Consider the following 222,770-nt stretch of genomic DNA (forward strand, 5'->3'; position numbering starts at 1 on the left):
CGGCGTGATCGAGCGGCGCCTGCGCATCGGCGTGACCGAACTCACCGCGATGACCTGGTTGCCGCGGCTGGTCGCCCTGGTGCAGCAGCACTACCCCAAGGTGACGCTGGAGCCCGATGTGGACGGCAGCCTGCCCCTGCGCGACAAGCTGCTGGCCGACGAGCTGGATCTCATCATCGTGCCCGATGCCTTCGCCGATGCGCGCCTGCCGGCCAAGGCCATCGGCCAGGTGGAAAGCGCGTGGATGTGCAAGCCCGGGCTGGTGCCGGCCGGCACGGTGCGGCTGCACGAACTGGCGCGCCACCGCCTGCTGGTGCAGGGCAACGCCTCGGGCACCGGGCGGCTCTACGACGCGTGGATGAAGGAGCGCGGGGTGGAACTGGCCGACGCCATCGTGGTGAGCAACCTCGTCGCGCTCACGGGCCTCACCGTATCGGGCCTGGGCGTGGCCTACCTGCCCCGGCACTGCCTGGCGCCGCTCATCGCGGCGGGCATGCTGGCCGTGATCGACGTGGTGCCCGCGCTGCCCAGCGTGCCCTACGTGGCCATGCACAAGGGCGAGCACCGCAGCGCGCTGGCCGCCTCGATCATCATGCTGGCGCAGTCGTGCTGCGACTTCACGCGGGCCTTCCAGGCGCAGGCCGATGGCGCGGCGTGATGCCCTCGGGCAGCGCGTGCCCGGGACCTGCGCGCCGCCTTAGGGCTTGGCCGCGGCGAGTGCCTGCTGGATCCAGCCGTCGAAGGTCTTCTGGTGGGCCTTGATCCAGCCGTCGGTGTGGCGCGCCACGTCGGCCGGCTGGTTCTGGCCGTTCTTCATCGCCAGATTCTGGGCGTTGATGTCGCCCACGGGCAGCTGCATCACCTCGAACAGCCGCGCGGCGGCGGGGTTCTTCTCGGCGAAGGCCTTGTTGGCCACGATGCGCTGGGTGTTCAGCACGAAGCCGTAGTTCTTGCCGTCGGGCAGGGCGGTGTCCTGCCCGGCCTGCGCGCCCGGCAGCGAGGACCGCGGCACCTGCAGCCACACCACGTCCTGGCCTGGGCGCAGCACGCCGCTCACCCAGTAGGGCGTCCAGGTGTAGTAGAGGATGGGCTGGCCCTGCTTGAAGCGCGCGATGGTGTCGGCGATCAGCGCCGAGTAGCTGCCCTGCACGTGCGTGACGGTGGCGCCCAGGCCGAAGGCCTTCAGCTGGTGCTCGATCACGCCCTCGCAGCCCCAGCCGGGGTTGCAGCCCGTGAGGTCGGCCTTGCCGTCGCCGTTGGTGTCGAAGAGCTTGGCGAGCTTCGGGTCCTTGAGCTGGTCGATGTGGGTGATGCGGTATTTCTCGGCCGTCTTGCGGTCGATCAGGTAGCCCTGCGCGGCGTTCTGCGAATAGGTGCCTTGGCGCCACAGCTTGGCATCGCCGCCGGCGTTCTTGTAGAAGTCCGCGTGCAGCGGGTCCCAGTGGTCCGCCATGAAGGTGGCGTCGCCGTTGGCGATCGCCACGTGCGCGGTGGCGTACTCGATCTCCTTGATGGGCTGCACGTCGTAGCCCAGCTTTTGCAGCGCGCGGCCGACCAGCAGGGTCTGGAAGGTTTCTTCCGCGATGGAGCTTTGCAGCGGCTGCACGCGCACGCCCTGGCCCGGCAGGGGCTGCGCAGCGGCGGTGCCGGCCAGGCCGACGGCCAGGGCGCTGGCGGCCAGCCAGGTGCGGGCGAGGGAGCGCGAGGGGCGGAGGAAAGGGGTGATGCAGGTCATGTCGTCGTCCTTGTTTCTGAAAGGGGATGGGCGGGGGCTCAGCGGCCGGCGGTGGCCCATTGCGGGGCGGCGCCGGAGCCGCCTTGCGCGGCAGGCGAGGGCGTTGCCGCATCGGCTGCGGGGGCCGCCGGGGCCGCGTGGTCGCGCCGCGCGGCGAGGCGCCACACCAGGCCGGCCGGGCCGGTCTGCCACCAGTGGCGCACGCCGCGGCGCGGCTGGCCCATGGACTGGGTGATGCGGTCCAGCGTGATGGCCAGCAGCACGATGCCCAGGCCACCCACGGTCGCCAGTCCCATGTCCAGCCGGCCGATGCCGCGCAGCACCATCTGGCCCAGGCCGCCCACGGCGATCATCGAGGCGATCACCACCATCGACAGCGACAGCATCAGCGACTGGTTGATGCCCGCCATGATGGACGGCATGGCCAGCGGCAGCTGCACCTTGGCCAGCAACTGCAGCGGCGAGGCCCCGTAGGCCCGGGCGGCCTCGATCAGGTCGGGCCGCACCTGGCGGATGCCCAGGTTGGTCAGGCGCACCAGCGGGGGCAGCGCGAACACGATGGTCACCACCACGCCCGGCACGTTGCCGATGCCGAACAGCATCACCACCGGCACCAGGTACACGAAGGCCGGCGTGGTCTGCATGGCATCGAGCACCGGCCGCATCACGCGCTGGGCCCGGTCGCTGCTGGCCAGCAGGATGCCCAGCGGCAGCCCGATCACCAGGCAGAAGGCCAGCGAGGTCAGCACCAGCGACAGCGTCACCATGGCCTCGGGCCAGATGCCCAGCATGGCCACGAGCAGCAGCGAGACCACCGTGCCCATGGCCAGCGCGCGCCCCGCGAACTGCCAGGCGAGCACGCCGATCAGCGCGATCATGGCCAGCGTGGGCACGCTGGTGAGCAGGCCCTCCACCCAGGCCAGCGTGCCGTCGATGGGCGCGCGCACGGTCTGGAAGAACGGCCGGAAATGCGCGACCACCCACGACAGGCCGTGGTTGATCCACGACTCCACGGGCAGGCTGCCGTCCCACAGCTGGTGCAGGTGAAAGCCGCCGGCCGTGGGGTCGAAACCCGATGCTGCATCGTCGGGCGTGGCGCTGGCGGGGGCGTTCAGCCAATCGGTGTTGCCGGCGTCGCTGGGCGCGGTGGACGCGGCCCAGGGATCGGCCGCCGCCTCGGGGGCGGGCGCCTGCTGCGCCGCGGCGGCCGGGCTATCCCAGGGCGAGGCCGAGGCCGCGGGCGGTGCCTCCGCGGCCGGCGTCCAGGGGGTGGACTCGCCGGCCGTGGGGTTGGTGGTGGAATCGAGCGCTGGGGCGGTGGACTGGGTCATGCCGGGCTCCTTTCGGATGTTTCATTGGCGGGCGGATTGGCGGGTGCGGGCGTGGGCGCGGGCGGCAACGGGTCCGGCGGCACGGGCGGCGTGTCGCGGTCGAGAAAGCGCAGCAGCGTGGTCTTGCTGATCGCGCCGCGAAAGCGGCCGCCGTCCTCCACCACCGGCAGCGGGCAGGGCGCCTGCGCCACCTGGCCGAACAGGTCCGCCACTGGCGCATCCACGGGAATGGGCACCACGCCGTCCAGATAGGCGTGCTGCAGGCCCAGCGGGCCCACGTGGCCCTGGAGCGCTGCGCGCAGCGAGTCGGCCGAGACCGTGCCCAGGTACATCCGCGCCGGGCTCACCACGTAGGCGAAGTCGCGGTCCTGCTCCTCCAGTTGCTGCAGCGCGGCGCGCGAGCCCCGGTCGCGCTGCTCCGACACCACGGTGAGCGGGCGCCGGGCGATGTCGCCGGCCTTGAAGACGGCCGCCGCGTCCACGCCGCGCACGAAGCTGCGCACGTAGTCGTTGGCCGGGTTGCGCAGGATCTCGTCGGGCGTGCCCACCTGCACCACGTAGCCGTCCTTCATGATGGCGATGCGGTCACCGATGCGCATGGCCTCGTCCAGGTCGTGCGAGATGAAGACGATGGTGCGGCGCTGGATCTGCTGCAGGCGCAGCAGCTCGCTCTGCATCTCGGTGCGGATGATCGGGTCCAGCGCGGAGAACGCCTCGTCCATCAGCAGGATGGACGGGTCCGACGCCAGTGCCCGGGCCAGGCCCACGCGCTGCTGCATGCCGCCCGACAGCTCGTCGGGGTAGCTGTCGGCCCAGCATCCCAGGCCCACCTGCTCCAGCGCCAGTGCGGCCTGGCGCTGGCGCTCGGGCCGGGCCACGCCCGCCAGTTCGAGGCCGAACGCGGTGTTGTCCAGCACCGTGAGATGGGGCATGAGCGCGAACGACTGGAACACCATGCTGATGTCCTTGCGGCGCAGCGCGCGCAGTTGCCGGTCGGACAGCGCGTTGATGTCCTGGCCGTCCACCAGGATGCGGCCCGCCGTGGGCTCGATCAGCCGGTTGAGCATGCGCACGAGGGTCGACTTGCCCGAGCCCGACAGCCCCATCACGACGAAGATCTCGCCCGCCTCGATGGTGAAGCTGGCGTCGAACACGCCGATGGAATGGCCGGTGCGCGCCAGGATGTCCTGCTTGCTCAGGCCCTGGCTGGCGAGTTCGAGCGCGGCTTGCGGCGCATCGCCGAAAACCTTGAACACATGTTCGATGGTGATTTGTTTGGCCACGGTGTGGGTCCTCCCTCGGTTGGAACGGGTTGAACACGCCCCGGCCGCCCGAAGGCGGGCGGGGCTGCGAAGGCCTGGGCATTCGAGACCCTGATGCGGCAGCCGAACCCGGACGCCCAGGGCGCGCGGGAACAGCAGCGAAAGGGTGGGCACCGAGGTGACCGGGATCGGCCCGAATGGCACGCGAGGCGGTGCGCAAGGGCCTGGGGCGTGCCGGGAGAGGTCGGTCGGAGGACTCCCGGGATCACGCGGCGCCGAGCCCGATGAACGGGCGGGCGCCTTGGGGCATCAGGGCCGAATGGGTCGGCCATGGGCCAGGGTGGCAGCGACCGGGCCTGGGGCCGGGCCGCCGTCTTCCTGGCGGATCCGCTCCGGTGAAAACGCCGCGTTGCGGGCCGGAAAGAGCGGATTACCTGCATTGCAGGTTGTAAAACACTCCAAAAGTATAGTTATTGGGTGTTTTTGTGTCAAAAGATCCGGGTTTGCCCGATGTGTTAATCGCGTGTGCAGCAGCGGAGCTAGGTGGATACCGGTTTGCTATATTTTTAATAGCAATCAGACCAATGAGTACTAAGGCAAGAGCCCCGAAAGACCCCTGTTTTGGGGCCTTCCCGGGGCTCGGTGGGAGAGGGTGTGGGCGCTCAGTGCTTTTCGTGCGAAACGTTCAGCAATTTGTCAGTGTAGGCAATGGCGATGGCGCTCAGCAGGAACACCACGTGGATGATCGTCTGCCACATCAGCACCTTCTCGTCGTAGTTGGCGGCGTTGATGAAGGTCTTGAGCAGGTGGATGGAGCTGATCCCGATGATCGACAGGCCCAGCTTCACCTTGAGCACCGAGGCGTTCACGTGGCCCAGCCATTCCGGCTGGTCGGGGTGGCTTTGCAGGTTGAGCCGGCTCACGAAGGTCTCGTAGCCGCCCACGATCACCATGATGAGCAGGTTGGAGATCATCACCACGTCGATGAGCGCCAGCACGACCAGCATGATCACCGTCTCGTTGAGCGCCGTGACCTCCACGCCCGGCTTGTAGCCGATGCTGGTCACCAGCGACTGCAGCGCGCCCTGGTGGCCGAACGCGGCCTCGATCAGGTGCCACAGCTCCACGAGGAAGTGCCACACGTACACGCCCTGGGCGGCGATCAGTCCCAGGTAGAGCGGCAGTTGCAGCCAGCGGCTGGCGAAGATCAGCGAAGCCAGCGGGGTGAGGGACTTGCTGCCGTTGCGGGAAGCGGGGGGTTGCGGGAAGGCCATGGGAGGGTTTTCTTGAAAATCGCTAGAAATGAAACTCGCGCGATTCTAGAAGCACCGGCCGCTTGCCTTGTGACAGAAACCCGCCGCCTGCACAGGCGTAGCATCGGAGCCTTTGGCGGCCGCCGGCATCCGTCAGTGGCATGTAAGTGCGGCCCCCGAAAGTACCGCCAAATTATGTTGACTCCAGGAGACAAAACCCATGAGTGCGTCCTCGTCCACGATTGAATCCGTGCTGGTGGAAAACCGCGTTTTCCCGCCCTCCGAAGCCCTGCAGAAGGCCGCGCGCATTTCCGGCATGGCCGGCTACGACGCGCTGTGCACCGAGGCCGAGCAGGATTTCGAAGGCTTCTGGGCCCGCCTGGCGCGCGAGAACCTACAGTGGGACAAGCCGTTCACCCGCACGCTCGATGCCTCCAAGGCGCCGTTCTACGAATGGTTCGCCGACGGCCAGCTGAATGCCAGCGCCAACTGCCTGGACCGGCACATCGGCACCCCGGTCGAAAACAAGACCGCCATCATTTTCGAAGCCGACGACGGCACCGTCACCCGGGTCACCTACAAGGAACTGCTGGCCCGCGTGGGGCAGTTCGCCAACGCGCTCAAGGCCAACGGCGTACAGCAGGGCGACCGCGTGCTCATCTACATGCCCATGACCGTCGAGGGCGTGATCGCCATGCAGGCGTGCGCGCGCATCGGCGCCACGCACAGCGTGGTGTTCGGGGGCTTTTCGGCCAAGGCGCTGCAGGAGCGGATCATCGACGCGGGCGCGGTGGCCGTCATCACCGCCAACTACCAGATGCGCGGCGGCAAGGAGCTGCCGCTCAAGGCCATCGTGGACGAGGCCCTGGCCATGGGCGGCTGCGACACCATCCGCAGCATCCTCGTGTACCAGCGCACGGCCACCGCCTGCGCCATGGTGGCGGGCCGCGACAAGACCTTCGCCGAGGCGCTGCAGGGCCAGAGCAGCGACTGCCCGCCGGTGCCCGTGGGCGCCGAGCACCCGCTGTTCATCCTGTACACCAGCGGCTCCACCGGCAAGCCCAAGGGCGTGCAGCACGCCACCGGCGGCTACCTGCTGTGGGCCAGGCTCACCATGGACTGGACGTTCGACCTGCGCCCGGACGACGTGTTCTGGTGCACGGCCGACATCGGCTGGATCACCGGCCACACCTACGTGGCCTACGGGCCGCTGGCCGCGGGCGCCACGCAGATCATCTTCGAGGGCATTCCCACCTTCCCGAACGCTGGCCGCTTCTGGCAGATGATCGAGCGCCACCGCTGCACGATCTTCTACACCGCGCCCACGGCGATCCGCTCGCTCATCAAGGCGGCCGAAGGCGATGCCGCCGTGCACCCCGCGCGCTCCGACCTGTCGAGCCTGCGCATCCTGGGCAGCGTGGGCGAGCCCATCAACCCCGAGGCCTGGATGTGGTACCACAAGAACGTGGGCGGCGAGCGCTGCCCCATCGTGGACACCTTCTGGCAGACCGAGACCGGCGGCCACGTCATCACCCCGCTGCCAGGCGCGACGCCGCTGGTGCCGGGCAGCTGCACCTTGCCGCTGCCGGGCATCGCGGCCGCCATCGTGGATGAGGTGGGCAACGACATCGCCAACGGCACGGGCGGCATCCTGGTCATCAAGAAGCCCTGGCCCAGCATGATCCGCACCATCTGGAACGACCCCGAGCGCTTCAAGAAAAGCTACTTCCCCGAAGAGCTCAAGGGCTACTACCTGGCGGGCGACGGCGCGGTGCGCAGTGCCGATCGCGGCTACTTCCGCATCACGGGCCGCATCGACGACGTGCTGAACGTCTCGGGCCACCGCATGGGCACGATGGAGATCGAATCGGCCCTGGTGTCCAAGACCGACCTGGTCGCCGAGGCCGCCGTGGTGGGCCGGCCCGACGACGTGACGGGCGAGGCGATCTGCGCCTTCGTCGTGCTCAAGCGCTCGCGCCCCACCGGCGACGAGGCCAAGGCCATCGCCAAGGAACTGCGCGACTGGGTCGCCAAAGAGATCGGCCCCATCGCCAAGCCCAAGGACATCCGCTTCGGCGACAACCTGCCCAAGACCCGCAGCGGCAAGATCATGCGCCGCCTGCTGCGCTCCATCGCCAAGGGCGAACAGATCACGCAGGACACGAGCACATTAGAGAATCCGGCCATTCTGGATCAGTTGTCGCAGACCAACTGATCAGAAAGCGCCATCGGCGCGCAGCGGAGCTGCTGCCGGATTCGGGGAGCACTCATGCCGCGCCGCGGCGTGACGTGCTCACCAAAACCCTGCGATCCTGGATCAATTGGCTGAAACCAATTGATCCAGGGGGCCGCCGCAAAGCGGCCCGGCGCTAAGCGCTTCGCAGGGTTTGACGGCACTCATATCGCCGCGGGCGATGTGAGTGACGGCAATATCCCCCCACAGTCAGTAAGGCGCCTCTGTTTTTTGCTTTCAAAACCACCGCACGCCCTCGTCCGGTGGTTTTTTCACGCCCGCCCCGCACTGTAGGACAGTGCCGGTTTCAATTTCCAGCACGCGATAACCGCCCCCGCACAGGTTAAAAACGTCCCCCAACCGCGCCTGCCAGGCTGCGGATTTCGACACCTTCCGGGAGATTGACATGAATTTCAGAACCATCGCGCTGCTGCTCATCGTGGCCGCCATGGCCGTGCTGGCCGCGCTCAACTGGACCACGCTGGCCACCCCATCCGTCATCTCGCTGGGGTTGACCTCCTTCGAGGCCCCGCTGGGCCTGCTCATGCTGGGGCTGACCGTGTTGCTGGGCATTTTCTTCATCGCCTACGTGCTGTCGCTGCAAGGATCGGTGCTGCTGGAGACGCGCCGCCACGCCAAGGAAATGACGGCCCAGCGCGACCTGGCCGACAAGGCCGAAGCCTCCCGCTTCACCGAACTGCGCGCGTTTCTCGAAAACCAGAACCTGCAGTCCCATTCCGCCCTGATCGCGCGCATCGATGCGCTGGAACTGCACCTGGCCCAGCGCGCCCAGGAATCGGACAACACCACAGCGGCCTACGTGGGCCAACTCGAACACCAGCTGCGCGGCACGCCCCCGCGCGTCGATTCCCGCATCGACCCGATCTGATGTGGTGATGCGTCGGCGGCACAGCTTGCCTGCCGACCCTCCAAAACGAACGCCGCGCTGCACGGAACCCGTGCAGCGCGGCGTTTGCGTTGGCGTTGATCGGCAGCGCGATGGATGGATTTACTTCAGCGACAGCACCCAGGCGGCCAGCTTCTTGGCGTCGGCATCGTTCACCTGGGCATTCGCCGGCATGGGCACCGGGCCCCACACGCCCGATCCGCCCTTCATGATCTTGGCGGCCAGCTTGTCCACCGCATCCTTTTGGCCGGCGTATTTGGCGGCCACATCCTTATACGACGGGCCCACCAGCTTCTTGTCCACCGCATGGCAGGCCATGCAGTTTTTCGAGGTGGCGAGGGCCTGGTCGGCCAGGGCCGGCACGGCCACCGACAGGGCCATCGCGAGGGTGATCAGGGTGCGCTTCATCGGGGGTTTCCTGTGGGTTGTGGGTTAGTATCCGGCTCAATGAAATTGTAGTGGCGGGGGTTGACCCCCGGCACGTAAAGTCCGTACCGCACAGGAGATCACCATGTACGCGCTGGGTCTGGGAGTGCTTCTTGTGCTGCTCAAATACCTTGAGATCGGGCCCGTGGCCCTGTGGTCGTGGTGGTGGGTTCTGTCCCCCTTCGCCGTGGCCTTCGTCTGGTGGGCCTGGGCCGACGCCACCGGCTACACCAAGCGCCGCGCCATGGAACGGATGGACCAGCGCAAGCAGGACCGCATCAACAAGAACAAGGAAGCCCTGGGCATCCAGCCGCGCAACCGCCGCTGAACGCACCGCCCTGATCGGCACCGACCCCTCCAACCAAAAGCCCGCGCGCCTGACCGGCCGCGGGCTTTGTCTTTTGCAATGGCCGGCGCGCGGCCGGTCTGGATCAGTAGGCGTCCAGCACCGCGCCCTTGCTGGCGCTGGCGGCATTGAAGGCGAACTTGGCCTGCACGCCGCGCGTGTAGCGCGGAGCGGGGGGCGTCCAGCCTTCGCGGCGGCGGGCCAGTTCGGCCTCGGGCACGTTCAGTTCGAGCCGCAGCGTGTGCGCGTCGATGGTGATGGAGTCGCCTTCGTTCACGAACGCGATGGTGCCGCCCGCCGCCGCTTCCGGTGCCACGTGGCCCACGACCATGCCCCAGGTGCCGCCGGAGAAACGCCCGTCGGTGATGAGGCCCACGCTTTCGCCCAGGCCCGCGCCGATCAGCGCGCCCGTGGGTGCCAGCATCTCGGGCATGCCGGGGCCGCCCTTGGGGCCCAGGTAGCGCAGCACCATCACGTCGCCCGCCACGATCTTGCCGTCCAGGATGGCCTTCAGGGCCGACTGCTCGTCGTCGAACACGCGCGCCGGGCCGGTGATGACGGGGTTCTTCAGCCCCGTGATCTTGGCGACCGCGCCTTCGGGGCTCAGGTTGCCCTTGAGGATGGCCAGGTGGCCCTGCTCGTACATGGGCCGGTCGATGGGGCGGATCACGTCCTGGTCGGCGCGGGGCGCATCCGGCACGTCCTTCAGCACCTCGGCGATGGTCTTGCCTTCGATGGTGAGGCAGTCGCCGTGCAGCAGGCCGGCGTTCAGCAGCACTTTCATGACCTGCGGAATGCCGCCGGCCTGGTGCAGGTCCACGGCCAGGTACTTGCCGCTGGGCTTGAGGTCGCACAGCACGGGCGTCTTCTGGCGCACGCGCTCGAAGTCGTCGATGGACCATTCCACGCCGGCCGCGTGCGCGATGGCCAGAAAGTGCAGCACCGCGTTGGTCGAGCCGCCGGTGGCCATGATGACGGCCACGGCGTTCTCGATGGACTTCTTGGTCACGATGTCGCTCGGGCGGATGTCCTTCTTGATCGCCTCGATCAGCACCTTGGCCGATTCCTTGGCCGAGTTCTGCTTCTCGTCGTGCGGGTTGGCCATGGTGCTGGAGTAGGGCAGGCTGATGCCCAGCGCCTCGAACGCGCTGGACATGGTGTTGGCCGTGTACATGCCGCCGCACGAGCCGGTGCCGGGAATGGCGCGCTTTTCGATCTCCTTGAGGTCGAAGTCGCTCAGGTTGCCGGCGGCGTTCTGGCCCACGGCCTCGAACACGCTCACGATGTTCAGGTCCTGGCCCTTGTACTTGCCCGGCAGGATGGTGCCGCCGTACACATAGATGGCCGGCACGTTGGCGCGCAGCATGCCCATCAGGCCGCCGGGCATGTTCTTGTCGCAGCCGCCCACGACGACCACGCCGTCCATCCACTGGCCCTGCACGCAGGTCTCGATGCAGTCGCTGATGACCTCGCGGCTCACCAGGCTGTACTTCATGCCTTCGGTGCCCATGGCCATGCCGTCGCTGATGGTCGGGGTGCCGAACACCTGGGCGTTGCCGCCCGCCTCTTCGATGCCCTGGATGGCCGCATCGGCCAGCTTCTGCAGGCCCGAGTTGCACGGCGTGATCGTGCTGTGCCCGTTGGCCACGCCCACCATGGGCTTCTTGAAGTCGCCTTCTTCGTAGCCCATCGCGTAGTACATCGAGCGGTTGGGCGCGCGCGATTTGCCTTCGGTGATGTTGGCGCTGCGGCGGTTGATCTGCAGGGGTTTGTTTTCCATGGGGCGTCCTTCGTGGGAGGAAATTTCGTGTCGCCGAGCCAGCCTCGGGTGGGCCTGCGGCTTTTGGGGCAGCGCGGAGTATGCGCTGTTTGATTGATTGGTTCCAATCCGTTTTCAAGAGGTCATTGATATGCTTGGCATATGAATGACGCATTGATCGAGCTGCGCGTGTGGCGCCAGTTCCTGGCCGTGGCGGAAGAGCTGCACTTCGGCCGCGCCGCGCAGCGCCTGCACATGACCCAACCCCCGCTCACCCAGGCGATCGCCCAGCTGGAGCGCGCGCTGGGCCTGCTGCTGTTCGACCGCACGCGCCGCCGCGTCGCGCTCACGCCGGCCGGCGAGGCGCTGCTGCCCGACGTGCGCGAGGTGCTGGCGCGTGCCCAGGCCCTGCCGGCGCGTGCCCGGGCCGCGGCGCAGGGCGAGGTCGGGCGCATCCGGCTGGCCTTCGTGTCCACCGTGGGCTTCGAGCAGTTGCCCGCGTGGGTGCGCGCCTTTCGCAGCGCCTGCCCGCAGGTGTCGCTGGAACTGGTCGAGGCCACGGGCGACGTGCAGCTGCAGTTGCTGGAGCGCGGGGAGATCGACGCCGGCCTGCTGCTGCATTCGCCGCAATTCGCCCCGCCGGGCCTGGCCGGCCTGCGCGTGGCACGCGAGCCGCTGGTGCTGGCGCTGCCGGCGGCGCACCCGCTGGCGGTGCAGGCGAAAGCCCCGCCACTGGCTGCCGTGCTGGCCGAGCCGCTGGTGATCTTTCCACGCCGCATCCTGCCCTCGGTGTACGACGCGATCTTCGCGCTCTACCACGCGGCCGGGCATTCGCCGCAGGTGGCGCAGGAAGCCATCCAGATGCAGACCATCGTCAACCTGGTGGCGGCCGGCCTGGGGCTGGCCTTCGTGCCGCAGAGCGTGATGCAGTTCCAGCGCACCGGCGTGGTCTACCGCCGCGTGGCCACGCCGCTGCGCCGGCCGGGGCCTTTGCTGCCCGAGTGCGAAACCCGGCTGGTGTGGAACGCCCCCGCGGCCGGGCCGGCCCTGCTGCGCTTCGTGGCCTTCGTGCAGGCGCTCCAGGGCACGGCGCCGGGCGAAGGAGCGGATCGGTCGATCGGGGATGGTTTGCTATCAAATGAATAGCTGCCGAGGCAATGAAAAACCCGGCATGGGGCATGAACGGCTTGAAAAAAGAAAAGCGCGCACGCCGCCCTGGCGTGCGCGCCTTGGCCGGGCGCAGGATCAGTCCGCGGAGGCCGATTGCGTCTGCAGGTAGTTCTGCAGGCCGACCTTGTCGATCAGGCCGATCTGCTTTTCCAGCCAGTAGGCGTGGTCTTCCTCGGTGTCGCGCAACTGGGCGAGCAGCAGGTCGCGGCTCACGTAGTCCCGCACGCTCTCGCACAGGGCCATGCCTTGCTGCAGTGCGGCGCGCACTTCGTATTCGGTGGCCAGGTCCTTGCGCAGCATCTCGGGCACGGTGGTGCCAGGGGTGAATTCCTTCGGGCGCATGTCGGGCATGCCACCCAGGAAGAGAATGCGCCGCAGCAGCGCGTCGGCGTGCTGGGTCTCTTCCTGCATCTCATGGTCGATCCGCGTGTAGAGCTTCACGAAGCCCTGGTCTTCGTAGAGGCGCGAATGGATGAAGTATTGGTCGCGCGCGGCCAGCTCGCCGCGCAGCAGGTCCTTGAAATAATCGATGACCTGTGGGTTTCCCTGCATGTGTTTTCCTTGGAATCAGGGCAGGAGTATCGCGCGGCGGCCCGGCCCGCGGGTGAATGCCCCCCGGCCGGCGCTCTGCATGCGTACCGGGATCAGAAGCGTTCGCGTTGGGGAACTGTCTGCAGGCGCCCGTGGCGCCGGGCATGGACCACAATACGGGGCATCGCCAACGTGGCTGAGCTGTTGCCGCACCCAAAAGCCATTTCGCCATGGATGCGCTCGGTGACCAGCACCAACACCATATCCCCCTCCCCATGAGAGTCAGTGTCGCCATCGAGATCCACAGGCCGATAGCGCGCCTTTTCTGGGAATCACAGGACTATTCGCGTCGGCTCGAATGGGACAGCTATCTCGCGCAGGCGCGTTTACTCGACGGGCGGACAGAGGCAGCGGTCGGCGTGCGATCGTTTTGCAAGAGCAAAGCAGGCTCCGGCATGGAATCCCGATACATCTCTTTTGAGCCGCCGACCCATGCGGCTGTCCAGATGACGCAAGGGCCTTGGATCCTTTCCAAGTTCGGTGGAACCTGGCGCTTCAAAAGCCTGGCTGAGCGTCATACGGAAGTTCGGTTCATCTACCATTTTCAATGTAGGCCCGCCGCACTCGCCTGGCTTGTGGAGCCCCTCGTCGCTTGGTTTTACCGACGCGACATGCACCGCCGCCTAGTGGCTTTCAAGGAATGGACGGAAAGGCCCACCTGACCGGTCGGCACTGGATTCCCTGGCCAATGCAGGCGCTCACGGCCCCAGTACGCCGCTTATCACCCCTTTTGCGGATCTCATGCCAAGCCTTATGAACATGCAGCGCTTCGTACTGCGCGTCCGTTGCTATCTTTTGGCGGCCTGCTGGCTCACGGCCGGCATGGCCGCCCACGCCGGCGCGACCGGCGCATACGCGCTGGACTGGCCCCATGCGGGCGAAGCGCTCACCTACCGCTCCTGCGGCTGCGCCGACGCGTGCTGGGTGGCCGAGGTCCGGCACCGGCGCACGAAAGCCTTGAAGGCCCGGCTGCGGTGCGACTGCGAGACGCTTCACTACCAGCAGGCCTCTGCCGGGCCGCGCGAATCGGTGGTGGGCGCTTGCGAACCCATCAACCGCAGCGAGCGCAAACCCGAGGCCCTGCGCGAGCGGCTGGAGCTTTTGCTGCATCCCAAGCCCGCAAGGCAGGAGTAGGCCGGACCCCTTCCATCGCTGAACGCTGCGGGCGGTGCGGCCACAGGCGCGCGCACCCGCCGGATTGGCGGTGCCTCGATGGGGCTGCCGGTTCGGTATTTGCGCGAATGCTGCGCACCAAGGGCGGGGGATTTGCCGCCGCGTCTTAACGTGCGTGGTTTGCGCATCGCAGGTCGCACGATGAAGCCCTCGTCCATTGAATCGTCGTCACGGCGCCGCGCCTCCGTCGAACCGCGGGAAGGAGGGAGGGACGGGGCGGGCGGTGCCGGCGCCACCCGCTCGCCGGCATTGCGTCGGCCCACTCTCGGCCGCCCACCTGACATGCCTGCGCGGGCCGGTGCCCGTGATTCGCGCCTTGCCCCCTCTGCGCCTCGGCAGGCTTTTGCCTTGGAGCCCCGTGGGCCGGCGATGGACCGGCTGAGAATGTCGGAAACGGCCGCGAGGGTCCTGGCCGAGCCCGGCGCGGACCGCATGATGTCGCCGTCACTCAGGATGTCGTCGGCGTTCAGGGTGGACATCGGGCCACCGATCCCCGAAAGCAAAACCCTGCAAAGGGCCATGCTCGAGGATTTTTTGAGGGATTGGGCGGGCCCGCAGACGGTGAAAGACCGCATTCTCAAGGCGCATCGAAAGGATGACTTTGTCTTGAATCTCGACAAGGCCGATCTGAACAGCCTGCCGCAGGGACTCTTTCTGCTGCCCCACCTGGGCAACATCAGCGTGAATCGCAATCCCTTGCTTCGGGAGTTGCCATCCGATCTCGCCCACGCGCCAGGATTGTTGCGGATCCAGGCCAATGACTGCGATCTGCAGTGCTTGCCGGAGAACCTGGGCCAGGCCGCGAAGCTGGTGGTGCTGGAGGTCGGCAACAACCGAGGATTGACGGCCTTGCCCGAGTCGATGTCGGCGTTGACGGAGCTGCAGGTGCTGCAGGCGCAGGACTGCGATCTGGTTCGCTTGCCCAGGGGCGGGCTGGGGCCTGCCATCAAGGACATCGACCTTGGCAACAATCCTCGTTTGACCGGGTTGCCCGATGCCATCGACCAAAGCCCCCGCATCGAGCGCCTGGTGCTGAACCAATGCGCCCTGTCACGCCTTCCGTCCGCCGTGGGGCATCTGCCGAGGCTGAATGCCCTGGACGTGAGCGGCAATCCGGGCCTGCAGCACCTTCCCGGGGGCATCGACTTCAAGTACGTGCACATCGCCACCCGCGGCACCCAGATCCGGCTGATGGACAGGGTGCTGAGCCAGCCGCTCGATCCGCAGGTCCGTGCAGCGCAGGAAGGCCGGGTACAGCAAGTTCGGGCGCGCTGGAGCGCCGTCCGGGAAAGGCTGGAGGCGGGCGGGGCTGGCGCAGCGCAGCAGGCCCAGGCGGCCCGCCTGGAGATCGACCGGGCCCGGATGGGGTTGTCCAGCACCGCGGAGTCCACGCCGTTGGCGGGCGACAACTGGAGGGCAGCCGATCGCCAGGTCCGGGAATGGATCGCGCAGAACGAGCCGCTGGACACGGATCACCTCAAGCGACTCAATGCCCTGCTGGGGCAGGGCACCTGGCCCTTCGACGACCCCGAGGCCTTCGAAAAATTCGGAGCCCGGTTCGGCGCGTTCCGCCGGCAGTCGACTGGCTTTCCCCAAGGCCGTGCGAGCGCCGCGGTCGTCGATGAGCGAGAGGTCGGCGCGGAAATGGCGCACTTCGACGATTGGTTCGAAGCGGCCGGCAGGCGCGTCGAGCGCGGCGAGTCCAGTCCAGTGGAATGGGCCGCTGCCACGGTTCAGCGCCTGATCAGCATCCACCCGTTTCCGGATGCCAATGGCCGCACGGCACGGCTGGCGGGCGACTGGGTCTTGATGGGCCAGGGCCTTCCCCCGGCCAGCAGCCCGAAGCAGTTGATCGCCGTGTTCTCCAGCGGGCGCAATCCCGTGGGCCCTGAAGATGCGCTGGTCTTGACCGTCGAAGGCATGGCCAGAACCGTCGAGGTGTATGAAAGGCACCTGGGCCTGGAGCCCCGGGCCGAGCGGCCTGCCAGCGGCGCGGCGCACTGACCGGTGCGTTGGCCATCGGCCGGTTGCCCTGCCGCGTCAGAAGTCGATGGCGGCGGACAGCATCAGCGTGCGTGGCGCGCCCACGGTCACGTAGTTGCTGACCACCCAGTAGTTCTTGTCGAACGCGTTTTCCAGGCTGGCGCGCAGCACCACGGGCTTGCCGGAGACCTTGGTGGCGTAGCGGGCGCCGATGTCCAGGCGCGTCCAGTTGCCCACGCGCAGGCGGTTGGCGGCGTCGGCATAGACCGGCGAGGTGTGGATGACGCGGCCGTTCAGGCTCAGGCCCTGCACCCAGGGGGTGTCCCAGTCCAGGCCCAGGTTGAAGGTGCGGTCCGGCACGCCGGCGGCGTTGTTGCCCTGGTTCAGGCCGCCTGCGGTGCGCGTGAGCTTGGCGTCGTTGAAGGCGGCGCTGGCCATCAGGCGCAGGCCGCGCTGGACTTCGCCGTAGGCCGTCAGCTCCAGGCCGCGGTTGCGCTGCTCGCCGCCGAAGCTGTACACGTTGGTGACCGGGTCGGTGACCGCGCCGGGCTTCTTGATCTGGTAGATGGCAGCCTGCGTGGTGAGCTGGCCCCAGTCCACCTTCACGCCCACTTCGTGCTGCTTGGATTTTTGCGGGGCGAAGGTCTCGCCGGCGTTGGCGGTGGTGACCCCGGCGGTGGCACCGCGGGTGAGGCCCGCGGTGTAGTTGGCATAGACCGAGATGTTCCTCGCGGGCTTGAACACCACGCCCGCCAGCGGCGTCACGGCGCTCTTGTCGTAGCGGCTGGTGGAGACGCCGGTGGTGGGCGTGAAGTTTTCCTGCTCCATGGTCTGGTGGCGCACGCCCAGGGTCACCAGCAGGCGGTCGTCGAGGAAGGCCATGGTGTCGGCCAGCGCCAGGCTCGACTGGTCGGTGACCGAGCTCTTGCCGGGCGCGCCGCGCGCCACGGTCATGGCGGGCAGGGGCGAGGGGTTGTACAGGTTGGAGGCGTTGGTCGTGGCCGAGGTGGCGTAGAAGTAGCCCGTTTCCTGGTTCAGGTAGTTCGCGCCCAGGGCCAGCGTGTGGCCGACGCTGCCGGTCTTGAAGCGCGTGCGCAGGCCGACGTCGGCGGCCTTGGACTTCGTGTACTGGTCGTAGTAGGCGTTCGACACCCGGAAGTTGCCCAGCGCGTCGGGCCGGCCGCTCGGAAAGGTCTGCTCGTAGTCCATGTCCATGTAGCCCAGGCTGCCGTAGACGGTGGTGCGGTCGTTCAGGTCGTGCTCCAGGCGCGACATGACCGTCTTCACGTTGTCCTGCAGCTTCGTGCCGGGGTAGAAGTTGAGCCGCGCGTCGGGCACGGCCGGCACCGAGGTGGCCGTGCCGGCGAAGTTGATCTGGGGCCGGAATTCCTTGGTTTCGCCGCGCGTGGCGAAGGCGTCCAGCGACCAGCGCGTGCGGGCGCCGGCGTAGTCCAGGCCGACCGAGCCCAGGCCCAGGTTCTGCTTGCCGCCGTCGATGTTGCCCTCGCCGCCGCGCACCAGGCCGTTCACGCGCACGCCCCACTGGTTGTCTTCGCCGAAGCGGCGGCCCACGTCCAGGTGGGTGCCGAACTGCGCCTTGCCCATGTAGGTGGTGGTCAGCCGCGTGAGCGGCACGTCCGCCGCGCGCTTGGTCACCACGTTGATGCTGCCGCCGACGCTGCCGCTCGGGCCCACGCCATTGGTCAGCGCGCCGGGGCCCTTGAGCACTTCGACGCGCTCGATGGTCTCCAGCGGGATGCTGGTGGACGGCGCCAGGCCGAACAGCCCGTTCATGCTGATGTCGCTGTTGGACAGGGTGAAGCCCCGCACCTGGAAGTCGTCGCCGAAGCCGCCGCGCGAGGTGAGCGTGCGCACCGAGGCGTCGTTCATCACCACGTCCGCCACGGTCCGTGCCTGCTGGTTGTCGATCAACTCCGAGGTGTAGTTGGTGGTGCTGAACGGCACGTTCATCAGGTCGGTGTTGCCCAGGATGCCCAGGTTGCCGCCGCGCGCGAACTGCCCGCCCGAATAGGTCTTTTGCAGGCCGCCGATGGCCTCGGCCTGATCGGACACGACCACTTCGTCGAGCGCCGTCCGGGCGGCGGTCTGCGCACCGGCGCCGGCGGCGGCGATGAGAAGGCCGGCGCCGACGCAATGGCGGACGAGGCGGGCGAGCGGGGTGGGGGCGAAGCGGGGTTCTGCGCGGCTGGCGTGTCGGTGCATGGTGTTCAGGAGGGTGCTTTGCGGCCGGCGGGCCGGGGTCCGTGGCCAGGCGTGAAGGGCCGGGAGAGGACCGCCGGGCGGCGGAAAGCGGTTTGAATAATGAGAAGCGTTATCAATTATGAAGTCGCCACCACGGGTCGAGCGGGGTCGATGGCCGGGTGTGCGGGACTGATGCTATTAATTAGATAGCATCGAAGGCAATCGAAACGCCGGCATGGGCCCGATTCGGCCCATATCCCGCCCGGCGGAATGCGATGACGAAGTCCTCCGGACGGAACGCGGCAGCGCCTGGCCGGCTGGCGCGCCGCGCCGCGCCGTCGCCGCAGCGGCCGCCGCTACAGGGCGCCGGCCGGAACCGTCATGCCGGGCGGGCACAATACCGCCCACCATGCTGATGTACCCCCAAATCGACCCCATCGCCCTGCAAGTGGGCCCGCTGGCCATCCACTGGTACGGCCTGACCTATCTGGCGGCCTTCGCGCTGTTCATGTTCCTCGGGGTGCGGCGCCTGCGCCACCAGCCCTTCGCCTCCATCACCGGGCCGGGCGCCTGGACGCGGCGCGACGTGGAGGACATTCTCTTTCTCGGCGTGGTGGGCGTGGTGGCGGGGGGGCGCCTGGGCTACTGCCTGTTCTACAAGCCGGGCTACTACCTGTCCAACCCGCTGGAGATCTTCTACATCTGGCAGGGCGGCATGAGCTTTCACGGCGGGTTGCTGGGCGTGATCGCCTCCATGGTGTGGTTCGCGCATTCGCGCAAGCGGCCCTGGCTGCAGGTGGCCGACTTCGTGGCGCCGTGCGTGCCGACGGGGCTCGCGGCCGGGCGCGTGGGCAACTTCATCAACGGCGAGCTGTGGGGGCGCTTCAGCAGCCCGGACCTGCCCTGGGGCATGGTGTTCCCGCAAAGCGGCTCGCTGCTGCCGCGCCACCCGTCTCAGGTGTACCAGTTCCTGCTGGAGGGCGTGCTGCTGTTCGTGCTGCTGTGGCTCTATGCCCGCCGCGAGCGCCGCCAGGGCGAGGTGGCCGCGGCCTTCCTGGTGGGCTACGGCAGCTTCCGCTTCATTGCCGAATACTTCCGCGAGCCGGATGCGTTCCTGGGCATCCTCTCGCTGGGCATGAGCATGGGCCAATGGTTGTGCGTGCCGATGATCGTCGCCGGCATCGCCATGTGGGTGTGGGCGCGGCGCCAGCCGGTGCTGCAAAGGGCTTGAGGCCCCAGGGGCCTCCAGCACAATAAATACTAGGGCATGTTGCTATTGAAAATATAGCAAACGCCCTGGGGGCGAATCGGCACCCGGGGTGCCTCAGACCGCCGCGCGCCGCGGCGACATCGACCACAGCAGGCCCAGCGCCACGGCCAGCAGGACCAGCATGGCCGCATTGATGGCGGTCCATCCGATGCCCGACAGCAGCGCGCCCGAGCCGAACGACATGGCCACGGCCATGCCGCCGTTGCACAGCTCCATCAGCGCCTGGGCCGGGCCGCGTTCGTGCTCCGCATGGTTTTCGGACAGCAGCGTGGTGCCGGCGATCAGCATCAGGTTCCAGCCCACGCCCAGCAGCAGCGAGCTGGCCAGGAACTGCGCGAACCCCAGGCCCGACAGCGCCACCGTCGCGCTGCCCACCAGCGCCAGGGCGCCCGCGCCGGCCACGCGCCGGCTGCCCCAGCGGTCCACCAGCGGGCCGGCGAAGAACGCCGGCAGGAACATGCCCACCACGTGCCACTGGATCACCCGGGCCGCCTGGGCCGTGGAGAAGCCGCACCCATCCATGGCCAGCGGGGTGGCGTTCATGGCCAGGATCATCAGGCCGTGGCCGATGGCCGTCATGCCCACGGCGGCGCGCAGGGCGGGGCGCCGCAGCAGCGCGAGCAGCACCGCGCGCCCGGCGGCGGCCGGCTGCGGCGCCACGCCCTCGCGCAGCCGCGCCATGGTGGCGACGCCCAGCGCCGCCAGTGCCGCGATGGCCAGGTAGGAGCCCACGAACGGCGTGGCCAGGGCATCGCGCGAGCCCACCGCCACGGCCGGCGCGAGCAGCGCGGCGCACAGGCCCCCGCCCACCACGCAGGCGGCGGCCCGGCCCTTGTGGCGCGGGTCCACGGCCTCCAGCGCGGCGTAGCGGTAGTAGCCCGCCGAGGCCTGGTAGACACCGATGCAGGCCGTGCCCACGCACAGCAGCGCGAAGCTGCCCGCCGCCACCGCCAGGGCGCACACCAGGCCCCCGGCCACGCCGAAGGCGGCGCCCAGCACCAGGCCCGGCCGCCGGCCGCGCCGCTGCATGAACAGCGACAGCGGCGACACGGCCAGCAGGTTGCCCAGCACCAGCAGCGCCAGCGGCAGGGTGGCGAGCGCGCCCCAGGGCGACAGCCGCAGCCCGACGAGGGACGTGAGGGTGATGCCGATGATGGAGCACGACCAGTAGAGCGCCTGGCCGGCGAACAGCAGACGGATGGCGGGGTTGCGAAGCAGCATGGCAGGACCTGTGAGGGAGATGAAAAACGGAAAAGGGAAGGGCGGCCGAGCCGTGGCGCGGTGCGATGGGCCGGCCGCAGCGACCCGGGGCTTTCTCTGCTGCCGCCGCGTCAGCCCGGCCGGGCCGCGCCGGCCGTCCCGGCGCCGAAGCGCTCGGCATAGGCCTGCGGGCTCACGGCCCGGTGCTTGTGGAAGGCGCGCCGCAGCGTCTCGGGGTGCTGGAACCCGCACAGCCGCGCCACGGTGGAAACCGAGGCCTGCGCCTGGGCCAGCAGGGCCGATGCCGCCTCCACCCGCACCCGCTTCACGTAGCGCGCGGGCGTGGTGCCCAGTTCGCGCTGGAACACGCGGGTCAGGGTGCGCGGCGGCATGCAGGCGCGGTCGGCCAGGGCGTCCAGCGACAGGTCGCCGCCCAGGTGGCCGGGAATCCATTCCAGCAGCGGCGTGAGGCGGGGCGCGTGCGCCGCATCGGGCGCCAGCAGGGGGCTGAACTGCGCCTGCCCGCCCGGGCGGCGCAGGTACATCACCAGGCGACGCGCCACGGCCAGCGCCATGGCGCGGCCCAGGTCGTGCTCCACCAGCGCCAGGGCCAGGTCGATGCCCGCTGTCACCCCGGCCGAGGTGAAGACGTGGCCGTCGCCGTCGATGCCGCCCGGGTCGTAGGTGTGCAGCCGGTCGCCCGCCACCCGCACCTGCGGATGGCCGTGGCGCAGGCCGTCCACGCTGTCCCAGTGGGTGGTGGCGGGCCGCCCGTCCAGCAGGCCGGCGCGGGCCAGCAGCAGCGCGCCCGAGCACACCGATCCCACGCGCCGGGCGGTGAGCTCGGCCTGCCGCAGCCAGTCGTGCAGGACGGCGTCGTCCAGCTGGGCGTCCACGCCCATGCCGCCCGGCACGAGCAGGGTGTCCAGTCCAGGGAGCGCCACATCGCGCCGCGCCGCGTCGGCCACCACGGCGAAGCCGGCGGAGCACGCCACCGGGCCGGCGGCCTCGGCCACCAGTTGCAGGGCGTAGGCCGGCGCGCGGCCCTGTCGCTCCATCTCGACATTGGCGGAGGCGAAGACCTGCAGCGGGCCGACCACGTCCAGGCTCATGAAGCCGGGGTACAGCAGGCAGGCGATGCGGCGGGGGCGGGGTGGCGTCATGCGCTGCAGTGTCGCGCGGCGCGGCGGTGGCCGCAATGACAACCATCGCACAGATCCGGCCACTTTTCTGCGGAGTTGATCGGCCGCGCAGGCGCCACCGCATGGGGGTTTTCGCGGCCCAGGGAATCCCTGATGGGAAAGTGGCGGGGTGATCGCCATAATTATGTGAAATTACGCACATTGCCGCGCGATGCCGGCAGGTTGCGTTTCGTTGCCACCGCTTGCGAGGTCGATCGAGCCACTCACCGCCACCACCGCCGCTCTTTTTTCATGTCCTCCCTTCCCGCCACCGCGCGCGCGCTCCCCCTGTCCTTGCATTCCGAGGCGGCCGAGCGCATCCGCGAGCTGATCTTTGCCGGGCAACTGCCCCCGGGCGGGTTCGTGGACGAGATCGGGCTGTGCGACCGGCTGGCCATCTCGCGCACGCCGCTGCGCGAGGCGCTCAAGGTGCTGGTGGCCGAGGGCCTGCTGCGCCACGAGCCGCGCCGGGGCTGCTTCGTGGCCGAGGTGACCGAGCGCGACCTGGACGAGATCTTCCCCGTGATCGCCCTGCTGGAAGGCCGTGCGGCGCACGAGGCCACCCTGCGCGCCAGCGAGGCCGACCTGGCCGCGCTGGAGGTGCTGCACGAGCGCCTGCGCGAGCACGCCGCGGCCGGCCGCATCGGCGAGTACTACGCGGCCAACCACGCCATCCACGAGGCGCTCATCACGCTGGCCGACAACCGCTGGCTGGCCCAGGTGATCGGCGACCTGCGCAAGATCCTGCGGCTGGCCCGGCTGCAGCAGCTGCGCGCCCCGGGGCGGCTGCAGCAGAGCCTGGCCGAGCACCTGGAGCTGTTCGATGCCATCAAGCTGCGCGCTCCCGAGGTGGCCGAGGAGGCCATGCGCACCCACCTCGTGCGCCAGCGCGCCGCGCTGCGCGACATCGCCCGGAACCCCCCATCGAGGATCACGCCATGAATGCCACTGCGGAATGGATCACGCGCAGCGTCTCCCGCCTGCGCCCCGCTGACAAGACCACCGGATCGGCCGACGGCGCGGGCAGCGGCCCGGCCAAGGCGCCGGTGCCGCGCTCCACGCACGAACGCCTGCAGGCCACGCTGCGCCGCGGCCAGGAGGCGCTGTCGCCGCGCGCGCTGCGGCGCCTGCTGGCCGACCTGCAGGAGGTGGGCGCGCCGCAGGTGAGCGAGGTCGAGGGCGGGCGCCGCGCCGAGGCCGTCGCCGCCTGGTACCACGCGGCCGAGCCCGAGGAGCGCCGCGACATGTGGCTGCTGCTGTGCGAGCAGTTCGCGCCCGATGCCACGCGCTTCAAGTCGGCGCGCCAGCGCTACGAGGCGGCGGCCGGCACGGCCGAGGAGGCCCATGCCGAGATCCACCTGCGCCGCGCGCTGGTGTCGCCGCGCACGCGGCTGCTGCAGCGCTTTGCGGTGTTTCCGAACGGCATGCGCTTTCTGCTGGACCTGCGGGCCGAGCTGCTGCCGCAGCTCAAGGGCGACAAACGGCTGCTCGCGCTCGATGCCGAGCTGGAACAGCTGTTTTCCACCTGGTTCGACGTGGCGTTCCTGGAGCTGAAGCGCCTGTCGTGGGATTCGCCCGCCTCGCTGATCGAAAAGCTCATCAAGTACGAGGCGGTGCACGACATCCGCAGCTGGGCGGACCTGAAGAACCGGCTGGACAGCGACCGGCGCTGCTACGGCTTCTTCCACCCCCGCCTGCCCAACGAGCCGCTGATCTTCGTGGAGGTGGCGCTGGTGGCCGACCTGTCCAGCAGCATCACGCCGCTGCTGGACGAGGGCGCGGCGCCGTCCGACCTGTCGAAGGCGACCACGGCGATCTTCTACTCGATCAGCAACACGCAGACGGGGCTGCGCGGCGTGAGCTTCGGCGATTCGCTCATCAAGCACGTGGTGGAGACGCTGAACGCGGAGTTTCCGCGCCTGCGCACCTTCGCCACGCTGTCGCCGATCCCGGGGTTCCGCTCGTGGCTGTCCAAGCACTGCGCCGCCGCGCTCGATGCGCTCGATGACAAGCGCCGTGCCGAACTGGGCAAGGCCGTGGGGTTCGAGCCGCCCCAGGCCGCCCACGTGCTGGCCGCGGCCGACAAGGCGCTGGAGCTGCCCCCGAAGTCGCCCGTGCGCCAGCTGCTGCTGCAGTGCGCCGCGCGCTACCTGGGGCGCGAGCTGCACGAGGGCAAGCCGGTGGACCCGGTGGCGCGCTTTCACCTGGGCAATGGCGCGCGCGTGGAGCGCCTGAACTGGGCGGGAGACCCGTCGTCCAAGGGCCTCAAGCAATCGTTCGGCCTGATGGTCAACTATCTCTACGATTTGAAGCGGATCGACAAACACCGCGGCCTGCTGGCGCAGGGCCGCGTGCCGATGTCGGGAGACATCGAGAGCCTGTGCCGGGACTGAGGCGGTGTGAGCGGGGCAGAAAGAAAAAAGGCCGGTGCGCGCCATGAAAGAAAGCGCCCGAGCCTTTCGCCCCGCGGGTCAGATGGCACCGGCGCCATGAGCGCGCCTTCCTTGCATGCATGACAAAGACCCACAACGACAGGAGACAGACACCATGAACCATTCCCCTTTGCAGCGCCGCGGCGTGCTGCGTGGCGCGGCCGCGGCCGGCCTGGCGCTGGCCACCGGCCGGGTGTTGGCGGCCGACCCCTGGCCGGCCAAGCCGGTGAACCTCGTCGTGCCGTTCCCGGCCGGCGGCGGCACGGACGCCTTCGCGCGGCCGTTCGCGGCGCAGTTCGCCAAGTCCACCGGCAAGATGCTGATCATCGACAACCGCGGCGGCGCGGGCGGCACCGTCGGGGCCAGCTTCGCGGCCAAGGCGCAGCCCGACGGCTACACGCTGTTCATGGGCGGCACGCACCACGTGATCGCGCCCTCGATGTACCCCAAGCTCGACTACGACATCGAGAAGGACTTCATCCCGCTGGCGCTGCTGGCCAACGTGCCGCAGGTGCTGGTGGTCAACCCGCGCACGGTGCAGGCCACCACCATGCCGCAGTTCCTGGACTTTCTGCGGCGCAACCCGGCCAAGCTCAACTACGCCTCGGCCGGCGCGGGCACCTCGCACCACCTGGCGGGCGAGCTGTTCAAGCTGCAGACCAAAACCTTCATCACGCACATTCCCTACCGCGGGGCGGGCCCGGCGCTGCAGGACCTGATCGGCGGCAACGTGGACATGATGTTCGACGGGCTGGGCTCGTCCGCCGCGCACATCAAGGGCGGGCGGATCAAGGCGCTGATGGTGGCCGGCGCCCGGCGCAACCCGGCCTTCCCCGACGTGCCCTGCGCGGCCGAGGTGGGCCTGCCCGACTACACCGTGACCACCTGGTACGGCCTGTGGGCTCCCAAGGGCACGCCGGCCGACCTGCAGGCGCGCATCGTCGAGGAAACGCAGCGCCTGGGCACGGCCGAGGACCTGAAGGCCGTGTGGGCCAAGAACGGCGCCGACTACGGCGGCCTGTCCCAGACGCAGTTCGCCGCCATGGTCCACTCGGAGGTTCGCCGCTGGGCGAAGGTGGTCAAGGATTCGGGCGCCAAGCTCGATTGACCGGAGCCCCCGGGCGGGGCGGCGATGCGGCCGATGCGGCCAGGGCAAACGGCGAACATGGCGGACATGGCGGACATGGCGGACATGGTGGAGAAGGCGGACATGGCGGGTGACATCGGGGTGGAGCGGGTCGGCGGGGCGGATGGCGCCCCCGGGGTGGTGCGCGTGGTGCTGCGCCACCCGGGGCGGCTCAACGCCATGTCCCGCGCCATGTGGCGGCAGCTGCGCGCCGTGTTCGAGCAGCTGCAGGCCGATGCCGGCGCGCGCTGCGTGCTCATCGAAGGCGAGGGCGATGCCTTCTGCGCGGGCGGCGACATCTCCGAGTACCCGGCGTTCCGCTTCGACCGCGAGGCGCTGCGCGACTTCCACGAAACCGACGTGTGGGGCGGCCTGGCGGCCATGCTGGCGTGCGACGTGCCCATCGTGGCCGCGATCCGCGGCGCCTGCATGGGCGCGGGCGTGGAGATCGCGAGCTGCTGCGACGTGCGCATCGCCGGCGCGGGGGCCCGCTTCGGCGCGCCGATCGCGCGGCTGGGCTTTCCGATGGCCCCGCGCGAGGCGCAGCTGGTGGCCGGCGCGGTGGGCGAGCTGATCGCCCGGCAGATGCTGCTGGAGGCCGCCACCTTCGGCGCCGAGGCCATGGCGGCGCGGGGCTTACTGAACCGCGTGGTGGCCGACGAGGCACTGGCCGCCGAAGCCCTGGCCAGCGCCCGGCGCATCGCCGCGCTCGCCCCCGCTGCGGCGCGCATGAACAAGCAGACGCTTCGTGCCTTGAAAGGGCCTGCGGCGCATATTCCACTAGGGCATGGTGCTATTGATAATGTAGCAATCGGCCCGGCGGCCACCGCACCGGGGCAGGGGCCGGGCCCTTTCGCCGACCCCGATCCCTATGCCTACGCGGACAGCCCCGAGCACCGCGAAGGCATCATGGCGTTCCTGGCCAAACGTCCTCCCGTCTTCTGACACCCGACCGTTTTCCTCTTTTTTGTATGAGCCAACACAACCTGTACACCGCCCTGCGCGCGGCCTTTCCGGACGACCTGGATGCCGTCGCCGTCGAAGCCACGGCGGCCGACGGCACGCCCCTGCACTACACCTGGAGCGACCTGGATCGCGCCAGCGCGCGCATCGCCAACCTGCTGGCGTCGCTGGACCTGCCGGATGGCAGCCGCATCGCGGTGCAGGCCGAGAAGTCGGTCGAGGCCCTGCTGCTGTACCTGGCCACGCTGCGCGCCGGGCATGCCTTCCTGCCGCTGAACACGGCCTACCAGAGCGGCGAGATCGAATACTTCGTCGGCAACGCGGAGCCCGCAGTGGTGGTGTGTTCGCCCGCCAACTTCGGCTGGGTGTCCAAGATCGCCTTCACGGCCGGCACGCAGCACGTGTTCACGCTGGGCGACGACCGCACCGGCACCCTGCTGGAGCGTGCCGCGCACCACGGCGACACGCACCTGCCCGTGCCGCGGGCGGCCGACGACCTGGCCGCCATCCTGTACACCAGTGGCACCACCGGCCGCAGCAAGGGGGCGATGCTCACGCACGGCAACCTGCTGTCCAACGCGCAGGTGCTCAAGGAATACTGGGGTTTTCGGCCGGACGACGTGCTCATCCATGCGCTGCCCATCTTCCATGTGCACGGCCTGTTCGTGGCGATCCATGCGGCGCTGCTCAACGGCAGCAAGATGATCTGGCTGGCGCGGTTCGACCCGCGCGCGGTGGTCGCCGCCATGCCGCGCGCCACCGTCTTCATGGGCGTGCCCACGCTGTACGTGCGCTTGCTGGCCGAGCCGGGCCTCACCCGCGAGGCGGTGCGGAACATGCGCCTGTTCATCGCGGGCTCGGCGCCGCTGCTGATCGAGACCTTCCGCGAATGGCAGCAGCGCACCGGCCACACCATCCTGGAGCGCTACGGCATGAGCGAGACCATCATGCTCACCTCCAACCCCTACACGGCCGACCCGCGCCACGGCGGCCAGGACGAGCGCCGTGGCGGCACCGTGGGCTTTGCGCTGCCGGGCGTGGGCCTGCGCGTGGTGGACGATGCGGGCGCGCCGCTGCCCGTGGGCGAGATCGGCAATATCCAGGTGCGCGGGCCCAACGTGTTCAAGGGCTACTGGCGCATGCCCGAGAAGACGCAGGAAGAGTTCAGCACCGATGCCGACGGGCACCGCTGGTTCAAGACCGGCGACGTGGGCCGCGTGGACGAGCGTGGCTACGTGAGCATCGTGGGCCGCAGCAAGGACCTCATCATCAGCGGGGGCTACAACGTCTATCCGGCCGAGATCGAGGGCTACATCAACGAGATGCCCGGCGTGGCCGAGAGCGCGCTCATCGGCGTGCCGCACCCGGACTTCGGCGAGGTCGGCGTGGCCGTCATCACGCCCAAGCCCGGCGCGCAGCTCGATGGCGACGCCATCGTGGGGCGGCTCAAATCGCAGCTGGCCAACTTCAAGATCCCCAAGCGCTGCTTCATCGCCCCCGAGCTGCCCCGCAACGCCATGGGCAAGGTGCAAAAGAACCTGCTGCGCGAGCAGCACAAGGGGCTGTTCGCCTGACCCGGCGCGGCCCCGGCGGGCACGGGCCGCGGAACGCGGGGGAAACGCCGCTTCACCGATGGGGTGGCAGGTGCTAACCTGACCCTTGCCCTTGCCCTTGCCCTTGCCCTCTGGAGTCCTGCTGCATGCCTGCCGCCTTGCCCCGGTCCCCAGCGACCCCGGCCCCCCCGAACCTGCCGGACAAGGACCGGTCGGTCGCGTCGGCGGTCCTGTTCGTCGTGCTGGTCGCGCTGCTGCTGGTGGCCTCCAACGTGTGGCTGGCCTGGCGGGCGCGCGATGCCGAGTGGCAGCAGGCCGCCGATGCGGCGCGCAACCTGACGCATGCCGTCGCCCAGCAGACCGATGCCATGTTCGCCGAGGTCGGCCGCGTGGTCGGCAGCGTGGTGTACGAGCTGGAGCGCTCGGAGATGGCCCCCGACGCCCTGGAGCGCCTGCAGCCCCTGCTGGTCACCCACGTGGCGCAGTCGGAGCACCTGCACGGCATGTTCGTCTTCGGGCCCGATGGCCGCTGGCTGGTCAATTCGCAGCCGGTGCAGAACCCCCAGGCCAACAATGCGGACCGCGCCTATTTCATCCACCACCGCGACAGCCCGAGCACGCGCGTCGCCATCGGCAAGCCCATCGTCAGCCGGTCTTCGGGCGTGTGGATCATTCCGGTGTCGCGGCGCATCGACGACGCCGAAGGGCACTTCGCAGGGGTGGCGCTCGCCACCATCCGGGTGGACTACGTGCTCGGCCTGCTCAATGGTCTGCAGATCGGGGACAAGGGCGCCATCGCGCTCCTGCTGGGCGACGGCACCGTCCTGGCCCGGCGGCCCTTCTTCGCCGAGGACCTGGGCCGCAGCCTGAGCGGCACGCCGCTGTTCCAGATGCTGACGCAAAGCCGCGCCGGCGTCGCCACCGCACCATCGCCCATCGACGGGGTCCGCCGGCTGGTGGGCTTCGAGCACACCCGCAACAATGGCCTGCTGGTCACCGTGGCCCTCGCGGAAGACGAGGTGCTGGCCCAGTGGCGCCGCTCGGCCTCGGTGCAGGCCCTGGGCATCCTGCTGCTGGTGGTCGTGATCGGGCTGGCGGGGGGCGGCGTGATCCAGGCGATCCGGCACCGCCGCGACGTCGAGCGCGACCTGACGGCGGCGCGCGATGCGCTGGTGCTGGCCAACGACAAGCTGGAGCACCTGGCCGAGCACGACGGCCTGACGGGGCTATACAACCGCCGCGCCTACGACCAGCACATCGCCAACGCCATGGCCCGGTGCCGGCGCAGCCGCATGCCGGTGTCGATCGTCCTGTTCGACGTGGATTTCTTCAAGAAGTACAACGACTTCTTCGGCCATCTCAGCGGCGACGAATGCCTGCGCCAGGTCGCCAAGGCGCTGGATGCGTCGGTGCGCCGGCCGGAGGACATGGTGGCGCGCTACGGTGGCGAGGAGTTCGTGATCGTGCTGCCCGAGACCGACGCGTCCGGCGCGGCCCTCGTGGCCTCGGCGGCCCGCGCGGCGGTACGCGCGCTGCAGATCGCACACCCGCAAAGCCCCTTCGAGTGCGTGACGGTCAGCGGCGGCCTGGCCTGCTGCGACTGGACGGACGGCGCGCCGGACAACGCCCAGGACCTGCTGGCCAGCGCCGACGCCGCGCTGTATGCCGCCAAGCAGGCCGGGCGCAACACGGTGCTGTCCCTCGCCGGGCCCGGCGCCCGGGCGGCCTGACCGGCGCGGTGCGGGTCACTGCCGGCACCGCGGCGCAGGGCAGGGCGATGCCCCTGAGTCAGGCCGCCGCCGCTGACCCGCTGGCGCAAAAGATGCAGCCGGCCGTGGGCGCGGTGCCTTCGCCCGGATCGGTGCCCGCCGCGTGGCTGCAGCAGTGCTCCAGCCAGCCGCTCACCAGCCGGTACACCGACAGGTTGGTGCGGGCCGTGGGCGCGCACAGGTAGTAGCCCAGCGGGCTCTGGAAGCGCTGGCCCAGCGGCTCCACCAGCGTGCCGGCCTGCAGTTCGTCCTCCACCAGGCAGGTGGGCACGATGCCCACGCCGAAGCCCGACACGGCGGCCCGGATGATGAGCGAGTACAGGTTGAAGCCCGGCCCGAAGCGGCTGCCGCCGGTGTCGCAGCCGTTCGCCGCCATCCAGTCGTGCCAGGCCAGCGGCACCTCGATGTGCTGCAGCAGCGTGGCGTGCTGCAGGTCGGCCTGGGTGCGCAGCGGCAGCGTGTCGCGCAACTGGGGGCTGCAGACGATGCTGGTCTCCTGCCCGATCAGGTAGCGGGCGTTGGCGCTGGGCCAGTTGCCGTAGCCGTACTGGATGGCGGCATCGAACTCGTGCGGCACCGCGAAGTCGTGCGCGTGCTGGTAGCGCACGAAGTTCAGCGACACCTGCGGCAGCGTGCGCTTGAAGTGCCCCAGGCGGGGAAACAGCCACTGCGCCGCGAACGTGGGCGGTACCGAGAGGTTCAGCGCCCCGCCGTCGCCGCCATAGGACATGAGCTGGGCCGTCGCCGACTCCAGCGCGGCGATGGCCGGGCGCGTGGCGTTGAGGTAGGTGGCGCCCGCATCGGTCAGCTCCAGCCCCGACGAGCGGCGGATGAAGAGCTTCTGGCCCAGGTAGTCCTCCAGCGATGCGATGTGGCGGCTGATGGCGCTTTGCGTCACGCACAGCTCCTTGGCCGCCATGGTGAAGGCCTGGTGCTTTGCCGCAGAGTGGAAAGCGTTCAATTCCGAGAGGGTGGGGCAGAGGCGGCGCATGCAGTGGTATGAGTTGTAGTCATGGGCAGGTGAGATTTTAGGCGTTGCGACAAGACGCCATTGGCCCGATAAATGCAACCTGTGACGGCGTTGTGACGGTTTTTCCCGAATGAAGGTGTCAGCGTGCACCACCTTCGGGACGGTACGGGGCCTTGGCCCCCATCACCGCCAGCCCATGAGTAATTTCGAAGCCCCTATTTTGGATTTTTTGATTCCATGACCGCTTTGTTGATTGAAAACAGCCAGGTGCTGGACGTGCATGCGCTGGCGCTGCGCCCGGGTCTTTCGGTGCTGGTGCAGGACGGGCGCATCGCCGCGGTGGGCGAAGGCCTGCAGGCGCCCGAAGGCGCCACGGTGGTCGATGCGCGCGGCATGACGCTCATGCCCGGCATGATCGACTGCCACGTGCACGTGGTGGCCTCGTCGTTCAACCTGGGCGCGGTGGCCAGGATGCCCAACGTGTTCACCATGCTGCGCTCGCTGCCCATCATGAAGGGCATGCTGGAGCGAGGCTTCACCTCGGTGCGCGATGCGGGCGGCGGCGACTGGTCGCTGGCCGAAGCGGTGCGCACGGGGCTGGTGCTGGGCCCGCGCATCTTTCCCTCGGGCAAGGCACTGTCGCAGACGGGCGGGCATGCGGACTTCCGCCAGCGCAACGACGACCTGGACGTGTGCTCGTGCGCCTACAAGCTGGGCAACATCGGCCGCGTGGTCGATGGCGTGGACGCCTGCCGCCTGGCGGTGCGCGAAGAGATCCTGAAGGGCGCCACGCAGATCAAGGTCATGGCCTCGGGCGGCGTGGCCTCGCCCAACGACCCGATCAACAACCTGGGCTATTCCGAGGCCGAGTTGCGCGCCATCGTGGAAGAAGCCTCCAACGCCAACACCTATGTGATGGCCCATGCCTACACGCCCCGCGCCATCGCCCGCGCCGTGCGCTGCGGCGTGCGCACCATCGAGCACGGCAACCTGGTGGATGCCCCCACGGCCGAGCTGATGGCCGAGCTGGGCGCCTTCATGGTGCCCACGCTCATCACCTACGAGGGCCTGGCCAACGAGGGCGAGCGCTATGGCCTGCCGGCGGTGTCCATCGCCAAGATCGACTCGGTGCGCGGCCAGGGCAAGCAAGCCATCGAGATCCTCGCCAAGGCCGGCGTGAAGATGGGCCTGGGCAGCGACCTGCTGGCCGAGACGCACTACCTGCAGGCCGACGAGTTGCGCCTGCGCGCCGACGTGCTCGGCAACGGCCCGGTGCTGCAGCAGGCCACGCTGGTCGGCGCCGAGATCCTCGGGCAGCAGGGCCAGCTGGGCGAAGTGACGCCCGGCGCCATCGCCGACCTGCTGCTGGTGGACGGCAACCCACTGACCGACATCACCTGCCTGCTGAACCAGGGCGAGCGCATCCGCGCCATCGTCAAGGACGGCGCCTTCGTGAAAAACAACCTCTGACACCAACCCCCTGACCTGACCGGAGAACACCATGCAACGTAGAAATTTCGTCAAGCTCGGCAGCGCCGCAGCCGCCCTGCAGTGCCTTCCCTCCATCGGCTTCAGCCAGCAGGGCGAGGTCTTCCGCATCGGCTCGCTCACGCCCATCACCGGCGCCGGCAGCCCCTACGGCCCGGGCATGCAGCAGGCCATCCGCCTGGCGGTGGACGAGGTCAACGCCGCGGGTGGCGCGGGCGGGCGCAAGCTGGAACTCTTCACCGAAGACGACCAGACCAAGCCCGACGCGGCCGTGCTGGCCGCCAAGAAGCTGATCGAAGTGAATAAGGTGCAGGCCGTGCTGGGCACCTGGGCTTCGGGCGTGACGCTGGCGGTGATGCCGCTGACCGATGCGGCCGGCATCATCCAGATGAACGTGTCGGGCGCACCCGCCATCTCCACGCTCGACACCAAGGACCTGGTGTGGCGCTTTCAGGCCACCAATGACCGCTTCGGCGCGGCGTTCGCCGAGATCTGCGCCAAGCGCGGCTTCAAGCGCCCGGCCACCATGGCGTTCAACAACGCCTCGGGCCTGGGCAACGTGGAAGGCTTCACCAAGGTCTGGGAAAAGCGCGGCGGCAAGGTGGCGGCGCACGTCACCTACGAGCCCAGCCGCCCCAGCTACCGCAGCGAGCTGCAGAAGATCCTCGCGGCCAAGCCCGATGTGATCGTGATGGGCTCGTACCTGCCCGACACCACCATCATCCTGCGCGAATGGTTCCAGTCCAGCGCCGACAACAAGTGGGTCATCCCCGGCTGGGCGGCCAATCCCGACCTGGTGAAGGCCCTGGGCGCCGAAGTGTGCGAGGGCATCATCTCGGTGGAGACGGTCTCCAACGAAAAGAGCACCTCATACGCGCAGTTCGACGCGGCCTTCACCAAGGCCACGGGCAAGGCGGCCTCCACCAACATCTACGCCGCCATGGCCTACGACATGGTGATCTCGCTGGCCCTGGCCATGGAAGCGGCCGGCCCCAAGGCCACGGTGGAGCAGGTCAACGCCAAGCTGCGAGAGGTGTCCAACGCCCCCGGCACGGCCGTGTACTCGTTCGCCGAAGGCAAAACGCAGCTGGGCAAGAAGGCCAAAGTGAACTACGAGGGCGCGTCCAGCAAGCTGGACTTCGACAAGTTCGGCGACGCCACGCCCGACTTCGGCGTGTTCATCATCGAAAAGGGCCAGCTGGTGCGCCGCGACGTGGTGTCCATCACGGTGTGAGCGGGCGCAGCCCGGGCGGCCCCGAGCGGGGGCGCCCGGGCTTTTCTTGACAAGGCAGGGTAAGAACGAGATGACGCAATGACCTGGATAGCTTTCGCAAACCTGTTGATCAATGGATTGATCGAAGGCCTGGTGGTGGCGCTGCCCGCACTGGCCATGACCCTGGTGATGGGCGTCAACCGCTTTCCCAACGCGGCCACGGGCGACTTCCTGACCACCGGCGCCTATGCCGCCGTGGCGGTGCAGATGCTGGGCGGCTGGCCGCTGTGGGCCGCGGCGCTGGCGAGCATGGCCGCGACCGCCGTGGTCTCCGCGGGCTCGTACACGCTGATCTTTCGCAAGCTGGCCGGGCGGCCCATGGTGTCGTCCATGCTGGCGGCCATCGGCCTGGGCTTTCTGCTGCGCAGTTTGATTTCTTTCTTCGCCGGGCACGACCAGCGCACGTTCGACCTGCCGCTGGTGCGGGCCTGGAACTTCGGCGGCGTGCGCCTGCTGCCGACCGACGTGGCCATCGCGGGCATCGCCGTGCTGTGCCTGCTGGTGGTGTTCGTGCTGATCTACAAAACGAGCTTCGGGCGCCAGTTGCGTGCCGTGGCCGACAGCGCCGACCTGGCGCGCGCCAGCGGCATCCGCGCCGGCGGGCTCATGCTCAGCCTGTGGGTGCTGGTGGGCGCGCTCTCGGCCATCGGCGGCGTGCTGCTGGGCATGAAGGCCATCGTCAGCCCCGAGATGGGCTGGGAGAGCTTGATTCCCGCCTTCGCCGCCATGGTGCTGGGCGGCATCGGCAGCCCGGTGGGCGCGGTGCTAGGCGCGCTGCTGCTGTGCGTGGCGCAGGAGCTGGCCGTGCCGCTGCTGGGGCCTTCCTACAAGCTGGTGCTGTCGTTCGTGGTGCTGGCGCTGGTGCTGCTGCTGCGCCCGGCCGGCATCATGGGCCGCGTGCAGCTGGTGCGCTGATGCCGAAGGAGCCGAATCCATGATTGCCTACCTTTGCGCCATCGGCGTCATCGCCCTCATCTACTGCCTGCTCGCGCTGGGCCTGAACCTGCAGTTCGGCCTCACGCGGCTGGTGAACTTCGGCGTGGTGGCGTTCTTCGCCGTCGGCGCCTACACCTCGGGCCTGCTGTCGCTGCAGGGCGTGCCGCTGGCGCTGTGCTTCGTGGCCGCGGGCGTGCTCTCGGGCCTGCTGGCGCTGCCCATCGGCCTGCTGTCGCTGCGGTTGCGCGACGACTACCTGGCCATCGTCACGCTCGGCTTCTCGGAGGCCGTGCGCATCTCCATCCAGCAGGAAAGCTGGCTCACCAAGGGCGTGCAGGGCCTGCCGGGCCTGCCCAAGCTGTTCGCGACCTGGGGGCCGGTGTCGGACTTGGCCACGTTCGCCACCTTGCTCGCGCTGGTCGCGCTGGTGTCCTGGGGCACGGTGCGGCTCACGCGCAGCCCCTTCGGGCGGCTGCTGAAAGCCATCGGCGACGACGAGGCCGCGCTGTCGGCGCTGGGCAAGGACCCGGCCTGGTTCAAGGTGCAGGTGTTCATGCTGGGCGCGGCGCTGGCCGGCGTGGCGGGTGCGTTCTACGCGCACTTCATCACCTTCATCACGCCCGAGCAGTTCATTCCGCTCATCACCTTCTACGTGTGGATGGGCCTGGTGATGGGCGGCGCCGGTTCGGTGCGCGGCGCGGTCTTCGGCTCGCTGCTGCTCATGGTGTTCCTGGAGGGCTCGCGCTTCGCCAAGGACTGGGTGCCGGGCGTGTCCGAAGTGGGCATGGCCAGCCTGCGGCTCGCGGCCGTGGGGCTGGCGCTGATCCTGGTCACCCTGTATCGCCCGAGCGGCCTGTTCGGAGGGAAGTCGCAATGATGGCAACGACAGCAGCACCGATGCTGAAAGTGGAGGCCGTGACGCGGCAGTTCGGCGGCTTCAAGGCGGTGGACGGCGTGTCGCTGCAGCTGGCCGAGCAGGAGATCCTGGGCATTGCAGGCACCAACGGCGCGGGCAAGAGCACCCTGTTCGCCGCCATCGCCGGCCAGCAGCCCGCCGATGCCGGGCGCATCACCTTCACCGGCCAGGACATCACCCGCGTGCCGCCGTACCGCCGCGCGCGCATGGGCCTGGTGCGCACCTTCCAGATCCCGCGCGAGTTCAAGAGCCTCACGGTGCACGAGAACCTGCTGGCCGCCGCGGCCAACCCGCAGGGCGAGCGCCTGGTGAACGCGTTCTTCCAGACGCGCAGCCTGCGCGAGCACGAAGCGCAGCTGGCGGCCAAGGCCGACGGCATCCTCCAGTTCCTGAACCTGGCGCGCGTGCGCGATGTGCGGGCGGGCGGCCTGTCGGGCGGGCAGAAGAAGCTGGTGGAGCTGGGCCGCGTGCTCATGCTGGACCCGCGCTGCATCCTGCTGGACGAGCCTTTCGCGGGCGTGAACCCGGTGCTGATCGAGGAAATCTGCGACCGCGTGCGCGAGCTGCACGGCCAGGGCATCGCCTTCATCGTGATCGAGCACCACCTGCAGGCGCTCAAGGCGCTGTCCCACCGCATGATCGTGATGGACCGCGGCCGCATCCTCGCCGAGGGCGATCCGCACACCGTGCTGGACGACCCGCGCGTGCAAGAGGCCTACATGGGAGGGGTGGTATGACCAACGCAGCGCACAACAGCAGCAGCGGCAGCAACCTGCTGCAGATCGGGCAACTGCGCGGCGGCTATTCGGACGTGGACATCATCCACGGCATCGACCTGGCCGTCGCGCCGGGCGAGATCGTCACCATCGCCGGCACCAACGGTGCGGGCAAGTCCACGCTGGTGAAGGCGCTGCTGGGCCTGCTGCCGCGCGTGGCGGGCAGCATCCACCTGGGCGGGCGCGACATCACGCGGCTGTCGGCCGAAGACCGGTTCGACGCCGGCCTGGCCTACGTGCCCCAGGTGGCCAACGTGTTCCCCTCGCTCACCGTGCGCGAGAACCTGCTGGTGGTGCGCGGCGTGCCGCACGTCAAGCGCCGCATGGACGCGGTGCTGGCGGATTTTCCCGCCCTGGTCGAGCGCCTGCCGCAGCCCGCCAGCAACCTCTCGGGCGGCGAGCGCCAGCAGCTGGCCTTCGCCCGCGCGCTGATGCCCTCGCCCCGCATCATGGTGCTCGACGAGCCCACGGCGGCGCTGGCGCCCTCGCTGGTCGGCAAGGTGTTCGACATGGTGCGCACGCTGCCCGCCGCCGGCGTGGCGGTGCTGATGGTGGAGCAGCGCGCGCGCCAGGCGCTGCAGATCAGCCAACAGGGCTACATCCTCGACCAGGGGCGCTGCGTGCTGCAGGGCCCGGCTGACGGGCTGTTGGCCGACGAGCGCATGGCGCAGCTGTACCTGGGCAACCACTGACGGCGAGGAAGGGCGTGCCCGCTGTGGGTGGATGCTCCTTTTTTGATAGCGTTATGCCCTAGTATCGATTGCGCTGGAGGGCGATTCGGCTCGAAATCGGTGGGCCACACGGCCTGCCCGCCGGCGCAGGCGGCCGCTTCCGGTCAGCGCAGCACCAGCACGGGGATGTGCGAGTGCGTCAGCACGTGCTGCGTCTCGCTGCCCAGCAGCAGCCGCTGCAGGCCCTTGCGCCCGTGCGAGGCCATCACGATCAGGTCGCATTGGTGCTTTCGGGCGGCGGCGATCACCGCCTCAGCGACGAGGTCGGACTTGCTCACCACCGCCTTCACCGCCACGCCCTGGGCGCTGCCCAGCGCCTTGACCCCTTCCACCAGTGCTTTGGCGGATGCGGTCCACTGCGCCTCGATGCGCTTGGCATCTCCCGTGTCCACGAGGGAGCCGCCCTCGAAGTAGCTGCGCGGATAGCGCGGCACCACCTTGAGCGCGACCACGGCGGCGCCGCTCAGCGCCGCCAGCGCGAGGCCGTGGTCCACGGCCTTGCCGGAGAGTTCGGAGCCATCGGTGGCGATCAGGATGCGTTGGTACATGAAAGACTCCTGAAGTGGACGGAGGATGCCAGCTTACGAAGCCTGGGCATGGGCAGGCTTGATCCAGGTCAATGTGCGGACGGGGCAGGGCGCATAGCCTCGGGTCCATGCTTTCCCATCGCTTCGAGCCGCCTCCCGACCGCCCCGATCTGGCTGCGGGAACGCCGGCCCCGGACGCTCCGTGCGCCGAGCCTGCCTTGCTGCTCGACGACCCGCAGGAGTGGGCGTCGTTCGGCCGCGCCCACCTGCCTGCGGGTTCTGGCGCCGACGCCGATGCCACCGCGCAGACCTGGGAATCGCACGTGGTGCTGGAAGGCATGCACTGCGCCGCCTGCGCCCTGACCATCGAAGACGTCCTGCGCGCCGTGCCCGGTGTGGCGCAGGCCGATGTGAGCGCGGCCACCCGGCGCGCGCGCGTCGTGTGGAATGCGGCGCAGGTGCGGCCCTCGCAGTGGATCGCGGCGGTGCGGCGCGCGGGCTACCGGGCCCTGCCGGCCATGGACGCCTTCGCGCGGGCGCAACGCCAAAGCGAGCACCGCCGCGCGCTGTGGCGCTGGCTGGTGGCCGGCTTTTGCATGATGCAGGTGATGATGTACGCGTGGCCCGCCTACGTGGCGCAGCCGGGCGACCTCACGGCCGAGATGGAGCAGCTGCTGCGCTGGGCCTCGTGGGTCATCACGCTGCCGGTGGTCATCTTCGCCTGCGGGCCGTTCTTTGCGAACGCGCTGCGCGACGTGCGCCTGCGCCGGGTGAGCATGGACCTGCCCGTGGCGCTGGGCATGGCCATCACCTTCGGGGTGAGCACGGCGGGCACCTTCGATCCCGCGGGAATCTTCGGGCGCGAGGTGTTCTACGACTCGCTGACCATGTTCGTGTTCTTTTTGCTCACCGGCCGCTGGCTGGAGCTGCGGCTGCGCGACCGCACGGCCGGCGCGCTGGAGGCGGTGATGAACCGCCTGCCCGACAGCGTGGAGCGCCTGGGGGCCGATGGCGCCTTCGCGCGTGTGGCCGTGCGGCGCCTGGCCGTGGGCGACACGGTGCGCGTGCTGCCGGGCGAGGCCTTCCCGGCCGATGGGTGCATCACGCGGGGCGACACGCTCGCGGACGAGGCCCTGCTCACGGGCGAGTCCACGCCCGTGGCGCGGCCCGAGGGCAGCGCCGTGACCGCCGGCAGCTACAACCTGCAGTCGGCCGTGCAAGTGAAGGTGGAGCGGGTGGGGGCCGACACGCGCTTCGCCCAGATCGTGGCGCTGATGGAAAGCGCCTCGCTGCAAAAGCCGCGCTTGGCGCAGCTGGCGGACCGCATCGCGCGGCCGTTCCTCATCGCCGTGCTGGCGGCCGCCGCGCTGGCCGCCGCGTGGTGGTGGCCCACCGACCCGGGCCATGCGCTCATGGTGGCGGTGGCGGTGCTCATCGTCACCTGCCCGTGCGCGCTGTCGCTCGCCACGCCCGTGGCCATGCTGACCGCGGCGGGCACGCTGGCGCGCCAGGGCGTGCTGGTGCGCCACCTGCAGGCGCTGGAGGCCCTGGCGGGGGTGGACACCGTGGTGTTCGACAAGACCGGCACCCTCACGCGGGACGGCATGGCCGTTCGCGGCGTGCACCCGGCGCCAGGCCTGGAACGGGCCGACGCCCTCGCACTGGCCGCGGCCGTGGCCCGCCATTCGGTGCACCCGGTGTCGCGGGCGCTGGTGGCTGCGGCATCGCGCGAGGGGCTGCCCGCCGCCTCGCGCTGGCACGTGCTGGAAGTGCACGAACTGGCCGGGCAGGGCCTGGTGGCGCGTTTGCGGGGGGCGGGCGAGGGCGCGGATGGCGCCGCCGATGCGCGAAGCCGGCTGGCCCTGGGCGAGCGCACCGTGCGCCTGGGCTCCGTGCGCCATGCGGGCGCCGGCGGCCCGGCAGGTGACGGGGCCGGGGGCAGCGTCATGGAGCAGCAGGTAGTGCTGTCCGAGCAGCGCAGCGACGGCACGCGCGTGGAACTGGCCCGGTTCGACTGGAGCGAAGACCTGCGCCCCGAAGCGCCCCGCGCGGTGCGCCGCCTGCGCGATGCGGGCGTGGCCGTGCAGTTGCTCTCCGGCGACCGGCCCGGCGCGGTACGGCGCATCGCCACGCAGGTGGGCATCGAGCGGGCGCAGGGCGACTGCACGCCGCAGGACAAGCTCGCGCTGCTGCAGGCCGAGCAGGCGCGGGGCCACCGCGTGGCCATGGTGGGCGACGGGCTCAACGACGGGCCGGTGCTGGCGGGCGCCCATGTGTCGTTCGCCTTCGGCCGCGCCGTGCCGCTGGCGCAGTCGCGCGCGGATTTCGTGGTGATGGGCGGCGACCTGGAACAGGTGGTGCAGACGCTGCTGCTGGCCCGCCGCACCCTGCGCGTGGTGCGGCAGAACCTGTGGTGGGCCGCGCTCTACAACGCGCTGTGCGTGCCGCTGGCCGTCGTGGGCTGGATGCCGGCGTGGCTCGCCGGGCTGGGCATGGCGCTCAGTTCGCTGCTGGTGGTCGCGAATGCGGCGCGGCTGGCAGCCGGTACCGGCTCCCCGCACGCTCCCGCTTCGGCACCAGCCGCCCACAGCGACGTGCCGCTGCCGGAAGGTGTGTGATGGACATCCTCTACCTGCTCATTCCCCTGTCCGTCGTGCTGGTGCTGCTGGTTTTGATGGGCCTGGGCTGGGCGGTGTCCCGGGGCCAGTTCGAGGATGTGGAGCAGGAGGGCGAGCGCATCCTGCGAGATGAATGACCGGAGCGCCAAGCCAAACCGTCCAGCATTCAACGCCCGCCGCGTCACGCAGCGGCTGACGGGCCCCTATGGCAGACCAACCGCTGCTGCCGCCACCCGTCGCCCGCGTGACAAACGCGCGGGAAAACCCGCACAGGGGTAACGCAAGCCGTGCCTAGACTGGCGCCGCCAATCCGGGCGTCATTGCTCCCCTAACGAGAGAGACACAAGCATGCAGCCGATCCGCTTTTTGATTCCTTCCCGCACGGCTGCCATCGGCGCCGTCAGTGCGTTGCTGCTCTCGGCTTGCGGTGGTGGCGGGGGCCTCGCGCCAGAGGAAACCCGTGTGCAAGACACCCGCACCAGTTTTGCCGTGGCCACCGCCAGCCTGCCTTTCGCAGCCATGGATGGCACCACGGTGCAGACCGACCGCTGGAGCGGCACGAATGCCGGCGCGGGCTACCGTGTAGAGGTTCCGAAGAACTGGAACGGTATCCTGGTGATGTACGCCCACGGCTATGCGGGTGAAGGCAATGCGCTGACCGTGTCCAACCCGGCTTTCCGGCGTTACCTGATCGAAAACGGCTACGCCTGGGCGGCATCCAGCTACACCAAGAATTTTTATGACGTGCGCGTGGGCGTGGAAGACACCAATGCGCTGGCCAATGCGTTTGTGGCGATTGCCGCCGCCAACGGCCGTGTGCTGTCAGAGCCTGCCCGCACCTATGTCACCGGTGTCTCGATGGGCGGCCACATCGCCGCCGCCGCCATCGAGGACGAGGCGCAGCAAACGGCGGTCCACAAGCGGCGCTACCAGGGCGCCCTGCCGATGTGCGCCGTGCTGGGCGATCTGTCGCTGTACAACTATTTCGGTGCCTACCAGTTGGCGGCGCAGAAGCTGGCCGGTGTGCCCGCCGTCGCCGCACCCACCACCGACTGGGCCGCGCTCGCTCCGCGCGTGCGCGACGCCATGTTCGGCAGCCAGACATCGTTTGCGCCGGTGACGCCGCAAGGGCAGAAGCTCAAAGACATCGTCATGAACCTGACCGGCGGGCCGCGGCCGATCTTCGAGCAAGGCTTTGCCAATGCTCCGCTGCAAAACACCGTGTGGGGCACCTTCGGACGCGACGGCACCCTCAACGGCATACTGAACAAGCAGGGAATCGACACCACCGGTACGGTCTACCGGTTCAATGCCAGCGCGGCAGAGGTGGCAGACTTCAACGCCACCATCGCGAAGTGGGTGCCGGCACCCGACGCCAACCGCCTGCGCACCGATGGCCTGCGCTGGGTGCCACAGGTCAATGGCCAGTTCCGCATCCCGGTGGTCACCCTGCATACGCTGGGCGACATGTACGTGCCCTTCCACATGGAGCAGGTCTACCGCGACCGCGTGGAGGCCAACGGCAATGGCCAGTGGCTGGTGCAGCGCGCCATTCGCGCGCCCAGCCACTGCGATTTCACCGTGGCCGAGCAGTCTGAAGCATTCAAGGCGATGGCCGATTGGGTCGAGAAAGGCACCAAGCCCGCGGGTGACGACGTGAAAACGCCGGCCACCGTCGCTGACGCACGTTATGGCTGCACCTATACCCGCAACGCAGGTGGGCGCGACGACAGTGCTGCAACCGTGGCGACCCGCGCAACCTTGCCCGGGTGCAGCGGCAGCTGATCTGGCGTCGACTCGAATGCAGGGCTAAACCCCGTGGGGCGGACCTTCTGGCATCGCCTCGCATGCATCCCCTCTGCCGCTCAACCAGCCCAAGGGCAACTTTCTTTTGCTCCGCAAGCGGGACTGCGCCGACAGGAATCGCGGGTGTTTCAGGTCAGTGGCTACCAAGGTGCTTAGGCTCCTTCGGCTCGGCGCAGAAAGCGAGTCTCGTGGGTGGTCGGTGTAGCGGCGAAGCAGTGACGTCCCTGTTGAACGACCAGTCGGGCCCGCCGTCCAGAATTTGGTCCTGGAAGGATGCCGAACCGCTCGTACACGCGGGTCTGGATCGCCTTGTTCATTGACAACACAGGTGTTGCGCTTCAGGTTCGAATCCGCCCGGTGACCACGGCGTGACTCCTGATTTCTTGGTAGAGATCCATTGGCGATTCTCTGGTGGTTGCTGACTCATGCCAACCCTGTACGGACAGCCGTGCTGCCAGTGGTTGGCCTGATGCCCTGTGACCCCGGCTGGATTCATCGCAACGGTTGACATGCGTCAATGCCCCCAACGGGTATCCGGAAGAAACTTTCCGTGCAATCAAAGAGGTGCACGATGGAATCTCCAAAAACCGCTGCCGCGCATTACGACGACACCGTCGTGCGGCAGTTTTCGATCATGGCCGTGGTGTGGGGGGTGGTGGGCATGCTGGTCGGCGTCTTCATCGCCGCCCAGCTGGCCTGGCCGGAACTCAACTTCGGCATTCCCTGGCTCAGCTACGGCCGTCTGCGGCCGCTGCACACCAACGCGGTGATCTTCGCCTTCGGCGGCTGCGCGCTGTTCGCCACCAGCTACTACGTGGCGCAGCGCACCTGCCAGGTGCGCCTGTTCGCGGGGCCGCTGGCGTCGTTCACGTTCTGGGGCTGGCAGCTCGTCATCGTGGCGGCGGCCATCAGCCTGCCGCTGGGCTACACCACCGGCAAGGAATACGCCGAGCTGGAATGGCCCATCGACATCCTGATCACGCTGGTGTGGGTGTCGTACGCCATCGTGTTCTTCGGCACGATCGGCCGCCGCAAGGTGCGCCACATCTACGTGGCCAACTGGTTCTTCGGCGCGTTCATCCTGGCGGTGGCGCTGCTGCACCTGGTCAACAGCGCCGAAGTGCCTGCCGGCTGGATGAAGAGCTACTCGGCCTATGCCGGCGTGCAGGACGCGATGGTGCAGTGGTGGTACGGCCACAACGCGGTGGGCTTCTTCCTCACCGCAGGCTTCCTCGGGATGATGTATTACTTCATCCCCAAGCAGGCCGGCCGCCCGGTGTACAGCTACCGCCTGTCGATCGTGCACTTCTGGGCGCTGATCTTCACCTACATGTGGGCGGGCCCCCACCACCTGCACTACACCGCGCTGCCGGACTGGACGCAATCGGTGGGCATGGTGTTCTCGCTGATCCTGCTGGCCCCCAGCTGGGGCGGGATGATCAACGGCGTGATGACGCTGTCGGGCGCTTGGCACAAGCTGCGCGACGACCCCATCCTGCGCTTCCTGATCGTGTCGCTGTCGTTCTACGGCATGGCCACGTTCGAGGGCCCGATGATGTCCATCAAGACCGTCAACGCGCTCAGCCACTACACCGACTGGACCGTGGGCCACGTGCATGCCGGCGCCCTGGGCTGGGTGGGTCTGATCACCATGGGCTCGCTGTACTACCTGATCCCGCGCCTGTTCGGCCGGGAAAAGATGCACTCGGTGCCCGCCATCGAGCTGCACTTCTGGATGTCCACCATCGGCATCGTGCTGTACATCGCCGCGATGTGGATCGCCGGCGTCATGCAGGGCCTGATGTGGCGCGCGGTCAATGCCGACGGCACGCTCACCTATACCTTCGTCGAAAGCGTGAAGGCCACCTATCCGTTCTACGTGGTCCGCTTCGCCGGCGGCCTGCTGTACCTGGGCGGCATGCTGGTGATGGCCTGGAACGTGTGGGCCACCGCCATCTCGGGCCGCTCGGTCAAGGTGTCGATCCCCGCCGTGAACACGGCCCATGCCTGAGTCCCGAGGAGCGCATTCCATGTCCGAACACAACCCCAAATCGGCCGGCTTCTCGCACGAGAAGATCGAGACCAACAACTTCCTGATGATCGTGCTGATCGTGCTGGTGGTCGCCATCGGCGGCCTGGCCGAGATCGTGCCGCTGTTCTTCCAGAAGTCCACCACCGAACCCGTGACGGGTGTGCAGCCCTACACCGCGGTGCAGCTGCTGGGCCGCGACATCTACCTGCGCGAGGGTTGCTACAACTGCCACTCGCAGATGATCCGCCCCTTCCGCGCCGAGACGCTGCGCTATGGCCACTACTCGGTGGCCGGCGAGTTCGTGTACGACCACCCTTTCCAGTGGGGCAGCAAGCGCACCGGCCCCGACCTGCACCGCGTGGGCGGCAAGTACAGCGACGAGTGGCACCGCATCCACCTGAACAACCCGCGCGACGTGGTGCCCGAATCCAACATGCCCGCCTACAGCTGGCTGGAGAAGACGCCCGTCGATCCCGCCGTGGCCGCGCCGCGCATGAAGGCGCTGCGCACGGTGGGCGTGCCCTACACCGACGAGCAGATCGCCGCCGCGTCCGAGGAGGTCAAGGGCAAGACCGAGATGGACGTGCTCGTGGCCTACCTGCAGGTCATGGGCCGCGCCCTCAAGTAACGAACCCCAAGGAGCTGGTCATGGACATCACCACTGTGCGCATCGTCGCCACGCTGGCATCGCTGGCGTGCTTCCTCGGCATCCTGGTCTGGGCGTTCTCGCGCCGCAACCGGGCCCGGTTCGAGGAGGCCGCGCGCCTGCCCTTCGAGCAAGACTGATCCGCAAAAAACAATGAGAACGACATGAGTGACTTCACCCACAATTTCTGGTCGGTGTACGTGGCGGGGCTGACCGTGGTCGGCATCCTGGGCTGCCTGCTGCTGCTCTGGATCACGGCCCGCAAGAAGGTCGCGCCCAGCACCGACAACACCACGGGCCACGTCTGGGACGAGGACCTGCGGGAGATGGACAACCCCATGCCGCGCTGGTGGATGTGGCTGTTCGTGCTCACCATCGTCTTCGGCTTCGGTTACCTGGCCGTCTATCCGGGCCTGGGCCGATTTGCCGGCCAGTTCGGCTGGACGCAGGCCGGCGAGTACGAGGCCGAGATGGCCAAGGCCCGCACCGAGCTCGCGCCGCTGTACGCTCGCTTCGCCGCGATGGAGACCGAGGAGATGGCCGCCAACCCCGAGGCCATGGCCATCGGCGAGCGCCTGTTCATGAACAACTGCGCGCAGTGCCACGGCTCGGACGCACGCGGCAGCAAGGGCTTTCCCAACCTGGCCGACAACGACTGGCTGCACGGCGGCGCGCCGGAGAACATCCGCGAGACGCTGGAGAAGGGCCGCATGGGCACCATGCCGCCCATGGCCGCGGCCGTGGGTTCGCCGGAGGAGATCCGCAACCTCGCGCACTATGTGCTGAGCCTGTCGGGCAGCCCGCACGATTCGCTGCGCGCCTCGCTGGGCAAGTCCAAGTTCACCGCCTGCGCGGCCTGCCACGGCATGGACGGCAAGGGCAATACGGCCCTGGGTGCGCCCAACCTGACCGACGACGTCTGGCTGCACGGCTGGGGCGAGGCGGCCATTACCACCATGGTCAACCACGGCAAGGTCAACGTGATGCCGGCCCAGGCCGACAAGCTGACCGAGGCGCAGATCGGCGTGCTCACCGCCTACGTATGGGGTCTGTCCCACCGCGCGAACGCGGTGCGCTGACGGCGCCGATGCCACCGGGGAACGCGATCCGGGCCTTTCCCTCGGCGCGCCCTGGCCGGCGGCGCAGCCGCTGACGCGTTCCCTTGCCGGCCCACCCTTTCGAGAACTGCCATGAAGCCACCCAGCGGGCCTGCCCGCAAGGTCATTCCCATCACCCCGGTCGCGTCTGGCGCTGCCGATGCGGCCGCCGAGATGGTGTCGCTGTACGAGGCGCAAAAGAAGATCTACCCGCGCTCCATCCGCGGCGTGTTCGCCCGCTGGCGCTGGGCCATGGTGGCCCTCACGCAGCTCGTGTTCTATGCGCTGCCCTGGCTGCAGTGGGGCGAGCGGCAGATGGTGCTGTTCGACCTGGGGGCGCGGCGCTTTTACCTGTTCGGGCTGGTGCTGTACCCGCAGGATTTCATCTACCTCACGGGCCTGCTCATCGTCAGCGCGATGTCGCTGTTCCTGTTCACCGCGGTGGCGGGGCGCCTGTGGTGCGGCTTCGCCTGCCCGCAGACGGTGTACACCGAGATCTTCATGTGGATCGAGCACCGGGTGGAGGGCGACCGCAGCGCCCGCCTGCGCCTGGATGCTGGGGGCTGGACCTTCGAGAAGGTACGCAAGAAGGCACTCAAGCAGTTCCTCTGGATCGCGGTGGCGCTGTGGACGGGCTTCACGTTCGTGGGCTACTTCGTGCCCATCCGCCAACTGTCGGGCGAGTTGATGGCGATGCAGGGCGTCTGGCAGATCTTCTGGGTGCTGTTCTACGGCTTCGCAACGTACGGCAATGCCGGCTTCATGCGCGAGCAGGTGTGCAAGTACATGTGCCCCTACGCCCGTTTCCAGAGCGCCATGTTCGACCGCGACACGCTTATCGTCACCTACGACGACGCGCGCGGCGAGCCGCGCGGTCCCCGAACCAAGACGGTGGATTACAAGGCCCGCGGCCTGGGCGATTGCATCGACTGCACGTTGTGCGTGCAGGTGTGCCCGGTGGGCATCGACATCCGCAACGGCCTGCAGTACGAGTGCATCGGCTGCGGGCTGTGCGTGGACGCCTGCAACACCGTGATGGACAAGATGCACTACCCGCGGGGGCTGATCCGCTTTTCCACGCAGAACGGCGTGGCGGCCCGCTGGGGCCGGGCGCAGATGCTGCGCCGCGTGCTGCGCCCCCGCGTGCTGGTCTACAGCGCGGTGCTGGTGGCGCTGTGCGTGGGGCTGCTGTCCAGCCTGGTGCTGCGCACGCCGCTCAAGGTGGACGTGGTGCGCGACCGCGCCGCGCTCTCGCGCATCGTGGCCGGCGGGCAGCTGGAGAACATCTACCGCCTGCAGATCATGAACGCCACTGAGTCCGGCCAGCGCTACCGCATCGGCGCGAGCGGGCTGCAGGGGCTGCGCGTGGCGTCCGACGCCGAGGTGGAGATCGGCGCGGCCGAGTCCCGCTGGGTGGCCGTGCGCCTTCAGATTCCCTACGGCTCCGCGCCGCCCGGATCGCATGCCGTGCAGTTCGACGTGCAGGCGCTGGGCTCGGGCGGCCATGTCGCCGAGAAGTCGGTGTTCCTGGTGCCGCGATGAGCGCCGCAGGCCCCACCATTTCCGTTGCAGGCGCCAGGCCCCTGGCCCGGCCGCCTTTCTTTTCCTGTCAGGAGTGAACACCATGCCATCCCCTACCGCCGCCGCACCGGCTCCCGTTCCTTCGGCCGCTCCCTGGTGGAAGTTCGGCTTCGTCTGGATGGTCATTGCCGGGCCGGCCATCGTGGTCGTGGCGGGCTTCACCACGCTGTGGGTGGCGGTCGTGCGCCCCGACCCGGTGGTGGCCGAGGACTACTACCGCCAGGGCATCGAGATCAACAAGACGCTGCAGGGCGCGCCGAACAGCCTGGCCCCGGCCATGAAGGCGCGCAACCATGCGGCCACCCCCGCGCAGGACCAGCCGCGCTGAAAGCGGCCTGTCCGCACCACCCCCGAAACGAGGAGACAAGCGCAATGTGGACCCAACGCCTCATGTGGATTGCATGGCCCGCCTTCCTGATGGCGGGCGTGCTGGAAATGCTGGTCTTTGCCCTGGTGGACCCACAGGACATGCACTGGTTCGGACAGCCGCTGGCGCTCTCGCGCGAGGGGGTCTACACCATCGCCTTCTTCGCTTTCTGGCTGGTGACGATGGCGTCGAGCGCGCTCACCACGCTGCTGGCCATGTCGCCGTTCGAGCTGAACCGCTGCCCCGTGCCCGTGACTGACCGGCCCGCGGACTGCGCGCGCCACCACCCGGGCGCATGAAATGCCAGCGCCGGTGCCGGGGCCCGGCCGCTCAGTGGCAGTTCTGCGAGTTCACGATGCGCTTGAGCGCCGCGGTCTCCAGGATGCGCACGTGGCGCTGCTTGACCTCGACGATGCCGTCCTCGACGAACTTCGAGAAGGTGCGGCTCACCGTCTCCAGCTTGAGGCCGAGGTAGCTGCCGATTTCCTCGCGCGTCATGCGCAGCACGAGTTCGGACTGCGAGAAGCCCCGGGCATGCAGGCGCTGCACCAGGTTGAGCAGGAAGGCCGCCAGGCGCTCTTCCGCCCGCATGCTGCCCAGGAGCAGCATCACGCCGTGCTCGCGCACGATCTCGCGGCTCATGATCTTGTGCACGTGGTGCTGCAGCGCCGTGACCTCGCGCGACAGCTCCTCGATGCGGTCAAAGGGCATGACGCAGACCTCGGCATCTTCCAGCGCGACGGCGTCGCAGGTGTGGTGGTCGCTGACGATGCCGTCCAGGCCGATGATCTCGCCGGCCATCTGGAAGCCCGTGACCTGGTCGCGGCCGTCTTCGGTCGCCACGCAGGTCTTGAAGAAGCCGGTGCGGATGGCGAACAGCGAGCTGAAGGGCTCGCCGTTGCGAAACAGGGTGGCCCCCCGCTTGACCTTGCGGCGCACGGCCACGATGTCGTCGATCCGCTGCAGTTGCTGATCGTTCAGGCCCAGCGGCATGCACAGCTCGCGAAGGTTGCAGTTCGAGCATGCCACTTTGATGGTTTGCGGATTCATGGGCAAAGGCCTTTTCGGTGAGGGAAGGACGGGCGGCCGGCAGGGTGGAAAGCCCCGGGCGAACGCAAGGCGCCTGTCATGGATCAATTGTGGCAGCGTGCGCCTGCAGAACCCTTGACCCAGGTCAAGGGTTTCCCGGGAAGGCTGCGGCACATTGGGCAGGCACAAGGAAATCCCATGATCGCTGTCACCTCTGAACTCCTGCGCCGCTTCGACGTGCCCGGCCCCCGCTACACCTCCTACCCGACCGCCGACCGGTTCGTGGAGGCCTTCGGACAGGACGAATACGTTCTCGCGCTGCAGCAGCGCCGCCTGGGGTCGGCCGCCAAGGCATTGCCCTTGTCGCTGTATGTGCACATCCCCTTTTGCGAGTCGCTGTGCTACTACTGCGCCTGCAACAAGATCATCACCCGCCACCCCGAACGGGCCGAGGTCTACCTGCGCTACCTGAGCCGCGAGATCGACCTGCACACGGCCCAGTGCGGCGTAGGGCAGGTGGTGAGCCAGCTGCACCTGGGCGGAGGAAGCCCGACGTTCCTGTCGGACGACGGCCTGCGGTCGCTGATGGCCATGCTCCAGCGCAGCTTCACGTTCGCTCCCGGCGGCGAGTATTCGATCGAGATCGATCCGCGCACGGTGGACGCGGGCCGGCTGGCGCTGCTGGCGGAACTGGGCTTCAACCGCCTGAGCTTCGGCGTGCAGGACTTCGACCCCGAAGTACAGAAGGCCGTGCACCGCATCCAGCCGGCAAGCCAGGTCTTCGACCTGGTGGCCAGCGCGCGGGCGCTGGGCTTCGATTCCATCAACATGGACCTGATCTACGGCCTGCCGCGGCAGACGCCCGAGTCCTTCGAGCGCACGCTCGAGCAGGTGGGCCGGTTGCGGCCCGACCGCATCGCGCTGTATGCGTATGCCCACCTGCCCGAGCGCTTCAAGCCGCAGCGCCGCATCGTGCCGGCCGACCTGCCGCTGGCGGCGTCGAAGGTGGCCATGCTGTCGCAATCGCTGCGGTCGTTCCAGGACGCCGGCTACGTCTATGTGGGCATGGACCACTTCGCGCTGCCGGGCGACGCGCTGGCCGTGGCCAAGCGCCAGGGCCGGCTGCACCGCAACTTCCAGGGCTACAGCACCCAGCCCGATTGCGACCTGCTCGGCCTGGGCGTGTCGGCCATCGGCCGCGTGGGCGCCACCTACAGCCAGAACGCCAAGACGCTGGACGAGTACTACGACTTCATCAACCAGGGGCGCCTGCCGGTCGTGCGCGGCCTGGCGCTCACGCGCGATGACCTGGTGCGCCGCTCCGTCATCATGGCGCTGATGTGCCAGGGCGAGGTGCTGTTCGAGCCGGTGGAGCAGGCGTGGCTCATCGATTTCCGGCAGTACTTCGCCACCGAGCTGCAGGCGCTGGAAGACTTGCAGGCACAGGGCCTGGTCGTGCTCGGCCAGGAAGGCATCGAGGTCACGGCCATGGGCTGGTTCTTCGTGCGCGGCGTGGCCATGCTGTTCGACCGCTACCTGCAGGCCGACCGCAACCGCGCGCGCTTTTCCCGCATCATCTGAGCTGCAAGGACGCCGCCATGCCCGACACCCTGGTCTGGACCGCGTTGGCCATGGGGCTGGCGGGCGGCCCGCATTGCCTGGCGATGTGCGCGGCGCCCTGCGGGGCGCTGGTGCGCACGGGTGGCCTGGGCCATGCCACCGCGCCAAGCGGGGGGGCGCAGCCGGTGCGATGGGCGGGCCGCGGCCTGGCTTTGCCGGCGGGGCGCGTGTGGACGCGGCCTTTGGCTTTCCATCTGGGCCGGCTGGCCGGGTACGCCCTGGCGGGCGCGATGGCGGCCTGGGCCATGGACCGCCTGGCCTGGCTGACCCAGCAGGCGGCTGCGCTGCGGCCGGCCTGGACGCTGCTGCACGTCGCCGTGCTCGCCTGGGCCGTGCTGCTGGTGTTCCAGGCGCGTCAGCCGGCCTGGGTGGACCACGCGGGCCGCGTGCTGTGGCAGCGCGTCGCCCCCTGGGTGCGCTCGCCCGGCGGCCTGTTCTCCACGGGCCTGGCCTGGGCCTGCATGCCCTGCGGCCTGCTGTATTCCGCGCTGCTGCTCGCGGCCTTGACCGGAAACCCCTGGCGCGGGGCGCTGGCCATGGTCTGCTTCGGCGCGGGCGGCACGGCCTGGCTGGTGGCAGGCCAGTGGCTCTGGCAGCGGCTGCGGGGCGGTGGTGCTGCCGGGGATGCCCGAGGAGGGTGGGGCGTGCGGCTGTCCGGCCTGCTGCTGTTCGGAATTGCCGCCTGGGGGCTGTGGATGGACGTCTTCCACCGCCAGGCCGAGCCCTGGTGTCTCTAGCCAAGCCCTTCGAACAGGGGGTTAACAACGGCTATCGTGATCGGGGTTCGTGAAGTTTTTGACATTTGATTCGGGGGTGTATTAACTGGTGATAATGGTTACCAATACCCCGGCGTCCCCGTGGCGCCTTCCGGCGCCCCCCGAAAGTGACTAATCCCCTTCTCATCGATGTCGGCCGGCTGCGTGTAGGCATGTACATTCAGCTCGATCTGGGCTGGATGAACCACCCTTTTCCGGTCAGCAGTTTCCGCATCGCCTCGCCGGAGCAGATCAGTACCCTCGCCGCCCTGGGCCTGTCCCAGGTGCGGTGGATTCCTTCCAAAAGCGATCCGTCGGTGCAGGGCCTGCTGCCGCCCGGCCATCCTTCCGCCCCCGATCCCGTGACCGAAGCCGCCCGGGCGCCGGTGGAGACTGGGCCTTCGATCGCCCAGGCCTCCATGGCGGAGTTCCGCGAGCGCATCAAGGCGCAGAGCCGCTCCCTGGCCGCCTGCGACGAGCGCTTCGCGCGCGCCACGCGGGTGTACGAGCGCCTGGCCACCAGCGCCGAGCAGGACCCTTCGGAGGCGCGTGCCTCCACCAACGCGCTGGTGTCCAGCTGCGTGGATGAGCTGCTCGACCAGGGCGACTCCGCCATCCGCCTGCTCTCGGAACGGGTGGGCACGCGCGCGGCGCTGCATTCGGTCAACGTGATGGTGCTGTCGCTGCTGCTGGGCAAGGCCCTGGGCCTGCTGGGCGACGACTTGCAGCCCCTGGGCGCGGCCGCGTTGCTGCACGACCTGGGCAAGATCACCCTGCCGCCCCATGTGGCTCAGCCGCATTCCGCGCTGGGTCCGGCCGACCAGGCCCTGTACGAGGCGCATGTCGGCGAATCCGTCGTGCTGGCAGAGCGCATGGGCCTGAGCACCGCCGTCATCGAGGCCATCGCGCATCACCATGAAATGGCCGATGGCACGGGCTTTCCACTCCAGCTCAAAGGGGCCGACATCTCCCGCGGAGGGCAGGTGCTGGCCCTGGTCAACTACTACGACCGGCTGTGCAACCCGCTGCGGGGCGCCAACGCGCTGACCCCGCACGAGGCGCTGTCGGTGATCTTCGCGCAGCACAAGCAACGTTTCGATGCGGTGGTCCTGCGGGCCTTCATTCGCATGATGGGCGTGTACCCACCGGGCTCGATCGTGCAGCTCGTGGACGACCGCTACGCTATCGTCACGGCCGTGAACTCCGCCCGCCCGCTGCGGCCCAAAGTGATCGTGCACGAGTCCGGCGTCTCCAAGGACGATGCCCTGGTGATCGACCTGGAAGACCAGCCGGCGCTGGGCATCCGCCGCAGCCTGCGGCCCGCGCAGCTGCCGCGCGATGCGCTCGACTACCTGTCGCCCCGCAAGAGGATCTGCTACTACTTCGAACGGGCCGTCGACGCCGCGCCGACCGGGGCCCGGACGTGATCCGCGGTCCGCAAGGCAGCGTGTGGCGCGCCGTGTTCGACGGCTTGCTGGAGGCCGTGTGGCTGGTCGAGCCCGAGGGGCTCACGGTGCGCTTCGCCAATCAGAGCGCGGCCGCGCTGCTCGGGCGCTCCCCCGAAACCATGGAAGGCGCGGACGCCGTCGAATTGCTGGCCTGTACGCCGGAAGACCTGTACTTCTGGGCGCAGGACCACGATGCGCTGATGCGCGGCATCCAGTCGCACTCCGGCCTGCTGGGCGGCGACGGCCAGTTCATTCCGGTGGACCGGCGCGTGTCGCGCGTGGATTCGCCCGCGGGCGAGGCACTGCTGCTGGTGACCATGATCGATCGCCGCGAGCAGGCCTCGACCGAGCGCGAGCTGGAAATCCTGCTGTCCGAATTGCGCGCCACGCTCGACTCCGCGGCCGATGGGATTCTGGTGTGCGACATGGGCGGGCGCATGCGGGCCTTCAACCAGCGGCTGGCGCAGCTGTGGGACATGCCCGAGAACCTGCTCGTGCAGCGCAACGACGCCGCCGTGGTGGCCCACATGCAGCAGCAGGTGGCCGATGCCGATGCCTACCGGGCGCGGCTGTCGTCCATCGCGTTGGAGCCGGGCCGCGACACCACCGACATCCTGCACCTGCGCAACGGCACCATCATCGAGCGCCGTTCGGTGCCGCAGCTGAGCCAGGGCCGCCCCGTGGGCCGGGTGTTCTCGTTCCGCGACGTGACGCTCAACGCCGAGGCGCAGGCCAGCCTGCGGCTGGCCGCGCGGGTGTTCGATTCCAGCCTGGACGCCATCTTCATCGCTGACGACCGGCACCAGATCGTGCGCATGAACCCGAGCTGCGAGCGGCTGATCGGTGCGCCCGCGGTCGCCTTGCAGGGCGTGCCCGCGGTCTCGCTCTTCGGAGCCGAGGGCGCGCAGCCTGGCTGGATGGAACACGTCCTGGCGGCGTGGGACCGCGACGGCTTCTGGGAGGGCGAGCTGCGCCTGCCCGAGGGCGGCGCGAACGGGGCCGCGCGACGGGCCTGCGCGGTGCACCTGTCGTGGGTGGTGCTGCGCAGCGAGACGGGCAATGCGCTGCAGAGCATCGGCTTCATGCGCGACCTCACGCAACAGCACGCGGCCCGCACGCGCATCGAGGAACTGGCGTACAGCGACGTGCTCACCGGCCTGCCCAACCGGCTGCGCCTGTCGCGCCGCGTGGGCGAAGCCATCGACGCGATCCAGCAGGGGCCGCGCCCGGACGCCGGCACCTTCGCCATCCTGTTCGTGGACCTGGACCGGTTCAAGATCATCAACGACTCCCTGGGCCACCTGTTCGGCGATCGCGTGCTGCAGATCGTGGCCAAGCGCCTGCAGGGCTGCCTGCGCCAGAGCGACATGCTGTGCCGCCTGGGCGGCGATGAGTTCGTGGTGTACCTGCACGGGGGCGATGCCGCGATCGCCGAAGGCGTGGCGCGCCGCATGCTCGAGGACATGCTGCGGCCCTTCATGCTCGACGGCATGGGGTTTTCCATCCAGTGCAGCATCGGGGTGGCGCTGTACCCGCAGGACGGCGAGACGCTGGACGACCTCATCAAGCAGGCCGACACCGCCATGTACCGCGTGAAGGAGCGTGGCCGCGGAAGCTACGGCTTCTACCAGCCGCAGATGAATGCCGACCTGCTGTCGCGCATGAAGCTCGAACACGCCATGCGCCAGGCACTGGGGGAGCAGCGCATGGTGGTCCACTACCAGCCGCAGGTCGCCATGGCGACCGGCAGCGTGGTGGGCGCCGAGGCGCTGCTGCGCTGGACCGATCCGGAACTGGGGCCCATTTCGCCTGGCGTTTTCATTCCGCTGGCCGAAGAGTCCGGCTACATCATCACGCTGGGTTCATGGGTCATGGAGCAGGCCGTGCAGGAGGCTGCGCGATGGATGCGCTCGGGCTCGCCGCTCGTGATGGCCGTCAACGTATCGGCGCTGGAATTTCGCCAGCCCGATTTCGTCGATCGGCTCACGCAGCTCTTGCTCAAGCACGGGCTGCCGGCCTCGCTGCTCGAACTGGAGCTGACCGAAACCATCCTGCTGCAGGACGCGCAGGAGATGGAGCAGCGCCTGCAGGCGCTCGCCGAGCTGGGCATCGGCCTGGCCATCGACGATTTCGGCACGGGCTATTCCAGCCTGGCCTATCTGAAGAAGCTGGCGATCCACAAGCTCAAGATCGACCAGTCGTTCGTGCGGGGCCTGCCGGACGACGACGGCGACCGCGCCATCATCAATGCCATCGTGCACATGGGGCGCGCACTGCACATCGAAGTGGTGGCGGAGGGCGTGGAAACCCAGCAGCAGCGCATGGCGCTGGAGCAGATGGACTGCCGTTATTTCCAGGGGTATCTGTGCGCGCCGGCGATGCCGGCCGAAGCCTTCAGAAACCTGCTGGCGAGCCGCCAGAGCTATTCGTGGGGATTGTCGACGCCGGCGTGAAGACCGCCGGGCCGCGGGGGGAAACAGGTGTCTGCGAATGCCACCGGACCGGCATCCTGAACCGGGGGTTCAGGTGGGCGAGGGCAGCCAGGCGTTGGGTTCATCTGACGCGAGATGATCACGCTCACCGGGCAATGTACCAAGCCCGTGCTCAATGAGCATTGGTTCAAGGAAATATAAAGCCCGGCAGCACCGCAGACGTCTCCATTGTAGGCGCTGCATCCACGGCGCGCGAGCGGCCGTTGCGTAACGTTTCTTAAAGAAGGCGGCCGTCGTCGCCGAGCGCATCGTCCAGGCGGCGCAGTAGCAACTGCATCTGGCCGGACGGGTCGCCCGCCAGCGAGGCGTGAGAGGCGTGCGATGGCGCCAAGCCATCGGCGGATTGCGGGCCAGCGGCAGGGGCCAGCGGCGCGGGCTCCGTCGGGGCTGCAGCCTGGGCCTGCGCAGCGGAGGCCAGGTCGGCCTCTTCGCGGTCGGCGATCTCGAAGGCCAGGTTGAGCGCCGCCAGCACGGCGATGCGCTCGCGGGCCCGCACCTTGCCGGCATCGCGGATGCGCGTCATCGCGGTGTCCACGCGCTCCACGGCCTGCAGCAGGCGCGATTCGTGGCCCTCGGGGCAGCCCAGCAGATAGCTCTGCTGCATGATCTGGACTTCGATCTGCTTCATTCGGCGTTCTTCGAGGGGGGCGTCGCGGGCAGGCTCTCCAGCAGCGCGTCCACACGGGCGCGGGCGGTGTTGAGCCGGGATTTGAGCGAGTCTCGCTCCTGGGTGAGATGGACCACCTGGGCGGTCAGCAAGGCATTGGCGCGCTGCAGTTCCGCATGGCGCAACAGCAGCCGCTCCACGCGTTCGGCGATCTGGTCGATGGGAGAGGATGGATCCATACAGCCGCGATTGTAGGGTTGGCGCCACCACCCGCCCATCCGGCGGCGTTTACAGGCTGCAACACCCGTAAAATCCACGGGTTGGTGCTCGCAGCATGGTTCGCATGCTGCAGTTCAACGGGAAGCAGGAAGGTTGCGTTCGCCAGAGCGCGCCGTGCCTGCGCTGCCCCCGCAACGGTCAGCGGACGAGTCGGCCCTTTTTTCTTCGACTCACTCTCCAGCCATGAGCCACTGGACGCCTTGAACAAGCGCCTGGGAAGGCGCTGGAGGGCGCTCCGCCAGCCCGGATACCGGCCAACAACGTGGCCGCGCTTGGGACCGCCATGGTCCTGAAGGCGCGGCTGTTTCGCCCAATGCCGGCGGGGAAGCCGGCGCGGGGATGTTTGCCAGTCTGTCTGTTTCCATGAAAAAGCCCTTCTTTCCCGCGCGCGCCGCTGCCATTGCCGCCGCCGTACCTTCCCCTGCCTCGCCCCTGCGGCCTGCCGCCCTGGCCGTGTCCCTGGCCCTCGCGTTCGCCGCCGCACCCGCCGCCCACGCGCAGGATGCCCCCGTGCTGTTGGCGCAGAACCAGCGCGTGCCCTCCCTGGGCGAAACCGTGGTGGCTGCCACGCGCACGCCCCAGCCGCTGGCCGACCTGGTGGCCGACGTGTCCGTGCTGGACCGCGAGGCCATCGAGAACAGCGGCGCGACCGGCCTGGCCGACGTGCTGGCCCGCCTGCCCGGCGTCGAGATGGTCCGCAACGGCGGCCCGGGCAGCGCCACCAGCCTGTACCTGCGCGGCGCCGAGACGCGCTTCACGGCCGTGTACATCGACGGCGTGCGCATGGATTCGCAGTCCACCGGCGGCGCGCCGTGGGAGGCCATTCCGCTGGCCGTCATCGACCGCATCGAGGTGCTGCGCGGCCCGGCCGGCGCGGTGTACGGCTCGGACGCCATCGGCGGCGTGGTACAGATCTTCACGCGCCGGGGCGAGGCCGGCACCGCCCCCTACGTGGGCGTCGGCGTGGGCAGCCAGGGCACCTACAAGGCCGAGGCCGGTGTGAGCGGCGCCACCGGCGCGGTGGACTACGCCGTGGGCCTGGCGCGCGAGACGAGCCAGGGCTTCAACGCCCGCACCGTCGCCACGCAGAACCCCGACAAGGACGGCTATCGCCGCACGTCCGGCAACGCCCGGGTGGGCCTGCAGATCGATGCAGTCCACCGCCTGGAAGGCACGCTGGTGGCCAGCGAGATGAACTCCGGCTACGACACCCTGCCGCTGGGCAACGACGACCGCAACCTGCACCGCATGCACGCCCTCGGCCTGAACTGGGCCGCGAAGTGGAGCCCGCAGTACACCACCCGCGTGTCGGTCACCGACTCGCGCGACCGCTACGAGACGCGGCCTTCCGTGTACCTCTCCGACACGCGCCTGCGCGGCTACCTGTTCCAGAACGAATGGCGCCAGGGCCCGCACCTGGTGACGGCGGCCCTGGAGCGCCGCGAGGACCACCTGGAGAACGCGCCCATCGACCGCAAGCGCTCGCAAGACGCGCTCGCGCTGGGCTACGGTTTCAATGCCGGTGGCCACACGCTGCAGTTCAACGTGCGGCACGACTCCGACAGCGAGTTCGGCGGCCAGAACACCGGCAGCGCCGCTTACGGCTATGCCATCACGCCGCAGTGGCGCGCCACCGCGTCCGTGGGCACCTCGTTCCGCGCGCCCACGCTGTACCAGCGCTTCAGCGAATACGGCCTGGCATCGCTCAAGCCGGAAGAGGGCCGCAATGCCGAGGTGGGCCTGCGCTGGGCCGAGGGCGCCGGCACCTTCTCGGCCGTGGCCTACCGCAACCGCGTGAAGAACCTCATCGTGTTCGGCGGGGCGGGCGGCTGCCAGTCCAACTTCGGCTGCTATGCCAGCGCCGCGCGCGCCAAGTACGACGGCGTGACGCTGTCAGGCTCGTACAAGGTGGCCGGCGTACAGTTGCGCGGATCGGTGGATTTCCAGAACCCGCGCGACGAAGACACGGGGCGGCTGCTGGCGCGGCGCTCCAAGCGCCACGGCACGCTGGGGGCCGACACCCAGGTCGCCGGCTGGACGCTGGGCACCGAAGTGCAGGCCTCGGGCCGGCGCTTCGACACCGCGGCCAACACCACGGTGCTGGGCGGCTACACGCTCGTCAACCTGTATGCCAGCACGCGCATCGCACGCGACGTGACGCTGCTGGCGCGTGTGGACAACCTGGCCGACAAGGATTACCAGCTGGCCCGCACCTATGCCACGGCGGGGCGCACGTTCTATGCGGGCCTCAAATGGGCGCCGCAATGACCGCGGCGCAGCCAGCGATGAAGAACCCATGAGGGCGAGGGGAGAAGCAGCGCGAGAAGAAGAAGCGGCTGGCATGGCGGGCAGCGTGGGCTGTCCCGCCATCGCCATCGCCGCACCCGCGTCCGGCCAGGGCAAGACCACCGTGACGGCGGCGCTCGCGCGGCTGCACGCGCGCCAGGGGCGCCGGGTGCGGGTCTTCAAGTGCGGCCCCGATTTCCTCGACCCCTGCTGGCACCAGCTGGCCAGCGGCGCCCCGGTGCACCAGATCGACCTGTGGATGACCGGCGAGGCCGACATCGCGCAGCGCCTGCATGCCGCCGCGCGCGAGGCCGACCTGATCCTCATCGAAGGCGTGATGGGCCTGTTCGACGGCGCCCCCAGCCTGGCCGATCTGGCGCAGCGCTTCGGGCTGCCGGTGCTGGCGGTGGTCGATGCGTCGGCCATGGGCGCCACGCTGGGGGCCGTGGTGCACGGCCTGCGGCACTACCGCGCGGGCCTGCCGTGGGCCGGGGTGCTGGCCAACCGCGTCGCCACCGAACGCCATGCCGACCTGCTGCGCGCAGGTCTCAACGATCCCGCGGACTGGATGGGCGCGCTGCCGCGCGTGCAGCGGGATGCACACGACGGTGCCATGGCCACACCCGCTGCCTCCACACGGGCGCGGGCCGGCCTGCTGCCCGAGCGGCACCTGGGCCTGGTGGCCGCGCATGAGCTGGCCGATGGCCTGGCGCGGCTGGACGCCGCGGCCGATGCGCTGGCGGCCACGCCGCTCGGTCGCCTGCAACCGCACGAACTGCAGCGCTGGGCCGTGCGCTTTGCCGCGCCCGAGCGGCCCGAGCCCGTGCCGCCGCTGCTGGAGGGCCGCACGGTGGCGGTGGCGGACGATGCGGCGTTCTGTTTCATCTACCGCGCCAACCTGGACACGCTGGAGGCGCTGGGCGCGCGGGTGGTGCGGTTTTCGCCGCTGGCCGATGCCGCGCTGCCGCCGTGCGATGCGGTCTGGCTGCCCGGCGGCTACCCCGAGCTGCATGCCGACCGCATCGCCGGCCACACTGGCATGCAGGCCAGCCTGCGGGCGCACGTGCAGGCCGGCCGCGCGGTGTGGGCAGAATGCGGCGGCATGATGGCGCTGTTCGAATCGATCACCCTGGCCGACGGCCAGCACCGGCCCCTGTGGGGGCTGCTGCCGGGCCGCGTGGCCATGCAGAAACGGCTGGCGGCCCTGGGGCCGCAGCAGTTGGACGTGGACGGCCACGTGCTGCGCGGCCATACCTTCCACTACTCCACCTGCGACAGCCCGGCCCCGGTGCGAGGGCGCACCGAGCGGCCTGCGCACGCGGGGCCGCCCGGCCCGGGCGAGGCGCTGTACCGCCATGGCAGCATCCACGCGAGCTACTTCCACGCCTGGTTTCCGTCGAGCCCGCGCGCGGTGGCGGCCCTGCTGGGCGCCGACCCGGATGCGCCACGGGGGGCGGCATGAGCAGCCCTGGCCCCATTGCCGCCAGCGAGCTGATCCTGGGCGGCCAAAAGAGCGGCAAGTCGCGCCGTGCCGAGCTGCTGGCGCGCCAGTGGCTGGCCGATTCGCCCACGCACCGCGCGCTGCTGATCGCCACCGGGCAGCCCTGGGACGACGAGATGCGCGAACGCATCGCGCGCCACCAGCGCGACCGCGCCGAGCGCGTGCCCGGCCTGCGCACGCTGGAAGAGCCGCTCGACCTGGCCCGCGCCATCGCCCGCCACGGCAGCGCCGACACGCTGATCGTGGTGGACTGCCTCACGCTCTGGCTCACCAACTGGCTCATGCCGGCCCCGGCCCCAGCGCCGGTCTCGGAGGGTTTGGAGCCAAATCAGCCTCCAGCGCATGATTGGCTAGGGCAGTGCGCTATGTTTTTAGGAGCAATCGGCCAGTCCCCCGGTCCGGTGGTGCTCGTGGGCAACGAGATCGGCCTGGGCGTGATTCCCATGGGCCGCGAGGTGCGCGCCTTCGTCGATGCACTGGGGCGCCTGAATCAGCGCGTGGCCGAGGCCTGCCAGCGCGTCACCCTGGTCGCGGCGGGCCTGCCGCTCACGTTGAAGGACACGCCATGACGCACCGCTTCTTGCAACGCCCGCGCTGCCATGCCGCTCGCCGGTGGCCCGTGGGGCTGGCGCTCGCGGCCCTCGTCTTCACGGCGGGTGTCACGGCCGCGCAGGGCTTCGAGGTGACCGATGCGCGCGGGCGCACCGTCGTATTCGCCCAGCCGCCGCAGCGCATCGTGAGCCTGCTGCCCTCGCTGACGGAGAGCGTGTGTGAGCTGCAGCAATGCCAGCGCTTGGTGGGCGTGGACCGCTATTCCAACTGGCCCGAAGCCGTGCAGCGCCTGCCGCAACTGGGCGGCGGCATCGATCCGAACATCGAGGCCATCGTCGCCCTGCAGCCCGACGTGGTGTTGCTGGCCACCAGCTCGCGCGCCAGCGACCGGCTGGAGGCGCTGGGCCTCAAGGTGGTGGCGCTGGAGCCCAAGACCCATGCCGACGTGCGCCGCGTGCTCGCCACGCTGGGCCAGCTGCTCGGCGTGCCGCAGGAGCAGGGGGCCGACCGGCTGTGGCGCGTGATCGACGCCGGCGTGCAGGCCGCCACGCAGTCGCTGCCGGCCCGCGCGCGCGGGGCCCGCGTGTATTTCGAGGTGAGCCGGGGGCCGTATGCGGCGGGCACGGCCTCGTTCATCGGCGAGACGCTGGCGCGCCTGGGCGCGCGCAACGTGGTGCCGCCCGAGCTGGGCCCGTTCCCGCGGCTGAATCCCGAGTTCGTCGTGCGGGCGCGGCCCGACGTGATGATGGTGGGCAACCGCAGCATGCAGTCCATGGCGATGTACCCGGGCTGGAACAGCCTGAAAGCCGTGCGCGAGCAGCGCGTGTGTCTGTTCGGCCCCGGCGAGGCCGACGTGGTGGTGCGCCCCGGCCCGCGCATGGCCGAGGCCGCGCGCATCATGGCGCGCTGCCTGGCGGACAAGGCGCCATGAGCGTGCCCCCGGACGGCGCACCCGCCATGCCATCGTCATCGCCAATGCCATCGCAGCCTGTGCCGGCGGCCTCGCATGCCGCGCAGCCCGGCCCCGGCCCGCGCCGCGCCGCGTGGCTGGGCGCCTGCCTGCTGGTCGCCAGCGCGCTGCTGCTGGTCGTCGGCGCCTGCGTGGGCAGCACGGGATTCGACAGCCTGCTGCGCATGGGGCAGGACCCGGTGGCCTGGCAGATCGTGTGGGAGATCCGCCTGCCGCGCACGCTGGGCGCCTGGCTGGCGGGCGCGCTGCTGGGGCTGGCGGGAGCGGTGGCGCAGGGCCTGTTCCGCAACCCGCTGGCCGATCCGTATCTGCTGGGCTCGGCCTCGGGCGCGGCGCTGGGCGGCGCGCTGGCGATGGTGGTGTTCGGCGTGTCGCCCATGGCGGCGCAGTGGCTGGCGCGGCTGGGCGTCACCGGCATGGCGTTTCTCGGCGCGGCCGGCGCCGTGGCCCTGACCCTGGTGCTGGCGCGCGGGGTGCAGCACACGCTGCGTCTGCTGCTGGCCGGGGTGATCGTGGGCGTGGTGCTGGGTGCGCTGCGCGACCTGGTGGAGCTGGCCTCGCCGGACATCCTGCAGGCCATGCAGGCCTTCACGCTGGGCAGCACCAGCTTCGTCGGCTGGGTGGCCTGCGCGCTCATGGCCGGGGCGTGGGCGCTGTGCGGCATCGCCGCGTGGACCCTGTCGCGCGCGCTCGACGGCCTGACGCTGGGCGAGGCCACGGCCGCCAGCCTGGGCCTGCCGCTGGCGCCCATGCGCGCGGGGCTGGTGGCGGCCATGGCGCTGGCCACCGGCACGGCCGTGGCGCAGACCGGCCTGATCGCCTTCGTGGGGCTGGCCGCGCCGCACCTGGTGCGCTCCATCGTCAAGGTCACGCACCAACGGCACATCGTGCTGTCCAGCCTGATGGGCGCGGCGCTGCTGCTGGCGGCCGACATACTTGCACGCTGGATCCTGGCGCCGCAGGAGCTGCCCGTGGGCGTGCTCACCGCGGCGCTGGGCGGCACCTACCTGCTGTGGCTGATGCACCGGCGCTCGATGCAGGGCCATTCGCTATGAAAAACATAGCAATCGAGGCAATCAACATCGCGGCACACATCGGAAATGCCCCGGTATTGAACGGCGTGGACCTGGCCGTGCCCGCCGGCCGCTGGACCAGCGTGGTCGGCCCCAACGGCGCCGGCAAGTCCACCTTGCTCAAAGTGCTGGCGGGCCTGCTGCGCGGCGCGGCGGTGTCGGGCCGGGTCGAACTGCTGGGCCGGCCCCTGGCCGCCATGCCGGCCCGGGAGCGCGCCTGCCGGCTGGCCTGGCTGGGGCAGAACGAAGCCTCGGCGGACGATCTCACGGCCTACGACGTCGCCATGCTCGGGCGCCTGCCGCACCAGCGCTGGATGGCCCCGGCCAGCGCCGCCGACCATGCGGCGGTGGAGCAGGCCCTGCGCACCACGCAGGCCTGGGACTGGCGCCACCGGCCGCTCGGGCAACTGTCGGGCGGGGAGCGCCAGCGGGTGCTGCTGGCGCGCGCGCTGGCCGTGCAGGCCGAGGTGCTGCTGATGGACGAACCCCTGGCCAACCTCGATCCGCCGCACCAGGCCGACTGGCTGCACGCCATGCGCGCGCTGGCGGCGGGCGGCGGCACGGTGGTGAGCGTGCTGCACGAGGTGTCGCTCGCGCTCCAGGCCGACGACATGGCCATCATGGACCGCGGCCGCATCGTGCACCATGGCGCCTGCGCCGATCCGGCCACCCACGCCGCGCTGCAGGCCGTGTTCGACCAGCGCATCCAGGTGCAGCAGGTGGCGGGCCTGTGGGTTTCGCTGCCCCGCATCGACTAGGGCCGGCCACCCTCCCGGCCACCGCTGTCGCCCTCTTTTTTTCGAACGACTTCCGAGACATTGCGCATGCAGATCGAAACCCCTCCCGCCGAACGGCGCTCCGAAAAACCCGACGGCGAGCGCCGCGGCATCGTGCTCGTCAACACCGGCAACGGCAAGGGCAAGAGCACCGCCGCGTTCGGCCTCGCCCTGCGCGCCCACGGGCGCGGCAAGCCGGTCAAGATTTTCCAGTTCATGAAGGTGCCCACCGCGCGCTTCGGCGAGCACCGCATGTTCGAGCAGCTGGGCATCCCCATCGAGGGCCTGGGCGACGGCTTCACCTGGAAGAGCCGCGACATCGACCAGTCGGCCGAACTGGCCCGCGCCGGCTGGGAGCGCGCGCGCGCCGCCGTGCTGGGCGGCGAATTCTTCCTGGTGGTGCTGGACGAGATCACCTACCCGCTCATCTACGGCTGGCTGCCGCTCGACGAGGTGCTGCAGGTGCTGCGCGACCGCCCGCGCCATGTGCACGTGGTGCTCACCGGCCGCCGCTGCCCGCCCGAGGTGATCGAGCTGGCCGACACCGTGACCGAGATGGGCATGGTCAAGCACGCGTTCCAGGCCGGCGTGCCGGCGCAGCGCGGCATCGAGGATTGAGCCCCGCCGACCGCCCCCGCGCCGCGATGCCGTCCCCCGCGCCGCCCACCGACAGTGCGCAGGGCGCCGCCTTCTCCGCAGAGGAGCGCGCCGCCGTGTACCGCGCCATCCGCGAGCGCCGCGACATGCGCCACTTCGCGGGCGGGCAGGTCGCGCCCGAGGTGCTGGCGCGGCTGCTGGAGGCCGCGCACCACGGCCCCAGCGTGGGCTTCATGCAGCCCTGGCGTTTCATCCGCGTGGCCGATGGGGTGCTGCGCGGGCGCCTGCACGCCTGTGTGGAGGCCGAGCGCCTGCGCACGGCCGAGGCGCTGGGCGAGCGCGGCGCGGAGTTCCTGCGCCTGAAGGTCGAGGGCCTGCACGATGCGGCCGAGTGCATCGCCGTGGCGCTGGCCGATGGCCGCGAGGCGCACGTGTTCGGTCGCCGCACGCTGCCGCAGATGGACCTGGCCTCGGTCGCCTGCGCGCTGCAGAACCTGTGGCTGGCCGCGCGCGCCGAGGGGCTGGGCATGGGCTGGGTGTCCATGTTCGACCCCGCTGCCGTGGGCGCACTGCTGGGCCTGCCGCCCGGTGCCGAGGCGGTGGCGCTGCTGTCCATCGGCCCGGTGCACGGCTTCTACGAAGAACCCATGCTGCAGCAGGAGCGCTGGGCGCGCCGCGCGCCGCTTCACACCGTGGTGTTCGACAACGCCTGGGGCCAGCCGGCGCCCTGGCTGGCGGAAGGCGTCGCCGCGGATCCGATGCCGGCCGCCGGCGAAAAGGGCCCCGGTTGATGGACGCCGCCTGGGCCCTGGCCCTCGCGCCCGCCGCGGCAGTGCCGCTCGCGCTGGCCATCGACCGGTGCTTCGGCGAGCCGCCCGTGGCCGTGCACCCCGTGGTCTGGATGGGCCGCGCGCTGCAGGCCGGCGGCGACCGGGTGGCGCCCCGCGCGCCCACTGCACGCGACTGGCGGTCTTTCGGGCTGGCAGCGTTGCTGTGGTGTGTACTGGCCGCCGTGGTTTTGATCGTCTCGGCGGTGCTGCAGTGGGCGGTGCTGCTCCACGCGCCGCCATGGCTGGCCGCGGTGCTGATGGCGCTGCTGCTCAAGCCGCTGCTGGCCTGGCGCATGCTGCGCGACGAGGTGCTGGCGGTGGAAGCCGCCCTGGCCGAATCGCTGGAGGCCGGGCGCGCGCGCCTGGCGCGCCTGGTGAGCCGCGACGTGCAGGTGCTCGACGCTGTGCAGGTGCGCGAGAGCGCCATCGAGTCGCTGGCCGAGAACCTCAACGACTCCGTGGTCGCGCCGCTGTTCTGGTTCGCGCTGCTGGGCCTGCCCGGCGCCGCGCTCTACCGCTTCGCCAACACGGCCGATGCCATGTGGGGCTACCCCGGCATGCGCGGCGGGCGTTACTGGCAGTGGGCGGGCAAATGGGCGGCGCGCGCGGACGATGTGCTGTCATGGCTGCCGGCGCGGCTCACGGCGCTGCTGCTGTGGGCCATCGCCGGCGGCCCGCGCTGGCGCGTGCTGTCAGCCCAGGCGCGCCGCACGCCGTCGCCCAACAGCGGCTGGCCCATGGCCGCCATGGCGCTGGCCCTGGGCGTGCGCCTGGCCAAGCCCGGCGTGTACACGCTCAACCACGAAGGGCGGGGCGCTGACGCCCGCGACACGCCCCGGGCGGCAGGCTGGGCATCGAAAGTGGTGGTTGCCGGCGGATTGATTGCCCTGGTTGCTCACTTTTCAATAGCATTGTGGGTGCTGCAATGGATGTGACGGCGCTCGCCCCCCTGCACGGCGGCCCGGACGCCCTGGGCGTGCCGCTGCACGACTTTTCCACCAACAGCAACGCCTGCGGCCCGTGCCCCGGGGCGGTCCAGGCGCTGCGCGAAGCCGATGCCCGGCATTACCCCGACCCGGCCTACACCGCGTTGCGCGAGCACCTGGGCGCGTTCCACAGCGTGGCGCCGGCGCGCATCGTGATCGCGGGCAGCGCGAGCGAATTCATCCACCGCATCACCGCCTTCGCCGCCCGGCAGGGCGTGCGGGCCGTGGCGGTGCCGGTGCATGGCTATGGGGACTACACGCGCGCGGCGCAGGCCTGGGGGCTGGACGTGCGGCCCGCCGTACCCGGTGCGGACCCGGCGGTCACCGGCCTGTGCTGGGCCTGCGAGCCCGCCAGCCCGCTCGGCACGCCCGACCCCGCGCTGGCAGCCTGGGCCCAGATCGGAGCGCAAGACGGCGCACTGCGCGTGCTCGACTGCGCCTACGCCCCCCTGCGCCTGGAGGGCACCGCCAGCCACATGCCCGCCCACGCCTGGCAGCTGTGGACGCCCAACAAGGCCCTGGGCCTGACGGGCGTGCGCGCGGCCTATGCCATTGCGCCGCAGGCGCAGCCGCCGCAAGACCTGGCCGCGCTGCAGTCGCTGGCGCCATCGTGGCCCATCGGCGCCCACGGCGTGGCGTTGCTCACGGCATGGACCCTTGCCTCCACCCAGCGCTGGCTGGGCGACAGCCTGGACACGCTGCGGGCCTGGAAGGCGCAGCAGCAGGCGCTGTGCGAATCGCTGGGCTGGGCCGTCTTGCCCGGGAGCCTGGCCAACTACTTCGTGGCACGGCCTGGGGTGCAGGACTTGCCGGCTGCATTGGCAGCCTTGCGCGAGGAAGGTATCAAGCTGCGGGACTGCGCGTCCTTCGGCTTGCCGGGGCAGGTGCGGCTGGGGGTGTTGGCGCCACGCGCGTGCGAGGATCTGGCCGGGGCGTGGGCGCGTCACCACCCATTCCATCAATAAAGGGAGAAAGTTCAAAAAATGCTGATCAAGAGTGCACAAGACCGGAAAGAGGACATCGAAGCGCTGGAGGCGCTGATGCGCCACCCGCAGGCAACGGTGCAAGCCAAAGCCAACATCGAATGGGAAATTCGCATGATCCGGGCCGGCGAAAAGGCGGAAAAGGACGCTGCCTACGAGATCGACTTTCACCACAAGTCGTCTAAAAATTGGGCTGTCATCCATGACTTGCGCATCGAACATGCAGACCGAGTCGCGCAGATCGACCACCTGCTCATCAATCGGTTCATGGAGATATGGGTTTGCGAATCCAAGAGCTTCAGCCAAGGCGTGGCCATGAACGAGATGGGTGAATTCACCGCGTTTTTTGGCGGGAATGCTCGCGGCATCGCGTCGCCCATCGAGCAGAACCGCCGTCACATCCTGGTGCTGCAATCTCTCCTCAAGGACGCCGTGATTACCGTGCCCAAACGCCTGGGTTTTACGCTCATGCCTCGATTCGAGAGCGCTGTCCTGATCAGCCAGGGCGCGCGCATCACGCGTCCGCGTACGCCCTTTGCTGGGCTGGAGACGGTCATGAAGAACGATCAGTTGCGTTCCACCATTGACCGCCGAATGGATAAGGAGTCTGGATGGGCCTCCACGCTTTCCGTGTGCCGTGTGGTGGCGCCCGAGACCCTGGAGCTATTTGCCCAATCGATTGCGAAACTGCACCGGCCCATTGCATTCGACTGGGCCGCAAAATTCGGCCTGCCCAAAGTGCCTTTTCCGAAGAGCGCTGCTTCGGTGCCGCCGAGCAACTATGCGGCCTTGCCCGCCGTGTCTTCGACGGCGCCTGCGCCTGCCGTGCGGGAACCCGTGGCAGCCTACCGCGTACCTCTGGAGCCAGTTTCTGCAAGCATTCCCGAGGCTGCAGCCCCTGTCTATCTGCAAGCGGTTGCCGAAGCCAAGAAAGTTTCCGTGCAACCCTTTGCCCAGGCCGAGAAAACTGAAAAAAGCGAGAAAGATGAGACGCTGCCGACCTTCCGTCTTGCGCGCAAATGGGGTGTGCGAACGGCCGACGCCATCGCCCGTCTGCACCGTGCCGGTTATCTGGAAGCGCTCGAATCCGGAGACTTTCGCCTGACTGGCAAGGCCACCGACATTGGCGCTGTCCATGTGGAGCGCGGACCCCACGCGCCTTACTTTCGCTGGCCGGCCGATCTGGAAGCCTGATCGCTCGCGGGGTTCACCGTGCTGTGCAACCGGCCGCGAAGCTGGCGCTCCGGTCAAAGCGCCTGACTTGTCTGCGTGCGAATGCACGTGCGCGCCGTCGCCGGGCTGACTGCCGCTACCATCCCCGCCTCACCCGCGATCGCTCCAAGGAGGCCGCCCCGCCATGCGCACCATCACCGTCAGCCGCTACGTCACGCCCCTGCGTGAGGGCGGCTCCATGCCCGCCGTCGTCGAGGGCGACGACCTGGGCCTGTATGTGCTCAAGTTCCGTGGCGCGGGGCAGGGCGTGCGGGCCCTGCTCGCCGAGATGATCGCCGGGGGCATCGCCCGCGCGCTGGGCCTGCCCGTTCCCGAGATCGTGCTTGCCCAATTGGACGTGGCTCTGGCGCAGACCGAGCCGGACCCCGAGATCCAGGACCTGATCCGTGCCAGCGGCGGCCTCAACGTGGGGCTGGACTACCTCTCGGGCGCCGCGAACTTCGACCCGGCGGTGGATGCGGTCTCGGACGACTTCGCCTCGCGGCTGGTCTGGTTCGACGCGCTGGTGGGCAACGTGGATCGCACGGCGCGCAACACCAACCTGCTGGTGTGGCACCGCAACCCGTGGCTGATTGACCATGGCGCGGCGCTGACCTTCCACCATGCCTGGAACGGCACTGTGGCCGTGCCCGCCAAGCCCTTCGCCCCCATTGCCGACCACGTGCTGCTGCACCGCGCCACCGCGCTGGCGCAGGTGGATGCGGAACTGGCCGCGCGCCTCACGCCCGCCGTGCTGCAGGGCGTGCTGTCCGAGGTGCCCGATGAATTTTTGCAACTGGCCGGTGCCGACCACGCCGAAGGCCCGTTGACCGCGCCCGGCACCCACCGGCAGGCCTACGCGGATTATTTCGCCGCGCGGCTGGCCGGGCGCGGCGCCTGGCTGAAAGGAGCGATCGATGCACGCGGCTGATGTGTACGACTACGCCATCGTGCGCGTGGTGCCGCGCGTGGAGCGCGAAGAATTCATCAATGCCGGCGCCATCCTGTCGTGCCAGCGCACGGGTTTCCTGCAGGCCACCATGGCACTGGACGAGGCGCGGCTGCTGGCCCTGGACCCCGCGGCCGACCTGGACACGGTGCGCCGGCACCTGGCGGCCATCGTCGCCATCTGCGCGGGCGACACGGGCTGCGGGCCCATCGCGCAGATGCCTTACCGCTCGCGCTTTCACTGGCTGACCGCGCGGCGCAGCGGGATCATCCAGACCTCGCCGGTGCACACCGGGCGCTGCACCGATGCGGGCGCGGCGCTGGAGCACATCATGGACCGCATGGTCCGGCCGTTGCGTGCGATGGGTTGATGGGGTGAAGGCGCCGCACCCCGCCTCAGCCGGCGCTGCCCGGTAATGTGAAGTCGAACCGGTAGGCGTGCGCCCCGTCGGCGGCGACGTCGATGGTCATGCGACCTTCCAGGCCGGTGAGCGCGTCGGTGCCCGAATCAGGCACCACTGCGATGCGCTGCTCTGGCACGCCGCGCACCATGGTCGAGCTGTGCTGCAGCACGAAGCTGCCGTGGCGTCCTGCCAGGCTGCCATGCACGGTTTCCATCGCGACGTAGCCGGCCGATCCTGGGGTGGCGCTGCGAAAGGCCAGCATCTCGCCCGTGCTCGTGGCGTCCAGGCTTCCGTGGAAGCGCTTGTCGAGGGACATGCGGAGAAGGCCGCTGGCGCTCGCTGTGTCGCTCAGTGAGTGGGTCGCGGTTTTGACGTCGAAGGGGCCGGTGATGGAATCGGAAATCATGGGTTGTCTCGCGGGTGGAAGCGGCCCGCCCGCTGCAGGAGCGCGCAGGTGGGCAGGGCCTGTCGGTGGAAACGAAGCCGCTATTGAACCGCAAGAACGTGCAACGCGGTTCGGGCCATGCTGGCCGCGAGCCGGGCATGCGGGTCGGGGGACAATACGGCTCCTTCGCCAATCGAACTGCGCCGTGCATTCCGCCCCTTTCGCCTTCGCTGCTCCTCGCCCCACCGTTCCGCTTTTTCCGTGTCCGCTGTTCTGCCGCCGCTGTGGCCGCAGCGCACGGGCCGGGCGCTGACATGGCGGCGCGCTGCGTCATGGTGCTGGGCACGACCAGTGGCGCCGGCAAGAGCTGGCTGGCCACGGCCCTGTGCCGCTGGTACAGCAACCAGGGCCTGAAGGTGGCGCCGTTCAAGGCGCAGAACATGAGCAACAACGCGCGCGTGGTCGCCGGGCCGGGTGGCGGCCACGGCGAGATCGGCAGCGCGCAGTATTTCCAGGCCCTGGCGGCGCGGGCCGAGCCCGATGTGCGCATGAACCCGCTGCTGCTCAAACCCGAGGCCGACACCCGCAGCCAGGTGGTGCTGATGGGGCAGGTGAGCGAGGAACTGTCTGCATTGCCCTGGCGCGGCCGCAGTGCGCGGGTGTGGCCGCAGATCGCCGCCGCGCTCGATGCGCTGCGCGCCGAGAACGACGTGGTGGTGATCGAAGGCGCGGGCTCGCCGGCCGAGATCAACCTGCAAGCGAGCGACGTGGTCAACCTGCGCGTGGCGCGGCATGCGGGCGCGAGTTGCCTGCTCGTCACCGACATCGACCGGGGCGGCGCCTTCGCCCACCTGTACGGCACCTGGGCCCTGGTGCCGGAGGACGAAAGGGCGCTGATCCAGGGCTTCGTGCTCAACAAGTTCCGGGGCGATGCGGCGTTGCTGGCGCCTGCGCCCGAGATGCTGCAGCAGATGACCGGCGTGCCCACCGTGGCCACCATCCCCATGCAGTGGCACCACGGCCTGCCCGAGGAAGACGGGGTGTTCGACGATGCCGCGCGCGCCAGCGGCGTGGTGCACACGACCATCGCCGTGCTGGCCTACCCGCGCATCAGCAACCTCGACGAATTCCAGCCCCTGAAGGCCGTGCCCGGCGTGCGGCTGCTGTGGGCCCGCAGCCCGGCCGACGTGGCGGGGGCCGACTGGATCGTGCTGCCCGGCTCCAAGGCCACGGCGGCCGACCTGGCCTGGCTGCGCGCGCAGGGGCTGGACGCCGCCGTGGCCGCGCATGCGGCGCGGGGCGGGCGGGTGCTGGGCATCTGCGGCGGCCTGCAGATGCTGGGCGAGGCCCTCATCGACACGCACGGCGTGGACGGCAACGCGGCGGGCCTGGGCCTGCTGCCGCTGGTGACGGCCTTCGAGCCCGCCAAGACCGTGCGCCACACCCGCACCGCGTTCGGCGCCGCGCACGGCGCCTGGCAGGCGTTGGCCGGCACGGCGGTGCAGGGCTACGAGATCCACCATGGCCAGACCGCGCAGCACCCGGCGATGGCCGCGGCGGGCGACGTGGCGCATGCCGTGATCCCGGGCCTGGCATGGCAGAACGCGCGTGGCAACGTGCTGGGGCTGTACCTGCATGGCCTGTTCGAGGACGCGGGCATCCTGCGCGCGCTCTTCGGGACCGACGCACCCACGCTCGACGCCGTGTTCGACCGGCTGGCCGGCGGCATCGACACGTGGTTCAGCCCGCAGTGGCTGCAGGCCCACCGGGGCCGAGCATGACCCGGTGCGCAGCGCCGGCCACGGCGTGCGGCGCGGGTGCCTTTCCTGTTTTGTTTTTCCCACCGTTTTCGTGGAGTGAATGACCGATGACCCTCGCCGTTGACCTGCCGTTGCCCGCCGTCGCCCCGTTGTCCGACGAAGCCCTGGCCGCGCGCCTGCAGCACCTGCTGGACCACAAGACCAAGCCGCTGGGCGCCCTGGGCCGGCTGGAGTCGCTGGCGCTGCGCATCGGCCGCACCCTGGGCACCGAGGTGCCCGAGCTGCGCCAGCCGCAGATGCTGGTGTGCGCGGCCGACCATGGCCTGGCGGCACGCGGCGTATCGGCCTTTCCGAGCGATGTGACCTGGCAGATGGTGGAGAACTTCCTGTCCGGCGGCGCGGCGGTGAGCGTGCTGGCGCGCCAGCACGGACTGGACCTGACCGTGGCCGACTGCGGCGTGGCGCGCGCCATTGCGCCGCGCGACAGCGCGACGGGCCAGCCCCGCCTGCTCAGCCACTGCCGCGTGGCATCCGGTACGGCCGATGCATCGGTGGGCCCGGCGATGACCGTGGGCCAGTGCGCCCAGGCGGTTGCCAACGGGTGCGAGATCGTGCGCGGCCTGCCTGGCAACGCGCTGTTGCTGGGTGAAATGGGCATCGGCAACACGTCGGTCGCCTCGCTGCTGCTGTCGCGCCTGTGCGGCCTGCCGATCGGCGATTGCACGGGCGCGGGCACCGGCCTGGATGCCGAGGGCGTGGCGCGCAAGCGCGCGGTGCTGCAGCAGGCGCTGGAGGCCAATGCCGATGCCACCGAGCCTTTGCAGGCACTGGCCGCGCTGGGCGGGCTGGAGGTGGCCACCCTGGTGGGCGCGGTGTTGCAGGCCGCCAGCGAGCGCCGGGTGATCGTGGTGGACGGCTTCATCACCAGCGCGGCCGTGCTGGTGGCCAGCCGCCTGGCGCCCGCCGTGCTGGAGCGCTGCGTGTTCGCCCACCGATCGGGCGAGCGGGGCCACACGCTGCTGCTGGGCGAACTGCAGGCCGAGCCGCTGCTGGACATGGGCCTGCGGCTGGGCGAGGGCTCGGGCGCTGCGCTGGCCTGGCCGCTGCTGCAATCGGCCTGCGCCGTGCTGCGCGAGATGGCGAGCTTCGAATCGGCGGGGGTCGCCGGCAAGGTGTGACCCGGGCGGCGCGCGTGCCGGAAAGCGTGCTCGGGCCTACCGGGCTGCGGGCCGGGCCAGCGCGACGAAGTTCTGCACGAAGGGCGAACGGTCGCCCTCGCGGTGGGCGACGGCCAGGCTCACCAGGGCCGACTGGCTGCTGAGCGACCGGTAGGCCACCCCCTTGAAGGCCAGGTGCCGCATGGAGGCGGGCACCAGCGCCACGCCCAGCTCGGCGGCGACCAGCGCGAGGATCGACACGATCTGCGGCGCCGTGGGGCCCAGCTGCGGCTCGAAGCCCGCCGCGCGGCAGGCCGCCACCGAGGCATCGAACAGGCTGGGGCCGAGCGGCCGGGGCGTGAGGATGAAGGGCTCGCCGCGCAACTTCAGCAGATCGATGCGCGGGCCCTTGCGCGAGGCGGCGTGGCTGGCCGGCAGCGCCACGATCAGCGGCTCGTCCGGATAGCGGTGAAAGTGCAGGCCCTTGGCGTCCAGGCCGTCCGGGCGCAGGATGGCGATGTCCAGCCGCCCGTCGCGCAGCCGCTCCACCAGGGTGAGGGAGTTGCCCTCGTCGATCCTGAGCTCCACCTGCGCGAACCCGCGGCGGTACGAGCGGATGGCCTGCACGACCACGGGATTGAGCGCGGACGAGCCGGTGAAGCCCAGGTGCAGCACGCCCGCCTCGCCGCGCGCCGCCCGCTGCGCCGCCCGCACGGCGTCGAAGGTGCGCGCCGGCAGGCCGCCCACGCCTTCCAGGAAAGCGCGGCCCGCGTCGGTGAGCTGCGCGCCGTGCGGCACGCGGTGGAGCAGCGGCACGCCCACCTCGGCTTCCAGGTCCTTGATCTGCAGGCTCAGCGGCGGCTGCGCGATGCCCAGGCGCGCCGCGGCCCGGGTGAAGTTGCCTTCCTCGGCCACGGCGATGAAGTAGCGGATGTGTCGCAGTTCCATCGGGTATCTGAAATAGGTATGGTGATGAGATGAATCATATATTGGACATATATGAGGGAAGCGCCTAGATTCCAGCGCTGGCTGCCTTTCGACGCAGCGCCTTTCCCTTGCCGCCTTGCTCTGCCGTCCATCGTTCGACCCATGCCTTCGTTGACCGCCTCTCCAGACCTCGCCCCGCCTTCCGCCATGCCCCTGGCCGAACCGCCCGCAGCCCGATCCACGCCGCCGGGCACGTCCGCTTCGGGCTGGATCGCGCGCGGCTCCGCGGATTACCGGCGTGCCGCCGCGGCGCTGTTCCTGGCAGGTTTCGCCAGCTTTTCGCTCATCTACTGCGTGCAGCCGCTGCTGCCGGCGTTTGCCCGATCGTTCGGCATCAGCCCCGCGCAGAGCGCCTTGCCGCTGTCGCTGACCACCGGCCTGCTGGCCGTGGCGATCGTGCTCGCCGGGGCGTTCTCGCAAGCGCTGGGGCGGCGCGGGTTGATGTTCGCCTCGATGGCGCTGGCCTCGCTGCTGAACATCGCCGCGGCCATCGTGCCCAGTTGGCACGGCCTGCTGGTGGCCCGCGCGCTCGAAGGGTTGGTGCTGGGCGGCGTGCCGGCCGTGGCCATGGCCTACCTGGCCGAGGAGATCGACCCGCGCCATCTGGCGCACACCATGGGCCTGTATGTGGCGGGCACCGCGTTCGGCGGAATGATGGGGCGCGTGGGCATGGGCGTGCTCACCGAATGGGTGAGTTGGCGCGCCGCGCTGGGCTGCCTGGGCGCGCTGTGCCTGCTGTCGGCCATCGGCTTTCTGGTGCTGCTGCCGCGGTCGCGCCACTTCACGCCCCAGCCCGGGCTGCAGATCCGCTACCACCTTCGGGCCTGGGGCGGCCACCTGCGCCACCGCGGGCTGCTGCGGCTGTTCGCCATCGGTTTTCTGCTGACGAGCATCTTCGTGACACTGTTCAACTACGCCACGTTCCGCCTGTCCGGCGCACCCTACGGCCTCAGCCAGACGCAGATCAGCCTGATGTTCCTGGTGTTCGGCTTCGGCATCGTGTCCTCATCCGTGGCGGGCCGGTTGGCGGACCGTTTGGGGCGGCGCGGGCTGCTCGCCGCGGGCTTCGCGTTCATGCTGGGCGGCACGCTGCTCACCCTGTCGCCGTCGCTGTGGGGCGTGTTCGCGGGCATCGCGCTGGTGACCACCGGCTTCTTCATCGGCCACTCGATCGCCAGTTCATCCATCGGCCCGCTGGCCGGGCTGACCAAGGGGCACGCGGCATCGCTCTACCTCTGGTTCTACTACATGGGTTCGAGCGTGGTTGGATCGGTGGGCGGATGGTTCTGGCAGCACGGCGGGTGGCCGGCCATCGTGGGGCTGACGGGTGCGCTGGCGGTGCTGGGGATCGGAATGTCAGCGGTGGGGCCGCGGGGGGCCGGAGCGAAGGCGTGAACCGGGCGGCGATGGCAAGTCGCCGCCATCTTGCGGCCGGAACGCTTCAGTTCACGAACCACCGCCCGTTGCCGTCGCTCAGCAGGAAGTATTTGAAGGCGCCCTGCAAGGTGCTGCCGATGCCGTTGCCGCTGAAGCTCGCATTCACGATGGTGTCCGCGCCCGAGGCCTGCAGGATGACCGACGCGCCGTTCTGTGGATCGAGGGTGATGATGGTGAGCGTCTGCCCCGCCACGTTCGCGGGGGGCAGGTTCAGCGTGCTGCCGCCCTGGGCCGCGTAGTACACCCCTCCGGTCGGGGTGCTGGGCACGGTGGAGCCCGATGTCAGGGTGCCGCCCTGTACGAGCTGTCCGGGCTGCACCCAAACGCCGTCCGAGCGCAGGTAGGTTCGGGCTGCGGCGGAGGCACCCCCCTGCAATTTGGACACGCTCACCGCATCGTCGGCCAGCTTGACGTTGGTCACCGCCGAGTCCAGCAGCTTGAGCGTGGAAATCGCCTGGTCGGCCATCTTGCTGGTGGTGACGGTGCCATTCGCCACCTTGCTGGTGGTGATGGCATTCACGGCAATGTTGGAGTTGGCCACGGTGAGGTTGGCGATCTTGTTGCCGGTGATGGCGCCGTCCGCGATGGTGAGCGCGCCGGCACTGCTCAGGCTCGCGTCTCCCGTCAGCGTGACGGGCGCCTGCGGGCTGAAAGGCGCGGACGATGACGTCACGGTGATCTGCCCGCCGGCCGTGCCGTTGGCATACCCCTCGCCCGTGGCACCTGTCGACCCGGTCGCTCCCGTCGCACCGGCGGCGCCTGTTGGCCCTGCGGCACCGGTCGCTCCCGTGGCGCCGGCAACGCCGGCGGTGCCCGCAGGTCCTGTGGCACCGGTGGCACCCGCCGTGCCGGTGGCACCCGTGGCACCCGTGGCACCCGTGGCGCCTGTGGCACCCGTGGAGCCTGCGGCGCCGGTGGCGCCTGCGGCACCGGTCGCCCCTGTAGCGCCGGTCGGGCCTGCGGTGCCTGTGGCGCCTGTCGCGCCTGTCGCGCCGGCCGGGCCTGCGGCCACGCCTGCTGCACAGGGCCCCAGCGCGCCCGTGGTGGTTTCAAAGCACAGCACCGTGGCCACGGGCGTCCGTGTGGAGAGGGTGGGCAGGAAGACGCCGCCGCCATCCTGCACGCGCAGTCCCTCTTGCGTCCCATTGGCGCTGCGCACCACGAAGCCGCCTGCCGAGGGCACGGTGATCCGTACGTCTGCGGCCTGGGCCAGGGGGGCATGGACCAGGCACGCGGTAGCGAGGGCGGCATTCAGCAGGGAGAGGCGGATGGTTCTGGAGTGGTTCACAGGTCGTTTTCCTGGGTGATGGCGGTGGGGCCGAAGGGGCGACCATGTGCCCATGTGCGGCCCGAGACAGTAGAAATCGGCGCCAGACTATCTTTCGCCAGTGTTTATGTAAATAGGTGTTTCAATCTCGATAGGGACATGCTTCCAGGCGGAATGCGCGTGCGAGGCGTGCGTGCGCGGATGCCGATGAATGGGTGCGCCCCAGGCTGAAACCGTTGGAAGCACGGGCGATGCGGCCGCACGCCATCATGGTTCGGTGCCGTTGCCGGTGCACCGGATTCGCTTGGCGACTGCCCTGTCCTCCGGCTTTCTGGGCCATCGCGCCGGTGGTGGCCTCCTCCGTTCACCGGGTGCGTTCTGCACGGCAGCCCACCGGTTGCGCAGTGCAGTGCGGCGCCATCCACCAGGGAAGATCAATGCCAATGGTTCTATGGAAAGTGCGGCACGCGGTGCCTTCTCCCCGCAGCGGGCGCAAGGCCGTCCTGGCGGCTCTGGCCTGGATGGCGCTGTCTGGCGCTTGCCTGGCGCAGGCACAGACGCTGTGGCCCACGCTGCGGCAATGGGATCAGGCGCGAGAACAATCGGCCACAGTCCCCGCATGGCGCACTGCCATGGCCGCCCAGCGGCGCATCGCCGAAGACGCGATGAAGAGCGAGCCCCGGCCTGTGGCCGGGCTGACCACTGGCGGCCGGTTGCGGGGCGACCCGCTCAAGGCCCAGACCGAAGCGGGCCTGCAGGACATGGACAAGATCCAGGCGCTGGCCATCACCTACCGGCTCGACCACGACCCGCGCCATGCGGCGAAGGCGGGCGACTACCTGCTGCGCTGGGCACAGGTCAACCGCCCGACCGGCCAACCCATCGATGAAACCGGCCTGGAGCCCGCCATCTTCGGTTATCGGCTGGTGCGGGCCGACCTGGGCGCTTCCACACGCGAATCGGTCGATGGCTGGATGCGCCGCATCGCCGAAGCCGAGATGGGGTCGCGGGAGATGAAGAAGAAAACCGCCACCAACAACTGGCACAGCCATCGCCTGAAGATCGTCGGCCTCATCGGCTTCGCACTCGGCGACGCACGGCTGATCGCCTACGCCCGGGACGGCCTGCGTGCGCAGATCAACGACAACCTGCTTGCCAGCGGCGAAAGCGTCGATTTCCAGGAGCGCGATGCGCTGTCCTACCACGTGTACGACCTGCGCCCGCTGGTTACGCTGGCGCTGGCCTTCGCGGAGCAGGGCGAGGATTTCTACCACTGGAAGGCGGCGAACGGCGCCTCCATCGCCCACAGCGTGGCGTGGGTGATGCCATACCTGAAGGGCGAGAAGACGCATGCCGAATTCGTGGGCAGCGACGTGCGCTTCGACAAGGCGCGCTCGGACAATGGCGAGCGGGGCCACGTGGTCGGCAGCCTGTACGAGCCGCGCGACGCACTGCCGCTGCTGTTCCTGGCCGCCGCCTACGACCCCGAGTGCGCCGCTCTGGCGGAGCGGCTCAGCGGAGGTCGCCCGAACTGGCGCCTGGCGTTCAGCCGGCTGCCTGCCGCACGCACCCAGGGAGAGTGAGCGGCGGGGCGCCCGCCCCCAGCGTGAACGCGTTGGGGCACACAGGCCAGGGAGCCGTTCAGGGCTTGACCTCCAGGCGCACGCGGCGCCGGTCCGTGCTGACCGTGACCGACAGGCAATCGTCGGCCCACACCGGGCGAAGCGCGTCGGCGTCCGAATGCTCGGCGCGCCCATACGACCGCCCGGCCTGGTCCACCAGTTTCACGTAGCCCGCGCCGTCGCTGTAGTCGTAGAACTCCAGGCTGTAGTCACTCCCGCCGCACACATCGGTGTGCATGAGTTCTGCGGTGTTGAAAGCGCGGGAAGAGAGCAGGGAGCCGGCCAGCAGGGCCATCGGCATGCCCGCAAGAAGCAGCAAGGCCCATCGCGGCCAGGTCTGCCAAAAGCGGGGCTGGCGGAAGGCCGCGCGGTGGGTGGAGAGTGAAGAGGTGTGGGATTTCATGGGAAGACGATTGGGGGCGCAGCGATCAGGTGTCTGAGGGACGTGGACGCTCTGCCAGCACGAGGCATTGGTGTGGTGGCCTCGACGAAAGTGCGCTGCCATCGCAGCCAGGGGGCTTTTCCCTGTGCATGTCTGGCCATCGGCCGGTTGGCACGAGGTGCGGTGTCTTCCCATGCGTTTGTCATTTTTTCTCCCTGATGGCGTTGTCTTCTTCTGTTCGTCGTTGCGAACGAACGGGCTCAGCGGCTCCGAGCGGCGCATCTTAAAAGTGCTGTTCCGCGAAACCACCGTTTGCAACGCTCTCTTACTTTATTTGCATGAAAATCACGTAACCGGCTGGCAGGTGGCTACGCTGGTGCTTCCAATCGCCAGCCCGGTGCGCTGATCTCCCGAACGTGCGGTTTTTGTATACAAAACGGTGCAAAAACCGTATTCCAGGCTGGCATGGCGTTTGCGTGATGCCCCGGCATGGATGCCACCTCCCACACCTCGGCCCCCGCCGCCATCGAAATCGTTGCGCTGACCAAGCGCTACGCGCAGGGCAAGCCTGCCGTCGATGGCATCGATCTGCGCATTGCCAGCGGCAGCTACTGCTGCCTGCTGGGGCCTTCGGGCTGTGGCAAGAGCACCACCCTACGCATGATCGCGGGGCACGAGTCGGTGACCAGTGGCGATGTGCTGCTGGAAAACCGCAACATCACCGATCTGCCGGCGGCCGAGCGGGGCACGGCGATGATGTTCCAGAGCTTCGCGCTGTTTCCCCACCTGTCCGCGCTGGACAACGTGGCGTTCAGTCTCAAGATGAAGGGCGTGGGCAAGGCCGAGCGGCAGGCGCGCGCGCGGGCGCTGCTGGAGCGCGTGGCGATGGGGCACTTGGCCGACCGCAAGCCGGCGGAGCTGTCGGGTGGGCAGCAGCAGCGCGTGGCGCTGGCGCGCGCCCTCATCACCGAGCCGCGCGTGCTGCTGCTGGACGAGCCGCTGTCCGCGCTCGACCCGTTCCTGCGCATCCAGATGCGCGCCGAGCTGCGGCGCTGGCAAAAGGAGCTGGGGCTGACCTTCATCCACGTGACCCATTCGCAGGAAGAGGCCATGGCCCTGGCCGACACGATGGTGGTGATGAACCATGGCCGCATCGAGCAGGTGGGCTCGCCGCACACGGTCTACAACCGGCCCGCGAGCGAATTCGTGGCGCGCTTCATGGGCGGGCACAACGTGATCGCCACGCCGTCCGGCCCAGTGGGCGTGCGCACCGACCACCTCCAGATCGCCGCAGTGGGCGAGGCGCTGCCGGCCGGGTCGAGCCACATCGGCGCGGTGGTGACCGATGTGGAGTACCAGGGCACCTACGTGCTGCTGGGCCTGCAGGACGAAGGCGCCGTGGTGTCGTCCAGCACCACCGCCGCGTATTCCGTGATGGTGTCCGAAGACGCCTATGCCGCCCGGCCTTACCAGGTGGGCGATGCGGTGCGCCTGCACTGGCGGCCTGAGCGCGCGCATCCGCTGCAGGCGCCTTCCACACCGGCCTCGGCAGGCGCCGTCGTCGCGGTGCCGGCCTGAGGCGCTGCAGGCCGGCGGCCGCAACCCACCGGGCGCCACGGTTCCTGCCGCTGCTGGCCGACAAAAGATTTCCCTTTTCCCCCTGTCCCTTCGTTCAACCTAGGAGCTTTCCATGTCCGATGCGTCTTCCGAATCCCTCGCTGCCCCGTCGTCCGCCGTGCAGCGCCGCTCGCTGCTCAAGGGCACGGCCGGCATCCTGGCCGCCGGCATGTTCCCGGCCATCCATGCGCAGGAGAAGATCGTGCTGCGCTACCTGGGCACGGCGGTGAACCAGGACAAGGCCATCGCTGAAAAATTCAAGGCCGACACGGGCATCGAGATCCAGTACGTGGCCGTGACCACGGACGACGTGACCAAGCGCGCCGTCACCGCGCCCAACAGCTTCGACCTGATCGACACCGAGTACTTCTCGCTCAAGAAGATCGTGCCCACGGGCAACCTGAAGGGCATCGACACCAAGCGCATCAAGAATGCCGACAAGATCACCCCGCTGTTCACCACCGGCATGGTGGGCGGCAAGGCCGTGGGCGAGCAGGGCACCGCGCCCAAGAAGGTGATCTACCTCGAAGGCGAAAAGAGCAAGGTGTTCGCCAAGAGCCCGACGCAGTTCATGAGCCTGATTCCCACCGTGTACAACGCCGACACGCTGGGCATCCGCCCCGACCTGATCAAGCGCCCCATCGATTCCTGGGCCGAGCTGCTGAACCCCGAGTTCAAGGGCAAGACGGCCATCCTGAACATTCCTTCCATCGGCATCATGGATGCGGCGATGGTGGTCGAGGCCATGGGCCTGTACAAGTACCCCGACAAGGGCAACATGACCAAGAAGGAGATCGACCTCACGATCAAGACCCTGATCGAAGCCAAGCGCGCCGGCCAGTTCCGCGCGCTGTGGAAGGACTTCAACGAGTCGGTCAACCTGATGGCCTCGGGCGAGGTGGTGATCCAGTCCATGTGGAGCCCGGCCGTGACGGCGGTGCGCACCAAGGGCATCGCCTGCAACTTCCAGCCGCTCAAGGAGGGCTACCGCGCCTGGGCCGCGGGCTTCGGGCTGCCGGCCACGCTGTCGGGCAAGAAGCTGGACGGCGCGTATGAGTTCATCAACTGGTTCCTCGACGGCTGGGCCGGCGCCTATCTCAACCGCCAGGGCTACTACAGCGCCGTGCTGGAGACCGCCAAGGCCAAGATGGAAGCCTACGAGTGGGCCTACTGGATGGAAGGCAAGCCCGCCGCGCAGGACATCAAGAGCCCGAACGGCGACCTGCTGGCCAAGGCCGGCAGCGTGCGCGACGGCGGCAGCTACGAGTCGCGCATGGGCGGCATCGCCTGCTGGAACGCGCTGATGGACGAGAACAACTACATGGTCCAGAAATGGAATGAATTCGTCGCGGCCTGACCGATGAAACCGGGCGGCACCCGCTGCCCGGGCTCACCGATCGGCCAGTCTCGCAAGCCCTTTCCTTCAGCACGTTCCACCGCACCATGAGCCCTCCTTCGACCTCCCATACCGCCGCCGTGGCCGCCGCGCCCGGCCGCGGCATCGCTGCCTGGTGGCAGGCTGCGCCGTTCACCGCGGTGTTCGTGCTGTTCTTTCTGGTTCCGCTCGGGCTCATCCTGATGGTGAGCTTCTGGGACTTCAACGAATACGAGCTGCTGCCCGGCTTCACCTTCAAGAACTACCTGTCGGTGTTCGAGGGCTGCGGCAACACGGCCGACCTGTGCACCACGCTGCGCACCTACCTGTCCACCCTCAAGTTCAGCCTGCTGGTGTGGGGCATCACGCTGGTGCTGGGCTTCGCGGTGGCGTACTTCCTGGCCTTCCACGTGCGCTCGCCGGGCATGCAGACGCTGCTGTTCGTGCTGTGCACCATCCCATTCTGGACCTCCAACGTGATCCGCATGATCTCGTGGGTGCCGCTGCTGGGGCGCAATGGGCTGGTGAACCAGACGCTGATCGACCTGCACCTGATCCAGACCCCGATCGAGTGGCTGCTGTTCTCCGATTTTTCCGTGGTGCTGGCCTTCGTGCACCTGTACACCATGTTCATGATCGTGCCCATCTTCAACAGCATGATGCGCATCGACCGCAGCCTGCTGGAGGCCGCGAGCGACTCCGGCGCCTCGGGCTGGCAGACGCTGTGGAACGTGATCGTGCCCCTGTCGCGCACCGGGATCATCATCGGCTCGATCTTCGTCATCACCATCGTCATGGGCGACTTCGTCACCATCGGCGTGATGGGCGGGCAGCAGATCGCCTCGGTGGGCAAGATCATCCAGGTGCAGACCTCGTACCTGCAGTTTCCGCTGGCGGCGGCCAACGCCGTGATCCTGCTGGCCGTCGTGCTGATGATCATCTACGGCCTCACGCGGCTGGTGGACATCCGCAAGGAGCTTTGAGCCATGGCCGTTCACGCACGCACATCCTTTTGCGCAGTGCCCCGCGCAGGCGCCGCCCCCTTCGTCTTTCCCATGGCATGGAGGCCCTTTCCATGAACAAAACCCGCCTGCGCGAGCCGCGCCCGCTCAGCTTCTGGCTGCTGGCGATGGTGTTCGTTCTGTTCGTGCTGTTCATGTACGGGCCGATGCTGGTCATCTTCGTGCTGAGCTTCCAGGGCCCCGAAGGCGGGCTGACCTTTCCGATGCGCGGCCTGTCGCTGCACTGGTTCCGCCAACTGGCCGAGGGGCTGGGCGTGGTGGACATCGGCGCGGCGCTGCGGCGTTCGCTCGCCCTCGGTCTGGCCGTGATGGCGTGCACCGTGGTGCTGTCGGTGCTGGCGGGCCTGGCCTTTCGCAAGCGGCTGGCAGGCGGCAACACGCTGTTCTTCGTGGTGGTGGCCAGCCTCATCATGCCGTCCATCATCGTGTCGCTGGGCATCGGGCTGGAGTTCCGCCTGATCGATACCGCCATCAAGGCGGTGCTGGGCTGGCTGGGCCTGCAGGAGACGCTGGAGGGCTTCGGCACCTCGCTGGGCCTGTTCACCTCGGCCCTGGGCGCGCACCTCACGTGGACGCTGCCGTTCGGCCTGCTCATCATGTTCGCGGTGTTCAACCGCTTCAACCCGGCCTACGAAGAGGCGGCGCGGGACCTGGGCGCCACGCCGTGGCAGGGCTTCGCGCACGTGGTGCTGCCGCTGGTGGCGCCGTCGGTGGTGGGCATCGGCATGTTCGGCTTCACGCTGAGCTGGGACGAGATCGCCCGCACTTCGCAGGCCATCGGCGACGTGAACACGCTGCCGCTGGAACTGCAGGGGCTGACATCGACCGTGACCACGCCGTCGATCTACGCGCTGGGCACGCTGACCACGGTGGTCTCTTTCGTGGTGATGGGGCTCACGCTAGCGCTGGTGTGGCTGCTCGGGCGCGGGCGCCGCGCGGGGGCCCACCGATGAAGCCTCCCGCACCCGCCGGCCGCGCCCCCCGTGCGGCGGCCGCGCCGCGCCGTCGTGCCGCGTCCCCGCGCACCGCGGCGCTGCCCGCGTCCGATGCCGACGACGGCCTGCTGAGCGACAACGACATGTACGAGCGCATGGTCTCGGCCATCCTGGACCATCGCCTTCCACCCGGCACCAAGCTGGTGGAAGACAAGCTGGCCATGGCCTTCGGCGTGTCGCGCACCCGCGTGCGGCCGGTGCTGGTGCGCCTGGCGGGCGAGCAGGTGGTCACCCTCACGCCGCGCCGCGGCGCCTCCATCGCCCAGCCCACGGTGCAGGAGGCGCGCGAGGTGTTCGAGGCGCGCCGCCTGATCGAGCCGCGCCTGGTGTCGCTCTTCGTGGAGACGGCCACCGCGCAGGACGTGGCCTGGCTGGTGCAGAGCGTGGCCGACGAAGAGGCCTCGCGCCAGGCGGGCGACATGCGCCGGGCGATCCGGCTGTCGGGGGACTTTCACCTGCACATCGCGCAGGCGGCCGGCCACCAGACGCTGGGGCGCATCCTGCGCGAACTGGTGTCGCGCACCTCGCTCATCCTCATGACCTACAGCCCCAGCCATGTGCAGGCCCGCGAAGAGGCCACGGCCTGTGGCTGCCGCGAGCACCGCGCGCTGATCGACGCGATCCGCCTGCGCGATGCGGACGAGGCCGCGCGGCGCATGCTCGACCACCTGGCGCGCATCGAATCGCAGCTCGAATTCACGCCCCCGCAGGACGCGGCGCCGGACCTGGTGCAACTGCTGGGCGCGGGCCGCGCGGCCTGACGCGCCGCGCACCCGGACAACAAGGCAACGCATGCGCCAGCTGCTCGTCATCAACCCCAACACCTCGGCCAGCGTGAGCGCCTTGCTGCAGCGCCACGTGCAGGCCGCCGCCGGATCGCACGTGCAGGTGCGCACGGCCACGGCCCGCTTCGGCGCGCCCTACATCGCCTGCGAGGCCAGCTACGCGGTGGCCTCGCACGCCGCGCTGGACGCCTGGGCCGCGGCGCTGGCGGACGGCGGCAGCGCGCCCGATGCGGTGCTGGTCGGCTGCTTCGGCGACCCGGGCCTGATGGCGCTGCGCGAGAGCAGCCCCGTGCCGGTGACCGGGCTGGCCGAGGCGTCTTTCATCACGGCGGCGCGGCAAGGGCGCTTTGGCATCGTCACCGGCGGTGAGCGCTGGGGCCCGATGCTGCAGCGCCTGGCTCAAGCACTGGGGCATGCGCCCATGCTGGCGGGCATCCACACGGTGGCACCCACCGGCGCGCAACTGGCCGCGGACCCTGCGGCGGCGCGGGCGCTGCTCGCCCAGGCCTGCCGCGACGTGGTGCGGCAGATGGGCGTGCAGGCCGTCATCCTCGGGGGCGCGGGCCTGGCCGGCATGGCCGGCGCGATCCAGCCCGAGGTGGGCGTGCCGGTGATCGACAGCGTGGTGGCCGGCGCGCAATGGGCGCTGCGCACGCCCGCGTTGCCGAGCGAGCGCACGCAGCCCCGGTGCGACGTGGCCTGGGAGCGGGTGTCGCCCGAGCTGGCGGCGCTGGGGCTGGCGCCGCGCCCACCTGACGGAGCCGCAGCGGCCTGAAAAAGCGCAGGCCCCGGACCGCTGCGCAGCCAGCATGCCGCGCGTCGGGCCGGTTCCTGGCCTTCAGGGCCGGTTCTTCAAGGCAGCGGCGTGAGCGTGATCCGGCCGTAGTTCAGCTGTGACCGGCGCGGCGTCGCGCCGTTGCTGTCCACCGGCACCAGCGTGACGGTGACGGCCTTGTCCCGCGCGATCAAGCGGGCCGTCTCCTCGTCGATCACGAACGAATAGCGGATACCGGCTTGGTGGTGCGCCGCATGCCCCGCCGTGTTCGCGGGCGTGGTCTTGGCCACGCTGGAGATCATTCCCACGAAGTTGGGCGATTCGGTGGTGGTGCTGGCGTTGGCGTTGGGCAGGTTCACGTACACTTTGGCGCTCACGCTGCGGTCGGGCGGGGTGGTCACGTCGTCGATGTGCAGCAGGTACAGCCGCGACGACTGGTTGGCCGCCAGCGCGGCGAGCGGCTTGCGAAAGCCCTCCGGCAGCGCGGCCTTGTGCGTGACGGGCGCGGTGCCCAGGTTGCGCTTTTGCGGCGCGGCCAGTACCACCAGTGGCTGCGCGGGATGCGCCAGGGCCGCGTTCTCGGCCGGTGCCGGCTGGCTGGCGCCTGCCGTCCGCACGGGCTTCGTTGGCGTGGCCAGGGAGTCGTACACGTAGCCCAGGTTTTCGGAGTTGACGACGTCGCTGACCTTCATGGAGGTCCACACGCCGTTTTCGTCGTAGAAGTTCCAGGCGTGGCCGTTCCAGTCCGCATCCGGCGGGTTGGTGTGCGAGGGGTCGACCGCCACCCAGCTGCTCCACATGCGGTCCACGTTGGAATGGTGGGCGAAGAAGACCGGGTCGCGGGCGGCCGTGGAGAGCACGCCCATGTCGGAGCCGTAGTTGGGCGACTGGCTGCCATCGGTGCCCGTCCACACGTGCACGTGGTTGTGGGGAATGGTCTCCAGCGCGCCAGGGCTGCCGCCACCGATGGCCGTGTTGACCCCGCCGAACAAGGCATAGGTGGGCGAGTTCAGCACGATGGACATGGCCTTCGGGCCCACGAAGGCGGCAGGGATCCGGGCGCCCGGCATCACGTTGGCGGGGTTGCGCAGTGGATCGTACAGGGCGCTGCCGGTGCTGGCGTAGATCTGCGGGAAGGTCTGGGTCGAGGGGCTCTGGGTGCTCCAGTCCCAGTACGGCAGGCGCAGGTCGGGGTCGCCCGATGCCTTGACCAGGGCGCGCTCCAGGAAGAACAGGTAGGCGCGGTGCCATGGCGGGAACCACCAGCTCGAATGGATTTCCTCGCCCTGCTGGCCGTCGGTGCCGCCGCCGCAGGCCCAGCAGTGCACGTAGCTCTGGCGCAGCCAGCCGGTGGGGCTGTTGGGGTTCTGGGCGGTGATGTCGCGCAGCCCTTGCCAGCCCTTGGTGAGGCTGGCGATCTCGGCGTCGGTCAGGGCGAAGGCGCTCTTGCGCGGCTTGACGGCGATCTTGCCGCCCTGGAAGGGCGTCGCCGGGCCGGGCGGTGGGGGTGGGGCGCAGTTCTGCGGGTTGTCGGCAGGGTTCTGCGCCCAGGCGGCACTGTGCTGCAGGCTCCACAACGAAAAGCCGGCGGTCAGGCTGGCCAGGTGCTGCAGGGCTTGCCTGCGGGAAGTATGGGAATGGCTCATGCCGCGGTCCTCCGAATTGATTTTTTGCCGTGGCGCGGGTCAGGGCCCGTGCCACGGCGATCAATGTACGCGGGGGAGGGCGGCCCGCGAAGGCGCGGGTGAAGGGTTGCGCGGGGGGCTGGCGCGGCCTGATGGCGGCGCTAACTCATTGTCGCGCCTGGTTTTTTGCGCTGCAGCGCACCGGATGCCGCCGCTGGCGAGGCCGCTGGCCGGCACCTTAAAAGTTCTGAATTCGGTGGCCCAGGCGCTCGGCGGCAGGGCGCGGGGCGATGCGGGGGGCGGTGCGGCCCGGCCAATGCGGCCGGGCCAGCCCCGTCAGTGGTCGTGGTGCAGATAGCTCGCCTGGCGCGGCAGGCGCAGGCTGACCACGAACGCCAGCACCATCATGCCGGTCACGTACCAGAAGAACACCGTCTCATGGCCGATGGATTTGAGCCCCAGCGCGACATATTCGGCCGAGCCGCCGAAGATCGCGTTGGCCACCGCGTAGGCCAGGCCCACGCCCAGCGCGCGCACCTCGGGCGGGAACATCTCGGCCTTCACGATGCCGCTGATGGAGGTGTAGAAGCTCACGATGGCCAGGGCCAGCGCGATCAGCACGAAGGCGACGTAGGGGCTGGTCGTGTGCTGCAGCGCCGTGAGGATGGGCACCGTGCACAGCGCGCCGAGCGCGCCGAACAGCAGCATGTTGTTGCGCCGGCCGATGCGGTCCGACAGCGCCCCGAACAGCGGCTGCATGCACATGTACACGAACAGCGCGCACGTCATCACGTAGCTGGTGGTCTTGATGGGCAGGCCCACCGTGTTCACCAGGTATTTCTGCATGTAGGTGGTGAACGTGTAGAAGATCAGCGAGCCGCCGGCCGTGTAGCCCAGCACGGTGAAAAAGGCCGCCTTGTGGTGGCGGAACAGCCCGCCCATGGTGCCGGCCTCTTTGTTCTGCTTGGCGGCGTCGGTCTGCGTCTCGTGCAGGGTGCGGCGCAGCAGCAGGGCGACCACGGCCGAGATGGCGCCGATCACGAACGGGATGCGCCAGCCCCAGGCCTTCAGCTCGGCCTCGCTCAGCAGCGTCTCCAGGATCACGATGACCAGCACCGCCAGCAGCTGCCCGCCGATCAGCGTCACGTACTGGAACGAGGAGAAGAAGCCGCGCTGGCCGCGCAGCGCCACCTCGCTCATGTAGGTGGCGGTGGTGCCGTATTCGCCGCCCACCGAAAGCCCCTGGAACAGGCGGCACATCAGCAGCAGGAAGGGCGCCCAGGCGCCGATGGCGGCATAGGTGGGCAGGCCGGCGATGACGAGGGAGCCCGCGCACATCATGGTGACCGAGATCAGCATCGAGGTCTTGCGCCCGTACTTGTCCGCGATGCGCCCGAACAGCCACCCGCCGATGGGCCGCATGAGAAAGCCCGCGGCGAACACGCCGGCGGTGTTCAGCAACTGGGCGGTGGGGTCCGATTTGGGGAAGAAGGCCGGCGCGAAGTACAGCGCCGAGAAGGCATACACGTAGAAGTCGAACCACTCGACGAGGTTGCCCGACGAGGCCGCCATGATGGAGAAGACGCGGTGGCGCTTCTCCTCGGCGGTGTAGGCGCGGGGCGCGGGCGCGTCGGCGTCGGCCGCGGTGGGGACGGATGCAGTCATGGAAGACGGGCCTTTCTGGTCCGCATGCGCGGCATGCAGGGTGTGTTGTTGTGGCAGGCCGCATTGTCGTCGGGACGACGAAGTCCTGGCTGTCAGCCAAATCCGGCATCGCGCCACCAGCCTATTGAAAACCGCGCTTTCGCTCCTAGATTCAGCCCGGGGATCGCTCTGCCATTGCGGCGGCTGCGCTTTCCTTCCTCTGCAAAACCAACGCATACAGCGCAGCGGGAACCCGGATCGGCACCGCGCCGGCCCGCCAGCCTGTTGGAGGCCGGCGGCACGGCCACGCGGCGCCGGCCGACCGCCTCTCCCCTTTGACGCCTTTTCGTTTTTGCCACCCGAGGAATACCGATCCATGCAACCCGAACACACCCGCGCCGTGATGGCCATCAGCCTGATGGCGGCCTTTGCCGACGAACACAAGGACGAGCGCGAGCGCGAACACCTGCGCCAGCTGGCCGAGTCCCTCAGCGCCGGCACCGGCCTGGACCTGATGAAGCTCTACCAGGACGTGCTGCTGCAGCGCGTGCGCATCGAGGACGCGGCCCAGGCGCTGGACACACCCGCGCTGCGCCAGTTGGCCTACGAAATGGCCGTGGGCGTGTGCGATGCCGACGGCGTGTGCAATGCCCAGGAAAAGGCCTTTCTGCAGCGCCTGGGCACGGCCCTGCAGATGGCGCCGGACGAAGCCGCCGCCGTGGTGCGCGAGGCCGATGCGCTGGCGGCTGCGCCCCTGCGCGATGCGCCCGTTGATTCGCAAGGCGCATCGCAGGTTTGGACCGAGCCTGCCGCGATCGCCGTGGCGGGGGCAGGTGCCGCTGCGGCGGTGGCGGCGGGCACCGCGGCCGTCTCCGCCCCGGTACAGGCGCTGGCACCGGTGCCAGCGCCTGTACCGGGTGGCGCGCCGGCGCCGGCCGTCGATCCCCATGCGGCCGAGATCGACTCCATGGTGCTGAACGCCTCCATCCTGAACGGGGCGCTGGAGCTGCTGCCGCAGTCGCTGGCCTCCATGGCGATCATTCCGCTGCAGACGCGGCTGGTCTACCGCATCGGCAAGCTGTACGGCTACGAGCTGGATAAGGGCCACATCACCGACTTTCTCGCCACGGTGGGCGTGGGCCTCACCTCGCAGTACGTGGAGCAGTTCGGCCGCAAGCTGGTGGGCGGGCTGCTGGGCAAGGTGATGGGCGGCATGGGCCGCGCGGTGGGCAGCGCCGCCACGGGCTCGGCGTTCTCGTTCGCCACCACGTACGCGCTGGGCAAGGTGGCGCAGCGCTACTACGCCGGTGGCCGCACGCTGGGCAAGGACGCGCTCAAAACGTCCTTCTCGCGCACGGTGGACGAGGCGCGCAACCTGCAGCAGCGCTACGCGCCGCAGATCCAGCAACGTGCGCAGGGCCTCGATGTGGGCAAGCTGCTGCGCGAACTGCGCGCCTGATCCGGCGGCGCGCGGTGCCGGCCGTGGGGTGAATCCGCCACCCACGGGCGCTAGGGTGTGGTGCTATGAAAAATATAGCTATACGCCCTAGTATCAATTGTGCTGGAGGCACTTTGGATGCCCAGCCGTCCTGTCACGGCGGCGGGGTCTTGGGCTGGTAGTCGCAGTACGGCGCCACCACGCATTCCCAGCAGCGCGGCTTGCGCGCCTGGCACACGTAGCGGCCCAGCAGGATCAGCCAGTGGTGCGAGTCCACCGCATAGGCCGCAGGAACACGCTTCATCAGCTGCAACTCCACCGCCAGCGGGTTCTTGCCGGGCGCGAGGCCCGTGCGGTTGCTGACGCGGAAGATGTGCGTGTCCACCGCCATGGTGGGCTGGCCGAACGCCACGTTCAGCACCACGTTGGCCGTCTTGCGGCCCACGCCGGGCAGGGCCTCCAGCGCCTCGCGGGTGCGGGGCACCACGCCGCCGTGCTGCTCCACCAGGATGCGGCAGGTGGCCATCAGGTGACGGGCCTTGCTGCGGTACAGCCCGATGGTCTTGATGTAGCCCTCCAGCCCTTCCAGCCCGAGGTCGAGGATGGCCTGCGGCGTGCCCGCCACCGGAAAGAGCTTGCGCGTGGCCTTGTTGACGCCCACGTCGGTGGCCTGGGCCGAGAGCAGCACCGCGGCCAGCAGCTCGAACACGGTGGTGTATTCCAGCTCCGTGTTGGGCATGGGGTTGGCGGCCTTCAGGGCGGCGAAGAAGGGTTCGATCTGCGCGGTCTTCATGGTGGAAATGTCGTTGTGGGCACGCGGGGAGCCGCATTGTCCCGCAGCCGGCCGCCCGGGCGTCTGCCGGTCCGGCGGTGGGCCGCCGTCCGGGCGGGTTGACGGGGAATTGACGGGCGCCGGCGCATTTTTTACGGCGTTTTTATGCCGGCGTTCCTAGACTGGGGCCATGTTCCACCCGCAGCCCGCCACCGCCCGCCGGCACCCCTCCGGCCCCGTGGCGGCGACTCGCCCCATGCCGCATTCCTGCGCTTTTCCGACCCTTCACCGCGTGGCCCTGGAGGCCCGGCCGCCGGCTGACAGCGACATCGTCGTGCTGCCGCTGCGCCTCTTTCACACCGACGTGCTGGAAGGGCGCCGCTCGCTGCACCGCATCCTGGGCCCGCGCGTGCAGGGCTACCGCATCGACGTGGATGCGGCGCGGCACTGCATCCGCATCGAGATGAACGTGCGCCGCGGCGAACTGGCCGCGTGCCTGCGGCTGCTGACGGCCGGCATGCCCTGCGCGGAATTCGGCCGCATCGCCCGGCCCACCCACTGGATGCACTGAGAACCTGTTCGATGCACGACGTTGCCCTGCACCTCTTTCTGGCCCTGCTCGTGGTCTTCCTGCCGCTGGGCGGCGCCTGGTGCCTGCTGTACTGGATGGAGCGCCCGGCCCCGCGCCCGGACAGCGGGCGCGATCATGAATAAGGCCCGGCCCCGTGCCACGCCCGGGCGGGCGATCGATGCCGGCGTGCCTGCCGATGCCCGCGCGCTGGAGGCGATCGAGCGCGCCTCGTTCCTGGGAGACCGCATCTCGCTGCCGAGCTGGCGGCGCCTGCTGCGCAGCCGTTCGGCCCGCGTGATGGTGGCGCGGCCGGCGGCGGGCGCGGTCCCGGGCGGCGGCGCGCTGCTGGGCGCCTGCGTGGTCCTGCGCCGCCAGGGCACCTCGGTGGCGCGGCTGTATTCCATCGCGGTGGCGCCCCAGGCGCGCCACGGCGGCATCGCCAGTGCGTTCCTGGCGGAGGCGCTGGACTGCGCGCGCCATTGGGGCTGCGCCCTGCTGCGCCTGGAGAGCCGGGCCGAGAACGTGGCCGCCCACCGGCTGTTCCAGCGCTTCGGGTTCGTGGCGGTGGGCCGCGCGCCCGCCTATTACGCGGACGGCGCGGATGCGATCCGCTTCGAGAAGGACGTGTTCGACGGCCACCGCCGGGACCGGCTGATGCTGCCCGGGGCCCGGCACTACGGACAGACGCTCGACTTCACCTGCGGCCCTTGCGCGCTGCTGATCGCCATGTCGGCCCTGGCGCCGGACACCGTGCTGGACCAGGCCGCCGAGATCCGCCTGTGGCGCGAGGCGACCACGGTGTTCATGGCCGCGGGCCATGGCGGCTGCGGCCCGTTCGGCCTGGCCTGCGCCGCCCTGCGCCGTGGCTTCGGTGTGGCGGTGTACGCCGCCGCGGGCTCGTCGCTCTTCATGGACAGCGTGCGCGAGCCCCACAAGAAGCGCGTGATCCAGCACGTGGAGGACGATTTCCGCGCCGAACTGGTGGCGCATGGCGCGCCGGTGTTCGCGCTGCCCGTCTCGCCCGAGGGCGTGATCGAGCAGTTGCGCCACGGGCACGTGCCCATCGTGCTCATCAGCCTGTGGCGGCTGCACCGCGAAAAGGCACCGCACTGGGTCGTCATCACCGGCTTCGACGGCACGGTCTTCCGGGTGCTGGACCCCATGGCCCGTTCGGGCGAGGGCGACGGCGGCGTGTCGGTGAGCCTGTCCGAATTCAAGAAGATGGCCCGCTACGGGCGCCGCCGCCGGACAGCGGCCGTCATCCTGTCCAGAAAGCCTTGAAGTGACTTCAGAACATGTGATCGTGGTGGAAAGACGCTCGGATTTCCGCTGGAGCGACCCCGGGGTGCGCATCGTCACCGCGGAGGCGTTCATCGCCGAGGAGCCGCGCCCCCGAGCGCGTGCGCGCAAGGTCACCAACCTGTGCCGCAACTACAGCTACCTGGGCATGGGCTACTACTGCTCGCTGCTGGCCGAAGCGCGGGGCGACCGGGTCACGCCCAGCGTCGAGACCATCGTGGCCCTGCAGCGCGGCAAGCAGCAGGCGGCCTCGCTGGCCGCGCTGGACCGCCTGATCGGTCCGCTGAACAGCGTGCCGCAGTCCGTCAGCTCGCTCACGCTGCACGTGTTCTTCGGACTGGCGGAGGACGCGGAACTGACCGCGCTTGCGCGCAAGAGCTTCGAGCTGTTCCGCTGCCCGCTGCTGCGGTTGCACCTGCAGCGGCGCGAGCCATCGCCCGGCTGGCACGTCGCCGCGCTGCAATCGCTGGATCCGCGCGATGTGGATGCCCACCGCGACGGCCTGTTCGACGAGGCCCTGGCGCATTTCACGCGCCGCCACTGGCGGCCTGCCGCGCCGGTGGCCGCGCCGCGCATGGACCTGGCCATCCTGCACGACCCCAACGACCCGCTGCCGCCGTCCAGCCGCCGCACGCTGCAGAAGATCGTGGACGTGGGCCACGGCATGGGCATCGCGGTCGAACTGATCGAGAAGAAGGATTTCTCGCGCCTGACCCAGTTCGATGCGCTCTTCATCCGCGAGACCACGGCGGTCAACCACCACACCTTCCAGTTCGCCAAGAAAGCCGCGGCCGAGGGCATGCCGGTGATCGACGATCCGGTGTCCATCCTGCGATGCACCAACAAGGCGTATCTGGCCGAGCTGCTCAAGGGCCACGGCATCGCCACGCCGCGCACGCACCTCGTGAGCCGCCGCACGCTGGGCGATCTGCCGCGGGGCCTGGCCTACCCGGTGGTGGTGAAGGTGCCGGACGGCTCGTTCAGCCGCAGCGTGAAGAAGGCCGAGAACGCCGAGGCGCTGCACGCCATTGCGCGCGAAATGCTCCGCGAGTCCGGGATCATCCTGCTGCAGGAGTTCATGTACACCGACTTCGACTGGCGCATCGGCCTGGTGGGCGGGGAGCCCCTGTTCGCAGCGAAGTACTACATGTGCGAAGGCCACTGGCAGATCCTGCGGCACGGCGAAGACGGCGGGTACGTGGAGGGCCGAACCCAGGCCGTGTCCCTGGATGCCGTGCCGCCGCCGGTGCTGCAGGCCGCCACGCGCGCGGCGCGGCTGGTCGGCAACGGCTTTTACGGCGTGGACCTCAAGTGCAATGCGGCCGGCGCCCATGTCATCGAGATCAACGACAACCCGAACCTGGACGCCGGCGTGGAGGATGCGCTGGTGGGTGATGCGCTGTACCGCACGCTGCTGGGCCATCTGCTCGCGCACATGGACTGGCGGCTGAACCGGGAGGGCGCTGCGCCCCCCTGCAGCGGGCCGGCGCCGCGGCACCTGGCCGCCTGCCAGGGGACGGCGCGGTGGTCCGAGCCCGCCGGCACCGGTGCGGCCGTGCCCGCGCGGTAGCAAGCGGCAGGGCCCGCTGCCTCGCAAAACTCCGGCCAAGCCCCGGTCCGGCACAGGGCAAGCCGGGGCGGCGAAAATCTCCGAAGACCGGCCGTGCCGGCCCGGAACGCCATCCCTCAAGGAACCCATGCCCGAATCCACGCCGCCCATCGCAACGCCCGCCCACGATCCCGCGCAGGATGAAGACCCCCACCAGTGGCTCGAATCGGTGGACAGCGAACGCGCCCTGGCCTGGGTGCGCGAGCGCAATGCGCATTCCGAGGCGGTGCTGACGGCCCGGCCGGAATATGCCCCCACGCGCGAGCAGTTGCTGGACATCATGGACGCCAAGGACCGCATTCCCAGCGTGGTGCGGCGTGGCGACTGGCTCTACAACCTGTGGCAGGACGGGCACCACCGCCGCGGGCTGTGGCGGCGCACCACGCTGGCCGGGTACCGCGCGCCCGAACCCGCGTGGGAAACGGTGCTCGACCTGGATGCCCTCGCCCTGGCCGAGGACGAGAACTGGGTCTGGGGCGGGGCCGAGGTGCTGGGCCCGGAGTACCGCCACGCCCTGGTGTCGCTCTCTCGCGGCGGGGCCGACGCCACGGTGATCCGCGAGTTCGACCTGGTGTCGCGGCAGTTCGTCGAAGCGGGTTTCGCCCTGCCCGAGGCCAAGTCGGACGTGACCTGGATCGACGCCGAAACGGTCTACGTGAGCACCGATTTCGGCGAGGGCTCCCTGACCGAATCGGGCTACCCCCGCATCATCAAACGCTGGCGGCGCGGCACGCCGCTGGCCGGCGCGGTCACGGTGTTCGAGGGCGAGGCGTCGGACGTGGGCGTGGGGGTGGGCGTGGACCGCACGCCGGGCTTCGAGCGCACCGTGTTCACCCGCATGATCGACTTCTACCGCCACGAGGTCTGGCTGACGGAGGGGCCTGCCGAAGCGCCGGATGCCGCCCCCGTGCGGCTGGACGTGCCGGACGACGCCATTCCCGACTTCGTGCGCGGCACGCTGCTGCTGGAGCTGCGCAGCGACCTGGTGCTGGGGCAGGCGCACTTCGCCGCCGGCTCGCTGCTGCATGCCGACGCGGCGGCCTGGCTGCGTGGCGAGCGCCGGGCCGCGGCGCTGTTCACCCCCACGGCCACGCGCTCGCTGGCCGGCTACGACACCACGCGCGACCACGTGCTGCTGCAGGTGATGGACAACGTGGCCGAGCGGCTGGAGCTGTGGCACCGGCCCGGGGGCGAGGGCGGTCCCTTCGTCGGCCGCGCGGTGGACACGCCGTTCCCCGGCCAACTGGGCGTGACGGCCCTGCACGACCCGCTGCTGGCCGACGACCCGCTGGCCGAGCATTACCTGCTGTCGTACACCGACTTCACCACGCCCGCCTCGCTGTTCCTGGCCCGCACCGCCGATGACGAGCGCGAGTTGCTCAAGGCCGGGCCGGCGCGCTTCGATGCCGAAGGCATGCGCACCGAGCAGTGCTTCGCCACCTCGGCCGACGGCACGCGCGTGCCGTATTTCGTGCTGTGGCCGCGCGGCGCGCAGGCCGATGGCAACAACCCCACGCTGATCTACGGCTACGGCGGCTTCGAGCATGCGCTCACGCCCTGGTACGCCGCCGACTACGGCCGGGCCTGGTGCGAGCAGGGCGGCGTGCTGGTGGTGGCCAACCTGCGCGGCGGCGGCGAGTACGGCCCGGCGTGGCACCAGGCGGCGGTGCGCGAACACAAGCAGCGCAGCTACGACGACCTGATCGCCATCGCACAGGACTTGATCGCGCGCGGCGTGACCCGGCCCGTGCACCTGGGCATCCAGGGCGGCAGCAATGGCGGGCTGCTGGTGGGCGCGGTGATGGTGCAGCGGCCCGACCTGTTCAACGCGGTGGTGTGCCAGGTGCCGCTGCTGGACATGCGGCGCTATCACACGCTGCTGGCGGGCGCGTCGTGGATGGCCGAGTACGGCGATCCGGACGATCCGGCCGACTGGGCCTTCATCGCGCGCTACAGCCCCTACCACCAGGTGCGGGCCGATGCGCGCTATCCCCGGGTGCTGTTCACCACCTCGACACGCGATGACCGGGTGCACCCCGGCCACGCGCGCAAGATGGCCGCGCGCATGCTGGCGCAGGGGCACGACCTGCTGTACTACGAGAACACCGAAGGCGGCCACGGCGGCGCGGCCGACAACGCGCAGCGCGCCCACCTGCTGGCGCTGGAGTTCGCCTACCTGTGGCAGCAGCTGGGCCCGCGGCCCGCGGTGGCCACCGCCGCCCGCTGAATGCCGTATCGGCCGCAGCGGCGCAGCATTTCGCCACCGGGGCCGTGGCGGCGCGCCGCGGCCCCGGCGCGCCGGCCGCGGGCACTGGCACCACACGCAGGAAAACGCCACGCCGATTTGGCGACAATCGCATCCAGAAAGTGAGACCCCGACCATGCCCCTGCAATTCGCCGACCGACTGAACAATGTAGAGACCTCCGCCATCCGCGAGCTTTTCAAGCTGCTGGGCAAGCCCGGCATCATCAGCTTTGCCGGGGGATTTCCGGACAGCGCGATGTTCGACGTGGACGGCATCCGCGAGGCCTCCAATAAAGCCCTGGCCGAGGAGCCGGGCGCGGCCCTGCAGTACGGCGCCACCGAGGGCTACAACCCCCTGCGTGAGCAACTGGCCGCCTTCATGGCCAGCAAGGGCGCCAGGGACGTGGCGACCGACAACCTCATCGTCACCACCGGCAGCCAGCAGGCGCTGGACCTGCTGGGCAAGACGCTCATCAGCCCCGGCGACAAGGTGATCGTGGAAGGCCCCACCTTCCTGGCCACCATCCAGTGCTTTCGCCTCTACGGCGCCGAGCTGATCAGCGCGCCGGTCGATGGCGAAGGCGTGGACACCGACGCGCTGGAAAAGCTCATCGCTGAGCACCGCCCCAAGTTCGTCTACCTCATCCCCACCTTCGGCAACCCCAGCGGCGCGCTGCTGAGCCTGGAGCGCCGCCGAAAGGTGCTGGAGATGGCCGCCCGCCACCAGACGCTGATCGTCGAGGACGACCCCTACGGCGACCTGTACTTCGGCGAGGCGCCGCCCCCCAGCCTGCTGGCGCTGTCGGCCGACGTGCCTGGCAGCCGCGACCTGCTGGTGCACTGCGGCAGCTTGAGCAAGGTACTGAGCCCGGGCCTGCGCGTGGGCTGGCTCATCGCCCCGGCCGAGCTGCTGGCCAAGGCCACCATGTGCAAGCAGTTCAGCGACGCGCACACCAGCACCTTCGCGCAGGCCACGGCCGCGCAGTACCTCAAGGCCGGCCGCATGCCCGCCACGCTGGCCAAGGTGCGCGCGGTGTATGCCGAGCGCGCCCAGGCCATGGGCGATGCGTTGCGCAAGGAACTGGGCGATGCCATCGCGTTCGTGCAGCCGCAGGGCGGCCTGTTCGTCTGGGCACGCCTCACCGGCGTGCGCGGCCAGGTGGCCGACGGCAACGTGCTGGCCAGGAAGGCCATCGAGCAGGGCGTGGCCTTCGTGCCCGGCACGCCATTCTTCTGCGCGCAGCCCGACCACGCCACGCTGCGCCTGTCGTTCGCCACGGCCGATGTGGACAAGATCCGCGAGGGCGTGGCCCGGCTGGGCCAGGCGGTGCGCGCCTGACCGGCCGGCTGCGGACCGGCGCGGCGCCTGCTGGCGCTGCCCTGACCACCCCCGAGGGCGCCATGGCGCCTTTTTTCATGGCCGCACCGGTCAGGCCTGCAAGGACACCAGCCCGCGCACGGCCATGTAGAGACCCAACAGCCCCAGGCCGATGAAAAAGCAGGCCTTGAACCGCGCGGGCGACAGGCGTCCCCGTAGCCACTGGCCGGCCGCCATGCCGATGACGGCGGGCACCAGCAGCGCCACGGACGACAGGGCTGCCGCGCCCGGGTACGCCCCGTTGGCGGCCAGGGCGGCGCCCAGCACCAGGGTGGAGACGGTGAACGACAGCCCCATGGCCTGCACGAGCTCGTCCCGCGCCAGGCCCAGCGACTGCAGGTAGGGTACCGCCGGCACCACGAACACGCCGGTGGCGGCCGTGACCAGGCCCGTCGCCACGCCCACGGCCGGCCCCAGCCAACGTTCGGCGCGCGCCGGCACCTGCAGCGGGGCGCCGCGCAGGCCCCAGGCGGCGTACATGACCAGCACGGTGCCCAGCGCCACCTCCGCCCCCTGGCCGGCGGGCGCGCCGATCCACGCCGCCCCCGCGAGCGTGCCCGCGCACACGCCCAGCTGCATGCCGCCCAGCCGGCGCACCATCGGCCCCAGACCCGACAGGGGCCGCAACTGCAGCAGGTTGGTCACGAGCGAGGGCACCACCAGCAAGGCCGCCGCCTGGGCGGGGGGCATGACCAGGGCCAGCAGCGCCATCGCGACGGTCGGCAGCCCCAGGCCCACCACGCCCTTGACGCACCCGGCGAGCAGGAAGACGGCCGTGGCCGGGAGGAAGGCGGTGGGGGTGAGCGATGCGGTCATGCTGTGGATTGTTGGAGGCGCCCGTTAACCCGGCAATCGGGATTCGGCGCAGCCTGCCTCAGGCGAGGCCATAGGCAGGGCGTGCTACCTTGGCGCCCATGGCATTCGACCTGACCGATCTGCGACTGTTCGCCAACGTGCTGGAGGCGGGCACCATCACCGCCGGCGCATCAGCCAGCTGCATCACGCTGGCATCGGCCAGCGAGCGCATCCGCGGCATGGAATCCGCGCTGGGCGTGCCGCTGCTGCTGCGAACGCGGCGCGGCGTGTCGCCCACCCCCGCCGGGCGGACCTTGCTGCAGCACGCGTTGATCGTGCTGCAGCAGATCGAGCGCATGCAGGGGGACTTGGGCGACCATGCCTCGGGCCTGCGCGGCCACGTGCGCCTGATGTGCAACAGCGCCGCGCTGAGCGACTGGCTGCCCGACCGGCTGGCGGGTTTCCTGCACGACCATCCCGGCATGTCGGTGGACCTGCAGGAGCGCCCCAGCCACGAGATCGTGGACGCCTTGCGCCACGGCGTCTGCGAGATCGGCGTGCTGGCCGATTCGGTCGATGCCGTGGGCTTGCAGGCCTTCGTGCTGGGGGCGGACCCGCTGGTGCTGGTGGTTCCGCGCGGGCATGCGCTGGCGGCACGCCGCCGCATCGCATTCGCCGAGGTGCTGGGCTGGGAACTGGTGGGCCTGCCGGCCGGCAGCGCGCTGGACGACCACCTCGCGGGCCATGCCCGCCGGCTGGGCACCCGCCCGCGCTACCGCATCCGCCTTGGCAGCTTCGAGGCGGTCTGCCGCATGGTGGGGCAGGGCGTGGGCCTGGCCGTGGTGCCGCGCGCCGTGGTGCAGCGCTGCGGCCGTTCGGCCGGCGTGCGGGCCGTGGTCCTGGACGACGCGTGGGCTGCGCGCTCGCTGGTGCTGTGCGTGCGGGAACTGGACGCACTGCCGGCCCCCGCCCGGCAACTGGTGGCACGGGTGCTGGGGGCGTCGCCAGGCACCGGCGGCGGGTGAAGCGTGGTTTCGGTTCCAATAGCGGCATGCCCGACACCCATCCCAATGAACAGCGCCTGAACGAGCTGGAGATCAAGGCCAGCTTCGCCGAAGACCTGCTCGACCAGCTCAACCTCACCATCTACCGGCAACAGCAGCAGATCGACCGGCTCATCGCCGAGGTGTCCCAACTGCGCCAGCAGATCCCCGAAGGCGGCGGGGCGGCCGTGCGCAGCCTGCGCGACGAACTGCCGCCGCACTACTGACCTGCCGCGCGCCCCCGCCGGGTTCGCTCTTCCTTCCTCTTTTTCTTCACACCGAAAGGTCCCTGCCATGCAATACCGCCGCCTTGGCCGCAGCAACCTGCAAGTCTCCGCCCTGTGCCTGGGCACCATGATGTTCGGCGACCAGACGGGGCGCGACGAGGCCGCGGCCATCGTGGCCGACGCGCGCGAGCGCGGCGTGAACTTCATCGACACGGCCGACGTGTACACCCGGGGCGCGTCGGAAACGATGCTGGGCGGGTTGCTCAAGGGTCAGCGCCACGACTGGGTGCTGGCGACCAAGCTGGGCAACAAGATGTCCGACCGGGTGAACGAATCGCAGTATTCCCGCACCTGGATGCTGCGCGAGGTGGATGCCAGCCTGGCCCGGCTGCAGACCGACCACGTGGACATCCTGTACCTGCACCGCGACGTCAACGACATGGACCTGCAGGAGCCGTTGTTCGCCATCGATGCGCTGCTGCGCGCCGGCAAGATCCGCTACTGGGGCGTGTCCAACTTCCGCGCCTGGCGCATCACCGAGCTGGTGCATCTGGCGGCGCGCATGGGCCTGCCCGGGCCCGTGGTCTGCCAGCCGTACTACAACCTGCTCAACCGCATGCCCGAGGTCGAGATCCTGCCGGCCTGCGCGCACCACGGCGTGGGCGTTGTGCCCTACAGCCCGATCGCGCGCGGCGTGCTCACCGGCAAGTACCTGCCGGGCCAGCCGCCGGCCGAGGGCACGCGCGCGGCACGCGGCGACAAGCGCATGGCCGAGACCGAGTTCCGCGAGGAATCGCTGCAGGTCGCGCAGCAGTTGAAACAGCATGCCGAGGAACGCGGCGTGACGCTGGCCCAGTTCGCCACGGCCTGGGTGCTGGCGCACCGCGCGGTGAGCGCCGTGATCGCCGGCCCGCGCACCCTGGCGCAGTGGCAGGACTACGCGCCCGCGCTGGCCGTGGAGATCACCGCGCAGGACGAAGCGCTGGTGAATGAGCTGGTGGCCCCGGGCCACCCGTCCACCCCGGGCTACACCGACCCGGCCTATCCGCTGTACCCGCGCACCCGGGCCTGATCGAGCGACGACGGCTGGCGCGGCTCAGTCGTCCGCGCCGCCGTCCTGATCCTGGCGGGCCGCAGCCGCGCGCAGCTTGTCTTTCTTGCTCGGGCGCTTGCCCTTGATGCCGCCGTTGCCCGGCGGCGTGGCCGGCGCGGCTTCGGTGGGCTCGAAGCCGGGGATCTGCTCCAGCGGCAGGGCCATGCGCTGGCGCTTTTCGATCAGGCGCCAGTGGGCCTCGGTGCTGGCGCTGACGAAGCTCACGGCCACGCCGGTCTCGCCCGCGCGGCCGGTGCGGCCGATGCGGTGCACGTAATCGGTCACCGAGCGGGGCAAGTCGAAATTGACCACCACGGGCAACTGGGCGATGTCGATTCCGCGCGAGGCGAGGTCGGTCGTCACCACCACCTGCCAGCGGTCGTCCTTGAACTCCTGCAGCACCTGCTTGCGCGCGCCCTGGCTCAGGCCGCCATGGAAGGGCGAGGCGAAGATGCCGGCCTGGTAGAGCTTCTCGGCCACATGCTCGGCGGCGTACTGCGTGGCCACGAACACCAGCACGCGCGACCATTCGTGCGTCTGCACCAGGTGGCGCAGCAGCTGCGTGCGCCGGCCCGGGTCCACGGCGATGGCGCGTTGGGCGATGTCGGGCGTGGTCTCGGGCGAGTGGGCGATCTCGATGCGCACCGGCTCGCGCAGCAGGCCGTCGGCCAGCGCGGCCACCGCCGGTGCGAAGGTGGCCGAAAACAGCAGGTTCTGCCGCTGCACGGGCAACAGGGCCAGCACGCGGTTCAGTTCCTCCGCGAAGCCTAAGTCGAGCAGGCGGTCGGCCTCGTCCAGCACCAGGGTCTGCACGGCGGAGAGCGCCACCGCGTTGTGGTCCACCAGGTCCAGCAGGCGGCCCGGCGTGGCGACGACGATGTCGGCCCCGCTGCGCAGGCCCATCATCTGCGGGTTGATGGAGACGCCGCCGAACACCACGGCAACCGCCAGGCGCTGCGGCAGCAGGTGCCGGGCCAGATCGCGCAGGACCTCGCCGACCTGCTCCGCCAGCTCGCGCGTGGGCACCAGCACCAGGGCCCGCACGCGGCGCGCCCCCCGGCCGGCCTGGGCCAGCGTGTGCGGCAGGCACTGCTGCAGCAGCGGCAAGGCGAAGGCGGCGGTCTTGCCCGAACCGGTCTGCGCACAGGCCCGCACGTCGGCGCCGCGCAGCACGGCCGGAATGGCCTCGGCCTGGACCGCCGTGGGCGTGGTGAAGCCCATCGCATCGGCGGCGTGGACAAGGGCGGGCGAGAGGCCGAGGGAAGCAAAAGGCATGGCAGGCGCGCACCGGGGCGCGAAGGAGGGAACCCGCGATTGTGCCGCCCTGGGGCGGGATGCGGATAATTCGCGGTCTTTGAGGCCTTTCCTGCCTCATTTCCTGCCTTCACTTTTTGCCCGCCGTCCTTCGCCCGCGCCCCGGGCCCCTCGCCATGCGCCTGATTGCCACTGCCGCCGTTTTCTTCAAAGCCCAGGGGGTGCTGCCATGCGCCTGAGCGACCTGGGCGGCCTCGTCTATTCGACCGAATCGGGCCGCATGTGCCCCGGCTGCCGCCAGCCCGTGGCGCAGTGCGCCTGCCAGGCGGCACGCGCGGTGCCGGTGGGCGATGGCACCGTGCGGGTCTCTCGCGAGACCAAGGGGCGGGGCGGTAAGGCGGTCACGGTGGTGAAGGGCGTGGCGCTCGACGAGGCCGCGCTGGCGCTGCTGGGCAAGCAGCTCAAGGCCGCGTGCGGCAGCGGCGGGACCGTGAAGGACGGCGTGATCGAGGTGCAGGGCGACCATGTCGAGCGCGTGATGGACGTGCTGCGGCAACGGGGCCACACCGTCAAGCGGGCCGGGGGCTGAGAGGCGCCGCCATGGATCCGGAACAACTGCAGCGCCTGCTGACCGTCCAGATGCCCTACGGCAAGTACAAGGGCCATGCCATTGCGGACCTGCCGGGCAACTACCTGAACTGGTTCGCCCGCGAGGGCTTTCCGCGAGGAGATCTGGGCCGGCTGCTGGCCCTCATGCACGAGATCGACCACAACGGCCTGTCGGCCCTGCTGGAGCCGCTGCGCGCCCAGGCCGGGCAGGGCCCGGCGACCCGGCGCTGAACCGCCGCCGCGCGCCCTCAGTGGCCGCCGGCCGGCATGTCGAAGGCCGGCAGGTGCCCGAAGCATTTGCGGAACAGCGCGCGGGCCACGCCGTGCGCGGCCTGCTGCAGCGAATGCGCGACCTCCGGCGCGAAGCGGCGCTCGGTGTGCTGTTGCCACAGCCCCACCCAGGCCGCGAAATGCGCCGGCGTCACGCCCTCCAGCGCGCCGTGCTGTGCTAGCACGTTGCGGCGGTAGCGCCGGCTGCCCAGCGCCACCGTGCTCCAGAAGTCCACCATGCGCGCCAGGTGCGGCTCCCAGCGGTCCTGCAGCGCCGCGTCGAACACGGGGCCCAGCAGGGCATCGGCGCGCACGTCGGCGTAGAAGCCGTGCACGAGGTCGGTGATGCCCACCAGGTCCAGAGCGTGCCGAACGGGGGGCTGAAGGGGAGCGGTTGAATCCATCGGATCGGTGCGCGGGGCTGCGCGGTGGTTGAAGTCGGGTGGTCGGGTGGGTTGGACCGGGCCGGGGCAGAGCATGCCCGTTCCGGCGTCAAGGGGTTTGACGCGCAGCAAGCGATGGTCGCGCCGTGCCGTCGCCCAGCCAGGCCCCCGCCGCCGCCATCACGCAGCGCGTGAGCCGCTCCAGCCCCGCCTGGGCCGAGCGCGGCAGCGCCCAGTACAGGGGCACGTCCATCCCCGCCTGCGGCCGCAGCTCCACCAGCGTGCCATCGGCCAGTTGCCGTTCGATCAGCACGGTGGGGTGCATGCCCCAGCCCATGCCGACCTCGCAGCTGCGCAGGAAGCCCTGGTTGGACGGCATGAAGTGGCGGGGCGGATGGCGGCGCGAGGCCAGGCCCTGGCGCTGCAGCCACTGGTCCTGCAGGCGGTCGTTGCGGCCATAGACCATCATGGGCGCGAGCGCCGCGGTCTCGGGCGTCACGCCGCCGACGAAGTGGCGCGCCACGAATGGCGGGCTGCCGACCGCCACGTAGTGCATGGCGCCCAGCGGCCAGGTGTTGCAGCCCGCGATGCTGCCCGCGCTGGCGGTGACGGCGGCAATCACCTCGCCTTCGCGCAGTCGCTGGGCGGTGTGTTCCTGGTCGTCGATGCGGATGTCCAGTAGTTCGTTTCCTCCTGCGGTGAAGGCCGCCATCGCGTCCATGAACCAGGTCGACAGGGAATCGGCATTCACCGCCAGCTTCAATGTGGGGGCTGGCGCCTGGGTGTCGGGCATCAACGCAGGGTTGGCACGGCGCAGTTCGTTTTCCAGCAAGGCCACCTGTTCCACGTGCAGGCAGAGCCGGCGGCCCGCGTCGGTGCCCGTGCACGGCGTTCCGCGCAGCACCAGCACCTGGCCTGCGCGCTCTTCCAACTGCTTCACGCGTTGCGAGATGGCCGAGGGCGTGACGTGCAGCTTGCGCGCAGCGCGCTCGAAGCTGCCTTCGCGCACCACGGCCGCCAAGGCTTCCAGGCCGGCATAGTCAAGCATTAGTTTTGCTTCATATTGCTTAGAGACTTTAAGTTTACTTAAATCAATGCGGTTCGGACAATTCACCCATGTGGATCGCTTCGCCCCCCTCCTTTTCTGCCGCTTCCGCCTCCGCCTCGTGGCTGGCCGGATTCACGGTGTGCCTGACGTTGATCGTCTCCATCGGCGCACAGAACCTGTTTGTGCTGCGCCAGGCCGTGCAGGGCCGTCATGTACGCGCCTGCATTGCCTGGTGCGTCATCAGCGACGCGTTGCTGGTGGCGATGGGCGTGGCCGGCATGGCGCAGCTGCTGGGCCAATCGCCCACGCTGGCTTGGTGCCTGACGTTGGGCGGGGCGGTGTTCCTGTTCGCGTACGGATGCTTCGCGTGGCACCGGGCGTTCTGCGCACCTCAGGCGGCGCTGGCCGCCACGGGGCGGACCGAACGCAGTGCATTGGGCGTCGTCGGCGCGCTGGCCGTCATCACGTTGCTCAATCCGCACGTGTACCTGGACACCGTGGTGCTGATCGGGTCGATTGGCGCGCGGCAGGATGGCGGCCTGAAGTGGGTCTTCGTGGTGGGTGCCGCCTGCGCCAGCCTGCTGTGGTTTCTCGTGCTGGCCTTCGCGGGTCGGCGGCTGCAGCACGTGTTCGCCGATCCGCGCGCGTGGCGGGTGCTCGACACGTTGACGGGTGCCACCATGTTTGCGCTGGCGTGGTGGGTGGCGCGCAGCCTGCAGGGCGATTGATCCGGCGAGCGAGCGAGCGAGTGAGCGCGCCGGCGGCGGTGCCGCCACGTGCGGATCACCGAGCCGCAGCGCCTTCGCTTGATCACCGTGCTGCCCCCTTTGTGCGGCGTGGCGCGGCCTTCAGGGCCTGGCGCGGGCCTGCAGGAAGTCGATGAACACGCGCAGCTTGCGCGGCACGTGGGTGCGGCTCGGGTGGTAGAGGTAGAAGCCCGGAAAGGTCGGCCACCAGGGCTTGAGCACCGGCATCAGCCGGCCTGCGGCGATGTCGTCGGCCACCTGCACTTCGAACACGCAGGCGATGCCGGCGCCGGCGCGCACTGCCGCGATCAGGATGTCTCCGTCGTTCGAGATCAGCGGCCCCTGCACTTCCACCTCGACCGCGCGCCCCCTGTTCGTGTATTCCCAGCGGTAGATCCCTCCGCCCAGCCGCACGTTGAGGCAGCGATGGCCGGCCAGGTCCTGGGGCACCTGCGGCAAGGCGCGTCCTTGCAGGTAACGGGGGGACGCCACCGTCGCGATGCGCTGCCGCCCGCCGATGGGCACGGCCACCACGTCCTGCGCCAGGGACTCCCCCAGTCGGATGCCGGCATCGAAGCCGCCAGCCACGATGTCGAGCAGCGCGTTGTCGCAATGCAGGTCGAGCGTGATGTCCGGGAACTCCGCGAGGAACGCCTGCAGGTGCGGTAGCACCACGATGTCGGCGGCGGTGCGCGAAACATTGAGCCGCAGCAGCCCTGACGGCCTGTCTCGCGACTCGTTCATGCTTTCGATGGCAAGCGCCAACGACGCCAGGCTCGGTTGCGCCTGTGCCAGGAACCGCTGGCCCAGTTCAGTGACGCCGACGCGCCGCGTCGAACGGTCGAGCAGCCGCACACCCAGACTGGCTTCCAGCTTGCGGATCGTCTGCGACAGCGCCGACGGCGACACGCCCAGTTCCGCGGCGGCCCGGGTGAAGCTCGCATGGTGCGCAACGCGCGCGAACGCGGCAATGGGGGCAAGGAGATCGGGGGGCATGGGGCTGATTGTGAAGCACTGCTTCATGCCGCATGCCGCGAGCACCCATTTATCTGAAGCGACATTGTGCCTATCGTTGGCGCTTCTCCGGCCCGGCGCCGATGGGAATCCCAGCACTTCATTCCTCCACCCTCATCACCCCAAAGGCACATCCATGAACTCACTCTCAGGCAAGGTCGCGATCGTCACCGGTTCGTCCAAAGGCATCGGTGCCGGCATCGCCGAGCGACTGGCCGCCGATGGCGCGTCCATCGTCGTGAACTACGCCACCGCCGCATCGGACGCGGACGTCGTCGTGCGCCGCATCACCGCCGCCGGTGGCCGGGCAGTCGCCGCGCAGGCAGACCTATCGCAGCCATCGCAGATCCAGCCGTTGATCGATGCTGCCCTCGCACAGTTCGGTCGGCTGGACATCCTCGTGAACAACGCGGGCATCTACCGCATGGACTCGCTGGATTCGCTGACGGCGGACAGCATCGATGCCCACTTCGCGCTCAACGTGCGGGGTTTGCTTTTGACCACGCAGGCTGCTGCGCGCGTGCTGCCGGCGGGTGGCGTCGTGGTCAACATCAGTTCGGGGCTGGCCAAGAGTCCCTACCCGGTGGTGCATGCCTACTCGGCCACCAAGGGCGCCGTCGACACGCTGACGCGTTCGCTGGCCATAGAGCTTGGACCCCGCCAGATCCGGGTGGTGGGCATCGCCCCGGGCTTCGTGAAAACGGAAGGCAGTGCCGATGCCCCCAAGGAAATGGTCGACATGCTGGTCGGCAAGACGCCGCTCGGCCGGGTGGGGACGCCGGCGGACATCGCCGACGCCGTGGCGTTCGCGGTGTCGCAGCGCGGTGGATGGATCACCGGAACGACCATCGACGTTGCCGGGGGCATGGTGTTCTGAGCCCCATCGGAGTCCGGCGGCTCAACGCGCCGGTGCGCCGGTGCGCTGCTGGCGCTGGCCACCGGACGCGACGGCCGTCTGCAGGCGACGCGGCCCGCACGCATCGCCGCGTGTGCCGGTGCGTGCGGGCCGCAGGCGCGACGTTGGTCCGCCCTCAGAACGCGGGCACCACGGCGCCCTGGTACTTGTCCTGGATGAACTTCTTCACTTCCGGCGTGTGCAGCGCCTTCACCAGCTTCTGGATGCGGGGGTCGTTGGCGCGGTCGGCGCGCGCGGCCACCAGATTGGCGTAGGGCGAGTCGGCGCCTTCGATGAACAGCGCATCCTTGGTGGGGTTGAGCTTGGCCTCGATGGCGTAGTTGGTGTTGATGAGGGCCAGGTCCACGTCCTGCAGCGCGCGCGGCAGCAGGGCGGCTTCGAGTTCGCGGAATTTGAGCTTCTTGGGGTTCTTCACGATGTCGATCGGGGTGGCCGTGATGTTCTTGGGGTCCTTCAGCTCGATCAGGCCCTGCTTTTGCAGCAGGATCAGCGCGCGGCCAGCGTTGGACGGGTCGTTGGGGATGGCGACCAGAGCGCCTTCCTTGAGCTCGCCCACGGCCTTGATCTTCCGGGAGTAGGCGCCGAAGGGCTCCACGTGCACCTTGCCGTCGGGCACGGCGACGATGCTGCTCTTGCGGTCCTTGTTGTAGCTGTCCAGGTAGGGCTGGTGCTGGAAGAAGTTGGCGTCCAGCTGCTTGTCTTCCACCGCGGCATTGGGCTGGATGTAGTCGCTGAATTCCTTGACCTGCAGGTCCACGCCCTGGGCCTTGAGCTGCGGCTTCACGAAGTTCAGGATTTCCGCATGCGGCACCGCCGAGGCCGCGACCTTGAGCACATCGGCGGCATGCGCCGAGAAGGCCAGGGTGGCAACGGCAATGGCGGACAGCGTTTTCTTCAGCATGGAGAGGGCTTTCATTTCAGTCGGTTGGATCGGTCGGCGGACGCCTCAGCGCGCGCCGTTGGAAGACGTGAATGTAGTGAAGGGCGCGGGCATGCGCCATTCTTTTATTTTCATATCGATATAAAGAGCGATCCTCTTATGCGATCTGACGAATCGCCATTCAAATGAAAAGAGGCTGATGCCCTAGTATCGTTTGGCTTGGTTGCTATTGAAAGAATAGCATTCGGAGTGGCGCGCCGATGGGCACGCCAGGGCGTCAGCGCAGCACTTCCAGCAGGCGATCCAGCCCGCCTTCGTTGATCGCCACCTTGGCCTGGGCCCGCACCGCCGGCTTGGCGTGGTAGGCCACCGACAGGCCCGCGGCCCCCATCATGGGCAGGTCGTTGGCGCCGTCGCCCACGGCAATGGCCTGGCTGGGCGAAATGCCCAGGAGCGAGGCCACCTCCAGCAGCGTCCGGCGTTTCTCGGCGCCGTCGCAGATGTCGCCCCAGGCCTGGTCCACCATGCGGCCGGTGAGCACGCCGTCCTCGACCTCCAGCTGGTTCGACCGCGCGAGATCGATGCCCAGCCCGGCGCGGACCCGGTCAGCGAAGAACGTGAAGCCGCCCGAGACCAGCAGCGTGGTCAAGCCCGCGGAGCGGGCCGCGGCCACCAGTTCCTTGGCACCGGGGTTGAAGCGCAGCCGCTCGGCGAACACGTGTTCCAGGTGCCCGACGGTCACGCCGCGCAGCAGGGCCACGCGCTGGCGCAGGCTTTCCTTGTAGTCGGTGATCAGGCCCTGCATGGCGGCCTCGGTGATGGCGGCCACTTCGGCCTTGCGGCCCGCCGCGTCGGCGATCTCGTCCACGCACTCGATGTTGATCAGGGTGGAGTCCATGTCGAATGCGATGAGCTTGAAGTCCGACAGGGACAGCGGGGTGGAAAGGCCTTGGACGACAAGGCCGGGAGCGAATTCGGTGGCGGCACTCATGGATGGGGGGAGGAAAGATCCTGCGGCGAAGACAAAAGGAAGGGGAGGGGACTGCCCGGCGCGCCGCAGCGGCGTTCCGGGACACAGCGGGGATTATCCCCAGGTCGCCTGCCGCTGCCTGCCTTTGCCGTGATCGCTGCCGCTCCCGCCTCGTTGCTTCACTGGGGCGCCAGCCCGGCCGCCTTGACCAGTTCGGCGTGCAGTTTGATTTCCGCGGCGATGGTGTCCTGCAGTTGCTGGGTGGTGCCCGGCGCCACTTCCATGCCGCTGGCCGCCAGCCGGGTCTGGGTGTCGCCCGCCAAGGCGGCGTGGGCGGCGCTGCGCAGCCGGTCGATGACGGGCTGCGGCGTCTTGGCCGGTGCCAGCAGGCCGACCCAGGCCGACAGCTCCACCTGCGGCACGCCGCTTTCCGCCATGGTGGGCACCTGGGGCAGCACTGCCGAACGCTGTGCGCTCATCACCGCCAGCGCCTGCAGCTTGCCCGACTGGATGTGGGGCAACGCTTCGGGCAGCACGGCGAACATGAGGTCCACGTTGCCCGCCAGCGTGTCGTTGATGGCCGGGGCACCGCCCTTGTACGGCACATGCAGCATGCTCGATTGCGTGCGGGTGCCGAACATCAGCGCCGCCAGGTGCTGCGGGCTGCCGTCGCCCGACGATGCGTAGGTCACCCGGCCCGGTGCGGCCCGGGCGGCCTGCAGCACGGCGGCCACGCTCGGAAACTTCTGCGCGTCCTTGGCCACCAGCACCATCGGCTGGTTCACCAGCTTGGTGATGGGCACGAAGTCGGCCTGCGGGTCATAGGGCAGGGTCTTGAAGATGCTCTTGTTGGTGGTCAGGAACGACGCCGGCGACACCATGACCGTGTAGCCGTCCGGCGCCGCGCGGGCCACCATGGGCGTGCCGATCTGGCCCGAGGCGCCCGCCTTGTTGTCCACCACGAACGGCTGGCCCAGTTCGGCCGCCATCTTCTGGCCCACCATGCGCGCGATCATGTCGGCGCTGCCGCCGGCGGGGAGCGCGACGATCACTTTCACCGGGCGGTCCGGGTAGGTGCCCTGGGCCAGCGCGGGCGCTGCCGTGGCCACGAGGCCGAGGGCGCAGAAAAATGCCGGGATCGGGCGTGCAACACGCATGGGCGGACTCCTTGGATCGGTTGGAACGAATGGCCGCCGGTGCCATCCCGGCGCGTGCCATCGTCCAAGCAATTCCTGCACCTGTTCGCGGTGTGCTGGCGCGTGCGCCAGCGATTGGCATGTCGGATGCTATTATTTTTATAGCTATATGCCCTAGTACTTATTGTGCTCTGGGCCTTTTTTGCTCCGAACTCAAAGGGTCCGGCCAGGGGACCGGCCACCCAGGCCGGAAGGCCGCAAGCACCGCACGCAGCATGCCGTTCGCCATGGCACCGCCCCAAGCCATCCGTCAGGCGGGCGCACCCTGCGTCAGCGGCTGTCCCAGGCTGCGCAGCACGTCGCGCACCATCTGCACCCGGTCCTTGGCCTCGGGCAGTTCGCGCTCGATGCGCAGCTTCTCGTTGCCGGCCAGCTTGATGTGCTTGTTCTTCTGGATCAGGTGGATGATGTTCATCGGATCGATCGGCGGCTGCGGCTTGAAGGTGATGTGGATCACGCCGGGCGCCGCATCCACCTTGACCACGCCATAGGGTTGGCTCATGCAGCGCAGGCGGTGCACGTCGATCAGGGTCTGCGCCTGCGGCGGCAGCTTGCCGAAGCGGTCCACGATCTCCTCCAGCAGGCTGTCGATCTGGTCGGTGGTCCTGGCGGTGGCGAGCTTCTTGTAGAACGACAGGCGCAGGTGCACGTCGCCGCAGTAGTCGCTCGGCAGCAGCGCGGGCGCGTGCAGGTTGATGTCGGTGGTGACGGACAGCGGCGCCAGCAGGTCGGGCTCCTTGCCCGCCTTGAGCGAGCGCACGGCCTCCGACAGCATCTCGTTGTAGAGCTGGAACCCCACCTCCAGCATGTTGCCGCTCTGGTTCTCGCCCAGCACTTCACCCGCGCCGCGGATCTCCAGGTCGTGCATGGCCAGGTAGAAGCCGCTGCCCAGCTCCTCCATCTGCTGGATGGCGTCGAGCCGCTGCGCGGCCTGCTTGGTCAGGCCCTCGATGTCCGGCACCATGAGGTAGGCATAGGCCTGGTGGTGGCTGCGGCCCACGCGGCCGCGCAGCTGGTGCAGCTGCGCCAGGCCGAACTTGTCGGCGCGGCTCATGATGATGGTGTTGGCCGTGGGCACGTCGATGCCGGTCTCGATGATGGTCGAGCACAGCAGGATGTTGTAGCGCTGCGCCACGAAATCGCGCATGACCTTTTCCAGCTCGCGCTCGGGCATCTGGCCGTGGGCCACGGCGATGCGGGCCTCGGGCAATATCTCTTCCAGCTTCTGGCGCCGGTTCTCGATGGTCTCGACCTCGTTGTGCAGGAAGTAGCACTGCCCGCCGCGCTTCAGTTCGCGCAGCACGGCCTCGCGGATCACGCCCGTGCCCTCGTTGCGCACGAAGGTCTTGATGGCCAGGCGGCGCTGGGGCGCCGTGGCGATCACGGACAGGTCGCGCAGGCCCTCCAGCGCCATGCCCAGCGTGCGCGGGATGGGCGTGGCGGTGAGGGTGAGCACGTCCACCTCGGCGCGCAGCGCCTTCATCTGCTCTTTGTGGCGCACGCCGAAGCGGTGCTCCTCGTCGATGATGAGCAGGCCCAGGTTGTGGAATTGGGTGGATTCGGAGAGCAGCTTGTGCGTGCCCACCACGATGTCCACCGTGCCGTCGCCGATGCCCTTGATGGCAGAGGTGATCTCCTTGCCCGAACGAAAGCGCGACACCTCGGCCACCTTCACCGGCCACTTGCCGAAGCGGTCCATCAGCGTCTGGTAGTGCTGCTCGGCCAGCAGCGTGGTGGGTGCGAGGAACGCCACCTGCTTGCCGCCCGTGACGGCCACGAAGGCCGCGCGCAGGGCCACCTCGGTCTTGCCGAAGCCCACGTCGCCGCAGACCAGGCGGTCCATGGGGCGGGGCGAGATCATGTCCTGGATGACGGCGTGGATGGCCGCGTTCTGGTCGGCCGTTTCCTCGAAGCCGAAGTCGTTGGCGAACTGCTCGTAGTCCTGCGGCGAGTAGCGGAAGGCGTGGCCTTCGCGCGCCGCGCGGCGGGCGTAGATGTTGAGCAGCTCGGCCGCGGAGTCGCGCACCTGCTCGGCCGCCTTGCGCTTGGCCTTCTCCCACTGGCCGCTGCCCAGCTTGTGCAGCGGCGCCTCGTCGGCGCTCACGCCCGTGTAGCGGCTGATGAGCTGCAGCTGGCTGACGGGCACGTACAGCACCGCCTTGTCGGCGTATTCGAGGTGCAGAAATTCCTGCAGCGCGGGCGTGCCGTCGGGGTTCTTCTGGCCCACGTCCATGTTGATGAGCCCGTGGTAGCGGCCGATGCCGTGCGCGCTGTGCACCACCGGGTCGCCCACGTTCAACTCGGACAGGTCCTTGATCAGCGCCTCGACATCGCTCACCTGCTCCTGCTTCTTGCGCCGGCGCGTGGTGGCGCCGGCGGCGAACAGCTCGGTCTCGGTCACGAAGTCGATGCCGTCGCCGAGCCAGCTGAAGCCCGTCGTGACGGCGGCCGTGGCAATGCCCACCTTCTCCTCGGCATGGGCCTGGAACTCGGCCAGCGAGTCGAAGGCCGGCGGGCTCAACTGCGAGGCGCGCAGGAAATCGAGCAGGCTCTCGCGCCGCCCGGCGCTTTCCGCCAGCAGCAGCACGCGGTGCGGGGTGTTGCGGATGTGGGCGTGCAGGCGCGCCAGGGGGTCTTCAGCACCGCGCGCCACCGACAGGTCGCCCAGCTTCTGGAAATGGGCGTTGTCGGCGATGTCCTCCACGCCCGGTCGCAACGCGAGCTGCGCGTGCGCGTTGGCCCGGGTGTAGAACTGCTCGGTGGTGAGGAACAGCGCTTCCGGCGGCAGGGCCGGGCGGTCCGGGTCGCCCTGGATCAGGCGATAGCGGTCCTTCGTGTCCTGCCAGAACCGCTGGAAGGCCGGCTCCAGGTCGCCGTGCAGCACCACGGTGGCCTCGGCGCCGAGGTAGTCGAACACGGTCGCCGTCTCGTCGAAGAAGAGCGGCAGGTAGTACTCGATGCCCGCGGTGGCCACGCCGTTGCCCATGTCCTTGTAGATGCGGCTCTTGGTCGGGTCGCCCTCCAGCATCTCGCGCCAGCGGCTGCGGAATTTGGCCCGCGCGTCGTCGTCCATCGGGAATTCGCGGCCCGGCAGCAGGCGCACCTCCGGCACGGGGTACAGGCTGCGCTGGCTGTCCGGATCGAACGTGCGGATGCTGTCGATCTCGTCGTCGAACAGGTCCACGCGGTAGGGCACCAGCGAGCCCATGGGAAAGAGGTCGATCAGCCCGCCGCGCACCGCGTACTCGCCCGGGCTCACCACCTGCGACACGTGGGAGTAGCCCGCCAGCGTGAGTTGCGCCTTGAACTTCGCCTCGTCCAGCTTCTGCTTGACCTTGAAGTGGAAGGTGTAGCCCGCGAGAAAGGAGGGCGGTGCCACCCGGTACAGCGCCGTGGTGGCCGGCACCAGCACCACGTCCGCTTCGCCCTGGCTGATGCGCCACAGCGTGGCCAGACGCTCGCTGATCAGGTCCTGGTGCGGGGAGAACGTGTCGTAGGGCAGTGTCTCCCAGTCGGGGAACAGCGCGCAGCGCAGCTCGGGGGCGAAGAACGCCATCTCATCGATGAGGCGCCGCGCATCGGTAGCGTCGGCCGTCACGATGGCGGTGGTGCGCCGCGCGGCTTTCTCTCGCTCGCCCAGGCGCGCCAGCAGCAGGGCATCGGCGCTGCCCACCGGGCGTGGCAGGGTGAAACGTTTTCCGGGGATGAGTTTGGGGAGGTCCATGCGGGTGGCGGTGCGTCGGGCCCGGGACACCGGCCCCGGGGGCGCGGTGTGCGCGGCGGTCGGGCGGTGCGGGCGAATGGCAATTCTAGGCGGGCGTGCTCTTGGCGCACGTTGTCAGATGGGGACGCCCGCCCCTCCTACAATGGCCGCCCCATGACCGATCTGCTCCCGCACCTTTCGCCGCCACCGCTCTCCGGCCAGGGGCGTTTCTGGGCCCTGGTGCCGTGTGCCGGCGTGGGCGCCCGTGCGGTGGCGCAGCCTTCGGGGATCGACCGGGTGGCGGCAGGCCAGGTGCCGGTGCTGCCCAAGCAGTACCAGCCGGTGGCCGGGCTTCCCATGGTGCTGCACACCCTGGCCGCGTTCGCCGGCGTGGGCCGGCTGCTGGGCACGCTGGTGGCCGTGGCCCCGGGCGATGCGTTTTTCGACGGCCAGCCGCAGCCCACCTTCTTCGTGGCACCCTGCGGGGGCGCCACCCGCGCGGCGACGGTGCTGGGCGGCCTGCGCGTGCTGCAAGAGCGCGGCGCGCTGCCCGAAGATTGGGTGCTGGTGCACGATGCGGCCCGCTGTCTGGTCACCACGGCGCAGATCGACGCATTGATCGACGCCTGTGCCGACGACGCCGTAGGCGGGCTGCTGGCCCACAAGCTGGCCGACACGCTCAAGACCGCGATCGACGGCCCGGGCGGCGTGCGCGTGGCCTCCACCGTGGACCGCACCGACAAATGGCTCGCCCAGACGCCCCAGATGTTCCGCCTCGGGCCGCTGCGGCAGGCGCTGGAGCACCTGGGCCCGGCGGCCACCGACGAAGCAAGCGCCATGGAGGCCATGGGCCTGCACCCCCGGCTGGTGCCGGGCGGCGCGCAGAACTTCAAGGTGACCTACCCGGCCGACTTCGCGCTGGCCGAGGCGGTGTTGGCGCAGCGCATGCATGCCGCCACCCTGGACCGCTTCGGCGGCGCCCGGGGCGAAGCCTCGGCTGTGCCGGGCAAGACGATTTTTTAGGCGCGCGCAGCGCCTGCAGGAACGCGAACGATGAACATCCGAATCGGCGAAGGCTGGGACGTGCATGCGCTGGTGCCGGGGCGCCGCCTCGTCATCGGCGGTGTGGACGTGCCGCACACCATGGGCCTGCTCGGCCATTCCGATGCCGACGTGCTGCTGCACGCCATCACCGATGCGTTGCTGGGCGCCGCGGCGCTGGGGGACATCGGCAGCCACTTCCCGGACACCGACCCCACGTTCAAAGGCGCGGATTCGGTGGCGCTGCTCGTGGAGGCCGCGCGGCGCGTGCGCGCGCAGGGTTACGAGATCGGCAACATCGACAGCACGGTGATCGCGCAGGCGCCGCGCCTGGCCGCCCACATCCCCGCCATGCGGGCCCGCATCGCGCAGGCGCTATCGCTGCAGGAGGGCCAGGTCAACGTCAAGGCCAAGACCGCCGAGCGGCTCGGCCCGGTGGGGCAGGGCCTCGCCATGGAGGCCCGGGCCGCGACGCTGCTGTTCGTCAAGCCTTCGCCGGCTTAGGGCGGCGCGGGGGCAGGTTGCGCTTGATCTGAGGGCGCTGCAGGCGCTGCTTGGGGTCCTTGCCGCCGGGCAGGTCGGTCGCCCGCTGCAATTGGATGTGGGCCACCAGTCCGCCCGATCCCGAATTGGCAAGGGCGAAGATGCCGCCCATGCGCTGCACCGTCTTGTCCACGATGGACAGGCCCAGGCCCGCGCCGGCGGCCGCCGTGCGGGCCGAATTGCCGCGGAAGAACGGCTTGGTCAGGTTGGCCAGCTGCTCCGGCGGCACGCCCGGGCCATGGTCGCGCACCTTGATCAGCACCCACTTCTCGCGCCCCTTGGCCGCGATGTCCACGGTGGCCGTGCCGCTGTCGTGCGTCTTGCCGTAGCGGCGGGCATTCTCGAGCAGGTTGGAGATCACGCGCGCCAGTTCGACCTCGTCGGCCAGCACGTTCAGGTCCTCGGGCACGTTCATCGAGATCTGCAGCTCGCGGTGGTCCTGCACGGCGTACACGCACGACGACACCACGCCATGCAGGTTGACCGGGTTCAGGGTCACGTTGTCGGGGCGGGCGTAGTCGAGGAACTTGTCGATGGTGGCGTCGAGCTGCACGATGTCGGCCACCATGTGTTCGCGGGCCACGTTGTCCGACACGCTCATTTCGGTTTCCAGCCGCAGGCGGGCCAGGGGCGTGCGCAAATCGTGTGAAATGCCCGCCAGCATCACGGCGCGGTCCTGCTCCAGCTTGGCGAGCTTTTGCGCCATGCGGTTGAAGCCGATGTTCACCTCGCGGATTTCGCTGGTCACGGCTTCCTCGTCGAGCTGGCTGGCGGCGAAGTCGCCGTCGCGCACGCGGTTGGCGGCATAAGACAGCTGCTTGAGCGGTCGGTTGATGAGGCGCGCGATGGCCGCGGCACCCGCCAGCGACAGCGCCGCGGCGGTGATGAGCCAGATCATCCAGGTCTTGCCGCCGGCCGCGCTCAAGCGGGACCGGTCCATCAGCAGCCAGTTGGGGTCGCCGTTGATGGTGAAGCCCACCCACAGGCCGCTCTCGCCATTGACGTTGCTCGCCACGATGGTGCCCGGCCCCAGGCGCGTGGTGAGCTCTTCGGTCAGCCGCATGCCGAGCGCCGAGGCGTCCAGCAGGTCGAAGCGGTCGGACGGTTCCCGCGGCAGGATGCGAACGCCCTCCTGGTCGGCCATGGTCTTGATCAGCGAGACGCGCGCGATCGCATCGGCATGCACCAGCGCCGCGCGGCTCAGGTTCACCAGCGAGGCGATCTGCTGCGCCGTCTGCAGCGTGCGCGGCTCGAACTCCAGCGCCCGCAGCGTCTGCAGCCAGGCCAGGATGCTGCCCACCAGCAACAGCGCGAGCAGGAAGAACGTGCGCCAGAAAAGGTTAAGCCCCACCCGTGCACGCTGCGCCCGCAGGTACACGGGGGCCTCCAGGGGGGCGGGGCTGGTGGCGTCGGACGACGCTGCTTCGTAGTTGGCGCTCATGTCGTGAGAATCATCGGGAAATTGCCGGAGGGCAGAGGGCGCCACGGCGAAAACGCGGCCCTCGGCAAAGGGGAGATCAGCTCGTGCCGTCCGGCACGAACACGTAGCCCACGCCCCAGACGGTCTGGATGTAGCGGGGCGCCGCGGCGTCCACCTCGACCAGCTTGCGCAGGCGGGAGACCTGCACGTCCAGGCTGCGGTCGAACGGCTCGAACTCGCGGCCGCGCGCCAGCAGGGCCAGCTTTTCCCGCGACAGCGGCTGCCGTGGGTGGCGGACCAGCGCCTTCAGCATGGCGAACTCGCCGGTGGTGAGTGGCAGCTCTTCGCCGCTGCGCTGCAGTGCGCGCGTGCCCAGATCGAAGGTGAAAGGACCGAAGGTGACGACCTCGTTGTCGCCTGACGGAGCGCCCGGCGCCTCTTGCGGCGGCCGGCGGCGCAGCACCGCGTGGATGCGGGCCAGCAGTTCGCGGGGGTTGAACGGCTTGCCCAGGTAATCGTCGGCGCCCACTTCCAGGCCCACGATGCGGTCCACGTCCTCGCCCTTGGCGGTCAGCATGATGATGGGAGTGCGATCGTTGGCGGCGCGAAGGCGGCGGCAGATCGAGAGGCCGTCCTCGCCGGGCATCATCAGGTCCAGCACGATGAGGTCCACGGTTTCGCGCAGCAGAATGCGGTTGAGGGCCTTGCCATCTTCCGCAACCATGACTTCGAAGCCCTCTTGCGTGAGATAGCGCCGCAGCAAATCGCGAATGCGGGCGTCGTCATCCACCACGAGAATCTTGTCGGTACGGTTGGTTGTTGAGGCCATTTGTTTCCCAAGTCCTATTTGTAACAGAGCCGATTCTGACCACCTTGAACCCCGAAGTTCGGCTTTTTGCCAGATACCTGACCAACTGTTACAAGTTTTGCCCCGCCACGCACAGACGCTATCGGGCCTTTACCGCCGATTGATCCGGACCGGTTAACGTAGCGTTTCAAGGGTGTCCGATGCACCCGCCCACTTTCTCTTCACAAGGATTCCGATCATGAAAATTGCTACCAAAATAATAGCTGCAGGCGCTCTTCTGATGTGCGCTGGCGCCGCTTTCTCCCAAAACGCCGTGATGCCGCCACCGCAGAATGTGCTGCAGCTGTCCGCGACCGGCACCGTGGATGTCCAGCAGGACCTGCTGGTGCTCACGCTGGCCACCAGCAAGGAAGGCGCCGACGCAGCCACGGTGCAGACGCAGCTCAAGCAAGCGCTGGACTCCGCGCTGGCGGAGGCCAAGCGCTCTGCCCAGCCGGACCAGATGGACGTGCGCACCGGCGCGTTCGGCATGTACCCGCGCTATGGCAAGGAGGGCAAGATCAACGGCTGGCAGGGCCGGGCCGAGCTGATCCTGCAGGGCCGTGATTTCTCGCGCATCACCACCACCGCCGGCAAGATCCAGTCCATGCCGATCAGCCAGATCGCCTTCGATCTGTCGCGCGAGGCCCGCGAGAAGGTGGAGGGCGAGGCACAGACCAAGGCCATCGAGCAATTCAAGGCCCGTGCGAATGAACTGGCGCGGGGCTTCGGCTTCAGCGGCTACACGCTGCGCGAAGTGGCGGTGAACAGCAACGAGATGATCCCCGGCCCCCGGCCGCGCATGATGGCCATGGAGGCCAAGATGTCGTCGATGTCCGCCGATGCGCCCGTACCGGTGGAAGCCGGCAAGGCGCAGGTGGTGGTGAACGTCTCCGGCGCCGTGCAACTGCGCTGAGGGGTTGGCGGGCTGACGCCCGTGCCGGACCGCCTCCTTCCCTGGATGCCAAGGCAGGGCGCCGGTGATCGGGCGGTTAAGGCTTTTCGTTCTTACTGGGCGGCCCAGCCACCGTCCATGTTCCAGGCGACGCCGCGGACATTGTTGGCCGCCGGCGAGCAGAAGAACACCGCCAGTTCACCCAGCTCTTCGGGCGTGGTGAACTGCAGCGAGGGTTCCTTTTCGCTCAGCAACTGCTTCTTGGCGTCTTCGTTCGACAGGCCCTGGTCGGCCGCCTTGGCATCGACCTGTTTCTGAACCAGCGGCGTGAGCACCCAGCCGGGACAGATCGCATTGCAGGTCACGCCGGTGGTGGCGGTTTCCAGCGCGGTGACCTTCGTCAGGCCCACGAGGCCGTGTTTGGCCGCTACATAGGCCGCTTTTTGAGCCGAAGCCACCAGTCCGTGCACCGAAGCGATGTTAATGATGCGGCCCCAGTTGGCCGCCTTCATCGAAGGCAGGGCCAGGCGCGAAGTGTGGAAGGCGCTGGTCAGGTTGATCGCAAGGATGGCATCCCACTTCTCGACAGGAAAGTCTTCCACGTTCGCCACGTGCTGAATGCCTGCGTTGTTGACCAGGATGTCCACGCGCCCGAACTGGCTGGCGCTGTACTTCATCATGTCCTCGATGTCCGCAGCGCGGCCCATGTCGGCGCCGTGGTAGGCCACCTGCGCGCCATGGCTTTCTCCGGCCGCCAGCACTTCGGCACGGGGGCCGTCCACATCGCCGAAACCATTGAGGACGACGTTGGCGCCCTGGCGCGCGAGCGCCTTGGCGATGCCCAGTCCGATGCCGCTCGTGGAGCCGGTGACGAGGGCCGTTTTGCCTTGAAGCATGTGAGTCTCTCCGAATGAATTAGGATGAACGCAACCATTATCGAGCGCCCCCGTGACGAATTCGTTCCCATGACCGAGCCTACGCTGAATTACGTGAATTGCCCTGGAATCGCTGCCAAGGAGGGCTCGGCGGACGGTGCAGCCGCCAGCCATCGCATGGCGTATTGGGAATGGAACGCGACGGGCCAACCGGGCCATCCCCATGTGGTGGTCTGCGTGCATGGCCTGTCGCGCCAGGGGCGTGATTTCGATGTGCTCGCCCGCCGGCTGTCCCGTCATGCCCGGGTGATCTGTCCCGACGTGGCCGGCCGCGGCCGCAGCGACTGGCTCGCCGACCCCACGGCCTATCAGGTGCCGGTCTACGCAGCCGACATGCTGGCACTGCTGGCCGACGTGCATGGCCGCGCTCCCATCCAGCATCTGGACTGGGTGGGCACCAGCATGGGCGGGCTGATCGGCATGGCGCTGCTCGGCCAGCCAGGGTTGCCGCTTCCCGTGCCGGTGCGCCGGCTGGTCCTCAACGATGTAGGGCCGGTGATCGAATGGAGTGCGCTCCAGCGCATCGGCCAGTACCTCGGGCGGCCCGCGCACTTCGAAACGCAGCAGGAGGCGGCAGACGCCTTGTGGGCGATTTCCTCCAGCTTCGGCCCCCATACGCCGGCGCAGTGGCTGGCGTTGTCGCGTGCCATGCTCCGGCCTGCGCCCGAGGGCGGGTTCGTGCTGCACTACGACCCGGCCATCGCCCACCCGTTTCGCGCGATGACGCAGGAGGCCGCCGTTGCGGGCGAGGCGCAGCTGTGGCAGCTGTACGACCGGATCAGCGCGCGCACGCTGCTGCTGCGCGGCGCGCAATCGGATCTGCTCTCGCGCTCGACGGCGCAAGCCATGTCGCAACGCGGGCCTCGGGCCCAGGTGGTGGAGTGGAGCGGGGTGGGGCATGCCCCGACGCTGGTGGCGGACGAACAGGTGGATGCGGTCGAGGCGTTCCTCTTCGATCCCAGCGAAAGAAGAGGTGGGCTGTGAAGAGCCTGGCCACCGCACCTCCCGCCACGCTGGGCCAGGGAGGCGCGGGGAGCGCGTCGCCCCGGTCCGATGCCGTGCCGCAGCTCATCGCTGCCACGGCGCTTTCGCTGCCCGAGCAGGCGGGCGCGCTTGCGCGGGCCCGGGCTTTTGCGGAACCGCTGCTGTCCAGCGAGACGCTGGAGACCGGTGAGAACACTTTCGCGCATGCCGAGGCCGTCGCCTCCATCCTCAAGAACATCGGCGGGTCGGAAGCCATGCAGGCGGCCAGCTATCTGGTGCATGCCTGCTCGCACCTGAACAAGCCCGAGGAGGTCATTGCCAAGGCCTTCGGGCAGAACTTCGCCGCGCTGGCCGTGGAGACCACCAAGCTCATGCGCGTGCAGCAGCAGGCACGCGAAGCCCAGATCGCCGGACAGCCGGTGGACGACCCCGCCACGCAGACCGAGAACGTGCGCAAGATGCTGCTGGCGTTCTCCCGGGACCTGCGCGTCGTGATGCTGCGGCTGGCCTCGCGCCTGCAAACCCTGCGTTTCTATGCCGCCACCAAACGCGCTGTGTCGCCCGGCATCGCGCGCGAGGCCCTGCAGGTGTTCGCGCCGCTGGCCAACCGGCTCGGCATCTGGCAGATGAAATGGGAGTTGGAAGACTTGTCCTTCCGTTTCCTGGAGCCGGAGACCTACAAGCAGGTGGCCCGGCTGTTGGACGAAAAGCGGGCCGAGCGCGAGGTGTACATGGAGCAGCTTCGCGGCCGGCTGGAGTCCGAACTGCGAGCCCGCAGCATCAGCGCCAGTGTGCAGGGCCGGCCCAAGCACATCTACAGCATCGTCAAGAAGATGCGCGGCAAGTCGCTCGACTTCGAGCATGTTTTCGACATCCGGGCGCTGCGGGTGGTGGTGCCGTCGGTGAAGGATTGCTACGCCGCGCTGTCCTGGGTGCACGAGCATTTCAAGCCCATCGACGCCGAGTTCGACGACTACATCGCCAAGCCCAAGCCCAACGGCTACCAGTCGCTGCACACCGTCGTGCGCGACGAGACGGGCAAGGCCATCGAAATCCAGATCCGCACCCAGGCCATGAACGACCACGCCGAGCATGGCGTGGCCGCGCACTGGGCCTACAAGGAGGCGGGCACCAAAGGCTATGCGGGCGTTTCGGCCTCCGGCGAATACGACGCCAAGATCGCGGTGCTGCGCCAGTTGCTGGCCTGGGAGCGGGACATGGCGGACACCGTGCAGCACGGGGGGCTGTTCGAGGACCGCATCTACGTGCTCACGCCGGATGCGGCCGTGGTGGAGCTGCCGCAGGGCGCCACCCCGGTCGATTTCGCCTATGCGGTGCACACCAGTGTCGGCCACCGTTGCCGCGGCGCGCGCGTCGACGGTGCCATGGTGCCGCTCAACACGCCGCTGCAGAACGGGCAGACCGTGGAGATCACCACTGTCAAGGAAGGCCGCCCGTCACGCGATTGGCTCAATGCCGAACTGGGCTACCTCACCAGCCACCGCGCCCGCGCAAAGGTGCGAGCGTGGTTCAACGCCCAGGCCACCCATGAGACCACGGCGCGGGGCCGCGAGGCGGTGGAAAAGCTGCTGCAGCGCGAGGGCAAGACCGCCATCAAGCTCGACGATCTTGCCGTGCAGCTGGGCTTCAAGACGGCGGACGCCTTGTTCGAAGTGGTGGGCAAGGACGAGTTCTCGCTGCGCACCATCGAGACGCTGCTGCGCCCGCCCGAGCCCGTGCTGCAGCCGGACGATTACCTGCTTCTCAAGAAGACGCGCACCTCCGAGGCCGCGCCCAAGGGCGGGGTGCTGGTGGTGGGCATCGATTCGCTGATGACGCAACTGGCCAAGTGTTGCAAGCCTGCGCCGCCCGACAACATCCGGGGCTTCGTCACGCGTGGCAAAGGGGTGAGCGTGCACCGCGCCGACTGCAGCAATTTTCGCGAGATGGCGGCACGCAGTGCCGAACGCGTCATTGAAGTGGAGTGGGGGCAATCCAAGGCGTCCGCCGGTGCCGGTCCGTCGGTCTATCCCGTGGACGTGTCGGTCGAGGCTGCAGACCGGCAAGGCCTGCTGCGCGACATTTCCGAGGTCTTCGCCAGGGAGAAGACCAACGTGATCGGCGTTCAGACGCAGTCCGTGAAAGGCACGGCTTGGATGACGTTCACGGTGGAGGTGGCCGACTCCGGACGGCTCAACAAAGTGCTCGGCATCGTGGCCACAGTGCAAGGCGTGCGCTCCGCACGGCGCCGTTGAAAGAAAGCGCGCGAAGTTGCCTGGAACGCGTATTTTTTACTGCTACAATCTCGCTTCTCGAATACACACAGGCGCGTAGCTCAGCTGGTTAGAGCACCACCTTGACATGGTGGGGGTCGTTGGTTCGAGTCCAATCGCGCCTACCAACTAACCATTGGTAAAAGCCTTCCAAATCATCGATTTGGAAGGCTTTTTTATTTCCGAAAGGGTTTGGGCTTTCGGCCACCCAATGGCTGCAATAGCGGCTCCTCATGGAATGGGCCCTATGTCCCTGAGGCGTCCGCAAAGGTCGTCTGCCGCAGCCTGATATCGCTGTGATGCGCCTCTGCTGGGCCACCAGAGACGTGGCGTGGACCACCATGAAAAATGCCAGTCAGCATGGCTGACTGGCATTCGATGTCGCCCGTTGCATTCTGTAGAAAGGGGCCCTGCATCGCAGGCCCTCTCCAGAAGCGCGGCTTCGGCTCAGCGCTTGTCCAGCGGCTGCACGTCGCGGCGCTCTGCGCCCACGAACAGTTGGCGGGGGCGGCCGATCTTGTACTCGGGGTCGCCGATCATCTCGTTCAGCTGGGCAATCCAGCCCACGGTGCGGGCCAGCGCGAAGATGCCGGTGAACAGGTTCACCGGGATGCCGATCGCGCGTTGCACGATGCCGGAGTAGAAGTCCACGTTCGGGTAGAGCTTGCGCTGCACGAAGTAGTCGTCTTCCAGCGCGATCTTTTCCAGCTCCTTGGCCAGGGCGAACAGCGGATCCTTTTCGAGGCCCAGTTCGGCCAGCACTTCGTTGCAGGTTTCCTGCATGAGCTTGGCGCGCGGGTCGTAGTTCTTGTACACGCGGTGACCGAAGCCCATCAGCTTCACACCGGAGTTCTTGTCCTTGACCTGCTTGATGAACTCGCCGATCTTCTCCACGCCGCCCTGCGCCTGGATGTCGTGCAGCATGTTCAATGCGGCTTCGTTGGCGCCACCGTGGGCGGGGCCCCAGAGGCAGGCCACGCCAGCGGCGATGGCGGCGAACGGGTTGGTGCCCGAGGAGCCGCACAGGCGCACCGTGGAGGTGGAGGCGTTCTGCTCGTGGTCGGCGTGCAGGATGAAGATGCGGTCGAGCGCGCGTTCGAGCACCGGATTGACCTTGTACTCTTCGCACGGCGTGCCGAACATCATGCGCAGGAAGTTGCCGGCATAGCTCAGGTCGTTCTGCGGGTACATGTAGGGCTGGCCCACGCCGTACTTGTATGCCATCGACACCAGCGTCGGCATCTTGGCGATCAGGCGGATGGCCGAGATCTCGCGATGCTGCGGGTTGTTGATGTCCGTGCTGTCATGGTAGAAGGCCGAAAGCGCACCCACCAGGCCCGTCAGCACGGCCATCGGGTGGGCGTCGCGGCGGAAGCCACGCAGAAAGAACTGCATCTGCTCGTTGACCATCGTGTGCTTGGTCACGCTGTCGCTGAACTCGGTCTTCTGTGCGGGGTTGGGCAGTTCGCCCTTGAGCAGCAGGTAGCAGGTTTCCAGGAAGTCGCACTGCGTGGCCAGTTGCTCGATGGGGTAACCGCGGTACAGCAGCTCGCCCTTGTCGCCGTCGATGTACGTGATCGAGGACTGGCATGCCGCGGTGGAAAGGAAACCGGGGTCATAGGTGAACATGCCCGTCTGCGCGTACAGCTTGCGGATGTCGACCACGTCGGGGCCGATACTGCCTTGGTACACGGGAAGTTCCACGCTGGGGCTGCCGTTGCTGAACGATAGCGTTGCCTTGTTGTCTGCCAGTTTCATTTCCAGTTTCCTTCTGTTGTTAGCCCGCAAGCGGTGGAGGGGGTGCTGACGCTCTGCGGCGCAGCTGTTCAAGCACTTCCTTGACGTCCCTGGTATCGATCTCGCCCATGGGTTCCTTGCGCCGCAGCAGCAGGTCCAGCAGGTCGTTGTCGGAAAGGTCCATCAAGGTCGTGAGACCTTGTGCCTGGCGCGGGGTCAGGCGCGAGCCGTAGGTGGCGAAGAACTGCTCAATGAACAGATCGTTCTCCACCAGGCCGCGGCGGCTGCGCCACTTCAGCTTGGCGGCCTCGCGTTCGTCGAGCAATTCGTCGTCGGCCATGGGGGTCAGATGGCGCGACGCACCATCAGTTCCTTGATCTTGCCGATGGCCTTGGTGGGGTTGAGGCCCTTGGGGCACACGTCCACGCAGTTCATGATGGTGTGGCAGCGGAACAGGCGATAGGGGTCTTCGAGGTTGTCCAGGCGAGCGCCCGTGGCCTCGTCGCGGCTGTCCGCAATGAAGCGGTATGCCTGCAGCAGGCCGGCGGGGCCCACGAACTTGTCGGGGTTCCACCAGAAGCTGGGGCAGCTCGTCGAGCAGCTGGCGCACAGGATGCACTCGTACAGGCCGTTGAGCTCATCGCGCTCTTCCGGGCTCTGCAGGCGTTCCTTCTCGGGCGTGATGCCTTCGGTGATGAGGTACGGCTTGATCGAGTTGTACTGTTTGAAGAACTGCGTCATGTCCACGATCAGGTCGCGGATCACGGGCAGCCCGGGCAGCGGCTTGAGCACGATGGTGCCCTTGAGCGTGTTCATGTTGGTGAGGCACGCCAGGCCGTTCTTGCCGTTGATGTTCATCGCGTCGGAGCCGCAGACGCCTTCGCGGCACGAACGGCGGAACGAGATGGACGGGTCCTGCGCCTTGAGCTTCACCAGGGCGTCCAGCAGCATGCGCTCGTGGCCGTCGAGTTCGATCTCCACGGTCTGCATGTAGGGCTTGGCGTCCTTGTCCGGATCGTAGCGGTAGATTTGAAAGGTGCGCTTCATGGTGTTCTTTCTCGTGGGCTTATAGGGTCAGAACGTACGGACCTTGGGAGGCACGCTGTCGACCGTCAAAGGCTTCAGGTTCACGGGCTTGTAGGTCAGGTTGTTGCCTGCGCTGTGCCACAAGGTGTGCTTCATCCACTCTTTGTCGTTGCGGCCCAGCGGGAATTCCGCGTGGTCGGCCGGATGCTCGTAGTCATACACGGTGTGGGCGCCGCGGCATTCCTTGCGGGCGGCGGCGGAAGTCATCGTGGCCTGGGCCACTTCGATGAGGTTGTCCACTTCCAGCGCTTCCATGCGCGCGGTGTTCCAGACCTTGGACTTGTCCTTGAGCGTGACGGAACCCACGCGCTCGCGGATGGCGTTGATCTTGACCACGCCTTCATCCATGCCTTCTTGCGTGCGGAACACGCCGGCGTGCTGCTGCATCGACGCGCGGATGTCGTTGGCGACGTCCTGGGCGTAGGTGCCTTCGTTCGAATCCTGCAGCTGGTTCAGGCGCGCCAGGGTGCGGTCGGCGGCGTCGGCCGGCAGGGGCTTGTGCTCGCCGCTGCCCTTGATCATGTCCACGATGTGGCGGCCTGCGGACTTGCCGAAGACCAGCAGGTCGAGCAGCGAGTTCGTGCCCAGGCGGTTGGCACCGTGCACCGACACGCACGAGCATTCGCCCACGGCGTACAGGCCGTTGACGACCTGGTTGTGCACGTCGCCGTTCTGGATCACGACCTGGCCGTTGATGTTGGTCGGAATGCCGCCCATCTGGTAGTGGATGGTGGGCACCACGGGGATCGGTTCCTTCGTGATGTCGACGTTGGCGAAGTTGACGCCGATCTCATACACCGAAGGCAGGCGCTTGTGGATCGTCTCGGCACCGAGGTGGTCGAGCTTGAGCAGCACGTAGTCCTTGTTGGGACCGCAGCCACGGCCTTCCTTGATTTCCTGGTCCATGGAGCGCGAGACGAAGTCGCGCGGCGCCAGGTCCTTCAGCGTGGGCGCGTAGCGCTCCATGAAGCGTTCGCCGTTGCTGTTGAGCAAGATGGCGCCTTCGCCGCGGCAGCCTTCGGTCAGCAGCACGCCGGCACCGGCCACGCCGGTGGGGTGGAACTGCCAGAACTCCATGTCCTGCAGCGGGATGCCGGCGCGTGCCGCCATGCCCAGGCCGTCGCCGGTATTGATGAACGCGTTGGTCGATGCCGCGAAGATGCGGCCCGCGCCGCCGGTGGCCAGCAGCACGGCCTTGGCCTGCAGTGCATACAGCTCGCCGGTTTCGAGTTCCAGGGCGGTCACGCCGACCACGTCGCCAGAGGCGTCGCGGATCAGGTCGAGCGCCATCCACTCCACGAAGAAGTTGGTCTTGGCCTTGACGTTTTGCTGGTACAGCGTGTGCAGCATGGCGTGGCCGGTGCGGTCGGCCGCGGCGCAGGCGCGCTGCACCGGCTTTTCACCGTAATTGGCCGTGTGGCCACCGAAGGGGCGCTGGTAGATGGTGCCGTCGGGGTTGCGGTCGAACGGCATGCCGAAGTGTTCGAGCTCGTACACGACCTTGGGGGCTTCGCGGCACATGAACTCGATGGCGTCCTGATCGCCCAGCCAGTCGGAGCCCTTGATGGTGTCGTAGAAGTGGTAGTGCCAGTTGTCCTCGCTCATGTTGCCGAGCGACGCGCTCACGCCGCCCTGCGCCGCCACGGTGTGCGAGCGGGTGGGAAACACTTTGGACAGCGAGGCCACGTTCAGGCCAGCGCGGGAGAGTTCGAGGGCGGCGCGCATGCCGGAGCCGCCGGCGCCGACGATGACGACATCGAACTTGCGCGTGGTGATGTTCGCTTTGGTGTAGCTCATTGTTATTTGCCTTCAGTCGCGGGGGATTGGATCAGAGACGCCAGAGGATCTGGATACCCCAGCCGGCGCAGCCGACGAGCCAGAAGATCGCGATGGCTTGCAGGGCGAGGCGCAAGCCCACGGGCTTCACGTAGTCCATCAGCACATCGCGCGTGCCCACCCAGACGTGCCAGGCGAGGGCCACGATGACGGAGAAGGTCAGTACCTTCATCCATTGCGCCGAGAAGATCGATGCCCAGCGGTCGTAGCCGATGGGACCCTTGGTCAGCAGCACCTGGGCGAGCAGCACCACGGTGAAGAGCGCCATCAGGGCGGCGGTCACGCGCTGGCTCAGCCAGTCGCGCACTCCGTAGTGGGCACCGACGACGATGCGCTTGGAGCCGTAGTTCACGGACATAGAAGATCCTTTTTTGTGGGGTTCGTGGGATGGCCGGCGCGGCTCAGTACAGGCCGAACAGCTTGGCGCCGAGCACGACGGTGAGGGCGATGCTGATGACGAGGGTGGCGGTGGCGGATTTGCTGCCGAAGTCCTTGTTCACCGCGTCATGGCTCACGTCCATCCACAGGTGGCGCAGGCCGGCGGTGAAGTGGTGCAGGTACGACCAGATGAGGGCCAGCACGACGAGCTTGAGGAACCAGCCCGGCACGAAGCCCAGGCCCACCGTGAAAGCGGCCTTGAATTTGCCGAAGGAGATTTCGGAGGACACCGAGGTGTCGAACATCCACAGGATGAAGGGGAGCAGCACCAGCATGATCACACCGCTGACGCGGTGCAGGATCGACACCCATCCTGCGGCAGGAAGGCGGTAGGTGGGCAGGTCCGTGAGGGCATTGATGTTGCGGAATTCAGGCCGCTTTTTGGCGATCTCGGTCATGGCGGTGCTTTCGTGGATGTAACTGCTTTGTAATTTCGCGCGAACGAAACAACCCAAAATTCTATTGCAATGCAACAACCGCAGTGTTTCGGTACGGCGTAATTTCACCGCGCGGTATCGGCATGGTCGGGCAGCTTCAGCTCAGTTCGTTGTGGTAGTGGTGCGTATCGGTGCGATACAGGCCCTTGCGTAACTCCATCGGAACTTCGTTGTAGGTGTAGGCGATGCGCTCCACGCTGAGCAGCGGCGTACCGGGTGCGACCTGCAGCAGCCGCGCCTGCTCTCCATCGGGCTGCACGGCCCGGAGCTTCTCGTCGGCGCGCACCATTCTCACGCCGAAATCGATTTCGAACATGGCGTAGGTGGGGCCCTGGTAGCTGGACATCTGCTCGGCGGTCAGTCCTTTGAAGGCCTGCCCGGGCAGCCAGATATCCTCCAGGATGGTGGGAACGTCGCCGAACGACAGGATGCGCCGGGCATGCACCACGGCATCGCCGCTGCGCAGCGCCAGGGCGCGCGCGATCTCGGCGCTGGCACGGATGCGGCGGCATTCGATGATGTGGCGCTGGGCCGGCCCCTCGACTCCGGCATCGCCCGAGTCGGGCATGAGCTTGAGGAACCGGTATTGCACGTGCCGCTCGGCATGCGTGGCGACGAAGGTGCCCTTGCCCTGGCGGCGAACGACGAGGTTCTCCGCCGCCAGCTCGTCGATGGCCTTGCGCACCGTGCCCTGGCTCACGCGGAAGCGGGCGGCCAGTTCCATCTCGCTCGGGATCGATTCGCCCGGCTTCCATTCGCCATGCTGCAGGCTGTGCAGGATGAGTCCCTTGATCTGCTGGTACAGCGGGCTGAAGGCCGGCGTGGGTGCGCCCGCGCTTCCTGCGGGTAGTGCAGGGCTGTCGGAGGCGGCAACCGGAAGGGTGGACATGGCGGCGGATCGAGGGGCGGCTGGCGCGCAAGGCAAAGGTGGGGTGTTTCGCGCGTCGGCGAGGCAGGATCATATCTTATATAAGACATAAGACAAATTGACCGGCTCCGGATTTCAGCGGTACACTCGGGAGCTGTTCTGCAGGGCACGGGCTGCTTGGTTTGACTGGCGCTGGTGCATCGACTGCACCGACACCCGTTTTTCCACTTTCTGGAGTTTTTCATGAGCAAGAAGCCCGTCCGCGTTGCTGTTACCGGCGCCGCCGGTCAAATCGGTTACGCCCTGCTGTTCCGCATTGCCTCCGGCGAAATGCTGGGCAAGGACCAGCCCGTCATCCTGCAATTGCTCGAAGTGCCCGTCGAAGGCCCGCAAAAGGCGCTCAAGGGCGTGATGATGGAACTCGACGACTGCGCCTTCCCGCTGCTGGTCGGCATGGAAGCTCACAGCGACCCCATGACGGCATTCAAGGACGCGGACTACGCCCTGCTGGTGGGCTCGCGTCCCCGCGGCCCGGGCATGGAACGTGCCGAACTGCTGGCCGTCAACGGCGCCATCTTCACGGCCCAGGGCAAGGCGCTGAACGCCGTGGCCAGCCGCAACGTGAAGGTGCTGGTCGTGGGCAACCCCGCCAACACCAACGCCTACATCGCCATGAAGAGCGCGCCGGACCTGCCGCGCAAGAACTTCACCGCCATGCTGCGCCTGGACCACAACCGTGCTGCCAGCCAGATCGCCGCCAAGACCGGCAAGCCCGTGGCCGCCATCGAAAAGCTGGCCGTGTGGGGCAACCACTCGCCCACGATGTATGCCGACTACCGTTTCGCCACCATCAATGGCGAAAGCGTCGCCAAGACGATCAACGACCAGGAATGGAACGCCAACACGTTCCTGCCCACGGTGGGCAAGCGCGGCGCCGCCATCATCGAGGCACGCGGTTCCTCCTCGGCCGCTTCGGCAGCCAACGCCGCCATTGACCACATGCGCGACTGGGCCTTGGGCACCAATGGTAAGTGGGTCACCATGGGTGTTCCTTCGGATGGCCAATACGGCATTCCGAAGGATGTGATGTTCGGTTTCCCTGTCACCTGCGAAAACGGCGAGTACAAGGTCGTCGAAGGCCTGGAAATCGACGCTTTCAGCCAGGAACGCATCGACAAGACGCTGGCCGAGCTGCAAGGCGAGCAAGACGGCGTGAAGCACCTGCTGTAATTTTTTCGGGTTCCGTTTTTTCATGCTCGACTGGAATCCCGCGCTCTATCGCCGCTACGAGGACGAGCGCACGCGCCCGGCCCAGGAGTTGCTCGCGCGGGTGCCCCATTCCGCGCCGGTCCACGTGATGGACCTGGGCTGCGGGCCGGGCAATTCCACCGAGCTGCTGGTCCGGCGCTTCCCGCAGGCGCAGGTGACCGGCATCGACAATTCCGAAGCCATGCTGGCCAGCGCGCGCGAGCGCCTTCCCGGCGTGTCCTTCGTGCTGGGCGACATCGCCCGCTGGGTGCCCGACACGGCGCCCGACCTCATTTACGCCAATGCCTCCCTGCAATGGGTGGAGGGGCATGGCGACCTCTTTCCGCGCCTGTTCGACAGCCTCGCCCCCGGCGGCGTGCTGGCGATCCAAATGCCCGACAACCGCCAGGAGCCCACGCACCGCCTGATGCGCGAAGTGGCGGCCGAAGCCCCGTGGCGCGAGCCCATCGGCGATGCCGACGCGCTGCGCACCGAGCTTCTGAACATCGGCGGCTACTACGATCTGCTGGCCCCGCGCGCTGAGCGCATCGACGTGTGGCACACCGTCTACCAGCATGTGATGGCGTCGCCCGCGGCCATCGTCGAATGGGTGCGCGCCACGGGCCTCAAGCCCTTCATCGACCCGCTGGGCGATGCGTTGCGCGAGAGCTTCCTGGCCGAGTACGAGCGCCGCATCGCCGCGGCTTACGCCGTGCGCAGCGATGGCCGCCGTTTGCTGGCGTTCCCGCGCATGTTCATCGTGGCGCAGCGCCCGTCATGAGTGCGACCGGTGCCCACCCCGCGGCAGTGCTCATGGGCGCCCAGGCCAGTGCAATGCGCTTGCCGGTCTGCGACCATTACAGCGGCGTGGAAGCGCGCATGCGCAAGAGCCTGGAGCTGCAAGCCGCCATGGCGGCCGAGCTGGGCCGCTGCGTATTCGATGTGACCCTCGATTGCGAAGACGGCGCCCCCGTGGGCCGCGAGCGCGAGCATGCGGCCCTCGTGGCGCGGTTGGCTCGCACCGCACCCCCCGATGCCCGGGTGGCCGCGCGCGTGCATGCCGTGGACCACCCCGCCTTCACCGAAGACATGGCCACCATCGCCGGCGAAGCCGCCACGCGGCTGTGCCACATCATGGTGCCCAAGGTCGAGTCGGTGGACGACGTGCTGCACGCCGAAAAGGCCCTGCTCGCCGCATCGGCGGGGCAGGTGCCGTTGCACGTGCTGCTGGAGTCGCCCGCGGCCGTGCAGCAGGCCTTCGAGATCGCCGCCCATCCGCGCGTGCAGTCGATCAGTTTCGGCCTAATGGATTTCGTCTCGGCGCACGCCGGTGCGATTCCCGCGAGTGCCATGGGATCGCAGGGCCAGTTCGAGCACCCGCTGGTGGTGCGCGCCAAGCTCGAGATCGCCGCGGCATGCCACGCCCACGGCAAGGTGCCGTCCCATTGCGTGGTGACCGAGTTCAACGACGCCGATGCCCTGCGCACGGCGGCAGGGCGCGCCGCGCGCCAGCTGGGCTACACGCGCATGTGGAGCATCCACCCGGCGCAGATCCGCCCCATCCTCGAAGCCTTCGCGCCCGCGCAGGACGAGATCGCGCAGGCCGCCCAGCTTCTTTCCACCGCCGCGCACGCCGACTGGGCCCCCGTCAGCGTCGATGGCGTATTGCACGACCGCGCCAGCTACCGCTATTTCTGGCAGGTGCTGGAGCGTGCGCACCAGACCGGCCGCGCGCTGCCCGCCGCGGCGCAGGCCTGGTTTGCCCAGCCGGCTGCGGGCCCAGAGGCCTGAGCCGTCCCACTATCAAGTTCCCCACACCTCCTTTTTCGTCGGAGTTCCCATGAAAACCTTCATCGCTTCTGCCCTGATGCTGCTGGCCCCTGCGCTGGTGATGGCGCAAGACGCCGCTCCCGCCAAGCCCGCACCGGCCAAGAGCACGGCCAAGGCCGCACCTGCCAAGGCCGCTGCCAAGGAGAAGTCCGCCGAGACCAAGCCCGCGGCCAAGCCGGCTGCCAAGAGCGCGGCAGCCAAGCCGGCCGCGGCCAAGAAGGCCACGAGCAGCCGCACGCAACTCAAGAGCGCCACCAACCAGGTGGCCACCGGCATCATCGCCGCCGAGGCCGCCTTGACGCCGCAGGAACTGGCCATCGCCGAACGCGTGCATACCGGCCACATTCCCTGCGAACTGGGGGCTTCCGTGCATGTGGAAGCCGATGCCAAGTCGCCGGGCCACTTCCGCATCGACGGCAAGGGCTTCAACTACTACATGTCGCCCATCGCGACCAGCACGGGCGCGGTGCGCCTGGAGGACCAGAAGGCCGGCGCCGTGTGGATCCAGATCGCCAACAAGTCCATGCTCATGAACCAGAAGCTCGGCCAGCGCCTGGCCGACGAGTGCATGAGCCCGCAGCAGGTCGCCGTGACCGAATCCATCAAGAAGAACCCGCAGCCCAGCCTGCTGGAAGCCCTGCCTGCCTCCGCCAACGCACCTGCCACCGTGGCGGCACCGGCGGCTGCATCCGCACCGGCCCAGTGATTCTTCTTGCCCGGGCGCACCCGCTGCGCCCGGACCGCAGGGCCTGCCATGGCCCGCCCCACACACCAAAAACCCACCGGAGAAAAATATGTTGAAAGCCTACCGTGACCATGTGGCCGAGCGCGCCGCATTGGGCATTCCGCCCCTGCCTCTCACGGCCAAGCAGACCGCCTCGCTGATCGAGCTGCTGAAGGCGCCGCCCGCCGGAGAAGAAGCCACCCTGGTGGACCTGATCACCTACCGCGTGCCGGCCGGTGTGGACGATGCCGCCAAGGTCAAGGCCAGCTACCTGGCGGCCGTGGCCCACGGCACGGAAAAGTGCGCATTGATCGGCCGCGAGAAGGCCACCGAGCTGCTGGGCACCATGCTGGGCGGCTACAACCTCACGCCGCTGATCGACCTGCTGGACGATGCGGCCGTGGCGTCCGTCGCGGCCGAAGGCCTCAAGAAGACGTTGCTGATGTTCGACCAGTTCCATGACGTCAAGGAAAAGGCCGACAAGGGCAACGAATTCGCCAAGGCCGTCCTGCAAAGCTGGGCCGACGCCGAGTGGTTCACCAGCCGCCCCGAAGTGCCGCAGAGCATCAAGCTCACCGTGCTCAAGGTCACGGGCGAAACCAACACCGACGACCTGTCGCCCGCCCCCGATGCCTGGAGCCGCCCCGACATTCCGCTGCATGCGCTGGCCATGCTCAAGAACAAGCGCGACGGCATCACGCCCGAGGAAGACGGCAAGCGCGGCCCGGTGAAGTTCATCGAAGACCTGCGCGCCAAGGGCAACCTCGTGGCCTACGTGGGCGACGTGGTGGGCACGGGCTCCAGCCGCAAGTCGGCCACCAACAGCGTGCTGTGGTTCACCGGCGAAGACATCCCCTACGTGCCGAACAAGCGCTTCGGCGGCGTGTGCCTGGGCTCCAAGATCGCCCCGATCTTCTACAACACCATGGAAGACGCGGGCGCGCTGCCCATCGAACTGGACGTGAGCCAGATGAACATGGGCGACGAGATCGAACTGCTGCCCTACGCCGGCAAGGCGCTCAAGAACGGCCAGGTCATCGCCGAGTTCGAGGTCAAGAGCGAAGTGCTGTTCGACGAAGTGCGCGCCGGTGGCCGCATTCCGCTGATCGTGGGCCGTGGCCTCACCGCCAAGGCGCGCGAGGCCCTGGGCCTGGCGCCCTCGACGCTGTTCCGCCTGCCGCAGAACCCCGCCGCCACCGGCAAGGGCTTCACGCTGGCGCAAAAGATGGTCGGCCGCGCCTGCGGCCTGCCCGAGGGCGAAGGCGTGGTGCCCGGCACCTACTGCGAACCGCGCATGACCTCGGTCGGCTCGCAGGACACCACCGGCCCGATGACGCGCGACGAACTGAAGGACCTGGCCTGCCTGGGCTTCAGCGCCGATCTGGTGATGCAGTCCTTCTGCCACACCGCGGCTTACCCCAAGCCCGTGGACGTGAAGATGCACCACGAGCTGCCCGACTTCATCAGCACGCGCGGCGGCATCTCGCTCAAGCCCGGTGACGGCATCATCCACAGCTGGCTCAACCGCATGCTGCTGCCCGACACGGTGGGCACGGGCGGCGATTCGCACACGCGCTTCCCGATCGGCATCAGCTTCCCCGCCGGCTCGGGCCTGGTGGCGTTCGCCGCCGCCACGGGCGTGATGCCGCTCGACATGCCGGAATCGGTGCTGGTGCGCTTCAAGGGCGCGATGCAGCCCGGCGTGACCTTGCGCGACCTGGTGCACGCCATTCCGCTGTACGCCATCAAGGCCGGCCTGCTGACCGTCGAGAAGAAGGGCAAGAAGAACATCTTCTCGGGCCGCATCCTCGAAATCGAAGGCCTGCCGGACATGAAGGTGGAGCAGGCGTTCGAGTTGTCCGACGCCTCGGCCGAGCGCTCGGCCGCCGGCTGCACGGTGCGTCTGAACAAGGAGCCGATCATCGAGTACATCAACTCGAACATCGTGCTGCTCAAGAACATGATCGCCCAGGGCTATGCCGATGCGCGCACCATCACGCGCCGCATCAAGGCCATGGAAGCATGGCTGGCCAATCCGCAGCTGCTGCAGCCCGACGAAGATGCCGAGTACGCCGCCGTGATCGAGATCGATCTGGCCGAGATCACCGAGCCCATCGTCTGCTGCCCCAACGATCCGGACGACGCCAAGACGCTGTCCGACGTGGCCGGCGCAACGATCGACGAGGTGTTCATCGGCTCGTGCATGACCAACATCGGCCACTTCCGCGCAGCCTCCAAGCTGCTGGAAGGCAAGAAGGACATCCCGGTCAAGCTGTGGATGGCGCCGCCCACCAAGATGGACGCCCACCAACTGACCGAGGAAGGCCACTACGGCGTGTTCGGCGCGGCCGGTGCCCGCATGGAAATGCCGGGCTGCTCGCTGTGCATGGGCAACCAGGCACAGGTCAAGGAAGGCGCCACGGTGATGTCCACCAGCACCCGCAACTTCCCCAACCGCCTGGGCAAGAACACGAACGTGTACCTGGGTTCCGCCGAACTGTCGGCCATCTGCTCCAAGCTGGGCCGCATTCCGTCCAAGGAAGAGTACCTGGCGGATGTGGGCGTGCTCAACCAGAACGGCGACAAGATCTACAAGTACATGAACTTCGACCAGATCGAGGAGTACAAGGAAGTTGCGGACGGCGTCGCCGCCTGACCGGCGCCTGCCACCCTGAAGAAAAAGCCCGCTTCGGCGGGCTTTTTCTTTTGCTATTGAAATGATAGCTAGATGCCGGCGTTTTTATTGCGCAGGAGGCCTTTTTGATGCTGAACGGTCTGGTGGCGTCTGGATGGCGCTTTCGCCCGGCGCTAGGATCGGGCGTAACCGATCGATGGCGCCGCGGAGCGCCGCAGTCAAACCGCGCAGCCGAAAGCCCTCCCGCCATGCCATCCCATCGCCTGACCCTTTTCGCGGATTACCACCAGTTCTATCTTCAGGACGAGGCGGCGCCAGGCGACCTGGCAAGCGCCTGGGACGAGGCCGCGACGCTTCGCATGCTGGCCGTGTCGCAGGGCGTCGTCGGGTTTGGCACTGCTCGGAACATGCCGGTGCCGGTGACCCTGGAGTTGCTTGAGGCCGAGCCGCAGACCGAACTGGCCCGGTTCGACCATGTGGTCGATGGATCGGTGGCCATTGCCACAGGCCCGCTCGTCGTGGCGGGGTGCACGGACTACTTGCCCGATGCGGCCCGGTTCGATGTGCCGCCTGGAACGTACCGGGTCAGACTGTCCAGCGCGGGTCTGGATTCGCTGTCTCCCGATGGGCTGGAAGGCGAAGACCGCTATCTCGTGCAGATGTGGCCGGGTGCGCTGTTGGAACCGACGGTGCTCAAGCAGCATGCCGGCTGACCTGAGCGTCAGGGGTGGCTGCCTTTTGGATGGCCCGGGTATTGGCCGCTGCGTGGACGCGCCTGGGGCAAGGGCAGGCGCGCCCTGTAGCGGCTTGGCCTGAGCCACTGGGCAAAAGATGGCCGGCCGCATCGACCAGGCGCCCATGGCGTTTCGATTCAGGCCCACCGCCACTCATGGCAGTGCTTCGAGGCGCTCGCAGGGGGCTTCGGCAAGGGTGGGCCGGTCCGGGCTCAGAGCGGCGGCCGAAAGCCCGCGTTCGACGAAATGGTCCGGCAGGCTCCCCGTGAGGACCAGGGAGGCCAAGGCTTGTCCCACCGCCGGTGCGATCTGGATGCCGTACCCGCCCAACGCGGCGGCCCAGAAGAAGCTAGGCGCATTCCCGGCGGCCCCGAGCACGGGCGAGCCATCGGCAACAAAGCTGCGAAGGCCTGCCCAGCGGTGGGCCACGCGACGCACAGCCAGGGTGGTGGCCTGTTGCAGCCGATCTACCGCAACGGCCACATCCCACTCCTCGGGCTGCACGTCGCAGGGCGGCATGGGGGTTTCATCGCTGGGGCTGACCAGCAGGCGCCCGGCCTCGGGCTTGAAATAGAAGGTGTCGGCAAGGTCCGTCACCATCGGCCAGGACGCCAGCGCGGGCTGGCCGGGCATGCCGTCGGGCAGATCCACGATCACGGCGGTGCGCCGCTTGGGCACCAGGTCGATGGTCGCCACGCCGGCCTGGCGCGCGGCCTCGTCGGCCCAGGCGCCTGCGGCGTTCACCACGCAGGGCGTGTGAAACCGGCCCGCCACCGTGTGGACGGTCCAGTGGCCCGACGCATCGCCCTCGGCGCACTCGACCCCCGCGGCGGTCTGCACGCGGCCGCCGGCGGCCCGGATGCCGCGCAGGTAGCTCTGGTGCAGTGCATCGACGTCGATGTCCATGACCGAGGGGCGCCACACCGCGCAGCGGTAAGGCCTCGGGTCGATGACCGGGCAGCGCGACAGCGCCGCGTCCAGCCCGATCACGCGGGCGGGTTGGCGGGCATGGTGGCCGGCAGCCAGGGCGGTGTCGATGCGGCCGCAGTCCACGTCGTCCTGCGTTGCCAGCGCCACCACGCCGCGCGGCGCCACGAGCGGCACTGAAGCAAAGCCGACAGGGGGTGCTTCGAAAAACGGGCGGCTGGCCGCGGTGAGCGCGCGGACCGTCCGGCTACCGAAATATTCTGAAAACAGGGCGGCCGAACGGCCGGTTGCGTGGTAGCCGCAATGCGCCTCGCGCTCCAGCAGCAGCACCCGCCGGTGCTGCGCCAGTGCCCAGGCGCAACTGGCCCCGGCCATGCCCCCGCCCAGGACGATGGCGTCCCAGTGCGACTCGGCGCCCGTGCCGGCAGAGCCGGTGCGGCTCATGCGGTGGCGGCGGTGCGCGCCGCCGAGGGCGGCACCACCAGCCCCGCGGCGATGAGCCGGGAGACGATGCAGTCGGCGGCCTGTTCGGGCGACATGTACGCCGTCTGGATGTGGATGTCCGGCTGCTCCGGCGGCTCGTAGGGCGAGTCGATGCCGGTGAAGTTCTTCAGGGCGCCGCTGCGGGCCTTTCGGTACAGCCCCTTCGGGTCGCGCTGCTCGGCGAGCTCCAGCGGCGCGTCGATGAACACCTCCAGGAACTCGCCAGCCTCGAGCAGCGCGCGCGCTGCACGCCGTTCGGCACGGAACGGCGAGATGAAAGCCACCAGCACGATCAGCCCGGCATCCACCATCAGCCTGGCGACTTCGCCCACCCGGCGGATGTTCTCGACCCGGTCGGCATCGGTGAACCCCAGGTCTTTGTTGAGGCCGTGCCGGACGTTGTCCCCGTCCAGCAGAAAGCTGTGGCAGCCGCGCCGGTGCAACTGCTGCTCCACCCGATTGGCGATGGTCGATTTGCCGGCGCCGGAAAGCCCGGTGAGCCACAGCACGCAGCCTTTCTGGTGCTTGATGGCGGCCCGCTGCGCCTTGCTGACCTGGGTGTGGTGCCAAACGAGGTTGTCGGCATCGCGCAGGGCACGCACGAGCATGCCCGCCCCGGAGGTCTCGTTGTCGATCCGGTCGATCAGCAGGAACCCGCCGGCGTCGCGGTTGAGGTCGTAGGCGTCAAAGGCAATGGGCTGGTCCAGGGTCAGTTCGACCAGGCCCACCGCGTTCATGTCGAGCTGGTCCGCAGGCAGCCGGTCGAAGGTTTCGATGTCCACCCGGTGGACGATGCGCGTGACGGTCGCACCCACGGTGCGGGGGCCGCATTTGAGCCAGTACCCGCGGCCAGGAAAGAGAGGGGTTTCGCTGAACCAGACCATGTCGGCTTCGATGCGGTCGGCCACTTCCGCGGGAGAGGCCGGGTCGGCGATGAGATCGCCGCGCGAGACGTCGAGCTCGGCATCCAGCACCAGGGTGACCGACTGGCCCGCCGTGGCGGCCGGCAGATCCCCATCGTACGTGACGATGCGCTTCACGCGTGCCAGCTGGGCGCGGGGCTGCACCACCACCGCGTCACCCACGCGCACGCTGCCCGCTGCCACCGTGCCTGCCAGGCCCCGAAAGTCTTCGCTCGGCCGGTTCACCCATTGCACCGGAAACCGAAGCGGCTGTCGCGCGGCGCCTGCCTCGTCGACCTCCGTGGCCTCCAGCCACTGTCCGAGCGTGGGCCCCTGGTACCACGGCGTTTGAAGGCTGCGCTCGACCAGGTTGTCCCCTCGCAGGGCCGACATGGGAATGCACACCGGGGCAGGCAGGCCCATCTGCTGCGCCAGCGCGCAGAACTCCGCTTCGATCTCGGCGAAGCGGTCTTCGCGGTAGTCCACCAGGTCCATCTTGTTGACCACCAGGGCCAGGGCCCGGATGCCCAGCAGCGCGGCGATGTAGGCATGCCGCCGGGTCTGGCTGAGCACCCCTTTGCGCGCATCCACCAGCACCATCGCCGCGCCGGCGTTGGAGGCCGCGGTGGCCATGTTGCGCGTGTACTGCAGGTGGCCCGGTGTGTCGGCCAGGATGAATTTGCGCGTGGGCGATGAGAAGTAGCGGTAGGCTACGTCGATGGTGATGCCCTGTTCCCGCTCGGCCACCAGGCCATCGACCAGCAGCGCGAAGTCGAGCGCACCGCCCTGCGTGCCTGACTTGCGGGAGTCGGCGGCCAACGCCTGCAACTGGTCCTCGTAGAGGCTCTTGGATTCGTACAGCAGCCGGCCGATCAGCGTGCTCTTGCCGTCGTCCACGCTGCCGCAGGTGATGACGCGCAGCAGGCTGCGCTGCGGCGCGGGAGAGGGTTGGGTGCCGCTCATCAGAAATACCCCGCCTGTTTCTTCAGTTCCATGGAGCCTTTGCCATCGTGGTCGATGGCCCGGCCTTGTCGCTCGGAGGTGTGCGCCGCCAGGGTCTCGGCAATGATCGCCTCCAGCGAATCGGCATCGCTTTCGATGGCGCCGGTGAGCGGGTAGCAGCCCAGCGTGCGAAAGCGCACCCTGCGCATTTGGGGGCGTTCGCCCGGGGCGAGGGGCAGGCGCTCGTCGTCCACCATGAGCAGCATGCCGTTGCGTTCCACCACGGGCCGTTCCTTGGCGAAGTACAGCGGCACGATGGGAATCTGCTCGCGTGCGATGTATTGCCAGATGTCCGCCTCGGTCCAGTTGGAGAGGGGGAATACGCGGATGCTCTCGCCCTGGTGCTTGCGGGTGTTGTAGACCCGCCAGAGCTCGGGCCGCTGTCGCCGCGCATCCCAGCGGTGGTGTACTGACCGCAGCGAGAACACGCGTTCCTTGGCGCGCGATTTTTCTTCGTCGCGGCGCGCTCCGCCGAAGGCGGCGTCGAACCGGTGGTGGTCCAGCGCCTGCTTGAGCGCCTGGGTTTTCATGAGGTCGGTGTGCACCGCCGATCCATGCACGAAAGGGTCGATGCCCATCGCGATGCCGTCGGGGTTGCTGTGCACGAGCAACTCCATGCCGGTGTCCCGCGCCCGCTGGTCCCGGAAGGCGATCATCTCGCGGAACTTCCAAAGCGTGTCCACGTGCAGCAGCGGGAATGGCGGCCGTGCGGGGTAGAACGCCTTCATCGCGAGATGGAGCATCACCGAGCTGTCCTTGCCGATGGAATACAGCATGACGGGGTTGTCCGCCTCCGCCACCGTCTCGCGCAGGATGTGGATGCTCTCGGCTTCCAGCCGCTGCAGATGATCGAGAAACATGTCGTCGGCTCCTTGAAAAAAGAGGTGTCTGAATATGAGGGTGTGGCCGGAGGGCGTGCCTCATGACGGCAGCGATGGCCGCCCGCGAGCGCGCAGCGGCATCCACAGCAGCATCACGCCGACCGTGCTGGCAAGCGTGGCCGCCAGCATCACGCCGTAGATCTCGGCATAGCCGAAGCGGGCCGCAACGAACCCGGCCACGACGCCCCCGGCAGCGATGCCCAGATCCCAGAACGAGGTGAACATGCCGAGCGCGGCGCCGTGGTGGGCCGGCTCGGTCTTCTGGATGACGATCAGTGCCAGCGAGGGGTAGAACAGCGAGAGTCCGAGCCCCATCGCCAGCCCACCCAGCACCGCCACCATGAGGTTGGGCGCGATGGCGAGCAGCAGCAGGCCCACGGCCTCGCCCAATGCCGCCCACAGGGCAACGCGATATGGCCCGAACTGGTCGGGCCAATGGCCAAGAAAAAGCCGTGATCCCACATATGCGAAGCCGAACACGTTGAATGCCAGGATGCCGTTGTCGATGCCCTTGGCCGCCATGTACAGCGAGACGAACGAGGCCAGCGCGGCATACCCCATGGACCCCAGCGCCAGGGTGACGCCGGGAAGGCACGCCGACCGAGGAAAGAGCGCGCTTTTTGCCGCCGCGGGCACCTTTGGGGGCGCGGGCTTGGCCATGACGAAAGCGAAGCCGGCCAGGGGCGCGGCAACGCAGAGCATCCAGACGGCGGAGAACCCGGCTGCCTGCATCAGCGCCGCGCCGGCCAGTGCCCCCAGCGTCACGCCCGACCACATGCTCACCCCGTAGAGCCCGATGATCTTTCCGCGCCGGGCTGTGGGCGCAAGCCCCACCAGCCAGGTGGCCCCGGCGGTGAAGGCGCAACCTTCGCCCATGCCGTGCAGCACCCGTACGGCAGTCAGCACATCCACCCGCTGCGCCATGGCGTAGCCGGCGCCGGCCAGCACGCAAAGGAGGGCGCCCAGCAGCATCAGCGTCCGGTGCCCGATGCGGTCCGACAGCCGGCCGGCGACGGGCCGGGTGAGCACCACCGCCACCGCGATGGCGGCGATGACGGTGCCCACGTCCACATCGCTGCCGCCGAGCGCGTCCTTGACGTAGAACGGCAGCACCGACAGCGTGGCGCCGATGCCCAGATGGCAAAAGAAAAGGCCGAGGAAGATCGGCATGAAAGGCCGGTAGAAAGCCAGGCCGGTCTGTGGGGCGTTCATGGGGGCAGTCCTTGTCGATGGGCGCGCGGGCCATCCCGCGCGCGGTGCTGCGGGGCTCAGTCGGCCTTCACGACATGGAAGAAGTGTGTGGGCAGGTGCACTGCCAACCCTTCGTAGATCTCCGCGCAGACCGCCGTGCCTTCCGTGGCGAAGGTGCCGGCGGGTGGCGTACCCACGCGGATGACCGACTTGCCCGTGTGCAGGATGCGCGCCGCAACCGCGAAATCGCCGACCAGCGCACAGCCCGGGGCCACCATGCGGGTGCGCACGATCTTCGTGCCGTTTTGCTGCAGGTCGCCCAGGATGCCTTTGCCCAGAAGGCCGTGGTAGTAGTCCACCGGGTTCACGATCATGGCGTGCGCGGTGGCACCGTTTTGCTCGATCGCGTTGCAGGCGGCCATGATGCCGTCGAAGTAGCTGGTGGCGTAGGGCAGCCGCGTTACGCCGGGATGGTTGAGAAGGCCGTGCGGGCCGAAGGTGAGCGCCTGGTTTTCCGCCGTTGCCAGGCGCACGAGAAGCCGGTAGTCGATGAATTCGGCGATGCCGCGCTCGTCGCCCGCCAGTTCCGGCGGCAGCTGGACCCAGGCCGAGATCGGGCGCACGATGCCTTCGCCCATGCCGAAGCGGAAGGTGGCCTCCTGGCGCAAGTCTCCTTCGTGGATGCCGCCGGTCTCCACTTTTGGGGGGCGGCTCTCGGACCAAAAGCGGTTGTGCGTCTCGCTCACCAGGCGCTTCCTGAAGAGCTGGCTCACCATCAGGCGGGGCCGGTCCTGCGTGGGCTTGAAGGCCTCGGTGATGGTGAAGTCGAAGTGCACTTCGGTCGTGTCCCCTTTTTTCAGGTACGCCTGGGCGAACTGTTCGCCGGAGGACAGGGCCTCGACGGGGCGGAGGGGGGCGATGGCATTGGCTTGGATCGACGACATGGTGTTGGCTGCTTTCTCTCGGTTGGGAAGGGGTGAGAACGACGTGAAAGGCGGAACGTGTCTGGAAGGGAACTGGGTGGCAATCGCGCGGACGCGCGAACCTCAAATGGCGTGCTGTACGAGCTGCTGGTAGAACGGGTAGTGGTGATCGAAGTACCCCTTCAGCAGCGGGTTGTTGGCGACGGTGTCCGGGTACGCCTTGGCGGTGGCCGCAAAGCCCGAACTGCGCATCGCGTCCAGATGCCATTGGCGGGTGCGGCTCCATTCCGGCCGATCGCCGGGCTGCCATTGAAGGGCCGAGGCGATTAAGGGCAGGCCGACTTCTTCGCAATAGCGCTGCACCACGGCCTGCGGTGTCTTGACCAGGCGGTCGGCATCGACGAGCACCGGGGCCGACCCCTTGAGCCGGGTGGCCAGCTCGAAGATCTCGAAAAGGTGTTCGTAGCCCACCTCATGCAAGGCGATGGTCGGCTTCATGTGGTACATCGAACTGATCGTCGGCGCAGGGTCGCGCACGATGAAGGTGTGTTCGATGTCCGCCACCTCCTCGGGGTGGTCGAATAGGTACCGGTAGCGGTGCTCCACCGTGTCCTTGAAGAACACGGGGCGATGCGCTGCCAGTGTGCGCAGGTGGTCGAAGAAGGCGCGCTCGGACCGCACCACCACCTGGCCGCCCGAACCATCGGGCAGGGGCACTTCGCCCGTGTCGAGCAGTGTCACCAGGGGCTCATGGATCACGGTGACGTCGTTGCGCTCGATCATCATGCGCAGGAAGGCGGTGGACAGCGCGCGTTGATGCGCCCACAGGGCAATGATCTGTTTCATGCAAGGCTCCGGAAAAAGGGGGCGAGAGGGGGCTCGGCCGGATGGCCCTTCACTGGGACCACGCGGTGGGCGAGCGGTCCCAGCGGTGCGCGCGCAGCGTCTGCAGCAGCGGAGCCTCCATCCGGCGCCCGTCGCTCACGCTCAGATTGGCCTCGACGTTGCGCAGCTGGCGCATGCCGGGAATCACCGTCGAGACTGCCGGGTGGTGCAGGATGAAACGCAGCGCCATCTCGGGCAATGCCATGCCCTCGGGCAACACCGTGCGCAGCCGCTCGGCGCGGTCCACGGTGGGGCCAAGGTTTTCCGGCCCGAAGTAGGTCGATCGCCAGTCCTCGGCCGGGAACACCGTGTCGTGGGACAGCGTTCCCGTCAGCCCGCCCTCATCGAAAGGCACCCGCGCGATGAGGCCGATGTCCTTCTGAGCAGCCACCTGGAACAGCCGGTCTTCCGGGGCCTGATCGAAGATGTTGTAGATCACCTGGATCACGTCGATCAGCCCGGTGTCGATGGCCCGCAGGCAGTTGTCCGGCTCCCAGCGGTTGACGCTGATGCCGATGCCCTCGATCAGCCCTTCGGCACGCAGGTCCCCCAATGCGCGCTGCCATTCTTCTTCGTCCGCCCAGCGATCTTCCCAGACATGCAGCTGCATCAGGTCGATGCGATCCGTGCCCAGGTTTTCCAGGCTCTTCATCGTGAACTCGCGGATGTGATCGGCCGGAAACACGTCCTGCAGGCGGTCGCTCGGTCGGGGCGGCCATTCACGGTTCTTCGGCGGGATCTTGGTTGCCACGTACAGCCGGTCGCCCGTGTGCGCACGCAGCAGGCTGCCCAGCATCTGCTCGCTGATGCCGCGCCCGTACACCCAGGCGGTGTCGAAGAAGTTGCAGCCCAGTTCCACCGCGCGCTCCAGGCAGCGCGGCGCCGTTTCGTAGTTGGCGCCAGTGAAGTTGCCCGGACCTCCCGCGATCCCCCACATGCCATAGCCCACTTCGCTCACCTGCCAGCCAAGCCGGCCCATCCGTCGATAGTGCATCGCGCCCCCTCCTGTCGATCAAAGAAAAGAAATACGGGAAACCAAAGCAGTCGAGGGGATCAGCCCACGGCCGATGGCGCTGCGGCACCGGACCGGAGCAACTGCCGCGCGTAGCGGCCGATGGAGGCTGAGAAGTCCCTGCCGTCTTCCGCGGCCATGGCCTGCTCCAGCCCCGCACATTCTTCGCGCCGGAAAAGACGGGGGTTGTCCGTCAGCAGTGCGGACAGTGCGTCGGCGAAGGCCCGTTCATCGCCTGCGGATGGCAGCAGGCGGCGGACCACGGTGAGTGCCCGCGGGCCGCCCGCTGCCACGGCCGCATCGAGCCGCTCCATCCAGGCCGTGCAGGACACCTGCGGCATCGGGGTGCCGGCGGCTTCGAAGATCGTCGGAAAGGCCATTCGCTGTGGATGCAGCAAATGGAAGGTGCGGCCCCATGCCTGGGGCGAACGCATGGCGAGCACCACGCGGCGCGCCACGTAGTCCGCAGGCGACCAGTCGGAGACGATCTCCGCGGCCGGCCGGACCCCCAGGTGCGCGATGGCCGTCAGCAGAAAGTGGGTCAGCGCGCGCTCATTGGGCCGCTGAAGCAGACCCTCTGCGGCGGCCGGCATGACCTCGCCCAGCCGGTAGATCGATACATTGGCGCCTTGCCTTCGCGCTGCGTCGAGCAGGCGCTCCGCTGCCCATTTGGAGCGGCTGTAGCCACTGGCGGGCCGGACGCCCTGAGCGAGGTCGAAGTCCTCGGCGAGCGGCGAAGCCTGCAGCGCGGCGTGCTGGTCCAGCGTCCCGAGGGTGGAGATGTGGTGCAGCGGCTTGGCCCGGCCCTCCAGGGCCAGGCGCAGCGCCTCCCGGGTGCCCAGAACATTGGTCGCGCGGTGGGCGCCGTAGTCGTACAGAAAGTTGACCATCGCCCCGCAATGCAGCACGGCGTCGCACGATTGCGAGAGCTGGCGCCAGGCGGCCGCTTCCAGGCCGAAGGCCGGCTGGCCCAGATCGCCCGGAACGGCCACCAGCCGACCTGCAAAGTCCGGCCGCCACAGGCCTCGTTCCTGCAAGTCTTTCTCCATTGCCGACTGTGCGTTGCCGGCATGCCGGCACAGGGCATGCACCGTCGCGGTGGCGTCGCTCGACAGGATTTCGCGAACCAGGTGGCTGCCCACGAAACCGGTGGCACCCGTCATGAAGATGCTGGAAGGCCGCCTTGGTGCGTTGTGGTCCGACCGGCGTGCTGCGACCCAGCCGGCGGGCAGCGTGGCATCGCGTTCCATCGCCTGTTCGTCCTGGGGTTCCTGGCTTTCTTCGCGGCCTTCGCAATGGCCCGGGGTGGCGCTGCGCTGTTTCGCTTCGATGCAGCCAGCGATCTGCCGCGCGGTCGGCTGCGCCATCAGTTCCGCGATGCGCACGGGCACGCCAAAGCGTTTTTCCAGCGACACGATCAGCGACACGGCCTGCAGCGAATCGCCGCCATGGTCGAAAAATGGATCGTCCGCGCCCAGGGCCGGCTGGTGCAACTGACGGCGAAAGACCGCCAGCACGGCATCGGCCAGCGAAATGGCCGCGTCTTGCTGCACGGACGTGTCCGCCGCGGTGTCCAGGGCAGGGCGCTCGAGCTGGCTCAGCAGCGCCCTGCGGTCGAGCTTGCCGTTGTCGGTGGTCGGCATCTCTGCCAGCAGCACGATGTGCCGCGGCACGGTGTGGCGCGGCAATGCCCCGCGCAGGTGGGATTCCAGCGCGTCGCGTGTCAGGCCGGCATCGCCGGCGGCAAACAAGGCCAGTGCCCGGTCGTCACCCTGGCCCACGGTCATCGCTTTGGCGTGGTTCACGCCAGGGCATTGCTCCGCGGCGCTTTCGATTTCGCCCAGTTCGATGCGCACCCCACCGACCTTCACCTGAAAATCCCTGCGGCCCGAAAAGCGCAGCCGGCCCAGGCTGTCGAAATAGCCGAGGTCGCCGGTACGGTAGAGCTTGGCCCCCGCAATCGAGGCAAAAGGGTTGTCCACGAAGGCGGCCGCCGTGCGCTGTGCATCGTGCAGATAGCCGTTACCGACGCACACGCCGCCCACCAGCAGTTCGCCCCGGGCGCCGGGCGGCAAGGGCCGAAGCGCTGAGTCCACGACGACGACATTGCAGTTGTCGATCGGCCGTCCCAGCGGGATCGACAGTCCGTCGGCATCCTCGACCGGGTGGAACACCATTCCGATCGAGGTTTCCGTCGGACCATACGCATTGGTGATTCGCAGCGCTGGCAGGATGGCACGCAGCCGGTGCACCATTTGCGGCGTGATCTCTTCGCCACCCACCACCAGTTCACGCAGCGTGGCGAGCCGACGGCGGATGTCATGGCTGTGCTCTGCCAGCACCACCAGTTGGTTGAACACGCTGGGCACGAAATCCGTCATGTCGACGCCGTGCCGTGCAATCGTCTCTACCGTGCCTTCGAGGTCGAGGTGGGCCCCCTCCTGCGGAATCACGGTGCTGCCCCCGGCCGTCAGCGGCCAAAACAACTGCCATACCGACGAATCGAAGGTGTGCCGCGTGTTCTGCAGCACGCACCGTATGCCGCCGTCGCGGTGGAAATAGCGCGTCATGAACTGGAACCGGTTGGTCAGTCCCGCATGGTTGTTCATGGCGCATTTGGGCCGTCCGGTCGTTCCAGAAGTGAAGATGCCGTAGATGGCCTGTTCAGGGGCAATGGGGGCCTGCATGCGGGCGGCCGAGGTACCGTCGAGAAGGGCGACGTCGACCGCCACCGCACGGTTCCGGTGGCTGGCCGGTACGTTGGAAGCGTCGGTGCACAGCACCGTGTGGCTGTTCAGCGCCTCCAGGGCTTGCTCGCGACGCTCCATCGGCCAGCCCGGGTCCAGAGGAACGAACGCAGCGCCCAGCTTCATCAGCGCGAAGTAGCAGACGGGCAGCTCCAGGCTGTTGCCCAGCAGCACCGGAACGGGCGTGGCCGACCCGGTTCCACGGGCTGCCAGCAGGCCGGCCAAAGCGTTGGCTTTGCCGTTGAAGTCCCGGTAACTGAGCGCTGAATTGCCGAAAAAATACGCTACCTTGTCCCTGTGGCGATCCGCCGATTGTTCCAGCCAATCGGGAATCGAAAGAAACGGTCCATATTCGTGTGAATGGCCGGAGAGCATATTGATTGCATATTGAAGCGATGCAACTCCAATGCCCGCTGCCTGCGACGCGGATATATTCTTGTCCCCCATCATGGTGCACAGGATTTCCAGATACATCTCGGCAATGGCATTGCAGGCCGGTGCTGCAAAATCGCGCGCATTGGCAATCACCACGGCGGACGCTATTTCATTTTCCAGTTGGCAGTGGATCAGAATTTTGGCGGATCCGATTTCAATGGGAGTGGTGTGGTCCGCCAGTTGCACGATGAGCGCACCATTTTCGGGAATTTTTCTGGATAAATCGATGAATGCACCAACTTGGTTGGCGGGGCATTTTCTCCATTGGGCATCGGTATTGGCAGGCCACAAGGCACGGAACATCGGTTGATGCACTGCCGGCCGCACCTCGAAGCCCGACGTGCGTGGCACGCGGCTGCGCCAGAAGTCCAGCACCGCGACGGGGATTTGCAGGTCGAGCCGGTCGCAGAGCTCGAATGCGGCCACGGCAGCCAATGCCCTGAAGTCCATCCGCGCTTCGCCGTCCGGCACAACCTCTGCCCGACGCGAGTACTGCCCCAGAACATGGCTGCCGAGGGCGTAGGTGCCACCGGACATTTCTTTTTCTGTGGGATTTTCTGAAGGCTGCCTTGGTGCTTGGGGCTTCGCGCTGTTCACCGTTTCAGGAGCGATCGAAAAATGGCTTGAACCCACCCGCATTGGAATTCCCCTGTTTGTTCCATGTTCGCAACCCCAGGCCTGCAGTGCTTTCGCAATGGGTGAATACCCATTGCGAAAGCAAAAGACAAAGCTTCGCCCAACTGGATAAATCCAGCGGATTAAAGCGATTCCTTTTTCTGAAGATCCCCGATCCCGTGCTTTTGGTCGATCTGAATTTTTTCGGGGGTTTTTGTTGCGGATTCAGTTTCTAAAAAAACAGGTTTGTTTGTCGATGCCTTTTTTGATCTTTATTTGTATGGTGTGTAAATTATTGTTTCTGTAACTGCTTTTTAATTCGCATTTTTATATTTCGGATAAAAGCCCGGCTGCTGTGCCGCATTAACCGTGGGTTTTTGGGGTTTTTTTAGAGGATTCGAAGCCGTGCGTTCGCTTTGCTTGCGTTATCTGCTCAGCCACGCCGCTTGCTGGCGAAGCTAAAAACACTCGCATCGATATTGGTTCATGGCGGCCTGCAGGATCGCCTTCCCCTCGGCTGAGCAGACGGATTTGGGCATGGGTGGGCCTGGGAAACCGCTTTTGGGAGCCTTTGAACTCAGGAATGGACGGCCGCGACGGGCATGGAAGCGGCGCAAGCGCTCCGCTTTCGATGGAGCGGCTTGGGATGGAACCTGCTGAAGCGGCGTCGGGCAACGCGCAGATGGCTGTCGCTCCGGCTGCTGGTGCCGCGCGTGCGAACGTGTGAGTGGGGCGCCTCGTCGATTCCAGGGCGCTGGGCGAGCGACTCAGGGCGATGGCATTCCGGTGCCAGATCAGCACCCACGGCCCTTGGACAGATCTGCCCCGGGGGCAGATGGATCGGTGGTGGCTAAGGCTTTGCCTCGGCGGCAGGGGATTGCGCCGCCGGTGCCAGCGGGTAGCGGATCGCATCAGGGGGGCCGAGCACCGCCATCTGGTCGATCACCGTGACCACATCGGCCGTCTCTGCCAGTTGTTTCACGAATGCCTCCCGGTCGAAGTCGGAGGCCACGCAGCCCTGTACGTAGATGATGCGTCGCTGGAGCATGAGCCACAGGGTCGACTTGCGGTCCCATTGCGTCTGCTCCGCGATGTGGGTAAGTCGCCGTTTCACGGCCTCGCTGATTTCGCCGTCGTACCGATAGCCGCTGGACAGGCGGCAAGTGCCCTGGATGTAGCAGCTGTTGCCGCGTTCGGCGCGGTAGTGTTCCTCGCGCTGCCATTCCTGCCGGGTCAGCAGCGGCCCCAGGGGTTGCGGGCAGTCCGCCACGGCATGGGAGATCTGAAAGAAAGGGTCGTTGCCCCAATTGCGCAGGTCTTGGTCTGCGTGTGCGGGCGCAATGAAAGCCAGAGCCAGCATGGCGCTGGCAGCCCAACGCGCCTTTTCGGATTGCCGCATGGTGTTTGTTCTCCCTTGGTGTCGATAAGCCTCGCCGGCCTTCAGCGGCGGCCTGCGCTCTCCTGCGAAGGCCCCGCTGTCAGGTCAGCGTGAGCGTACCAATGCTTCCGATCGGTGTCGATGCTTGTACAGGCAGGCATGGCCGGCATCCCTCTGAGCAGGGTGCCCGGTGGAGCGGGACTCAGTTCACGCGCCGCTTGTCCAGCTTGCGTGCCAGGGTGCGCCGGTGCATGCCGAGGCGCCGCGCGGTTTCCGAAATGTTGAAGCCGGTTTCGGCCAGCACCTCGTGGATGCGCTCCCATTCCAGCGTCTTGATCGAGCTGGAGCGGTTGGTCAGCTCCACTTCGATATTGCCCTCGGTCAGGCCGAAGGCGGCCTCGATGTCGTCGGTGTTGGAAGGCTTGGCGAGGTAGTGGCATGCGCCGAGCTTCACGGCCTCCACGGCCGTGGCGATGCTGGCGAAGCCCGTCAGCACGACGATCAGCATGTCTTCGTTGGCGGAGTGGAGCTTCTGCACGCAGGCCAGGCCCGAGGCCTCGCCCTTGAGCTTCAGGTCCACCACGGCGTAGCCCGGCGTGTGCCCGTCCAGCAGCGCCTCCACCTCGGGCAGGTTGGCCGCATGCAGCACGTGGTAGCCGCGCCGTTCGAACGAGCGCGCCAGCGTGCGTGCGAAGGCCTCGTCGTCCTCCACGATCAGCAACAGGCGGTCAGCGTCCATGGTCCGGGGTCTCCTGCAGCGCGACGGCTGCCAGCGGAAGGGTGATGGTGACGGCGGCGCCGCCGGCCGCGCGGTTGCGCGCGGTGATGGTGCCCCCGAGGGTGCGCGCCACGTTGGTGGCCAGGTAAAGCCCCAACCCACCGCCCGGCCGGCCCTTGCTGGACTGGTAGGGCTTGCCGAACTGCTCCAGCATGGCCGGGGCGAAACCGGGGCCGGCATCGGTGACGGTGATGAGCAGGGCATCGGCCTCCTGCTCAGCCGCCAGGCCCACCCAATGCGGCGACGCATCCCGTGCATTGTCCAACACGTTGAAGACCATCTGTTGCAGGGTGACATCCGAGACCATGGGGCGGTCCTCGCCGAACTGGTTGTCGTAGGCGAACGTGCCCACGGGCCGCGTGCTGCGCCACTCCTCGGCCAGTTGGTCGAGGAAGGTGCACACGGTGGTCTGCATCGATTCCTCGCCTCGGGTTTCTCCGGCCGACAGCAGGATGCCGCTCACGATGGTCTTGCAGCGCCGCACCTGGGCCTGCATCTCGGCGATCTCGGCCTGCAGCTCGGCATCCTGCGCCAGGGCCGGCATGCGGCGCCAGTCGCCCAGGATCACGGCCAGGGTGGACAGCGGCGTGCCCAGCTCGTGGGCCGCGCCAGAGGCCAGCAGCCCAGTGCGCACGATGTGGTCTTCTTCGGCGGCGCGCTGGCGCATGGTGGCCAGCCGGGCGTCGCGCTGGCGCAGGTTGCGGCCGATGCGCGTGATGAAGATCACCAGCAGCACGGCGTTCAGCATGAAGCACACCAGCATGCCCAGCACGTAGGGGCTGTACAGCCCCCGGTCGTGGTCCAGCGGCAGGGCGAGCGGGCGGCTGAACAGGGCCAGCCCGCACAGGCAGGCCACCGTCATGGCGACGATGGTCCAGGTGTAGCCCGCGCGCAGCAGCACGGCGGCCAGCGTGACCTGCAGCAGGTACAGGAAGACAAACGGGTTGGTGGTGCCGCCGCTCAAGTAGAGCTGGGCGGTGAGCATGGCCACGTCCACCACCATGGCGAAGAACAGTTCCACGTTGCGCACGCGGCGGCCGATGCGCCAGCGCAGCAGGCTGGCCGTGTTGAACACCACCAGGGCGCCCAGCACCATCAGCATGGCTTGCAGCGGCAGGATGATGCCCAGGCTGTAGTGCACCACCTCGATGGTGAAAAGCTGCCCGATCACGGCGATCCAGCGCAGCTGGATCAGCTGCTGCAGGTTCTTGAGCCCGGTGGAGTCCGCCACCGCCGCCCGCGTGCGCGGCGCGGGCCGTTCGGCCGGGGCGTCAGGGGAGTGCGGCATCGGTGGCGGGCGAAGCGTGGTGCTGGCGGCGCCTGCGGTCGTCGCGCCACACATACCAGGCACCCGCGGCCACCATCAGGGCCAGCGTGTACCAGGTGATGGCATAGACCAGGTGGCTGTTGGGGAAACGCACCACCGTCAGGCCGCCGACGGGCCATTGGAGGGCGTCCGCTGACGTGCCCGTACCCGTGCCCGTGGCGGTGGGTGCAGCGGAGCGGGGTGCGGCGTCCTCGTCCACGAAATAGGGCGCGATGCCTGCCACCCCGCGCGCGGCGGCGATGGCGGCCACATCGCGGGAGAACCAACGGTCGGCGGCGGGGTCGTTGTGCCGCAAAAACCCGCCTCCGGGCTCGCTCAGCCGCAGGAGGCCGGTCACCTCGGTCTCGCCCTGGGGCGCGGGGGCGGTGCGTGCGGCAGGATCGCGGGCCTCCGGCGGCACGAAGCCCCGGTTGACCAGCACGGCCGTGCCATCGGCCTGCCGCAGCGGCGTCACCACCCAGAAGCCGGCGCCCAGGGTGGTGTTGGCCTGTACCAGCGCCTCCTTGGCGTGGTCGAAGGTGCCGCGAAGGCGCACATGGCGGTACTCGGCGTCGCGCGCCGCATCGGGGCTGCGCTGCCATTCGGCGGGGGAGGGGGGGGCGGTGGGAGCGGCATGGATGCGTTGCTCCACGCGCTCGATGAGATCCAGTTTCCAGGCGCGGCGTGCCACTTGCCAGCTGCCCAGCGCCACGAGCGTGGCAAACACCAGCAGCGCGCACACCCCCATCGCGGCCAGTCCGGCCCGGGAGCGGGGCGGGGCGGGCCTGTCCGCGCCCGTGGCGGGCGCGGGAGAGGATGCAGTCGCGCTGCCGGAGATCGGGGTCAAGGCATGTTCTTCATGTCGTGGATCGACATGGGCATCATGTTGTGGTTGAGGTGGAACATCACCCACAGCGAGCCCGCCAGCGTGATGACCACGAGCACGACGGTGAAGACCAGTGCCAGCATGTTCCAGCCGCCTTCGGACTTGGTGTTCATGTGCAGGAAGTACACCATGTGCACCACGATCTGCACCGCGGCGAAGCCCAGGATGACCAGGGCCGTGGTGCTCGACTGCTCGAACACCTTGCCCATCACGAGCCAGAACGGAATGGCGGTCAGGATGACCGATGCGACGAAGCCGATCACGTAGTCGCGCATGGAGCCGTGGCTGGCGACATCGTCTTCATGGTGATGATCGTGGTGGTCGTCGTGGCCGTGGTGGCCATCGTGGGTGTCGGTGAGGTTCTGGTGGTTGTGGGGGGTGCTCATGGCAGGACTCCCATCAGGTAGACGAAGGTGAAGACGCCGATCCAGACCACGTCCAGAAAGTGCCAGAACATGGACAGGCACAGCAGGCGGCGGCGGTTGGCGGGGGTCAGGCCGTGCTTCTTGAGCTGGAACAGCAGCACGACGAGCCAGATGATGCCGAAGGTGACGTGCAGGCCGTGCGTGCCCACCAGGCCGAAGAAGGCCGACAGGAACGCGCTGCGCTGCGGACCGGCGCCTTCGTGGATCAGGTGGTTGAACTCGTACAGCTCCAGGCCGATGAAGGCCGCGCCCAGCAGGCCGGTGATGGCCAGCCACACGATGGTGCGGTTGACCTTCTTCTTTTGCATCTCCAGCATGGCGAAGCCATACGTGATGGACGACAGCAGCAGCATGGACGTGTTCAGCGCCACCAGCGGCAGGTCGAACAGGTCGGCGCCGGACGGGCCGGCGGCGTAGCTGCGGCCCAGCACGCCGTAGACGGCGAACAGGCAGGCGAAGATGAGGCAGTCGCTCATCAGGTAGATCCAGAAGCCCAGCAGGGTGCCGTTCTGCGGATGGTGTTCTTCCGTGAGGTGGAAGACCGGTTTCGCCGGGGCGCCCGAGGCGCCGGGATGGTGGAGTGCGGTGGTATCAGACATGGCTGGCCAGGAGACGGGTGCGATCGGCTTCGGTGCGGGCAACGGTTTCCGCATCGATGTAGTAGTCGCGTTGGTAGTTGAAGGTGTGGGCGATGCTCACGACCAGCAGGGCGGCGAAGGACACGCCGGCCAGCAGCCACATGTGCCAGATCAGCGCGAAGCCCAGCACCGTGCAGATGCCGGCGATGACCACGCCAGCGGCCGTGTTCTTGGGCATGTGCACCGGGATGAAGCCGCCCAGAGGACGCTCGTAGCCGCGCTGCTTCATGTCGTGCCAGGCATCGTTGTCATGCACTTGCGGCGTGAACGCGAAGTTGTAGGCGGGTGGCGGCGACGACGTGGACCACTCCAGCGTGCGGCCACCCCATGGGTCGCCCGTCGTGTCGCGCAGGGCTTCGCGGTTGCGCCAGCTGACCACCAGCTGGATCAGGAAGCTGCCGATGCCCAGGGCGATCAGCACCGCGCCGAAGGCGGCGATCTGGAACCAGATCTGCAGCGACATGTCTTCGAAGTGGCTCATGCGGCGCGTGACGCCCATCAGGCCCAGCACGTACAGCGGCATGAAGGCCATCCAGAAGCCGATCAGCCAGAACCAGAACGAGCACTTGCCCCAGAACGGGTCGAGCTTGTAGCCGAAGGCCTTGGGATACCAGTAGTTGATGCCGGCGAACAGGCCGAACACCACGCCGCCGATGATCACGTTGTGGAAGTGGGCGATCAGGAACAGGCTGTTGTGCAGCACGAAGTCGGCCGGTGGCACGGCCAGCAGCACGCCGGTCATCCCGCCGATCACGAAGGTCACCATGAAGCCGATGGTCCACAGCATGGGCACCTCGAACTTGATGCGGCCCTTGTACATGGTGAACAGCCAGTTGAAGATCTTCGCCCCGGTCGGGATCGAGATGATCATGGTCGTGATGCCGAAGAACGAGTTCACGCTGGCGCCCGAGCCCATCGTGAAGAAGTGGTGCAGCCACACCAGGTACGACAGGATGGTGATCACCACCGTGGCATAGACCATGGAGGCATAGCCGAACAGCTTCTTGCGGCTGAACGTGGAGACGACTTCGGAGAACACGCCGAACAGCGGCAGGATCAGGATGTAGACCTCAGGGTGGCCCCAGATCCAGATCAGGTTCACGTACATCATCGAGTTGCCGCCGAAGTCGTTCGTGAAGAAGTTGAAACCGGCGTAGCGGTCCAGCGACAGCAGCGCCAGCACGGCCGTCAGCACCGGGAAGGCGGCGACGATCAGCACGTTGGTGCACAGCGAGGTCCACGTGAACACGGGCATCTTCATGAGGCTCATGCCGGGCGCGCGCATCTTCACGATGGTCACCAGCAGGTTGACCCCGGACAGCAGCGTGCCCACCCCCGCGATCTGCAGCGACCAGATGTAGTAGTCCACCCCCACGTCCGGACTGTGCAGGATGCCCGAGAGCGGCGGATACGCCAGCCAGCCGGTCTTGGCGAACTCGCCCACGAACAGCGAGGCCATCACCAGCACGGCGCCGCTGGTGGTCATCCAGAAGCTGAAGTTGTTGAGGAACGGGAAGGCCACGTCGCGCGCGCCGATCTGCAGCGGCACCACGTAGTTCATCAGGCCCGTGACCAGCGGCATCGCCACGAAGAAGATCATGATCACGCCGTGGGCGGTGAAGATCTGGTCGTAGTGGTGCGGCGGCAGGAAGCCGGGGTTGTCGCCGAAGGCGATGGCCTGCTGCATCCGCATCATGATCGCGTCGGCGAAGCCGCGCAGCAGCATCACCAGCCCGAGGATGATGTACATGATGCCGATCTTCTTGTGGTCGATGCTGGTGAACCACTCGCGCCACAGGTAGCCCCATAGCTTGAAGTAGGTCAGCGCACCGAGCACGGCGATGCCGCCGAGCACGACGGCGGCGAACGTCGCGATCAGGATCGGTTCGTGCAGTGGGATGGCCTCCCAGGAGAGGCGGCCAAAGATAAGTCGGGTGAGGTCTGTAGGATCGGACATCGGAGGTCGCGTGCCGTTGGCGCGTGAAAAGTGAGGGGTCTGAACGCGTGCCGCTTAGATCGGCTGCGTGGCAGGGGCCGGGGAGGCCGTCGCGGCGCCCTCGGGGTTCGTGACGGTGCACATGGCGCCCACGTAGCTGCGGGCGGGCGTGTCGGCCAGGCCCAGGCGCGAGCGGGTGGCGTCGTCCAGCGAGGCCACGTTGAACGAACCGGGCTTGCCCAGGCCGCCATTGGCATCGATCGCCATCATGTCCTTCATGCACATGCGGTTGGCTTCCACGCAGCGGTTCAGGATGGCGTCATACAGGCCGGGGGCCACGGTGGCCCAGCGGCGCACGGGGTCGCGTTCGCTGGGCTTTTCCAGCTGCAGGTAGCCGTCGCGGCCCAGTTCGCCGCCGGCGTCCTTGGCCTGCTTGACCCACTGGTCGAAGCCCGCCTGGTCCACGCCATGGAAACGGAAACGCATGCCCGAGAAGCCCGCGCCGCTGTAGTTGGCGGAGAAGCCCTCGAAGTTGCCTTGCGCGTTGATCACGGCGTGCAGCTTGGTTTCCATGCCCGGCATGGCGTAGATCTGTCCGGCCAGGGCCGGGATGTAGAACGAGTTCATGACCGTCGAGGCGGTGATCTTGAACTGGATCGGGCGGTCCACCGGCGCTGCGATCTCGTTCACCGTGGCGATGCCTTGCTCGGGATACAGGAACAGCCACTTCCAGTCCAGCGCGACGACCTCGATCACCAGGGGCTTGGCGCCTTCCGGCACGGCACGGCCTTCGCTGATGCGGTCCAGGGGGCGGTAGGGGTCCAGCTTGTGGGTGCTGACCCAGGTGATGGCCCCCAGGGCGATGATGATCGCCAGCGGCGCCGACCAGATGATGAGCTCCAGGCCCGTGGAGTGGTCCCAGTCCGGCTGGTACTCGGCCTCGGTGTTGGCCTGACGATAGCGCCAGGCGAACAGGAAGGTGAGGAAGATCACCGGCACGATGATCAGCAGCATCAGGACGGTCGAGACGACGATCAGATCGCGCTGCTGTGCGGCGATGTCGCCGGAGGGGCTGAGCACGACGGCATTGCAGCCGGCGAGCAGCGCGGCCGCGGGCACTGCGAGCAGTCCGCGAAGTCGGTGGGTGGAGGGCATACCGGGCAAGAAAGGTGGAAGGCGGCACGGATGGCCGCGGGAAGGCGTCGAATCTACGTGAAAACCATTGTGGTGTGAATGGGACGTTTTGTCCTACAGTGGGTTGCGGCTGCCAGAGACAGTTCACTGGCCCGCCAAAGCAAAAACTGCTGGTGCATTCAAAAAGGAGCACGCCGATGACCACATTGACACAGCATTTTCCCGGATCTTCATCGCGCGCCACCACGGAAGAAGACTCCCGGCCCGTACAGAACGGACACTCCCCCGTCGCTCCCGAGGAGATAGCGATCGGCGTGGTGATCGGCCGCGCTTCCGAGTATTTCGACTTCTTCGTCTACGGCATCGCTTCGGTGCTGGTCTTTCCCACCGTGTTCTTTCCCTTCGTGGACCGGCTGCAGGGCACGCTCTACGCCTTCGCCGTCTTCTCGCTGGCCTTCGTTGCACGCCCCTTCGGCACCGCGCTGTTCATGGCCATGCAGCGCCGCTGGGGCCGTGGCACCAAGCTGACGGCCGCGCTGTTCCTGCTGGGTTTTTCCACAGCCGGCATGGCTTTCCTGCCCGGGTATGAAAGCCTGGGGGCCTATTCCATCGTGCTGCTGGCCCTGTTCCGCATCCTGCAGGGGGTGGCGATGGGCGGTTCGTGGGACGGATTGCCCTCGCTGCTGGCGCTGAACGCGCCGGCCAGCCGCCGCGGCTGGTACGCCATGCTGGGCCAGCTGGGTGCGCCCACTGGCTTCATCATCGCCAGCGCCCTGTTCCTGTTCCTGCATGCCAGCCTGTCGACGGAAGACTTCATCTCTTGGGGCTGGCGCTATCCGTTCTACGTGGCCTTCGCCATCAACGTGGTCGCGCTGTTCGCCCGCCTGCGCCTGGTCGTGACGGATGAGTACACCAAGCTGCTGGAAGAGCGCGAACTGGAACCCACGCCCATCGGCGAGATGGTGCGCACCCAGGGCTACAACGTCTTCATCGGCGGCTTCGCGGCGCTGGCCAGCTACGCGCTGTTCCACCTGGTGACCGTGTTTCCCCTGTCCTGGGCGGCCCTGTACCCCGAGCAGCCGATCAACGACGTGCTGTTCGTGCAACTGATCGGCGGCGTGCTGGCCATCGGCAGCATGATCGCTTCCGGCGTGATCGCCGACCGCCTGGGCCGGCGCACCACGCTGGGCGTGCTGGCGGTGATGATCGCCGTGTACAGCGGGTTCGCGCCCGCGCTGATCGGCGGTGGCGCCGTGGCGTTGGATGCGTTCATCCTGATCGGTTTCGTGTTGCTGGGCTTGTCGTACGGCCAGGCGGCCGGCGCGGTGACGGCCAATTTCGCGTCCAAGTACCGCTACACCGGCGCGGCCTTCACCGCCGACCTGGCCTGGCTGGTGGGAGCGGCGTTCGCACCGCTGGTGGTACTGGGCCTGTCCGCACACTTCGGCCTGTTTGCGGTGAGCCTGTACCTGCTGTCGGCTGCGGCCTGCACGCTGGGGGCCTTGAGCGTCAATCGCATGATCGAACGGCGCGACTGAGATCGGGCCCACGCGGAGGGCGGGCCGGCGCACGGCGCCGTTCGCCACCGTGGGTTGGTGGTGTTTGCTATTGAAAAAGTAGCAGAATGCCCTAGAAGAATATGGGTTTCAGGCCATTTCGGCTTGAAACCCTTTTTTGTTGCTGCTTCCCTGGCGGGTTTGGCTGGAATGGCAGGTGGCCCGCCCGGGCGCACGTCTGAAGAGCATCCCGGGCAACCGGCAACCAACCGGTGGCCAGCCTCAATCCCGCGGTCGGAACCCGATGACGAGGGACGAGGGCACCCGCCCGTCCACATCGCGCGGCAGGGTCTCGGTCTTGTCCAGCGCGCGCATCACGGCGTCGTCCCAGGCCTTGTTGCCGCTCGATTTGGTGATGCGGGTGCCCACGATGGTGCCGTCGGGCGAGGCCCGCACTTCCACCTCGGTGCGCAGGTTGTCCGAAATGGCGTCGGGATAGACGATGTTCGGCTTGACCTTGGCGGCCACCTTGCCGCCGTAGCTGCCGGACGGGCCGGCACTGCGCTGGGCGTTGCCCGTGGCGGTTTCGCCGCCCGTGGCGCCGGCCAGGCCCTGCATGCGGCGCAGGTTTTCCTGGCGCAGGGCTTCGGCCTGCTTGTTCTGTGCGGCTTCGGCCTTGCGCTTTTCTTCCGCCTTGCGCTTGTCCTCGGCCTGTTTCTTCTGCTGCTCCTGGCGGTCCTGCTCGGCCTGCTTTTCGCGGCGCTCCTTCTCCGCCTTTTCGCGTTCCGCCTTGTCGGCCTTCTCGCGCTGTTCCTTCTCTTTTTCCTTTTGCAGGCGTTCCTTCTTGTCCTGCTCGGCCTGTTCCTTGCGCTCACGCTCGCGCTTTTCGCGCTCGGCCTGCTGCTGGCGTTCCTTCTTTTCCTGCTCCAAGCGCTTTTTCTCGCGCTCGATGGCGATGTCGGCTTCGCGCGTGTCGGGCTCCGCCTTCGGTGGCGGGGGCGGTGGGGGCGGCGGTGCCGGCGCCGGGGGCGGTGGGGGAGGAGCGGGGGTGGGCTCGGGCTGCGGCGTCGGCGGTGGTGGCACGTCGCGGGGCGCGGCCTGCTGCGGAATCCGATCCCAGATTTCCGCTTCCACGGCAGGCATGTCCGCGCTGGTCTTCCAGTTCACGCCCCAGGTCAGGGCGCCCAGCAGCGCCGCGTGCACGAGCACGGCCAGCGCCACGGCGCGCAGGCGCCCGGGCGGACGGGTGGGGGCGAACTGGTCGCGGTCGTTGGAGGCGTGCATGCGATCGAAAAAAGGCGAAAACGGTGCGGAGGATCGAGGGGCGGCGAGGGCCCCGTCAGCCGCCGGACTTGACCGACAGGCCTACGCGCTGCACGCCCGCCCTCTGCAACGCATCCATGGCCTTCACCACGGTTTCGTACGTCACGGTCTTGTCGGCGCTGATGAGGATGGGCGTATCGGGCGGCTGCGTGGCCTGCCAGGCCTTGGCAGCGGCGCCCAGGCCCTGCAGGGTGATCGGGCGCTCGGCATCGCCGGTCTTGAGCTGCAGGCTGCCGTCCTTCTGGATGATGACCTGGCCGAACGACTTGGGCGGCTTGGCGCCCTTGCCGACGGAGGGCACGTTGATGGCGCTGGGCGTGAGCATGGGCGCGGTCACCATGAAGATGATCAGCAGCACCAGCATCACGTCGATGAAGGGCACCATGTTGATTTCGTTGATGGTGCGGCGCCGGCCGCCGCCGCGTGAAGCCATTGCGGGCATGCTGCTGTCTCCTGTGCTGCTCAGTGGCCCGAGGCGGACGACGTGGGCTGCGCGCCCAGGTTGCGCTGCAGGATGTTGGAGAACTCCTCGATGAAGGTCTCCTGCTGGATGGCCACGCGGTCGATGTCGCGCGCGAAGCGGTTGTAGGCGATCACGGCCGGAATGGCGGCGAACAGGCCGATGGCCGTGGCGACCAGCGCTTCGGCGATGCCCGGGGCGACGGTGGCCAGGGTGACCTGCTCCATGCCGGCGAAGCCGGTGAAGGCATGCATGATCCCCCACACGGTGCCGAACAGGCCCACGTACGGCGAGACGGATCCCACGGAGGCGAGGAAGGACAGGCTGGACTCGACCACGTCCATCTCGCGCTGGAAGCTGGCGCGCATCGCGCGGCGGGCGCCGTCGAGCAGCGTGCCGGCGTCCGAGATGCGGCGCTCGCGCAGTTTCTGGTACTCGCGCATGCCGCTGGCGAAGATGCGTTCCATGGGGCCGGCGTTCTTGGCGTTCTGCGCGGCGCTGGAGTACAGGTCGTTCAGGCTGGTGCCCGACCAGAACTCGCGCTCGAAGTCTTCGTTGAGCGACTTCACGCGCTTCAGGGCGAACAGCTTGCGGAAGATCGCGGCCCAACTGGCCACGGACACGCCGATCAGCAGCAGCATGACGAGTTGCACCACCCAGCTGGCGTTGAGCACCAAATTCAGGATGGACATGTCTTGGGAGTTCATGATGAGAGTTGTTCCAGAAGGGGGCCCGGGATGCGTGCGGGACGCAGGGTGGCGGCATCGACCCATCCGATGCGGATGGTGCCTTCACACAGTAGCACGGGCTGGGATTCGATCATTTGCTCTGGTTTCAGGAGCGCTTGCTGGCGTATTGTCAGGGATGCGCGGCTACCCTCTTGCAAAGAGGCCGTAACAATCAGTTCATCGTCGAGGCGCGCCGGCCGCAGGTAGCGCAGGCGCGCGTCCGTTACGACAAACATGCCGCCCGTGAGTTCCCGCAGGTTCTGCTGCCCCAGGCCCAGCGAACGCAGCCATTCGGTGCGGGCACGCTCGAAGAATTTGAGGTAGTTGGCATAGAACACGATGCCACCGGCGTCGGTGTCCTCCCAGTAGATGCGCAGGGGCCACTCGAACGGGGCCGAGGCCCGAAGGGGAGCGTTCTCCGTTGCCATGCCGGCCTTCATCCGAGCAGCGTGCGCAGGCGCGCCACGGATTCTTCCAGCTGCGCCATCGAATTGGCCGTGGAAAAACGCACGAAGCGCTGCGGCTCGAATGCGCCGAAGTCGCGGCCCGGCGTGACGGCCACATGGGCGAGGCGCATCACCTCGTAGGCGAAGTCCCAGCTGCCCGAGACGCCCAGGCGCTCGGCGGCCTGCGTGCAGTTGGCCCAGGCGTAGAAGGCGCCGTCCGGCACCACGGGCACCGGCAGGCCCAGCGCCTGCAGCGCGGGAATGAAGTAGTCGCGCCGGGCCTTGAACTCGGCGCGGCGGCGCTCGTATTCGGCGATGCTCTCGGGCTCGAAGCAGGCGAGGGCGGCATGCTGCGACACGGTGCTGGCGCAGATGAAGAGGTTCTGCGCCAGCCGCTCGACCACCGGCACCATGGCCTCGGGCACGACCATCCAGCCCAGGCGCCAGCCGGTCATGTTGAAGTACTTGCTGAAGCTGTTGATGCTGATGACGTTCTCGTCGATGGCCAGCGCCGTGTGGCCGAAGCGTTCCTCGTACGACAGGCCCAGGTAGATCTCGTCGATCAGCGTCACCCCGCCGCGCGACTGCACGGCCGCATGGATGCGGCGCAGTTCCTCGGGCGCAATCGAGGTGCCGGTGGGGTTGGAAGGCGAGGCCAGCAGCACGCCGCGCGTCTTCGGACCCCAGGCCGCCTCGACCTTGGCGGCGCTCAGCTGGTAGCGCTCTTCTGCCGTGGTGGGGATCAGCACCGCCTTGCCTTCCGCCGCGCTCACGAAGTGGCGGTTGCACGGGTAGCTTGGGTCGGGCATGAGGATCTCGTCGCCCGCATCGATGAGGGCCAGGCACGCGAGCTGCAGCGCGGCAGAGGCCCCCGCCGTGACCACGATGCGCCGGGCCGGCACCTGCACGCCGAAGCGGTCGGCATACCAGCCGCTGATGCGCTCGCGCAGCGGCTCCAGGCCCAGGGCGTTGGTGTATTGCGTGGTGCCGCGCTGCACGGCACGGGCGGCCGCCTCCTGCACCAGCGGCGGCGCGGTGAAGTCGGGCTCGCCGATGTTCAGGAAGATCATCGGCTCGCGCGTGTCGGCGACCTCGCGCGCCAGGGCCTGGGCGGCCTTGGCCACTTCCATCACATAGAACGGTTCGATGCGCTCGGCGCGGGAGGAAAACTGCATGGAAAAGATTCCTGCCCGCGCGGCGCGGGCGTGGGGATGGGATGCCCGCCGGGGCACGGCGCGGGGGCGGGGCCGGACCGGCCCCGGGCGCTCAGGCGCCGTCCGCCGGGGCCTGCGGTGGCTGCACCGGGTTCGCGCCCTTGTCGGCCGCGACTTCGGTGGCGCGCAGCGTGGGAGCCAAGCCGTTGAGCACGCCGTTCACGTACTTGTGGCCGTCGGTGCCGCCGAACTCCTTGGCCAGCTCGATGCATTCGTTGATGACCACGCGCCACGGCACGTCCAGGCAGTGCTGGAACTCGTACACGCCGATCCACATGGCCGCGTGCTCGATGGGCGAGATCTCGGCCATCTTGCGATCGAGCTGCGGGGTGATCAAGGCGTCGAGCGCCTCGGCCGATTCGATGCAGCCGTGCAGCAGCGCGTCATAGTGGGCGGCATCGGCCTTGTGAAAGCCCGCCAGGTCGCGGGTGAAGGTGTCGATGGCGGTGGCGTCGTTGCGGCCCACCAGGTGCTGGTAGAGCGCCTGCAGCGCGAACTCGCGGGCGCGGCTGCGGTTGGATTTGGAAGCGGCTTTGCGGGCGCCGGTGCTGGTCACGCCGGTGCGCGCCTGCCGTGGCGGGCGCTTGGCGCCGCCGGGGTGCGAAGAGGTGGAATCGCTCACGACAGCTCCTCCAGCAGGTTGGCCATTTCCACGGCCACGCGGGCGGCGTCCTGGCCTTTTTCGGTCTGGCGGGCGATGGCCTGCTCCATGTTCTCGGTGGTGATGATGGCGTTGGCCACCGGCACGTGGTAGTCGAGCGAGATGCGGCTCACGCCCGCGCCCGATTCGTTGGCCACCAGTTCGAAGTGGTAGGTTTCGCCGCGGATGATGCAGCCCAGGGCGATCAACGCGTCGTATTCGTCGCGCTCGGCCATGGCCTGCAGGGCCACCGGCACTTCCAGCGCGCCGGGTACCAGCACGTGGTGGATGTGCTTTTCCTGCACGCCCAGCGCCAGCAGTTCGGCACGGCAGGCCGCGGCCAGGGTGTTGGTGATGCTCTGGTTGAAACGGGCCTGCACGATGCCGATGTGCAGCTTCTTGCCGTCGAGCTTGTCCGCTGTTCCTTTGTCTGCGCCAAACATGTCTTATTCCTTGGGAAGGTATCCGGTGATCTCGAGGCCGTAGCCCGCCATGCTGGGCATGCGGCGCGGCGGGCCCATCAGTTGCATCTTGTGCACGCCGCATTCGCGCAGGATCTGCGCCCCCACGCCGTAGGTGCGCAGATCCATGCGGCCGCGCTCGGGCGCGTGGGCCGAGCGGGCGCGGCCTTCGAACTGCTCCAGCAACTGCTCGGCGCTTTCGCCGCAGTTGAGCAGCACGGCCACGCCCTGGCCTTGGGCGGCGATGTATTGCAGGCTGCTGTCCAGCCCCCAGGAGTGCATGGAGCGGTTGACCTCCAGCGCGTCCAGCACCGACAGGGGCTCGTGCACGCGCACGGGCACGCTGTCGTCCGGGCCCCACTGGCCCTTGACGAGCGCCAGGTGCACGGCCTGGCTGGGTTCGTCGCGGAAGGCGTGGGCGGTGAACTCGCCGAAGGCGGTCTGCAGCGGGCGCGTGCCCACTTTCTGCACCAGCGATTCGTTGCGGCTGCGGTACTCGATGAGGTCGGCGATGGTGCCGATCTTGAGGCCGTGCTCGGCCGCGAAGATCTGCAGGTCGGGCAGGCGGGCCATCGTGCCGTCGTCCTTCATCACCTCGCAGATCACGGCGCTGGCGCTGCAGCCGGCCATGGCGGCCAGGTCGCAGCCGGCTTCGGTGTGGCCGGCGCGCATGAGCACGCCGCCGTCCACCGCCTGCAGCGGGAAGATGTGGCCGGGCTGCACCAGGTCGGCGGCCACGGCGTGGGGCGCCACGGCGGCCTGCACGGTGCGGGCGCGGTCGGCGGCGGAGATGCCGGTGGTCACGCCTTCCGCCGCCTCGATGGAGGCGGTGAACGCCGTGCCCATCTTGGTGCCGTTGCGGGCCACCATCGGGGCCAGCTTCAGCAGCTCGCAGCGTTCGCGGGTGAGGGTCAGGCAGATCAGGCCGCGGCCGAAGCGCGCCATGAAGTTGATGGCCTCGGGGGTGACGTGGTCGGCGGCCAGGACCAGGTCGCCTTCGTTCTCGCGGTCTTCCTCGTCCACGAGGATGACGATGCGCCCGGCGCGCATCTCGGCCACGATGTCTTGCACCGGCGAGATGGGCGCAGGGGTCAGGGGGGTGTTCATGGAGGGCAGGGCTTTCGGTGGGCCGCGCGGGTGGCGTGCACCGCACGCTGGTCCGGCCACGGCCCGGACGGAGCCGCCTCCAAAGAGCGGGCGGTGCGGCGCTGGCCGCACGGTGCGGGAGCGCTACGCGCCCCAAAGGCGGCGATTTTAGTCCACTTAGCGGACTTGGGGCGCGGGCGAGGCGGGCCGCGTCCGGACGCCCTCGCGCCCGGCCAGGGCACCGGCCACCATCACCCACGCCAGCAGCAGCAGGGACAGCAGTTTGAGGCCGCTGGCCACCGTCAGCACCGTGGGCCAGTGCGGGTGGTGCATGTGCAGCGTGGCGTAGTTTTCCACCAGGTCCGACAGCACCAGGGCCAGCATCGTCCAGTGGGCACGGCGGTAGAGCCAGCCCAGGGCCCAGCCCGGCGGTACGGCCCGCGCGACCAGCCGCCGCAGGGCCCAGGCCACCGGGTAGGCCAGCCAGAGCGCGTAGCTGGCGAGCAGGGCCCAGTCCCAGGCGATGGCGCGGCGCACGCTGTCGGTGCCGCCGCAGACCACGCCCCAGCCGGCGTGCCAGTGCGCCGTCACCTGAAAGCCCGAAGGCAGGCCCTGCACCCACCCCGGCGCCGACTGCAGGTCGCAGGCGGCTTGGCCGAACTGGAACGTGACGGCGAACAGCACGGCGGTGACGACCGCCAGCGCCACGCCCAGCCAGCGCCAGGGCTGCGTGCGCGGCACGGTGTTGGCGGGCACGGCGCCGTCTACCGGGCGGGCCGTGGGGTCGATGAAGTCGCTCGGAAAGCGCTCGCGTGCATTGAGGCCGGTCCAGACCCAGTAGGGGCAGTCGTAGGCCTGGTCGTGCATGGCCGTGAGCGGGTCGCCGGGCTGCAGCTGGCCCCGGTCCACGCGCAGGCCCTTGGCGAAGGCCTCGTCCACCATCCATTTCAGCGTGAGATTGGACAGCCCGTCGCGCGCGTACGAGCCGCCCACGTCGCTGTGCACGCCGCGGAACCAGCGCTGGTCGTAGCTGCGCCAGGGCCGCTCCCGCTCGGTGAAGTGCGGATCGGCGTAGCGCCGGGGCGAGTACTTGCTGCGCGATTCGTACAGCGACATGGCATGGCGCACGTTGGCGAACCGCTTGCGGGCGAACTCGGTGGAGTTGGTGATCTTGATGCCGCCCAGCAGCCCGCTGCCGATGGCCTCCACCGTGTCCCACACGCCCACGAAGTGCACGAGCGGCGTGCGGCCCAGCGAGAAGTTGTCGATCACGTCGCGCGCGAAGGCCTCGCGGCTCTTGGTGCCGGCCTGGTTCTTCTGACCGCTCGGAGCGAAATAGGTGCGCACCAGGGTTTCGATGAGCGGCAGGCCCTCGGTATGGATGAGGCCGTACATGTTGATCATGCCGGCCACCGCCCGCGCGGTGAACGCGCCGCGCGAGAAGCCGAACAGGTAGATGCGGTCGCCCGGCCGGTAGGTGTGCACGAGGAACTTGTAGGCCTCGGCGATGTTGGGGAACACGCCGCTGCCCAGCGCCAACCCGGCAAGTTGCCGCAGCTGGTTCCTGGCCTTGGACAGGATGCCGTCCGCCGGGAATTCATTGGTGGTGCCCACGCCGGGGTCGTAATAGACCAGTTGCGTGGGCTCGCTGCCCGATGCGTCCCGGCCCTTGCCGAGCATGCGCAGCAGCTTCACCACGTTGGTGTCCTGCTGGTTGCCCAGGATGTTGCCGGTGCCGTCGAACAGCAGCACGAGGTTGCGGCCCGGCTGCGCGGCCCATTGCTCGTCCGCGGTGATGCATTCGGCCAGGATGGCCTCGCGCGTGGGCGCGCGGTCGGCGGCGTCCGGGCCCGTGGCGTTGGCATGGGCGGCCGGTGTGGCCGGCGTGTCTTTGGCGTTCATGGTGTCCTCCCTCGCGTGGCGATGCGTGTCCGGGAGATTCTGGGCGAGGAACGCGCGCCACAGCAAGGGTGCCCGCCCCATGGGGGCGCGGAGCGGGCCCGGGTTCAGATCATTTCAGCCGGCTTCAGATGCCGGGCGCTTCCAGCCGCACGTCGCTCACCGGGTAGGCCACGCAGGGCAGCACGCAGCCCTCGGCGCGCTCCTCCGGGGACAGGCCGGGCCATTCGATGGCGTAGCGCACCTCGCCTTCGGCCAGCAGGCCGATGCAGGTGCGGCAGGTGCCGTTGCGGCACGAACTGGGCCAGTCGATGCCGCCTTGCTCCAGCGACAGCAGCAAGGGCTGCTCGGGCCAGGCATCGCACTGGGTGCCGTCGTCGCCGACGCGGGCGGTGAAAAAGGGAACGGAAGAAGGGTCACTCATGGCGAACGGCCTCAGGAGGGCGGTGAACGAGAGGGTTAGGGATGAAAAAGGCCTCCAGTGCAATCAACACTAGGGCATGTCGCTATGTTTTTAATAGCATTCATGGGCCGTAGCGCTGAGCACACTGGGTTGCCTAAAAAGAAGGCAGTCGAGCGGTAGGCGTTCAAAATCAACGACTTGGCGTCGCCATACAGGGCTTGTCCCGAGTTATCCACATGATTGTCCAGCGGCACCAGGGATAACCACAGCCCTGTGGGCAACCGGGTGCCTAAAAATGAGGCGGCGCATCGGTTTCCATGCAAAATCAACGGCTTGGCGTCGCCATACAGGCGTTGTCCCGGGTTATCCACATGATTGTCCAGTGCGGGCAGGGATAACCCGAGGGGCCTTTCAGGCGCCGACCTTGACGCCTTTCCAGAACGCGAAGCGGCCGCGGATCGACTCGGCTTCGGGCTTGGGGTCGGAATAGGTCCAGACGGCGTCGGGGTTCAGTTCGCCGTTGACCAGCAGCGACCGGTAGGTGGCCTGGCCCTTCCAGGGGCACATGGTCTTGTGGTTGCTGAAGGTGAAGTATTCCGGCTTCAGCGCGCTTTCGGGGAAGTAGTGGTTTCCCTCGACCAGCACGGTGTCGTCGCTCTCGGCGACGGTCACGCCGTTCCAGATGGCTTTCATGGGGGTGGTCCTTTGCAATGAAAAAAATGCGGGCTGAACTGATGGAATGGAGATCGCGCGAGCAGCCATCCATGAATCGCAGGCCATGGGCCGGGGCGCGGCAGCGCGTTGAAGGCCGGACGATGGGCCGTGGCAACGCGTCGCGGTCTTGCCAGAAGAGCACCTTACCCGAATTTGCTTGCGTCCTTGTCGTCGCCGCTGCCACCACGCGGCAGCAGTGCCCAGCCCCTGTTCCGCCCGGCTCAGGGCCGCAGGTCGGGCGATGGCGTGAGCGGCATCCCTTGCGCGCGTGCCGCCGCCTCCTGCGCCGCCATGGCCCGGACGAATGCGGGCCGCTCGCGCAGGCGGGCCCAATAGGCCGCCACGGCGGGCGGGAACGCGGCGGCCAGCGCCAGGTGCTCGGCCAGCAGCAGCGCATAGCCCACCGACACATCCGCCGCCGTGAAGCGCCCGGCGCACAAGTAGGGCTGCTGTGCCAGCCGAGGTTCCAGCGTGCGCAGCCGCGCCAGGAACCAGCGGGCGTAGTCGTCGGCCACCTGGGGGCTGCGGCGTTCTGCCGGCTCGAAATACCGGTAGCGCAGCACCAGGGTCTGCGGGAAGGTGAGCGTGGTTTCGCCGAAATGCAGGTCGTTGAGATAGCGGCCGAAATCGCGTTCGCCCACCTCGACCTGCAGGGGAGTGGGGGCGTGGCGCGCGCACAGGTACTGGCACATGGCGGCGGATTCGGTCATGCGCGTATCGCCATCGACTAGCAGCGGCACGGTGCCCAGCGGGTTCTCGCTGAGGAATTCGCGCGCGTGGACACGCGGCGGGAACGGCAGCACCTGCAGCGCATACGGCGCATTCAGCTCTTCCAGCATCCACAAAGGGCGAAAAGAGCGTGCGCTGAGGCAGTGATGGAGCGTGAGCATGGACGTGTTCCCGGCGGTGCCGCCGCCATCGATGAAGAGGAGGCCACCAGCTTAGGGGCGGTGCCGGGCGCTGCTGCGACAACGCGTTCGCAAAAGCTGCCAATGTGTTGGCAGGGCGCTGCGTGCCGGGGCACCGGTCCGCGCCGTCCAGGGGATCAGGACAGGCCGTGGCTGTCCACCCACGCGGCCAGCGCCTGCGCGCTGCGGAACTCGTCGCAGGCGCGGGCCGGCACCCCGGGGTAGCGTGCGTTCCACATTTTGGCGAGCGCCTGGCCCGGGCCCACCTCGACCACGCAGCGCACGCCGCGCGCATGCAGGTTGTCCATGCACTCGTCCCAGCGCACGGTGCGGGCGATCTGCGCCGCCAGTGCGTCGCGGGCCTGCGGCACGCTGGCGATGCGGTCTGCCGCGTTGCTGAACAGGGCCGTGCGCGGGCGGGCGAAAGCCGTGCCCTCCAGCACCTGGCGAAAGGCATCGGCCGCCGGTTGCAGGGTCGGCGTATGCGAGGCCACGCCCACGCGCAGGCGCGTGCAGTGGCCGCCTTGGGCCGTGGCCAGCGCTTCGGCGCGGTCCAGCGCGGCCAGCGCGCCGCCCAGCACCACGCTGTCCGGGCCGTTGCGGATCGCCACGGCCAGGCCGGTGTCGCGCACCAGGGCGTCGATGGCGGCCGGTGCCATGCGGCTCACGCCGATCAGGCCGCCGGGGTGGCCGGCGGCGCAGCGGTCCATGGCCTCGGCGCGCGCCTGGGCGAGCGACAGCGCGGTGCCGGCATCGAACACGCCGGCTGCACTGAAGGCGGCCAGCTCGCCCACGCTGTAGCCCGCGACGGCGGCCGGTGGGGGCAGCAACGGGGCCAGGGCGTCCCATGCGGCCAGGGCCAGGCCGGTGAGCAGCACCTGTGCGTGGGCATTGCGCGCGGCCCAATCGGCGTCCTGCAGTGCGGCGCGCCAGTCGCGCACGCCGAGGCGTTCGTTCACCGCGCGCACCGGGGCGCCGTCGGCCAGCCAGGGCAGCATGCCGGGGTGCTGCATGCCCTGACCCGAAAACACCAGGGCATAGCTCATGGTGCGCTGCCTGCCGGTGGCGCCATGCGGACCACCCAGCAGGCGGCGGCCAGCAGGTCGGCCGAACCGCCGGGCGACAGGCGCCGTGCGACGAAATCACGGCCGATGGCGTGGGCGGCCTCCAGGCCGCCGGGCCGCCCGGCGCCGCCCGCGGCCAGAAAGCCCCGCGCACAGGCCTGGGCGTGGCGCAGGCCTTCCAGGCCGCCCCGGTGGGCGAGGTTGCTGTCGTCCAGCACGGCCATCACGGAAAACAGTGTGTCCACGCGCGCCTGCTGCACGCCGAGCCCGCGGGCGAGCCCATGGCGCAGCGCGGGCACTGCGGTGTCGAACAGCACGGGAAAGCCGAGCGCGGCCTCCTGTGCCGCGCCGCGCAGGCCGTGGCGCGCCGCGGCGATGCCGCCAGGCAGCCGCGGCGCGCGCAGCGTGCGTTCGGCGCGCTCTGCCAGCGCCGCGCCCCAGTGGCGGCGCAGCGCCTCGCGCAGCGCGGCGGGCTGCAGGGGCGTGCCCTCGCGCGCCAGCGCCCCCGCCGCGGCGCACAGCAGGCCCAGCGTGAAGATCGCGCCCCGGTGGGTGTTGACGCCGCCGGTGGCCGCCACCATGCGCGCTTCGGCCTCGATGCCGCAGCGCTCCAGCGCCGGGAACCCTTCGCCGGCATGGCCCAGCGCGGCGATGCGCACGAAATAGCCTCGCAGCGCGAACAGGCTGCGCATGAAGGTGCGGGCATCCATGTCGGCGTGGCTGCCGTTGTCGGTGAGGGTCACCAGCCCAGGTTTGGGCGACAAGGCCAGTTCGTCGTAGAGCGACAGCGTGGCGGCGCGGCCGATGGTGTGCGGGGCCGGGCCTGGGCCGGGGCCTGGGCGCGGGGCACTGGCGGGCCGGCGCAGTGCGTTGGCGGTCATGGCATCGGCTCCTGCACCGGTTCCTCTGCCGGTTCCGTGGCCGGCCAGAAGGGCGCTTGCGCCAGCGCGGCGCCGGCCAGGCGCTTGACCATCACGGCCTTGCCGCGGCCTGCACGCCAGGCGCTCCATTCGCGCCAGGCCACGGCGGCGCCGTTGGCGAACAGCAGTTCCCCGTCGAGCCGGGGCTGCGCCTTCGGGAAGGCGAGCAGGCAGGCGGCGACGGCATCGGCCTGCATGGGGCCGGCCACGCCGATGCACAGGTCGGCGTCGGAGCCGCTGCGCAGGTGGTCCAGCCCGGTGATGAGCTGCCAGCCGTGGCTGCCGTAGATGCGGGCCGCCACGCCGCAGGCCTGCAGCGCCTCGCCCAGGCGGCCCCAGGCGGCCTTCGATCCGGTCGGCATCAGCGGCTGGGCCAGCAGGGCCGGGGGGAAGGCGTCGAAGTAAAGGATGTCTTCGCGCGCCACGCGCAGCGCCAGGCGGCGCCGTGCCCAGCGGCCGGGGGCCGGCAGGCCCAGCGCGATGCTGCCGTCCGGGCCGGGCGGCTGGGTGGTCACCACGAGCGGAAGGCGCCGCGCGGCCCAGTGATCGAGGCACTCGCGGGCCTCGCCGTCCCAGGGCAGGGCGAGCTGGCGCTGCCAGCCGGCATCGGACAGGCAGGCGAGCTGGTGGCGCTGCAGGGGCAGGGCGGTGGCCATGGGCGTGGGTGCGTGAAAGGGGGGCGTCCCGTGCTCAGGCCGCGTCCAGCACGCGCTGCGCCACGGCGGCGGCGAGCTGGCGGCCGCCGCGCGCGGCGCCGTCCCGGGCTCGCACGTCGTCGGTGGGCGTGTGGGCCAGGGCCTCGCGCAGCGCGGCGGCCAGGTCGCCTTCCCACAGCGCGCGCACGCCGCCCATGGCCACGTAGTTGTCCACACCGGGGGCGAACACGGGGTTGGACTGCGACAGCTCCGTGAGCCGGGCCTCGGGCAGCTTGGTCACTCGCGCCATGGCGGGAATGCGCATCACGCGGATCTCGGCCTCGGGCAGTGCGTAGCAGGCGTCGGCGATCAGGCCCGAGGTGATGAAGCCGCCCGAGAGCGCCTGGTCGTAGACCAGCCCGACCACGCGGTGGCCGTGCCGGCGCGCGAGGTCGATGGCCATTCCCAGGTGCGCCATGGCGCGGTTGATGCCCAGCAGTTCGTCGCGCCGGCGCAATTGCTGGCCCTGCGTGTCGATGAGCAGCAGGATGGCGCGGCCGGGGTGCTGCGCCACGGTGTCCAGCACCGCGCGGGCCTGGGCCAGCGCCAGCCGCACGCCGATGGGCGCATGGTTTGTGGTGCCGATCACGGCCAGGGGCTGGCCGTCGAAGGTGGGCGTGCCCAAGAGCAGGTCGCCATCGGCCACGATGCCGTGCTGCGCGCCGAAGAGCCTTTCGGCCAGGGTGTTCCATTGCATGTCGGTTCCTTCTCGTTCGTTGCTGCGGGTTCAGGCCGGGCGCAGGCCCTGCACCGCCGCCACGTCCAGCTCGGGCACGCGGGCGGCATCGGCCACGCCCAGGGCCTGCCACAGCGCGGTGGCGTCGTCGGCGGGGGCATCGTCCGGGAGGTGGTCCAGCGCGGCCACGCGGGCGGCCAGCAGCGCGTGTTCGGCCTCCAGCGCCGCCGGCGTGACGGGCCGCGCGGCCCCGATCGCGGCGATGGCGGCGGCCCGGAAGGCGGCCACGTCGTCCTCCACCAGCGCGTCGCAGTCGCCCGTGAGCCAGCGGTGCTTGCCGCCGCTGGTGCGCCACACCAGGGCGCGGTCGCGCGCGTCGTATTCCTCCACGCCGTGCGAGGCCTCGATCACCTCGGGGCCCGACATGGCGAGGCGGCCCATGTCGCTCATCACCACGTGGTCGGCGCAGCGCGCCACGATGCCCATGCCGCCGAAGCAGCCGTTGGCGCCGCCGATCAGCACCACCACCGGGATGCCGGCGGCGCGCACATCCAATACGGCGCGCATGACCTCCGAGACGGCGATCAGCCCGGCGTTGGCCTCGTGCAGCCGCACGCCGCCGGACTCGGCCAGCAGCAGCACGGCCGTGGGCCGGTCGCGCAGCGCGCGCCGCAGCAGGCCCACGAGCTTGGCGCCGTGCACTTCGCCCACGCCGCCGCCCATGAACTCGCCCTCCTGCGCGGCCACGAAGATGGGCCGCCCGCCCAGCGTGGCGCGGCCGACGGCCACGCCGTCGTCGAAGGCCGAGGGCACGCCCAGTTGCGCCAGGTGCGGGCTGGTCACGCGCTCGGCCGGCGGCAGCCATTCATGGAAGCTGCCGGGATCCAGCAGGTGGGCCAGGCGCTCGCGCGCGCTGCATTCCGCGTAGCTCAAACTCATGATCGCGCTCCCGGCAGTTCGGCCACGGCCTGGTCGAGCCGCAGCCCCACCACGGCGGGCGTGGCGCCCATGTCGTTGATGGCGATGCGCACGCCGGCCAAGGCGTGGCGCGCATGGAAGTCGTCCAGCACCGCCTGCCAGATCGGGCCGAAGCCGCGCGCGGAGGTTTCCACGCGCACCGAGCAGCCGGTGCCGCTGTCGGGCTCCAGCAGCACCTCGAGGTTGCCGGAGCCGACCACGCCGACCAGCACGGGGGCGAAGGGGCCTGTGGGGCGGCCGCCGGGGAAGGAAAAGTCCAGGGTTTCGAGCCCTGCGGGAATGTCGCTCATGGGGTGCCTCCTACCAGTTCCGGAATCTCTTGGGCGGCTGGTACAGCCCGCCCGACGCGCGCACCAGGTCGCGCATGCTGCGCGCGGCCAGCAGGTTGCGCGTGGCATCGCGCGGGTCGATGCCCAGGTCCTGAGGGCGGTGGATCACGCCGCGGTCTCGCAGGTTCTCCACCGCGCGCCGGTCGCGGGCCAGGCCCACCGCGGTGTAGCCCGCCACGCCGCGGATGGCCTGCTCGCGCTCCTCGTCGCTGCGGCACAGCAGCAGGTTGGCAATGCCTTCCTCGGTGAGGATGTGGGTCACGTCGTCGCCGTAGATCATGATGGGCGGCAGCGCCATGCCGGCCTGCTCCTGCAGCGTCCAGGCGTCGAGCCGTTCCACGAACGCGGGCTGCATGTGTTCGCGGAAGGTCTCCACCATCTGCACCACGAGCTTTTGCCCGCGCGGCGTGCCGGCCGCGCCGGTGCGGCCCGCCCGCGCCTGCGCGCCGGCCTTGAGCCAGGCGGGGCTGGCATGGCGCCGCCCGCGCGCATCGGCCCCCATGTTGGGCGCGCCGCCGAAGCCCGCGATGCGCCCCAGTGTGGCGGTGGAGCTGTTGCCGTCCAGGTCGATCTGCAGGGTGGAGCCGATGAACAGGTCGCAGGCATAGTGGCCCGCGGCCTGGCAGAAGGCGCGGTTGCTGCGCAGGCTGCCGTCTGGGCCGGTGAAGAACACGTCCGAGCGCGCGCGGATGTAGTCCTCCATGCCCAGCTCGGAGCCGAAGGAGTGCACCGATTCCACCCAGCCGGCCTCGATGGCCGGAATCAGCGCCGGGTGCGGGTTGAGTGCCCAGTGCCGGGCGATCTTGCCCTTGAGGCCTAGCGACTCGCCGTAGGTGGGCAGCAGCAGTTCGATGGCGGCGGTGTCGAAGCCGATGCCGTGGTTCAGGCGCTGCACGCCGTACTCGCCGTAGATGCCCTTGATCGCCATCATGGCCATGAGCACCTGGATCTCGCTGATCTGCGCCGGGTCGCGCGTGAACAGCGGCTCGATGAAGTGCGGGCGCGGGGCCTGCACGACGAAGCTCACCCAGCCGGCCGGGATGTCCACGCGCGGCAGCGTGGTGGTGCGGCCGTCCACCATCTCGTTGACCTGTGCGATCACGATGCCGCCCGAGAAGGCCGTGGCCTCCACGATGGCGGGCGTGTCCTCGGTGTTGGGGCCGGTGTAGAGGTTGCCCTCGGCATCGGCCGCCTGCGCGGCGATCAGCGCGACCTGCGGCGTGAGGTCGATGAAGTAGCGCGCGAACAGCTCCAGGTAGGTGTGGATGGCGCCGATCTCGATGCGCCCGGCCGACACCAGCCGCGCGATGCGCGCGCTCTGCGGGCCCGAGAAGCTGAAATCGAGCCGCGAGGCGATGCCGTTCTCGAACACGTCCAGGTGCTGCGGCAGCGCCAGCACCGATTGCACCATGTGCAAGTGGTGCACGCGCGCCGGATCGACCTGCACCAGCGCATCGGCCAGGAAGTCGGCCTGCTTCTGGTTGTTGCCTTCGAGGCAGACGCGGTCGCCGGGCTCCAGCACGGCTTCGAGCAGCGTGCCGATGGCGGCGGCATCGACCCGTTTGCCGGCCAGCGGCATGCCGTGCGCAGCCAGCGCGCGGTCGGCCCGCGCGAGCCGGGCGGCGCGGCGGTCCGCGCGGGTGTTCCAGTCTCTGGGGTTCATGGGAGGTAGGGGTGGGTTGGAAGAAGGAAGGGTGGGGGCCTGCGGCCGGTCAGAGCACCACGAACAGCAGCCACACCACCACGGGTGCGATCAGTGTGACAGCGGCGCCATACACCATGAGCTGGCGGAAGAACACCTCGCGGTTCACGCCGCGCGCATTGGCCAGCACCAGCGCGCCGTTGGTGGAGAAGGGGCTCACATCGACGATGGTGGACGACACGGCCATGGCCGCGATGAACCCCACCGCGCCCACGCCGGCATCGCCCGAGCCGCCGCCCTGCAGAAACGGCACGGCCAGCGGGATCAGCGAGCCCAGCACTGCCGTGGACGAGGCGAAGGCCGAGATCACCGCGCCGACGAAGCACAGCAGCAGCGCCGCCATCAGCGGCGAGGTGAGCGCGGCGACGCTGTGGCCCACGAAGTCGATGGTGCCCATCTTGTCCATCACGCCCACGAAGGTGCTGACGCCCACGATCAGCATGATCTCGGGCCACGACACCTGGCCGAGCGCGCGCTTTTGCAGGTTGGGCGCCATCAGCGTGAGCAACAGGCCGATGGTGATGGAGACGAAACCGATGTCCTGCTTGAAGAACAGCGTCAGCACGGCGAGGGTGAGCAGGCCGATGACGGTGACCGCCTGGTACCAGCGCGCACCCTCCGCTTGCGGCGTGGACGGGGCGGCGTTCATGAGCGAGTCGTCGGTCTGGGCGGCGGTGCGGCGTTCCTCGGCCAGGGAGTCGCCCTCGGCGTTGCCATAGACCTGGGCGCCGCCCTGGCCGTGGGCGACCTGCGGCAGGTCGAACGGGGTGTTGCGGGCGCCGGTGCGCTGGCGCGCCAGCTTCAGGCCGCCCATGGCCACGAACAGCGCCATGGCCACGGCCAGGTTCACCGCGAGGCTGGCCGCCATGGTGGCGATGGGGTTCAGCGGCAGGCCGGCCGTGGCCACGATCTTGTTGGTGATGCCGCCGTAGATGCTGATCGGCGAGAAGCCGCCGCCCTGCGCGCCGTGGATGACGAGCAGGCCCATCATCAGCGGGTTGATGCCGTACTTGGCCGCGAAGCCCAGCGCGATGGGCGCGATGATCGCGACCGCCGCCGGGCTGACGGCCCCCACGCCCGTGAGCGCCGCGGCGATGAAGAACATGATCCACGGGATCGCCGCGATGCGCCCGCGCACCGCGCGCACCGCCAGCTTGACCAGCCAGTCGATCGTGCCGTTGTTCTGCGCCAGCGCGAACAGGTAGGTGATGCCCACCAGGGTCAGGAACAGGTCGACCGGAAAGCCCGCCATGATGGCCTTGGCATTCATGCCGGCCACGAGCGTGCCGACCAGGAAGGCCCCGACGAAGGCGATGACGCCCATGTTGATGGGCAGCACGGTGGCGATGACGAACATGCTGGCGAGCGCGCAGATGGATATCCAGTGGGAAGTCATTGAATTTGTCTCCTGTCCGTGGCGCCCCGCGGCGGCACAGGCCGGTGGCTGTGCTCATGGATGCGGGGCTTTGTTCTTGCAGGGGACGATACGCAGCCGGGCGGCGCGGATCAATGCCAGCGGCGTGCCGACACTTACGCTAATCGAAACGATCCAGGGTTACCCCGTAGGGTTGCCACGGGTGGCAGCCGAGGCGGCTCAGGACAGCGCCGCTTTGGCGGTGCGGCAGACGGCCAGCAGGGCGAGCAGGTTGGGGTCGCGCTCGCGGGTGCGCAGGAAGTGCAGCGCGATGGTCTGGCGCATGCGGTAGCGCGGCTGCAGCGCGATGAGCCGCACGTTGGGCGGCAGCACGCCGCGCACCCGCCCGGGCAGCAGGGTGCAGCCCACGCCGCCGCTCACCAGGTTCATCAGCGAGAAGATGTCCTCGGTCTGCATCACCACGTCGGGGGTGAAGCCGGCCACCCGGAACGTCTCCATGAAGCCCTGGTAGGTCACGAAGCCTTCCGTGAGGCTGACGAAGCGCTCGCTGGCGCAGGCGGCCAGGTCGATGGGCTCGTCGGGCGGGTAGGGCGAGTCGGCCGGCGCGGCGAAGTGGATGTCGTCCTCGAACAAGGGCTCGCACTCGAGGTCGGGCATATCGCCGGACGACCCCATCAGCGCGGCGTCGATGGCGCCGTTGCGCAGCTTTTGCCGCAGGTCGGCGTCCGAGCCCAGCACCAGTTCGGTCTGCAGTTCGGGCAGGCGCCGCTTCATGCCCATCACGAGGGTGGGCACCGTGCGGCTGGTCAGCGAATAGAGCGATCCGATGCGGATGCGGTCGGACGAATACCCGGCCACTGCCCGCGTGGAGCGGATGCCCTCGGCCAGCGTGCCCAGCAGCTCGCGCGCGACCTCCGCCAGGTGGTGTGCGGCCTCGGTGGGGTGCAGGTGCCGGCCTTCGTGGCGGAACAGAGGGCAGCGCAGCGCGTCCTCCAGCGAGTGCAGGGCGCGGTGCACGCTGACCGCGCTGATGTCCAGGCTCTCCGCAGCACGCGCGAGGTTGCCCGCCTCCAGGAAGACCCGCAGGATGTGCAGCTTGCGAAGGGTGATGTCGTCATCGGGACGGTGGGGCATGGCCATGCGGTGGGGGCTCGATCAGAATTCGTGCTGGGCCGATTGCAGCACATTGCGCGGCCGCTTTTGCAAAACCATCCACTGGCCCGCGGGGCCCACAGGAGAGAGAAACCCATGGCAATCGATTTCAAGGGCCGCGTGGCCATCGTGACGGGCGCGGGCGGCGGCCTGGGCCGCCAGCATGCACTGGCGCTGGCGGCGCGGGGCGCGAAGGTGCTGGTCAACGACCTGGGCGGCGCGGTGGACGGCAGCGGCGCGGCCGTGGGTGCGGCGCAGGCCGTGGTGGACGAGATCCGCGCGGCCGGCGGCGAGGCGCTGGCCAACGGCGCCTCGGTGACCGACTTCGCGGCCGTGCAGGGCATGGTGCAGCAGGCCGTCGATGCCTGGGGCCGCGTGGACATCCTGGTCAACAACGCCGGCATCCTGCGCGACAAGTCCTTCGGCAAGATGGACATGGACGATTTCCGCCTCGTGGTGGATGTGCACCTGATGGGTGCGGCCCATTGCTGCAAGGCCGTGTGGGCGCACATGGTGGCGCAGCAATACGGCCGCATCGTGATGACGACCTCTTCCACCGGCCTGTACGGCAACTTCGGCCAGGCCAACTACGGCGCCGCCAAGCTGGCGCAGGTCGGGCTGATGCAGACGCTCGCCATCGAAGGGGCCAAGCACGGCATCCACGTGAACGCGCTCGCGCCCACCGCCGCCACCCGCATGACCGAGGGCCTGATGCCCGAGGAGGTGCTGGCCGCCCTCAAGCCCGAGGCCGTGGTGCCGGCCATGCTGGTGCTGGCGCACGAAAGCGCGCCCACGCGCACCATCCTGTGCGCGGGCGCCGGCACCTTCGAGGCGGCGCACGTCACGCTCACGCAGGGGGTGCATCTGGGCATCGGGTCCGATGTGCCCGAGCAACTCGCCGCGCGCCTGGCCGAGGTGACCGACCGCACCGGCGAACAGGTGCCGCAAAGCGGCGCGGCCCAAGGGACGAACGAGGTGCGGCTGGCCCAGCAGCGCTGAGCGTCCGGGGCCGGCGTCGCGCCGCGCCGGCGTTTCAGCGCACCGGCTCGGCCGCGAGCGCCTCGCGCAGGATGCGGCGGATCTCCAGGATCGCCCGGGGGTTTTCCTGCACGCTGTGGTGCGAGGTCAGCACCAGTTCCGACTCGGCACCCGCCAGGTGGGCGCTGCCGTAGGGCACGATGCCATCGCTCGACTGCGCCAGCGGGGTGCCCGGGTCTTCGCGGCCCATGATGGAGTGGTAGCGCACGCGCGGGCCGATCGGCAGGTCGGCGGCGGCGCGCACGAACGGGTCGGTGTCGGCCAGGTTGTCGATGCTGTTGGGCAGGCGCGGCGGAACGCCCCCGGACGAGGGCTGCGTGGCCTGTGCCCTGGCCAGCGTGCGGGTCGCATCGCCGAAGCGCTCCAGCACGGCCAGCGGCAGCGTCACCATATTGGCCAGCCAGCGCGAGAGGGTCTTGTTGGCGAACGGCGTGCCCCGGTGGGGCGCGGCGATGAAGACCGCCCGGCTCACCTGGGGCATGGGGTGGAACACCAGGAAGGGGCCGAGGTCCTCGCGCAACCGGGCCTGGTCTTCCGGGGGCAGCACGGGGCGGCCGATGACCTCGTCCCACAGCGTGTCGCCGGATTCGGACACCAACAGCCGCGCCAGAACGCCCCCCATGCTGTGGCCGACCAGCACGATGTCGCGCGATGCGTGCGCCGTGCCGGCGGGATCGAAGTGCGCCAGCGTCTGCACCAGGGCCTCCCGGATGTCGTGCTGGTTGAGAGCCAGCGGTGCATTGGTGGGGTAGTACACCTGCCACACCTGGTAGGCGTCCCGCAACTGCGCATCGCCCAGGACCTCGTTGGCCACGTTGATCCAGGCCTCGGGGCTGCTGGCCAGCCCGTGCAGCATGACGATGGTGCGGCGGTTCGGGTCATAGGGCTGCATGAGGTGGATGCGCGGCGCGTCCAGCCGGTCGCTCCAGCCCAGCAGCGTGCGCATGGCCTGCGTGGCGAAGCCCGAGCGGGCCAGCCACAGGCCGTACCCCGCGGTGAAGTTGCCTGCCAGCGGCACCTGCTGCCCGCCCAGTTCCACCCGCGCTGTGTGGTAGGGGTCGTAGATCGCCACCTGCACCTCCTGCGTGCGCAGCACTTCGCCCAGCGTCTTGCCGGGAAACCGCAACAGCGCGGTGGCCGCGGGGTAGGGCATTTCCTTGAACGGTGCGGGCGTTTGCTCGCCCGGCTCGGGCACCGACGCCGCCACCAGTTCCGTGCCGAAGCCGTCTCGCCGGTAGGTGTTGCGAACGCCGGAAAACCGTAGCGTGGTGGCCGGGATCAGTTCCTCGGGCAGCGGGGCGTCGCTGGGCAGGCGGATGTCCGAGGCGTCGCTGGAAATCCGCCAGGCGCCGAGGGTGCGCGCCTCGTCCGACCGGCGCCCTTCGGCGCGGTAGCGCTGGAACAGCAGGGACACCACGCGCTGCGTGGCGAAGTTGTAGTAGTCGCGCACCTGCGTCTGCCGGTCTTCGAACGCGCGCTCGCCGGGGGAGCGCTGCGTGAAGAACAGATAGGCCCAGGCGTAGCGGGCCGACTCCATCCAGGCATCGAGCGCCTCGTCCTGCGGCAGCGGCGCGCTGTGGTCGCGTTCGCCTTCGAGGCCGACCTGCAGCCAGACTTCTGCCAGCGCCGACAGGCGCTGCTCCTCGCTGATGCCGTTCGAGGCGGCCAGCTGGTTGCGGCAGTCGGCCAGGTCGTCCGCGCAGGTGTCGGCATCGCTGCCGATCACGCGCAGCACCTCTTCGGTGGCCTCGCTGACCCGGCCGCTGGTAAGCACGTCGCCGCGCCGCTGCGACAGGTATTCGCGCGGCGACATCGACGACACCGTCACCCCCGCGCAGCCGCACAGCACGGCCGCTGCGCACAGTGCGGCGAGCCCTCGCAACACCGACCAGGGTGTGCGGCGCGGGGCAGGGGACCAGGTGCGGTGGAACGGCGACGGGGTGGTTGGCGACATGGGGCGGGCCGGGCGGCGACGGGGTGGCCGATGTTACCCGGCGGCCCTGCGAATGGGGCGCTGCCTGACGCCGCGGTGCGCAGTGCTGCGGTACGCTTGCCGGCTTATGAGGATCTCTCCGGAACACCGCCTGCGGGCCGCCTTGCGCGTGGCGCTGAGCCACTATGTCTTCAACGGCCTGTCGGTGGCCTTCGGCCTGCTGCTCATTTCGGCCGGGGTGCACGGTTGGCTGGGCGCGGCGGCGGCCGCCTCGGCGTCGGTCGGGGTCATCGTCACCGCGCCGCCCGACCTGCCCGGCCCGGCGCGGGGCAAGTTCTGGCAGATGCTGCCGGCGCCCCTGCTGGGCGTGCCGCTCTTTTTCGGGGTGCAGATGCTGCACCCTTCGGAGCTGGCCCTGGGACTGCTGATCGTGCCGGCCAGCTTCGTCGCGTTCCTGGCCATGGCCTGGGGCAAGCGCGGCGTGCCGATCGCGGTGGCCGTGATGTTCTCCATGGTGTTCTCCATGGCCGTGCCGCCCACGCCGGGCGTGGAGCCGCTGGCGGCGGCGCTCGCGACCACCGGGCATTTCGCGCTCGGGGCGGCTTTGTACGTGCTGTATTCGGTGGTGGCCAACCATGCGCTCAATGCGCGCTACCGCGTGCAGTCGGTGGCGGATGCTCTGCTGGCGCTCGCTGCGCTGATGCGCGTGCAGGCACGGCAATTCACGCCCGTCGATCTGCAGGGCCCGCCCGCGCCCGCCTTGGCGGGGGCCTTGCTGCACCGGCAGGCGGCCCTGGCCGAGCAGTTGCAGGCCGCGCGCAACATCGTGCTGGAGTCGCCCCGCACGCCGCGGCGCCAGCGGCTGGCCGGCATGCTGCTGCTGGTGCTGGAAATGCGCGACCACCTGCTGGCCTGCGAGTTGGACCTGGACACGCTCAAGGCCCACCCCGGCCATGCGCCCGTGGTGGTCGGACTGCGCGACGTGCTGCACCACGTGGCCGACGAGATGGAGCGCCTGGCCGACGCCATGCTCATCGGCCGCAGGCCCACCGCCTTCGCCGACCACCGGCCCCACCTGGCGGCCCTTCGCTGGGACGAAGTGCCTCAGCCCCAGCCCGGGCCCGAGGGCGCCAACCCGTCGCCCCGCCTGCTGGCGCGCGGGCTGGCGGACCGCATCGGCCACATCAACGACGAGGCGTTGCGCATGATCGCCCTGGCCCGCGGCGAGGCCGAGCCCAACCTGGCCGTGGTGCGCGCGAACTGGCAGATGTTCGTGAGCCCCACCGCGTGGTCGTGGCACCCGTTCAACGGCCTGTGGCGCTGGGATGCGCCGCCGCTGCGCCACGCCATCCGCGCGGCCCTGGCCATGGGCGTGGGCTATGCGGTGGCGCAGGCGCTGCCCTGGGGCACGCACGCCTACTGGATCCTGCTGACCATCGTGGTGGTGCTGCGCGGCAGCCTGGCGCAGACCCTGGAGCGGCGCAACAGCCGCGTGGCCGGCACGCTGCTGGGCTGCGTGCTGGCGCTGGGGCTGCTGTCCATGCACCCCACCGCGCTGGGCCTGATCGTGTGCCTCACGCTGGCGCAGGCCGTGGCCCATGGCTTTGCCGTGCGGCGCTACCTCATCACCGCGGTGGCGGCCACCGTGCTCGGACTAGTGCAGTCGCACATGCTGCATGCGGGCAGCAGCACGGCCTTCGCGCTGTTCGAGCGGCTGGCCGATACCCTCATCGGCACCGGCGTGGCCTGGGCGTTTTCCTATGTGCTGCCCTCGTGGGAGCGCACGCAGATCCCCGCCCTCGTGTCGCGCACCCTGGCCGCGCAGGCGCTGCATGCGCGCGAGGCGCTGGCCCTGGGGCAGCTGCAGGCGGTGGACAACGCGCCCGAGCTGGCCTGGCGGCTGGCGCGGCGCGAGGCCTACGACAGTCTCTCGGCCCTGGTGCAGGCCACGCAGCGGTCGCTGTCGGAGCCGCGCGCCGTGCGCCCGCCGCTCGAACCCCTGGAACGGCTGCAGGTGCATTGCTACCAGTTGCTCGCCCAGCTCACGGCCGTGAAGACCATGCTGCTGCTGCGCCGCGGCCACCTGGAGCCCGAGCGGTTGCAGGCGCCGCTGGCCACCACGGCCGAGGCCATCGGCAACGCCCTGTCCGCGCCGCGTGGCTCGGCGGATGCCGCCATGCCCCCGCGCATCTCGCCCGGCCCCGAGCCGCTGCCCGACCCGTTCGATGCCCAGCTCGGCCCGTGGCTGTTGCGCCGCCTGGGCCTGGCGGTGGGGCTGGCCGAGGAACTGCGCAGCGATGCGGACCAGGTGCTGCAAAGCATGAACACAAAGGCGCCGGACGCGCAGCCCGTGGCCGAACGCAGCGCCTGAGGGCGGCCGAGGTCGCGACACCCGGGGAACGCGCTCAGTCCCGGTGGGCCTGGATCTCGCCTTCCTCGTCGCCTTCGGGCACGGTGGGCAGGCGCGCTTGCGCAGGCGCGGCCGCCGTGGCCTTCCATTGCCCCGCCGGCTCCACCTCGTGGCCGGGATCCGCGCGCAGCACGGGCTCGTACAAGATCCACTGCGCTACCGTGCGCATGGCTTCGGCGCCCCGGTTGTTCTGGCGTTTCAGGAAGAAGTCCAGGCCGCGCTCGCGCAGGATCTTGGCCTTTTCGCGCAGCAGCAGCAGCGTGGGCTCCCACAGTTCGTCCTTCACCACCAGGTCGTCGAAACCCTGCGCATGCCCCTGGGCTTCCCGCAGGCGCGTGGCTCCCTGCTCCCGGCACAACTCGGCCTGCTTCATGTGCGCCACCCCTTCGTCCCGCCGGCGCGCCATCACCGGCGACCGGCCGGTCTTGCCCATCGCCTTGCGCTGCATGCGCGCTGCGGCCTGCTCCAGGTGCTCCGCTGCGGCGGCCGTCTGGTCCGCCTCCAGCGCCGTGCGGGCCTGCTTGAGGTGCGCGCGGGTGGAGCGCAGGTCCATTCCGGCCGCCTCGAATTCCGTGGCCGCGCTTTCGTATTCCGTGCAGGCCGCCTCGAACTTCGCCTTGGCGGCTTCGCCATCCATGCGGGCGAGTGCGCGGAACATGTCCAGCGCGGGGGCGGCGGGCGCCTTCATCGCCTTGTCGGCGAACATGGCCGCCAGGCCGTTGCCCTGTGCGAACGCCTGGGTCTGCTCCATGAAATGTTCGAGCTGCAGTTCGGACGCGACATGCTTCAAGTCGTCCTCTACCGCAGCGCCCAGCTTGCCCACCCCGTAGGCCGACCAGCTGTCCCACTCGTCGCGCACGAGCTGCTGGAACACGTCGAACTCCGAGACATCGGTGGCGCGGTCGCTGCGCATCGGATCGATCTCGTCGTCGAAGACGAACAGCGTGCAAAAGTGGGTCACGGCCTTGGAGACCAGCTCCCGGCCGTAGCTGGCATCCAGCAGCCCCAGGCTGCCGCTGGCCTTCTGGCGCGGGCCGTTCTTCGGATCGTCCTGCACGGATTCCGCGAACTGCACTCCCAGCGTGGCGCGCCCCGACACCTCCACCTTCATCTGGGCCGTGGCATCGCGGTAGATGGTGGTCATGTAGCCGGCCACCGTGGTGCGGGTCTGGCCGTTGTCCTGCCGGGATTTAACGCCCACGCCGGCTGACACGCCGGCCCGCCGCCCCTTGCCCGCCACCTCGCCCACCCGCACGCCCGCGCTGAGCGACACGTTGGTCTCGGTGCCCATGCTGCTGCGCTGCGCGTCGTCGATGATCCCCATGCTCAGCTCGGGGTGGTGGGCCAGCAGCTCCCGCATCCAGTCCCGGCGGGCCGGCTGGCCGTCCCCGGTGGGGGCCGCCATGTCGAAAAGATGCTCCAGCGCGTCGATGAACTGCGCGTCCAGCTGGGGCTCGCGGTTCTTGGTCAGCCGGGGCATGCGCATCTGAACGCCGTTCTCCACGCCCCGCTCGCCGCGCCAGCGCCAGTCGGCCCCGCCGGTCACGCCGAAGCTGGCCTGATCGGTGTCCATCGCGACCGAGTAGCCGGTGGTCACCCCGGCACCGGCCTGTACCTGGTTGGTGGACTGGGACGTGATCTGCAGGTACATGCCGGTGCGGCCGCGGTACAGCTCCAGGATGCGGTCCTCGTTGTGCTGCACCCCGCCGATGAGCTTGACGCCCAGGCCCACGGCGCTCGTGATCGCCGCGGCCGCCGACAGCGGACCGAGGTTGACGCCGTAGGTCTTCTGGCCCAGCAGCTTCATCCGGTCGCGCCATTCGAGGTGCTGGGCCACATCGCGCAGCAGGTTGAACAGCGCCCGGCTTTTGGTGGCGTTGGCCGGGTCCCCGTCGTGCAGCAGGTTGAGGGCTTTGTACAGCGCCACGTGGAAGGCATTGCCCTGGGCCTGCACGTGTTCCCCATCGGCGCTGACCGGTGGCGGGGCGGACCCGTTTTTCGCCTCTTGCAGCGGCTCGCTCAGCAATGCGTGCTGCAGCAGGGCTAGGGCTTGCACGCCGGTGTGCGGCTGGGCGCGCAGTTGCTCCCATGCGGAGCGCATCGCGGGGGATTCGGTGGCGGTGGTGATCTCGCCGCCACGGCGGGCGGTTTTTCGCGCCGCATCGCGCCGCGCGGCATCGCATTGCGCGCGGATGCCGTCGAGCAGGGCGGTGTCCAGCACCATGGAGGCGCGCTCGGTGCCCTCGGGCGCCCAGCGTATCTTTTCGGCGATGGCCTGCCAGGCCAGTTCGGATTCGGAGGGCACCTCGGTCGCAGGCCGTTGCGCTCGCGCGGCCCTGAGGTACTGGGTGAGGTGGTCCGCCGCTTTCTCCAGTTCGTCTTCCGCCCGGCGGTTCGGGGTGGGCAAGGCGGTGGCCGATCCCACCTGCAGGGCCTGCGGCAGCGAGCGCAGCGGGTTGATCTTCTGGCCCCGCCGGCTCTTGGGGGCGGCGGGGCTGGCCGCATCGGCCTCAGTGTGGTCGATGTCGTGCAGCCAGTCCGCGATTTTCTGCAGGTGCTGGTTGGCGCGGTCGTAGGGGGAGCCCTCGGCGTTGCTGCGGTAGCCGTTGCGGATGGCGTGGTAGGCCGCGCGCTCGTCGTCCGTGCAGGCGGCCAGGGCCTGGGCCGGGTCGGCAGCGTGCAGGGCCGTGCGGGCGGCATGGGAGGCGGCGGCCAGCCATTCGCGCAGCTGCGGTGTGGGCGCGGTCCGCATCGCGGCCTCGGTCTGCAGGGCCAGGCGAGCCGTGTGGCGGCGGGTGTGGTCGGGCATGCCTTCGGCCGCCGGTGCCAGCAGGTGGCCCAGCGCCTGGGTGCCGCGCGGCATGCGGGCCAGCAGGTCCACCGTGCGCTGGGTGACATCGCCCAGCGCGGGCGCTGCGTGCGGGCCTGCGGCCGGGTCGGGCAGCAGCGTGCTCCAAGTGTGGTTGCGCAGGGCCTGCAGCGTCTTCAGCGCCACCTCGGCATTGCCCTCGCTGGTATCGGCCAGGGCCTTGATCGCCATCGTCAGTGCGCCCGCGGGCTCGATGGCTTCGGCGCCGTGGCGGGTGGGGTCGATGGTCTTCACCCAGTCGCGGAGCGCCTCGCGCAGGGCCTTGATCTCGGGCGAGCTTCGGTACACCTCGAAGCCGGGCAGGCGCCGCAGCTGCAGGTCGATGACCTCGCCATAGGTCTTTTGCAGGGCTTCGGCCGCGATCCGGTGGCGGCGCTGGGCGTGCTCCAGCTGCACCTCGGCCTCCTTGCGGCGCTGGGCCAGGGCCGGCTGCAGCGACTTCAGGTCGGCGGCGCCGGCTTCGAACTCGAACATTTCTCGCGCGGCGGTCTGGGCCAGTCGCTGGGTGTGTTCCAGCGCGGCGTCCTTGTCCTGGCTGCGCAGCACCAGTTCGGCGTGCTTGTCGGCTTGTCGGCTTTTCAGTGCCTGCAGTGCCTCGATGTGCTCGGCCAGCCCGTCCAGCTCGCCACGGCGGCTGCCGCCCGCCTCTTCGCTGTCTGCGCGCAAGCGCTCGAGCGCCTGGTCCAGCCGCTGCTGCGTGGCCTGCAGTTCCTTTTGCGCGGCGGCTTGCTGCGCATGCAGCGCGGCCTGCCAGATGGCCAGGGATTTCTTTTCGCTGGTGAGCTGGTGCGCCTGGTCGGCCATGTGCGCGGCCCGCTGGCCGCGCAAGCCGGCCTCGGTGGCCTGGTGCGCTTCGTGGTGCTGCACCAGCCGTTCCATCGCGATGGCCTTGTCCACGGCGATCTGGGCCAGCCGTACGGTTTCGCCGGCCTTCATCTGGCCGGCCAGCACCGGCGCCACGCTTTCCCAATGGCCGCGGCTGCGCGGCGGGATGCGCGAGGGGTCCTGCGGGGTGTTCTGGTAGCGGAGCATTTCCTCGATGGGCTTCGGGTTGCCCCGTGCCATGCCTAAGCAACTGCCCACCTTGTTCGCCAACTGGCCCAGCACCGATCGGGGCTTGCGCGGGGGCATGGCCGCGGCATCGGCGGCGGGCAGCGGCTGCGCGAGGTATTTGCGCGCGGCCCGGCCCGCGTCGTACAGGGGCGACAGCAGTTCGTTCTGCGCGGCCCGCGGGTCGAGCTGGTGCAGCTTGTGGTGGGCCTGTTTGTGGCTGGCCGGCGCACCGGCGTGGGCACTCGATGTCGAGTTGCCGGGCACGCCTGCGGACGAGGTGGTGGGACGCACTGAGAATTTGGGCATGGTGTCCAGTCGTTCATGGGCGTCGTGTGCGTTCCACGGGCAAGGGGTTGCCTGGGAACAGTGGCTGGACCGGGCACATTGCACGCCCTGCGTTGGCTGGCCACGACACGCGCGATGGTGCAATGCGGCACCCGGGGCCGCGGGCCTGCCTGCGAAGGGCGGTGCGGCCGGGCGAAGCCAAGGTCTTGATCTGGTGCGCCAGCGAGAGTGTGCCGGCCGTGCTAAGTTCCGGGCCGAACCGACGATCAGGTTATAAAGAAACGACCAAATGATGATGAGCCATCTGCAGCGGAAAATCCACGCGCAGCCCGCCAGCCGACTGGCTGGCATGCGCCGTGGCATCGAAAAAGAGGGACTGCGGGTGCTGCCCACGGGAGGGCTGGCGCTCACGCCGCACCCGGCGGCGCTCGGCTCGGCGCTGACCCATCCCCACATCACCACCGACTACAGCGAGTCGCAGATCGAGCTGATCACGGGCGCGCGCCTGGGCGTGCAGGAATGCCTGGACGAACTCACCGAGATCCACCAGTTCGTCTACCGCAGCCTGCAGGCTTCGGGCGGCGAGATGCTGTGGCTGTCCAGCATGCCCTGCGGCCTGCCCACCGACGAGACCATTCCCCTGGCGCGCTACGGCTCGTCCAACGTGGGGCGTGCCAAGAGCGTGTACCGCATGGGGCTGGGCCACCGCTACGGCCGGCGCATGCAGACCATCTCTGGCATCCACTACAACTGGTCGCTGCCCGATGTGACCAGCGACGAATACTTCGCGCTGATCCGCAACTTCCGCCGCCATGCCTTCGTGCTGCTGTACCTGTTCGGCGCTTCGCCCGCGCTGTGCCCGTGCTTCGTGCAGGGGCGCGAGCACGGCCTGCAGCGCCTGGGCGGCGAGGCGCTCTACCTGCCGCACGCCACCTCGCTGCGCATGGGCCGCCTGGGCTACCAGAGCGATGCGCAGGCCACGCTGGCGGTGAGCTACAACGGCCTGGACGGCTACGCCGCCTCGCTGCGCGAAGCCCTGAGCCGGCCATACCCCGCCTACGAGGCGCTAGGCGTGCGCAACCCCGGGGGCGAATACAACCAACTGGGCACCAGCCTGCTGCAGATCGAGAACGAGTTCTACGGCACCATCCGCCCCAAGCGCACCGTGCGCTCGGGCGAGCGGCCCCTGAACGCGCTGCGCGACCGGGGGGTCGAATACGTCGAGGTGCGGCTGATGGACCTGGACCCGTTCGCGCCGCTGGGCATCGAGACGCAGACCATGCGCCTGCTGGACGTGTTCCTGCTGCACTGCCTGCTGTCCGACAGTCCGCCCGACACGCCGCAGGAGATCGCTGAGCTGCAGCGCAACCAGCACCTGACCGCCGAGCGCGGCCGCGAGCCGGACCTGTTGCTGCAGCGCGCCGGGCGCGAGATCCCGCTGGCCGAATGGGGCGCGCAGGTGCTAGCCGAATGCGAGCCGCTGGCCGCGGCGCTGGACGCCGCGCACGGCACCGGCGACTACGGCAGCGCGCTGGCCGATGCCCGGCGCCTCATGCAGCAGCCGCAGGCCACGCCGTCGGCCCGCGTGCTCGACCGCATGGCCGAGGCGCACGGCAAGAGTTTCAGCGCCTTCGCGCTGGAGCGATCGCAATGGGCGCGCGACACGCTGCTGGCCATGCCCTGGACCGAGGCGCAGCAGGCCCGGTTCGAGGCCGCCGCCGCGCAATCGGTGGCCGAGCAAAAGGCCATCGAAGCGGCGGACACCCTGCCTTTCGAGGCCTGGCGCGAGCAGTACATGGCGGTGCCCGTCCACGGCTGACACCCGCGCGGCCCGGGCATCCCCGGGACGGCCGCCCGCGCTGTGCGCTCAGCCCGGCTTGCGGGCCTGCGCCGCACTGCGGATGCCCTGCAGCGTGCCCGTGGGCGTGATGGCCTCCGGGTCCAGCAGGCAGTGCAGCACGCAGGGCAGGCCGCTGGCTCGGGCGCGTGCCAGCGCCGGGGCGAACTCCGCCGTCGTCTCCACCCGCTCGCCATGCCCGCCGAAGGCCGCGGCATAGGCCTTGAAATCGGGGTTCTTCAACTGGGTGGCGCTCACGCGGCCGGGGTATTCGCGCTCCTGGTGCATGCGGATGGTGCCGTACATGGCGTTGTCCAGCAGCACCACGATGATGGGCAGGCCGTACTGCACGGCGGTGGCGAACTCCTGGCCGTGCATCAGAAAGTCGCCGTCGCCCGCGAACACCACGACCTCGCGCTGCGGCCACAGCCGCTTGGCCCCCACGCCGGCCGGCAGGCCGTAGCCCATCGATCCGCTGGTGGGCGCCAACTGGCTGGCATAGGCGGTGAAAGGCCAGAAGCGGTGCACCCAGGTGGCGAAGTTGCCCGCGCCGTTGCAGAAGATCGCATCGGCCGGCAGCACCTCGCGCAGGTGGCGCATGACCTCGCCCATCTGCAGCGGGCCCGGAATCCGGATCGGGTCCGGATCGCTCCAGGCCAGGTAATCGGCGCGGGCGGCCTGCGTGTGCGCCGCCCAGCGCACCGCGGCGGGCGGCTGCAGCGCGGCGAGTGCGTTGGCAAAGGCCTGCGGCGTGGCGTGGATGGACTGCGTTGCCCGGTACAGGCGTCCCAGTTCGTTGGCATCGGCATGCACATGCACCAGGGGCTGCGACGGCACGGGAATGTCGAACAGCTCGTAGCCCTGCGACGGAATCTCCGACAGGCGCCCGCCCACCACCAGCACCAGGTCGCTTGCGCGGATGCGTGCCAGCAGCTTGGGGTTCGCCCCCAGGCCCAGGTCGCCACCGTAGCTGGCATGGTCGGCCGGGAACAGCATCTGCCGGCGGAACGAGCAGTACACGGGCAGCGACCAGGCCTGCGCGAACGCGACGAAGTCCTGCACCGCCCGCTCTGACCAGCGGCTGCCGCCCAGGATGGCGACCGGGCGCTCGGCGGCGGCCAGGCGCTCGGCCAGTTCCTGCAGCGCGGCAGCGCCGGGGTGGGTTTCCGGCACCGTGTAGGGCTGGGCGTCGGCCACCTGCACCGCATCGGTCAGCATGTCCTCGGGCAGCGCCACCACCACCGGGCCCGGGCGGCCCGACGTGGCGACGTGGAAGGCGCGCGACACCAGTTCGGGCACGCGGCGCGCGTCGTCGATCTGCACCACCCACTTGGCCATGGTGCCGAACACGGCGCCGTAGTCCAGCTCCTGGAACGCCTCGCGGCCCAGCGCGCCGCGCGCCACCTGGCCCACGAACACGATGAGCGGTGTCGAATCCTGGTGCGCGATGTGGATGCCGGCCGAGGCATTGGTCACCCCTGGGCCGCGCGTCACGAAGCAGATGCCGGGCTGCCCGGTGAGCTTGCCCTGCGCCTCGGCCATCATGGCCGCGCCGCCCTCCTGGCGGCACACGGTGACGGCGATCTGCGCGTCGTGCAGGGCATCCAGCACGGCCAGGTAGCTTTCGCCCGGCACGCAGAAAAGCTGTTGCACGCCGTGCAGGATGAGCTGGTCCACGAGGACCTGGCCGCCGGTGCGGGGAGAAACGGTGGAAGTCATGAAGGCGTCGATCAAGGGCGTTGAAGGAATGGAAACATGGCGGGCCGGCTCACCGCAGCGCCGCGCAGGCGTCCTGGATGCGCTGGCAGGCTGTCTGCAGCTGTGCCATCGAGGTAGCGTACGAGATGCGAAAGTACGGCGCCAGCCCGAAATACGTGCCCGGTACCACGGCCACCTCGTACTCGGCCAGCAGGTACTGGCAAAAATCCACGTCGGTCTTGAGCAGCGCGCCGCCCGGCGTGGTGCGGCCCAGCGTGCCGGCGCAACTGGCATAGGTGTAGAAAGCGCCCTCGGGCGTGCGGCAGCGCAGGCCGGGCGCCTGGTTGAGCGCCTGCACCACGAAATCGCGCCGGGCCTGAAAATCCGCGCAGCGCTCGGCCACGATGGCCTGCGGCCCGGTCAGCGCCTCGATGGCCGCCGCCTGGCTGATGGAGGAGGGGCACGAGGTGCATTGGCTCTGCACCACCGCCATGGCGGCGATCAGCTCGCACGGGCCGCCGGCAAAGCCGATGCGCCAACCCGTCATGGCATAGGCCTTGGACACGCCGTTCACCGTGAGGCAGCGGTTTTTCAGGCGTGGCTCCAGCGCGGCTGGCGTGGCGAAGGCCGCGCCGTCGTACAGGATGTGCTCGTAGATGTCGTCCGACAGCAGCCACACCTGCGGGTGGCGCAGCAGCACGTCCAGCAGCGGGCGCAACTGCGCGGCGCTGTAGGCGGCTCCGGTGGGGTTGGAGGGCGAGTTGAGCAGCAGCCAGCGCGTGCGCGGCGTGATGGCGGCCTCCAGCGCGGCCGGCGTCAGCCGAAAACCGTCCGCCTCGGTGCACGGCACGTTGACCGGCACGCCGCCCGCGATCGTCACCACGTCGGCATACGACGACCAGTAGGGCGCGGGCAGGATCACCTCGTCGCCCGGGTCCAGCGTGGCCATGAACGCGTTGTAGAGCACCTGCTTGGCCCCCGTGCCCACGGTGATCTCGTCCAGGGCGAAGTCCAGGCCGTTGTCCCGTCGGAACTTCTCGCGCACCGCCTCCTTCATCGCCGGGCTGCCGTCCAGCACCGTGTAGCGGGTCTCGCCGCGCGCCAGCGCCCGGCGCGCGGCCTCCAGGATGTGGTCGGGCGTGTCGAAGTCGGGCTCGCCCGCGCCCAGCACGATCACCGGCCGGCCCGAGCGCTTGAGCGCGTTGGCGTGGTCCGTGATGCGCAGGATGGGCGACACGCCCAGCGCCGCGATGCGCCGCGCAGGCGTGAACGCGCCGGGCGGGGCTGCGCCATTGACAAGGGCGGTGGGCAGGGTGGCGGTCATTTGAGGTAGGCCTCCAGCGGCTTGTCGTTGGGCGCCGCGATCAGTTGCCGCAACGTGCCGCTCATGGGCAGGTTCAGGCTCAGGTTGCGCGGCGGGATGGGGCTGGTGAACCACTTGGCGTAGATCTTTTCCAGCTCGCCCGTCTGCATCAGCCGCACCAGCACGCCGTCCACCCCGGCCTTGAATGCGGGGTCGTCCTTGCGGAACAGCAGCGCGATCGGCTCGGATCCCATCGGCTCACCCGCGATGCGGTAGGCCGCCGGGTCCTTGGAGGTGGCGATGGCGCCCGCCAGCAGGTTGTCGTCCAGCACGAAGGCATCGGCGCGGCCTGACTCCATCAGCAGGAAGCTCTCCTGGTGGTCCTTGCCCAGCAGCGTCTTGATGGGGGCGCCCAGCGCGCGCTCCTGCTTGCGCAGCATCTGCACGGCGGTGGTGCCGGCCGACGCGGCCACGGTGCGCCCGCCCAGTTGGCTGACCGAGTTCAAATCCGAATCCGCGCGCACCGCCATGCGCACCTCGCTCACGTAGGTGGTCACGGCAAAGGCCACCTGCTGCTGGCGCGCCGTGTTGTTGGTGGTGGGCCCGCAGCCGATGTCGATGGTGCCGTTCTGGACCAGCGCCAGCGTGTTCTGCGCGGTCACCGCCATGTATTCGAGCCGGGCCTGCGGCGCGATCTCCTTCATCACGCGCTCGCACAGCTCCACGTGGTAGCCCACGAACTTCTCGTTCGCGCCCAGGGCGTAGGCCATGGGCGGCGAGGCCTCACGCACCCCCAGCACCACTTTGCCGGCGGCCTTGATCTTCTCCAGGGTGGGCTGCTGCGCCGATGGGTTGGCGGGCGGTGCGGACGCCTGCGCGGTGGCTGCGCCGCACCAGAAAAAGGCCGCTGCGGCCGTGGCCGCGCCAGCCAGGGCCTTGAGGGGGAATGCCATGGGTGCTTGTCTCCTGTGTGGATGGGCCTGGCCGTTCGGGCCCAGGCCGGGGGACCGCGGCGGCGGGGGATCCGGTGCGCCGCCGCCGATCGCTCAATCGGCGATGTCGAAGGTCACGCCCTGCGCCAGGGGCAGGGCGGTGGAATAGTTGATGGTGTTGGTCGCGCGGCGCATGTAGGCCTTCCAGCTGTCCGACCCCGCCTCGCGGCCGCCGCCGGTCTCCTTCTCGCCGCCGAAGGCCCCGCCGATCTCGGCGCCGCTCGGGCCGATGTTCACGTTGGCAATGCCGCAGTCCGACCCTGCGGCCGACATGAACTGCTCGGCCTCGCGCACGTTCAGCGTGAAGATTGACGACGACAGGCCCGCGCCCACCGCGTTGTTCATGGCGATCGCCTCCTCCAGCGCGCCGTAGCGCACCACGTACAGGATGGGCGCGAAGGTTTCGTGCAGCGCCGGGCCTTCGTGCTTTTGCAGCTCCACCAGCGCCGGGCGCACGTAATACGCCTCGCTGCCCGCGATGTCCTCCACCCGGTCGCCACCGTGCACCGTGGCGCCCAGCGCGCGGCTTTGCGCCAGCGCCTTCTGCATGCCCTCGAAGGCCGGTCGGTCGATCAGCGGGCCCACCAGCGTGCCGGGTGTGCGCGGGTCTCCCACCTGCACGCTGGCATACACCTTGGCGAGCTGGGGCACCAACTGGTCGTAGATGCTCTCGTGCACGAACAGCCGGCGCAGCGTGGTGCAGCGCTGGCCCGCCGTGCCCATGGCCGCGAAGGCGATGCCGCGCAGCGCCAGGCCCAGGTCGGCGGTGGGCGCCACGATGGCCGCGTTGTTGCCGCCCAGCTCCAGGATGCCGCGCGCAAAGCGGGCCGCCAGGCGCGGGCCCACGGCCCGGCCCATGGCGGTGGAGCCCGTGGCCGACAGCACCGGCACGCGAGCGTCATCCACCAGCACCTCGCCCAGGTCGCGTTGGCCGATGATCAGCTCCAGCAGGCCCGCGGGCGCATCGGCGCCGAAGCGGGCGATGGCGCGCTGCGCGATCGCGTGCGTGGCCAGCGCGGTGAGCGGGGTTTTTTCCGACGGCTTCCACACCACCGGATCGCCGCACACCAGCGCCAGCGCCGCATTCCACGACCACACCGCCACGGGAAAATTGAACGCCGAGATCACGCCGCACACGCCCAGCGGGTGCCACGTTTCCATCATGCGGTGGCCGGGGCGCTCGGTGGCGATCGTCAGGCCGTAGAGCTGGCGCGACAGGCCCACGGCGAAGTCGCAGATGTCGATCATCTCCTGCACTTCGCCCAGCCCCTCGGACGGCACCTTGCCCGCCTCGATGGTTACCAGCAGGCCCAGGTCGGCCTTGGCCGCGCGCAGCTCTTCGCCCAGCAGGCGCACCAGTTCGCCCCGGCGCGGAGCCGGCACATTGCGCCAGCTTTGGAAGGCCGCATGCGCCCGCCCGATGGCCGCCGTGGCCTCGGCCGCGCTGTGCTGCGCCACCGCGCCGATCGCCTCGCCCGTGATGGGCGAGCGCACCGGCAGGCTGCCGCCTGTGTAGGCCGTGCGCGGCACGCCCAGGCGTTGCAGCAGTTGATCGACCTCCGCCGAGACGGCAGGGGCGTGCGTGGCGGGGACGGATGGGTTGGCGGCGTTGGCAGACATGGCGGTAGTGCTCGCAGTCAAAAAACAAGAACGGTAAAACGCGACAAAGAAAAGAAGCAGGAAAGCGTGCGCCAATATCCCCCAATCGCGCCCGCCTGCATAGCAAAATAACGGAACGACTTGATGTAAAAATGGAATCAAGTCCAGGGTTGGTAAAAACCCTTGCCCTAGTCGAATCTGCGCTGGCCGGCAATGCCCCGCGCAGAGTCATTCCCTTGAAGCATGACCTTACTGCGCCGCGCCTTTCTCCCCTCCATGGCCGACCTGCTGGCCTTCGAAGCCGCCGCCCGCCACCACAGCGTGTCGCGCGCGGCCGAAGAACTGCACCTGACCCAGAGCGCCGTCTCGCGCCAGATCCGCCAGCTGGAGGCGCAGCTGGGCACCGCCCTGTTCCACCGCGTGCGCCAGCGCGTGGTGCTCACCGACGCCGGCCGCGTCTACGCCGCCGACTTGCAGGGCGTGCTGCAGCAGCTGTCGGCCATCACGCAAAAGGCCATGGCCTTCAGCAGCACCGACGGCCTGCTCAACCTGGCCGTGCTGCCCACCCTGGGCACTCGCTGGCTCATCCCGCGCCTGGGCGGCTTCATGGCGCTGCATCCGGAGGTGACGGTCAATTTTGCGGCGCGCTCCGAGCCGTTCGACTTTGCGGGCACCCCGTTCGACGCCGCCATCCACTTCGGCACGCCCCACTGGGCCGGCGCGGTGTGCGAATACCTCATGCACGAAGAAGTAGTGCCGGTGTGCAGCCCCGGCTACCAAAGCCAGCACGGCATCCACACCCCGCAAGACCTGGCGCGCGTGGTGCTGCTGCAGCAAAGCACGCGGCCCACGCAGTGGTCGGAATGGTTCGAATTGGTGGGCGCCCCCACCAGCCTGGCGCTGCGCGGGCCACGGCACGAGCAGTTCGCCATGATTGCGCAGGCGGCGGTATCGGGGCTGGGGGCGGCGCTGCTGCCGCGGTTCTTGATCGAGCCGGAGCTGGCGGCGGGGAGCCTGGTGGAGCTGTCGGATACCGTGCTGACCAGTGGCGATGCGTATTACCTGGTGTATCCGGAGGCGCGGGCGGAGGCGCCGTTGGTGAAGGCGTTCAGGGATTGGGTGGTGGGGGAGAGTGGGGGAGTTAACGCGAAAAGTTAGATTGGCCTGAATGATTAGCGGTTTCAAGGTCTGCCACGTGTGGCCAATTTCGGTTGAGACTACGATTCGCTTTGGGCCCAAGCCGTCGTTCATAAACCGTCCGGACGGGGCGATAGCCAGTCCGTAAAGCGGGCACGAAGCTCTTCGGGTGCGATGGAGTGCGTGAAGACGTCCATCCCCCCGTCATAGGGACAGAAAATGTTTTTTGTCGCCGGAGAGGCAAACGAGATGCCCACCTCTTTCCAGTCTGCGAGCAGGCGAATCGCAGCTTCGAAAAAATCGGGTTTCCAGTGGCAAACCAAAGCCCGGACATACATTCGATCCTCTTCGTCTTGGCCGAGACTTTCGGGCTGCATCACAGCAACGGCCTCTCTGAATTGGCGCCCGGCAAGCTGATGCTTGGCCTTTCCACGCAGCCTGGCTTCCTCGCCAAGCGCGCGAAAGACGTACAAGGGCTCGTTGGCGCTGAAGAGCGCTGATGCGACGAGACAATGTCGATGTTCAATTTCGGCGTATTCGTCCAGCGACTCAGCGTACCGTTTCGATTCAGGGAGTGAATGAAATCGCACCCATTGCGCGCTGAGAGCGCGACGCAGAAGATGCCCGCAAGGCGCAATCTCGCCGAACTCAGAATGCCACCAGGCAAGGGGATCAGGACGCATATCCGTCACTCTATCCGAGCGTCTTTTGTTGATGGAGTCCCCTGAGTGAGGCCAATGCCAAGCGTCGGGTGATTGGTCAGTTCTGCCAATGGCTTAGCCGATTGAGCTGCGGCATTGCTCCCATCGCTGAAGTTAACCCCGCGGCCAACGGGAGCCTTCGAAGTCTGTCGGAGCCCTTCACAATCAAGACCTGCCCACCGCTCGTTCGACATGCCTCACTTTGATCATGGATAAATTTTTGCTGCAGCAGCAGGTGTTGGAACGGCTCGCACAAGACCTGCTGCAAACCGAGCAGGCAATGCGGGCGGCCCATGAAACGGCGACCCACGAAGAAAACATCGCCGAGAACAAATACGACACCTTGGGGCTTGAAGCCGCCTATCTGGCGACCGGCCAGGCTCGGCGCGCCGAAGCCATCCGCCAGGCGCTGGCCGATTGGCGCCAATTCCGCCCGCGCCCCTACGACGCCAGCAAAGGCATACAGCTCGGCGCGCTGGTCTGCCTGGTCGATTCCGACGACAAGGAGCAGCAGATCTTTCTCGGCCCGGATGGGGGCAGCATGAAGTTGGTCAGCGGCGGTCAGCTCGTTCAGGTCATCAGCTGCGAAGCCCCTTTGGGCAGGGCCATGCTGGGTAAATGCGAGGGGGATGAAGTGTCGATACAGCTCGCTCCGAGCCGGCAGCAGTTTGAGGTGCTTCGGGTGCATTGAGCCGTTGCAAGGTCAAGCAGAATCAACACGAGGTCAGCGGGCGTTCAGACCTCATGCACGCATCCGCTGGCAAAAATGATGTTCAAACAGGAGTGGAGCGACGTGAAAACAGACCAGGGCGACCTCGTCCTTGAAGCATTGCAGCAGCGGTTCCAGCAGAACACTCACAGGCACCCGGGTGTCGATTGGGCCCACGTCCATGCGCGTTTGCAAAACAATCCCGAAAAGCTGAAGGCGCTCCACGCCATGGAGGCCACAGGAGGCGAACCCGATGTCATCGGAACAGCGGATGCCGCCGGCACCTGCGTTTTCTGCGACTGCGCCGCTGAAAGCCCCCAGGGTCGCAGAAGCCTCTGCTTCGACGCAGCGGCATGGAATGCCCGCAAGCAGAACAAGCCAGAGAACAACGCGGAGGACGTGGCCGCTGCCATGGGCATCTCGCTGCTGACGGAGGACCAATACCGGACGCTTCAACAGTTTGGGGAGTTCGACCGCAAAACGTCCAGCTGGGTCGCCACGCCGCCGGAAATCAGACAACTCGGCGGCGCGCTGTTTTGCGACAGGCGCTACGGCAGGGTCTTCGTGTACCACAACGGGGCCGAGTCTTACTACGCTGCCCGAGGGTTCAGGGGCTCGGTGAGCGTGTGAGGCAGCCTTTGAGTTGGCGCGCAGCGATATAAACCCGGACCTGCTGCAGGCGTCGTTATCGTGGCGTGCATCGTTGCCTGCGACTGGACTGAACGATGGAAATTTCGGAGCGCCATGTGACCCGTCTGTGCAAATGGGATAGCAAGGCAATGCCTCGCCCAACCGATGAAGACATGAAGCGCTTGTCAGCCATGGTCCAGCGCGGGGAGCTGTATCCGGCGCTCAATCACACCAAATGGGCGAAGCTGCGTGCCGAGATGCTCGCGGCACCGGTCGAGCAGCACCCCCAGTTCCGGGGCCGCAGCGTTTTCGCGCCACCGGGGTTCTGCACTGCATGGGACGGCGAGTTCTATTACCACCTCCATCCGGTCGCGGAGTGGGAGTGGATCGAGCTTCAAGCGGCCTCGGCACAGTGGCTGCAAGAGGTCCTCAAGCGCCACGGCATTCCCTATTCCGTCGAAGCGGGAGTCATTCGGGTGTGGGGCTATACCCGGCCTGGGCCCCAGCCAGATTGGCGTGAGAGGGGCGATGGTCCATGGCCTAAGTCGAACGCTGTGTGACGGGTGGACGGGAAAGGCCCTGGCCGCGCCGTCGAACACATTGGCGGCAAAGATCGCTCGTCCGGCTCAATGGTCCCGCATCAAATCCGCCGACTTGCCCAGCTGCGCGAACATGAAATTCGGTGCGATGCGCGATGCGATCTTCAAGACGTTGCTCAACCCCGGCCGAATCTCGAGCTTGTCTGTCCGCAGCCCGGCCAAGGCATGTTTCACCAGGGTTTCGACCGGCATCGGGGTGACGCCACCCACATCTTCCTTCGTGAAATCGCCCGAGAACAGCGAGGTATCCGTGCCCGGTGGCGCCAGCTCGAAGACCTGCACGCGGGTGCGTTTGAGCTGCAGTCGCAGCGACCGTGTATAGGCATGCAGGCCCGCCTTGGTCGCGCAGTAGATGGGCGCGATGGCCATGGGCACGAAGGCCAACCCCGAAGACACATTGACGATCGCCGCGCGTGGCTGCTTTTTCAGGTGGGGCAGGAACATCTGGTTGACCCAGAGGGTGCCTTTCAGATTCGTTTCGACTTCCTGGGTCAGGGCTTGCAGATCGTCCGTGGGGCTCTGGAGATTGATCTTTCGCATGATGCCGGCGCAGTGGATGACGACGTTCAGTGCCGGAAACTCCTGGGGCAGCGTCTGGTGCATCGCGCGGATGGACGCGGGGTCGCCCACGTCGCAAACCCGGGTGTGGATGCCGGTTAGCGAGCGGCTCACGGCCGCCAGCTTGGTGGGGTTGCGGCCGGTGACGATCACGGTGTTGCCGAGGTGCAGAAGCTGCTTCGCCAGTTCCAGCCCGATGCCGGACGAACCGCCGGTGATCAGGACGGTGTTGTTGCTGATGTCCATGGTGTGGCCTTGTTGCCTGACGGTTGAAGGTGGAGGTTGACGGTCATTGGATTCCGCACGCAGCCTTCCAGGCGCCGCTGGGGAAATCGATGGGGTTGAAAGAGGCCAGGCCGTGAGGGCCCGGCCTCCGATCCGTCAATTCAAGGTGATGACGAGCCGTCCGGTCACGTGGCCTTGCGCGCTGAGTTCATGCGCGGCGGCGATGCGGTTGAGCGGAAAGGTTTGCTCGACCGGCAAGGTGAACGCGCCGGCGTTGAACAGCGATGCCGCACCCGCCAGCGCCTTGTTGGCCAGGGCCGCGTCCATGGGTTCGAACGAGGTTTTGGCGCCGTGTTGCGGGGCCGACAGGTCGGAGATCGACAGCACTTTCGATGCATCGCCGGTGATCGCCACCAGTTCCGGAATGACGCCGGAGCCGGCAATGTCGAGTGCGGCTTGCACGCCTTGCGGCGCCAGGGCGGCCACGCGATCGGCCAGCCCGGGCCCGTAGGTCGTCGGGGTGGCGCCCAGCGAGCGCAGGTAGTCGTGCTTGGCGGCGCTGGCGGTGCCGATCGTGCGGATGCCGGCGGCTTTGGCCAGCTGGATCACGGCCGACCCCACGCCCCCGGCGGCGCCGCTGACCAGGAGCGTCTCGCCCGGCTGCACGCCCACTTCGGCAATGATGCGCGTGGCCGTTTCGACCGCAACCGCGTAGCCTGCGGCTTCTTCGAAAGACAGGCCCTGCGGCTTCGCGGCCCATTCCTGCAGGACGGCGTATTCGGCCATCGTGTCGATGCCCTTGCCGAACACGGCGTCGCCCACGGCCAGGCCGGACACGCCTTCGCCCACGGCATCGACGATGCCTGCCGCGTCGAACCCGCTGCCGGCGGGCATGGCGATGGGCATCATCGCGTGCATGTAGCCGGCCCGCAGTTTCCAGTCGATCGGGTTGACGCCTGCCGCCTTGACCGCGATGCGCACCTGGCCGGGGCCGGGCGCGGGCTTCGCGATGTCTTCGATGGCCAGAACCTCTGGGCCACCGTATTGGTGAAACCGTACTGCTTTCATGGGGGGCATTCCTTGCTGATGGGGTGAAGGGAGCGGGCAGTGCTTGCCCACGCCGTGATTGTTCAGTGGCTCAGGAATGGTGCATAGTCCAGGAAATATGGACATGGCGTCTCATCAATGGAACAAAGTATGGATATCACGGCATTGGCGGACTTCAATCGGGTGGCGACCCACGGCGGGTTCGGCAGCGCCAGCCGCGCCAGCGGCGTGCCGAAGGCCACGCTGTCCCGCCGCGTGCGGGCGCTGGAGGATGCCCTGGGCGTGCGCCTCGTCGAGCGGGGCACCCGCAAATTGCAGTTGACGCCGGAGGGCGCCATCTTGCATTCGCGCACGGCCGATCCTTTCGGCGAGATCACGCAGGTGGTCGATGAGCTGAAGTCCGGCATCGGCCGGCCGCGCGGCGTGCTGCGCGTCAGCACACCGCTGCTGTTCGCGCACGTGGCGATGGGACAGCTGGGCGCGGAATTTTTGCACGCGCACCCCGAGGTGCGGCTGGAGGTCACGGCGGAAGACCGCCTCGTCGATCTGGTGGGCGACGGGTACGACATCGTCGTGCGCTTCAATCCGCGGCCGGACGATACGCTGGTCGGCCGCTGTTTTTTGCGCGATCAGTTGCTGCTGGTCGCGCCGCCAAATTGGCCAATGCCGCCAGCGAATGCCGCAGCGCCCGGCGGCGGCATCGAACTCCCGGCGGTCATGCGCACGGGCCGCACCGTGGCGAAGCCCTGGACGGTGGTCGACCAGGCCGGCAGCGTGCGCACGTACTTGCCCAAGCCGCTGTTGCGCTACTCGACCCCGCTGCTCATCCGAAACGCGGTGCTCGCGGGCGCAGGCCCGGCCCTGGTGCCCCGGACCGCCGTGGCGCCGGACCTGGCCGCCGGGCGCATCGTCGAGTGGGGCGTGGTGCAGGGGGCGGAACCCGAAGGCTGGGTGCTGCACGCATCACGCCGGCTCGTGAGCCCCAAGGTCACCGCCTTCGTGGATTTCCTTTGCGATCATTTCGCCGCATGAGGCGGGCAGGTGGGGGCCAGGCGCTCTGCACCGCGCATTTTTTGAGGAATGCGATGCTTGGTGATCCGTTTCGACGGGCTTGAGCCGGTCAGTCGGATGCGCCCACGCCGGCCGACCGGTCCGCGCCGGGCACGAACTGCTGCTCGGCCGGCGAACTCGCCAAACTCTGCGCCGGCCGCCGCAGCGTGGCATCGAACGGGTTGATCTTCGGTCCGATGGCCGCCGCCTCGCGCTTGAGCAACTCGACCACGGTCGGCATGCGGTCGGTATTGAGCCGGTCGGCGATGGTGCCTACGCTCAGGGCGGCCACGGCCCGGCCTTCCCGGTCGCAGATGGGCACGGCCACGCCGGCCATGCCTTCCAGCAGGCCCGTGTTGCGCCCGGCATAGCCCAACTGGCGCACGCGCTCGATTTCGGTGCGCAGGTACACCTCGTCGAACACGCCGTACTCCCGCACGCGAGAGAGGTTGAAGCGGATCACTTCTTCCCGCTCGGCCTCGGGCAGAAAGGCCAGGATGGCCAGCGCGCCCTGGCCCACGCCCAGGGCCACGCGGCCGCCGATGTCGCCGGTGAAGGATCGGATGGGGAAGGGGCCTTCGCTGCGGTCCAGGCACACGGCGTCGAAGCCGCTGCGCACCAGCAGAAAGATGCTGTCGCCCAGGCTGGCGCACAGGCGCAGCAGCACGGGCCGGCACAGGCTGCGCAGGTCGCCGGGGTTGCCGGCTTTGGCAGCCAGGGCGAAGAAATCCATGCTCAGGCGGTACAGCTTGGTGCGCTCGTCCTGCTCGGCCATGCCTTCGGCCACCAGCGATTGCAGCAAACGGTGCGTGGTGCCCTGCGTGAGACCGACCGCGCGCGCCAATTGGGTGACCCGGCCGCCCTCGGCCTGCACGGCCGACAAGGCCCGGATGACCGCGAACACGCGGGGGACGCCGCCCGTGGCGGTGGCTGGTGCTTGCATGCATCGCTCCTGTGGAATTTTGGGTTCAATGGATCGGCATGATATTTCATTGAATGGAATAAATTCAAGAAAAGTTCTGATTAATGGAATACCAGAAGTGTCTTGGTTTGTTTATTGCAATAGAGTGAATTGAAATCAGCGGCTGCTTCAACTTTGCGCGGCTGGCGCACCACCCGGGTGCACCAGCGCAGGAAGGCGGTGGCCGGTGCCGCTCTACAGCAGGTTTGCAAGCATCGGCAGGGTCTGGCGGCCCGCGCGATGCAGCTCCCGGAAAGGCTTCTTCCATGTCGTTTCTCAAGCTCGCGGATGTCACCAAGTTCTATGGCAGCACCTGTGCGGTGTCGGCCATAAACCTCACGGTGCAAAAGGGGGAGTTCGTCTCATTGCTGGGCCCCTCGGGCTGCGGCAAGACGACCACGTTGCAGATGGTGGCGGGGTTCGAGGCGGTGACCAGCGGGCGCATCGAGCTGGACGGCCGAGACATCACCCATGCCAAGGCCAACACGCGCGGGCTGGGCATCGTGTTCCAAAGCTATGCGCTGTTTCCGCACATGACGGTGGCGGCCAACGTGGCCTTCGGCCTGGAGATGCGCAAGATTCCGAAGGCCGAACGCGCGGAGCGCGTGGCCCACGCCCTGGCGCTGGTGCACCTGGAGCAGCACGCCACGCGCTACCCGCGCGAGATGTCGGGCGGGCAGCGCCAGCGCGTGGCCCTGGCGCGTGCTTTGGTGATCGAGCCGCCGGTGCTGCTGCTGGACGAGCCCTTGTCCAACCTCGACGCCAAGTTGCGCGAGGAGATGCAGTTCGAGCTGCGGCAGATCCAGCGCAAGGTGGGCACCACCACGATCATGGTCACGCACGACCAGAGCGAGGCGATGTCGATCAGCGACCGCGTGGTGGTGATGGAGGCCGGCCGCGCCACGCAGATCGACCACCCCCACCGCGTGTACGAGCACCCGCGCACGCGCTTCATCTCCACCTTCGTGGGCAAGGCCAATCTGCTGCCCGGCAAGGTGACGCATGCCAACGGCACGCACACGCATGTGTCGGTGGGCCCGCTGGCGGTGGAGGTGGATGGCCCCCGCTTTCGTCCCGGCGCCGCCGTGCTGCTGAGCGTGCGCCCTGAAAAAGCCCAGCTGGTGCCCGCCGTGCAGGGCCGGCTCGATGGCGAGGTGTGCGAGCGGTTCTTTCTGGGCAGCCAGTGGCTCTACCGCGTCGGCACGCCGGTGGGCGACCTGATGGTGCTCGCGCCCAACGATGGCCGCGCCGCGCTGGCCGAGGGCGAGCGCACGGGCGTGGATTGGCCCGACCACTGCATGCGCCTGCTGCCCGCCGACGAGGCCGCTCTGGCCGAGCTGGAGACCGAGGCCGCCGCTACCGAGGTGGCGCCATGAGCGTGGCCGCCACGTCGCTGCAAAGGAGGGCCGCGCCCTGGTGGCTGTCGGGCCCGGCGCTGGTGATGTTCACCGTGCTGCTGCTGGTGCCGCTGGCGCTCACGGCGGTGCTGTCGTTCAACGCGTTCGACCCGGCCACGGGCGTGAAAGCGGGCGAGTTCACGCTGGAGCACTACGCGCACGTTTTCACCGACTCGTACTACCACGCGATCTTCTGGCGCACGTTCTGGATCGCGGGCGTGGTCACGCTGATTTGCGTGGTCATCGGCGCGCCCGAGGCTTACATCCTGAGCCGCATGGGCAATCCCTGGCGTTCGATCTTGCTGCTGGTGGTGCTGGCGCCGCTGCTGGTGTCGGTGGTGGTGCGGGCCTTTGGCTGGAGCATGCTGCTGGGCCCCGAGGGGCTGGTGAACGGTGCGCTGCAGCTCTTCGGCATCGGCCCGTTCAAGATGCTCTACACCGAGGTCGCCGTGGTGGTGGCGCTGGTGCATGTGATGCTGCCGTTCATGGTGATCCCGGTGTGGACATCGCTGCAAAAGCTGGACCCGGGTGTGGCGAACGCAGCGCTGTCGCTGCAGGCCACGCCGTTCACCACGCTGCGGCGCATCGTGCTGCCGCAGGTGATGCCGGGCATCTTGTCGGGCAGCCTGATCGTGTTCGGGCTGGCGGCCAGTTCGTTCGCCATTCCCGGCCTGCTGGGCGGGCGGCGGCTCAAGATGGTCGCCACGGTGGTGTACGACGAGTACCTGCACGAACTGAACTGGCCGCTGGGCGCGGCGATCGCGCTCACGCTGCTGGTGGCCAATCTGGTGGTGATGCTGAGCTACAACCGCCTGGTCGAGGGCCGCTACAAGAAAGCGCTGGGTTGAACGTGACGACCCCCACGCTCCATCACTTGGTGTATTCGCCGCCCCCCAAGGGCGCGCAGGCCTGCCTTCGGGCGGCCCGACGGGAGTCCTGATCCATGAACAAGAACGGCCCCATCGCCTTGGCGTTCAACGCCCTGGTCATCACCTTCATGCTCGCCCCGCTGGTGGTGGTGTGCATCGTGGCGTTCACGCCGCACAACACGCTCACGCTGCCGACCACCCAGTTCTCGCTGCGCTGGTTCAGGGCCGTGTTCGAGCACCCGGACTTCATGCAGTCGTTCTGGAACAGCCTGTGGCTGGCGCTGGCCTCGGCCACGCTGGCAACCGTGCTGGCCGTGCCTGCGGGCATCGCTATCACGCGTTACGAGTTCGCGGGGCGCGGGTTCTTGAACGGGCTGTTCCTGTCGCCGCTGATCATTCCGCACCTGGTGCTGGGCGTGGCGCTGCTGCGCCTGTTCGCGCTGACGGGCGGCACGGGCAGCTTCGGCTGGCTGGTGGCGGCGCATGCGCTCATCGTCACGCCCTACACCTTGCGTCTGGTGGTGGCGGCGCTGGTGGGGTTCGACCGCAGCGCCGAGCACGCGGCGCTGTCGCTGGGAGCCAGCCAGGCCACGGTGTTCACGCGCATCACGCTGCCCATGATCCTGCCGGGCGTGACGGGGGGCTGGCTGCTGGCGTTCATCAACAGTTTCGACGAGGTGACCATGTCGATCTTCGTGACCTCGCCCAGCACGGTGACGCTGCCGGTGCGCATGTACATGTACGCCACCGAGTCGATCGACCCGCTGATGGCCGCCGTGTCGGCGCTGATGGTGGCGCTCACCGCCTGCGCCATGGTGCTGCTGGACCGGGTCTATGGCCTGGACCGCGTGCTGGTGGGGCGCAAGTAACGCCATGGCTGCAACCCCCACCGCATTGCTGCACCGCGTGGCTGAAACGCACCGCGCACCCTTGTTCTTCACGCTGGACGGCGAGCCCGCCACGGCCTTGCAGGGCGACACGGTGCTGACCGCCATCCTGACCCACCGCGCCCGGCTGCGCCGCAACGAGTTCAGCCACGAGCCGCGCGCGGGGTTCTGCCTCATGGGCGCCTGCCAGGACTGCTGGGTGCAAACGGCCGGCGGCGAACGGCTGCGCGCCTGCTCCACCTTCGTGGTGGCCGGCATGGCCCTGATCACTGGCGAGGGCACGGCATGACCGCCAGCAATCCCTTGCCCCCCGTGATCGTGGGCGCCGGCCCCGCCGGCATCCGCGCCGCGCAGACCCTGGCCGCGCACGGCCTGCGGCCCGTGCTGATCGACGAGGCCGCGCGCGGCGGCGGGCAGATCTACCGCCGCCCACCCGCCCACTTCGAGCGCACCGCGCACACGCTGTACGGCACCGAAGCGGCGCGCGCCACCGCGCTGCACAGCGCGCTCGACGGCCTGCTCGGGCGCATCGATTACCAGCCCGACAGCCTGGTGTGGAACGCGCACGGCGGCGTGCTGGACGTGCTGCACGGCCCCACGCAGACCACGCGCTCGGTGGCGCACGGCCCGCTGATCGTGGCCAGCGGCGCCACCGACCGCGTGCTGCCTCTGCCGGGCTGGACGCTGCCGGGCGTGTACACGCTGGGCGGCGCGCAGGTCGCGCTCAAGTTCCAGGGCTGCACCATCGGGCGCAGCGTGGTGCTGATGGGCACCGGCCCGCTGCTGTACCTGGTGGCCTACCAATATGCGAAAGCCGGCGCCGGGGCGGGCGTGAAGGTGGCAGCCGTGCTGGACACCGCGCGCTTCGCCGACCAGTGCGCCGCGCTGCCCGGCATGCTGGCGCAGCCGGCCGTGCTGGCCAAGGGCCTGTATTACGTGGGCTGGCTGCGCGCGCATGGCGTGCCGGTGCACACCGGCGTGCAGCCCGTTCGCATCCTGGGCGGCGAAGGCCCTGCCGATGCCGCGCGCGTGGCGGGCGTGGTCTGGGACGACGGCCATCAGGAGCGCACCGTGCCCTGCGACGCGGTCGGCTTCGGCTACGCCCTGCGGTCCGAAACGCAACTGGCCGACCTGCTGGGCTGCCGCTTCGCCTGGGCTCCCCTGCAGCGCGCCCACCTGCCCGAGCGCGACAGCTCAGGCCGCTCCAGCGTGCCGGGCGTTTACCTGGCGGGCGATGGCGCCGGTATCCAAGGCGCGGACGCCGCCGAGTGGGCGGGCGAACGCGCCGCGCTGGCGTTGCTGGCCGACCTGGGCATGGCGGTGGATCCGGCCCGCGCTGCCACCCTGGAGCGCCGACTGGCGGGCCTGGTGCGGTTCCGGCGCGGGCTGGAGCGGGCGTTTCCTTTCCCTGTCCACTGGGCGGCGCAGGCGCCCGACGACGTGGTGGTGTGCCGCTGCGAGCACGTCACCGCGGGCGAGTTGCGGGCCTGTGCCCGCGATGCCGGGGCCGACGAGATGAACCGCTTGAAGGCGCTGACCCGCGTGGGCATGGGCCGCTGCCAGGGCCGCATGTGCGGCGTGGCCGCCGCTGAAATACTGGCGCGTGCCACGGGCCGGCCGGTGGAGCTGGTGGGCCGTCTGCGCGGGCAGGCGCCGATCAAGCCCATTCCGATCCATCTGCAGGTTCGCCCGGCAGAGCAGGACGCCGCCGTGGAGCCCGCTGCATGACCGCCCCCCGGACGACGGGACCCCGTACCGTGGACACCGACGTCGCCATCGTGGGCGGCGGCATTGTCGGCGCTTCGGCTGCGCTGGCGCTGCGCCGCCGGGGCGTGGCCGTGGTGCTGCTGGAGCGTGACCTGTGCGGCTCGCGCTCCAGCGGCGTCAACTACGGCGGCGTGCGACGGCAGGGCCGGCCCTTGAGCCAGCTGCCGCTGGCCCAGCGCGCGCACGAGATCTGGGCACGCCTGCCCGAGCTGGTCGGCACCGACGGCGAATACCTGCGTAGCGGGCATTTCAAGATCGGGCGAAGCGAGGCCGACATGGCCGCGCTGGAGCAATACGCCGACCTGAGCCGCGATTTCGGCCTCGGCATTCAACTGGTGTCGGGCGCCACGCTGCGCGAGCGCTGCCCCTGGCTGGGCGGGCGCGCCGTGGGCGGGTCGCTCTGCCCCGACGACGGGCAGGCCAACCCGCGCCTGGTGTCGCCCGCGTTCGCGCTGGCCGCCCGGCGCGCGGGCGCGCAGATTTTCGAGCGCACCCCGCTGACCGAGGTCGCGCACGACGGGCAGCGGTTCACGCTGCGCTCGGGCACCGTGCTGCAGGTGCGCGCGTCGGTGCTGCTCAACTGCGCGGGCGCCTGGGCCGGGCCGCTGGCCGCGCAGTTCGGCGAGGCGGTGCCTCTGCATTCCGGCCACCCGGCCATGGCGGTGACCGAGCCGCTGCCCTTTTTCATGCACTGGAGTCTGGGCGTGGAGGGCGGCGGCATCTACTGCCGCCAGGTGGCGCGGGGCAATCTGGTGCTGGGCGGTGGATCGGGCTTTGCGGTGGATGCCGATCGCGCCCGTTCGGAGCGCGGCGCCATCGCCGCGCTGGGCGTGCAGGCGGTGGAACTGCTGCCGGCCCTGAAGAACGCGCACTTCATTCGCACCTGGAGCGGCACCGAGGGCTACCTGCCCGATCGCCAGCCGGTGCTGTCGGCGAGCCGCACCACGCCCGGGTTGATTCACGGCTTCGGCTTTGCCGGCGCGGGTTTCCAGATCGGCCCCGCAGTGGGCGAGGTGCTGGCCGAACTGGCGCGCGACGGACGCAGCACCACATCCATTGACGCCTTCGCCATCGACCGTTTCGGCATGCAAGCGGCGGCCGAGCCGGACCGCCCGCCGCGGAGCCCCGCACCGACTGAACCGACCCCCGCCCCCTCCGTTCCCCACTGAAAGGAAAGACCCATGACCTTCGCCATCCGCTCCTCGCGCACGCTGCTCCGCCCACTGGGGGCTGCCGCCGTGCTGGCAGTCCTTACCGCGGGGGCCGCCGCGCAGACCAAGACGCTCTACATCGGCATGAACGGCGGCACCATGGAGAAGGCCTATACGCAATACGTCTTTCCGGCCTTCGAGAAGCTGCATGGCGTGAAAGTCGTGGTGGTGCCGGGCACCTCCTCCGACATCCTGGCCAAGGCGCAGGCCAACAAGGACAGGCCGCAGATGCACGTGATGTTCCTGGACGACGGCATCATGGTGCGCGCCATGGGCATGGGCCTGTGCGAAAAGCAAAGGCCCAACCCCAACCTGGCCGACCTGTACCCTGCGGCGCGCTTCAAGGACGATCTGGCCAGCGGCGTGAGCGTGGGCATGACCGGCATCGCCTACAACACCAAGATGTTCGCCGAGAAGGGCTGGGCGGCGCCCACGTCGTGGATGGACTTCGCCGACCCCAAATACAAGGGCAAGGTGGTGTTCCAGTCCATGCCGTCGTCGTCGTTCGGGCTGCACGGCTTTTTGATGTTCAACCGCATCCAGGGCGGCAACGACAAGAACGTGGAGCCGGGCTTCAGCAACTGGGCCAAGACCATCGGGCCGAACGTGCTGGAGTACATCCCCAGCTCGGCCAAGATTTCCGAGATGGTGCAGACGGGCGAGGCCGCGATCTTCCCGCTCACGCCCACCGCGGTGGAGGCTCTCAAGACCAAGGGCATTCCGGTGGAATACGCCCAGCCCAAGGAGGGCTCGGTCGTGCTGCTCACCGCCCAGTGCGTGATCGCCAAGAACAGCGAGCCCGAACTGGCACAGAAGCTCGCCGAGTTTTTGTTGAGCCCGCTGGCGCAGGCCAACGTATTGCAGTTCGGCGCGCAGATCCCCACCAACCCCAAGGCCCCCGCCGCGGGCGAGAGTGCCGGGCAGGTGGCCAAGATCAACCAGTGGATGAAGAACGCGGTGACCCTGGATTGGGACAGCGTGAATGCCAGCCGCCCTGCATGGAACGCGCGCTGGAACAAGACGATCGAGCGCTGAGGTCGAAGGCGGTCGGGGTGCCGTCAGCCCGGTGGGGCGGCTTCGGTGGCCGCGGCTTGGAGCGCCTCCAGTGCATCCTGCCGCCACCATTCGGCCGCGGCGTAGAAGCCCTCCCAGACACAGCCGTTGCAGCCGCGGCCGCAGCAGGTGGTGGGCTCCGCCGGGGGCGGGCGCAGCGCCACCGCATGGGATTGCGCGCGGGCCTGCAGCGCGGCGAACCCGGCGCGTGCGCGGGCCAGGTCGGTGGCGACTTCGGTCATCGCATCGTCCCGCGCCGTCAGTAGCGGCGGCGGCCCCCATAGCGGCGCATGGCGTAGCGCACGAGGAACGCGCCGCCCAGCACCAGGGCGAACCAGCCCACCAGGGAGGCCTGCCGCATCATGTCCGCCACGCTGGACGACCGCGCCACGTAGGGTGCCAGCAGCACGATGAGGCCGATGAGCGCGCAGGTCACGCCCTTGAACAGCAACTCCTTGTCGTGCTTCTGATCGGGGCGGTGAACGGGGGGTGGGGGAAGGGGCATGTAGGCCAATGCGGAAGGTGAAGACAGGGCCGATTATCCTTGTCGCCCTCGAACCCCCTCAAAAAAGCGAAAGACTCTCCATGGCCATCCAGTGGTTTCCCGGTCACATGCACCTCACGCGCAAGGCGATCGGCGAGCGCATCAAGGACATCGACGTGGTGATCGAACTGCTGGATGCGCGCCTGCCCGGCTCCAGCAGCAACCCGTTGCTGGCCGAGCTGACCGGGCACAAGCCGGCGGTCAAGGTGCTCAACAAGCAGGACGTGGCCGACCCCGCGCGCACGCCGCTGTGGCTGGACTGGTACAACGCCCGGTCGGAGACGCGCGCCATCGCGCTCGATGCCTCCGAGCCCGCGCCGGCGCGGCGCCTCATCGACGCCTGTCACCAACTGGCGCCGCAGCGCGGCGGCATGGCCAAGCCCATGCGGGTGCTGATCTGCGGCATTCCCAACGTGGGCAAGTCCACGCTCATCAACACGCTCAGCAAGAAAAGCCAGGCCAAGACGGGCGACGAGGCCGGCATCACCAAGCTGGAGCAGCGCATCACGCTGGCCGACGACTTCTACCTGTGGGACACGCCCGGCATGCTGTGGCCGCGCATCACCGTGCCCGAAAGCGGCTTCAAGCTGGCCGCCAGCGGCGCCATCGGCCGCAATGCCTACGACGAGGAAGAAGTGGCGCTGGAGCTGATCGGCTACCTCAAGCAGCACTACGTGCCGCTGATGGAGGCGCGCTACAAGCTGGGCCTGCCGGCGGGCGCGGTGGGCAACCTGCAGGACGAAGAGATCCTGGAGGCCGTGGCCCGCAAGCGCGGCGCCATCATGGCAGGCGGCCGCGTCAACCTGCAGAAGGCGGCCGAGCTGGTGATGACGGACTTCCGCACCGCCATCCTGGGCCGCATCACGCTGGAGACGCCCGAGGAGTTCGAGGTCTGGCAGGCCGAGGGCGCCCGGCAGGAGGCTCTGCGCGCCGCCAGGAAGGAAGCCCGGGGCCGCAACAAACGCGGCAGCCGGGGTGGCGACGATGGCAATGGCCCGGACGATTCGCAGGCGCCGGAGAGCGATGGCGATGGGGGCGGGGACGGCGGCGGGGATTGAAGCCCGGGCCTGCCGGTTTTGAGTCAAAACGGGCCCATGCCCTAGTATCGATTGCCTGTATTGCTATTAAATAGATAGCAAATCAGGCGATATCACCGCTCTGCGCCGTACCCCCGTGCGCCGCATGCAGGCGCTGCTCCAGCACCGTGAACCAGCGCAGCAGGCGCGCCGCATGGTCCACGGCGTGGCGTGGCAGCGGTTGGCGAGGGTCGGACTGCCGCTGGGCGCAGGTGATGCGCACCACCGGCGGCGCGCCGGGGGCGGCGGCCTCGATCTCCAGCTGGTAGGCGGCGTGCGCGTCGTCGGGCGCGTCGCCCGGCGCCTCGGTGCCGTTGCGCCAGCTCAGCTTGAGGGCCAGGCCCCAGGGCTCGCCCTGGTGCATGCAGGGCTGGCGCACGCCGACCCACACGTCGCCCTCCCACCAGCCGTTGCGCTCGGTGCCCCACCAGTCGTTGTATTGCTCGGTGAACACCGGCAACTGCGCCAGTGTCTCGATGCGCTCGGGGGACAATGCCGCCTCCAGCCGCCGCCACACGGGGTGGCCGGCGCGTGACTGGGCCGCGGCCCGGCGGGCGTGGTCGAGCACGCCGTGCCATGCGTGCAGGCAGGCCTGCAGCGCGGCGGGATCCCCATCCTCGGCCAGCGGTTCCCAGGGGCCGGGCACGCCTGCGGCATAACGCCGGTGCATGACGGCCAGGCCGTCGCTGCGGGGCGGTGGCGGCGGCGCGCGCAGGCGGGCGGTCAGCCGCTGCCACCAGCCCTGGCGTGCGGTGCCATCGTCGATGGACAGGTGAAAGTCCCAGGTCTTCCACACGGTCATGAACAGGCCGTTGCCGTAGGTGTCGCCCTCGTCGTCCACGTGCTGGCGGCACAGCAGAAAGTCGGTCTGGCCGAACCAGCCGGTGGCTTTCTTGTGGGCGGCATCGAGCAGGCGGGACCGCAGCAGCTGGCGCAGGTGGCTGGCGTGCATGGCGCCGCCCGGGCACAGCGCGGTGTCGCTGGCCAGGTCGGCGGCGATCGCGTCGGGGCTGCGCAGCACGGGCCGGCCGGCGCGCAGGGCGGCCCGCACGGCGGCGCGGTCGGGCAGGGCGCCCAGGCGGCCGTCCTCGCCCACGGCCAGGCCGTGCAGGCACGCGGGATCGAAGACGGCGGCGAGCGGCTCCGCAGAGAATGCCGCCAGGTCGTGGCCGCCGAACGGGGCGCCGAAGGGGTAGGCCACCCGGTCCTCGCCGCCCGTGCGCAGGCTGTAGCCGCCGGTGAACAGCGCCACCTGTGCGCCGAGCGAGCCGCCGACCTCGAGGCCGGGCCCGGTTGCACCCGCCTCGGCCGGATCGGCACCGCCGCCCCACAGCAGCCCGTCCACCTGCAGGTCGCCGGTGATGACCACCGGCATGCCCTCCAGCACCGCATGCCCCCAGTGCGCATCACCGCACACCACCAGGGCCGGGGCGGCCATGCCCGGTGCGGGGGCGGTGACGGCGCCCGCCACGTGCAGGTCGCCCTGCACCAGCAGCAGTGCGGGTGCGGGGGCGCCGGCAGGCAGGGCAAAGGCATCCGCCAACGTGCCGGGCGGCCAGTGTGCTGTCCCATCCCAGGCCAGTTCGGGCAGCGAAAGAGGGCCTTCCACGCAGCACACCAGGCGGGCGTCCGCGAGCGGCGGGGCCGCGCCGTGCGCCTTGGCCAATGCCTCGCGCCAGCCGCCGGGCCAGCGCGCATGCGCTTGCGCGAGCGGGAGCCACGTGATGGAGGGCGGGGTCATGGACAGGGTATGGGTTGCGCGGGCGGCCCCCAGGGCGGGGCCGGTGCCGGCGATCGTACAAGAGCGCCATTCCGGTGTCCGGCATGGCGTGACGGGGACCGCGCCGGGCCCTGCAAAGGCCGCGCGGTGCGGCTACGATGACCGGCTTCCCCACCACCTTCACCCGGACGGGCCGCCGCAGCCGATGGCGCCCTCCACCGCACCGCGATGACCCTCACCCCGCCCCTGTTCGAAGTCCTGCCCCGCGACCTGTCCGCCTACCGCGAGGGCAACACCGGCATCCCCTACGTGCACCGTTTCGCCTCGGGCCAGCCCGGGCCGCACGTGCTCATCAATGCGCTCACGCATGGCAACGAGATCTGCGGCATGGTGGCCGCCACGCACCTGCTGGACAGCGGCGTGCGCCCGTTGAAGGGCACGCTCACCATCAGTTTCGCCAACGTGCAGGCCTACGAGTCGTTCGACGAAAGCCGGCCGTTCGACAGCCGCCAGATCGACCACAACCTCAACCGCGTGTGGTCGGCGGCCGAGCTGGACGGCAGCCTGGACAGCATCGAGATGCGCCGCGCGCGCGAGCTGCGCCCCGTGGTGGCCGCGGCCGACCACGTGCTGGACATCCACTCCACCAGCCAGGACGTCGAGCCGTTCTGGGTGTACCCCGCCTATTCGCGCAATACCGAAGTGGCCTGCGCCATCGGCCGGCCGGGCGTGCACCTGCTCATGCCCAGCGGGCTGGGGTCGGGCACGCCGCTGATCCAGCACGGCCGCCTGGGCGAGGCGGGCGGTGCGGGCACGGGGCTGGTGGTCGAATGCGGGCAGCACTTCCTGAAGTCCGCGGGCGAGGTCGCGACCACGGCGGCGCTGGATTTTCTGGGGTACTTCGGGCTGATCGAACGCGAGCGCCCTGCGCCCGGTCCGCAGCGCCGCTACGAACTGCTCCAAACCTGCATGGTGACGACGCCGGAGTTCCGCTTCACGCGGCCGCTGGTGGGGTTCGAGGTGTTTGCCGAGGGCGAGCTGATCGCCACCGACGGCGCGCAGGGGATACGCGCGCTGTGCGACGGCTGTACGGTGATGATGCCCACGCGCGCGCCCATCGTGGGCCGCGAGGCGGTGTACCTCACCCGCCCCGTGCCCTGAGTCTGAAGTTGAGAATGGCGTGCAGCGGCGGCGGGGGCGGCCGCCGCTGCAGCGGTTGGGTCATGAAATGGCGGGGGAGGTCAGGCGCTGGCCGGGGCCACGTGGTCTTCCTGCTCCGCCTGGCCGCCCTTGGGCAGGATCTTGCCGTCCTGCACGTAGAGCTCGTACTGGTCGCGCGGCATGGCGGCCAAGCCGGCGGCGTCGTTGTCCGCCGTCCAGCTCAGTGTCACGCTGTCGGGGGCGTGGGCGAGTTCGACCGGGCCCTCGGGAATGGCGATCGGCATGCCGTCGCCTTCGCGGTACGTGACTTCTCCGCGGATGGTGGCGTGTTGCTTCATGGGATGGTCCTCCTCGGGGTTGCGGGGGCTGCACGGAACCCGCGCAGCTGAAACCCATTACATGGCAGGCGCCAGGGCCGCCGTGTCGGACCCGTTCCCGAATTGCTGCGGTGCAAGAATCGCCGCCCGAAGGCGTCAGGCCGGCGGCGCGGCCGGAGCCGGCGCACCCCGCGCCAGCCGGGCGTCGTGCACCATCGCCAGGGCGTTGAGCCCCGCCACCCCCACGCCGGCCAGGCACGCGGCGCTCCACCCGCCGCGCTGCCAGGCGGCGGAGCCGAGCGCCGAGCCCAGCGCCGCCCCGGTGAAGTAGGTGGTCATGTAGACCGCGTTCAGGCGCGAACGGGCCTCGGGGGCCAACTGGTAGATCACGTTCTGGTTGCTGATGTGCACGCCCTGCAGCGCCAGGTCGATCGCCAGCATGCCCACCAGGAACCACACGATGGACGTGCCGCCCAGCCACAGCGCCGCCCAACTGGCCAGCACCAGCAGCACCGACACGCGGGTGGTGAGCTGCTCGCGCCCCTGGTCCGCCAGTCGGCCGGCCACGTTGGCCATCAGCGCCCCGGCCACGCCCGCCAGGCCGACCAGCCCGATCTGCGCATCGCCCATGCGGTGGGCGGGGCCGGCCAGCATCAGGGCCATGGTGGAGAACAGCACGCTCACCGAGGCGAACGACAGCCCGCCCAGCAGTGCCCGGCTGCGCAGCCGCGGGTGTCGCCGCGCGAGCGTGCCCAGCGAGCGCAGCACCTGCCCGTAGCTCGGCGGGTGGGGGTTGCGCAGCGTGGGCAGGGCGAACCACAGCGCCGCGGCCACCACCAGCAGGGCCACGCCGCCCACGCGGTAGACCAGGTTCCAGCCGCCCAGGCCCGACAGCAGGCCCGCCACGCTGCGTGCGGCCAGGATGCCGGTGAGCAGCCCGCTCATCACCAGGCCCACGGCCTGCCCGCTGCGCCCGGGCGCGGCCAGCGCGGCCGCCATGGGCACCAGCACCTGCGCCGCCACCGAGAACAGCCCGGTCATGAGCGTGCCCAGCGCCAGCAGCGCGAAGCGGTCGGCAAACCCGCTCAGGAACAGCCCCGCCGCCGCCAGCACCATGAGCGTGGCGATCAGCCGCCGCCGCTCCAGCTTGTCGCCCAGCGGCACCAGCAGCAGCAAGCCGACCGCGTAGGCCACCTGCGCGAAGGTGACGGTCAGCGCGGCCGTGCCCTCGGACACCTGCAGGTGCACGGCGATGGAGTGCAGCAGCGGCTGGTTGAAGTAGTTGGCGCCCGCGCACAGGCCGCAGGCCACCGCCATCAGCAGCAGCACGGGAGTGGACAGGCCCGCCGACGTGTCGGGGCGGGAGGAGGATGGGGCGGCGGGCAGGGTACGGGGTGGCATGCGGGGCGGGATTCTCGGAGGCGGGCGCGAAGGTGGCGGGATGGAGTGGCTGGAAGCGGCGGCCGGTCAGCCGGCAGGCACGTAGGCGAGGGCATCGATCTCGAACAGCATGCCGTCGAGCGCCAGGCGCGGCACGGGAATCAGCGTGCAGGCGGGCGCCGGGGCGCCGGCCCACATCGCCATCAGGGCCTGGCCGAAGGTGTGCAGCCGCTGCTCGCTGTGGTCCACGATGAGCACCGTGAGCTTGGCCACGTCCTGGGGCCGCGCGCCGGCCGCGGCGAGTGCAGTGCCGAGGTTGGCCAGGGCCTGGGCGACCTGCTGCGCGAAACCGTCGGCCAGCCGGCCCTGCACATCTTCACCGCCCTGTCCGGCCACGTGCACCGTGCGCGCCGCGCCTTGCGCCACAGCCAGGTGCGAATAGCCATTGGGGCGCGGGTCATACAGGCCGGCCGGGTTGAGGAAGGACACGGCGAGCGGCGTGGCGCGCTGGCCGCCGGGTGGCGGAACGTACGCGGCAGCGGCCGGGCCGTGGGGCTGCAGCGCGGGTGCGGAGGGGGTGGCGGCGGACGGAGCGGTTGGGGCAGGCGCGGTGGCGAGGGACATGGACCGGTGGGGATGAAGTGGAAAGTGGGCAGTATCAAACCTCAACTAAACTTGAGGTCAACCCTGTGCGACTTTTCGACTTTTGCAGTCACCGCTTCGCTCCCGACACTTGCCATGCCACCAGCCCACTCTGCCCGTACGCCCCGTTCCACACCCCCAGCGGCAGCCCCCGCCGTGCCCGGCCCCACACCCGAACTGACGGTCGGCGAAGTCGCCGCGCGCAGCGGGCTGGCGGTGTCGGCGCTGCATTTCTACGAATCGAAGGGGCTCATCGCCAGCGTGCGCAGCACGGGCAACCAGCGGCGCTATCCGCGATCGGTGCTGCGGCGCGTGGCGGTCATCAAGGTGGCCCAGCGCATGGGCGTGCCGCTGTCCGGCATTGCCGAAGCCTTGCAGGCATTGCCGCAGGGGCGCACGCCGACGGCGACGGACTGGCGGCGCATGTCCGCGGCGTGGAAGAGCGATCTGGAAGACCGCATCCGCATGCTGACGCAGCTGCGGGACCAGCTCGACGGCTGCATCGGCTGCGGGTGCCTGTCGCTCAAGGACTGCCCGCTGCGCAACGCGCAGGACCTGCTGGCCCAGGCCGGCCCGGGGCCGCATTTCGAGGCGGCAGCGGCCCCTGCGGCTGCCGCTGCGGCGGCCGCCGCACCCGAGGCACCCGCCATGCCGCAGTGGATCTGGCCCGCGCCCAAGAAGAAAAAACAGCGGCCTGCGCCGTGAAACCAGGGCAGGCCGCTGTGGGTGGGTCGGGCGGCAGGGCCCGGCTCCGGTGGGGCCGTGGGCCGTTGCCGTTACTTGTTCTTCAGTTTGCCGCGCGGCATCACTGCGGTGATGGGGGCCATGGGGCGGTCGGAACCGCTTCCTTCCTTGGGGGGCGAAGTGTCCTTCTTGGGTTTCTTCGCCATCTTGTTGCTGCGCTGTTCGCCTTTGGCCATGGAGTGCTCCGTTGCGGGTCGCCGGATGGGACCGTGGCGCGATGGTACACGCCGAAGGCCGCTACTTGGTGTCCGGGTGGCTGTCGCGTTCCGTCAGGCGCTGCAGCAGCGGAACGGCGCTGAAGATCGCCAGCGCCAGCAGCGTGCTGAGCACCGCCGTGGCCTCCAGACCCAGGCCGGCCGCCACGCCGATGGCGGCGGTGAGCCAGATGCCGGCGGCCGTCGTCAGGCCCTTGACCTGGCTCTCGCCGTCGCCCTTGAGGATGGTGCCCGCGCCCAGGAAGCCCACGCCGGCCACGATGCCCTGCAGCACGCGGCTGTTGTCCCCCGCGCTGATGCCGGCCTGCTGCGCCACCAGCACGAACATGGCCGCGCCCATCGACACCAGCATGTGGGTGCGCACGCCGGCGGCCTTGCCCTTGTTCTCGCGCTCCCAGCCCAGCAGGCCGCCCAGCAGGCCCGCGATGCCCAGGCGCACCACGATGCGCGTGGCCTGGCCCAGGTCGGTGAGGTCGGAGAATTCGGCGGCCACGGTGGTGGCGATCTGGTCCCACCAGCCCATCATCGACGGGCTCCGCGCGGCAGGGGGGAAAGGGGGCGGGTCTGGGTCATCCGGAAATACCTCATGAAAAATGAAAGGACGGGGTGCGGGGGCGCGCTACCGCCGACCAATGTCGGGGCCGCACCGCGCCCCTGCCAGCAGCCACGGGCGACACCGCAGGTAGGACGCGGCCGTTGGCACTGGGCGATCATCCGGCCGCTCGCCAGGGCAGGGCGAGCACGCGCTGCTGCCAGTCGAGCGCATCGCCAGCGGGGTGCGGACCCGTGGCGGCGGTCGGGGGGCTGGCCGCCCACGGGTCGGGCAACCCGCTGTCCAGGGCCAGCCATTCGCACGTCACCGGGTGCGCCAGGCCCAGGTGCCAGGCGTGCAGCCACAGCCGCTGGCGGCCCAGGCGCTCGGCCCACCAGCGGTTGAGCGGGCCCTTGCCGTGCGTGGCATCGCCCAGGATGGGGTGCGCCAGGTGCTTGAGGTGGCGGCGGATCTGGTGGCGCCGCCCGGTGGTGGGCCGGGCCTCCACCAGCGACGCGCGCGTGCCGGGAAAGCGCGGGTCGGCGGCCTCGGGCAGTTCCAGCCGGGCCAGGCAGCGCAGCGTGGTGTGGGCGTCCTGCACGGGGGCGTCGGGCGGGGCGTCGTCGGGGCGCAGGGCGTGGTCCACCTCGGCCGCATCGGGCATCCAGCCGCGCACCAGGGCGAGGTAGCGCTTGCGCACCGCGTGGTGCTCGAAGGCCTGCGACAGCGTGCGCGCCGCTGCCGGGTGCAGCGCCATCACCAGCACGCCGCAGGTGCCCTTGTCCAGCCGGGCACCGGGTACACGTGCTGCCCGATCTGGTCGCGCAGCGTTTGCATGACGAAGCGGGTCTCGCCCGCGTCCAGCCCCGTGCGGTGCACCAGCCAGCCGGCGGGCTTGTACACGGCGACGAGGTGCTCGTCGCGCCAGAGAATGTGCAGGGGGGACATGCAGTGCAAAAAAAGGGAATGGGGCCGGGGCGGGGTCGGCGGGCAGGATAACCGCACCCGCTTTTTCGCGGCCCGGCCCTCAGCCTCGCGGCACCGGGGCGGGCGCTCCCGCGACCCAGGCGGCCACGATGCGCCCCAGGATCCGGATGCCCTGCTCGATCTGCTCCACCGTGAGGCTCGCATACCCCAGCACCCAACCCGCGGGCCGCGCCGGCCCGCCGCGCTGCGCGTCGGCGAACAGCGGCGACACGGGGTAGATGCCCACGCCCTGCGCGCGCGCGGCCTCGGCCAGGGCGGGCTCGTCCTGCGGCCGGATGAACGGCAGCCACAGCACGCCGTGCAGTCCCGCGGCCGTACCCGCCAGCTCCGCGGTGGGCGACAGGTGGCGGGCGATGGCATCGGCCAGCGCGGCGCGGCGGCGTTCGTGCTCGCGCCGGGTGCGCCGCACGTGGCGCTCGTACGCGCCGGTTTCGATCAGCGCGGCCAGCGTGCGCTGCTCCAGCACCGGCGCATGCCGGTCGGCCATGCGCTTGGCCTGGCGGAACACCGCCACCAGGGCCGTGGGCAGCACGAGGTAGCCCAGGCGAAGCTGCGGCGACAGCGCCTTGGAGAAGGTGCCCATGTAGATCACGCGGCCATCGGGGTCGATGGACTGCAGCGCGTCGATGGGGCGCTGGCCGTAGCGGAATTCGCCGTCGTAGTCGTCCTCGACGATCCACGCGCGGTGGCGCTGCGCCCATTGCAGCAGCGCCATGCGCCGGCCGATGGGCAGCACGCCGCCCAGGGGAAACTGGTGCGAAGGCGTCACATAGGCCAGGCGCACGCGGCCGTCCTCGGGCAGCTGCGCGGTGTCCAGGCCGTGCGCATCCACGGGCACGGCCCGCAGGCCCGCGCCCGTGGCCTCGAAGCACCGGCGCGCCATGAGGTAGCCGGGCTCTTCGAAGGCGAAGGCGTCGCCCGCGTCCAGCAGCAGGCGCGCGCACAGGTCGATGCCCTGCTGGGAGCCATGCACCACCAGGATCTGCGCGGTATCGCAGGCCAGCCCGCGCGCGCGCCGCAGATAGCCCTGGATGGCGCAGCGCAGGGCGGCGTCGCCTTCGGGTGGGATGTAGCGCAGGCTGTGCTGGTGGCGCAGCAACTCGGCCTGGTAGGCGCGGCGCCAGGCCAGCGCCGGGAAGTCGCGCGAGGCCACCGCGCCATACAGGAAATCGATGCGCGCGGGCTCCGCAGCGGGCAGCGCGGGCAGGCCCATGCCGACAAGGCGCTGCCCGAAGGCGGACAACGCCGGGGCGGGCGGGCCCCCGCCGCCCGGGTCGGCCCGGGGCCGGGCGACGGCGGCGGGCGCCAGGGCGACGCGGGCCGCCCGCCCCGGGGCGGTGACCAGAAAGCCCTCCGCCGCCAACTGCTCGTAGGCCGCGGTGACCGTGGTGCGCGACACCCCGAGGTCCGTGGCCAGGGCCCGGGTGGACGGGGCCCGCGCGCCGGCGGCCAGCGTGCCGTCAGCGATCTGCGCGCGCAGCAGGTCGTAGATGCGGCGGCCGGTGCTGGGCGGGGCAGGGGGGTGAAACTGGTCCATTGAAATGGTGAAAAACTGGCTCTTCGGATTGTGCCGGTTTTGCATGACAGTCTCGTGCACCGCATTCCGACCGAGCCCCACCCATGTACATCCCACCGCATTTCGCCGAAAACCGGCCCGAAGCCCTACAGCGTCTCCTGCGCGAGCACCCTCTGGGCACGCTGGTCACCCACGGCGAAGGGGGCCTGGACGCCGAACACCTGCCGTTCGAGTTCGACCCGGAGGTGGGCCCGTTCGGCCGGCTGTCGGCCCATGTGGCCCGCGCCAATCCGCTGTGGCAGCGCTGCCCCACTGGCACGCCGGTCATGGTGGTGTTCCATGGCCCCCAGTCCTATATCTCGCCCAACTGGTACCCGAGCAAGCACGAGTCGCACCGCCTGGTGCCGACCTGGAACTACGAGGTGGTGCACGCGCACGGCGTGCTGACCGTGCACGACGACGAACGCTTCGTGCGCCGCATCGTGGCGCGCCTGACGCGCCAGCACGAGGCCGCCGAGCCCCGGCCGTGGAAGATGGGCGATTCGTCGCCCGAATTCATCAACGGCCTGCTGCAGCATATCGTGGGCATCGAGATCGCGCTCACCGCGCTGGTGGGCAAGTCCAAGCTGAGCCAGAACCGCGAGGCGCGCGACATCGCCGGCGCCGCCGACGCGCTGCAGTCGCGCGGCCAGGGGGATCTGGCCGGGAGGATGCGCCCGCCGTCCGCCCCCTGACAGGTGGGTGGCCGCGAGCGCCCCTGGCCGCTTGACCTGGGCGCTCATGGCACCATGTGGTCCATACCACCCCGGGCATTTCGTCCCGGGGGTGCCCGCATGGCCCTGCCCAGGAATCGGATTGCAATGAAGACCATCGACGAGATGCTGAACCTTGACCTGCTGACCCACGAGCAGCATTTCCAGATCAGTGCATGGATCGCGCGCTCCAGCTCACCGGAGGACATCCTGCAGATGCCCGCGCCGTTGTGGCAGGCGGTGGAGCGCGCCAGCCAGACCATGGGAGTCAACGAAGACCTGCTGCGCCCTCCGGCGCTGGATGCCGGAAACGCCGCGCTTCCCTGACGTGCCGCGGGCCCTGCGCTGCCGGCCGCGCCTCAGCGCAGCACGCGGCATTGGCCGAATTCGCAGCGGATCGCCAGGGCGTCGCCGTTGCTGCAGGGCACGGTGTAGGTCTCGAAACCCGGCCCCTTCGCGGCCAGCCAGGCCATGGGCGTGGCGGTGCAGGACTGGTCGCGTGCGAGGCGCTCGGCGTTGAACGTGTCGGTGCCGATGGCGCGGGCGGGCAGGGGCGTGTAGTCGGCGTGTGCCGAGCGAGCGGGCTGGTTGGGCTCCGGCACGGCGGCCACGGCCGGGTAGGTGCTGCCGGCGTACCCGCGCCCGGCCATGCAGTTGGCGACGATGCCCTGGCGCCGCTCCAGCGCCTGCACGCCCTGCGTGGCGCCGAGCGCCCCGCCGATCAGCGCCGAATCCTGCACCGCGTTGCGGCTGCCGCCCAGCGCCCAGACCACGGTGGCGGCCAGCACGGCGCCGGCCACCAGGCCGTCCACGGTCTCGCTGGCCACCCCGATCTGGCTGGCGTAGCGCTGGCAGTCGGCCAAGTCGGCCGATTGGCGCGCGGGATCGGCGGGGTGACCCGCGCTGCCGGGCGCGCCGAGCGAGAGGCTGTCGGCGCCGCGCGTGGCGCAGCCGGCCAGGAACAGGGCCAGGACGCAGAGGGACAGCTTGCGCATCGAAAACTCCTTGCGGATCGGTCGTACACCCGGCAGGGGGCCTGCATGGCACCGGGCGCCGGCCCAGGGGCATTGGACAGCCAAACCGCTCCCGCTGCCAAGCCCCCGCCCCGGGGGCTCCGTGCCAGTGCCCAGGCCCAGTGCCCGACAATGCGCCCCATGACGATCCCCACGAAGAAAACCCTCCTGCCCCTGCAACTGCTGGTGCACCCGGACAAGAACGATCCCAACCCCCTGGTCCTGTACCACGGCCGCTGCGCCGACGGCTTCGGTGCCGCGCTGGCCGCCTGGCGCTACTACGGCGGCCAGGCCGAGTGCGTGGGCCTGTCGCACGGGCAGGTGCAGTCGGTGGACGACCTGCCCGCGCTCGAAGGCCGGGCGGTGTACATCCTCGACTTCTCTTTCACGCCCGAGATATTGACCGCCATCGACGAGCGGGCCACCAAGCTGGTCATGCTGGACCACCACAAGAGCGCTGCCGAAAAACTCACCGGCTTTGCCTGCCGCTGCGGCGTGGTGCATTTCGACATGGACAAGTCCGGCGCGCGGCTGGCGTGGGAGTTCTTCTACCCCGACACGCCGCTGCCCGACCTGGTGCGCTACGTGGAAGACCGCGACATCTGGGCCTGGGCCTACCCCGAGAGCGCCGGCTATCTGGCCGCGCTGGACATGGAGCCGTTCGATTTCGCCCGCTGGGAAGAGATCGCTCAATTCACGCCCGAGCAGTCCGCCGCCTTCGTGGCACGCGGCAATGCCATGGACGAGAAGTTTCGCCACCTCGCCGCCGATGTGGCGGGCGGCGCGCAGCCGATCACGTTCAACGGCAAACAGGGCCTCATGGTGAATGCCCCGGGCGCCTTCCACAGCCTGATCGGCGAGATGCTGTCCAAGCAGTGCGGCACGTTCGCGCTGATGTGGATCGTCAGCAAGGAGGGCAAGGTGAAGGTGGGCCTGCGCTCGCAGCGCAACTTCGACTGCTCGGTGCTGGCCGAGAGCATGGGCGGCGGCGGCCATGCACAGGCCTGCGGGTTCCGCATGGGGGCGGAGCGCCTGCCCGAGCTGCTGAGCGGCGTGTTCGATGCGGCCCAGGCTCCGGCGGCCGGAGCCGGCACGGCCGCCTGAGCCGGCCCGGCCTCAGGCCAGCTTGAGGTCGCGCGGCCGGGTCTGCGGGAACACGCGGGCCAGGGCCGCGGGCGACAGCCCGTAGGTGCGGGCGAACAGGCCGCCCAGCACGGCGCGGTAGTCGTTCAGAACGGGATAGTCGCGGTTCTGGAACAGGGTGGTGGCCGTCAGCGCCTGCTGCTCGCCCGCGATGCGCCCGCCCGCGATGCCCCCGCCCAGCACCCACATCACGCTGCCGTGGCCGTGGTCGGTGCCGCGGTTGCCGTTCTCGCGGAAGGTGCGGCCGAACTCGCTGATGGCGACGACCGTGGTGC

The 222,770-nt window shown here is 69.1% G+C and carries 206 protein-coding genes, 1 tRNA gene, 1 pseudogene and 1 riboswitch (2 of these 209 only partly in view); of the genes and pseudogenes, 108 read left to right on the forward strand and 100 right to left on the reverse strand.

The annotated features are described in order from the left end of the window. Positions 1-658: the 3' portion of a LysR family transcriptional regulator gene (locus tag AVTE2539_RS05900; RefSeq protein ID WP_272553302.1), read on the forward strand. The gene continues 254 nt to the left of window position 1, outside the view; the window shows 658 of its 912 coding nt (coding positions 255-912); its start codon lies off the left edge, out of view; its stop codon occupies positions 656-658. A gap of 39 nt (positions 659-697) precedes the next feature. Here the strand turns inward: AVTE2539_RS05900 and proX are convergent, their stop codons facing one another. The 4 genes from proX to AVTE2539_RS05920 all read right to left on the reverse strand — a co-directional run bounded on the left by proX (position 698) and on the right by AVTE2539_RS05920 (position 5,602). Beyond that, the gene (proX, locus tag AVTE2539_RS05905) at positions 698-1,735 is read right to left on the reverse strand and encodes a glycine betaine/L-proline ABC transporter substrate-binding protein ProX (RefSeq protein WP_284408860.1); all 1,038 of its coding nucleotides are present in this window, start codon (positions 1,733-1,735) and stop codon (positions 698-700) included. A 38-nt stretch (positions 1,736-1,773) separates the two neighbouring features. Continuing rightward, the gene (gene proW, locus AVTE2539_RS05910) at positions 1,774-3,066 is read right to left on the reverse strand and encodes a glycine betaine/L-proline ABC transporter permease ProW (RefSeq protein ID WP_284408861.1); all 1,293 of its coding nucleotides are present in this window, start codon (positions 3,064-3,066) and stop codon (positions 1,774-1,776) included. Beyond that, positions 3,063-4,349 (reverse strand): glycine betaine/L-proline ABC transporter ATP-binding protein ProV, encoded by a 1,287-nt coding sequence (gene proV, locus AVTE2539_RS05915; RefSeq protein WP_284408863.1) that lies wholly within the window; start codon positions 4,347-4,349, stop codon positions 3,063-3,065. The genes proW and proV overlap by 4 nt, the downstream gene beginning before the upstream one ends. 641 nt (positions 4,350-4,990) lie before the next feature. Continuing rightward, on the reverse strand, positions 4,991-5,602 hold the full coding sequence (locus AVTE2539_RS05920; RefSeq protein WP_272548342.1) for a TIGR00645 family protein: 612 nt from the start codon (positions 5,600-5,602) through the stop codon (positions 4,991-4,993). Positions 5,603-5,801: 199 nt separating this feature from the next. On the opposite strand from AVTE2539_RS05920, the gene acs reads away from it, so the two are divergent. Together acs and AVTE2539_RS05930 are read left to right on the forward strand one after the other, a co-directional pair. Next, positions 5,802-7,796: an acetate--CoA ligase gene (acs, locus tag AVTE2539_RS05925; RefSeq protein ID WP_284408865.1), complete on the forward strand. Its 1,995-nt coding sequence runs from the start codon at positions 5,802-5,804 to the stop codon at positions 7,794-7,796. Positions 7,797-8,220: 424 nt separating this feature from the next. Continuing rightward, positions 8,221-8,703: a LapA family protein gene (locus tag AVTE2539_RS05930; RefSeq protein ID WP_284399141.1), complete on the forward strand. Its 483-nt coding sequence runs from the start codon at positions 8,221-8,223 to the stop codon at positions 8,701-8,703. A gap of 120 nt (positions 8,704-8,823) precedes the next feature. Here the strand turns inward: AVTE2539_RS05930 and AVTE2539_RS05935 are convergent, their stop codons facing one another. Continuing rightward, complete coding sequence (locus AVTE2539_RS05935) at positions 8,824-9,129, reverse strand: c-type cytochrome (protein ID WP_272564181.1); 306 nt, start codon at positions 9,127-9,129, stop codon at positions 8,824-8,826. 103 nt (positions 9,130-9,232) lie between these two features. Between AVTE2539_RS05935 and AVTE2539_RS05940 the strand changes: the two genes are divergently transcribed. Beyond that, positions 9,233-9,475 (forward strand): TIGR04438 family Trp-rich protein, encoded by a 243-nt coding sequence (locus AVTE2539_RS05940; RefSeq protein ID WP_284399149.1) that lies wholly within the window; start codon positions 9,233-9,235, stop codon positions 9,473-9,475. A gap of 103 nt (positions 9,476-9,578) precedes the next feature. Here the strand turns inward: AVTE2539_RS05940 and ilvD are convergent, their stop codons facing one another. Further along, positions 9,579-11,273 carry a dihydroxy-acid dehydratase gene (ilvD, locus tag AVTE2539_RS05945; protein ID WP_272564179.1) on the reverse strand — a complete coding sequence of 565 codons (1,695 nt, stop codon included), beginning with the start codon at positions 11,271-11,273 and terminating at the stop codon, positions 9,579-9,581. A 141-nt stretch (positions 11,274-11,414) separates the two neighbouring features. Between ilvD and AVTE2539_RS05950 the strand changes: the two genes are divergently transcribed. After that, positions 11,415-12,398: a LysR family transcriptional regulator gene (locus AVTE2539_RS05950; protein WP_284408867.1), complete on the forward strand. Its 984-nt coding sequence runs from the start codon at positions 11,415-11,417 to the stop codon at positions 12,396-12,398. 99 nt (positions 12,399-12,497) lie between these two features. On the opposite strand, the gene bfr is transcribed toward AVTE2539_RS05950, so the two are convergent. Further along, complete coding sequence (bfr, locus tag AVTE2539_RS05955; protein ID WP_272548335.1) at positions 12,498-12,974, reverse strand: bacterioferritin; 477 nt, start codon at positions 12,972-12,974, stop codon at positions 12,498-12,500. Positions 12,975-13,228: 254 nt separating this feature from the next. On the opposite strand from bfr, the gene AVTE2539_RS05960 reads away from it, so the two are divergent. The 3 genes from AVTE2539_RS05960 to AVTE2539_RS05970 all read left to right on the forward strand — a co-directional run bounded on the left by AVTE2539_RS05960 (position 13,229) and on the right by AVTE2539_RS05970 (position 16,190). Then, positions 13,229-13,675 (forward strand): type II toxin-antitoxin system RatA family toxin, encoded by a 447-nt coding sequence (locus tag AVTE2539_RS05960; protein WP_284408869.1) that lies wholly within the window; start codon positions 13,229-13,231, stop codon positions 13,673-13,675. A 97-nt stretch (positions 13,676-13,772) separates the two neighbouring features. Continuing rightward, entirely contained in the window at positions 13,773-14,147 is a 375-nt protein-coding gene (locus tag AVTE2539_RS05965) for a hypothetical protein (protein ID WP_284408871.1), read from the forward strand. A gap of 645 nt (positions 14,148-14,792) precedes the next feature. Beyond that, positions 14,793-16,190: a Fic family protein gene (locus AVTE2539_RS05970; protein WP_284408872.1), complete on the forward strand. Its 1,398-nt coding sequence runs from the start codon at positions 14,793-14,795 to the stop codon at positions 16,188-16,190. Between the two features lie 36 nt (positions 16,191-16,226). Here the strand turns inward: AVTE2539_RS05970 and AVTE2539_RS05975 are convergent, their stop codons facing one another. Continuing rightward, entirely contained in the window at positions 16,227-18,392 is a 2,166-nt protein-coding gene (locus tag AVTE2539_RS05975; RefSeq protein WP_284408874.1) for a TonB-dependent receptor, read from the reverse strand. Between the two features lie 388 nt (positions 18,393-18,780). Between AVTE2539_RS05975 and lgt the strand changes: the two genes are divergently transcribed. Then, positions 18,781-19,602: a prolipoprotein diacylglyceryl transferase gene (gene lgt, locus AVTE2539_RS05980; RefSeq protein WP_284399163.1), complete on the forward strand. Its 822-nt coding sequence runs from the start codon at positions 18,781-18,783 to the stop codon at positions 19,600-19,602. Between the two features lie 93 nt (positions 19,603-19,695). Here the strand turns inward: lgt and AVTE2539_RS05985 are convergent, their stop codons facing one another. Together AVTE2539_RS05985 and AVTE2539_RS05990 are read right to left on the reverse strand one after the other, a co-directional pair. Further along, a complete protein-coding gene (locus AVTE2539_RS05985; protein WP_284408876.1) occupies positions 19,696-20,862 on the reverse strand; it encodes an MFS transporter in 1,167 nt (388 codons plus the stop codon). 110 nt (positions 20,863-20,972) lie between these two features. After that, entirely contained in the window at positions 20,973-22,004 is a 1,032-nt protein-coding gene (locus AVTE2539_RS05990; protein ID WP_284408878.1) for a GlxA family transcriptional regulator, read from the reverse strand. 270 nt (positions 22,005-22,274) lie between these two features. Between AVTE2539_RS05990 and AVTE2539_RS05995 the strand changes: the two genes are divergently transcribed. From AVTE2539_RS05995 to AVTE2539_RS06020, 6 genes are all read left to right on the forward strand, one after another. Further along, positions 22,275-22,964 (forward strand): GntR family transcriptional regulator, encoded by a 690-nt coding sequence (locus AVTE2539_RS05995; RefSeq protein ID WP_284408880.1) that lies wholly within the window; start codon positions 22,275-22,277, stop codon positions 22,962-22,964. Continuing rightward, entirely contained in the window at positions 22,961-24,415 is a 1,455-nt protein-coding gene (locus tag AVTE2539_RS06000) for a malonyl-CoA decarboxylase (protein WP_284408882.1), read from the forward strand. Before AVTE2539_RS05995 ends, AVTE2539_RS06000 begins: the two co-directional genes overlap by 4 nt. A gap of 154 nt (positions 24,416-24,569) precedes the next feature. After that, entirely contained in the window at positions 24,570-25,562 is a 993-nt protein-coding gene (locus AVTE2539_RS06005; RefSeq protein ID WP_284408884.1) for a Bug family tripartite tricarboxylate transporter substrate binding protein, read from the forward strand. Positions 25,563-25,664: 102 nt separating this feature from the next. Further along, on the forward strand, positions 25,665-26,525 hold the full coding sequence (locus tag AVTE2539_RS06010) for an enoyl-CoA hydratase/isomerase family protein (protein WP_284409452.1): 861 nt from the start codon (positions 25,665-25,667) through the stop codon (positions 26,523-26,525). Between the two features lie 26 nt (positions 26,526-26,551). Then, complete coding sequence (locus AVTE2539_RS06015; protein ID WP_284408886.1) at positions 26,552-28,117, forward strand: malonate--CoA ligase; 1,566 nt, start codon at positions 26,552-26,554, stop codon at positions 28,115-28,117. Between the two features lie 125 nt (positions 28,118-28,242). Beyond that, positions 28,243-29,826, forward strand: coding sequence for a sensor domain-containing diguanylate cyclase (locus tag AVTE2539_RS06020; protein ID WP_284408888.1), 1,584 nt, complete (start codon positions 28,243-28,245; stop codon positions 29,824-29,826). Between the two features lie 58 nt (positions 29,827-29,884). Here AVTE2539_RS06020 and AVTE2539_RS06025 read toward each other — a convergent pair whose 3' ends face one another. After that, on the reverse strand, positions 29,885-30,856 hold the full coding sequence (locus AVTE2539_RS06025) for a LysR substrate-binding domain-containing protein (RefSeq protein ID WP_502868868.1): 972 nt from the start codon (positions 30,854-30,856) through the stop codon (positions 29,885-29,887). Between the two features lie 216 nt (positions 30,857-31,072). Between AVTE2539_RS06025 and AVTE2539_RS06030 the strand changes: the two genes are divergently transcribed. The 6 genes from AVTE2539_RS06030 to AVTE2539_RS06055 all read left to right on the forward strand — a co-directional run bounded on the left by AVTE2539_RS06030 (position 31,073) and on the right by AVTE2539_RS06055 (position 36,916). After that, complete coding sequence (locus AVTE2539_RS06030) at positions 31,073-32,305, forward strand: metal-dependent hydrolase family protein (RefSeq protein WP_284408892.1); 1,233 nt, start codon at positions 31,073-31,075, stop codon at positions 32,303-32,305. 31 nt (positions 32,306-32,336) lie between these two features. Next, the gene (locus AVTE2539_RS06035) at positions 32,337-33,557 is read left to right on the forward strand and encodes an ABC transporter substrate-binding protein (RefSeq protein WP_284408894.1); all 1,221 of its coding nucleotides are present in this window, start codon (positions 32,337-32,339) and stop codon (positions 33,555-33,557) included. Positions 33,558-33,635: 78 nt separating this feature from the next. After that, on the forward strand, positions 33,636-34,511 hold the full coding sequence (locus AVTE2539_RS06040) for a branched-chain amino acid ABC transporter permease (RefSeq protein WP_272564160.1): 876 nt from the start codon (positions 33,636-33,638) through the stop codon (positions 34,509-34,511). A 19-nt stretch (positions 34,512-34,530) separates the two neighbouring features. Further along, complete coding sequence (locus AVTE2539_RS06045) at positions 34,531-35,409, forward strand: branched-chain amino acid ABC transporter permease (protein ID WP_284408897.1); 879 nt, start codon at positions 34,531-34,533, stop codon at positions 35,407-35,409. Further along, entirely contained in the window at positions 35,406-36,185 is a 780-nt protein-coding gene (locus AVTE2539_RS06050; protein ID WP_502868869.1) for an ABC transporter ATP-binding protein, read from the forward strand. Before AVTE2539_RS06045 ends, AVTE2539_RS06050 begins: the two co-directional genes overlap by 4 nt. Next, complete coding sequence (locus AVTE2539_RS06055) at positions 36,182-36,916, forward strand: ABC transporter ATP-binding protein (protein WP_284408902.1); 735 nt, start codon at positions 36,182-36,184, stop codon at positions 36,914-36,916. The genes AVTE2539_RS06050 and AVTE2539_RS06055 overlap by 4 nt, the downstream gene beginning before the upstream one ends. 143 nt (positions 36,917-37,059) lie before the next feature. Here the strand turns inward: AVTE2539_RS06055 and AVTE2539_RS06060 are convergent, their stop codons facing one another. Beyond that, complete coding sequence (locus AVTE2539_RS06060) at positions 37,060-37,503, reverse strand: universal stress protein (RefSeq protein ID WP_284408904.1); 444 nt, start codon at positions 37,501-37,503, stop codon at positions 37,060-37,062. 107 nt (positions 37,504-37,610) lie between these two features. On the opposite strand from AVTE2539_RS06060, the gene AVTE2539_RS06065 reads away from it, so the two are divergent. The 10 genes from AVTE2539_RS06065 (at position 37,611) to AVTE2539_RS06110 (ending at position 47,928) form a co-directional block, all read left to right on the forward strand. After that, positions 37,611-40,100: a heavy metal translocating P-type ATPase gene (locus tag AVTE2539_RS06065; RefSeq protein ID WP_284408906.1), complete on the forward strand. Its 2,490-nt coding sequence runs from the start codon at positions 37,611-37,613 to the stop codon at positions 40,098-40,100. Further along, positions 40,100-40,237, forward strand: a complete 138-nt coding sequence (gene ccoS / locus AVTE2539_RS06070) for a cbb3-type cytochrome oxidase assembly protein CcoS (RefSeq protein WP_272564155.1) — start codon at positions 40,100-40,102, stop codon at positions 40,235-40,237. The genes AVTE2539_RS06065 and ccoS overlap by 1 nt, the downstream gene beginning before the upstream one ends. A gap of 211 nt (positions 40,238-40,448) precedes the next feature. Then, positions 40,449-41,885, forward strand: a complete 1,437-nt coding sequence (locus AVTE2539_RS06075; RefSeq protein WP_284408908.1) for an alpha/beta hydrolase — start codon at positions 40,449-40,451, stop codon at positions 41,883-41,885. Between the two features lie 592 nt (positions 41,886-42,477). After that, positions 42,478-43,917, forward strand: a complete 1,440-nt coding sequence (gene ccoN, locus AVTE2539_RS06080) for a cytochrome-c oxidase, cbb3-type subunit I (protein WP_284406787.1) — start codon at positions 42,478-42,480, stop codon at positions 43,915-43,917. A 19-nt stretch (positions 43,918-43,936) separates the two neighbouring features. Beyond that, positions 43,937-44,566 (forward strand): cytochrome-c oxidase, cbb3-type subunit II, encoded by a 630-nt coding sequence (gene ccoO / locus AVTE2539_RS06085; protein WP_272548311.1) that lies wholly within the window; start codon positions 43,937-43,939, stop codon positions 44,564-44,566. 20 nt (positions 44,567-44,586) lie between these two features. Beyond that, positions 44,587-44,724 carry a cbb3-type cytochrome oxidase subunit 3 gene (locus AVTE2539_RS06090; protein ID WP_272548310.1) on the forward strand — a complete coding sequence of 46 codons (138 nt, stop codon included), beginning with the start codon at positions 44,587-44,589 and terminating at the stop codon, positions 44,722-44,724. A gap of 24 nt (positions 44,725-44,748) precedes the next feature. Beyond that, positions 44,749-45,663 carry a cytochrome-c oxidase, cbb3-type subunit III gene (ccoP, locus tag AVTE2539_RS06095; RefSeq protein WP_284408910.1) on the forward strand — a complete coding sequence of 305 codons (915 nt, stop codon included), beginning with the start codon at positions 44,749-44,751 and terminating at the stop codon, positions 45,661-45,663. A gap of 111 nt (positions 45,664-45,774) precedes the next feature. Continuing rightward, entirely contained in the window at positions 45,775-47,223 is a 1,449-nt protein-coding gene (gene ccoG, locus AVTE2539_RS06100) for a cytochrome c oxidase accessory protein CcoG (protein ID WP_284408912.1), read from the forward strand. Between the two features lie 82 nt (positions 47,224-47,305). Continuing rightward, complete coding sequence (locus AVTE2539_RS06105; RefSeq protein WP_284408914.1) at positions 47,306-47,590, forward strand: FixH family protein; 285 nt, start codon at positions 47,306-47,308, stop codon at positions 47,588-47,590. Between the two features lie 44 nt (positions 47,591-47,634). Continuing rightward, positions 47,635-47,928 (forward strand): hypothetical protein, encoded by a 294-nt coding sequence (locus AVTE2539_RS06110; protein WP_272548306.1) that lies wholly within the window; start codon positions 47,635-47,637, stop codon positions 47,926-47,928. Between the two features lie 31 nt (positions 47,929-47,959). On the opposite strand, the gene fnr is transcribed toward AVTE2539_RS06110, so the two are convergent. Further along, complete coding sequence (fnr, locus tag AVTE2539_RS06115) at positions 47,960-48,679, reverse strand: fumarate/nitrate reduction transcriptional regulator Fnr (RefSeq protein WP_272564148.1); 720 nt, start codon at positions 48,677-48,679, stop codon at positions 47,960-47,962. Between the two features lie 177 nt (positions 48,680-48,856). Here fnr and hemN point away from each other — a divergent pair, with 177 nt between their 5' ends. From hemN to AVTE2539_RS06135, 4 genes are all read left to right on the forward strand, one after another. After that, positions 48,857-50,239, forward strand: coding sequence for an oxygen-independent coproporphyrinogen III oxidase (hemN, locus tag AVTE2539_RS06120; protein ID WP_284408915.1), 1,383 nt, complete (start codon positions 48,857-48,859; stop codon positions 50,237-50,239). Between the two features lie 17 nt (positions 50,240-50,256). Further along, entirely contained in the window at positions 50,257-51,015 is a 759-nt protein-coding gene (locus AVTE2539_RS06125; RefSeq protein ID WP_284408917.1) for a sulfite exporter TauE/SafE family protein, read from the forward strand. A gap of 146 nt (positions 51,016-51,161) precedes the next feature. Next, entirely contained in the window at positions 51,162-52,460 is a 1,299-nt protein-coding gene (locus AVTE2539_RS06130; RefSeq protein ID WP_284408919.1) for a cyclic di-GMP phosphodiesterase, read from the forward strand. Then, positions 52,457-54,934, forward strand: coding sequence for a sensor domain-containing protein (locus tag AVTE2539_RS06135; protein ID WP_284408921.1), 2,478 nt, complete (start codon positions 52,457-52,459; stop codon positions 54,932-54,934). Before AVTE2539_RS06130 ends, AVTE2539_RS06135 begins: the two co-directional genes overlap by 4 nt. A gap of 256 nt (positions 54,935-55,190) precedes the next feature. Here AVTE2539_RS06135 and AVTE2539_RS06140 read toward each other — a convergent pair whose 3' ends face one another. Beyond that, positions 55,191-55,601, reverse strand: a complete 411-nt coding sequence (locus tag AVTE2539_RS06140) for a cell division protein ZapA (RefSeq protein WP_284399253.1) — start codon at positions 55,599-55,601, stop codon at positions 55,191-55,193. Beyond that, a complete protein-coding gene (locus AVTE2539_RS06145) occupies positions 55,598-55,819 on the reverse strand; it encodes a DUF904 domain-containing protein (RefSeq protein WP_284408923.1) in 222 nt (73 codons plus the stop codon). Before AVTE2539_RS06145 ends, AVTE2539_RS06140 begins: the two co-directional genes overlap by 4 nt. Before the next feature lie 66 nt (positions 55,820-55,885). Continuing rightward, positions 55,886-56,132: riboswitch (cobalamin riboswitch) on the forward strand. 90 nt (positions 56,133-56,222) lie between these two features. Here AVTE2539_RS06145 and AVTE2539_RS06150 point away from each other — a divergent pair. The 13 genes from AVTE2539_RS06150 (at position 56,223) to AVTE2539_RS06210 (ending at position 68,944) form a co-directional block, all read left to right on the forward strand. Next, a complete protein-coding gene (locus AVTE2539_RS06150; protein ID WP_284408925.1) occupies positions 56,223-58,127 on the forward strand; it encodes a TonB-dependent receptor domain-containing protein in 1,905 nt (634 codons plus the stop codon). Positions 58,128-58,200: 73 nt separating this feature from the next. Then, positions 58,201-59,607 (forward strand): cobyrinic acid a,c-diamide synthase CobB, encoded by a 1,407-nt coding sequence (locus tag AVTE2539_RS06155; RefSeq protein WP_284408927.1) that lies wholly within the window; start codon positions 58,201-58,203, stop codon positions 59,605-59,607. Continuing rightward, positions 59,604-60,215: a bifunctional adenosylcobinamide kinase/adenosylcobinamide-phosphate guanylyltransferase gene (locus AVTE2539_RS06160; protein ID WP_284408929.1), complete on the forward strand. Its 612-nt coding sequence runs from the start codon at positions 59,604-59,606 to the stop codon at positions 60,213-60,215. Before AVTE2539_RS06155 ends, AVTE2539_RS06160 begins: the two co-directional genes overlap by 4 nt. Continuing rightward, a complete protein-coding gene (locus AVTE2539_RS06165; protein WP_284408931.1) occupies positions 60,212-61,129 on the forward strand; it encodes an ABC transporter substrate-binding protein in 918 nt (305 codons plus the stop codon). Before AVTE2539_RS06160 ends, AVTE2539_RS06165 begins: the two co-directional genes overlap by 4 nt. A 44-nt stretch (positions 61,130-61,173) precedes the next feature. Next, entirely contained in the window at positions 61,174-62,223 is a 1,050-nt protein-coding gene (locus AVTE2539_RS06170; protein WP_272569754.1) for a FecCD family ABC transporter permease, read from the forward strand. Further along, a complete protein-coding gene (locus tag AVTE2539_RS06175; protein ID WP_284408934.1) occupies positions 62,220-62,999 on the forward strand; it encodes an ABC transporter ATP-binding protein in 780 nt (259 codons plus the stop codon). Before AVTE2539_RS06170 ends, AVTE2539_RS06175 begins: the two co-directional genes overlap by 4 nt. Positions 63,000-63,065: 66 nt before the next feature. Continuing rightward, positions 63,066-63,635 (forward strand): cob(I)yrinic acid a,c-diamide adenosyltransferase, encoded by a 570-nt coding sequence (gene cobO, locus AVTE2539_RS06180; RefSeq protein ID WP_272564138.1) that lies wholly within the window; start codon positions 63,066-63,068, stop codon positions 63,633-63,635. 26 nt (positions 63,636-63,661) lie between these two features. Then, positions 63,662-64,405 (forward strand): 5,6-dimethylbenzimidazole synthase, encoded by a 744-nt coding sequence (bluB, locus tag AVTE2539_RS06185; protein ID WP_284409453.1) that lies wholly within the window; start codon positions 63,662-63,664, stop codon positions 64,403-64,405. Continuing rightward, positions 64,405-65,379 carry an adenosylcobinamide-phosphate synthase CbiB gene (gene cbiB / locus AVTE2539_RS06190; protein WP_284408936.1) on the forward strand — a complete coding sequence of 325 codons (975 nt, stop codon included), beginning with the start codon at positions 64,405-64,407 and terminating at the stop codon, positions 65,377-65,379. The genes bluB and cbiB overlap by 1 nt, the downstream gene beginning before the upstream one ends. Beyond that, entirely contained in the window at positions 65,370-66,395 is a 1,026-nt protein-coding gene (locus tag AVTE2539_RS06195) for an aminotransferase class I/II-fold pyridoxal phosphate-dependent enzyme (protein WP_502868870.1), read from the forward strand. The genes cbiB and AVTE2539_RS06195 overlap by 10 nt, the downstream gene beginning before the upstream one ends. A gap of 18 nt (positions 66,396-66,413) precedes the next feature. After that, the gene (locus tag AVTE2539_RS06200; RefSeq protein WP_284408940.1) at positions 66,414-67,607 is read left to right on the forward strand and encodes a nuclease-related domain-containing protein; all 1,194 of its coding nucleotides are present in this window, start codon (positions 66,414-66,416) and stop codon (positions 67,605-67,607) included. A gap of 163 nt (positions 67,608-67,770) precedes the next feature. Further along, positions 67,771-68,556 (forward strand): HipA family kinase, encoded by a 786-nt coding sequence (locus AVTE2539_RS06205; RefSeq protein ID WP_284408942.1) that lies wholly within the window; start codon positions 67,771-67,773, stop codon positions 68,554-68,556. Continuing rightward, the gene (locus AVTE2539_RS06210) at positions 68,543-68,944 is read left to right on the forward strand and encodes a DUF3037 domain-containing protein (protein WP_284408943.1); all 402 of its coding nucleotides are present in this window, start codon (positions 68,543-68,545) and stop codon (positions 68,942-68,944) included. The genes AVTE2539_RS06205 and AVTE2539_RS06210 overlap by 14 nt, the downstream gene beginning before the upstream one ends. A gap of 25 nt (positions 68,945-68,969) precedes the next feature. Here the strand turns inward: AVTE2539_RS06210 and AVTE2539_RS06215 are convergent, their stop codons facing one another. After that, positions 68,970-69,383 carry a DUF3224 domain-containing protein gene (locus tag AVTE2539_RS06215; RefSeq protein WP_284408945.1) on the reverse strand — a complete coding sequence of 138 codons (414 nt, stop codon included), beginning with the start codon at positions 69,381-69,383 and terminating at the stop codon, positions 68,970-68,972. A 293-nt stretch (positions 69,384-69,676) separates the two neighbouring features. Here AVTE2539_RS06215 and AVTE2539_RS06220 point away from each other — a divergent pair, with 293 nt between their 5' ends. Together AVTE2539_RS06220 and cobT are read left to right on the forward strand one after the other, a co-directional pair. After that, positions 69,677-71,143, forward strand: a complete 1,467-nt coding sequence (locus AVTE2539_RS06220) for a cobyric acid synthase (RefSeq protein ID WP_284409455.1) — start codon at positions 69,677-69,679, stop codon at positions 71,141-71,143. Positions 71,144-71,229: 86 nt separating this feature from the next. Beyond that, complete coding sequence (gene cobT / locus AVTE2539_RS06225) at positions 71,230-72,300, forward strand: nicotinate-nucleotide--dimethylbenzimidazole phosphoribosyltransferase (protein ID WP_284408947.1); 1,071 nt, start codon at positions 71,230-71,232, stop codon at positions 72,298-72,300. Positions 72,301-72,336: 36 nt separating this feature from the next. Here cobT and AVTE2539_RS06230 read toward each other — a convergent pair whose 3' ends face one another. Then, positions 72,337-73,227: a LysR family transcriptional regulator gene (locus AVTE2539_RS06230; RefSeq protein ID WP_284408949.1), complete on the reverse strand. Its 891-nt coding sequence runs from the start codon at positions 73,225-73,227 to the stop codon at positions 72,337-72,339. A gap of 186 nt (positions 73,228-73,413) precedes the next feature. Here AVTE2539_RS06230 and AVTE2539_RS06235 point away from each other — a divergent pair, with 186 nt between their 5' ends. After that, the gene (locus AVTE2539_RS06235) at positions 73,414-74,661 is read left to right on the forward strand and encodes an MFS transporter (protein ID WP_502868890.1); all 1,248 of its coding nucleotides are present in this window, start codon (positions 73,414-73,416) and stop codon (positions 74,659-74,661) included. A gap of 46 nt (positions 74,662-74,707) precedes the next feature. Here the strand turns inward: AVTE2539_RS06235 and AVTE2539_RS06240 are convergent, their stop codons facing one another. Further along, positions 74,708-75,991, reverse strand: a complete 1,284-nt coding sequence (locus AVTE2539_RS06240; protein WP_284408953.1) for a hypothetical protein — start codon at positions 75,989-75,991, stop codon at positions 74,708-74,710. 416 nt (positions 75,992-76,407) lie between these two features. Here AVTE2539_RS06240 and AVTE2539_RS06245 point away from each other — a divergent pair, with 416 nt between their 5' ends. After that, complete coding sequence (locus tag AVTE2539_RS06245) at positions 76,408-77,553, forward strand: alginate lyase family protein (RefSeq protein ID WP_284408955.1); 1,146 nt, start codon at positions 76,408-76,410, stop codon at positions 77,551-77,553. Positions 77,554-77,611: 58 nt separating this feature from the next. Here AVTE2539_RS06245 and AVTE2539_RS06250 read toward each other — a convergent pair whose 3' ends face one another. Continuing rightward, the gene (locus AVTE2539_RS06250) at positions 77,612-77,995 is read right to left on the reverse strand and encodes a hypothetical protein (protein ID WP_284408957.1); all 384 of its coding nucleotides are present in this window, start codon (positions 77,993-77,995) and stop codon (positions 77,612-77,614) included. Positions 77,996-78,167: 172 nt separating this feature from the next. On the opposite strand from AVTE2539_RS06250, the gene AVTE2539_RS06255 reads away from it, so the two are divergent. The 7 genes from AVTE2539_RS06255 to AVTE2539_RS06285 all read left to right on the forward strand — a co-directional run bounded on the left by AVTE2539_RS06255 (position 78,168) and on the right by AVTE2539_RS06285 (position 84,543). After that, on the forward strand, positions 78,168-78,380 hold the full coding sequence (locus AVTE2539_RS06255) for a hypothetical protein (protein WP_284408959.1): 213 nt from the start codon (positions 78,168-78,170) through the stop codon (positions 78,378-78,380). A gap of 83 nt (positions 78,381-78,463) precedes the next feature. Further along, positions 78,464-79,552 (forward strand): ABC transporter ATP-binding protein, encoded by a 1,089-nt coding sequence (locus AVTE2539_RS06260; protein ID WP_284408961.1) that lies wholly within the window; start codon positions 78,464-78,466, stop codon positions 79,550-79,552. A 112-nt stretch (positions 79,553-79,664) separates the two neighbouring features. Beyond that, positions 79,665-80,948, forward strand: a complete 1,284-nt coding sequence (locus AVTE2539_RS06265; protein WP_272564121.1) for an ABC transporter substrate-binding protein — start codon at positions 79,665-79,667, stop codon at positions 80,946-80,948. A gap of 86 nt (positions 80,949-81,034) precedes the next feature. Next, positions 81,035-81,949: an ABC transporter permease gene (locus AVTE2539_RS06270; RefSeq protein ID WP_272548276.1), complete on the forward strand. Its 915-nt coding sequence runs from the start codon at positions 81,035-81,037 to the stop codon at positions 81,947-81,949. A 92-nt stretch (positions 81,950-82,041) separates the two neighbouring features. Beyond that, positions 82,042-82,941: an ABC transporter permease gene (locus tag AVTE2539_RS06275; RefSeq protein ID WP_284408964.1), complete on the forward strand. Its 900-nt coding sequence runs from the start codon at positions 82,042-82,044 to the stop codon at positions 82,939-82,941. Then, positions 82,938-83,744, forward strand: coding sequence for a GntR family transcriptional regulator (locus AVTE2539_RS06280; RefSeq protein WP_502868871.1), 807 nt, complete (start codon positions 82,938-82,940; stop codon positions 83,742-83,744). Before AVTE2539_RS06275 ends, AVTE2539_RS06280 begins: the two co-directional genes overlap by 4 nt. A gap of 31 nt (positions 83,745-83,775) precedes the next feature. Continuing rightward, positions 83,776-84,543 (forward strand): aspartate/glutamate racemase family protein, encoded by a 768-nt coding sequence (locus tag AVTE2539_RS06285; RefSeq protein WP_284408966.1) that lies wholly within the window; start codon positions 83,776-83,778, stop codon positions 84,541-84,543. Positions 84,544-84,620: 77 nt separating this feature from the next. Here the strand turns inward: AVTE2539_RS06285 and AVTE2539_RS06290 are convergent, their stop codons facing one another. Together AVTE2539_RS06290 and AVTE2539_RS06295 are read right to left on the reverse strand one after the other, a co-directional pair. Beyond that, positions 84,621-86,189 (reverse strand): tyrosinase family protein, encoded by a 1,569-nt coding sequence (locus AVTE2539_RS06290; protein ID WP_284408968.1) that lies wholly within the window; start codon positions 86,187-86,189, stop codon positions 84,621-84,623. Positions 86,190-86,504: 315 nt separating this feature from the next. Then, positions 86,505-87,833, reverse strand: a complete 1,329-nt coding sequence (locus AVTE2539_RS06295) for an MFS family transporter (protein WP_284406754.1) — start codon at positions 87,831-87,833, stop codon at positions 86,505-86,507. Here AVTE2539_RS06295 and AVTE2539_RS06300 point away from each other — a divergent pair. After that, positions 87,832-89,271: a YcjF family protein gene (locus AVTE2539_RS06300; protein ID WP_284408970.1), complete on the forward strand. Its 1,440-nt coding sequence runs from the start codon at positions 87,832-87,834 to the stop codon at positions 89,269-89,271. The two genes, AVTE2539_RS06295 and AVTE2539_RS06300, sit on opposite strands and share 2 nt — an antisense overlap. A gap of 133 nt (positions 89,272-89,404) precedes the next feature. On the opposite strand, the gene nth is transcribed toward AVTE2539_RS06300, so the two are convergent. Beyond that, positions 89,405-90,043 (reverse strand): endonuclease III, encoded by a 639-nt coding sequence (gene nth / locus AVTE2539_RS06305; RefSeq protein WP_272564115.1) that lies wholly within the window; start codon positions 90,041-90,043, stop codon positions 89,405-89,407. A gap of 169 nt (positions 90,044-90,212) precedes the next feature. Between nth and AVTE2539_RS06310 the strand changes: the two genes are divergently transcribed. From AVTE2539_RS06310 to AVTE2539_RS06335, 6 genes are all read left to right on the forward strand, one after another. Further along, the gene (locus AVTE2539_RS06310) at positions 90,213-90,593 is read left to right on the forward strand and encodes a hypothetical protein (RefSeq protein ID WP_284399342.1); all 381 of its coding nucleotides are present in this window, start codon (positions 90,213-90,215) and stop codon (positions 90,591-90,593) included. 11 nt (positions 90,594-90,604) lie between these two features. After that, complete coding sequence (locus AVTE2539_RS06315; protein WP_272564113.1) at positions 90,605-90,736, forward strand: hypothetical protein; 132 nt, start codon at positions 90,605-90,607, stop codon at positions 90,734-90,736. Next, positions 90,729-91,874, forward strand: a complete 1,146-nt coding sequence (locus AVTE2539_RS06320) for a GNAT family N-acetyltransferase/peptidase C39 family protein (RefSeq protein WP_284408972.1) — start codon at positions 90,729-90,731, stop codon at positions 91,872-91,874. Before AVTE2539_RS06315 ends, AVTE2539_RS06320 begins: the two co-directional genes overlap by 8 nt. A 1-nt stretch (position 91,875) precedes the next feature. Then, positions 91,876-93,462, forward strand: coding sequence for a RimK family ATP-grasp domain-containing protein (locus tag AVTE2539_RS06325; RefSeq protein ID WP_284408975.1), 1,587 nt, complete (start codon positions 91,876-91,878; stop codon positions 93,460-93,462). 127 nt (positions 93,463-93,589) lie between these two features. Beyond that, positions 93,590-95,728, forward strand: coding sequence for a prolyl oligopeptidase family serine peptidase (locus AVTE2539_RS06330; protein WP_284408977.1), 2,139 nt, complete (start codon positions 93,590-93,592; stop codon positions 95,726-95,728). 160 nt (positions 95,729-95,888) lie between these two features. Next, positions 95,889-97,085: an aminotransferase-like domain-containing protein gene (locus AVTE2539_RS06335; protein ID WP_284409459.1), complete on the forward strand. Its 1,197-nt coding sequence runs from the start codon at positions 95,889-95,891 to the stop codon at positions 97,083-97,085. Positions 97,086-97,175: 90 nt separating this feature from the next. On the opposite strand, the gene AVTE2539_RS06340 is transcribed toward AVTE2539_RS06335, so the two are convergent. Beyond that, positions 97,176-97,940, reverse strand: coding sequence for a sulfite exporter TauE/SafE family protein (locus AVTE2539_RS06340; RefSeq protein WP_284408979.1), 765 nt, complete (start codon positions 97,938-97,940; stop codon positions 97,176-97,178). Positions 97,941-98,038: 98 nt separating this feature from the next. Here AVTE2539_RS06340 and AVTE2539_RS06345 point away from each other — a divergent pair, with 98 nt between their 5' ends. The 3 genes from AVTE2539_RS06345 to AVTE2539_RS06355 all read left to right on the forward strand — a co-directional run bounded on the left by AVTE2539_RS06345 (position 98,039) and on the right by AVTE2539_RS06355 (position 100,261). Continuing rightward, on the forward strand, positions 98,039-98,944 hold the full coding sequence (locus AVTE2539_RS06345) for a LysR family transcriptional regulator (protein WP_284408981.1): 906 nt from the start codon (positions 98,039-98,041) through the stop codon (positions 98,942-98,944). Between the two features lie 26 nt (positions 98,945-98,970). After that, positions 98,971-99,189 carry a SlyX family protein gene (locus AVTE2539_RS06350; RefSeq protein WP_272564107.1) on the forward strand — a complete coding sequence of 73 codons (219 nt, stop codon included), beginning with the start codon at positions 98,971-98,973 and terminating at the stop codon, positions 99,187-99,189. Between the two features lie 67 nt (positions 99,190-99,256). Next, a complete protein-coding gene (locus tag AVTE2539_RS06355; protein ID WP_284408983.1) occupies positions 99,257-100,261 on the forward strand; it encodes an aldo/keto reductase in 1,005 nt (334 codons plus the stop codon). A 24-nt stretch (positions 100,262-100,285) separates the two neighbouring features. Here the strand turns inward: AVTE2539_RS06355 and AVTE2539_RS06360 are convergent, their stop codons facing one another. After that, entirely contained in the window at positions 100,286-101,557 is a 1,272-nt protein-coding gene (locus AVTE2539_RS06360) for a DEAD/DEAH box helicase (RefSeq protein ID WP_284408985.1), read from the reverse strand. Positions 101,558-101,765: 208 nt separating this feature from the next. On the opposite strand from AVTE2539_RS06360, the gene AVTE2539_RS06365 reads away from it, so the two are divergent. Together AVTE2539_RS06365 and AVTE2539_RS06370 are read left to right on the forward strand one after the other, a co-directional pair. Further along, complete coding sequence (locus tag AVTE2539_RS06365; RefSeq protein WP_284408987.1) at positions 101,766-102,125, forward strand: translation initiation factor Sui1; 360 nt, start codon at positions 101,766-101,768, stop codon at positions 102,123-102,125. 11 nt (positions 102,126-102,136) lie between these two features. Continuing rightward, positions 102,137-102,376, forward strand: a complete 240-nt coding sequence (locus AVTE2539_RS06370; protein WP_284408989.1) for a DUF3820 family protein — start codon at positions 102,137-102,139, stop codon at positions 102,374-102,376. Between the two features lie 17 nt (positions 102,377-102,393). On the opposite strand, the gene AVTE2539_RS06375 is transcribed toward AVTE2539_RS06370, so the two are convergent. Both AVTE2539_RS06375 and AVTE2539_RS06380 read right to left on the reverse strand, forming a co-directional pair. Beyond that, the gene (locus tag AVTE2539_RS06375) at positions 102,394-102,819 is read right to left on the reverse strand and encodes a group III truncated hemoglobin (protein ID WP_284408991.1); all 426 of its coding nucleotides are present in this window, start codon (positions 102,817-102,819) and stop codon (positions 102,394-102,396) included. An 88-nt stretch (positions 102,820-102,907) separates the two neighbouring features. Continuing rightward, positions 102,908-103,846: an HTH-type transcriptional regulator ArgP gene (locus AVTE2539_RS06380; RefSeq protein WP_284408993.1), complete on the reverse strand. Its 939-nt coding sequence runs from the start codon at positions 103,844-103,846 to the stop codon at positions 102,908-102,910. Between the two features lie 68 nt (positions 103,847-103,914). On the opposite strand from AVTE2539_RS06380, the gene AVTE2539_RS06385 reads away from it, so the two are divergent. Next, positions 103,915-104,574 (forward strand): LysE/ArgO family amino acid transporter, encoded by a 660-nt coding sequence (locus tag AVTE2539_RS06385; RefSeq protein WP_284408995.1) that lies wholly within the window; start codon positions 103,915-103,917, stop codon positions 104,572-104,574. 120 nt (positions 104,575-104,694) lie between these two features. Here the strand turns inward: AVTE2539_RS06385 and AVTE2539_RS06390 are convergent, their stop codons facing one another. Continuing rightward, positions 104,695-105,588: a LysR family transcriptional regulator gene (locus tag AVTE2539_RS06390; RefSeq protein WP_284408997.1), complete on the reverse strand. Its 894-nt coding sequence runs from the start codon at positions 105,586-105,588 to the stop codon at positions 104,695-104,697. A gap of 154 nt (positions 105,589-105,742) precedes the next feature. On the opposite strand from AVTE2539_RS06390, the gene AVTE2539_RS06395 reads away from it, so the two are divergent. Then, complete coding sequence (locus AVTE2539_RS06395; RefSeq protein WP_284408999.1) at positions 105,743-106,483, forward strand: SDR family NAD(P)-dependent oxidoreductase; 741 nt, start codon at positions 105,743-105,745, stop codon at positions 106,481-106,483. 154 nt (positions 106,484-106,637) lie between these two features. Here AVTE2539_RS06395 and AVTE2539_RS06400 read toward each other — a convergent pair whose 3' ends face one another. The 4 genes from AVTE2539_RS06400 to mfd all read right to left on the reverse strand — a co-directional run bounded on the left by AVTE2539_RS06400 (position 106,638) and on the right by mfd (position 113,292). After that, complete coding sequence (locus AVTE2539_RS06400) at positions 106,638-107,423, reverse strand: MetQ/NlpA family ABC transporter substrate-binding protein (RefSeq protein WP_284409001.1); 786 nt, start codon at positions 107,421-107,423, stop codon at positions 106,638-106,640. Between the two features lie 256 nt (positions 107,424-107,679). Next, the gene (gene serB / locus AVTE2539_RS06405; protein ID WP_272564097.1) at positions 107,680-108,393 is read right to left on the reverse strand and encodes a phosphoserine phosphatase SerB; all 714 of its coding nucleotides are present in this window, start codon (positions 108,391-108,393) and stop codon (positions 107,680-107,682) included. A 158-nt stretch (positions 108,394-108,551) separates the two neighbouring features. After that, complete coding sequence (locus AVTE2539_RS06410) at positions 108,552-109,529, reverse strand: Bug family tripartite tricarboxylate transporter substrate binding protein (RefSeq protein WP_284409004.1); 978 nt, start codon at positions 109,527-109,529, stop codon at positions 108,552-108,554. 289 nt (positions 109,530-109,818) lie between these two features. Then, positions 109,819-113,292 (reverse strand): transcription-repair coupling factor, encoded by a 3,474-nt coding sequence (mfd, locus tag AVTE2539_RS06415; protein WP_284409006.1) that lies wholly within the window; start codon positions 113,290-113,292, stop codon positions 109,819-109,821. A 153-nt stretch (positions 113,293-113,445) separates the two neighbouring features. On the opposite strand from mfd, the gene AVTE2539_RS06420 reads away from it, so the two are divergent. Beyond that, on the forward strand, positions 113,446-114,294 hold the full coding sequence (locus AVTE2539_RS06420) for an IspD/TarI family cytidylyltransferase (protein WP_284409008.1): 849 nt from the start codon (positions 113,446-113,448) through the stop codon (positions 114,292-114,294). Between the two features lie 30 nt (positions 114,295-114,324). Continuing rightward, positions 114,325-114,816, forward strand: coding sequence for a 2-C-methyl-D-erythritol 2,4-cyclodiphosphate synthase (gene ispF, locus AVTE2539_RS06425; RefSeq protein ID WP_284399393.1), 492 nt, complete (start codon positions 114,325-114,327; stop codon positions 114,814-114,816). On the opposite strand, the gene AVTE2539_RS06430 is transcribed toward ispF, so the two are convergent. Further along, positions 114,797-116,296, reverse strand: a complete 1,500-nt coding sequence (locus tag AVTE2539_RS06430) for a sensor histidine kinase family protein (RefSeq protein WP_272564092.1) — start codon at positions 116,294-116,296, stop codon at positions 114,797-114,799. The two genes, ispF and AVTE2539_RS06430, sit on opposite strands and share 20 nt — an antisense overlap. 76 nt (positions 116,297-116,372) lie before the next feature. Then, positions 116,373-117,104 (reverse strand): osmolarity response regulator transcription factor OmpR, encoded by a 732-nt coding sequence (gene ompR / locus AVTE2539_RS06435; protein WP_272564091.1) that lies wholly within the window; start codon positions 117,102-117,104, stop codon positions 116,373-116,375. 217 nt (positions 117,105-117,321) lie between these two features. On the opposite strand from ompR, the gene AVTE2539_RS06440 reads away from it, so the two are divergent. Beyond that, positions 117,322-118,038, forward strand: a complete 717-nt coding sequence (locus AVTE2539_RS06440) for an SIMPL domain-containing protein (protein ID WP_284409011.1) — start codon at positions 117,322-117,324, stop codon at positions 118,036-118,038. A 92-nt stretch (positions 118,039-118,130) separates the two neighbouring features. On the opposite strand, the gene AVTE2539_RS06445 is transcribed toward AVTE2539_RS06440, so the two are convergent. After that, on the reverse strand, positions 118,131-118,913 hold the full coding sequence (locus tag AVTE2539_RS06445) for a 3-hydroxybutyrate dehydrogenase (protein ID WP_284409013.1): 783 nt from the start codon (positions 118,911-118,913) through the stop codon (positions 118,131-118,133). Positions 118,914-118,982: 69 nt separating this feature from the next. Here AVTE2539_RS06445 and AVTE2539_RS06450 point away from each other — a divergent pair, with 69 nt between their 5' ends. The 3 genes from AVTE2539_RS06450 to AVTE2539_RS06460 all read left to right on the forward strand — a co-directional run bounded on the left by AVTE2539_RS06450 (position 118,983) and on the right by AVTE2539_RS06460 (position 122,337). After that, entirely contained in the window at positions 118,983-119,936 is a 954-nt protein-coding gene (locus AVTE2539_RS06450) for an alpha/beta fold hydrolase (RefSeq protein ID WP_284409461.1), read from the forward strand. Positions 119,937-119,965: 29 nt separating this feature from the next. Continuing rightward, positions 119,966-122,191 carry a RelA/SpoT family protein gene (locus AVTE2539_RS06455; protein WP_284409464.1) on the forward strand — a complete coding sequence of 742 codons (2,226 nt, stop codon included), beginning with the start codon at positions 119,966-119,968 and terminating at the stop codon, positions 122,189-122,191. A gap of 69 nt (positions 122,192-122,260) precedes the next feature. Then, positions 122,261-122,337, forward strand: a tRNA-Val gene (locus AVTE2539_RS06460). A 319-nt stretch (positions 122,338-122,656) separates the two neighbouring features. Here AVTE2539_RS06460 and AVTE2539_RS06465 read toward each other — a convergent pair. The 7 genes from AVTE2539_RS06465 to AVTE2539_RS06495 form a co-directional block, all read right to left on the reverse strand. Beyond that, positions 122,657-123,967, reverse strand: a complete 1,311-nt coding sequence (locus tag AVTE2539_RS06465) for a citrate synthase (protein ID WP_284399417.1) — start codon at positions 123,965-123,967, stop codon at positions 122,657-122,659. Positions 123,968-123,986: 19 nt separating this feature from the next. After that, positions 123,987-124,286 (reverse strand): succinate dehydrogenase assembly factor 2, encoded by a 300-nt coding sequence (locus AVTE2539_RS06470; RefSeq protein WP_284409015.1) that lies wholly within the window; start codon positions 124,284-124,286, stop codon positions 123,987-123,989. Positions 124,287-124,291: 5 nt separating this feature from the next. Then, positions 124,292-124,993 (reverse strand): succinate dehydrogenase iron-sulfur subunit, encoded by a 702-nt coding sequence (locus tag AVTE2539_RS06475; RefSeq protein WP_272548188.1) that lies wholly within the window; start codon positions 124,991-124,993, stop codon positions 124,292-124,294. A 27-nt stretch (positions 124,994-125,020) separates the two neighbouring features. Beyond that, positions 125,021-126,829 (reverse strand): succinate dehydrogenase flavoprotein subunit, encoded by a 1,809-nt coding sequence (sdhA, locus tag AVTE2539_RS06480; protein WP_272564086.1) that lies wholly within the window; start codon positions 126,827-126,829, stop codon positions 125,021-125,023. 31 nt (positions 126,830-126,860) lie between these two features. After that, positions 126,861-127,226, reverse strand: coding sequence for a succinate dehydrogenase, hydrophobic membrane anchor protein (sdhD, locus tag AVTE2539_RS06485; RefSeq protein WP_272564085.1), 366 nt, complete (start codon positions 127,224-127,226; stop codon positions 126,861-126,863). A gap of 43 nt (positions 127,227-127,269) precedes the next feature. Further along, positions 127,270-127,704, reverse strand: coding sequence for a succinate dehydrogenase, cytochrome b556 subunit (gene sdhC, locus AVTE2539_RS06490; protein WP_284399427.1), 435 nt, complete (start codon positions 127,702-127,704; stop codon positions 127,270-127,272). A 136-nt stretch (positions 127,705-127,840) separates the two neighbouring features. Beyond that, entirely contained in the window at positions 127,841-128,632 is a 792-nt protein-coding gene (locus AVTE2539_RS06495; protein WP_272564083.1) for a GntR family transcriptional regulator, read from the reverse strand. A gap of 222 nt (positions 128,633-128,854) precedes the next feature. On the opposite strand from AVTE2539_RS06495, the gene AVTE2539_RS06500 reads away from it, so the two are divergent. The 6 genes from AVTE2539_RS06500 to AVTE2539_RS06525 all read left to right on the forward strand — a co-directional run bounded on the left by AVTE2539_RS06500 (position 128,855) and on the right by AVTE2539_RS06525 (position 135,761). Further along, complete coding sequence (locus AVTE2539_RS06500; protein WP_284409018.1) at positions 128,855-129,841, forward strand: malate dehydrogenase; 987 nt, start codon at positions 128,855-128,857, stop codon at positions 129,839-129,841. A gap of 22 nt (positions 129,842-129,863) precedes the next feature. Further along, on the forward strand, positions 129,864-130,640 hold the full coding sequence (gene tam, locus AVTE2539_RS06505) for a trans-aconitate 2-methyltransferase (protein ID WP_284409021.1): 777 nt from the start codon (positions 129,864-129,866) through the stop codon (positions 130,638-130,640). After that, positions 130,637-131,650, forward strand: a complete 1,014-nt coding sequence (locus AVTE2539_RS06510; RefSeq protein WP_284409023.1) for an HpcH/HpaI aldolase/citrate lyase family protein — start codon at positions 130,637-130,639, stop codon at positions 131,648-131,650. Before tam ends, AVTE2539_RS06510 begins: the two co-directional genes overlap by 4 nt. A 49-nt stretch (positions 131,651-131,699) precedes the next feature. Then, complete coding sequence (locus tag AVTE2539_RS06515) at positions 131,700-132,395, forward strand: hypothetical protein (RefSeq protein WP_284409026.1); 696 nt, start codon at positions 131,700-131,702, stop codon at positions 132,393-132,395. Positions 132,396-132,483: 88 nt separating this feature from the next. Continuing rightward, the gene (gene acnB, locus AVTE2539_RS06520; RefSeq protein WP_272564078.1) at positions 132,484-135,069 is read left to right on the forward strand and encodes a bifunctional aconitate hydratase 2/2-methylisocitrate dehydratase; all 2,586 of its coding nucleotides are present in this window, start codon (positions 132,484-132,486) and stop codon (positions 135,067-135,069) included. 227 nt (positions 135,070-135,296) lie between these two features. Then, positions 135,297-135,761, forward strand: a complete 465-nt coding sequence (locus tag AVTE2539_RS06525; protein ID WP_284409031.1) for a hypothetical protein — start codon at positions 135,297-135,299, stop codon at positions 135,759-135,761. Between the two features lie 174 nt (positions 135,762-135,935). Here AVTE2539_RS06525 and AVTE2539_RS06530 read toward each other — a convergent pair whose 3' ends face one another. The 8 genes from AVTE2539_RS06530 to AVTE2539_RS06565 form a co-directional block, all read right to left on the reverse strand. Continuing rightward, a complete protein-coding gene (locus AVTE2539_RS06530) occupies positions 135,936-137,153 on the reverse strand; it encodes an NAD(P)/FAD-dependent oxidoreductase (RefSeq protein ID WP_284409033.1) in 1,218 nt (405 codons plus the stop codon). Continuing rightward, positions 137,150-139,057 (reverse strand): sulfate adenylyltransferase subunit CysN, encoded by a 1,908-nt coding sequence (gene cysN / locus AVTE2539_RS06535; RefSeq protein ID WP_284409036.1) that lies wholly within the window; start codon positions 139,055-139,057, stop codon positions 137,150-137,152. Before cysN ends, AVTE2539_RS06530 begins: the two co-directional genes overlap by 4 nt. Further along, positions 139,057-139,956 (reverse strand): sulfate adenylyltransferase subunit CysD, encoded by a 900-nt coding sequence (gene cysD / locus AVTE2539_RS06540; RefSeq protein WP_284409038.1) that lies wholly within the window; start codon positions 139,954-139,956, stop codon positions 139,057-139,059. Before cysD ends, cysN begins: the two co-directional genes overlap by 1 nt. 60 nt (positions 139,957-140,016) lie before the next feature. Further along, positions 140,017-141,189, reverse strand: coding sequence for an MFS transporter (locus tag AVTE2539_RS06545; RefSeq protein ID WP_284403366.1), 1,173 nt, complete (start codon positions 141,187-141,189; stop codon positions 140,017-140,019). Between the two features lie 56 nt (positions 141,190-141,245). Beyond that, the gene (locus tag AVTE2539_RS06550) at positions 141,246-142,112 is read right to left on the reverse strand and encodes a family 3 encapsulin nanocompartment shell protein (protein WP_284403369.1); all 867 of its coding nucleotides are present in this window, start codon (positions 142,110-142,112) and stop codon (positions 141,246-141,248) included. Between the two features lie 102 nt (positions 142,113-142,214). Then, a complete protein-coding gene (locus AVTE2539_RS06555; protein ID WP_284409040.1) occupies positions 142,215-142,937 on the reverse strand; it encodes a sulfotransferase-like domain-containing protein in 723 nt (240 codons plus the stop codon). 49 nt (positions 142,938-142,986) lie between these two features. Beyond that, on the reverse strand, positions 142,987-143,970 hold the full coding sequence (locus tag AVTE2539_RS06560; protein ID WP_284409042.1) for an aldo/keto reductase: 984 nt from the start codon (positions 143,968-143,970) through the stop codon (positions 142,987-142,989). A 59-nt stretch (positions 143,971-144,029) separates the two neighbouring features. Then, positions 144,030-147,209: a non-ribosomal peptide synthetase gene (locus AVTE2539_RS06565; protein ID WP_349817199.1), complete on the reverse strand. Its 3,180-nt coding sequence runs from the start codon at positions 147,207-147,209 to the stop codon at positions 144,030-144,032. Between the two features lie 7 nt (positions 147,210-147,216). Here AVTE2539_RS06565 and AVTE2539_RS06570 point away from each other — a divergent pair, with 7 nt between their 5' ends. Then, complete coding sequence (locus tag AVTE2539_RS06570) at positions 147,217-147,480, forward strand: hypothetical protein (protein ID WP_284409047.1); 264 nt, start codon at positions 147,217-147,219, stop codon at positions 147,478-147,480. A 1,155-nt stretch (positions 147,481-148,635) separates the two neighbouring features. Here AVTE2539_RS06570 and AVTE2539_RS06575 read toward each other — a convergent pair. The 8 genes from AVTE2539_RS06575 to cyoA all read right to left on the reverse strand — a co-directional run bounded on the left by AVTE2539_RS06575 (position 148,636) and on the right by cyoA (position 156,287). Then, a complete protein-coding gene (locus tag AVTE2539_RS06575; RefSeq protein ID WP_284409049.1) occupies positions 148,636-149,184 on the reverse strand; it encodes a BON domain-containing protein in 549 nt (182 codons plus the stop codon). Between the two features lie 181 nt (positions 149,185-149,365). Next, positions 149,366-149,902: a response regulator transcription factor gene (locus AVTE2539_RS06580; protein WP_284399448.1), complete on the reverse strand. Its 537-nt coding sequence runs from the start codon at positions 149,900-149,902 to the stop codon at positions 149,366-149,368. Beyond that, positions 149,892-151,229: an ATP-binding protein gene (locus AVTE2539_RS06585; RefSeq protein WP_284409050.1), complete on the reverse strand. Its 1,338-nt coding sequence runs from the start codon at positions 151,227-151,229 to the stop codon at positions 149,892-149,894. Before AVTE2539_RS06585 ends, AVTE2539_RS06580 begins: the two co-directional genes overlap by 11 nt. Then, positions 151,213-152,094 (reverse strand): SURF1 family protein, encoded by an 882-nt coding sequence (locus AVTE2539_RS06590; protein ID WP_502868872.1) that lies wholly within the window; start codon positions 152,092-152,094, stop codon positions 151,213-151,215. Before AVTE2539_RS06590 ends, AVTE2539_RS06585 begins: the two co-directional genes overlap by 17 nt. Further along, complete coding sequence (cyoD, locus tag AVTE2539_RS06595) at positions 152,091-152,519, reverse strand: cytochrome o ubiquinol oxidase subunit IV (protein WP_284409052.1); 429 nt, start codon at positions 152,517-152,519, stop codon at positions 152,091-152,093. Before cyoD ends, AVTE2539_RS06590 begins: the two co-directional genes overlap by 4 nt. Beyond that, the gene (gene cyoC / locus AVTE2539_RS06600; RefSeq protein WP_284403380.1) at positions 152,516-153,157 is read right to left on the reverse strand and encodes a cytochrome o ubiquinol oxidase subunit III; all 642 of its coding nucleotides are present in this window, start codon (positions 153,155-153,157) and stop codon (positions 152,516-152,518) included. The genes cyoD and cyoC overlap by 4 nt, the downstream gene beginning before the upstream one ends. Continuing rightward, a complete protein-coding gene (gene cyoB / locus AVTE2539_RS06605; RefSeq protein ID WP_272564072.1) occupies positions 153,150-155,153 on the reverse strand; it encodes a cytochrome o ubiquinol oxidase subunit I in 2,004 nt (667 codons plus the stop codon). The genes cyoC and cyoB overlap by 8 nt, the downstream gene beginning before the upstream one ends. 54 nt (positions 155,154-155,207) lie before the next feature. After that, the gene (cyoA, locus tag AVTE2539_RS06610) at positions 155,208-156,287 is read right to left on the reverse strand and encodes a ubiquinol oxidase subunit II (protein ID WP_284409054.1); all 1,080 of its coding nucleotides are present in this window, start codon (positions 156,285-156,287) and stop codon (positions 155,208-155,210) included. 176 nt (positions 156,288-156,463) lie between these two features. Between cyoA and AVTE2539_RS06615 the strand changes: the two genes are divergently transcribed. Further along, entirely contained in the window at positions 156,464-157,804 is a 1,341-nt protein-coding gene (locus AVTE2539_RS06615) for an MFS transporter (RefSeq protein WP_284399458.1), read from the forward strand. Between the two features lie 240 nt (positions 157,805-158,044). Here the strand turns inward: AVTE2539_RS06615 and tolA are convergent, their stop codons facing one another. From tolA to AVTE2539_RS06720, 21 genes are all read right to left on the reverse strand, one after another. Next, positions 158,045-159,046, reverse strand: a complete 1,002-nt coding sequence (gene tolA, locus AVTE2539_RS06620) for a cell envelope integrity protein TolA (RefSeq protein WP_284409056.1) — start codon at positions 159,044-159,046, stop codon at positions 158,045-158,047. A 55-nt stretch (positions 159,047-159,101) separates the two neighbouring features. Next, positions 159,102-159,527 carry an ExbD/TolR family protein gene (locus AVTE2539_RS06625; protein WP_272564068.1) on the reverse strand — a complete coding sequence of 142 codons (426 nt, stop codon included), beginning with the start codon at positions 159,525-159,527 and terminating at the stop codon, positions 159,102-159,104. A 20-nt stretch (positions 159,528-159,547) separates the two neighbouring features. Beyond that, positions 159,548-160,252, reverse strand: coding sequence for a protein TolQ (gene tolQ / locus AVTE2539_RS06630; RefSeq protein WP_272564067.1), 705 nt, complete (start codon positions 160,250-160,252; stop codon positions 159,548-159,550). Next, positions 160,249-160,701, reverse strand: coding sequence for a YbgC/FadM family acyl-CoA thioesterase (locus AVTE2539_RS06635; RefSeq protein WP_284409061.1), 453 nt, complete (start codon positions 160,699-160,701; stop codon positions 160,249-160,251). The genes tolQ and AVTE2539_RS06635 overlap by 4 nt, the downstream gene beginning before the upstream one ends. A gap of 8 nt (positions 160,702-160,709) precedes the next feature. Then, entirely contained in the window at positions 160,710-161,894 is a 1,185-nt protein-coding gene (locus AVTE2539_RS06640) for a pyridoxal phosphate-dependent aminotransferase (RefSeq protein ID WP_284409063.1), read from the reverse strand. Between the two features lie 91 nt (positions 161,895-161,985). After that, positions 161,986-162,555, reverse strand: a complete 570-nt coding sequence (nusB, locus tag AVTE2539_RS06645) for a transcription antitermination factor NusB (protein WP_284399471.1) — start codon at positions 162,553-162,555, stop codon at positions 161,986-161,988. Beyond that, positions 162,552-163,016, reverse strand: a complete 465-nt coding sequence (gene ribH, locus AVTE2539_RS06650) for a 6,7-dimethyl-8-ribityllumazine synthase (protein WP_284409065.1) — start codon at positions 163,014-163,016, stop codon at positions 162,552-162,554. Before ribH ends, nusB begins: the two co-directional genes overlap by 4 nt. A gap of 3 nt (positions 163,017-163,019) precedes the next feature. Further along, positions 163,020-164,141 (reverse strand): bifunctional 3,4-dihydroxy-2-butanone-4-phosphate synthase/GTP cyclohydrolase II, encoded by a 1,122-nt coding sequence (gene ribBA / locus AVTE2539_RS06655; RefSeq protein WP_284399476.1) that lies wholly within the window; start codon positions 164,139-164,141, stop codon positions 163,020-163,022. A gap of 156 nt (positions 164,142-164,297) precedes the next feature. Then, positions 164,298-166,022, reverse strand: coding sequence for a T6SS phospholipase effector Tle1-like catalytic domain-containing protein (locus AVTE2539_RS06660; RefSeq protein WP_284409066.1), 1,725 nt, complete (start codon positions 166,020-166,022; stop codon positions 164,298-164,300). Between the two features lie 124 nt (positions 166,023-166,146). Further along, on the reverse strand, positions 166,147-166,443 hold the full coding sequence (locus tag AVTE2539_RS06665) for a 2Fe-2S iron-sulfur cluster-binding protein (protein WP_284399480.1): 297 nt from the start codon (positions 166,441-166,443) through the stop codon (positions 166,147-166,149). Positions 166,444-166,833: 390 nt separating this feature from the next. Next, entirely contained in the window at positions 166,834-167,115 is a 282-nt protein-coding gene (locus AVTE2539_RS06670; RefSeq protein WP_284409068.1) for a DUF427 domain-containing protein, read from the reverse strand. A 242-nt stretch (positions 167,116-167,357) separates the two neighbouring features. Beyond that, on the reverse strand, positions 167,358-168,026 hold the full coding sequence (locus AVTE2539_RS06675; RefSeq protein ID WP_284409070.1) for a glutathione S-transferase family protein: 669 nt from the start codon (positions 168,024-168,026) through the stop codon (positions 167,358-167,360). A 155-nt stretch (positions 168,027-168,181) separates the two neighbouring features. After that, positions 168,182-169,090 (reverse strand): ACP S-malonyltransferase, encoded by a 909-nt coding sequence (locus AVTE2539_RS06680; protein ID WP_284409072.1) that lies wholly within the window; start codon positions 169,088-169,090, stop codon positions 168,182-168,184. Next, a complete protein-coding gene (gene mdcB, locus AVTE2539_RS06685) occupies positions 169,087-169,989 on the reverse strand; it encodes a triphosphoribosyl-dephospho-CoA synthase MdcB (protein WP_284399498.1) in 903 nt (300 codons plus the stop codon). Before mdcB ends, AVTE2539_RS06680 begins: the two co-directional genes overlap by 4 nt. Continuing rightward, positions 169,986-170,684: a malonate decarboxylase holo-[acyl-carrier-protein] synthase gene (mdcG, locus tag AVTE2539_RS06690; protein ID WP_284409074.1), complete on the reverse strand. Its 699-nt coding sequence runs from the start codon at positions 170,682-170,684 to the stop codon at positions 169,986-169,988. The genes mdcB and mdcG overlap by 4 nt, the downstream gene beginning before the upstream one ends. A 34-nt stretch (positions 170,685-170,718) precedes the next feature. Further along, positions 170,719-171,420 carry a biotin-independent malonate decarboxylase subunit gamma gene (locus AVTE2539_RS06695; RefSeq protein ID WP_284409076.1) on the reverse strand — a complete coding sequence of 234 codons (702 nt, stop codon included), beginning with the start codon at positions 171,418-171,420 and terminating at the stop codon, positions 170,719-170,721. 30 nt (positions 171,421-171,450) lie between these two features. Further along, entirely contained in the window at positions 171,451-172,338 is an 888-nt protein-coding gene (locus AVTE2539_RS06700; RefSeq protein ID WP_284409078.1) for a biotin-independent malonate decarboxylase subunit beta, read from the reverse strand. After that, positions 172,335-172,667 (reverse strand): malonate decarboxylase acyl carrier protein, encoded by a 333-nt coding sequence (gene mdcC / locus AVTE2539_RS06705; RefSeq protein ID WP_284403407.1) that lies wholly within the window; start codon positions 172,665-172,667, stop codon positions 172,335-172,337. The genes AVTE2539_RS06700 and mdcC overlap by 4 nt, the downstream gene beginning before the upstream one ends. A 10-nt stretch (positions 172,668-172,677) precedes the next feature. Beyond that, a complete protein-coding gene (gene mdcA / locus AVTE2539_RS06710) occupies positions 172,678-174,369 on the reverse strand; it encodes a malonate decarboxylase subunit alpha (protein ID WP_272564052.1) in 1,692 nt (563 codons plus the stop codon). A 49-nt stretch (positions 174,370-174,418) separates the two neighbouring features. Beyond that, entirely contained in the window at positions 174,419-175,804 is a 1,386-nt protein-coding gene (locus AVTE2539_RS06715) for an SLC13 family permease (protein ID WP_284409080.1), read from the reverse strand. 198 nt (positions 175,805-176,002) lie between these two features. After that, on the reverse strand, positions 176,003-176,917 hold the full coding sequence (locus tag AVTE2539_RS06720; RefSeq protein WP_284404557.1) for a LysR family transcriptional regulator: 915 nt from the start codon (positions 176,915-176,917) through the stop codon (positions 176,003-176,005). 114 nt (positions 176,918-177,031) lie between these two features. Here AVTE2539_RS06720 and AVTE2539_RS06725 point away from each other — a divergent pair, with 114 nt between their 5' ends. Further along, a complete protein-coding gene (locus AVTE2539_RS06725; protein ID WP_284399521.1) occupies positions 177,032-177,934 on the forward strand; it encodes an SDR family NAD(P)-dependent oxidoreductase in 903 nt (300 codons plus the stop codon). Positions 177,935-177,968: 34 nt separating this feature from the next. On the opposite strand, the gene AVTE2539_RS06730 is transcribed toward AVTE2539_RS06725, so the two are convergent. Beyond that, positions 177,969-179,927: an esterase/lipase family protein gene (locus tag AVTE2539_RS06730; protein WP_284409082.1), complete on the reverse strand. Its 1,959-nt coding sequence runs from the start codon at positions 179,925-179,927 to the stop codon at positions 177,969-177,971. Between the two features lie 106 nt (positions 179,928-180,033). On the opposite strand from AVTE2539_RS06730, the gene AVTE2539_RS06735 reads away from it, so the two are divergent. Then, positions 180,034-182,277 carry an FUSC family protein gene (locus tag AVTE2539_RS06735; RefSeq protein ID WP_284409084.1) on the forward strand — a complete coding sequence of 748 codons (2,244 nt, stop codon included), beginning with the start codon at positions 180,034-180,036 and terminating at the stop codon, positions 182,275-182,277. Positions 182,278-182,311: 34 nt separating this feature from the next. Here AVTE2539_RS06735 and xopZ read toward each other — a convergent pair whose 3' ends face one another. After that, positions 182,312-186,544, reverse strand: coding sequence for a XopZ family type III secretion system effector (gene xopZ, locus AVTE2539_RS06740; protein ID WP_284409086.1), 4,233 nt, complete (start codon positions 186,542-186,544; stop codon positions 182,312-182,314). 274 nt (positions 186,545-186,818) lie between these two features. Here xopZ and gshA point away from each other — a divergent pair, with 274 nt between their 5' ends. Next, positions 186,819-188,342, forward strand: coding sequence for a glutamate--cysteine ligase (gene gshA / locus AVTE2539_RS06745; protein WP_284409468.1), 1,524 nt, complete (start codon positions 186,819-186,821; stop codon positions 188,340-188,342). 48 nt (positions 188,343-188,390) lie between these two features. On the opposite strand, the gene AVTE2539_RS06750 is transcribed toward gshA, so the two are convergent. The 4 genes from AVTE2539_RS06750 to amaB all read right to left on the reverse strand — a co-directional run bounded on the left by AVTE2539_RS06750 (position 188,391) and on the right by amaB (position 193,973). Beyond that, complete coding sequence (locus AVTE2539_RS06750) at positions 188,391-190,079, reverse strand: thiamine pyrophosphate-binding protein (RefSeq protein ID WP_284409088.1); 1,689 nt, start codon at positions 190,077-190,079, stop codon at positions 188,391-188,393. Between the two features lie 49 nt (positions 190,080-190,128). After that, positions 190,129-191,382: a pyridoxal phosphate-dependent aminotransferase gene (locus AVTE2539_RS06755; protein ID WP_284409092.1), complete on the reverse strand. Its 1,254-nt coding sequence runs from the start codon at positions 191,380-191,382 to the stop codon at positions 190,129-190,131. Continuing rightward, a complete protein-coding gene (locus tag AVTE2539_RS06760) occupies positions 191,379-192,314 on the reverse strand; it encodes an amino acid ABC transporter substrate-binding protein (protein WP_284409093.1) in 936 nt (311 codons plus the stop codon). The genes AVTE2539_RS06755 and AVTE2539_RS06760 overlap by 4 nt, the downstream gene beginning before the upstream one ends. A gap of 93 nt (positions 192,315-192,407) precedes the next feature. Beyond that, on the reverse strand, positions 192,408-193,973 hold the full coding sequence (gene amaB, locus AVTE2539_RS06765; RefSeq protein WP_284409095.1) for an L-piperidine-6-carboxylate dehydrogenase: 1,566 nt from the start codon (positions 193,971-193,973) through the stop codon (positions 192,408-192,410). Between the two features lie 222 nt (positions 193,974-194,195). Between amaB and AVTE2539_RS06770 the strand changes: the two genes are divergently transcribed. Continuing rightward, positions 194,196-195,110, forward strand: a complete 915-nt coding sequence (locus tag AVTE2539_RS06770; protein ID WP_284409097.1) for a LysR family transcriptional regulator — start codon at positions 194,196-194,198, stop codon at positions 195,108-195,110. 89 nt (positions 195,111-195,199) lie between these two features. On the opposite strand, the gene AVTE2539_RS06775 is transcribed toward AVTE2539_RS06770, so the two are convergent. Next, a complete protein-coding gene (locus AVTE2539_RS06775) occupies positions 195,200-195,772 on the reverse strand; it encodes a DUF3885 domain-containing protein (RefSeq protein WP_284409098.1) in 573 nt (190 codons plus the stop codon). A gap of 226 nt (positions 195,773-195,998) precedes the next feature. Between AVTE2539_RS06775 and AVTE2539_RS06780 the strand changes: the two genes are divergently transcribed. From AVTE2539_RS06780 to AVTE2539_RS06790, 3 genes are all read left to right on the forward strand, one after another. Continuing rightward, entirely contained in the window at positions 195,999-196,481 is a 483-nt protein-coding gene (locus tag AVTE2539_RS06780; protein ID WP_284409100.1) for a GreA/GreB family elongation factor, read from the forward strand. 75 nt (positions 196,482-196,556) lie between these two features. Then, a complete protein-coding gene (locus tag AVTE2539_RS06785; protein WP_284409102.1) occupies positions 196,557-197,129 on the forward strand; it encodes a DUF4256 domain-containing protein in 573 nt (190 codons plus the stop codon). Positions 197,130-197,224: 95 nt separating this feature from the next. Beyond that, positions 197,225-197,689 (forward strand): DUF6678 family protein, encoded by a 465-nt coding sequence (locus tag AVTE2539_RS06790; protein WP_284409104.1) that lies wholly within the window; start codon positions 197,225-197,227, stop codon positions 197,687-197,689. 66 nt (positions 197,690-197,755) lie between these two features. On the opposite strand, the gene AVTE2539_RS06795 is transcribed toward AVTE2539_RS06790, so the two are convergent. Then, positions 197,756-198,532, reverse strand: coding sequence for an SDR family oxidoreductase (locus AVTE2539_RS06795; protein ID WP_284409106.1), 777 nt, complete (start codon positions 198,530-198,532; stop codon positions 197,756-197,758). Between the two features lie 135 nt (positions 198,533-198,667). Further along, positions 198,668-199,579, reverse strand: a complete 912-nt coding sequence (locus tag AVTE2539_RS06800) for an NADP-dependent oxidoreductase (RefSeq protein WP_284409108.1) — start codon at positions 199,577-199,579, stop codon at positions 198,668-198,670. 129 nt (positions 199,580-199,708) lie between these two features. On the opposite strand from AVTE2539_RS06800, the gene AVTE2539_RS06805 reads away from it, so the two are divergent. Next, positions 199,709-200,590 (forward strand): LysR family transcriptional regulator, encoded by an 882-nt coding sequence (locus tag AVTE2539_RS06805; protein WP_284409110.1) that lies wholly within the window; start codon positions 199,709-199,711, stop codon positions 200,588-200,590. An 88-nt stretch (positions 200,591-200,678) separates the two neighbouring features. Here AVTE2539_RS06805 and AVTE2539_RS06810 read toward each other — a convergent pair whose 3' ends face one another. Then, on the reverse strand, positions 200,679-201,551 hold the full coding sequence (locus tag AVTE2539_RS06810) for an IclR family transcriptional regulator (protein ID WP_284403442.1): 873 nt from the start codon (positions 201,549-201,551) through the stop codon (positions 200,679-200,681). A gap of 284 nt (positions 201,552-201,835) precedes the next feature. On the opposite strand from AVTE2539_RS06810, the gene AVTE2539_RS06815 reads away from it, so the two are divergent. From AVTE2539_RS06815 to AVTE2539_RS06845, 7 genes are all read left to right on the forward strand, one after another. Then, entirely contained in the window at positions 201,836-202,945 is a 1,110-nt protein-coding gene (locus AVTE2539_RS06815) for an ABC transporter ATP-binding protein (RefSeq protein WP_284409112.1), read from the forward strand. Next, entirely contained in the window at positions 202,942-203,814 is an 873-nt protein-coding gene (locus AVTE2539_RS06820) for an ABC transporter permease (RefSeq protein WP_284409114.1), read from the forward strand. Before AVTE2539_RS06815 ends, AVTE2539_RS06820 begins: the two co-directional genes overlap by 4 nt. 95 nt (positions 203,815-203,909) lie before the next feature. Further along, positions 203,910-204,704: an ABC transporter permease gene (locus tag AVTE2539_RS06825; RefSeq protein ID WP_284409116.1), complete on the forward strand. Its 795-nt coding sequence runs from the start codon at positions 203,910-203,912 to the stop codon at positions 204,702-204,704. 4 nt (positions 204,705-204,708) lie between these two features. Next, the gene (locus AVTE2539_RS06830) at positions 204,709-205,011 is read left to right on the forward strand and encodes a (2Fe-2S)-binding protein (protein WP_284409118.1); all 303 of its coding nucleotides are present in this window, start codon (positions 204,709-204,711) and stop codon (positions 205,009-205,011) included. Further along, positions 205,008-206,450, forward strand: coding sequence for an FAD-dependent oxidoreductase (locus AVTE2539_RS06835; RefSeq protein ID WP_284409120.1), 1,443 nt, complete (start codon positions 205,008-205,010; stop codon positions 206,448-206,450). The genes AVTE2539_RS06830 and AVTE2539_RS06835 overlap by 4 nt, the downstream gene beginning before the upstream one ends. After that, on the forward strand, positions 206,447-207,658 hold the full coding sequence (locus AVTE2539_RS06840) for an NAD(P)/FAD-dependent oxidoreductase (RefSeq protein WP_284409122.1): 1,212 nt from the start codon (positions 206,447-206,449) through the stop codon (positions 207,656-207,658). The genes AVTE2539_RS06835 and AVTE2539_RS06840 overlap by 4 nt, the downstream gene beginning before the upstream one ends. A 12-nt stretch (positions 207,659-207,670) precedes the next feature. Further along, positions 207,671-208,735 (forward strand): ABC transporter substrate-binding protein, encoded by a 1,065-nt coding sequence (locus tag AVTE2539_RS06845; protein ID WP_284409123.1) that lies wholly within the window; start codon positions 207,671-207,673, stop codon positions 208,733-208,735. A gap of 23 nt (positions 208,736-208,758) precedes the next feature. Here the strand turns inward: AVTE2539_RS06845 and AVTE2539_RS06850 are convergent, their stop codons facing one another. Continuing rightward, on the reverse strand, positions 208,759-208,995 hold the full coding sequence (locus AVTE2539_RS06850) for an oxidoreductase-like domain-containing protein (RefSeq protein WP_284409125.1): 237 nt from the start codon (positions 208,993-208,995) through the stop codon (positions 208,759-208,761). A 17-nt stretch (positions 208,996-209,012) separates the two neighbouring features. After that, positions 209,013-209,258 (reverse strand): hypothetical protein, encoded by a 246-nt coding sequence (locus tag AVTE2539_RS06855; RefSeq protein ID WP_272564034.1) that lies wholly within the window; start codon positions 209,256-209,258, stop codon positions 209,013-209,015. Positions 209,259-209,338: 80 nt separating this feature from the next. Between AVTE2539_RS06855 and ylqF the strand changes: the two genes are divergently transcribed. Beyond that, positions 209,339-210,355: a ribosome biogenesis GTPase YlqF gene (gene ylqF, locus AVTE2539_RS06860; RefSeq protein ID WP_284409128.1), complete on the forward strand. Its 1,017-nt coding sequence runs from the start codon at positions 209,339-209,341 to the stop codon at positions 210,353-210,355. Positions 210,356-210,437: 82 nt separating this feature from the next. Here ylqF and AVTE2539_RS06865 read toward each other — a convergent pair whose 3' ends face one another. Beyond that, positions 210,438-212,114 carry a hypothetical protein gene (locus AVTE2539_RS06865; protein WP_284409130.1) on the reverse strand — a complete coding sequence of 559 codons (1,677 nt, stop codon included), beginning with the start codon at positions 212,112-212,114 and terminating at the stop codon, positions 210,438-210,440. A 207-nt stretch (positions 212,115-212,321) separates the two neighbouring features. Here AVTE2539_RS06865 and AVTE2539_RS06870 point away from each other — a divergent pair, with 207 nt between their 5' ends. Next, positions 212,322-213,254 carry a M14 family metallopeptidase gene (locus AVTE2539_RS06870; RefSeq protein WP_284409132.1) on the forward strand — a complete coding sequence of 311 codons (933 nt, stop codon included), beginning with the start codon at positions 212,322-212,324 and terminating at the stop codon, positions 213,252-213,254. Positions 213,255-213,334: 80 nt separating this feature from the next. Here AVTE2539_RS06870 and AVTE2539_RS06875 read toward each other — a convergent pair whose 3' ends face one another. The 3 genes from AVTE2539_RS06875 to AVTE2539_RS06885 all read right to left on the reverse strand — a co-directional run bounded on the left by AVTE2539_RS06875 (position 213,335) and on the right by AVTE2539_RS06885 (position 215,575). Beyond that, complete coding sequence (locus AVTE2539_RS06875; protein ID WP_272564030.1) at positions 213,335-213,592, reverse strand: hypothetical protein; 258 nt, start codon at positions 213,590-213,592, stop codon at positions 213,335-213,337. 135 nt (positions 213,593-213,727) lie between these two features. After that, entirely contained in the window at positions 213,728-214,972 is a 1,245-nt protein-coding gene (locus AVTE2539_RS06880; protein ID WP_502868873.1) for an MFS transporter, read from the reverse strand. A 66-nt stretch (positions 214,973-215,038) separates the two neighbouring features. Then, entirely contained in the window at positions 215,039-215,575 is a 537-nt protein-coding gene (locus AVTE2539_RS06885) for a RidA family protein (protein ID WP_284409134.1), read from the reverse strand. 114 nt (positions 215,576-215,689) lie between these two features. On the opposite strand from AVTE2539_RS06885, the gene soxR reads away from it, so the two are divergent. Beyond that, positions 215,690-216,298, forward strand: a complete 609-nt coding sequence (soxR, locus tag AVTE2539_RS06890; RefSeq protein WP_502868874.1) for a redox-sensitive transcriptional activator SoxR — start codon at positions 215,690-215,692, stop codon at positions 216,296-216,298. A gap of 71 nt (positions 216,299-216,369) precedes the next feature. On the opposite strand, the gene AVTE2539_RS06895 is transcribed toward soxR, so the two are convergent. From AVTE2539_RS06895 to pdxR, 4 genes and pseudogenes are all read right to left on the reverse strand, one after another. Further along, a complete protein-coding gene (locus AVTE2539_RS06895; protein WP_272564027.1) occupies positions 216,370-216,513 on the reverse strand; it encodes a hypothetical protein in 144 nt (47 codons plus the stop codon). Positions 216,514-216,574: 61 nt separating this feature from the next. Next, the gene (locus AVTE2539_RS06900) at positions 216,575-217,078 is read right to left on the reverse strand and encodes an MgtC/SapB family protein (protein WP_272569737.1); all 504 of its coding nucleotides are present in this window, start codon (positions 217,076-217,078) and stop codon (positions 216,575-216,577) included. Between the two features lie 184 nt (positions 217,079-217,262). Beyond that, a pseudogene (locus tag AVTE2539_RS06905) lies at positions 217,263-218,032 on the reverse strand (pseudouridine synthase). A gap of 79 nt (positions 218,033-218,111) precedes the next feature. After that, entirely contained in the window at positions 218,112-219,608 is a 1,497-nt protein-coding gene (gene pdxR, locus AVTE2539_RS06910; protein ID WP_284409135.1) for a MocR-like pyridoxine biosynthesis transcription factor PdxR, read from the reverse strand. Between the two features lie 83 nt (positions 219,609-219,691). Between pdxR and AVTE2539_RS06915 the strand changes: the two genes are divergently transcribed. Both AVTE2539_RS06915 and AVTE2539_RS06920 read left to right on the forward strand, forming a co-directional pair. After that, entirely contained in the window at positions 219,692-220,321 is a 630-nt protein-coding gene (locus tag AVTE2539_RS06915; RefSeq protein WP_284409137.1) for an FMN-binding negative transcriptional regulator, read from the forward strand. Positions 220,322-220,447: 126 nt separating this feature from the next. After that, entirely contained in the window at positions 220,448-220,666 is a 219-nt protein-coding gene (locus AVTE2539_RS06920; protein WP_272564024.1) for a hypothetical protein, read from the forward strand. A 32-nt stretch (positions 220,667-220,698) separates the two neighbouring features. Here AVTE2539_RS06920 and AVTE2539_RS06925 read toward each other — a convergent pair whose 3' ends face one another. Further along, positions 220,699-221,334, reverse strand: a complete 636-nt coding sequence (locus AVTE2539_RS06925; protein WP_284402584.1) for a glycine zipper family protein — start codon at positions 221,332-221,334, stop codon at positions 220,699-220,701. A 150-nt stretch (positions 221,335-221,484) separates the two neighbouring features. Here AVTE2539_RS06925 and AVTE2539_RS06930 point away from each other — a divergent pair, with 150 nt between their 5' ends. Next, a complete protein-coding gene (locus AVTE2539_RS06930; RefSeq protein WP_502868875.1) occupies positions 221,485-222,456 on the forward strand; it encodes a DHH family phosphoesterase in 972 nt (323 codons plus the stop codon). Between the two features lie 12 nt (positions 222,457-222,468). Here the strand turns inward: AVTE2539_RS06930 and AVTE2539_RS06935 are convergent, their stop codons facing one another. Next, positions 222,469-222,770, reverse strand: the 3' end of a protein-coding gene (locus tag AVTE2539_RS06935; RefSeq protein WP_284409141.1) for a DUF1501 domain-containing protein. The gene runs 967 nt beyond the window's last position; only the last 302 of its 1,269 coding nucleotides appear in the window; its start codon lies off the right edge, out of view; the stop codon is at positions 222,469-222,471.

The sequence above is a fragment of the Acidovorax sp. SUPP2539 genome (assembly GCF_030158975.1).
Classification (GTDB): Bacteria; Pseudomonadota; Gammaproteobacteria; order Burkholderiales; family Burkholderiaceae_C; genus Paracidovorax.

Bases quoted from the DNA above. Each gene is read 5' to 3' on its own strand.
- proX (WP_284408860.1), bottom strand. From the start codon at position 1,735: ATGACCTGCATCACCCCTTTCCTCCGCCCCTCGCGCTCCCTCGCCCGC.
- proW (WP_284408861.1), bottom strand. From the start codon at position 3,066: ATGACCCAGTCCACCGCCCCAGCGCTCGATTCCACCACCAACCCCACG.
- AVTE2539_RS05920 (WP_272548342.1), bottom strand. From the start codon at position 5,602: ATGGCCTTCCCGCAACCCCCCGCTTCCCGCAACGGCAGCAAGTCCCTC.
- acs (WP_284408865.1), top strand. From the start codon at position 5,802: ATGAGTGCGTCCTCGTCCACGATTGAATCCGTGCTGGTGGAAAACCGC.
- AVTE2539_RS05930 (WP_284399141.1), top strand. From the start codon at position 8,221: ATGAATTTCAGAACCATCGCGCTGCTGCTCATCGTGGCCGCCATGGCC.
- AVTE2539_RS05935 (WP_272564181.1), bottom strand. From the start codon at position 9,129: ATGAAGCGCACCCTGATCACCCTCGCGATGGCCCTGTCGGTGGCCGTG.
- AVTE2539_RS05940 (WP_284399149.1), top strand. From the start codon at position 9,233: ATGTACGCGCTGGGTCTGGGAGTGCTTCTTGTGCTGCTCAAATACCTT.
- ilvD (WP_272564179.1), bottom strand. From the start codon at position 11,273: ATGGAAAACAAACCCCTGCAGATCAACCGCCGCAGCGCCAACATCACC.
- AVTE2539_RS05950 (WP_284408867.1), top strand. From the start codon at position 11,415: ATGAATGACGCATTGATCGAGCTGCGCGTGTGGCGCCAGTTCCTGGCC.
- bfr (WP_272548335.1), bottom strand. From the start codon at position 12,974: ATGCAGGGAAACCCACAGGTCATCGATTATTTCAAGGACCTGCTGCGC.
- AVTE2539_RS05960 (WP_284408869.1), top strand. From the start codon at position 13,229: ATGAGAGTCAGTGTCGCCATCGAGATCCACAGGCCGATAGCGCGCCTT.
- AVTE2539_RS05965 (WP_284408871.1), top strand. From the start codon at position 13,773: ATGCAGCGCTTCGTACTGCGCGTCCGTTGCTATCTTTTGGCGGCCTGC.
- AVTE2539_RS05975 (WP_284408874.1), bottom strand. From the start codon at position 18,392: ATGCACCGACACGCCAGCCGCGCAGAACCCCGCTTCGCCCCCACCCCG.
- lgt (WP_284399163.1), top strand. From the start codon at position 18,781: ATGCTGATGTACCCCCAAATCGACCCCATCGCCCTGCAAGTGGGCCCG.
- AVTE2539_RS05985 (WP_284408876.1), bottom strand. From the start codon at position 20,862: ATGCTGCTTCGCAACCCCGCCATCCGTCTGCTGTTCGCCGGCCAGGCG.
- AVTE2539_RS05990 (WP_284408878.1), bottom strand. From the start codon at position 22,004: ATGACGCCACCCCGCCCCCGCCGCATCGCCTGCCTGCTGTACCCCGGC.
- AVTE2539_RS05995 (WP_284408880.1), top strand. From the start codon at position 22,275: ATGTCCTCCCTTCCCGCCACCGCGCGCGCGCTCCCCCTGTCCTTGCAT.
- AVTE2539_RS06000 (WP_284408882.1), top strand. From the start codon at position 22,961: ATGAATGCCACTGCGGAATGGATCACGCGCAGCGTCTCCCGCCTGCGC.
- AVTE2539_RS06005 (WP_284408884.1), top strand. From the start codon at position 24,570: ATGAACCATTCCCCTTTGCAGCGCCGCGGCGTGCTGCGTGGCGCGGCC.
- AVTE2539_RS06010 (WP_284409452.1), top strand. From the start codon at position 25,665: ATGGCGGGTGACATCGGGGTGGAGCGGGTCGGCGGGGCGGATGGCGCC.
- AVTE2539_RS06015 (WP_284408886.1), top strand. From the start codon at position 26,552: ATGAGCCAACACAACCTGTACACCGCCCTGCGCGCGGCCTTTCCGGAC.
- AVTE2539_RS06020 (WP_284408888.1), top strand. From the start codon at position 28,243: ATGCCTGCCGCCTTGCCCCGGTCCCCAGCGACCCCGGCCCCCCCGAAC.
- AVTE2539_RS06025 (WP_502868868.1), bottom strand. From the start codon at position 30,856: ATGCGCCGCCTCTGCCCCACCCTCTCGGAATTGAACGCTTTCCACTCT.
- AVTE2539_RS06030 (WP_284408892.1), top strand. From the start codon at position 31,073: ATGACCGCTTTGTTGATTGAAAACAGCCAGGTGCTGGACGTGCATGCG.
- AVTE2539_RS06035 (WP_284408894.1), top strand. From the start codon at position 32,337: ATGCAACGTAGAAATTTCGTCAAGCTCGGCAGCGCCGCAGCCGCCCTG.
- AVTE2539_RS06040 (WP_272564160.1), top strand. From the start codon at position 33,636: ATGACCTGGATAGCTTTCGCAAACCTGTTGATCAATGGATTGATCGAA.
- AVTE2539_RS06045 (WP_284408897.1), top strand. From the start codon at position 34,531: ATGATTGCCTACCTTTGCGCCATCGGCGTCATCGCCCTCATCTACTGC.
- AVTE2539_RS06050 (WP_502868869.1), top strand. From the start codon at position 35,406: ATGATGGCAACGACAGCAGCACCGATGCTGAAAGTGGAGGCCGTGACG.
- AVTE2539_RS06055 (WP_284408902.1), top strand. From the start codon at position 36,182: ATGACCAACGCAGCGCACAACAGCAGCAGCGGCAGCAACCTGCTGCAG.
- AVTE2539_RS06060 (WP_284408904.1), bottom strand. From the start codon at position 37,503: ATGTACCAACGCATCCTGATCGCCACCGATGGCTCCGAACTCTCCGGC.
- AVTE2539_RS06065 (WP_284408906.1), top strand. From the start codon at position 37,611: ATGCTTTCCCATCGCTTCGAGCCGCCTCCCGACCGCCCCGATCTGGCT.
- ccoS (WP_272564155.1), top strand. From the start codon at position 40,100: ATGGACATCCTCTACCTGCTCATTCCCCTGTCCGTCGTGCTGGTGCTG.
- AVTE2539_RS06075 (WP_284408908.1), top strand. From the start codon at position 40,449: ATGCAGCCGATCCGCTTTTTGATTCCTTCCCGCACGGCTGCCATCGGC.
- ccoN (WP_284406787.1), top strand. From the start codon at position 42,478: ATGGAATCTCCAAAAACCGCTGCCGCGCATTACGACGACACCGTCGTG.
- ccoO (WP_272548311.1), top strand. From the start codon at position 43,937: ATGTCCGAACACAACCCCAAATCGGCCGGCTTCTCGCACGAGAAGATC.
- AVTE2539_RS06090 (WP_272548310.1), top strand. From the start codon at position 44,587: ATGGACATCACCACTGTGCGCATCGTCGCCACGCTGGCATCGCTGGCG.
- ccoP (WP_284408910.1), top strand. From the start codon at position 44,749: ATGAGTGACTTCACCCACAATTTCTGGTCGGTGTACGTGGCGGGGCTG.
- ccoG (WP_284408912.1), top strand. From the start codon at position 45,775: ATGAAGCCACCCAGCGGGCCTGCCCGCAAGGTCATTCCCATCACCCCG.
- AVTE2539_RS06105 (WP_284408914.1), top strand. From the start codon at position 47,306: ATGCCATCCCCTACCGCCGCCGCACCGGCTCCCGTTCCTTCGGCCGCT.
- AVTE2539_RS06110 (WP_272548306.1), top strand. From the start codon at position 47,635: ATGTGGACCCAACGCCTCATGTGGATTGCATGGCCCGCCTTCCTGATG.
- fnr (WP_272564148.1), bottom strand. From the start codon at position 48,679: ATGAATCCGCAAACCATCAAAGTGGCATGCTCGAACTGCAACCTTCGC.
- hemN (WP_284408915.1), top strand. From the start codon at position 48,857: ATGATCGCTGTCACCTCTGAACTCCTGCGCCGCTTCGACGTGCCCGGC.
- AVTE2539_RS06125 (WP_284408917.1), top strand. From the start codon at position 50,257: ATGCCCGACACCCTGGTCTGGACCGCGTTGGCCATGGGGCTGGCGGGC.
- AVTE2539_RS06140 (WP_284399253.1), bottom strand. From the start codon at position 55,601: ATGAAGCAGATCGAAGTCCAGATCATGCAGCAGAGCTATCTGCTGGGC.
- AVTE2539_RS06145 (WP_284408923.1), bottom strand. From the start codon at position 55,819: ATGGATCCATCCTCTCCCATCGACCAGATCGCCGAACGCGTGGAGCGG.
- AVTE2539_RS06150 (WP_284408925.1), top strand. From the start codon at position 56,223: ATGAAAAAGCCCTTCTTTCCCGCGCGCGCCGCTGCCATTGCCGCCGCC.
- AVTE2539_RS06155 (WP_284408927.1), top strand. From the start codon at position 58,201: ATGGCGGGCAGCGTGGGCTGTCCCGCCATCGCCATCGCCGCACCCGCG.
- AVTE2539_RS06160 (WP_284408929.1), top strand. From the start codon at position 59,604: ATGAGCAGCCCTGGCCCCATTGCCGCCAGCGAGCTGATCCTGGGCGGC.
- AVTE2539_RS06165 (WP_284408931.1), top strand. From the start codon at position 60,212: ATGACGCACCGCTTCTTGCAACGCCCGCGCTGCCATGCCGCTCGCCGG.
- AVTE2539_RS06170 (WP_272569754.1), top strand. From the start codon at position 61,174: ATGCCATCGCAGCCTGTGCCGGCGGCCTCGCATGCCGCGCAGCCCGGC.
- AVTE2539_RS06175 (WP_284408934.1), top strand. From the start codon at position 62,220: ATGAAAAACATAGCAATCGAGGCAATCAACATCGCGGCACACATCGGA.
- cobO (WP_272564138.1), top strand. From the start codon at position 63,066: ATGCAGATCGAAACCCCTCCCGCCGAACGGCGCTCCGAAAAACCCGAC.
- bluB (WP_284409453.1), top strand. From the start codon at position 63,662: ATGCCGTCCCCCGCGCCGCCCACCGACAGTGCGCAGGGCGCCGCCTTC.
- cbiB (WP_284408936.1), top strand. From the start codon at position 64,405: ATGGACGCCGCCTGGGCCCTGGCCCTCGCGCCCGCCGCGGCAGTGCCG.
- AVTE2539_RS06195 (WP_502868870.1), top strand. From the start codon at position 65,370: ATGGATGTGACGGCGCTCGCCCCCCTGCACGGCGGCCCGGACGCCCTG.
- AVTE2539_RS06200 (WP_284408940.1), top strand. From the start codon at position 66,414: ATGCTGATCAAGAGTGCACAAGACCGGAAAGAGGACATCGAAGCGCTG.
- AVTE2539_RS06205 (WP_284408942.1), top strand. From the start codon at position 67,771: ATGCGCACCATCACCGTCAGCCGCTACGTCACGCCCCTGCGTGAGGGC.
- AVTE2539_RS06210 (WP_284408943.1), top strand. From the start codon at position 68,543: ATGCACGCGGCTGATGTGTACGACTACGCCATCGTGCGCGTGGTGCCG.
- AVTE2539_RS06215 (WP_284408945.1), bottom strand. From the start codon at position 69,383: ATGATTTCCGATTCCATCACCGGCCCCTTCGACGTCAAAACCGCGACC.
- AVTE2539_RS06220 (WP_284409455.1), top strand. From the start codon at position 69,677: ATGGCGGCGCGCTGCGTCATGGTGCTGGGCACGACCAGTGGCGCCGGC.
- cobT (WP_284408947.1), top strand. From the start codon at position 71,230: ATGACCCTCGCCGTTGACCTGCCGTTGCCCGCCGTCGCCCCGTTGTCC.
- AVTE2539_RS06230 (WP_284408949.1), bottom strand. From the start codon at position 73,227: ATGGAACTGCGACACATCCGCTACTTCATCGCCGTGGCCGAGGAAGGC.
- AVTE2539_RS06235 (WP_502868890.1), top strand. From the start codon at position 73,414: ATGCCCCTGGCCGAACCGCCCGCAGCCCGATCCACGCCGCCGGGCACG.
- AVTE2539_RS06245 (WP_284408955.1), top strand. From the start codon at position 76,408: ATGCCAATGGTTCTATGGAAAGTGCGGCACGCGGTGCCTTCTCCCCGC.
- AVTE2539_RS06250 (WP_284408957.1), bottom strand. From the start codon at position 77,995: ATGAAATCCCACACCTCTTCACTCTCCACCCACCGCGCGGCCTTCCGC.
- AVTE2539_RS06255 (WP_284408959.1), top strand. From the start codon at position 78,168: ATGCGTTTGTCATTTTTTCTCCCTGATGGCGTTGTCTTCTTCTGTTCG.
- AVTE2539_RS06260 (WP_284408961.1), top strand. From the start codon at position 78,464: ATGGATGCCACCTCCCACACCTCGGCCCCCGCCGCCATCGAAATCGTT.
- AVTE2539_RS06265 (WP_272564121.1), top strand. From the start codon at position 79,665: ATGTCCGATGCGTCTTCCGAATCCCTCGCTGCCCCGTCGTCCGCCGTG.
- AVTE2539_RS06270 (WP_272548276.1), top strand. From the start codon at position 81,035: ATGAGCCCTCCTTCGACCTCCCATACCGCCGCCGTGGCCGCCGCGCCC.
- AVTE2539_RS06275 (WP_284408964.1), top strand. From the start codon at position 82,042: ATGAACAAAACCCGCCTGCGCGAGCCGCGCCCGCTCAGCTTCTGGCTG.
- AVTE2539_RS06280 (WP_502868871.1), top strand. From the start codon at position 82,938: ATGAAGCCTCCCGCACCCGCCGGCCGCGCCCCCCGTGCGGCGGCCGCG.
- AVTE2539_RS06285 (WP_284408966.1), top strand. From the start codon at position 83,776: ATGCGCCAGCTGCTCGTCATCAACCCCAACACCTCGGCCAGCGTGAGC.
- AVTE2539_RS06290 (WP_284408968.1), bottom strand. From the start codon at position 86,189: ATGAGCCATTCCCATACTTCCCGCAGGCAAGCCCTGCAGCACCTGGCC.
- AVTE2539_RS06300 (WP_284408970.1), top strand. From the start codon at position 87,832: ATGGAAGACGGGCCTTTCTGGTCCGCATGCGCGGCATGCAGGGTGTGT.
- AVTE2539_RS06295 (WP_284406754.1), bottom strand. From the start codon at position 87,833: ATGACTGCATCCGTCCCCACCGCGGCCGACGCCGACGCGCCCGCGCCC.
- nth (WP_272564115.1), bottom strand. From the start codon at position 90,043: ATGAAGACCGCGCAGATCGAACCCTTCTTCGCCGCCCTGAAGGCCGCC.
- AVTE2539_RS06310 (WP_284399342.1), top strand. From the start codon at position 90,213: ATGTTCCACCCGCAGCCCGCCACCGCCCGCCGGCACCCCTCCGGCCCC.
- AVTE2539_RS06315 (WP_272564113.1), top strand. From the start codon at position 90,605: ATGCACGACGTTGCCCTGCACCTCTTTCTGGCCCTGCTCGTGGTCTTC.
- AVTE2539_RS06320 (WP_284408972.1), top strand. From the start codon at position 90,729: ATGAATAAGGCCCGGCCCCGTGCCACGCCCGGGCGGGCGATCGATGCC.
- AVTE2539_RS06330 (WP_284408977.1), top strand. From the start codon at position 93,590: ATGCCCGAATCCACGCCGCCCATCGCAACGCCCGCCCACGATCCCGCG.
- AVTE2539_RS06340 (WP_284408979.1), bottom strand. From the start codon at position 97,940: ATGACCGCATCGCTCACCCCCACCGCCTTCCTCCCGGCCACGGCCGTC.
- AVTE2539_RS06345 (WP_284408981.1), top strand. From the start codon at position 98,039: ATGGCATTCGACCTGACCGATCTGCGACTGTTCGCCAACGTGCTGGAG.
- AVTE2539_RS06350 (WP_272564107.1), top strand. From the start codon at position 98,971: ATGCCCGACACCCATCCCAATGAACAGCGCCTGAACGAGCTGGAGATC.
- AVTE2539_RS06355 (WP_284408983.1), top strand. From the start codon at position 99,257: ATGCAATACCGCCGCCTTGGCCGCAGCAACCTGCAAGTCTCCGCCCTG.
- AVTE2539_RS06360 (WP_284408985.1), bottom strand. From the start codon at position 101,557: ATGCCTTTTGCTTCCCTCGGCCTCTCGCCCGCCCTTGTCCACGCCGCC.
- AVTE2539_RS06365 (WP_284408987.1), top strand. From the start codon at position 101,766: ATGCGCCTGAGCGACCTGGGCGGCCTCGTCTATTCGACCGAATCGGGC.
- AVTE2539_RS06370 (WP_284408989.1), top strand. From the start codon at position 102,137: ATGGATCCGGAACAACTGCAGCGCCTGCTGACCGTCCAGATGCCCTAC.
- AVTE2539_RS06375 (WP_284408991.1), bottom strand. From the start codon at position 102,819: ATGGATTCAACCGCTCCCCTTCAGCCCCCCGTTCGGCACGCTCTGGAC.
- AVTE2539_RS06380 (WP_284408993.1), bottom strand. From the start codon at position 103,846: ATGCTTGACTATGCCGGCCTGGAAGCCTTGGCGGCCGTGGTGCGCGAA.
- AVTE2539_RS06385 (WP_284408995.1), top strand. From the start codon at position 103,915: ATGTGGATCGCTTCGCCCCCCTCCTTTTCTGCCGCTTCCGCCTCCGCC.
- AVTE2539_RS06390 (WP_284408997.1), bottom strand. From the start codon at position 105,588: ATGCCCCCCGATCTCCTTGCCCCCATTGCCGCGTTCGCGCGCGTTGCG.
- AVTE2539_RS06395 (WP_284408999.1), top strand. From the start codon at position 105,743: ATGAACTCACTCTCAGGCAAGGTCGCGATCGTCACCGGTTCGTCCAAA.
- AVTE2539_RS06400 (WP_284409001.1), bottom strand. From the start codon at position 107,423: ATGCTGAAGAAAACGCTGTCCGCCATTGCCGTTGCCACCCTGGCCTTC.
- serB (WP_272564097.1), bottom strand. From the start codon at position 108,393: ATGAGTGCCGCCACCGAATTCGCTCCCGGCCTTGTCGTCCAAGGCCTT.
- AVTE2539_RS06410 (WP_284409004.1), bottom strand. From the start codon at position 109,529: ATGCGTGTTGCACGCCCGATCCCGGCATTTTTCTGCGCCCTCGGCCTC.
- mfd (WP_284409006.1), bottom strand. From the start codon at position 113,292: ATGGACCTCCCCAAACTCATCCCCGGAAAACGTTTCACCCTGCCACGC.
- AVTE2539_RS06420 (WP_284409008.1), top strand. From the start codon at position 113,446: ATGACCGATCTGCTCCCGCACCTTTCGCCGCCACCGCTCTCCGGCCAG.
- ispF (WP_284399393.1), top strand. From the start codon at position 114,325: ATGAACATCCGAATCGGCGAAGGCTGGGACGTGCATGCGCTGGTGCCG.
- AVTE2539_RS06430 (WP_272564092.1), bottom strand. From the start codon at position 116,296: ATGAGCGCCAACTACGAAGCAGCGTCGTCCGACGCCACCAGCCCCGCC.
- ompR (WP_272564091.1), bottom strand. From the start codon at position 117,104: ATGGCCTCAACAACCAACCGTACCGACAAGATTCTCGTGGTGGATGAC.
- AVTE2539_RS06440 (WP_284409011.1), top strand. From the start codon at position 117,322: ATGAAAATTGCTACCAAAATAATAGCTGCAGGCGCTCTTCTGATGTGC.
- AVTE2539_RS06445 (WP_284409013.1), bottom strand. From the start codon at position 118,913: ATGCTTCAAGGCAAAACGGCCCTCGTCACCGGCTCCACGAGCGGCATC.
- AVTE2539_RS06450 (WP_284409461.1), top strand. From the start codon at position 118,983: ATGACCGAGCCTACGCTGAATTACGTGAATTGCCCTGGAATCGCTGCC.
- AVTE2539_RS06465 (WP_284399417.1), bottom strand. From the start codon at position 123,967: ATGAAACTGGCAGACAACAAGGCAACGCTATCGTTCAGCAACGGCAGC.
- AVTE2539_RS06470 (WP_284409015.1), bottom strand. From the start codon at position 124,286: ATGGCCGACGACGAATTGCTCGACGAACGCGAGGCCGCCAAGCTGAAG.
- AVTE2539_RS06475 (WP_272548188.1), bottom strand. From the start codon at position 124,993: ATGAAGCGCACCTTTCAAATCTACCGCTACGATCCGGACAAGGACGCC.
- sdhA (WP_272564086.1), bottom strand. From the start codon at position 126,829: ATGAGCTACACCAAAGCGAACATCACCACGCGCAAGTTCGATGTCGTC.
- sdhD (WP_272564085.1), bottom strand. From the start codon at position 127,226: ATGTCCGTGAACTACGGCTCCAAGCGCATCGTCGTCGGTGCCCACTAC.
- sdhC (WP_284399427.1), bottom strand. From the start codon at position 127,704: ATGACCGAGATCGCCAAAAAGCGGCCTGAATTCCGCAACATCAATGCC.
- AVTE2539_RS06495 (WP_272564083.1), bottom strand. From the start codon at position 128,632: ATGTCCACCCTTCCGGTTGCCGCCTCCGACAGCCCTGCACTACCCGCA.
- AVTE2539_RS06500 (WP_284409018.1), top strand. From the start codon at position 128,855: ATGAGCAAGAAGCCCGTCCGCGTTGCTGTTACCGGCGCCGCCGGTCAA.
- tam (WP_284409021.1), top strand. From the start codon at position 129,864: ATGCTCGACTGGAATCCCGCGCTCTATCGCCGCTACGAGGACGAGCGC.
- AVTE2539_RS06510 (WP_284409023.1), top strand. From the start codon at position 130,637: ATGAGTGCGACCGGTGCCCACCCCGCGGCAGTGCTCATGGGCGCCCAG.
- AVTE2539_RS06515 (WP_284409026.1), top strand. From the start codon at position 131,700: ATGAAAACCTTCATCGCTTCTGCCCTGATGCTGCTGGCCCCTGCGCTG.
- acnB (WP_272564078.1), top strand. From the start codon at position 132,484: ATGTTGAAAGCCTACCGTGACCATGTGGCCGAGCGCGCCGCATTGGGC.
- AVTE2539_RS06525 (WP_284409031.1), top strand. From the start codon at position 135,297: ATGCCATCCCATCGCCTGACCCTTTTCGCGGATTACCACCAGTTCTAT.
- AVTE2539_RS06530 (WP_284409033.1), bottom strand. From the start codon at position 137,153: ATGAGCCGCACCGGCTCTGCCGGCACGGGCGCCGAGTCGCACTGGGAC.
- cysN (WP_284409036.1), bottom strand. From the start codon at position 139,057: ATGAGCGGCACCCAACCCTCTCCCGCGCCGCAGCGCAGCCTGCTGCGC.
- cysD (WP_284409038.1), bottom strand. From the start codon at position 139,956: ATGTTTCTCGATCATCTGCAGCGGCTGGAAGCCGAGAGCATCCACATC.
- AVTE2539_RS06545 (WP_284403366.1), bottom strand. From the start codon at position 141,189: ATGAACGCCCCACAGACCGGCCTGGCTTTCTACCGGCCTTTCATGCCG.
- AVTE2539_RS06550 (WP_284403369.1), bottom strand. From the start codon at position 142,112: ATGTCGTCGATCCAAGCCAATGCCATCGCCCCCCTCCGCCCCGTCGAG.
- AVTE2539_RS06555 (WP_284409040.1), bottom strand. From the start codon at position 142,937: ATGAAACAGATCATTGCCCTGTGGGCGCATCAACGCGCGCTGTCCACC.
- AVTE2539_RS06560 (WP_284409042.1), bottom strand. From the start codon at position 143,970: ATGCACTATCGACGGATGGGCCGGCTTGGCTGGCAGGTGAGCGAAGTG.
- AVTE2539_RS06565 (WP_349817199.1), bottom strand. From the start codon at position 147,209: ATGTATCTGGAAATCCTGTGCACCATGATGGGGGACAAGAATATATCC.
- AVTE2539_RS06570 (WP_284409047.1), top strand. From the start codon at position 147,217: ATGGCATTGCAGGCCGGTGCTGCAAAATCGCGCGCATTGGCAATCACC.
- AVTE2539_RS06575 (WP_284409049.1), bottom strand. From the start codon at position 149,184: ATGCGGCAATCCGAAAAGGCGCGTTGGGCTGCCAGCGCCATGCTGGCT.
- AVTE2539_RS06580 (WP_284399448.1), bottom strand. From the start codon at position 149,902: ATGGACGCTGACCGCCTGTTGCTGATCGTGGAGGACGACGAGGCCTTC.
- AVTE2539_RS06585 (WP_284409050.1), bottom strand. From the start codon at position 151,229: ATGCCGCACTCCCCTGACGCCCCGGCCGAACGGCCCGCGCCGCGCACG.
- cyoD (WP_284409052.1), bottom strand. From the start codon at position 152,519: ATGAGCACCCCCCACAACCACCAGAACCTCACCGACACCCACGATGGC.
- cyoC (WP_284403380.1), bottom strand. From the start codon at position 153,157: ATGTCTGATACCACCGCACTCCACCATCCCGGCGCCTCGGGCGCCCCG.
- cyoB (WP_272564072.1), bottom strand. From the start codon at position 155,153: ATGTCCGATCCTACAGACCTCACCCGACTTATCTTTGGCCGCCTCTCC.
- cyoA (WP_284409054.1), bottom strand. From the start codon at position 156,287: ATGCCCTCCACCCACCGACTTCGCGGACTGCTCGCAGTGCCCGCGGCC.
- AVTE2539_RS06615 (WP_284399458.1), top strand. From the start codon at position 156,464: ATGACCACATTGACACAGCATTTTCCCGGATCTTCATCGCGCGCCACC.
- tolA (WP_284409056.1), bottom strand. From the start codon at position 159,046: ATGCACGCCTCCAACGACCGCGACCAGTTCGCCCCCACCCGTCCGCCC.
- AVTE2539_RS06625 (WP_272564068.1), bottom strand. From the start codon at position 159,527: ATGCCCGCAATGGCTTCACGCGGCGGCGGCCGGCGCCGCACCATCAAC.
- tolQ (WP_272564067.1), bottom strand. From the start codon at position 160,252: ATGAACTCCCAAGACATGTCCATCCTGAATTTGGTGCTCAACGCCAGC.
- AVTE2539_RS06635 (WP_284409061.1), bottom strand. From the start codon at position 160,701: ATGGCAACGGAGAACGCTCCCCTTCGGGCCTCGGCCCCGTTCGAGTGG.
- AVTE2539_RS06640 (WP_284409063.1), bottom strand. From the start codon at position 161,894: ATGCAGTTTTCCTCCCGCGCCGAGCGCATCGAACCGTTCTATGTGATG.
- ribH (WP_284409065.1), bottom strand. From the start codon at position 163,016: ATGTTTGGCGCAGACAAAGGAACAGCGGACAAGCTCGACGGCAAGAAG.
- ribBA (WP_284399476.1), bottom strand. From the start codon at position 164,141: ATGAACACCCCCCTGACCCCTGCGCCCATCTCGCCGGTGCAAGACATC.
- AVTE2539_RS06660 (WP_284409066.1), bottom strand. From the start codon at position 166,022: ATGAACGCCAAAGACACGCCGGCCACACCGGCCGCCCATGCCAACGCC.
- AVTE2539_RS06665 (WP_284399480.1), bottom strand. From the start codon at position 166,443: ATGAGTGACCCTTCTTCCGTTCCCTTTTTCACCGCCCGCGTCGGCGAC.
- AVTE2539_RS06670 (WP_284409068.1), bottom strand. From the start codon at position 167,115: ATGAAAGCCATCTGGAACGGCGTGACCGTCGCCGAGAGCGACGACACC.
- AVTE2539_RS06675 (WP_284409070.1), bottom strand. From the start codon at position 168,026: ATGCTCACGCTCCATCACTGCCTCAGCGCACGCTCTTTTCGCCCTTTG.
- AVTE2539_RS06680 (WP_284409072.1), bottom strand. From the start codon at position 169,090: ATGAGCTATGCCCTGGTGTTTTCGGGTCAGGGCATGCAGCACCCCGGC.
- mdcB (WP_284399498.1), bottom strand. From the start codon at position 169,989: ATGACCGCCAACGCACTGCGCCGGCCCGCCAGTGCCCCGCGCCCAGGC.
- mdcG (WP_284409074.1), bottom strand. From the start codon at position 170,684: ATGGCCACCGCCCTGCCCCTGCAGCGCCACCAGCTCGCCTGCCTGTCC.
- AVTE2539_RS06695 (WP_284409076.1), bottom strand. From the start codon at position 171,420: ATGCAATGGAACACCCTGGCCGAAAGGCTCTTCGGCGCGCAGCACGGC.
- AVTE2539_RS06700 (WP_284409078.1), bottom strand. From the start codon at position 172,338: ATGAGTTTGAGCTACGCGGAATGCAGCGCGCGCGAGCGCCTGGCCCAC.
- mdcC (WP_284403407.1), bottom strand. From the start codon at position 172,667: ATGAGCGACATTCCCGCAGGGCTCGAAACCCTGGACTTTTCCTTCCCC.
- mdcA (WP_272564052.1), bottom strand. From the start codon at position 174,369: ATGAACCCCAGAGACTGGAACACCCGCGCGGACCGCCGCGCCGCCCGG.
- AVTE2539_RS06715 (WP_284409080.1), bottom strand. From the start codon at position 175,804: ATGACTTCCCACTGGATATCCATCTGCGCGCTCGCCAGCATGTTCGTC.
- AVTE2539_RS06720 (WP_284404557.1), bottom strand. From the start codon at position 176,917: ATGCCCCACCGTCCCGATGACGACATCACCCTTCGCAAGCTGCACATC.
- AVTE2539_RS06725 (WP_284399521.1), top strand. From the start codon at position 177,032: ATGGCAATCGATTTCAAGGGCCGCGTGGCCATCGTGACGGGCGCGGGC.
- AVTE2539_RS06730 (WP_284409082.1), bottom strand. From the start codon at position 179,927: ATGTCGCCAACCACCCCGTCGCCGTTCCACCGCACCTGGTCCCCTGCC.
- AVTE2539_RS06735 (WP_284409084.1), top strand. From the start codon at position 180,034: ATGAGGATCTCTCCGGAACACCGCCTGCGGGCCGCCTTGCGCGTGGCG.
- xopZ (WP_284409086.1), bottom strand. From the start codon at position 186,544: ATGCCCAAATTCTCAGTGCGTCCCACCACCTCGTCCGCAGGCGTGCCC.
- gshA (WP_284409468.1), top strand. From the start codon at position 186,819: ATGAGCCATCTGCAGCGGAAAATCCACGCGCAGCCCGCCAGCCGACTG.
- AVTE2539_RS06750 (WP_284409088.1), bottom strand. From the start codon at position 190,079: ATGACTTCCACCGTTTCTCCCCGCACCGGCGGCCAGGTCCTCGTGGAC.
- AVTE2539_RS06755 (WP_284409092.1), bottom strand. From the start codon at position 191,382: ATGACCGCCACCCTGCCCACCGCCCTTGTCAATGGCGCAGCCCCGCCC.
- AVTE2539_RS06760 (WP_284409093.1), bottom strand. From the start codon at position 192,314: ATGGCATTCCCCCTCAAGGCCCTGGCTGGCGCGGCCACGGCCGCAGCG.
- amaB (WP_284409095.1), bottom strand. From the start codon at position 193,973: ATGTCTGCCAACGCCGCCAACCCATCCGTCCCCGCCACGCACGCCCCT.
- AVTE2539_RS06770 (WP_284409097.1), top strand. From the start codon at position 194,196: ATGACCTTACTGCGCCGCGCCTTTCTCCCCTCCATGGCCGACCTGCTG.
- AVTE2539_RS06775 (WP_284409098.1), bottom strand. From the start codon at position 195,772: ATGCGTCCTGATCCCCTTGCCTGGTGGCATTCTGAGTTCGGCGAGATT.
- AVTE2539_RS06780 (WP_284409100.1), top strand. From the start codon at position 195,999: ATGGATAAATTTTTGCTGCAGCAGCAGGTGTTGGAACGGCTCGCACAA.
- AVTE2539_RS06785 (WP_284409102.1), top strand. From the start codon at position 196,557: ATGATGTTCAAACAGGAGTGGAGCGACGTGAAAACAGACCAGGGCGAC.
- AVTE2539_RS06790 (WP_284409104.1), top strand. From the start codon at position 197,225: ATGGAAATTTCGGAGCGCCATGTGACCCGTCTGTGCAAATGGGATAGC.
- AVTE2539_RS06795 (WP_284409106.1), bottom strand. From the start codon at position 198,532: ATGGACATCAGCAACAACACCGTCCTGATCACCGGCGGTTCGTCCGGC.
- AVTE2539_RS06800 (WP_284409108.1), bottom strand. From the start codon at position 199,579: ATGAAAGCAGTACGGTTTCACCAATACGGTGGCCCAGAGGTTCTGGCC.
- AVTE2539_RS06805 (WP_284409110.1), top strand. From the start codon at position 199,709: ATGGATATCACGGCATTGGCGGACTTCAATCGGGTGGCGACCCACGGC.
- AVTE2539_RS06810 (WP_284403442.1), bottom strand. From the start codon at position 201,551: ATGCAAGCACCAGCCACCGCCACGGGCGGCGTCCCCCGCGTGTTCGCG.
- AVTE2539_RS06815 (WP_284409112.1), top strand. From the start codon at position 201,836: ATGTCGTTTCTCAAGCTCGCGGATGTCACCAAGTTCTATGGCAGCACC.
- AVTE2539_RS06820 (WP_284409114.1), top strand. From the start codon at position 202,942: ATGAGCGTGGCCGCCACGTCGCTGCAAAGGAGGGCCGCGCCCTGGTGG.
- AVTE2539_RS06825 (WP_284409116.1), top strand. From the start codon at position 203,910: ATGAACAAGAACGGCCCCATCGCCTTGGCGTTCAACGCCCTGGTCATC.
- AVTE2539_RS06830 (WP_284409118.1), top strand. From the start codon at position 204,709: ATGGCTGCAACCCCCACCGCATTGCTGCACCGCGTGGCTGAAACGCAC.
- AVTE2539_RS06835 (WP_284409120.1), top strand. From the start codon at position 205,008: ATGACCGCCAGCAATCCCTTGCCCCCCGTGATCGTGGGCGCCGGCCCC.
- AVTE2539_RS06840 (WP_284409122.1), top strand. From the start codon at position 206,447: ATGACCGCCCCCCGGACGACGGGACCCCGTACCGTGGACACCGACGTC.
- AVTE2539_RS06845 (WP_284409123.1), top strand. From the start codon at position 207,671: ATGACCTTCGCCATCCGCTCCTCGCGCACGCTGCTCCGCCCACTGGGG.
- AVTE2539_RS06850 (WP_284409125.1), bottom strand. From the start codon at position 208,995: ATGACCGAAGTCGCCACCGACCTGGCCCGCGCACGCGCCGGGTTCGCC.
- AVTE2539_RS06855 (WP_272564034.1), bottom strand. From the start codon at position 209,258: ATGCCCCTTCCCCCACCCCCCGTTCACCGCCCCGATCAGAAGCACGAC.
- ylqF (WP_284409128.1), top strand. From the start codon at position 209,339: ATGGCCATCCAGTGGTTTCCCGGTCACATGCACCTCACGCGCAAGGCG.
- AVTE2539_RS06865 (WP_284409130.1), bottom strand. From the start codon at position 212,114: ATGACCCCGCCCTCCATCACGTGGCTCCCGCTCGCGCAAGCGCATGCG.
- AVTE2539_RS06870 (WP_284409132.1), top strand. From the start codon at position 212,322: ATGACCCTCACCCCGCCCCTGTTCGAAGTCCTGCCCCGCGACCTGTCC.
- AVTE2539_RS06875 (WP_272564030.1), bottom strand. From the start codon at position 213,592: ATGAAGCAACACGCCACCATCCGCGGAGAAGTCACGTACCGCGAAGGC.
- AVTE2539_RS06880 (WP_502868873.1), bottom strand. From the start codon at position 214,972: ATGCCACCCCGTACCCTGCCCGCCGCCCCATCCTCCTCCCGCCCCGAC.
- AVTE2539_RS06885 (WP_284409134.1), bottom strand. From the start codon at position 215,575: ATGTCCCTCGCCACCGCGCCTGCCCCAACCGCTCCGTCCGCCGCCACC.
- soxR (WP_502868874.1), top strand. From the start codon at position 215,690: ATGCCACCAGCCCACTCTGCCCGTACGCCCCGTTCCACACCCCCAGCG.
- AVTE2539_RS06895 (WP_272564027.1), bottom strand. From the start codon at position 216,513: ATGGCCAAAGGCGAACAGCGCAGCAACAAGATGGCGAAGAAACCCAAG.
- AVTE2539_RS06900 (WP_272569737.1), bottom strand. From the start codon at position 217,078: ATGATGGGCTGGTGGGACCAGATCGCCACCACCGTGGCCGCCGAATTC.
- pdxR (WP_284409135.1), bottom strand. From the start codon at position 219,608: ATGGACCAGTTTCACCCCCCTGCCCCGCCCAGCACCGGCCGCCGCATC.
- AVTE2539_RS06915 (WP_284409137.1), top strand. From the start codon at position 219,692: ATGTACATCCCACCGCATTTCGCCGAAAACCGGCCCGAAGCCCTACAG.
- AVTE2539_RS06920 (WP_272564024.1), top strand. From the start codon at position 220,448: ATGAAGACCATCGACGAGATGCTGAACCTTGACCTGCTGACCCACGAG.
- AVTE2539_RS06925 (WP_284402584.1), bottom strand. From the start codon at position 221,334: ATGCGCAAGCTGTCCCTCTGCGTCCTGGCCCTGTTCCTGGCCGGCTGC.
- AVTE2539_RS06930 (WP_502868875.1), top strand. From the start codon at position 221,485: ATGCGCCCCATGACGATCCCCACGAAGAAAACCCTCCTGCCCCTGCAA.